Here is a 227,114-nt window from a genome sequence, read left to right as displayed (position 1 = left end):
CGGCGCGATGGGATTGATCGTGAATAAGCCTTCGGACTTGCGGATCAAGACCTTGCTGGAACAGCTCAACATCCCGTGTCGGATACCCGTAATTGGCGAACGGCTGGTGCAGTTTGGCGGCCCGGTCGAGATGTCGCGTGGCTTTGTCCTGCATAGCGCAGATTACGAGGCGAATCTGCATTCAATGCAGATTTCCGAAGATTTCAGCATGACCGCAACGCTGGATGTGCTCGAGGATCTGGCGTCGGGCAAGGGCCCGCTGAATTCGATGCTGACTTTAGGTTATTCCGGCTGGGGGCCGGGTCAGTTGGAAGATGAGATCGCGATGAATGGTTGGTTAACGACTGATGCGTCGTCGAAACTGGTCTTTGATGTCCCTGATGACGAGAAATGGGAGGCGGCTTTGGCTACGCTTGGTGTTGATCCGCTGACCCTTTCAGCCAGTGCAGGCCGCGCCTAATCGCGAGGGGCTGCTGCGCGGCGTAGACGGTCGTTGATGGCCGCACCTAATCCGTGATGGGGAATGGGTGATACGGCGATTGGCCGACCGGTATCGTTAAGTTTGTGAAGGGCGGCAAACAGGCTGGCGGCGGCCTCGGGCAGGTTGCAGGTGCTGGAGAGGTTCAGATCACAATCAACAGGGCCAAAACCCAGCAACACCTCGTCCCCCTGCCGTGACCGGGCGTTCAGCCGCACCGGCGCGTCCGGCGCGTAGTGGGATTGCAACTGCCCCGGCGCGGTAAGCAGATCGCCGGGTTGGTGGTGATGCAGTTCTGCCTTTAGAACCTCTTCGATTTGTTCCAATGCGACACCACCTGGACGCAACAGGGCAGGGGTGCCGGCCAGACCCACAATAGTGGACTCAAGCCCGACACCGCACGGCCCATCGTCCAGAACTGCGGCTATGCGTCCCTCCAGCCCCGCTCGGACATGGGCCGCCGTCGTTGGGCTGATCTGACCAGAGGGGTTTGCCGATGGCGCTGCCACAGGACCGTCAAAAGCGGTCAGTAAAGCGTGCGCTGTGGGATGCGCAGGCACGCGAACGGCCAGAGTATCCAAACCAGCTGTGACCAGCGACGAAATCCCGTGATCGGGGCGCAGAGGAAGAACCAGAGTTAACGGTCCGGGCCAGAAGGCATCAGCCAACAAATCAGCCTGATCGGTCCATTCGACGAAGCGTTTTGCGGTCTCGGTTGAGGCGACATGGGCGATCAGTGGGTTAAAACTGGGTCGCCCCTTGGCTTCATAGATCGCGGCCACAGCCTCGCCGTTCCGTGCATCGCCACCCAGTCCATAGACGGTCTCGGTCGGGAAAGCGACCAGCAGCCCCTGCCGCAACAGGTCAGCGGCCTTGGCGAGCCCGTCGGCGTTTGCTGGTAAGTCTTGAGTACCGAGAAGGGTCATGGATCGTGACGCCGCGTTTTGGTTGCTTGCAGTTCAGGTAACGGTAGGTAATCGTGCCAGCCCAAATGAATACCGGCGTGGGGCCGGGATTCCAACCCCACGCTGACAACTTGCCAGAACCAGAGGGAAACCATGCCCTATCGTGCCCCGATCTCAGACTATGAATTCCTGTTCCGCAACGTGATCGGCTTTGACCAGATCGCCGCGACCGAAAAGTTCTCGGAAGCCAGCGAGGATGTGGTTAGCGCCATTCTGACCGAAGCCGGGAAGATGTGCGAAGAGATCATGGCCCCGCTTCAACGCCCTGGTGATCTGGAACCCGCGCGGCTGGAGAACGGCGTGCTGCGGACCTCTCCGGGCTATGCCGAGGGCTGGAGGGCGATTGCCGAAGGCGGCTGGATCGGGATGAGCGGCGATCCCGAATATGGTGGTATGGGTCTGCCCATGACCATGACCACCGCCGTGAATGAGATGATGAGCGCTGCTTGCCTGTCGCTGCAATTGGCCCCCTTGATGACCCAAGGCCAGATCGAAGCGTTGGAGCATCACGCGAGTGATGAGCTGAAAGCGCTCTATCTGCCCAAGATGATGGCGGGTGAATGGTCAGGCACCATGAACCTGACCGAACCGCAGGCCGGATCGGATGTGGGCGCGCTGACCTCGAAAGCCGAAGACAATGGCGACGGCACCTATTCGGTGACCGGGCAGAAGATCTATATCTCTTGGGGCGACAACGACTTTGCCGAGAATGTCTGCCATCTTGTTCTGGCCCGCCTGCCAGACGGTGTTCCGGGAACCAAAGGGATTTCACTGTTTCTGGTGCCGAAATACATCCCCGACGAGAACGGCAACCCCGGCGTGGCCAATGACCTCAAGGTGGTCTCGCTGGAACACAAGATGGGCCTGCACGGCTCGCCGACCTGCGTGATGCAATATGACGGGGCCAGAGGCTGGCTGGTCGGCAAGGAACATGGCGGGATGGCCGCGATGTTCACCATGATGAACAACGCGCGTTTGGGCGTTGGTGGCGAAGGTGTGGGCGTCGCCGAGGGCGCTTATCAACACGCGTTGGCCTATGCGTTGGAGCGTAAGCAGGGCAAGACGCCCTCGGGCACGATCATCGACCATGCGGATGTGCGGCGGATGCTGATGTCGATGCGCGCGGATGTGTTTGCGGCGCGGGCGATCATGCTGGCCAATGCAGCTGCAATCGACATGGCGCAGGCCACGGGTGAGGCCGATTGGGCGGCACGTGCGGCGCTGCTGACGCCGATCTGCAAGGCTTTTGGCACCGAGACCGGCATGCGCGTTTCCGAGACCGGCGTTCAAGTGCATGGTGGCATGGGCTTCATCGAAGAAACTGGTGCTGCACAATATTATCGCGATGCCCGTGTGACCGCGATCTACGAGGGCACCAATGGTATTCAGGCCATGGACCTCGTAGCGCGCAAGATGATGGATGGGGGTGAGGCGGCCTCGAACCTTCTGGATGAGATCGAGGATCAAGCTGAGAAGGCGCGCGCCACGATGCCTGAACTTGCTGGTCCTGTTTGGGAAGCTTCCGAGTCGCTGCGGGAAGCGACGGAGTGGCTCGTTGCTCAATCGGATATGAACAACCGGTTTGCTGGCGCGGCTTCGTATCTAAAAGCGTTCGCGCGGGTTCTGGGCGGGCATTACCATTTGTCAGCGGCGCTAGCCGATCCCGATGGACCGCGCGCCAAGTTGGCACGTTATTATATCAATGTGCTGCTGCCTGAACATACGGGCTTGCTTGCGCAGGCGCAGAACGGGGCGGATGACCTCTATGCCCTCAGCCCAGAGGAACTGGCGGTTTGATGGATGGCGAGGCTCCGCAAGTGATGCGATATCCGTGGGAGGAACCACCCGCTCCTGGCGAATGGGTCGAAGTTGCAGAAGGAGTTCTGTGGATCAGGCTGCCTTTGCCGATGGCGCTGGATCATGTGAATGTCTATGCATTGGATGATGGCGACGGTTGGACCATAGTCGACACAGGGCTTTCTTCAAAGAAAACACGGGGAATCTGGCAGACCCTGATGGAAGGGCCATTGGCTGGCAAACCCGTCCGTCGCGTTGTCGTGACTCATCACCATCCTGACCATGTCGGCAATGCGGGCTGGTTCCAGTCCGAGCATGGCGCGGAACTGGTCACCAGTCGTACCGCATGGTTGTTCGCGCGTATGCTGACGCTGGATGTGCAAGAGAATTGGCCGAAGGAAACGTTGGACTATTACCGCAGCGCGGGGATGGATCCGGACGTGCTGGCCGGTCGGATGGCCGAGCGTCCGTTCAACTTTGCCGACGCCGTGTACCCTATGCCGCTGGGATTTACCCGTGTCAAACAGGGCGACGTGATCCGCATGGGTGGCCGCGACTGGGATGTTCACATGGGCAACGGCCATGCGCCCGAGCATTGCACCTTCTGGAGCCGCGAGGACAATCTGGTGCTGACCGGCGATCAGATCCTCAGTTCGATCAGTTCCAACTTGGGCGTCTATGCCACCGAGCCGATGGCCGATCCGGTGGCCGACTGGTTGGAGGCTTGCGAACGCCTGCAACCGCTGGCCCGGCCCGATCATTTGGTTTTGGGCGGGCACAAACTGCCGTTCACCGGGTTGCCGATCCGCATGCGGCAGTTGATCGATAACCACCACGGCGCGCTGGAGCGTCTGCTGAACGATCTCGATCAACCCAAAACCGCCGCCGAGTGCTTTGCCCCGCTGTTCAAGCGCCAGATCAGGGGCGGGGAATACGGTCTCGCGCTGGTCGAGGCGGTTGCACATATGAACCATCTCTACCACATTGGAGCTGTCGCCCGGACGCGGCGCGCGGACGGAGCTTGGGAATATCAGCGCAAAGGGTAGAGCAATGGACAAGATCGAAACCTCAGCCGAGGCAGCGGAATCTGCGGCGTTGCCGCGGTGCTATGAGGTGCACGCCAACCCTGAAGCGGCATCGGGGAACAAGGATTTGCCCAAGCCATTGCAAAAGCCGGTCGAAAGCAAAAGCCCTGCTCAATGGGCCTATGAGCGGCTGATCATGTATATTCAGAATTTCGAGAAGACTCTGGATGGCGATCACGAGGTTGCCATGGGATTTACCGGTGGTGATGCCGGTGTAATGCGGATCGAGGGCATGGGCTATTTCGATCCGGATGTGATTACCTTCTATGGCTCGGACGGAGGCGGCGCCAAAACGCAGCTCGTCCAGCATGTCAGCCAGTTGAATGTGATGCTACGTGCCTTGCCGAAATCGATCGAGGATAAACCAGCCAACCGCATTGGTTTCCGGCTGGCGGCTGATCTGGAAGAAAGCTGACGCCCACTCTTGCAATTCACACTTACGCAGCCTTGAATGGATAGACCATTCAGGAGGCAACCGCGTGACCAATTTCTCAGCCGTTACAACTGCCTACCGGGGCGCATGGGCGCGGCGGCGCGTGTTTGTGCCTGTTTATGTCGCCGTCCGGTTGCTGCTGGTTGCACTGATCGCTCCGGGCGTTGCCATCGCCGTCAATCTTGCTGTCTCATTGTCTGATCAATCGGCGCTGACGGATCAGGACATTGCGATGTTCCTGCTGTCACCAGCAGGCTTCATCGCGGCGGTTGTAGTTCTCAGCCTGTTCTTACTGGCCGAGGTCTTTGTCTTCTCGGTCATGGCCGGATCATTGCGGATGGGTGAGCGTGACCCTTGGCGCGCGGGCAGTGCTTCCATCCGGTTGATCCTGACGCGTTTACCTGCGCTTTTCGGCTTTGCCGCACGGTTCATTTTGCGTGTGCTGGTACTTGCGCTGCCTTTTGTCGCCGTGGCTGGCCTGATCGCCTGGTGGATGCTGACTGAATACGACATCAACTACTACCTCACCTTCCACCCGCCTTCATTCTGGGTGGCGGTAGTGCTGATCGGATTTGTGGTGCTGTGTCTGGCTTGGGTTCTGATCCGCAGGCTCTCGGCCTGGGCGCTGTCGCTGCATCTTGTATTATTTGAGGGCTGCAAACCCGCCGAGGCCTTCTCCGCCAGCACGGATCGAATGGAAGGCAAACGCGGTCGCCTCAAGATCGAGCTTGGCCTTTGGCTTGCGATGCGTCTCGTGATCGCTGCACTGATTGCCTTTGTGGCCGGACTGTTGTTCGATCTGGTGCCGTTGCAGGAAAGCACGAACCTGCGCTTTGCGCTGATCTTCAGTATGATCGTAGCGGGCCTCTGGTCGCTGGCTGGGCTTGTGCTTGCAGCCGTCGCTCTGGGAGCATTGGCGGTTCTGCTGGATGGGTTCTTCGACACACAGGGCCGAGAGGTCCCTCATCCCGAACCCGGCAACCTGCGCGCGCCGCTTTACGCTGTGGTCGGTGGCGCGGCAATCGCCCTGCTGATCGGGCTCTGGTCCGGGCAGGAGTTGCTGGTCCGCATTCAGGCCTCCGATCATGCGGATGTCATTGGTCATAGGGGTGCGGCGGCGATAAGGCCGGAAAATACCATGGCGGCAGTGTTGAAGGCTATCGAAGATGGCGCCGATTGGGTTGAGATCGACGTTCAGGAGACTGCGGATGGTGTGGTCATCATCGCGCATGACAGTGATTTCATGAAACTGGCGGGTGTGCCGCTCAAGGTCTGGGACGCAACCATGGAGGATATAGCCGAGATCGATATCGGCAGCTGGTTCGGCCCCGAATATGCTTCGGAACGGACGCCCACGCTGCGGGATGTTCTGGAAGCTGCGAAGGGCAAATCCAAGGTCATCATCGAGCTGAAATACTATGGCCATGACGTCGACCTGGAAAACCGAGTTGCCACGATTGTCGAGGAGCTGGATATGCAGGATGACATCGCCACCATGTCATTGAAATATCCGGCCGTGCAGAAGATGAAAGCGCTGCGCCCCGATTGGCGGGCAGGCGTTCTGGCCGCGACCGCCATCGGCAATCTGTCGGGGCTTGAGGGCGATTTTGTGGCCGTAAACGCGGCGACGGTATCTCCGGGTCTGATCCGCTCGGTCCATGAGGCGGGCAAGGACATCTATGTATGGACGGTGAATGACCCGCTACAGATGTCGGCCATGGCATCGATGGGGGTCGACGGGCTGATCACCGATCGTCCTGCCATGGCTCGCGAAGTACTGCGTGTTCGTGCCGAGATGGGACCGGGCGAGCGTCTGATGCTATGGTTGGCGACGACATTCGGATTGTCCATTGATACTGCCGAGATGCGTGATGCGGAACCATAGACTGGCCGCCCTTCTGGTCTGTTGCGCGCTGCCTGCAGCTGCGCAGGACCTGATGCGTAGCGTGGAAATGCCCGCTCACCGGGCGTTGGCCGACACGATAGACGGCGCTGAACTGACCCCCTTCGAAACGGACGGCTGTTCGGGCGGATTATCTTCCAGCTGGCGTATGGTTGCCGAGACCTTTCCGAAGTTCAGTCTGCTTTATGAAGAACACCCGCCATGGGAGTACTGCTGCGTTACTCACGATCGCGCCTATCACAACGCAGGTGGCGCGTCGCAGGCTGGGGCCAGTTATGACGCCCGCCTCGCTGCCGATGACACCTTGCGCGCCTGTGTCAAAACCCACGGCGAAAGCCATGCTGATGAATATGCCGAACGCTATGATATGACGCCGGATCAAATCCGCTCGGTCCATTCGATCACGTCTGAAGCGATGTACATGGCGGTACGTTTTGGGGGCGGTCCCTGCAGCGGGTTGCCCTGGCGCTGGGGGTTTGGTTATCCAGGCTGCACGATTTTTGGACCAACTGCGCGCGAATGACGTCGTGACAGGCCCTGAGTTTTGCATTATCCAACATTTCAAATACGCGAATTGGGATTCTAATAAACATGGCTGATCACAAGCACGGCGAGATGGACATCACCGTTCAAACAAAAACCTTTGACGGTTTCATCAAATTCACCACGTGGTGCGTGGTGGCAATTGTACTCCTTTGCCTGTTCCTGGCGGTCTTTGCGGCCTAAACGGTACACGAGGCGCATCTCTTGTTCAGGATTCTGATTGCCTGCCTGCTGGCAGTGACAGTTGCGGGTTGCGCGGGATCGCAGCGCCCGCAGGCTGATCCCTCGGAAATCGTGGCCCGGTCCTATCGTGATCCGGGGCCATCGACGCTGACGCTCTATACCATGATCAGCACGCGCACCGGGTCGGGGGCACACACGTCGCTGATGATCAGCGGGAGCGAGCGGGTCATATTTGATCCTGCCGGATCGTTCCGGGCGGATGTGGTGCCGATCAAGAATGATGTCCTTTATGGCATCACGCCAAATGTCGAACGCGCCTATCGTAGCAGTCATGCGCGCGAGACGCATTATGCCCGTATTCAGACGATCGAAGTGACGCCGCAGCAGGCCGAGATCGCGCTGCAATTGGCCAAGCAGATGGGCCCGGTTTCGCAGGCTTTTTGTGCAAATTCGACCTCGCAATTGCTGCAACAGGTCCCGGGGTTCGAGCAAATCAAAACAACATTCTACCCGGTGAAGCTATCCGATCAGTTTGGTCAGATTCCAGGCGTTGTCACCACGGACTATCGTGAGAATGACTCGGCTGATCTGCAGCAGGGGCTGGCGGAAAACAATGCGCGCCTCAATCAGCTTGAAGCGGTCTCAACCAACTAGGTAAAGCAGGCCGTAAAGCGTGGCGGCCCCTGAAAAGATGGCCGCTATGACGTTCTTCGTTACAATTCCCACCGTCAACGCAACTGCCGCAGCCGCCATGCGCGGCATATCCGGTTGTCCTTCGGTGGCCGTGGGCCAGACTACCAAAGGTGCGATCAGGGCAGGCAGAATCGCCACTGCTGTGTACCTCAGGTGCCGCAGAAGCCAGGGCGGCATCGGGCGGTCGCCAACCAGCCCGATAAAGGTAAAGCGCAGAAGGTAGCTGCCTATCGCCAGACCTACGATGATGATCCACATGGTTGTCGGGTCGATCTGCGTCATGACTTTTTCCGCTCTAACATCAATTCAGCCCGTGCACCTGCCATCATCCCGGCTATCCCTGCGATCAACAGTCCAAGATTGAACGGCACTGCCACGCACAGCAGGGCGACAACAATCGCCACCAGCGCGGCTACAACATGCGCCATGGTGCGCATCATTGGTCCGATCATGGACAAGAACGTGATCGGCAGCGCAAAATCCAGAGCCCAGCTTTCCGGAATCTGCGCCCCCAGAACAGCACCCAGATAAGTGGCGAGTATCCAAAGCGGCGTGATCGGCGTGACCGAGCCGACAAAGTACGCCATGCGCTGAGGCACGGACATATCCGGTTCTTTCTCGAATCGGACAATCGAACAGGCGTAAGACTGATCAACAATAAGATAGGCTCCAAGGGCCCGTTGCCACAGCGGAGCCGCCCCCAGATAAGGGGTCAGTGAAGCCGAATACATGGCCACCCGCAGGTTCACAGCCAGGGCCGAGATCAGAACGATAACCGTTGGTGTATTGTCCTGCAGCAATTGCAATGCGGTGAACTGAGCAGCGCCGGCAAACACCGTGGCGGAAAAGGCCATCGTCTGGATGATATCCAGCCCTGCTTCTGTGGCAAAAACACCAAACAGAAGGCCAAAGGGCATGGCGACGAAGATAAACGGCGTCCCGTCGCGAAAACCTTTCCAGAAGTATGACTTGGATGTGGCAGAGGCCATGGCTAAATCCTATGGTGACGCGAGCAGCAGTAGCCGTCTTGGGAAGGGGTTGCAATTGGCCACGGAGATCGACCTGTCAGACTACCTCATTGCGCCCGATCCGGGGGCTGCCCGCCTGACGCGCGGTGTCGAGGGTGTGGACCAGAATGGTGAGATAAGTCAGATCTCAGTGGTCGAGGAACGCCCGCTGACCATTTTCCTCAACTCGCAGGAAATCGTGACGGCAATGACCATCGGCGACTATCCCGAATACCTTGCGCTCGGGTTTCTGCGTAATCAGGGGATGCTGCTTGCAGATGATGAAATTACTCGGGTCGACTATGACGACGATCTGGAAACCGTGGTCGTGCGTACCGCGCGTGAGACCTCATACGAGGACAAGCTGAAGAAGAAGACCCGTACCAGCGGTTGCGCAGTAGGCACTGTGTTCGGAGACATGATGGAGGGGCTAGAGGACGTGCGCCTGCCACAGGTCTCGCTGCGCACCTCGTGGCTGTATGAGTTGGCGTCGAAGATCAACCGCACCCCGTCTCTGTACCTTGAGGCGGGTGCCATCCATGGCACGGTGCTTTGTCATGAAAGCCACCCGTTGGTCTATATGGAAGACGTGGGCCGCCATAACGCGGTCGACAAGATCGCAGGCTGGATGCTCTCCGAGGGTGCGAGCGCGTCTGACAAGATCCTCTATACGACCGGTCGTTTGACTTCGGAAATGGTGATCAAAACGGCAATGATGGGCATCCCTGTTCTCGCTTCGCGATCGGGGTTCACCGCCTGGGGCGTCGAGATCGCGCGCGAGGTCGGTTTGACTCTGATCGGCCGGATGCGCGGGCAGCGGTTCGTGTGTTTGTCGGGCGAAGACCGATTGGTGCGCGATGTTGATCCGTCGAGCGTGGCGATTGAGGACAAAAAACATCGCAGGAAAAGTGCCGATGGCTGAACAGTCGCAAAAACCGCTGGGGGTTATTCTGGCAGGCGGCCTCGCAACGCGAATGGGAGGCGGCGATAAAGGGCTGTTGCAGATCGGCGGGGTTAGCCTGCTGGATCGGGTGATAGACAGGCTGCGCCCTCAGGTCGGCGGGTTGGCTTTGAACGCCAACGGCGATGCCGAACGGTTTGCTCGCTTGAACTTGCCGGTTGTTTCGGACTCGATCGAGGGCTTTGCAGGACCGCTGGCAGGCGTTTTGGCCGGGCTTGATTGGGCCGCTGAACAGGGCGCTCAATCTATCGTGACGGTTGCGGCGGATACTCCGTTCTTTCCGCATGATCTTGTGGCGCAACTGGTGAACGCATCCAAAGGGCAGAAATACCCCCTTGTTCTGGCAACCACCCCGCGCACGAGTGACGAGGCATTAAAATCCGGCGGCGGCAAGCGGATCAATCGGCATCCGACCTTTGGGCTCTGGCCGGTAGTATTGCGCGATGATCTGAGGGAAGCGTTGAACGCTGGATTGCGCAAGGTTGTCCTGTGGACTGACCAGCATGATGGGCGAGAGGCGCTGTTTTCGGCCCAGCCGTTTGATCCGTTCTTCAACGTCAACACTCCCGATGATCTGGCCCGCGCTGAAACCTTGTTGGAGCAGGTATGAGGGTCTACGGCGTCACCGGTTGGAAAAACGCGGGCAAAACCGGCCTAGTGGAACGGCTGGTGGCTGAAATCACCGGACGTGGGTATACCGTTTCCACCGTTAAACATGCGCATCATTCCGTCGACGTCGACCAGCCGGGTACCGACAGCCAGCGGCATCGCGCGGCGGGTGCGTCCGAAGTGCTGTTGGCATCCGGCCAGCGGATCGCACTGATGCAGGAGTTGCGCGGTGCGCCCGAGCCGAAGCTGGACACCTTGCTGCCGCGTTTGTCTCCGGTCGATCTGGTGTTGATCGAAGGCTTCAAGCGCGAGCGTCACCCCAAGATCGAAGCGTTTCGCGCAGAACCCGAAAATCCGCTGATCGCCACGGATGATGACACGGTTCGCGCGGTTGCAAGTGATACGCCTTTGGAATTGGATTGCCCGGTGTTTGATCTGGATGATACGGCGGCCATTGCAGATTTTATCCTGGAAGAGGTCGGATTATGAGCACGCCGGATATCTCACCTCCGCCCTTGCGCAATGATTGTTTCGCCTTGCCTGCAGGGGTGAACTGGACACCCGTTGATGAGGCTCTGGCGCTTTTGCGAGACAGATTGTCGGTTGTAGCTGGGGTTGAAAACGTGCCCGTGATGCGGGCGGCGGGCCGAGTTCTGGCGGTGGACGTGTCGGCCAAACGATCAAACCCGCCTCAGCCCAACACCGCTGTCGATGGGTACGGATTTGCCGGTCCGGTGCCGGACGGACCCTGTGTCATGCCTTTGGTAGAGGGCCGGGCGGCCGCGGGTGTACCCTTTGACGGTGAGGTCCCAGAGGGCCATGCGATACGCATTCTTACCGGAGCTGCACTGCCAAAGGGTGTTAATACGGTCATATTGGAAGAGGATGTGACCTTTGATCAGGGGCACATTGCATTCCGAGGTCCGTTAAAACAGGGCGCGAACACGCGAAAGGCAGGCGAAGACGTGGTTGAAGGCGCGCTGACCTTGCCAGTTGGGCGGCGTTTAACACCAACGGATCTGGCGCTTTTGTCGGCGGTTGGTCTGACTGAGGTTTCTGTCCGCAAGGTTTTGCGGGTCGGAGTGCTATCGACCGGGGATGAGCTGGTCGAGCCGGGTGACAGCGCCGGACTGGGGCAGATTTATGATGCCAATCGTCCGATGCTGCTGTCACTGGCCGAGCGGATTGGATTCAAATCGGTTGATCTTGGGCGCGCCGAGGATGATCGCGCGGCGCTGAAACAGCATTTGGATCGCGCAGCTCAGCAAGTGGATGTAATCCTTACCAGTGGCGGCGCCTCCGCCGGCGATGAAGATCACGTCTCGGCATTGTTGCGAGAGGCCGGGGCGATGCAGGAATGGCGCATCGCACTAAAACCCGGGCGGCCTTTGGCGCTGGGCATGTGGGATCAGACGCCGGTGTTTGGCTTGCCGGGCAATCCGGTGGCAGCACTGGTTTGCACGTTGATCTTTGCCTGCCCAGCACTGAACCTGCTGGCCGGTGCAGGCTGGCAAGAGCCGCAAGGCTTCGACGTGCCCGCCGCGTTCAAAAAGCACAAGAAACCGGGTCGCCGGGAATACCTGCGGGCGCGCATCCGTGAAGGACAGGCCGAGGTATTCCATTCGGAAGGATCTGGCCGGATCAGCGGGCTGAGCTGGGCCGAAGGCTTGGTCGAAATCGAGGACGGTGCCCGCGATATCAAGCCCGGCGATCTGGTGAGGTTCATACCCTACGGGAGTTTTGGGCTTTAATCGAACGTCCCTGCGACACGTCCCACCAGCATGAAGGCACGCGCTGTGCGGGTTTCGCCCAGAGCTGTAAGCTCGGCATCGCTGGCATTAGGTTCGAACTCGACGATCATATGGTCAAAGCGGCGCAGGAAATGGTGTGCGGCATCGCGAAAGATCGGATCCTGTTTCATCCGCGCCGCAGTCAGCGCCAGTGACGAACGGTCCCGAATGCCACCCAAGGCAGCCACCGACCGCCCGCGCGCGCCTTGGGCAAATTGCCGCCAGACTTCGGGTCGGGCCATATCGGGGCGCAGGTCATCCATATAGATGCCTTCCTGGCTGAGAAGGGTCAGAACATCTTGTGAGGCCTGCACAAGTTTCGAGGTCTTGCGATCTTTCAATGCAAGCCGCAGCGCGTTAAATCCCTCGGCATCGCTTTGCGTCTCGGGGAAGTTCAGGGCGCGGATAAAGATGTCGGTGGGCAACGGGGGCGCAATTTCTTCCGCTGAGGTGCCAAGTTCCAACGAAGTCTGATTGGCCATGTCCGGCGCGGGCCTTTGGGTGCGCCCGGGTTCACCGCGATTGGTCGAGAATGTCGCCAGCGCGCTCTCGGTCTTTTTTGCGCTTTCGGCGATTTCATCCAGTTTCTTGCCGACCGTCGGCTCATACGTGCTGGCCGCGCGTTGTTGCTGAACGACATAGCTGTTGCGGATCGCATCGATGGCTGTCTGCAGGCGGGCGCTTTCTTCGCGCATCACTCGGCTGGCGCGCATCGCAAGGGCTGCGACCCAGATCATTGCGACCGGCATGAACACCGCCAGGAAGGTGACGATGAACCCTCCTTGTTGCCCGCCGGGCAGTACCAGAAACACGACCGACACCACCAGCCAGATCAGGCTGAGAACAACTGCTGCAATCTCGATCTCGGTGACCGAACGGTGCGCCGGACGGTCGTAGATACCCAGCGAGGTGGGTTTCTCGGGTTCTTGCTCAGGTTCAGACCCTGACATGACAAACGCTCCGGTCAGGCGTATTCGATATTCAGAACTTCATAAGAGCGCACGCCTCCGGGGGTGCGGACCTCGACACTATCGCCTTCTTCTTTGCCAATCAGGGCGCGGGCGATGGGGGATTTGATGTTCAGAAGGCCCGCTTCGATATTGGCCTCATACTCACCCACGATCTGCCAGGTCTTTTCTTCGTCGGTATCTTCATCCACCAACGTGACCTTCGCGCCGAACTTGATAGCCCCTGACAGTTTGGCCGGATCAATGACATCTGCCAGCGACAGGATGCCTTCAAGCTCTTTGATGCGGCCTTCGATAAAGCCCTGCTTTTCGCGCGCCGAGTGGTATTCGGCGTTTTCTTTCAGGTCGCCCAGTTCGCGGGCTGAGGCAATCGCCTCGATGATCGCCGGGCGCTCGACGGATTTCAGATTCTTCAGCTCTGCCTCGAGCGCGGCATTGCCCGAAGGCGTCATGGGGATCTTTTCCATTGTCTTGTCGTCCACGCAGAAATTGTTACGCCCCGCCGCACAATAGCGTCGGGGCGAAGGATGGGTTGGCAATTACCTGACCCAAATGAGGCGTGAATTGCAAGAGGGGAGGTGTGCGTTGTCAGTAAACTCGCAACTTAGCGCCGCCGTTCCGGGGGGCGGGTGCGCCTGTGGCGCTGTCCCAACAATTCTCCACTTCGCCAACGGCTGGCTTCGTGCCCAAGCCACAGCATCTCAATCATACTGAACCACTTCGAATTCGATGCCATTGTCATCTTCGAAATAGAATCGCTTGCCTGGCTCATAGTCTGCGTGGTTGTGCGGTTCAAATCCCGCTTTGCGGACCTTTTCCTCGGTGGCGTCGATATCCTCGACCAGCACACCTACATGGTTCAAGCCGCCCACGTAATCATAGCTGCTTTCGCCTGATGGCTTGGGATCGCCGGGGGCGTAGAGTGCCAGATAGGTATGCGGGCTGCCCACATGCACCGTATAGCCACCGGCAATGGCAGGGCCTTCCCAGCGTGTTTTCCAGTCGAAGACTTTCTGCATCCACGCCGCAGATGCCTTTGGGTCGCGGACCGTGAAATTAGTATGTTCCAGCGTCGCCATCATGGGATTCTCCTTCCAATTTGAGGCTTGTCCCGACTCACTGTAATTTCTAAACCTAACTTTAGGTCAAGAGATTTCTTTGGGAGGATGTAATGGTTGTTTCGGAAGGTCTGGCGATTGGAGCATTGGCCCGGCGCACCGGGTTGGCGGTGTCGGCGATCCGATACTACGAGGCGCAAGGTTTGATATCTCCATGGCGTAACGCGGGTGGGCAGCGGCGTTATCAGCGCGCCGATATCCGACGGCTAAGCTTTGTGATGATCGCGCAGCAATTCGGTCTGACTTTGCCCGAGATCCGCGAGGTATTGTCGGGCTTGCCAGGAAACCGCACACCGACGCCTCAGGACTGGAAGAGTATCAGCGAACGGCTGCGCACGCATCTGGATCAGCGAATCGATACGCTGATGCGACTGCGCGACAATCTGGATGGATGTATCGGTTGCGGCTGCCTCAGCCTGCCGAAATGCAAGCTTTACAACCCCGATGACAGGGCCAAATCCCATGGTAGCGGTCCCAGATACCTCATGGGGGACGCACCCGAAGCCTGAAGTGTCGAATAGCGGCGTTGTTACGCCGTGTTTCGATTGACCAAAGTCTTTATGACCATGTAATCAGCCGTGAAACAATATTGCGCCGACCGCATGAAGAAAGCGCCAATTCGGAAAGTTAGCTAAGGAGCCCGCGATGGCCGAGATTGAACGCGAAGCGATGGAATATGACGTGGTGATCGTGGGTGCTGGCCCTGCGGGCCTGTCTGCGGCCATCCGTCTGAAACAGCTGGATGCCGACCTGAACGTCGTGGTTCTAGAGAAGGGTTCGGAAGTGGGTGCGCATATCCTGTCGGGTGCGGTGCTGGACCCTTGTGGTCTGGATGCTCTGATCCCCGATTGGAAGGAAAAGGGTGCCCCGCTGAACGTGCCTGTGCATGAAGACAATTTCTACATGCTGGGCGAGGCTGGCAAGATCCGCATCCCCAATTTCCCGATGCCGCCGCTGATGAACAACCACGGCAACTACATCGTCTCGATGGGCAATGTCTGCCGCTGGATGGCAGAGCAGGCCGAAGAACTAGGCGTCGAAATCTTCCCCGGCATGGCCTGTTCCGAGCTGGTCTACGGTGAGAACGGTGAAGTCAAAGGCGTTGTAGCCGGTGTATTTGGTCTGGAGCCAGACGGATCCTACGGCCCCAACACCGAGCCGGGCATGGAACTGCATGGCAAATATGTCTTCCTGTCGGAAGGCGTGCGCGGCTCACTGTCCAAGGAAGTCATCGCCAAATACGACCTGTCTGCCGGTAAAGAGCCGCAGAAATACGGCGTTGGCATGAAAGAGATCTGGGAGATTGATCCGGCCAAGCACAAAGAAGGCAGCGTCACGCACACCATGGGCTGGCCGCTGGGCAGCAACGCGGGTGGCGGGTCGTTCATCTATCACCTTGAAAACAATCAGGTCTATGTCGGCTTTGTGGTTCACCTGAACTACAAAAACCCGCACCTGTACCCCTACATGGAATTCCAGCGCTTCAAGCATCACCCGATGGTGGCTGACCTGCTTAAGGGCGGCAAGCGTGTGGCTTATGGTGCCCGCGCGATCACCGAGGGTGGCTACCAGTCGATGCCGAAACTGGTCGCACCGGGTGTTGCGCTGTTGGGTTGCTCGGCGGGCATGGTCAACGTGCCGCGCATCAAGGGCAACCACAACGCGATGCTGTCAGGCAAGGCCGCGGCCGAGGCCGCCTATGATGCCATCAAGGCCGAGCGTTCGGGTGATGAGCTGACCGCTTATGAGGCCAACGTTCGCGATGGTGCAATCGGCTCGGATCTGAAGAAGGTGCGCAACGTCAAACCTCTTTGGTCGAAATACGGCCTGACCGCCAGCCTGGTACTGGGCGGTATGGACATGTGGACCAATACGCTGGGCTTCTCGCTGTTGGGCACGCTGGGCCACGGCAAGAACGACGCGGAATCGACCGAAGATGCCAGCAAGCATCAACCCATCGACTACCCGAAACCCGATGGCACACTGTCCTTTGACCGCCTGACGAACGTATCGTTTGCGGCCACCAATCACGAGGAAAGCCAGCCTTGCCATCTGAAACTGGCCGACCCGGACATCCCGGTTAAGGTCAACCTGCCCAAATTCGACGAGCCGGCACAGCGTTACTGCCCCGCAGGCGTCTATGAGATGGTCGAGGATGAAGACGGGCCGCGATTCGTGATCAACTTCCAGAACTGTGTTCACTGCAAGACCTGTGACATCAAGGATCCCAGCCAGAACATCACCTGGACTACACCGCAGGGCGGCGACGGGCCGAACTACCCCAATATGTAGGCAAGAACACGGGCGTTGGCAGGGTCGTGAAGGCTCTGCCATTGCCTCTCGCCCAGCAAAGCCCTAGCTTGTCGGTCAGTCAACGACAGCAAGGCAGATTATCAGTGGTTTCCCTGGTTCGACGCGCGGCTCTGGCCGTGATCCTCAGTTCTTCAATCGCGTTTCCTGCGGTATCGGATACCGGATCGGGGTCGTATCTGGCCGGGCGTCAGGCGATTTATGAGAGCGACTATCCCGCTGCCGAGCGTTACTATGCGCAGGCGCTTCGCGCTGATCCCCAAAATCCGAAACTGCTGGAAAACGTGGTCGTCGCCCGGCTCGCCTTGGGTGAGATTGAGCGGGCCCTGACCGTCGCCGAAGTTATCGAGGAAAATGAACTGCCCAGCCAGGCCGCTCGGATGGTGATCGCCGCCAATCTGGTGGCAGATGGCAAGCTGGATGAATTTCTGGCCCGCGATCCTGAAACGCAAGGGGTTGGACCGCTGGTTGATGGCCTGATGATTGCTTGGGCTCATATGGGGCAAGGCGCCATGACCAAAGCGATGGAACAATTTGACGTTGTTACCACGCAGGAAGGTCTGAAAGAATTTGCACTTTATCACAAGGCCATGGCGTTGGCGTCAGTCGGAGACTTTGAGGGGGCCGAGGCGATCCTTGCCGCAGATGATGGCCTGGTCGCCCGTTTTTCACGCCGGGCTGCGCTGGCGCGTGCCGAAGTGCTGTCGCAGCTGGATCGCAACGACGATGCGCTGGAATTTCTGGATAACGTCTTTGCCGCCGGCAGTGATCCAACCATCGAAGGTTACGCCACCCGGCTGTCTGATGGCGAAACGCTGCCCTTTACCCATGTCCGTTCTGCACAGGATGGCATGGCCGAGGTTTTCTTCACCGTCGGCGCTGCGCTGAGTGCCGAGGCCGCGCAGGATTATGTTCTGCTATATGCCCGGGTCGCGGCCTTTCTGCGGCCTGACCATATTGATGCGCTTTTGCTAAGCGCTGAGTTGTTGGATGGGCTGGAACAATATGATCTGGCGGTTGATGTCTATCGGCAGGTGCCTCCGGACAGCAGCGATTATCATGCCGCCGAGCTGGGGCGCGCCGAGGTCCTAAGTCGCTCTGACAGAAAAGAAGCTGCCGCCGAGGTCCTGCAAAACCTTGCCGCTCAAAGCCCCGATTTGCCCGGTGTGCATGTAGCCCTGGCCGACCTGCGGCGCCAGCAAGAGGATTACGCGGCAGCGGTCACCTCTTACGACAAGGCGATTGGCCTGACGGAAGAGGGTGCAGGCGGAAACTGGTTCCTGCATTATGCCCGCGGGATATCGCATGAACGTCTGAAGAACTGGGACGAGGCCGAGGCCGATTTCCGCCGCGCGCTTGAGTTGAACCCGGACCAACCACAGGTGCTGAACTATCTCGGGTATTCGCTGGTCGAGCGGCGCGAGAAATTGGACGAAGCGTTGAATATGATCGAACGCGCCGTCGCAGCGCGCCCTGACAGCGGCTATATCGTTGACAGCTTGGGCTGGGTGTTGTTCCGCCTGGGCCGGTACGACGAAGCAGTTGACCACATGGAGCGCGCCGTTGAGCTGATGCCGGTCGATCCGGTGGTAAATGACCATCTGGGCGATGTTTACTGGGCCGTAGGTCGTGGGCGTGAAGCCGAGTTCCAGTGGAAACGAGCACTGTCTTTCATTGATCCTGAAGATACCGACGGCGAAGCCGATCCTGAACGCATCCGCCGCAAGATCGAAGTCGGATTGGATGCGGTTCTGGCCGAGGAAGGTGCCGAACCCCTGAAGGTCGCCAATGAAGGCTGAGGCATTTGCCCCCGCCAAGATCAACCTGACCCTGCATGTGACCGGCCAACGCGCGGATGGCTATCATCTGCTTGATTCGTTGGTTGCCTTTGCCGATGTTGGGGATCAGTTGAGCCTCATTTCCGGCCCCGAGCTGTCTCTGTCGGTCACGGGTGAGTTTTCGGATGGCGTACCGACCGATGATCGCAATCTGGTCTGGCAGGCCGCCGAGGCCGCAGGCTGGACCGGTCGCATTCATCTGAACAAACAACTGCCGCACGGTGGCGGTGTCGGGGGCGGCTCCTCGGATGCTGCGGCGCTATTGCGCACTGCGACGAAGGGGGAGAGTGGCCCGATAGCGTGCCGCTGTCGCTTGGCGCGGATGTCCCGGTATGCATACATGCTGCTGCAGCGCGTATGCGCGGGATTGGTGAACAGATTGAGCCGATGGCGTTGCCGCCCCTCCCGGCGCTTTTGGTCAATCCGGGTATTGAAGTTTCCACCGGCCCGGTGTTTTCCGCTTTGCACAGCAGAGACAACGCACCGATGCCTGCTGAGATCCCTGCATTCAAAACACCGGAAGACTGCTCTACGTGGTTGAGGGCTCAGCGGAATGATTTAGAGGCACCTGCAATATCTGTAGCGCCGGGCATTGCGGAGGTCATAGCGGCGTTGGAAGGCACCCGAGACGCGTTGATGGTTCGTATGTCGGGTTCAGGCTCAACCTGTTTCGCACTTTATCCAACGCTCAAAGCAGCCCATTTTGCTGCCTATGAGATCGGCGCGGCCCAACCCGGCTGGTGGTGCCGCGCAACGACGCTCAGTTAAGGCGCGATACGACGTAATCGGCCAGATCGCCTAACAGGGTGCGGATTTCGTGATCCGGAAGAGGCGCCAGCGCAGCCTTGGCCTTGGCCGCCCAACCAAACGCATCCGCGCGGGTTGCATCCAGCGTGCGGTATTTGGCCATCAGCGACAAAGCGTGATCCAGATCGCCCTCTTCCTGCCGTCCGCGACCGATCGTCCGTTCCCAAAACGCGTGTTCCTCGGCAGTTGCCTGAGCCACGGCTTTGATCACTGGCAGGGTCAATTTTCGTTCACGGAAGTCGTCGCCGACGTTTTTGCCTGTGGCCGCACTATCGCCTTGATAATCCAGAAGATCATCAGCGATCTGGAACGCGATTCCAAGCGCATCGCCATAGTGATACAGCGCCTTGACCTGCGCCTCGGTCGCGCCTGCGATCACACCACCCACTTCGGTTGCGGCAGAAAACAGCGCCGCTGTCTTGCCGCGCACAACCTGCAGGTAGACACTTTCATCCGTGCCCAGATCGGTGGCCGCTGTCATCTGCAGCACCTCGCCTTCGGCAATTGTGGCCGACGCATTTGCAAGGATATCCAGAACCCGCAACGAACCGGTTTCGACCATCAACTGAAAGCTGCGGGAAAACAGGTAATCTCCAACCAGAACACTGGATTTATTGTCCCATAGCAGGTTTGCCGTGGGTCGCCCGCGCCGCTGCCCGCTTTCATCGACGACATCGTCATGCAGCAGGGTTGCGGTATGAATGAACTCGACCGTTGCAGCCAGCTTGACGTGATGGTCGCCTGAATAGCCGAACAGCTGCGCCGCCGCCAGGGTCAGCATCGGGCGCAGACGCTTACCGCCCGCCTCGACCAGGTGCGCGGTCACTTCGGGAATGCGCGGGGCATGTTCCGACGCCATACGCGTCCGAATCAGCGTATTTACTGCTGCCATTTCGCCCGCAAGCATCTCTGCCAGACGCTCATGCGGTTTCGAGATCGTGCTGACGTTCATCACTCTCCTGATACAAGGCTCGACATCCCTGTCACCTTGCCCTTACATCCATCCCCATGAAAGAACTATTGCGCAGCACCGATCCGACAATCCTAGCCTTTGCAACGGCTCTCCTTGAGGGCGAGGATATAGACTGCTTTCAGATGGACGTAAATATGAGCATCCTAGAAGGTGGCATCGGAATCTTTCCCCGTCGCCTGATGGTGCGGGCAGATGATCTGACCCGCGCCGAACGGGTCATGCGCGATAACGAGATCCCGCTAGGGCGATGAGCAGCTTTTCCGACAGTGATCTGACCTGCAATGATTTTCTGGGCGGGCGTGTGCGTCTGTGGCAGCCGCGCTCAGGATATCGTGCAGGGGTCGATCCGGTCTTACTGGCGGCATCGGTGCCGGCACAAGCTGGCCAGTCGGTGCTGGAATTGGGCTGCGGGGCAGGGGCTGCTATTCAGTGCCTAATGGCGCGAGTGCCGCACCTGAAGGCAACTGGGGTTGAACTGCAGGCTGGCTATGCAGATCTGGCCCGCCGCAATTCGGAACAAAACGCAGCGATCACCGTGGTTGAGGCGGATTTGAACGCACTACCGAATGATCTGCGACAAGAACAGTTCGATCATGTGATCGCCAATCCGCCCTACTACCGGGCAGGCGCGCACAGCCCTGCCACCGATGCGGGACGGCAGATCGCACTGGGTGAAGACACGCCGCTTGAGGACTGGATCAATGTCGCCGCCCGACGTCTGGCGCCGCGCGGTTATCTTCACATGATCCAGAGGGCAGACCGGCTGCCCGATATGCTTGCGGGGTGCGCGGGCCGCTTGGGCTCGATTCAGGTGCTACCTCTGGCCCCCCGTGCGGATCGCGCGTCCGAGCTGGTGATTTTGCGTGCCAGAAAGGGCGGGCGCGCCGCCTTTCGGCTACACGCACCGCTGATTCTGCACCTCGGTGACCGGCACGTAGAAGACGGCGAAAGCTATACCCCAAAGGTTTCGGCGGTGTTGCGCGATCGGGCGGATTTGACCGGGCACTTTGCCTGATCGGCAATGACCAGCCGAATTTGTCGGATTTATTATAGATTTCGTGCGTCTGCAGCGTGACAGGCTGGAAATGATGTGATCAACTTCTTACGTGACACTTACAAACCAGAGAAGGAGGACCGCCATGAGCGTGAGCGCACATCTGACGGAGTTGAAGAAAAAACACGAAATTCTCGGTCTTGAAGTGGAAGAAGCGCAACGCTCACCTGGTATTGACGATCTCCATATCGCACAGCTGAAGAAGCAAAAGCTGAAGCTAAAAGAAGAGATCGAGCGCCTGTCGACCTAAGGTTCTAGGCCTTCAGGCTGGCGCGGGCCGCGATGGCAGCGCCACCGGTGACAAACAAGGCCGCGATCGCCAGACCCCAGGACGGGGCGGCGATCCCGGCCAGAACCAACACAAGCGTCGATAACAAAGGTGCCGCGTATGAGGCGGTGCCCAGGATTTGAATGTCTCCGCGCTTGACCCCGATATCCCAGACATAGAATGCCAGCCCCACAGGCCCGAGGCCGAGCGCAAGGGTCGAGGCCCAGCCGAATGCGCCTTGCGGCCAGATCGTTTCTTCCACCGCGAAATGCAGGCCCCATGAGGCGATGGCCGTCAGGACGCAGAACACCGCGACCGAGCTTGTGGGCACATCGCCCAGCCGACGCGACAGTACTGAATAGCTGGACCATGTCAGCGCGCAGAGCAAAGCCAGCCCGTAACCGGGCAAGTGTTGAATCTGGAAGCCAGCGCTGCCTCCACCGGTGATGATGACGGCGGCTCCGGCAAAGCCAAGGCAGGCTCCGATAAGGTGGCCCGGTTTCAGATGCTCTCCGGGCAGCAGGCCTGACAGAAGAACGATCAGTAAGGGCCAGAGATAGGCGATCAGCCCGGCCTCGGCCGCGGGGGCCATGCGTAAGGCGGAAAAATACAGCGCGTGGTAGCCAAAAAGACCAATCGCGCCAAACAAATATGTCGTCCACGCGACTTGGCGCAGTTGCCCCAGCCCACCGCTCGACATGGTCCAGATCAGGCCCAACGTGCCGCCGATGGTAAAACAGATCGCGTTCAACAACAAAGGCGGCGTCGGGGCCGAGCCCACAGTGAACAGCGCCAGAAGAGACCACAGCAAAACCGCGACAAAGCCGACTGCTGTCGCGCCCATTCGGCTCATTCACCAGCTACCTTCTCAACAGGGATGATTTCAAACTCATCCGATATATGCGCGGTCTTTTCAATCTCGGATATGAACCAGTCGCGAAACGCTGCGATCTGCGGTCGCTTCTCTGCCCCTTGCAGGCAGAGGAAACGAAATCGCCCGGCGGTCTCCAGTGCCACTTTGAACGGCGCGACCAGTCGCCCTTCGGTCAGGTCTTTCAGGATCATGGCGCGCCGCCCCAGAACCACGCCCACCCCGGCCACGGCAGCGTCGATGGCGTGATCGGCGTTCGAAAAATGCGCCCCATGGGTCGGAGTGAAATCCAATCCAACCGCACGGAACCACGCGGGCCAGTCGCAACGCGGCTTGAGGAAACTGATCGAATCGTCATGGATCAGGGGGGCGTCGCGCAACGACGCAGGCGTGGGGAATTGTTCGGCCAGCTCCGGGGTCATAACCGGTGTCAGCCACTCCTTGCGGACGGGAACCGAATAGAGCCCCTCATCCGGCCCATAACCAAAGCGGATCGCCACGTCCACGTCATCCCGTTCAAGGTCCATGTTGCGCAGAGTGGCCGAGAATTTCAGGTCAATCCCCGGATTTGCACGGGCAAACTCATAAAGGCGCGGTGCCAGCCATTTCGCTGTCAGGGCAGGACCTGCTGTAACCGTGAGGCTTGTTTCATCCTGCAGCCTCCGCGTCGCTTGCCACGCGGCTTGCAGGGCGGCAAAGCCATCTGCGGTTCCGGGTGCCAATGTGCGCCCGGCTTCGGTCAGCTCGACGGCGCGATTGAGCCGGCGAAACACGGGGTGGCCCAGATGCTCTTCTAACGACTTGATTTGAAAGGACAGGGCCGCAGGTGTCACATTCAGCTCCTCCGCCGCCTTGGCAAACGACATATATCGTGCGGCGGCATCGAAGGCGCGCAAAGCAGTCAGCGGAGGCAGGCGGTCGGTCATGGCGGTTAAGTTTTTCTGAACTGAAGGATCGAAAACTCTCGTTTGTGTAATTTAAAATCAAAGGCCATGTTGATGGCAAGACAAATCCAACTTGATTGAGAAGGGTTCAGCATGATCGAGATGACAACAAACCCAGCCATTCAGAACGCCATTCACCGCGCGCATGAAGAGCGCGGCAAGGCGGTTGTAGGATTCTGGTCCTGGCTATTCGGTTCCCGCTGATCGCAGCGCGCGTGATCTTACGGGATAAAAGAAGGGCCGGTCCTTGATGGACCGGCCCGTTTTCATTCTCAGATCGCCGGTTTAGACGAAGAACTGTGCTCCGTTTGCGGAAATGGTCGAGCCGTTGATGAACTGCGAATCGTCCGATGCCAGGAAGGCGACGCAACGCGCGATTTCTTCCGGTTCACCCAGACGACCAGCCGGGATTTGACCGATGATCGATTCGCGCACTTTTTCCGGCACGGCCATGACCATTTCGGTCGCGATATAACCGGGGCAGATCGCGTTGGCCGTGATGCCGGCCCGCGCACCTTCCTGCGCCAGAGATTTCACGATGCCCAGATCGCCCGCTTTGGTTGCGGCATAGTTGACCTGCGCAAACTGGCCTTTCTGACCGTTGATCGAGCTGATCACGATGATACGACCAAATTTACGCTCGCGCATACCCGGCCATACCGGGTGCACGGTGTTGAACACACCAGTCAGGTTGGTGTCGATGACCTGATGCCACTGTTCAGGTGTCATCTTGTGGAACGGTGCGTCGCGGGTGATACCGGCGTTGGCGACCACGATGTCGATCGGGCCAACCTCGGCCTCGACTTTTTCGATGCCCGCTTTGGATTCGTCGTAATCCGCAACATTCCATTTATAAGTTTTGATACCGGTTTCGTCGGTGAACTTTGCGGCGGCTTCGTCATTGCCTGCATAAGTGGCGGCAACATTGTATCCTTCGGCCTTCAGCGCCTTGGAAATTGCTGCGCCGATGCCGCGGGAACCGCCGGTTACGAGTGCTGTACGTGCCATTTAGGACTCCTCCAAATTTAGTCGTCTTGGTAATTCTGTTACTCTGAGAGTTAAGGATGCGCAATATCGTTTCGTGATCGATCTTGTCTTTCTGTCCGGCGATATTGTCGCATCTAAGGGGTATGATCCGATTGTAACAAAAAAGGGCGCCCAGTAGACGCCCTTTTGTAATTAGTTTTCAGCGCACTTAGTCACGCTCCACACACAGGGCGACACCCATGCCGCCGCCGATGCAGAGGGTCGCGAGACCTTTCTTGGCATCCCGGCGCTTCATTTCGAACAGCAGGGTGTTCAGAACCCGGCAGCCGGACGCGCCGATTGGGTGTCCGATGGCAATTGCACCACCATTGACGTTTACGATCGACGGATCCCAACCCATGTCTTTGTTTACAGCGCAGGCTTGCGCTGCGAAGGCTTCGTTTGCTTCGACCAGATCCAGATCATCGACCGACCATCCAGCTTTCTCCAGCGCCTTGCGCGAAGCGTAGATCGGGCCAACGCCCATGATCGACGGGTCAAGTCCGGCGGTCGCGTAGGATGCAATTCGGGCCAAGGGCTCAATCCCACGCTTTTCGGCATTCTCAGCCGACATCAGCAGGGTGGCTGCGGCACCGTCATTCAGGCCCGAAGCGTTTGCGGCCGTGACAGAACCGTCCTTGGCGAAGGCGGGGCGCAGTTTGCCCATGGCTTCGATTGTCGCGCCGTGGCGGATGTATTCGTCCTTGTCCATCACGATGTCGCCCTTGCGGGTCTTGATGGTGAAGGGCACGATTTCATCGGCGAACTTGCCAGCGTTCTGGGCCGCTTCGGCTTTGTTTTGCGAGGCGACAGCGAACTCATCCTGCATATCGCGGCTGATCTGCCATTTCTCGGCGACGTTCTCAGCCGTTTGACCCATATGATAGCCGTTGAAGGCATCCCACAGACCATCGCGGATCATCGTGTCGATGTATTTCATGTCACCCATTTTATGACCGGCGCGCAGGGCGGCGGCATGGGGCGACAGGGTCATGTTTTCTTGTCCACCAGCCGCAACGATGTCGGCATCGCCCAATTGGATATGCTGTGCACCCAGAGCAACAGCACGCAGACCCGAACCGCAGACCTGGTTGATGCCCCAAGCCGCGCTTTCCTGCGGCAGGCCCGCATTTATATGCGCCTGGCGCGCTGGGTTCTGACCTTGGGCGGCAGTCAGGACCTGGCCCATGATGGTTTCGCTTACTTCGCCCTTGTCGATCCCGGCACGTTCGACAACTGCTTCAAGGACGGCAGCGCCCAGATCATGTGCGGGGGTGTTCGCAAACGAACCGCTAAAGCTACCGACGCCCGTACGTGCGGCGGATGCGATTACTACGTTGGTCATAAAGTCAATCCTTTACCGTCATGGTCCTGTGGGAAATCTGACGGCGCGGTTTGAGGAGAAGTCTTCTCCGGGTGCAAGAGCGCCTCGTGATCCCCCGCTCAAGCATCTTCTGCAATAACGCAATGCTGCATCTGCAGCAACGGACAGCTTGTCTCAGAGTGAGCCTTAGCGGTGTTCCGCGCGACCAGCTGCTATCAACTGCCCGTTTTTGCAGCTTTTTCCGAGCTCCAGGGCGGAGTGACTGAAGGCGCTCCATACAGAAAGCCCTGCAGACAATCGACACCGTTTGCGATCAGGAAATGAGCATCTTCGTCACTTTCGACCGATTCGGCGGTGACAGGAATTTCGAATTCCCGCGCAACTGCAATCAGTGCGCGCACCAGCGATTGATTGTCGGGATTGCTGCTGATGCCCCTGATGAACTGCCCATCGATCTTGGCGGCATCGAACAGAAATTCACGAAAGTGGCGAAAGCCAAAGTTACTGGCCCCAAAATCATCCAGCGCAAAGGCGATACCGCGGGCTTGTTGGCGATCCATGAAATCTACCACCAGTTCGGGCACCTGCATCGCCGAAGATTCTGAGATTTCCAGAATCAACCTTTCGCCCAAGCTTGCGTCTTTTTTCAGAAACCTATCCAGCACACGCGACCAGTTGGAATAACCGATGGACCGCGCGGACATGTTGATTGACAGGCGGATGCCAGGATTGCGGATCAGAGTGCGCAGCCCCATTTCAAGCGCGACGCAATCAAGGTCCCGGCCAATTGGCGTGTTCTCAACCTGTGGCATGAACTCTCGCGCGGGGATGACGCGGCAGGTTTCATCCAATACACGGATGAACCCCTCGTAGAACGCGATTCCCTGAGGAGGATGTGCTTGAACAACAGGCTGGAACGCCAGCCTGCATTGTCTATGCTTCACGGCTTCGGTCGCCATCTGTACCACCGATCGATCCCGTGAAGTGACGGCGGCGCTCAAAGGGTCGTCCGATCCCTCGGGCAGGTCTGCGCGTTTCCTGTTTCCCATGACGTACCGTTCCCCTGATCCCGATGATTTTGGCCGGGGCCAGTTTCAGGGAAGACAGGTAAAACCGGGGTTAACGCTCAAAGTTTTATCGCAGGTGGCGGGGCGGAAGATCAGTGTGTTGATTGCCAAGCATGTCGCAGCGAAGCAGCCGCACCGATAAGCGCTCCTAAAAGTCCCAGCGCGGCCATGACAAATCCCAACCCCAATAGCGCGGGCATTGCTCCGTTGAGTGCGGCGGTCATTGTGATGACGAGGCCCAGCAAACCTGTGATCGTAGAAATTCTCATCAGCTTTGACATGCGGACCTCCGGAAATGCACTCTTAAAACATCTCAGGGGATATGGAGCGCTTGTGCCAAATTTCAAGCAAAGAAAAGGTCTTTTTGAGACCTAGGCCCGCTTGGCTGTGGAAGCAGGTGATTTGGTGCCGAACTGTTCGAATCCCGGTGTGCCGTGATCTTGCGGATGGCGGACAAGGTGCTTGGCCTTGATCTGTTGGGAATTGTCGCGGCTGCCATCGTGGCTATAGCCCGGAGGGGCAAAACAATAAGCCAGACGTTGGCGCAAGGTCAGGCCCGGTTGGGTGGCGTCCCGCCAGATTCCAACCCATTCATGAAACGCCACGCGCAGCGGATTGAACGTGCCGATATTGTGGACAAGCCCATAGTCGACCTTGTCATCTTCTTGCTCGGGGACAAATGTGCCGAACATCTTGTCCCAGATGATAAAGACACCCGCATAGTTGCAATCAAGATATCGCGCATTTCGCCCATGATGGGCGCGGTGGTGACTGGGCGTATTCATGACGGCTTCGAACCAGCGCGGCATTTTGCCGATCGCTTCGGTATGGATCCAGAATTGGTAGATCAGGTTCAGACCTCCGACGAACAGCACCATCGCCGGGTGAAAGCCTAGTAAGATTAGCGGCGCACGTACCGCCATCATGAAGGTGAATGTATAGGTCCAGGTCTGCCGCAGCGCCGTTGTCAGGTTGTAATGCTGTGAGCTGTGGTGGTTCACATGACTGGCCCAGACCCAGCGAATGCGGTGCCCAAAGCGGTGCACCCAGTAATACCGCAGATCGTCCAGTACAAAGCACAAGATGATGACCGGGATCGAGGTCCCTAGGTTGAGCGGTGTGATCTGCCACAGCCACATGAAAAACGCATATGCGATGAAGCCCAGCAAAAAGCCCGAGGCGATATTGCCTGCCCCCATGATTAGCGAGGTCAAGGCATCGCGGGTTTCGTACCTACCGCCCCGGCCTTTGATCGCGATCCAAAGGAATTCGGCCAAAATGGCCGCGATGAAGAAGGGCACGGCCCATTGCACCGCGTCGGGAAAACTCACGTGATCGGTCATGCGGGATCCATCAGATTTTGCCAGTGCTGGCGTTCGGTCTCATCAAGGTGGACGATGACCCGAGGAGTGCTGAAATCGTGGAACAGGACTTCAAAGCCTTCGGGATGATCCAGCCAATCGAAATCCCGTAAATGGCGGGCCACGGTATCGGCACCAAAGGACCACAGCAGACCGGCTCCGGTTTCGGTTCGGATAAGGGCGGCGTGACCATCATGGGCAACGGTTACGTCAATGATGGAATCATCTGGAAAGTGACGCAGCCACTGTTCGTGCGCTGTCTCAGGCGTCAGCACTTGCAAGCGTGACTTGCCCGTCAGATGCAGCAGCAAGGCGACCCCGGCAATGCCGCCGACGACGAGGATCAATAGTATTTCCAGCGGCATTCCATCCTCCTGCAGATAACCTGCAAGCGGGCGATTTGTCTGTCAAAGGTGGCGTGGCGTCAGCCGCTTTCCAGGCTTTCCAGAATCTCATGCTGGACGATGCGTGCGACAAACGGCATTAACCCGTCAGGGCCAGAGGCCCGATCTTTGAGATGGATGCAGATATCGGGCCTGCGCGCGGCGATGATGCCAACCATTTCTCCGCGTATCTTGTCATCAAGACCCGCGCCCATGATCGCACAGGCGATGCGCGGTTCCGCGTCCAGCTGCCGCCGCACCTCATCCTGATCATGCGCGCCCAGCCACTGAATCGGCAGGTGATCCAGTTGTTGTGCCACGTTGCCGATTACATTCGGCAACCGCCCAATCAACAGAACTACCGGTTTCATCGGAGTCTCCCTTTCTTCCGGTCGCAAACGAAAACCGGCCCGTTGGGGCCGGTCTCATCCTAACACAGATTTTCTGCAAGAGCGCGCGGGACCTCAGCTATTGCCTTCGACAAGCGCTGAAATTATCGCCTTGGCACTGTCCGAGTTCCATTCTGCATCACCGATCAGGCGTGCGATCTCATTGCCATCGGGGTCGATGATCACAGTGATCGGCAGGCCAATCACTCCCATTTCGCGTGCAACCGCCTGTTTCGGATCCTGATGACGCGGCAAGTTGTCGATGCCGTTTTCGTCAAAGAACTTCTTGATCCCGGCAGGTGTGTTGCGACCGGTCGCCAGGGTCAGAACCTCGAATTTGTCACCGCCAAACTCCTGTTGCAGTTCAGCGATCTGAGGCATTTCTTTGCGGCACGGCGCACACCATGTGGCCCAGAAGTTCAGCAGCACATACTTGCCTTTGTAGTCGGCCAGCGATCCGGTGCCGCCATCATCTTCTAGTTCAAAATCGACCACTTTGACCGGCTTGGGCTCACTATGCAGGATCAGCCGCTTCAGGCTGCCCTCACGCAATGGGCCAAGCGTTGCCGCATCTGTTGCCAAAGCGGCGTTTGCACCCAGCGCTAGGGCCATATAAAGGGGGATCAGACGTAACAGGCGCATATCAACTCCGGGTTTTCTTTCATGACCGATCAATCTTCGAACCAGATGTGGGGCGGCCGCTTTGCCGCTGGTCCAGACGCGATCATGGAGGCGATAAATGCCTCGATCGGGTTCGATCAGCGGATGGCAGCCCAGGACATCGCAGGCTCGCGCGCCCATGCCGCCATGCTGGCTGCCACAGGCGTTATTACTGATAGTGATGCGCACGCCATTCGGGAAGGCCTGCTCACCGTTTTGTCAGAAATTCAGAACGGAGAATTTCAGTTCTCGACTGCGCTGGAAGACATTCACATGAATGTCGAGGCGCGACTGAAAGAGGTGATCGGAGAACCCGCAGGCCGTCTGCACACGGGCCGGTCGCGAAACGACCAGGTGGCGACGGATTTCAAACTCTGGGTTCGCGACCAGCTAGATGCCGCAGAATCCGGTCTTCTGGCCCTGATCCGCGCGCTTTTGGCGCAGGCCGAGGCCGGGGCAGACTGGGTCATGCCCGGTTTCACCCACCTGCAAACCGCGCAGCCAGTAACCTGGGGTCACCACATGATGGCCTATGTCGAGATGTTTGGCCGCGATCTGTCCCGCGTGCGCGACGCCCGTGCCCGGATGAACGAATCCCCCTTGGGCGCAGCCGCGTTGGCCGGTACCTCTTTCCCAATCGACCGCCAGATGACAGCTGAGGCGCTGGGCTTCGACCGCCCCGCAGCCAATTCACTGGACGCTGTCAGCGACCGCGACTTCGCGTTGGAGTTCCTGTCGACCGCCTCGATTTGCGCCATGCACTTGTCGCGCTTTGCCGAGGAACTGGTAATCTGGTCCTCGGCCCAATTCCGGTTTGTATCACTGTCTGATCGCTTCTCGACTGGTTCATCAATCATGCCGCAAAAGAAGAACCCCGATGCAGCTGAGCTCATCCGTGCCAAGGTTGGCCGCATATTTGGTGCGAATACTGGCCTGATGATGGTGATGAAGGGGCTGCCGCTGACCTATTCCAAGGACATGCAGGAAGACAAAGAGCAGGTATTTGATGCGGCAGATAACTGGATGCTGGCACTTGCTGCGATGGAAGGCATGGTCAAGGACATGACCGCCAATCGCGAAAGCCTGGCTGCCGCTGCCGGGTCTGGCTTTTCAACTGCGACCGACCTAGCCGACTGGTTGGTCCGCGTGCTGGGCCTGCCCTTCCGCGACGCGCACCATGTCACTGGATCGCTGGTGGCCATGGCTGAAAGCAAGGGCTGCGACCTACCGGATCTGACGCTGGAGGACATGCAATCGGTCCACGCGGACATCACCGACGACGTCTATTCTGTTCTTACCGTCGAAAATTCGGTAAACTCTCGCCAATCCTATGGCGGCACCGCACCGGATCAGGTGCGGGCCCAGATCAAGCGATGGAAGGCGCTGGTGTAATGCAGATACGACGGGTGGTGCTATTGATTGCGGTCGCAGCGGCCTTGGCCGGGTGTGGTGCCGATGGCGAACCCATACAGCCCACCATGAGCGCAAGCGTCGGCGTAGGCAGCAGCGGCACCTATGGCGGTGTTGGAGTTGGTCTCAGACGCGGTGGGCTGGGTGTTTATCTGGGGCTCTGAACTCCAAAATTGCAATTTACCGATTGCACACCCATCTGCATCTGACACGTCCTGAATGACAAAGAGAAAATGCATGAGACCTGCCGGCCTGATCCTCTGCCTCGCCGTACTTGCAGCTTGCGACCCGTCAGGCGCACCCCGAACGGAACCAACGGCCGCACCTAGCGGGTCCGGGGTCTCGGTTTCAGGATATGCGAGGGTTGGCGCGTCAAAGACGTTCTGAACCGCGACGGTGACCACAACGCTACCGGAATCATTTGATCCACATACCTCTTTTGGTCTAAGCGCGCAGGCATGGATCATTTTCTCTACCGCGACGGCGCGCTTTTCGCCGAGGATGTGCCAATCTCCGAAATCGCAGCCGCGGTCGGAACCCCGTTCTATGTCTATTCGACGGCGACGCTGCAGCGGCATTTCAAGCTGTTCGACGACGCGCTTGAGGGTACCGATCACCTTGTTTGCTATGCGATGAAGGCGGCCAGCAATCAGGCGATCCTGAAGACGCTGGCGCAGGCAGGTGCGGGAATGGATGTGGTTTCGGGCGGGGAATATCTGCGCGCCAAAGCCGCGGGCGTGCCCGGAGACAAGATTGTCTTTTCGGGCGTCGGCAAGACAGCGGATGAGATTCTTACCGCTCTGACCGGTGGAATTCGTCAGTTCAACGTCGAATCCGAGCCCGAAATGCAGGTGATCAATGCGGTTGCACAAGAACTGGGCAAGGTCGCGCCGATTACCGTTCGGGTGAACCCGGACGTGGACGCAAAGACCCACGCCAAGATCGCCACTGGCAAGTCCGAGAACAAGTTCGGCATCCCGATTTCGCGCGCGTCCGAGGTTTATGCGCTGGCCGCCAGCCTGCCGGGATTGGAGGTGATTGGGATCGACGTTCATATCGGCTCACAACTGACCGAGTTGGAGCCGTTCGAGCTGGCTTATAACAAGGTTGCTGAGCTGACCGAGCGTCTGCGCGCTGAGGGACATAACATCCGCCGCCTTGATCTGGGCGGTGGCTTGGGTATTCCTTATGCCCGTTCCAACGACGCGCCTCCGCTGCCGGTTGAATATGGTGCGATGGTCAAGAAAACACTGGGCCATCTGGGCTGCGAGATCGAGATTGAGCCCGGTCGGCTGATCGCTGGCAATGCGGGTCTGATGGTGTCCAAGGTCATCTATGTTAAATCCGGCGAAGACCGCGATTTCCTGATCCTCGATGGCGCGATGAACGACCTGATCCGCCCCGCGATGTATGAGGCGTATCATGATATAGTGGCGGTCGAAGAACCTGCCGCAGGGGTCGAACAGCGCCCGTATGATATCGTTGGTCCGGTCTGTGAATCCGGGGATACCTTTGCAAAACAACGCAACATGCCCCCTCTGAAATCGGGTGATCTGATCGCATTCCGCAGTGCAGGTGCCTACGGTGCAGTCATGTCCAGCGAATACAATACGCGGCCCCTGATCCCTGAGGTTCTAGTGAACGGGGATCAATTTGCCGTAATTCGTGAACGCCCAAGCTTTGACGAAATCATAAACCGCGATACCATACCAGAGTGGCTTTGACGCGATAGGCGCGTCGGGCCGATCAGGAGGCCCGCCTTGCGCGACAACCAGACCTTGCCAATTCCAAGACTGTCCCTGTGGCTGACGCACGGGGGTATGCTGGCTGAGCAGGTGATGCGCGCCTTCTGGCCGTTCTTTTCTATTCTCATGGCGCTGCTGGCCGCCCTGATGCTGGGTCTGCACGATCTTGTGCGCATTGAAGCCGTTTGGATTTCTGCAGCGGTCGGATTGATTGCTTTGATTGCGACAGCGGTTTTCGGAATAAAACGGTTCCACCTGCCAACCCGGGCCGAGGCGCTGGTTCGGCTGGATGAAACCCTGCCCGGACGCCCGATACAAGCACTGATGGACGATCAGGCAATCGGTGCGATGGATGCGGATTCGGTGGCACTGTGGCATGCGCACCAGACGCGCATGGCAGATCGTGCATCAAAGGCCGATCCGGTGAAACCCGACTTGCGGCTGGCGTCTCGCGATCCCTATGCGCTTCGCTATGCTGCCTTATTGGCACTCGTCGTTGCGGCTCTGTTCGGCTCGTTCTGGCGGATAGGCTCAGTCGCTGACATGACGCCGGGGACCGCTCAGGCGGGGCAGGGCCCGACTTGGGAGGGTTGGATTGAACCGCCGCGCTACACCGGGCTGCCAACGCTCTACCTTGCAGATCAGACCGATCCGACGTTGACGGTGCCTAAAGGCAGCCGCATCACACTTCGGTTCTACGGCGAGATCGGCGCGCACAGCCTGACAGAATCTTCGACACCTCTGGGCACCGAAGCCGCGACAGAACCGGAACAGGAATTTGTTGCGGAACGCTCGGGTCAGATGCGGATCGATGGCCCGGCCGGGCGCGATTGGGCGCTTGAGATCCTTCCAGACACTGCCCCCATGATCGCGACGGCAGGAGTGGCGCAATCAGAGGCTGGCGGACAGATGAAGCTACCCTTCGCTGCTGCGGATGACTATGGAATCGTCTCCGGCACCGCCCGGATCGAATTGGACCTGCCTGCGGTCAACCGTCAATTCGGTCTTGCGACCGAGCCAGAACCGCGCGAGATCATTACGGTCGAGTTGCCAATGCCGATTACAGGCGATCGGACCGATTTCACCGAAGACTTGATCGAGGATTTCTCGCAGCACCCTTGGGCACATTTGCCGGTGAAAATAACCCTCATGGCCATCGATGCGGCGGATCAAGAGACGGTGGCAGAACCTTATCTGACAGAACTGCCCGCCCGTAGGTTCTTTGACCCATTGGCTGCTGCGGTGATCGAACAGCGGCGCGATCTGCTCTGGTCGCGCGAAAACGCGCTGCGTGTATCGCAATTGCTGCGCGCGGTTTCGCACCTACCCGAGGACCTGTTCCGCTCAGATACAGCGTATCTGCGTCTGCGTGTGATCCTGCGGCGGCTGGAGACCTTCGACAAATACAGCGCACTGAACGTCAAACAGCAGGAAGAAATTGCGCAAGCACTGTGGGATCTGGCGGTTCTGATCGAGGATGGCACGCTGGCCGACGCACTGGAACGGATGCGCCGTGCGCAGGAGCGTCTGACCGAAGCGATGCAGAACGGTGCCAGCGACGAAGAGATTGCCGAACTGATGCAGGAGCTGCGCGAAGCGACACAGGATTACATGCGGCAACTCCAGCGTCTGGCGCAGGAAAACGGTGAGACGCAGCAAGGACAGCAGGGCCAGAACGGCGAAACCCTGCAGATGACGCAGGATGACCTGCAGCGAATGATGGACCGCATTCAGGAGCTCATGGAACAAGGCCGCATGGCCGAGGCGCAGCAGGCATTGGAAGAGTTCCAGCAAATGATGGAAAACATGCGCGTCACACAAGGGCAGGGCCAAGGTGGCCAGTCCGAAGGACAGCAGGCCATGGAAGGGCTGGCAGAAACCCTGCGCGAACAACAGGGCCTCAGCGATCAGGCATTCCGCGACCTGCAGGAACAGTTCAACCCCGGTGCGCAAGCGGGCGAAAGTCAGGGCAATGAGGGTCGCAACGGTGGTCTGGGACGCGGCCAGAGCCATGAAGGCCAGGGCGGCCAGGGCCAGGGGCAGGATGAGGCTGGTGAAGGCCAGCAAGGTCAGGGGTCACTGGCGGATCGGCAGCAGGCGCTGCGGGATGAGTTGAGTCGGCAACAACAAGGTCTGCCCGGCGGTGGTACACCCGAAGGCGACGCTGCGCGCGAAGCATTGGGACGTGCGGGCCGGGCCATGGACGACGCCGAAGACGCCTTGCGCAGCGATGATCTGGCCGAGGCGATTGACCGTCAATCCGAGGCGATGGAAGCCTTGCGCGAAGGCATGCGTTCACTGGGCGAAGCCCTGGCGCAGAACCAGCAGAACCAGCCGGGTCAAGGGACCGAGGCCGGCGACATGCAGGCCAATAACCGCGATCCATTGGGTCGTACGCCAGGTTCCGCGGGATCAATCTCGACCGACGACAACCTGCTGCAAGGCGAAGATGTATATCGCCGTGCGCGCGAGTTGCTGGATGAAATCCGCCGTAGGACCGGTGAACAGGATCGGCCTCAGATCGAGTTGGAATACCTCAAGCGATTGCTCGAAAGGTTCTAGTTCTGCCCTGCGCCCCCGGTCTGTGTCTCAAGCCAAAGGCGCGCTTGATCGACCAGTGAGACATATGATTTCAACATCGGATCAGCCTGAGGAACCGCCTCGCTGATCTGATTGGCGTTTCCATATATCAGAAACAGAATGACGCCGATGATAATGATCAAGGCAAAGCCACGCAGAAACCCACCGGATTTGCGGGCCGGAGCAACGGCTTCAGCTTCGTCCGATGTCAAGTCGCTGCGCAGACCCGAGTTGATCGCCTCAACATCCGGCAGCTCATCTTTCTGACCTGCGTCAGCGGCGGTTTCAGTGGCCGAGGGCCGTTTCGGTTTGACTTTGGGCTCTTCAGGCGGATCCAATGCCAGATCAGGTTGGCTTTCCAGATTGCTGCCTTCACGCTCGCGCAGCTCTGCCTCGCGTGCAGCCTCTTCCTTGAGGATGCTGGATACCGCTGGGTCTACGTTTCCAACACTCAATTCCTCGGGCGCATCGGGTTCTGGTGTGTCTTCTGCCTTAACCTTTTCTGGCTCGGCCTTGGCCGTATCGGGTTCTGGCGCATCCTCTGACTTAACATCTTCCGGTTCGGCAAAGGCTGCCTGGATTGCAGTCGCAGATTTCGCTTCCGGCTCTGCTTTGCTGGCGACTGGATATTTTTCCTGAAACCAGGTCTCTTCGCAAGCCGAGCATTGAACTTCGCGCCCGTCCTCGGGGATCACTTCGTCCGGGACTTCGTACTGGGCGCTGCAATTCGGACACGTTAAACGCATTCTGCCTCCTGGCCTTCAAGGCTGGCCTGATAATAGTTTTTTCAGGGATGATATTCCGTTAAGACCCAACAGCAAAGCGTGTTTTCGGTTTCGCGGGCCAAGTGTCGCCAATTGGCCCCGCCCAAGGCATTGAATCCACCGCTGCGCTCGGGCAAGAGGTGAGCAGAACAAAGGGGGCAGGCGTGATCGAGCTGGAGAATATCAGCTATACCTACGGCGGTGGTGAGTTGCTAAGCGATGTTTCGCTGCAATTACAGCCCGGATCGTTCCACTTTCTGACCGGGCCGTCGGGTGCGGGCAAGACCACATTGCTGAAACTCTGTTATGGCGCGTTGTTGCCAACCTCGGGCAGCTTGATGGCCTTTGGCGAGGATATCGCCCGCATGGACCGCGATCAGATGGCGCTGCTGCGCCGCCGAATTGGCGTGGTGCATCAGGATTGCCGATTTTTGGATCACATGACGCTGGCCGAGAATGTCGCGTTGCCGCTGATGGTCTCGGGGCGCTCTGAAAATGGGCAGCAGGACGATCTGACCGAACTGCTGGGCTGGGTCGGGCTTGGCAGCAGGCTTGAGGCGCACCCGCCTGAACTATCGGGGGGCGAACGCCAGCGTGCCGCATTGGCCCGCGCAGTCATCCTATCGCCCGATGTGGTGCTTGCGGATGAGCCCACCGGCAATGTGGACTGGGAGATGTCGCAACGACTTCTGCGCCTGCTGGTTGAATTGAACAGGATGGGAAAAACCGTGCTGATCGCCACCCATGACCTAAGCCTGATCCGCGCCGCCAAAAGCCAGGTTCAGGCTCGCGTTCTACGCATCGCGCAGCGCCGGGTGCAGCTTGCGGGGGCGGATCTATGAGCAAGGGCACGATCCGCAATTTGCTGCGCCGTGACAGCCGCGCCGACCGGGTGGTGCCACCCACGGGCTTTACCGCGCAATTGACCCTGTTCGTGTCTGGTGCAATGGCCTTTCTGGCGGTTTTTGCGCTGGCTCTTTCGTTAGCCTCGGGCCGTGTGGCGGATCGTTGGGCTTCAGAGTTGGCGGGGGCAGCGACCTTGCGGATCAATGCCCCTGCAGATCAACGTGCGGCGCAAACCGAGGCTGCTTTGAATGTCCTCCAGCAAACGCCGGGTGTGGCTTCGGCTCGCGCGTTGACGAGCGAAGAGCAGGCCACACTGCTGTCACCCTGGTTCGGACCGGACTTGCCTCTGGACACTTTACCAATCCCGCAGCTGATAGAGATTATCGAAGGTGAGCCGGGTCTTGATGCGGCTGGCCTGCGGCTGCGGCTAGGGGCTGAGGTGCCGGGCGCAGTGCTGGATGATCACACTCGCTGGCGCGAGCCATTGGTTGATGCGGCCAATTCGCTGCGGCGTCTGGGCTGGATTTCGATCCTGCTGATCGGTGGCGCCACTGCCGCCATGATCACGCTTGCCGCCAACGCCTCGCTTGCCGCCAACGCGCAGATAATTGAGGTTCTGCGTCAGGTCGGCGCGCGGGACCGGTTCATCGCCGGAGCGTTCGTGCGCCGCTTTACGTTCCGGGCGCTGTTTGGGGCAGCGGTTGGCACCTTGCTGGGTATGACGGGTGTATTGTTGCTCCCCGAAGCCTCGGATGCGGGTGGTTTTCTCACTGGCCTTGGGTTTCAGGGTATCGGTTGGATCCTGCCCGTGCTGATCCCGGTATTGGGCGCGGCCGTTGCGTTTCTGGCAACATGGTCAGCCGCGCAGCGCAAGTTGAAGGAGCTTTCGTGATGTTCATGGCCATTCAATGGGTCCGGTCGCTGATCTTCATGATCACCATCTATGCCTGGATGCTGGTGCTGGGGCTTGTCTTTGCCCCCTATGCGCTATTTGCCAAGCGTGGCGCATTGCGAGCATGCAAAACCTATGCGCGCACAACCAAGTGGTTGGCCCGCTGGATGGTTGGTATTCGCTGCGAAGTGCGCGGGGAAGTCCCACATGGCGAGGTTGTGATCGGCGCCAAGCACCAGTCGTTTCTGGACATCATCATAATCTTCGACGCCATCCCACACGGCAAATTCATCATGAAGCGAGAGCTTCTGTGGACGCCGGTCATCGGAATGTATGCGCGCCGTCTGGGATGTATCCCGGTCAATCGCGGCAAACGCGGGGCGGCGGTTGCGAAGATGGTCAAGGATGTCGCCCGCGAGTTCAGCGAACCCGGTCAGTTGGTGATCTACCCGCAAGGTACGCGCGTCGCGCCTGGGGTGCACAAGCCCTACAAGGTTGGAACGGCGGTTCTGTATGAAGGGCTCGGGTTCCCGTGCGTACCCGTTGCCACAAATGCGGGCGTCTTCTGGCCCAGAACCGGTGTCATGCGCAAGCCCGGCACGGCGATTGTCGATTTCCTAAATCCAATCGAACCCGGCGTTGCGCGGAATGCCTTTCTGGAACGGCTAGAAAACGTGATTGAGACACGGTCCAACGAACTGATGCGAGAAGTGGGGTTTGACCCGGATGGAATTCGTTAAGGATATCACTGCCCTTGAGGCTCTGTATGGCACACCCGGCGCAGCCTCCATACGCAAAGTGGCGCGGCGGCTAACACCGCTCTACCGCAAATGGATTATGGCCTCACGCCTGTGTATCCTCAGCACCGTCGGCTCCGAAGGTGTCGATGGCAGCCCGCGTGGAGATGAAGGGCCAGTTGTGTTGGAACTGGACCAAGGCACCCTGGCACTGCCGGATTGGCGGGGAAACAACCGCTTGGATTCCCTGCGAAATATCGTACTCGATCCACGCGTCTCATTGTTGTTCATGGTGCCCGGTTCGAACAATGTGGTTCGGGTAAATGGTAACGCTCAACTGACTGCGGATGAAGCCCTGCGCGCCCGGTTCGAGAAAAACGGGAAGCGCCCCGCGACCGTCATCGTAATCGAGATATCCGAGATTTACACACAATGCGCGCGCGCCCTGATCCGGGCCAGAACCTGGAGTGGCCACGATGAAAGCGAGGGCCTGCCGACGGCTGGCGAGATATTGTCGGAAATGACGTCAGGAGAGGAAGGCGGCGCGCAATATGATCAGGAATGGGGTGCCCGCGCCGCTAAAACCATGTGGTAGGCAAGGATGGCTCTGATTCAGCCGATCACCTCACCGATCAGCATCTGCGGTTTGACATTGGTGAAGTTTGGCAGATCGGCCAGGACAGGGCCTGCCTTTGACATAGCGTCGTTCATGGCGTCCTGATCTTCAAACATGATCGTTGCGATCGCGTAATGACCTGCTGGCGCTTCAGGGCCTCCCGCAATGCCTTTGGTTACGACCGTACGTTCGATATGTGACCCCATGTGCTCGCCGACAAGCGGAAGATGTGTGTCGACATAATAGTCGAAATCGAAATGTGTTTCTGTACCTATGGGATAGATCACCTGTAAACTGACGCTCATCTGACTTCCTTTCCAAAAGCAATGGAGTCAGTAAACCGCGTCTGATCACCTGCCGCAAATGGTTTTGAGCGACACGGGGTGCCGCTCAAGGAGACTAGGTAGAGGACCTGCTCAGGTTGGGTCAGCTATGAATTGGCCCGTCACCACAGGCGAGCGCCGCCTCGCGCACTGCTTCGGAATAGGTCGGGTGAGCGTGACAGGTCAGGGCCAGATCTTCGGCTGATGCGCCGAATTCCATGGCGACGCAAACCTCGTGGATCAGGTCTCCGGCCGCGGGGCCGATGATATGCGCGCCCAGAATGCGATCGGTTTCTTTGTCTGCCAGAATCTTGACGAACCCGTCGGCTGCGAAATTCGCCTTGGCCCGGCCATTGCCCATGAACATGAACTTGCCGACCTTGTAGGCGCGGCCCTGTTCTTTGAGTGTCGCTTCGGTCTCACCCACATTGGCCACTTCGGGCCAAGTGTAGATGACCCCAGGAATGACACCATAGTTCACATGACCATGCTTGCCTGCAACCTGCTCGGCTGCGGCCATGCCCTCGTCTTCAGCCTTGTGGGCCAGCATCGGGCCTTCGGTCACGTCGCCGATGGCGTAGATGCCCGGCACGTTGGTCTGCCAATCACTGCCGACCTTGATCTGGCCGCGCGGGGTCATCTCGACGCCTAAAGCATCCAGCCCCAGACCCTCCGAATAGGGCTTGCGCCCGGTGGCCACCAGCACGGCATCAGCATCGATGACGTGCTCGCTGTCATCCTTGAGCAGCTTGTACGTTACCTTGGCTTTGGTCTTGGTGGCTTCGGTCTTTTGCACCGCAGCGCCCATGACGAACTTCAAACCCTGTTTCTTCAGGATGCGCTGGAAAGTCTTCTGAACCTCGGGGTCCATACCCGGCGTGATTTCCTTGAGGAATTCGATCACCGTCACCTCTGCGCCCAAACGGCTGTAGACCGAGCCCAATTCAAGCCCGATCACACCGGCACCGATCACAATCATTTTCTTGGGAACTTTGCCCAGAGACAACGCGCCGGTCGAAGTCACCACGACCTTTTCGTCAACCTCGACGCCAGGCAGTGCCGATGGCTCAGAGCCCGACGCGATAATGATGTTCTTGGTCTCATGGACCTCATCACCAACCTTGACCTTGCCCGCAGCAGGGATTGAGCCCCAGCCTTTCAGCCAATCGATCTTGTTCTTCTTGAACAGAAACTCGATGCCCTTGGTGTTGCCATCGATGACCTCATCCTTGTAGGCCTGCATCTGCTTCCAATCGACCGAAGGTGACTTCCCCTTCAGACCCATCTTTGCAAAGTTGTGTTCGGCTTCGTGCAACTGATGGCTGGCATGCAACAATGCTTTCGAGGGGATGCAGCCCACGTTCAGGCAAGTCCCACCCAGCGTCTCGCGCCCCTCGACAACTGCGGTTTTAAGGCCCAGTTGGGCGCAACGGATGGCGCAGACATAGCCGCCGGGTCCGGCGCCGATTACGATGACGTCATAATTTGCCATTACATTCTCCTAAATCGACCGGGTGATCCGGCAGCGTCCCGATCCGGTGTGGCGGGTCGGGTACCTATATTTCAAACGGGTTCCAGCAGCTTGATCGAGATATGGGCTATCCCGCCCCGCTCGTGATGCATCGCCAACTCTTCCGACCCAAAAAACGCCTTTGCCTTGTCCAGATCCATAACCTCAAACATGGCTATCGCATGATCCCGCTGATCCGGATCGCGCCAGACATGCAGGTCGCGGATACCCGCGGCCTTGCGCATCGGTTGATCCTCGCGGAACACTTTCAGCCAGGCATCGAAATCGGCCACATCGGCTTGCCACAGTACATGAGTCGCCATCTTACAGATCCATCAGCAGACGGCGCGGGTCTTCCAGCGCCTCTTTTACGCGGACAAGGAATGTCACAGCACCCTTGCCGTCCACAATACGGTGATCATAGGACAGCGCCAGATACATCATCGGGCGGATTTTGATCTCACCATTGATGACCATGGGACGATCCTGGATCTTGTGCATGCCCAGAATGCCCGATTGCGGCGGGTTCAGGATCGGTGAAGACATCAGCGAGCCGTAGACGCCTCCGTTCGAGATCGTGAAAGTGCCGCCCTGCATTTCCGCCATCGAGAGTTTACCGTCACGGGCGCGCTTGCCTTTTTCGGCGATGGCTTTCTCGATCGCTGCGAAAGACATCGAGTCCGCATCCCGGATGACCGGAACCACCAGCCCTTGCGGCGTACCTGCGGCCACACCCATATGCACGAAGTTCTTGTAGACGATGTCATTGCCGTCGATCTCGGCATTCACTTCGGGCACTTCTTTCAGCGCATGACAGCAGGCCTTGGTGAAGAAGGACATAAAGCCCAGACGTACGCCATGCTTCTTCTCGAACTGGTCCTTGTACTGGTTGCGCAAGGCCATCACCTCGGTCATGTCCACCTCGTTATAGGTGGTCAGGATCGCGGCGGTGTTCTGCGCGTCCTTCAGGCGCTTGGCAATGGTCTGGCGCAGACGGGTCATGCGCACGCGCTCTTCGCGGCTCGCATCCTCGGCAGCCACAGGCGCGCGCGGAGCTTGGGCAGCGGGGGCGGGCACAGCCGCCGCAGGCGCTGGGGCCGTAGCTGCTGCAACTGCCTTTGCCACGTCTCCTTTCATGATACGACCATCGCGTCCGGTGCCAGTGACTTGATCCGCAGACAGACCAGCTTCGGCCATCGCTTTCTCAGCCGATGGAGCGTTGGACACGTCTTTACCTGTGCTGGCTGCAGCCGGAGCGGCGACGGCTGCCACCGGAGCCGCTGCCGCACCTGCGGCTGCGCCCGAGATCACCGCCAATTTGGCAGAAGCATCGACCGTGCTGCCTTCAGGCGCAACGATTTCAGCCAGAACGCCTGCCGCCGGGGCAGGGACCTCGACCGAGACCTTGTCGGTTTCCAGTTCGCACAGCATTTCATCCTGTGCAACGCTGTCGCCGACCTGTTTGAACCATGTCGAGACTGTAGCCTCGGTGACGGATTCACCCAATGTCGGCACCATCACATCTACACTGCCGCCTGATGCTGCGGGTGCCGCTGCCGCCGGGGCCGGGGCCGCCGCTGCCGGAGCAGGCGCAGCCCCTTCGCCCGCCGCTATCGTGGCAAGCAGGGCATCGACGCCCACGGTCTCACCTTCGGCTGCAACGATCTCGCCCATCACGCCAGCAGCGGGTGAGGGCACCTCGACCGTGACCTTGTCGGTCTCAAGTTCACATAGCATCTCATCTACGGCGACTGCATCGCCGGGTTTTTTGAACCAAGTCGCAACGGTGGCTTCGGTGACAGACTCGCCCAGCGTGGGAACACGAACTTCAATCGTCATCGTTTACTTTCCTTCAATGCTCAGCGCTTCGTTCACCAGCGCTTCTTGTTGGGCTTTGTGTTGGCTGGCCAGACCCGTCGCGGGCGAGGCCGAAGTTGCGCGACCGGCATAGACCGGACGAGAGTGTTTTGCGCCAATGCGGGTCAGAACCCATTCGATATTGGGCTCAATAAAGGTCCAAGCCCCCTGGTTCTTGGGTTCTTCCTGACACCAGACCATCTCGGCCCCCTTGAAGCGCTCAAGCTCGTTGATCAGCGAATGCGCAGGGAAAGGATAGTATTGCTCGATCCGCATTAAGTAGATGTCGTCGATGCCGCGCGCATCGCGTTCCTCAAGCAGATCAAAATAGACCTTGCCCGAGCACATGACGACCCGCTTGATCTTGTCATCTGCCACCAGTTTAGTGTCCGAGTTGCCCTGTTGAGCATCATCCCACAGCACCCTATGGAAGCTCGAGCCTGTGGTGAATTCCTCGGCCTTGCTGACCGCCAGCTTATGGCGCAGCAGCGACTTCGGCGTCACCAGGATAAGCGGCTTGCGGAAGGTCCGGTGCAATTGACGGCGCAGGATGTGGAAATAGTTCGCAGGCGTTGTGCAGTTCGCCACGATCCAGTTGTCCTGACCGCACATCTGCAGGAACCGCTCAAGCCGTGCGGATGAGTGCTCTGGGCCTTGCCCTTCGAACCCATGCGGCAGCAGCGTGACCAGACCAGACATCCGCAGCCACTTCGATTCACCCGAACTGATGAACTGATCGAACATGATCTGCGCCCCGTTGGCGAAATCGCCAAACTGTGCCTCCCAGAGAACAAGCGCGTTGGGCTCGGCCAGTGAATAGCCATACTCGAACCCAAGCACCGCGTATTCGGACAGCATCGAGTCAATCACGTCATAATGTGATTGGCCCTTGCGGATATTGTTCAGCGGGTAATACCGTTCCTCGGTTTCCTGATGGACAAATCCGGAATGGCGTTGGCTGAATGTGCCACGCGTCGCGTCCTGTCCGGCTAAACGTACAGGGTAGCCTTCGGTCAGCAGAGAGCCAAACGCCAGAGCCTCGCCCGTTGCCCAGTCAAAGCCGGTTCCGTTTTCGAACATCTGTTTCTTGTGGTCCAGCAACCGGCCCACGGTTTTGTGCATCGCAAAACCTTCGGGGGCGCTGGTCAGAGCGGTGCCGATCTCGGCCAGCGTCTCTGGTGTAATTGCGGTTTCACCGCGCATGTATTCGTCTTTGTGCTTGTCCAGATGCGACCAGCGCCCATCCAGCCAGTCGGCTTTGTTTGGCTTGTAGTCTTTCCCGGCATCGAACTCTTCATTCAGATGTGCCTGAAAGGCCGCCTTCATGTCTTCAATCTCGCCTTCGGGGATAAGCCCGTCCCTGACAAGGCGCTCGGTATACAACGACAACGTGGTCTTATGCGTCTTGATCTTCTTGTACATGATCGGGTTGGTAAACATGGGCTCGTCGCCCTCGTTGTGACCAAACCGTCGATAGCAGAAGATATCCAGCACCACGTCCTTGTGAAACTTCTGACGGAACTCGGTCGCCACCTTAGCGGCATGCACCACCGCCTCGGGGTCGTCGCCATTCACGTGGAAGATCGGAGCCTCAACCATCAGCGCGATATCCGTGGGGTACGGGCTGGAGCGGCTGAAGTGCGGCGCGGTGGTGAAACCGATCTGGTTGTTCACCACGATATGCATGGTGCCGCCGGTCTTGTGCCCTTTCAGACCCGACAGGCCGAAGCCTTCGGCCACAACACCCTGTCCGGCAAAGGCTGCGTCGCCGTGCAGCAGAATGCCCATCACTTTGGTGCGGTCTTCGTCGTTCAACTGGTCCTGCTTGGCACGTACCTTACCCAGAACCACTGGGTTCACCGCCTCAAGGTGGCTTGGGTTTGCGGTCAGCGAAAGGTGAACGCTATTGCCATCAAACTCGCGGTCGCTGGAGGCGCCGAGGTGATATTTCACGTCGCCTGACCCATCTACGTCCTCAGGCTTGAAGCTGCCGCCCTGAAACTCGTTAAAGATCGCGCGATAGGGCTTGCCCATTACGTTGGCCAGAATGTTCAACCGGCCCCGGTGGGGCATGCCGATCACGATATCGCTGAGGCCCAAGGCGCCGCCGCGCTTGATGATCTGTTCCATCGCAGGGATCAGCGCCTCGCCACCATCCAGACCAAACCGCTTGGTGCCCATGTATTTGACATGCAGGAATTTCTCGAACCCCTCGGCCTCGACCATCTTGTTCAGGATCGCCTTGCGGCCTTCCTTGGTGAAGGCAATTTCCTTACCGAACCCCTCGATGCGTTCCTTCAGCCACGCGGCCTCTTCCGGGTTCGAGATATGCATGTATTGCAGCGCGAAGGTGCCGCAATAGGTCCTCTTCACGATCTCGACGATTTGGCGCATGCTGGCCATCTGCAGGCCCAGCACGTTGTCAATAAAGATCGGTCGATCCATGTCAGCATCGGTGAACCCGTAAGTCTTCGGGTCCAGCTCGGGATGCGTACTGGCGGCGCGCATGCCCAGAGGGTCCAGATCAGCGGCCAGATGGCCCCGGATACGATAGGCACGGATCAGCATCAGCGCCCGCAGGCTGTCCAGCACCGCGCGCTTGATCTGGTCATCACTGACCTCAACACGCTTGGCCGCCGCCTTGTCCTTGATTTTGTTGCCCGCTGCTTTGGCGTCGATCTCGGCCCACTCGCCAGTCAACGCACCCGTCAGATCATCGGCAGGCATCGGAGGCCAATCGCTGCGTGCCCACGAAGGTCCCTCGGCCTCGCGCTGCACATCCGGCGCGTCATCGCCCATGGCCTTGAAGAACTCGACCCAGGCAGCATCCACAGCGCCCGGGTTCTTGGTGTACTGGGCATAAAGCTGCTCCAGATATTCGGCATTATGCCCCTGCATGAAGCTTGAGGCATGAAAGGCGGTGTTGGGCGAGTGTTCGGTCATTGGGCTACCTCATATGGGTTGGGACCGTATTGGTTGGTGCCTGGTTCGCTGGGGCGGGTCAGCCACCACAGAACCAGGAGGGGCGACACAAACAGGACAAGAAGTGTCGGAATGACAATAAGAAGAGTTGCGCGGGTGAACAGGATATCCAACGTGCCGCCATGGAACTGGCTGGCAAGGCCGATGCCAAAGATCAGGACGGCAAGCGCACCAAGTATCAGCAGGATCGGCAGCAGAGCATAAAGCCCGCTGCGCCCCGTATCATGCATCCGCCGCCACGCGACGGCCAGATGCGGGAAGAAGACAATCAGGCTGACGATGCTTTGGACCGGGCCTGTCGAGGTAGCCGTGACGGATTTGGATGTTTCGGTTTCAGTCACTGCGACCTGAGTGAAGAACTGCCAGTCGATGATCCCGGCAATGATGCTCCAGATCACGATGAACAGGAAAAAAACCAGTATTCGGGCCGCGAGGCACGGCCCGAAAAGGTGAAAAACTTGGAGAAACAGGTTTTAATGGCTTCGCCGAAAGTCATGTTTACCGCTCCTCCCAAAGCAGTCAAATTCTGGTCAACCGATGGCTTCCAGCACAGCTTCACCCAGCTGCGCCGGGCTTTCGGCCACGACGATACCAGCCGAGCGCATGGCTTCGATCTTGTCCTCGGCGCCGCCTTTGCCGCCGGCGACGATGGCGCCCGCGTGGCCCATGCGGCGGCCAGGAGGGGCCGTGCGGCCCGCGATGAACCCTGCCGTGGGCTTCTTGCGGCCTTTCTTGGCCTCATCCGCCAGGAACTGTGCAGCTTCTTCCTCGGCCGAGCCACCGATTTCACCGATCATGATGATCGACTCGGTTTCGTCATCCGCCAGGAACCATTCCAGCACGTCGATATGCTCGGTGCCTTTGATCGGGTCGCCGCCGATGCCCACGCAGGTGGATTGGCCCAGACCCACATCGGTGGTCTGCTTGACGGCCTCATAGGTCAGCGTGCCCGAGCGCGACACAACGCCGACCGAGCCGCGCTTGTGGATGTGGCCGGGCATGATGCCGATCTTGCAGGCATCCGGCGTGATAACACCGGGGCAGTTCGGCCCGATCAGGCGCGAGCTTGAACCTTCCAGCGCGCGCTTCACCTTCATCATGTCCAGAACCGGAATGCCTTCGGTGATGCAGACGATCACCTCCATCTCGGCATCAATCGCCTCCAAGATCGAGTCAGCCGCAAACGGCGGCGGTACATAGATCACCGAGGCGTTGGCTTCGGTCACATGTTTGGCTTCGTGGACCGAGTTGAACACGGGCAGGTCAAGATGGGTCATCCCACCTTTACCGGGGGTCACGCCGCCAACCATCTTGGTGCCATAGGCGATGGCCTGTTCTGAGTGGAATGTGCCCTGCGAGCCGGTAAAGCCCTGACAGATCACTTTGGTATTTTCGTCGATGAGGACTGCCATTTTGGGAGTCTCCTATTCAATTGTGTGAAGTGTGGGCACGTTGTTTTGCGCGCCAACACACTGTTCAGTTAAGCGTGTAAACAAGCTCGCCTTGAGTTTGGGACTTATCAAAATCTACGACATGAGTAAGCCGCACAGCTGCGCCAGAAACGTCTGGGAACCCATCAAGATCATGCGGCCAAGTCTTGTAGGCTGCGATATAGGTTCTGCTCTGGAGATCGGGCGTGTTTGTAAAAATCCTCCAGGCACCAACGACATGATCAGACAGGCCTTGGCCAGCTTCTGCATTTGAAATTGCATCAAATCGGCGCACCCATGGTAGTGCTAGATTGTACGATTGCTGAGGCGTCATGTTTTTCAAGCCTATGTTGCATTCGCTAGTTCCATCAAGGATCACGATTACATCTGGGCTTGGAGCGGTCACTTCCAGTCGGGTGACGGTTTTTCCGCTTCCGCGTTCCGATGTTTTGGCTTCCACTTTAAAGCCCGCACGACGGAAGGCTTTGCTTACGGCGTCACTTCCGTTGGGTATTTGGGAACATGCCTGCACAGCTTTTTGAGCCAATGCAAACTCCGACGCATTGGCAGGTGTTTGACTAATGGTTGCCGTGTCCACCGAAGGAAGGCCACAGCCTGCAAAAGCGAAAGGCAATAGAACCGCACCAATGAAAGAAACACGCACTGTGTTCACCCCTTAACCGCCTTAACGATCTTCTCGGCACCGTCTTTCAGGTTGTCCGCTGCGATCACGTCGAGGCCAGAGGTGTTGATGATCTCTTTGCCTTTCTCGACATTCGTGCCTTCCAGACGCACGACCAGCGGAACCTGCAGGCCGACCTCTTTCACCGCGGCGACAACGCCCTCAGCAATCACGTCACAGCGCATGATGCCGCCGAAGATGTTGACCAGAATGCCTTTGACCTGAGGGTCGCTGGTGATGATCTTGAACGCCTCGGTCACTTTCTCTTTGGTCGCACCGCCGCCCACATCCAGGAAGTTGGCAGGCTCGGCACCGTAAAGCTTGATGATGTCCATCGTGGCCATTGCCAGCCCGGCACCGTTGACCATGCACCCGATCTCACCATCCAGCGCGATGTAGTTCAGGTCGTATTTGGACGCTTCAAGTTCCTTGGGGTCTTCCTCGGTCGTATCGCGCAACTCGGCAATATCCGGGTGACGGTATACCGCGTTGCCATCAAAACCGACCTTGGCGTCCAGTACTTTCAGGTCGCCCTTGTCCGAGACGATCAGCGGGTTGATCTCCAGCATCTCCATGTCCTTCTCGACGAAGGCATTGTAGAGCTGGTTCATTAGCTTGACGCATTGTTTGACCTGCGCGCCTTCCAGTCCCAACGAGAACGCGATGCGGCGGCCGTGATAGGGCTGATAACCAGTGGCGGGATCAACCGAGAAGGACAGGATTTTCTCAGGCGTCGCAGCGGCCACCTCTTCGATGTCCATGCCGCCTTCGGTCGAGCTTACGAATGAGATACGGCTGGTCTGGCGGTCAACCAGCAGGGCCAGGTAAAGTTCACGTTCGATGCCCGAACCGGCTTCGATGTAGATGCGGTTCACCTGCTTGCCTGCGGGGCCGGTCTGATGGGTGACCAGCGTGCGGCCCAGCATCTTTTTGGCTTCTTCGGCGGCTTCTTCCACCGATTTGGTCAGACGGACACCGCCTTTTTCACCGGCGTCGGCCTCTTTAAAGGAACCCTTGCCGCGACCACCCGCGTGGATTTGCGCCTTGACGACCCAAAGCGGCCCGTCCAATTCACCGGCTGCGGTTTTGGCTTCCTCGGCGCGCAGAACTGCGCGACCATCGGAGACCGGAGCGCCATAGCTGCGAAGAAGCGCTTTGGCTTGATATTCGTGAATGTTCATCGAAATTGTCCCGTCTGACTACGATTACACCGTTATAGGGGTGTCTAAGCGCCAAAATTAAAGAGTTTTTTGACGGGTCACGGGAAATTGTCGAAGATTTTCAGTATTTGTGATCACAGGTTTTTGGGGTGTGATCACAAAAATTGCGGGGCGTGGAAATTGATTCGATGATCCGGGATCATGCCCACAAAACACATTCATAGATGAGTTTTGCGACGTTTGCGCGAACATCTTTTAGCCAGCTTGGCACCGTGTAAAAGAAAACCGGCCCGTGAAGAGGGCCGGTTCATTGGTTCTAGGGTTCGTGACTTAGGCCAGCGAGTTGTCGATGCCCTTGCATGCTTCGATCAGGCCCTTAACGGCATTGACCGAATTGTCGAAACCGGCCTGTTCTTCTTCGTTCAGCTTGATGTCGACGACGCGCTCGATACCACCTGCACCGATTACGGTAGGCACGCCGACATACATGCCGTCGACACCCAGTTCGCCGTTGCAATAGGCTGCACAAGGCAGAACGCGTTTCTGGTCTTTCAGGTAGGCTTCGGCCATTTCGATCGCCGAAGTCGCCGGTGCATAGAAAGCCGAGCCGGTCTTCAGCAGGCCAACGATTTCTGCGCCGCCGTCACGGGTGCGCTGAACGATGGCGTCCAGTTTTTCCTGCGTGGTCCAGCCCATCTCAACCAGATCGGGCAACGGGATACCGGCAACGGTCGAGTAGCGCACTGAAGGCACCATCGTGTCGCCATGGCCGCCCAGAACAAAGGCGGTGACGTCGCGCATGGACACATTGAACTCTTCCGACAAGAAGTGTGCGAAACGGCCCGAGTCCAGAACGCCCGCCATGCCGCAGACTTTGTTGTGCGGCAGGCCCGAGAATTCACGCAGCGCCCAAACCATCGCGTCCAGCGGGTTGGTGATGCAGATGACGAACGCATCCGGAGCGTTTGCGGCGATGCCTTCACCGACCGATTTCATGACCTTCAGGTTGATGCCCAGCAAGTCGTCGCGGCTCATGCCCGGCTTGCGCGGCACGCCAGCGGTGACGATGCAGACGTCGGCACCGGCGATGTCCTCATAGGACTGGGTGCCCTTCAGTTTGGCGTCGAAGCCTTCCGAGGGGCCGGATTCGGCGATGTCCAGCGCCTTTCCTTCCGGGGTGCCTTCGGCGATGTCGAACAGCACGACGTCACCAAGTTCTTTCATTGCAGCGAGGTGGGCGAGCGTGCCGCCGATCTGACCTGCGCCGATCAGCGCGATCTTAGGTCTGGCCATTTGGAATATCTCCGGTCGGTTTTGAAATCGCGGTTGTGCTAGTCGCAAAAGCGGCGTCACGCAAGCCTTCTGCGGCGCGGCATGCCACCGCATACCGTTTGCACCCACCCCGCCGATTGCGCTAAACCGCCTGTGAATCATGCATATTTCCGGGGTGCCTGATGTTCGAGATGAACCTGATGTTTTTTGCAGTGGCGATCCCGGCGGTGATCTTCGCGGGCATCTCGAAAGGTGGGTTCGGCTCGGGAGTGGCGTTTGCATCTTCGTCGATTCTGGCTCTGATACTGACGCCAGGACAGGCGCTAGCGCTAATGCTGCCGATACTGATGGTGATCGATCTGGCGACGTTAAAGCCGTATTGGAAACGCTGGAGCTGGCCAGATTCGCGCCTTCTGATGTTGGGCGCAGTACCAGGTATCGCGCTGGGCGCGTGGCTTTATCGTGCGACGGATGACGATCTGCTACGTCTGTTGATTGGCGGAATATCGGTCGGTTTCGTGATCTGGCACGTTGCCCAGACCAGAGGCTGGGTACGGGGCTTTGCCAACCGATTGCCTCCATCGGCGGGCCTGTTTGCCGGGCTGATCGCCGGATTCACCAGCTTTGTCAGCCATGCGGGCGGCCCACCCGCCGCCGTGTACCTGCTGTCACAACGCCTGACGAAAACCGAATTTCAAGCCTCGACCGTGCTGGTCTTCTGGGTAATCAACGCCGTCAAATTCGTGCCCTTCGCCTATCTGGGCCTCTTCACCTGGCACACAGCCTTGGCAGACCTGTTGCTGACCCCGTTTGCGATCCTCGGGGCCTGGCTGGGCGTCCGGGCGCATTTCATGCTCTCCGAACGATTGTTTTTCAACATTGCCTACGTCTTGCTGACCCTGACGGGAAGCAAACTTATTTGGGATGCGCTGGTTTAGGCGTTGGGCGGCAATGCTTCGGCCAGTGTTTCATAAGACTGGCCTGAGGCGATCAGGCAGGTCACACCTTCCGGCAAGGTCACAACAATGGTCCAGCTGCCGGTTTGGTCCGAGGCAAAAACCTCCATCACCGCTCCCCGACGCGCAATACCGATGCCTCATCGGGTTTCGCCATATGACTTTGTCAATCGCTTGATCACGTCTTCGCGTGGCGCACAATTCTGTGCGCTGACTTGTTGCGCTGCCAGTACCATGATGCCCAAGCCAATCGTCATTTTCAGCATTATCGTTTTCATTGGTCACCCCTTTCAAGCTCTTCCTCAAAGCAGCGTGTCGTAGGCAAAAGGACATCGCGTTAAGGCAACGCACGTTGCGCAGCGCAGGAAATGCTGCGCTGCGGCGATTTTGTTCTTGAACTTTCCGTCAAAAAATGCCCCATTCCGCGCAACATTATTTCAATGGGAGAGTCCAGTGGACCCGCGCCAACGCCCCTATCGCTCGGTACTATACATCCCCGGCTCGCGTGAACGCGCGCTTGATAAGGCCCGCACATTGCCGGTGGACGCCATCATCTTTGATCTTGAAGACGCGGTTGCGGCTGATGAGAAAGAGAACGCGCGCGAGACCCTCAAGGCGGCTTTGGCCGCCGGAGGCTATGGCGCTCGGGTCAAGATCGTGCGGATCAACGGGCTTGATACCGAATGGGGGCGCGCGGATGCCGAAGCCGTGCGCGAGATGGATGCAGATGCCGTTCTGTTGCCAAAGGTGAGTTCTGCTGCGGATGTGGATGCGCTGACCTCAATCACCGGAGACCTGCCGATCTGGGCGATGATGGAGACGCCGCGCGGGATGCTGAACGCAGCCGAAATTGCCGCACATCCGCTGATGGCAGGCTTTGTCATGGGGACCAACGATCTTGCGAAAGAGCTTCAGACGCGCTTCCGCCCCGACCGTTTGCCGATGATGACCTCGCTTGGCCTGTGCCTGTTGGCGGCCAAGGCCGAGGGGCTGATCATCGTCGATGGCGTCTACAATGCCTTCAAGGACACCGACGGTCTGGCCGCCGAGTGTGCCCAGGGCCGCGACATGGGCTTTGATGGCAAAACCCTGATCCACCCGGCCCAGGTCGACATCGCAAACTCCGCCTTTGCCCCTTCCGAGGATGAGATTGATCTGGCTCGCCGTCAGATTGCCGCTTTCGAGGAAACCGAGTCGCAGGGGCAGGGGGTCGCCGTTGTCGATGGCAAGATTGTTGAAAACCTACACGTTGTAACTGCCCGCGAAACTCTGGCAAAAGCAGAGGCGATAGTAGCTTTGCAAGCGGGGTAAGCCAGTATGGGCTTTGTTCTTCTGATCCTTGGTTTGGCACTTTGGTGGGCCGCACATCTTTTTAAGCGCGCGATGCCGGAACGACGTGCCGCCATGGGCGACGCGGGCAAGGGCGTCGTGGCGCTCGCCTTGGTGGCCTCGGTATTGTTGATGATCTTCGGTTATCGCATGACCGATTTCATATATGTCTGGGCGCCGCCAACCTTTCTGATTCACGTCAACAACCTGCTGGTGTTGATCGCGTTCTATCTGGCCAGCCCTGCGGGAACCAAAGGTCGCCTGTTGAACAAAGTCCGTCACCCCATGCTGGGTGGCTTTAAACTCTGGGCCTTTGCGCACCTGTTGGTGAACGGTGATCTGGCCTCGATCATCCTGTTTGGTGGCTTGTTGGCCTGGGCAATTGTCGAAGTGATCGTGATCAACAAATCCGAACCAGACTGGGCGCCGGGCGAACCCGGCACATACGGCAAAGATGCCATGTTCTTTGTGGGCTCCATCGTGCTGCTGGGCGTTGTGGGCTATATTCACGGGCTGGTTGGTCCGTCTCCGTTTGGTGGATAAGGGGCCTAATCAATGGCGAAACTTTATCGTTTGTTGACCGAGGAAGACACATCAGCCTTCTGCCACAAGGTCTCGGACGCGTTGGCAAAGGGATGGGAGCTTTATGGCGACCCGTCCTATGCCTTTGACGCCGCAAATAACGTGATGCGTTGCGCGCAGGCTGTGACCAAAGAGGTCGCCGCTGATTACACCCCCGACATGAAACTGGGACAGCAATAATGGCAAAAACCAATCCGGGTAACTTTTTCGAGGATTATTCAGTCGGGCAGATCCTGCATCACGCCGTGCCGCGCACGGTGACCGAAGGCGAGCGCGCGTTGTACCACGCGCTCTACCCTGCACGACATGCGCTCTATTCCTCGGATGAGTTCGCCCGGAATTGTGGCCTGCCGCAAAGCCCGATTGATGATCTGGCGGCGTTCCATGTGGTATTCGGCAAAACGGTTCCCGATATCTCGCTGAATGCAGTCGCCAATCTGGGTTATGCCGAAGGGCGCTGGCTGCAACCGGTCTACCCCGGTGATACGCTGCGTGCTGAATCTGAGGTGATCGGCCTCAAGCAGAACTCGAACGGCAAAACCGGTGTCGTCTGGGTCCGCACCCGCGGGCTGAACCAGCGCGACGAAGTGGTGATCGAGTATGTTCGCTGGGTCATGGTGCGCAAATCAAACCTCGACGCGCCTGCACCAGAGACGGTGGTGCCCAATCTGAAAAAGGCGCTTGATGTCAGCGATCTGGTGGTACCACATGGGCTCGATTTCTCGAAATACAATTTTGTGCAATCCGGCGAAAACCACCGCTGGGATGCGTACAACACGGAAGAAACGATCGATCACGTCGATGGCGTGACCGTCGAAGAGGCCGAGCACATGCTGGCCACCCGCCTGTGGCAGAACATCGCCAAAGTGCATTTCGACCTCACCTTCCGTCCAGAGGGACGGCTGATCTATGGCGGCCACGTTATCTCAATGGCGCGTGCCTTGTCGTTTAATGGCCTGGCGAATGCGCAGATGATCGTTGGTCTGAACGGCGGTGCCCACGCCAACCCTTGTTTCTCGGGCGATACGATCAAAGCCTGGTCCGAAGTTTTGGACAAGGCCGAGACCGGAACTCCCGGAATCGGTGCCATCCGCTTGCGCCTTGTTGCGACCAAGGGCGGCGAGCCTTTCACTTTGCGCAATGACGAGGGGAGATATCTTCCTAACGTTCTGCTAGATTTGGATTATTGGGCTCTTATGCCGATGTAGCCAATGCCTTCTGGCGGCTGACATTCAAGTGATCACGGTCCGCGAAATCCATGCTACGCTTGGCGCATGATGATGTTTCGTGCGCTCGCCGCCAGCCTGTATCTGGCATCTCAGGCTTATGCCTGTGATTTGGCTCTGGCCTTGGCCGTAGACGTTTCAGGCTCGGTTGATTCCGAGGAATATCGTATCCAAATGGACGGTCTTGCCGCAGGTCTGCGGGACCCTATCGTATCCGAGGCCTTGGTGCGCGGACAGGCTCGGCTGATGCTTGTGCAATGGACAGGCAGTTCTCGCCAGAGGATCACGATCCCCTGGACCCGGATCGATAGTTTTAACACCCTGGACCGTTTTGCTGATCAGGTCGCAGCTGACCCTCGTGTCTGGCGTAACTTCTCAACTGCGATAGGTGAGGCGCTCGATATAACGGTTGCCAGCTTTGACGACGTGCCCGAATGCGAAAGGCATCTTATTGATCTTTCGGGCGACGGAATTTCGAATGAAGGAATCGAGCCGTCGACCATCCACGCCAAACTGCGGGATCGCGGCATCACAGTGAACGCGATCGCGATAGAAGAAAGTGAACCCGATCTGACAGCCTATTTCTTCGAGAACGTCATCGTTGGCGAGGGGGCCTTTGTCGTCTCTGCAGCAGGCTTCGCGGATTATCCCGAACGTATTCGCAAGAAGCTTTTACGCGAGGTGACACAGCAGACTGCAGGGCTGACGCCGCTCCAATAATAGATTCGTGATCACATTGCTTTTTCATTGAAAACGCTAACATTGGCGGTATCGAATGTAATTTGTGATCACGAGAATATTTTGTGTGATCACAAACGCGGCTTATCAGCGATTTTGCGTTAAATTTACTGGATTTTGCACCTGCAGCGCGTGACAGAGTCGTAAAAAACAGTAAAACGTTCGGTAGCCAACCGAAAAGGAGCCAACATGGCCGATGTAAATCGAGGCAACCGCCCGCTTTCTCCACATTTGACGATCTATCGTCCACAGATGACGTCCATATCTTCGATTATGGTACGCATCACGGGTCTTGCGTCTTTTGGTTTGGCTTTGTTGGTCGTCTGGTGGTTACTTGCTGCGGCCACATCGGAAAGCGCCTTTGAGCTGATCAATGGATTGATGACCAGTTTCCTGGGTGATCTGATCATGTTCGGCGCGGCTTGGGCCATTTTTTATCACATGCTGGGCCGTTTGCGGCACGTCATCTGGGATCTGGGATATTGCGTGAATGTTGAAGTGTCCGAGAAGATGGGCATTGGCATGTTCGTGCTGGCAACTGTTCTGGCTCTGATCACAGCCGTAGCGCTTTAAGGGGAGGTTCGCGATGCAGTTTCTCACAGACCGTAAACGCGCGCAGGGCATGGGGGCCGGACGTGCAGGTACACATCACCACTGGCAAATGATGCTCAGCTCGGCGGCATTGGTCATCCTTGTTCCGCTGTTTGTATTTACCTTCGGGCACGCTTTGGGTGGAACCTACGAAGAGGCTCTGGCCTATTACAGCCGCCCGTTTCCGGCGATTATCATGGGTCTGACACTGGTTGTTGTCGTCCCGCATTTGTTGCGCGAAGCCCAGGAAGCGATTGAGGACTACGTGCATGGCGTCGCGGAAAAGCTGGCGCTGATGGCCGCGCAGGCTTTTGCATACACACTGATTGCTGCGGGTCTCTTTGCGCTCGCGCGTCTGGCTCTCGGATATGCGCAGTAAGGAACAAGAACAATGACAGCAGCATATGAATACGAAACCCACGAATATGACGTGGTGGTTGTCGGTGCCGGTGGCGCGGGTCTGCGTGCAACATTGGGCATGGCCGAGCAGGGTTTGCGCACCGCTTGCGTGACGAAGGTATTCCCGACCCGGTCACACACAGTGGCCGCCCAAGGCGGCATTGCGGCGTCCTTGTCGAATATGGGGCCAGACCATTGGCAGTGGCACATGTATGACACCGTCAAGGGCTCGGACTGGCTGGGTGACACCGATGCGATGGAATACCTCGCGCGTGAAGCACCCAAAGCTGTATATGAGCTAGAACATTACGGAGTGCCATTCAGCCGGACCGAAGAAGGCAAGATCTATCAGCGCCCATTTGGTGGCCACACCACCGAATTTGGCGAAGGCCCCGCTGTGCAGCGGACCTGTGCCGCCGCCGACCGGACCGGTCATGCGATCCTGCACACGCTGTATGGTCAGTCGCTGAAGAACAACGCTGAGTTCTACATCGAGTATTTCGCCATTGATCTGATAATGTCTGAGGACGGACAGTGTCAGGGTGTCGTGTGCTGGAAGCTGGACGACGGCACGATGCACGTCTTCAACGCCAAGATGGTTGTTCTGGCGACCGGCGGCTATGGCCGCGCCTATTTCAGTGCAACCTCGGCACATACCTGCACCGGCGACGGTGGTGGTATGGTGGCCCGCGCGGGTCTTGCACTGCAGGATATGGAATTTGTTCAGTTCCACCCAACCGGCATCTACGGATCGGGGTGCCTGATCACTGAAGGTGCACGTGGTGAAGGCGGATACCTGACCAACTCGGAAGGCGAGCGGTTCATGGAGCGCTATGCGCCTCAGTACAAAGACCTCGCGCCGCGCGACTACGTTAGCCGTTCAATGACCATGGAAATTCGCGAAGGGCGCGGCCACGGTGACAACGGCGATCATATCCATCTGAACCTCAGCCATTTGCCAGCCGAAGCTTTGGCGGAACGCCTACCGGGCATTTCAGAATCTGCGCGCGTCTTTGCCGGTGTTGACGTTACCAAGGAACCGATCCCGGTTCTGCCGACCGTGCACTATAACATGGGTGGTATCCCGACGAACTATTGGGGTGAGGTGCTGAACCCGACAGCCGACAACCCGACTGCCGTGGTCCCTGGCCTGATGGCTGTGGGCGAGGCCGGGTGTGCCTCGGTTCACGGGGCAAACCGTCTTGGTTCAAACTCGCTGATCGACCTCGTGGTGTTTGGCCGTGCGGCGGCGATCCGGGCGGGCAAAGTTGTGGATGCCGACGCGTCGAACCCGGTTCTGAACCAGGCCTCTTTAGATAAAGCGTTTGACAGGTTCGATGCGGCGCGCAACGCCAGCGGCGCAATTCCAACCGCAGATCTGCGGCTTGAGATGCAGCGCACCATGCAAGAGGACGCGGCGGTTTTCCGCACCTCGAAGACCATGGCTGAGGGCGTCGAGAAGATGACCGCGATCGCTGCCAAGATGGATGATCTGAAGGTTTCTGACAGATCGTTGGTCTGGAACAGCGATCTGATGGAGACGCTCGAGCTTACCAACCTGATGCCAAGCGCGCTCGCCACCATCGTTGGTGCCGAAGCGCGTAAGGAATCCCGCGGTGCACACGCCCATGAAGATTTCACCGAGCGTGACGATGAGAACTGGCGCGTCCACACGGTCAGCCGTGTCGATGGCAACAAAGTAGAGCTTAGCTACCGTCCGGTTATCGTTGATCCGCTGACGACCGAAGACGAGGGAGGCATCAGCATGAAAAGAATCGCGCCCAAGGCGCGGACGTTCTAAGGAGAGGAACCCATGGTACAACTGACCCTCCCCAAGAATTCCCGGATTACCACCGGTAAAACCTGGCCCAAGCCCGACGGCGCGACCAATGTGCGCAAATTCCAGATCTATCGCTGGAACCCGGATGATGGCCAGAACCCGCGCGTCGATACTTATTTCGTCGATATGGATACTTGCGGCCCGATGGTTCTGGACGCTCTGATCAAGATCAAGAATGAGATCGATCCGACTCTGACCTTCCGCCGTTCGTGCCGTGAAGGCATCTGCGGGTCCTGCGCGATGAACATCGACGGGATTAACACGCTGGCCTGTATCTATGGGATGGATGAGATCAAGGGCGACGTGAAGATCTACCCGCTGCCCCATATGCTGGTGGTCAAGGACCTGATCCCTGATCTGACTCATTTCTACGCCCAACACGCCTCGATCATGCCGTGGTTGGAGACTAAGACCAATCGTCCGGCAAAAGAGTGGAAGCAATCCATCGAAGACCGCAAGAAATTGGATGGTCTCTATGAATGTGTGATGTGTGCCAGTTGCTCGACCTCGTGCCCCAGCTACTGGTGGAACGGCGACCGCTATCTCGGCCCTGCCGCGCTGTTGCATGCTTACCGCTGGATCATCGACAGTCGGGATGAGGCCACCGGTGAGCGCTTGGACGAGCTGGAAGATCCGTTCAAGCTGTATCGCTGCCACACCATCATGAACTGCGCCAAGACCTGCCCCAAGGGTCTGAATCCGGCCAAAGCGATTGCAGAAATCAAGAAGATGATGGTGGACCGCGCGGTCTGATCACGCACCGAAACAAAGCACTTGCCGGGTTGCGGCAAGTGCATGCCGCCTCTGCAAAACTATGCGATGCGCTTGTACAAGCGCGGATCTAAAGTCCGCGCAGGGAGGAGTGATGAGTTCGAAAAGAGGTCACTCCGATGAACATGCAAAACCAAAAACACGACGCGGCCAAAGCGTTGGAATTTCTGGAACAAGCCTGGGCCTATTATACGCCCGAGCCCAAAGTTCCGGCCAAAGACGAAACACCAGAGTTGTTTGAATATGCGAACGCGGCCTGACCGTGTCGCGCGGGCTTGAATATTACGACACAATAGGCAATGCAGAGCTATGCCCGTTCTATTGCTTCTGCTCGCCGCTGTCGTATTTGCCTATTTTTTCTGGCGGTCCCGCACGTCGTCTCTGACGCGCGACTGCAGGTGGCGGCAACATCGAAGCGAGGGCCAGTGGCGCTGTGCTTACTGTGGCGCGGTGTCAAAATCTGATGTTGAGCCCACGCAGTGTCTGAAAGGACAGTAGCTGCTGTTGGGGGTTTCCCACCGGGCCGAACTGCGCCACTCTCGGCCTATGTCAGAATCTCGGAATACTCCCCGCCCACCCATGGATGCAGATGCGCGCCGCGCAATTGCGCCCGTTATTTGCTACCCGAATGAAGGGCTACCAAAACCCGATCTAGGGCTCTATCAAACCGGGCGTGATACAGCGCACAAAACGGGTGAGGTGTTGGTGCCACCGCGAGATGCGCGATGCTTTGAGGTGCCTGCAGGGCATTTCTTTCGGATCACTTCTGTTGAAGGATCGCAAGTTGGCGATCTAAACCTGTGGAACCTCAACGACCTTTCCGAGCGGTTTTATTCCGGCAAGACGCGCGCGTTGCATGGCACACATATCACCGTGGGTGAGCGCATGTGGTCGAGCTTTCCACATATGCGACCGATGGCGACAATCATAGCAGATACGCTGGGGTGGTACGGAATCGATGATTTCGGCGGGTCGGTGCACGATGTGATCGGGACCCGATGTGATCCCTATACCGGTAATCTGCTAGCTGGATCCCAGTACCATCACTGTTGCCATTCGAATCTGACACGCGCGCTGGCGGATCATTTGGGCGTCTCTTTGGCCGAAGCCGAGCCTGCGGTACATGATGTATTGAACGTGTTCATGTGCACCGGTTTCACGCGTGATACCGGGCAGTATTTCATGAAAGCCTCACCTGTCCGTCCGGGAGACTATCTTGAGTTTTTCGCCGAGATTGACCTGCTGGGAAATCTAAGCGCGTGCCCGGGCGGTGATTGCTCGTCCGAGCATTCATCGGATACCGCAGCCTGTTATCCCCTGCTGGTAGAAACCTTTGCCCCGGCTGAAGGTGCGCTTGAGGGATGGCGCAGCCCCGCGCGCAACGGATATGACCGCACGCACGGGCGCTAGATATCGCGCAATTCAGCTGTCCGGGAACGCCGCCTGCAGCGCGATTTCGACCATGTCGCCAAAACTGCTTTCTCGGTCCGAGGAGGGCAGGGCTTCGCCGGTCAGCAGGTGGTCCGAGACTGTCAGTACCGCCAATGCGCGGCATTTGTGACGCGCGGCAAGGATGTAAAGCTCTGCCGCTTCCATCTCGACACCCAAAATACCGTGCCGAACCATTTGTTCGTTCAGGTCCGGGCGTTCGTCATAAAAGACATCGGATGAATAGATGCCGCCAACATGGGTTGGCGTACCTTTGGCTTGTGCAGCCAATGCTGCAGACTGCAAAAGACCCCAATCCGCGCAAGGGGCGAAGTTCATTTCTCTCATGATCCCGCGCGAAGGGGTGCTGAGTGTGGTCGACGTCATCGCCAGAATAACATCACGCACATTCACACTGTCTTGCATCCCGCCACATGACCCGATCCGGATCAGAGTTTTGGCGCCGTAGTCACGGATCAATTCGTTCACGTAGATCGACAGAGACGGCATCCCCATGCCACTACCCTGAATGGTAACACGATTTCCTTTCCAGGTGCCGGTGAACCCCAGCATGCCACGCACTTCGTTTACCATCTTTACGTCTTCAAGAAACGTTTCGGCCGCCCATTTTGCACGATACGGGTCGCCGGGCAAAAGAACGGTTTCGGCAATCTCGCCTTTTTGGGCTCCAATATGGATAGTCATTTTGCCACTTTCCCCCGATCAGATTTCCAGATCAGTAATATCGGCACCGGCTTTTATGGCGTCATGAACCCACTGCGGTTTGCGGCCCCGCCCGGTCCAGGTTTGCGACGGATTGTTCGGATTTTGATATTTCGCTTTAGATGATTTTACCGACTTAGTGCTGTCTCCTGACAATTCAGACAACGAAAACCCATATTCCGCCGCCGCCTTTTCGGCGGCTTTCAACGCTTCTTTTCGCTCACGCACTTCGGCGGTTTTTAGCGCCTTTTCGACCCGATTGCGCAATTCGAGCAGTTCTTTGCGCGACATTTTTTCAAGATCGATTGCCATAATCTTCTCCATTTCGGCTATTCCCCTACTTATTGCAGGGGAAATTGAATAAACCCGAACCTATCTATTCCCATTTTACCGGAAATAGAAATGGAGATTTCTGTAATATGATTTTCTATTCAGCCGCAATTTCCGTTGGGTCAACCAATGTGACGATATCGCCCATGATTGCATTCAATTCGAAATTTTTCGGCGTATAGATTTTCGATACACCCATGGAACGCAATTGATCCGCGTCCTCATCGGGGATGATCCCACCTACAATGACGGGAATATCGCTTAGCCCTGCTGCTTTCAGCCGCGTCATCACGTCCTTCACCAAAGGCAGGTGGCTGCCAGAGAGGATCGATAGACCAATCACATGCGCTTTGTCTTCTTGTGCCGCAGTTACGATTTCTTCGGGCGTAAGACGAATACCTTCGTAACTGATGTCCATGCCACAGTCGCGTGCGCGGAAGGCGATCTGTTCGGCTCCGTTCGAGTGTCCGTCCAGACCAGGTTTGCCAACAAGAAACTTCAGCCTGCGCCCCAGACGGTCGCTTACCGCATCTACGGCTGCGCGCAAGTCTTCCAGACCTTCGGTTTTGTTCGAAACAGATCCCGAGACGCCGGTTGGTCCACGATATGTACCGTAGGCCTTGCGCATTTCCTCGGCCCATTCGCCAGTTGTGACACCGGCCTTGGCCGCAGCGATTGAAGGTGCCATCACGTTGGCACCGGATCGCGCTGCTTCGCGCAATGCTTGCAGCGCCGCGGCCACTGCTGCGTCATCCCGATCCGCACGCCAGTCGTTCAAGCGCCCGATTTGTTCCTGTTCAACCGCCGGGTCGACGACCATGATGCCGCCATCCTCGGTCTGCAAAGGCGAGGCTTCGCCCTCGGTCCATTTGTTTACGCCAACGACGACGGTTTCATTGCGTTCAATACGGTTCAGGCGCTCGGCATTGGACTCGACCAGCCGCGATTTCATGTATTCGATCGAGGCTACCGCGCCGCCCATCGATTCGAGATTAGCCAATTCGGCTCGTGCGCCATTTTTAAGTTCTTCGACTTTGGCGTCGACAACCGGATTGCCGTCGAACAAATCGCCATATTCCAGCAGATCGGTTTCATAGGCGAGGATTTGTTGCATCCGCATCGACCATTGCTGATCCCAGGGACGAGGCAGGCCGAGCGCTTCGTTCCATGCAGGCAACTGCACCGCACGTGCGCGGGCACGTTTGGATAGCGTCACCGCAAGCATTTCAATCAGTATGCGATAAACGTTGTTTTCCGGCTGCTGTTCGGTCAGCCCCAGCGAGTTTACCTGAACGCCATAACGGAATCGGCGGAACTTGGGGTCTTCAATGCCATAGCGCTGCTGCAGAATTTCGTCCCAAAGATCCACAAAGGCGCGCATTTTGCACATTTCGGTGACAAACCGGATGCCCGCATTCACAAAAAACGAAATCCGCCCGCAGAGTGCTGGGAAGTCTTCAGCCGGAACGCGCGGGCGAAGTTCGTCCAGCACTGCAATGGCAGTCGCCAGAGCATAGGCCAGCTCTTGCTCAGGCGTCGCGCCTGCTTCTTGCAGGTGGTACGAACACACATTCATCGGGTTCCATTTGGGCACGTTATCGTAGCAATATTCGGCCACGTCCGCGATCATCTTCAGCGATGGCTTTGGTGGGCACACATAAGTGCCGCGGCTCAGGTATTCCTTGATCAGGTCGTTCTGGACGGTCCCCTGCAATTTCGAGACGTCCGCGCCCTGTTCCTCGGCAACTGCGATATAAAGCGCCAAAAGCCAAGGAGCAGTCGCATTGATCGTCATCGAGGTATTCATCTGTTCCAGCGGAATTTGATCGAACAGAACCCGCATGTCCCCCAGATGGCAGATCGGAACCCCAACTTTTCCAACTTCGCCGCGCGCCAAAGTGTGATCGCTGTCATACCCTGTTTGGGTTGGCAGATCGAAGGCCACGGACAGGCCGGTCTGACCTTTGGCTAGGTTCGCACGATAAAGCGCATTTGACGCTTTGGCCGTTGAGTGACCGGCATATGTACGGATGAGCCAGGGGCGATCTTTCTGCAACTGCGTCATGGGTCGGGCCTCGCGGATCGATGGGTAACAAAATTACGTTATATGGTGGTAAATAGTAATTTTCAGTACATGTCAATTCGCTGCGTTGCGGCATCGACGGTTTCTGCAGATTGTGGGTGGTCGCGTTTGATGGCACTGTGCCCGAATGATGCAGACTGTGGAAATCCCGCTTTGGCTGTTTGTGCTGATCGTGCTGTTTGCCGCGGTCACATTTGCCTCGCATTTTTTGTTTCCGTCGGTGCGCTGGTTTTTCCGCCGCCGCCTTGAGCGCGCCGTCGCACGGTTGAACAAGCGACTGCAGCGTCCGATCCAACCGTTCAAGTTGGCGGGGCGGCATGACATGATTCAACGGCTTATCTATGACCCGCAAGTAAGCCGGGCGGTGCAGCAGCATGCCAAAGAAGAAGGTGTGCCTGACGCTGTTGCCTCAGAATTAGCACGGCGTTATGCGCGCGAGATTGCGCCCTCATTCTCGACAGTGGCGTATTTCAGCATCGCGATCCGTTTTGCCCGCATGCTGAGCAACGCCTTTTACAAGGTGCAGTTGGGTTACGAGGACAAAGCCGCGCTGGACAGCATCGATCCCGATGCGACGGTCGTTTATGTCATGAACCACCGCAGCAATATGGATTACGTGCTGGTCACCTATCTGGCGGCAGATCATTCGACCTTATCCTATGCTGTGGGCGAATGGGCCCGTGTCTGGCCTCTAAGTCGATTGATTCGCGCGATGGGGGCCTATTTCATTCGCCGCAAGTCGGGTAGCGACCTATATCGACAGGTCCTTGCAAGCTATGTAAGACACGCGACCGAAGCGGGCGTGACGCAGGCCATGTTCCCTGAGGGCGGGCTGAGTCTGACTGGCAAACTGGGGCGCCCCAAGCTGGGATTGTTGAAGTATATCCTTGACGGAGTCGAACCGCAGGGGCGGGATGTGGTGTTTGTTCCGGTTGCTTTGAACTATGATCGGGTGCTTGAAGATACCGTATTAACAGCGGCAGCGAAGGATAGTGAACGCCGCTTCCGCGCGCGGATCGGGGTTATCACCCGCTGGTCGCTCAAGCAGATTTGGCGCAGGCTTGTCGGGCGCTACAAGAGATTCGGGATTGCCTCGGTGCGGTATGCGACACCGATTTCTCTGAAGGAATTTCGAGTCGCGCACGAACGGGACCTAACGACCGATCTGGCCCGCGAGTTGATGCGCAGGATCGGTGCCGCAATTCCCTTTGTTCCAGTGCCTGCAGCGTGTCGGCTGGTTCAGGAAGAAGGTGAAATGTCAGAGCAGGAGTTGAAGGCGCGTTTGCTGACGTTGGGCGGCGACGCGGTTGCCCAGGATGATGGAGAGGCTGTTGACGATGCCATCAATCAGTTGGTCGAGCGACGGATTCTGCGTCGCGAGGCTGGAGTGTTGCGCCCATCAGGCGAGCGATCAGAGCTGCTTGCTTATTACGCGGCAGCATCAGAACCCGTTGTTCGGGCTGAGAATGATGCAAGTGCAGAAAATATTTCTGCAACTGCTGGGTCATAAAATTACAAAATAGATACCAATAACGGTTGCAATATTACTCAGAGGCTAATATTTCGTCTTTGGAAAGCCGCGATTCTGCGGCGCGGCAACAGTTGGAAAAAGGAGGCCAGCATGGCTTTGGATGTCGACAGCGGTATCGCGTCGTATGAGGCGCCGGAGAAGGACCTCTACGAGATGGGTGAAATCCCCCCGATGGGGTACGTTCCCAAGCAAATGTATGCCTGGGCCATCCGGAAAGAGCGCCACGGTGAGCCAGACACAGCGATGCAGCTGGAAGTCGTTGATGTCCCGAAGCTGGACAGCCACGAAGTGCTGGTTCTCGTTATGGCGGCGGGTGTGAACTACAACGGCGTCTGGGCATCGCTTGGCAAGCCGATCAGCCCGTTTGATGGCCACGGCCAACCCTTTCACATCGCAGGTTCAGATGCGTCGGGCATCGTCTGGGCGGTTGGTGACAAAGTGAAGCGCTGGAAAGTCGGCGATGAAGTCGTGATTCACTGCAACCAGGACGATGGCGATGACGAACACTGCAACGGTGGTGATCCGATGTATTCGCCCAGCCAGCGCATCTGGGGATATGAGACACCTGATGGCTCGTTCGCGCAGTTTACAAATGTTCAGGCTCAGCAGCTGATGCCGCGTCCCAAGCACCTGACCTGGGAAGAAAGCGCCTGCTACACGCTGACCTTGGCAACAGCCTATCGGATGCTTTTTGGGCACGAGCCGCACGATCTGAAGCCGGGCCAGAACGTCCTGGTTTGGGGCGCATCGGGCGGTCTGGGCTCTTACGCGATACAGCTGATCAACACTGCGGGTGCCAATGCGATCGGCGTGATTTCGGATGAAAGCAAGCGTGAGTTTGTGATGGACCTTGGCGCCAAAGGCGTCATCAACCGCAAGGATTTCAACTGCTGGGGCCAGCTGCCCACGGTGAATACTCCGGAATATGCTGAATGGTTCAAAGAAGCCCGCAAGTTTGGCAAGGCCATCTGGGATATTACCGGCAAAGGTGTGAACGTCGACATGGTGTTCGAGCACCCCGGCGAAAGCACGTTCCCGGTGTCCACTTTTGTCGTGAAAAAGGGAGGTATGGTTGTGATCTGCGCCGGGACCACTGGCTACAATCTGACCTTCGACGTGCGTTACATGTGGATGCACCAGAAACGCTTGCAGGGCTCGCATTTTGCGCATCTCAAACAGGCCTCGGCTGCAAACCAGCTAATGGTCGAGCGCCGCTTGGATCCGTGCATGTCCGAAGTGTTCACTTGGCAGGATCTGCCTGAGGCGCACATGAAGATGATGCGCAACGAACACAAGCCGGGCAACATGTCGGTGCTGGTTCAGGCTCCGCATACAGGCATGCGCACCCTTGAAGAAGTATTGGCTGCCCGCGACTAACGGTCTCAGGCAAACAGCAGCTGCAACACCCGCAGGGCGCAAACACGCCTTGCGGGTGTTCATCGTTTCTATCGATGATTATGCATTTTCAATGCTTTAAGAAATCGCACCCCGCTATTTCTGGGGAGTAGAAAGCAGCGAGTAGGCCGAATTAGTCTGCACATGTTATGGTTGTGTTAACCCTTCGTTAACTATTTCGGGGACACCCTGATGGCGCAAAATGAGTGGATTTTGGACGTTCTGTCGGACCTCAACGCCTTTGCTGTGGCGAATGGGTTGAGCGCGCTAGCCGAGCAGCTTGACGACACAAGACTGATCGCCGCGGCCGAGATTGCGTCCTCAAAGGATGAGGCTTGCGCGCCCGCGAATGGGAAGAAAATTCGATTTGAGCCAGATCCTAGGGGATTTGGAAAGCACCAGCACGCTTGACGAGCTGACCAGCGTAGCAGTCCAGTTGCGGGACAAGCTGCAAATTGACCACATGACATATCATTGGGTTGATGGGGCCGGGGATCAATACGGGTTCACGACTTATTCGGATGCCTGGGATGTACGGTATCGAGACAGGAATTATCATCGTATTGATCCGGTTATTCTGGGTTGTTTTCAGCGATTTCACGCTGTGGACTGGAAACAGCTGAATTGGTCGGGCAAAGCAGTAAAGGCCTTCCTGCAGGACGCGCAGGAACATGGCGTCGGCAATCAGGGCTATTCGATCCCGCTGCGGGGGCCAGGCGGGCAATTCGCGCTGTTTACGGTCAACAACAGCTGCGATGACATCGCATGGCAGGCATTTGTCGAAACGTATGGCCGCGATCTCATATTGGTGGCGCATTTCCTCAATCGAAAAGCGCTGGAATTTGCAAAAGAACGGCAGCCGGACAACATGCGGGGGCTCTCGCCCCGCGAAATCGATGCAATGACATTGCTGGCGCTGGGGTATAGCCGAGCGCAGGTGGCGCACTCGCTTTCCATTTCTGAGCATACGCTCAGGGCCTATATCGAAAGCGCACGCTCAAAACTCGGTGCGCAAAATACGACTCATGCAATCGCCACTGCACTCAGTAGAGGATTAATAGTCGTTTAACGACCGTACGGTGGTCTCACCTTAAATTAACCACGTGTTCGTACCCCCTTTGTTCCAACTGTGGACGATAAGGGGAACACGTCATGTTGCGTTATTTGTATGCCGATGAGCTGCATAAATTTCCGGAATTGACCAAGGGGATGTTCAGGGATCGCGCGGATCAGTTCAAAACCCGCCTTGGCTGGGATGTTAAGGTTAATGAAAAGGGGGAAGAGCGGGATCAGTACGATGACCTGAACCCGCTCTATGTGATTTGGGAAGAGGCAGATGGCAGCCATGGCGGGTCCATGCGGATCCTACCGACGACCGGTCCGGTCATGGTGAACGACATATTCGGACATCTCACCGGGGGCAGTCCGATCCGAAGCCCACTAATCTGGGAGGTCACTCGCTTTTGCCTCTCGCGCAACGCCAGCGCTCATACCGCCGGGGCCATCATGCTGAGCGGCGGTGAGGTGATGGAAGGGTTTGGCCTGACCCACATAGCGGGCGTTTTTGATGCCCGCATGATCCGGATCTACCGTATGATCGGATCGTCTCCGGTGGTTTTGGGCACCGAAGGGAAAGGGCGCGATCAGATCTCGGTCGGCCTGTGGCCTTATTCAGCGGATGATTGCAACCGTGTAGCAGCGCGCGCAGGCATCCCGCGAGAGTTGTCGCGCCTGTGGTTCAAGACAGCATTTGGCCATGGCGCACAGCACCGGTTCGCTTTGTCAGCCTAAGCATACGGAAAAACCAATCCACATCTGGCAGCGCGCGGCGCGTCCCTGTAGGGTCGCGCCATGTCCTTGCCCCAAGTCACATTTTCCGAAGATCAGGCTGCCGCTTTTGACAACATTGCCGAGATGTTGCGAGGTGCCGGAGTAGACCTTGAAGACGACGCTCTGCTGAAACTGCCCGGCAACGGAAAGTCTGGTGTGATGGCTGTTATTGGCAAGGCTGGATCGGGCAAAACCCTGTTGCTGGCAGAGCTTTACAAAGCTTTGGCCGAGACGGGGGTCAACCTGATCTCGGGCGATTTCGAAAGCCGCAAATCCCGCGACAAGCGCAGCCTTGCGATCCTCGCGCCGACGAACAAGGCCGCCAGCGTATTGCGGCTGCGTGGGGTGCCCGCGACGACGATCCATCGCATCCTTTATACGCCTGTTTACGACCCTGAATACGAGCGGATCGCCGAATGGCTCGCGGGCAATGACGAACGGCCCGAGATCGAAGGGCTGACAGACGAAGCGCTGGACCGCGCAGCCGCGTTCTATGCCAACAACAAATCCATCCCTGGTGCGCTGGCCGCTGCTGGGTTGCGCGGTTCGGATTTCATCACCGGCTGGAAACGTCGCGAAGAGCCGCTGGATATCGGTTTTGTGGATGAAGCCTCGATGCTAGACGATCGACAATTCGAGGATCTAAAGGAAATCTTCCCAACATTGTTGCTATTTGGTGATCCGGCGCAGTTGGCGCCGGTCAACCAATCAGGCTCGATGGTGTTTGACGGGTTGCCAGAGCCGCGCAAGCAAATCCTGCATCGCGTGCATCGGCAAACTGCGGATAACCCGATCCTAGACCTCGCCCATGCTCTGTCCGATCCGGCCATGGGGTTTGAGGATTTCGAACGTCTGATCGAGGACACTGCCCGAAAGGATGACCGCGTTGTCTGGGGACAGCGGGTCGAGGTTGATCTGATGGCGCGCAGCCCGGTTCTTGTCTGGCGCAATGCGACTCGAATCCGGCTGATTCAGGCGTTCCGCACCGTACACGGCGCGCCGGAAACTGAACTACTGGAAGGGGAACCGTTGATTTGTGACGGCATTGAGCTGCCGTTGAAGCACCGCAAAAAGCGACTGGACCTTGAGGCGCGCGGGCTGATCAAAGGCGCGCAGGTCATTTACCTTGGCCCTGGTCGCAAGCCGGGTTTTTCGCGGTTGCATGTGATGGGGGCCGAAGACCCTCAGGTCTCGGCGGCGTCGATCGTGCAGATTGAAAAGCCCGATGAGGAGGAGCCGTTCATTCCCTATGCTGCCCGTATGGGGGCAACGTTCCTGCATGGTGCCGCTGTGACGATCCATAAGGCGCAAGGGTCGCAATGGGACACGGTTCAGGTCTTTGCGCCAGACATCTACGCAGCCGCCCGCATGGGCCGTACTGAGGCCGGGCAGCCGTTGTGGAAGCGCCTAGCTTATGTCGCCATAACCCGCGCACAGGAGAGGCTAATCTGGGTAGTGCGGAACCGCTTGTCGAAACCGACCCACCCGTTGCGTGTGGATGACCTGCGTGCGGTTGCGGCACCATCCCTGACATTGGAGGCGGAAGAGACATGAAGACGATCATCGTGACCGGCGCAAGCTCGGGCATAGGCCGCGCCACCGCCGAGCTGTTTCTGTCAGAAGGATGGACTGTCGGGCTTCTGGCCCGCAGCGCTGACAAACTTCATGCTATGGCACAGCATAACGCCTCGGCGATCCCGCTGGTTGCCGATGTGACTGACCCGGATGCCGTTGCAAACGCCTTTACTGCATTCACCCGACAGACCGGGCGACTGGACGTGCTGTTCAACAATGCCGGGATTTTTGCCCCTGGTGGCACCATCGACGAGATCGCGCTTGAGGATTGGTACGGCTCGGTCAATGTGAACCTGAACGGCATGTTCCTGTGTGCACGGACTGCATTTGCTGCAATGCGGGCTCAGGCGCCGCAGGGGGGCGCATCATAAACAACGGTTCAATCGCTGCTCATGTGCCGCGCCCGAACTCGGTGCATTATTCTGCGACGAAACACGCGATTACCGGTCTGACGCGCAGCCTGTCTCTGGACGGGCGGAGTTTTGGAATTGCCTGTGGTCAGATCGACATCGGAAATGCGCGCACCCCGATGGTGCAAGGGCTGGTCGATGAGGCACTTGCCGAAGGCCGCGACCCTGTTCCCACCATGGATGTCGGGGATGCCGCCCGCTCGGTACTGCATATGGCCGAACTGCCGCCTGAGGCGAATGTGCAATTCATGACCGTTATGGCCACGACCATGCCCTATATCGGTCGCGGGTGACGATCAGTTCTCGCGCAGTAGGCGGAAGGCTGTCGAAGCGCCCCAACCGGCGGCAATCGCGATGGCCAGTGACATAAGCCCGTACCAAATGGGTTGTTCGCGCGACATCGCGTACAAGAACCGCTCAAGCCCGACTTTGCGTACTCCGATTGAGGTTTCAAAGGTCGAGACCACCTTTCCGTCTCGTGTCAGGAAGATACGGGCGCTGTAGTCGCCTTCGGTTAGGTCAGACGGCATGTCGATTGATGTGCGGAACAACGTCTGTTCGTCCACAGCCACTGTGTTTTCCCGGATCGAGTACAGCCCTTCATCTTCGCGGATGCGGATGACCGCCTCGGAAAAATCCTGTGCGCCCTGAATGCTCATGTCCGCACCGACCGACCGGATGGCACGCTCGATCGAAACCTTATAGCGTAGGTCTTCGGTCTGGGTCAGAACCTCGGAAAACGGGGCGCTGGTGGCAACGGCGTAAAAGCTTGGAGCCAGATCAACAACAAGGCTGTCGGTATTCACCCAGATCCCGAACCGTTTCTCTTTGCGGCGTACGGTGACAGGTTCGGATGGGCCGACCACCGATACGATGACCTCAAGCGGTGGACCGTCCGGGATCGGGGCTTCGCGCTTTACCGCGCCGAAAACCAGTATTTCGGACCCGTCAAAATTGGCGGTAATCGACACCCGATCCTGACTTAGGCCCAGAACAACCTGTTCTTCGGCTGCGTAGGCTGGCAGACAGATCAGACAAAGAAGAGCAATCACACGCAGCATCTTAGTGCCCTCCTGCATCGCCAAGCGAATACAACTCGGCGGGTTGAAGCAGAAGATCAAGCGCCAGCTTGCCGCAGACGACAAGTACAAGAGCCGCCAACAAAACGCGCAATTGTTCAGCCGGCATTCGGGCACCGATGACTGTTCCGATTTGGGCACCAACTACGCCACCGACGAGTAGAAGAACCGCCAACACGACATCAACTGTATAGTTGGTGGTGGCGTGCAGCATAGTGGTAAAGGCGGTTACAAAGATGATCTGAAACAGCGAAGTTCCGACAACAACCTTGGTCGGCATGCCCAATAGATAGATCATCGCGGGCACCATGATAAACCCGCCGCCGACACCCATGATAGCAGACAGGACACCGACAAACAGGCCTACGACAAGCGGTGGAATGACCGAGATGTACAGGCCCGACGTCCGAAACCGCATCTTGAACGGCATGGCGTGCACCCAACCGCGCTGGCGTCGTTTCGGAGGCGGCGTGCCGCCTTTCCGCGTTTTTCTAATCGCGTTCAGGCTTTCGACAAACATCAGACTGCCGATGATGCCCAGAAATACGACATAGCAAAGTTTGACCAGCAGATCGACCTGTCCGAGGCTCTTGAGATAGTTGAAGACAACAACACCCAACGCAGCGCCTGTCAGCCCTCCGACCAAAAGGACTGTACCCATTTTAAGGTCCACGGTTCGGCGCCTGAAATGCGCCAGCACCCCAGAAAATGATGAAGCAACAATCTGGTTTGCCTCGGTTGCGACCGCAACCGCAGGCGGAATGCCGATGAAGAACAGCAGTGGAGTCATCAAAAACCCACCGCCAACGCCAAACATTCCAGACAGAATGCCCACCATTCCACCCAGTCCAAACAGTAGAAACGCGTTTACGGATACTTCGGCAATCGGGAGGTAAATCTGCATGGCTTCTTCTAGACAGGAGAGGCCGTACCACGCGGTGTGGCAAAGCCATTGGTAACATAAATCTCAACAGACAGAAGCGCGCGTGCCAGATAGGGCCATCTAGTTGTTTCCGTGGCTCAACCTGAAAATAGTCGATAGCATGGCTGCGGAACTGATGCGGGACACGTCCATACCCCCTTAGAGCGGTTGCGGCATACAAAATCAACTCTGTATGCCGCTTTGCAGCAAACAGGACTGAGGGGCAGTCCTGAACTGGCTCTATCAGCGTTCCTTTACATATGGTTCGCCGCCTGCGCGTGGCGGTATGGCCTTGCCGACGAACCCGGCAAGAATCACCACGGTCAGGATATAGGGCAGGGCGTCCATGACCTGCACCGGGATCACGACCCCGCCCAAATCGATGTTCTGGAACCGCAAGGCAATGGCCTGCAACAGCCCGAACAACAGGCATGCCCACATCGCGTGCCACGGACGCCATTTTGCAAAGATCAGAGCAGCCAGTGCGATAAATCCGCGCCCGGCGGTCATCTCTTTCACAAAGCCTGCTTGCAGCGCGGTGGCCAGGTAGGCACCTGCGATGCCGCAAAGTACGCCGCAAATCGCAACCGCTGCGTAGCGGAGACCTACAACCGAAACTCCAGCAGTATCCACCGCCGCAGGATTCTCTCCGACCGCGCGCAGACGCAGCCCGAACCGGGTGCGGAACAGAATCCACCAAGTCAGTGGCACCATAAGGAAAGCCACGTAAACCAGAATGGAATGGCCAGACAGAAGCTCGGAATAGGCCATATGCAGGGGATTGGTTTCAGACATCAGCTCGGAAACCGGACGGCCTGTCAGTTCGGCGTCAGCCGGACCGATCGCATAAGGGAATTCTGCAGATTCAAACCGCCCTTCACCGAACAATGATGGCGTACGACCACCCTGCTTGAACCAGCTTTGGGCGACAAGAACGGTCATACCTGAGGCAAGAAAGTTGATCGCAACCCCCGAGATCAGCTGATTGCCCCGGAACGAGATCGACGCAAACCCGTGTAGCGCCGAAAGGACCAGAGATGCCGCGATCCCGGCCAGCAATCCCAGCCACACCGAACCGGTTACGGCGGCGACGGCAGCCGAGAAGAATGCTGACATCAGCATCTTGCCTTCAAGGCCGATGTCGAAGATGCCCGCGCGCTCGGAGTATAGACCGGCCAGACAGGCAAGCAGCAAAGGCGTAGCCAGTCGGATGGTCGAATCCAGAACCTGGATGAGTGTCAGGAAGAAATCCATCAGGCCGACCCCTTCCGAAGCGCCATGAACAGCTTTTCAAGCGGCATGCGCACCATGTTGTCCAGTGCTCCGGTAAACAGAATGACCAACGCTTGGATGACCACGATCAGTTCGCGCGGAATTGATGTCCAAAGCGCCAGTTCGGCCCCGCCCTGATACAGAAACCCAAACAGAATAGCGGCTAGAAATACCCCGAATGGATGCGACCGACCCATCAGTGCCACGGCAATTCCAATGAAACCCGCGCCTTCGGTTGCGTTCAGCACCAACCGCTCGGCTTCGCCCATCACGTTGTTGACTGCCATCAGGCCCGCCAGAGCGCCCGAGATCAGCATGGCAATAATCGTGATGCGTACAGGCGAGATACCGGCGTAGACGGCACCGGTTTCCGAATGGCCGTAGGCGCGGATTTCATAGCCCAACCGAGTTCGCCAGATCAGCGCCCAGACAACAAAACACGCAAGGATTGCGACGAAGAACGAGATGTTGGCAGGCGCACCTCGGAAAACGATGTTTTCGGCGCTCGAGAACATCGACTGGAAAGTCGGGAGATGCACTGCCTCGGGGAAACGAGCCGTTGCTGGGTCTTGCGACCCTTGCGGGCGCATGACGTTGACCAGCATGTAATTCAGGAAAGCGGCAGCGATGAAATTGAACATGATCGTGGTGATCACGATATGGCTGCCCCGCTTCGCCTGCAGATAGGCCGGGATCGCGGCCCAGGCTGCACCGAAGATCATCGAAGCAGCACAGGCGGCCAGCAAAGCTATTGTCCAATGCGGCCAAGGAACCGATAGGCAGACGATGGCAACGCCCAGTCCGCCCAGCATGGCCTGACCCTCGCCGCCGATGTTGAACAAGCGCGCGTGAAAGGCAACTGCAACCGCGAGTCCGGTGAAGATGAAGTTCGTTGCATAATAAAGTGTATAGCCCCAGCCGTAGGTTGACCCTAGTGCCCCAGTGACCATCAGATTTACCGCCTCAAGCGGATCTTCCCCGATGGCCAGGATCACGATTGCCGAAAGGATTGTGGCTAGAAGCAGACTGATTAGCGGGATCAGTACCACATCGGCCCATTTGGGCATTTTTTCCATGGTTCAGGCGGCCTCTCCTGCAACACCGGCCATCAGCAGGCCCAGTTCTTTTTCATCCGTCTCGGCGGGCAGACGCTCGCCCATGATATGTCCGTCAAACATAACCGCGATCCGGTCCGAGAGTGAGAAGATCTCTTCCAGCTCGACCGAGACCAGCAAGATTGCTTTGCCCTGATCCCTCAAGGCGACGATCTGTTTATGAATGAACTCGATGGCACCGATATCCACGCCGCGTGTGGGCTGGCCCACCAGCAGCAGATCGGGATTGCGCTCGATTTCTCGTGCAACGACGATTTTCTGTTGATTGCCGCCCGAGAAGCTTTTTGCCGTCAGCCAGCCATTGGGCGGGCGCACATCGAACTTCTCGATCTTGGCTTCGGTGTCGGCACGCAGGGCAGCGTTGTCCATGAACAGCCCGCGTTTGTAAGCAGGGTCGCGGTGGTAGCCGAACGCCACGTTCTCCCACGCGTGAAAATCCATGATCAGACCTTCGCGCTGCCGATCCTCGGGGACATGAGCGATATGTCGGGCGCGCCGCGCTTGCCCGTCCGATCCGGGGCCGTGCAACGCCAGAGGTTCGCCGTTCAGTTTGATCGAGCCTACCCCGGGTCGCATACCGCCCAAAACTTCAAGCAGTTCGGACTGCCCGTTGCCAGCAACGCCCGCGATGCCAACGATCTCACCCGCGCGAACGGTTAGGTCGATGCCTTTGACACGCTCGACACCGGCCGAATCGGTGACACTGAGGTTTTCGATTTCCAGAACCGGTTTGCCCGGCTGTGCAGGCACCTTATCAACCTGTAGCAAGACCTTGCGGCCAACCATCAATTCGGCCAGTGCCTGCGGATTGGTGTCAGCTGTTTTGACGGTGGCGGTCATCTCACCACGGCGCATAACCGAAACCGTATCAGTGTTCTCCATGATTTCGCGCAGCTTGTGCGTGATCACGATGATTGTTTTACCCTCGGACCGCAGCCGGTCGAGAATGCGAAACAGCTGGTCCGCCTCGGCAGGGGTAAGAACGCCCGTGGGTTCGTCCAGAATCAGAATTTCGGCCTTGCGGTAGAGCGCCTTGAGAATCTCAACCCGCTGCTGCATGCCCACACCGATCTCATCGATGCGTTTGTCCGGGTCGACGAACAGTTCGTATTCTTCCTCTAGGTCTTTCAGCTCTTTCCGGGCTTTCGCCAGCGACGGAGCCAACAGCCCACCGTCCTCCGCACCCAGAACGATGTTTTCCAGAACGGTGAAATTCTCGACCAGTTTGAAATGCTGAAACACCATCCCGATGCCCGAGGCGATCGCCGCCTGGCTGTCAGGGATGTCGGTCTTGGTGCCGTTGATCCAGATTTCGCCTTTGTCGGCTTTGTAAAATCCGTAGAGGATGCTCATCAGCGTGGATTTGCCCGCTCCGTTTTCACCGATGATCCCGTGGATCGCTCCGCGGGCGACGCTGATGGAAATATCTTTATTAGCCTGAACCGGCCCAAAGGCTTTGGAAATCCCTTTGAGTTCAATGGCGGGGACGGTCATATCTTGTCCTTGGGTTGACGAAAGGGCCGCATGCGGCAGAGTGGTGCAGGGCGGAGGCCATGGCCCCCGCCCCCAGTTACATCAGAACTGCAGTGCAGGGCAGCTGTCGTTCTCGTAGTAGCTGACAACGCTTACGTTGCCATCGATGATGTCGCGACGGGCACTTTCAATGGCCGAGCTCATTTCTTCGCTCACCAGTTCCGCGTTGTTTTCATCCATCGCAACGCCAACGCCATCTTGTGCAAGACCCATGGTGTAAACACCGGTCTGGACGTCTTCGCCAGCTTTCATGGCGTCATATACAGCAACGTCCACACGCTTGAGCATCGAGGTCAGGACCTTGCCCGGGTGCAGGTGGTTCTGGTTGCTATCGACACCGATTGACAGGATGCCTTCGTCGGCTGCGGTTTGCAGAACGCCAACACCGGTACCGCCCGCAGCGGCGTAAATCACGTCAGCACCCTGGCTGATCTGTGCTTTGGTCAACTCCGAGCCCTTCACCGGGTCGTTCCATGCTGCAGGGGTGGTGCCTGTCATATTGGCAACAACGTTGATGTCCGGGTTTACGGACTTCGCGCCTTGTGCATAACCACAACCAAAGTGACGGATCAGAGGGATATCCATACCACCGATAAAGCCCACTGTGCCGGATTGGGACGCCATCGCCGCCATCATGCCGACCAGGTATGATCCTTCATGTTCGGCAAATCCGATCTGGCGAATGTTCGGGGCTTCCAGCCAGGTCACGTCGACCGCAACGAATTTGGTATCCGGATAGTCACCTGCCACTGCAGCCAATGGATCGGCCATGGCGAAGCCCATTGTGATAATCGGGTTTGCGCCTGCTTCGGCAAAGCGGCGAAGCGCCTGTTCGCGCTGCGCTTCCGACTGAAGCTCGATCTCGCGATAGCTTTTGCCGGTCTGTTCCGCCCAACGCTGAGCGCCATTATGCGCGGCTTCGTTGAACGATTTGTCGAACTTGCCACCCAGATCAAAGATAAGGGCCGGTTCTGCCATAGCAGCACCTGCTGTTAGTGCAACCGCAGCGGCTGCGCCCATCAAGGATTTCATAAATGTCATTTGTTACTCCCGTTGGCTGTTATCGGTCCGGGGCTTAATCCCCCGGTACCCACTCAGAGCGAGCATACCTGTTGTGATGGCGGGAATTGAAGCTGTTTGCAACAGCTTCGGTCAACACATTTTTGACCATATGGTCTAAAAAAGCGGAAATTTTTCGCTCAGGGGGCGTTCCATGACGATCGCATCGGCGTTTGGGCCACTTTTGCGATGATAATAGGCTGCGCGATTGCCGCATGGCGTGTATCCGCAGGTTTGGTACAGAGAGATCGCCGAATGGTTATCTGAGGCAACGTCCAGAAATGCACGGATTGCACCGAGTTCTCGTGCCTTGGCGTGCCAGTCTGCCATGATGCGCCGCGCCAGCCCGCGTCTTTGGTAGTCTGGACGTGTCGCGATCGTGAGCAGCTCGGCCTCTTCACCGATCACTTGAATGAGGGCAAAAGACCGTTTGTCGCCAACAACATGGGTAAAGTGATTGGCGATCAGATTGCTGAATTCTTCAGCGCTCCACGGACGTGACTGTGTGAAGGCTGCGGCGTGGGTTTCTGCCATGTCCTGTGGTGTCATTCGTCCAAAAGCACCGGTGGTACATCGCTGGAGGGGGCCGCATCTGCAGGGCGGACATAAAGCGGAGCGGGTGGCGCTTGAACTGTCGTCCAACGACCAGCGGCCACCTGGGCGATCGCACGGGCCTGCTGTTCTGGGTCATCGCAGAAATACAAGGGACCAATATCGTCAGCGGCATGACGTAAGGTCAGGTAAGGCGCGCGTCCCTTAGGCTGCACATAAACCTGATCGCGCGGTGCAGCTATTGCCGGGAGATGCCCGTCGGGCGCAATTTCCGCAACCGCATCAAACCCCGACACCCCAACCGCCGGCACGCCGAGCCCAAGAGCCAATCCGCGCGCTGCGGATACCGAGATACGGATGCCGGTGAAATTGCCAGGACCGATTCCGACGGCGATCGTATCAAGGTGCCGCCATGTGCAATTGTTCCGGGTCAGGATTTCTTCAAGCAAAGGCATCAACCGTTCCGCCTGCCCACGAGTCATCGCTTCGGCGTGCGATGCGATAATCTTGCCCTCTCGCAGCAAAGCGGCCGCGCAATGCGCGGCCGATGTATCGAATGCCAAAATCGTCGGTTCAGACGGCAACAGGGCGAACCTCGGTCACTTCGGGGATGTAGTGACGCAACAGGTTCTCGATCCCCATTTTCAGCGTTAGGGTCGAGGACGGACAGCCCGCGCAGGCTCCCTGCATGTGCAGATAAACAACGCCGCGGTCGAAGCCGTGGAAGGTGATGTCACCGCCGTCCTGAGCCACAGCAGGACGCACGCGGCTATCCAGCAGATCTTTGATCTGGTTGACAATCTCTGCATCTTCGCCGGTGTGTTCAGCGTGGCCCGAGGCGGTCTCTGCGCCTGCGCCCATAACCGGTTGGCCGGACTGGTAATGCTCCATCACAGCGCCGAGAATTGCGGGCTTGATGTGATCCCACTGCACGTCATCAGATTTGGTTACCGTGACAAAATCGTTGCCGAAGAACACGCCTGTTACGCCGTTTACACCGAATATGCGTTTGGCGAGCGGTGATTTTTCTGCAGCGTCGGCGCTTGGAAAATCAGCGGTGCCTGCTTCCAGAACCGTCTGGCCGGGTAGGAATTTTAGTGTGGCCGGGTTGGGTGTGGATTCGGTTTGAATGAACATGGCGCGGCTCCGTCTAAGATGCACCTGATATGCGCGTCCGTGCGGGGGAAGTCAAGATTTGGAACCGTTCTAAATTGCGGCGGCGTAAGAAATCGCATCATCCAGACGATCATCACCCCAGAATAGCTCGTCCCCAATAACGAAACTCGGCGCACCAAAGATGTGTTTAGCCTTGGCCTGAGTAACTTGCTCGAACAAGGCAGCCTTGATCGCGGGGTCGCTTATCCGATCCATCAGATCAGTCGAAACGCCAGATTTGGTAAGGCACTCAACCAGAACCGCCGGATTCGATATGTCACGACCGGAACCAAACTGTGCAGAATAGACAGTGCGTACAAAGGCTGCCCGTTGATCGGTTGTTTTGATCGCCAGCGCCAGCCTTGCTGCTTTCAGGCTGTTTTGCGGAAATGGCTCAGGCCGCCGAAAAGGTAAATCGCGCGCGGCGCAAAGCCGTTCCATGTCCCGCCACATGTACCGACCTTTTGCCGGGAAGAGGTTGAACGGCGAGTTGTTCCATCCCTGTTCAGCAAAGATCGGCCCCAGAAGGAATGGGTGCCAATCTATGGCAACTCCATATTCCGAAGCCGCCTGCTGGATACGCATCGCGCTGAGATAAGAATAGGTCGATGCGAAGTCGAACCAGAACTGCAGCTTCGCGGACATAAATTCACCTCAGGTGATGGCTTCCAGCTTCTCTTTGCTCAGATCGCCGGGCACGATAGTAATAGGAATGGGCAAACTTCCAGAGTTCCGGGTCAGTTGTGTCACCAACGGTCCGGGGCCTTTTTTGTCAGTACCTGCACCCAGAACCAATACGCCGATCTCGGGATCGGATTGGACATGTTCAATGATTTCGGCCACCGGATCGCCTTCACGGATTGCCAATTCGGGCTCGACACCCTGTTTGTCGCGCATCCATTTGGCGAACACCTCGAAATGGGCGTGAATACGTTCACGCGCTTCTTCGCGCATCACCTCGGCAACACCGATCCAGTGGTTGAATTCGTCCGGTGGAATTACCGAAAGAACCGTAACCCCGCCGCCAGTATGTGCCGCACGCATAGCGGCAAAGCGCATGGCGTTCAGACATTCGCGGCTGTCGTCCAGAACGACTAGGAACTTGCGCATGTTTGTCCTCGTTTGTTTTCGGGATCATGCCCCACAGGGTAAGCAGTGGCAACTGAAACAGAAAGGGAGCAGATCAGCAATTGCTTGCAGCCCAATCCCAGTACATCTCGCGTGTGCGACGGGCGATTGGGCCCACCTGATACTGGGTGTCATCCAGCGCGGTGATTGGCGTCACTTTGCTCATGTTACCGCTCATGAACACTTCGTCCGCGTCGTGAAAGTCATCGAAACTCAGCACGGTTTCATGCACGGTTACCCCGTCGGCGCGCAGGTTTTTAATATGCCGCGCGCGTGTAATCCCGGCCAAGAATGTCCCATTGGGGATTGGAGTAAAAACCTCACCATCGCGCGCCATGAAGATATTTGCGGTCGCAGTCTCGGCCACATGCCCCATCGCGTCGGCCACAAGGGCGTTTGAAAAGCCCTTGCTGCGTGCCTCCTGCAACATCCGGGCATTGTTCGGATACAGGCACCCTGCCTTTGCGTTGACCACAGCGGATTCCAGAACAGGGCGGCGGAACCGAGTGGTTGTCAGCGTCGCCGAGGCGGTTTTGGGTGCCATTGGGATTTCTTCAAGACAGATGGCAAAGCCAGTGCTGTTTTCCTGAGGGACGATGGCGGTGTGATCCCCGTCGATGCCCCAATACATGGGGCGAATGTAAACGGCGGTGTCAGGTGCGTAACTCTGTAACCCTTCGTGAACCAGATCGACCATCTGTTCGGTTGTTACAGAAGGTGTCAGCATCAGCGCCTCGGCTGAACGGTTCACGCGGGCACAATGGGCATCCAGATCCGGGGTCATTCCATCAAAGTACCGGGCACCGTCAAACACCGATGAGCCCAGCCATGCGCCATGGTCAGCAGCGCGCATGATCGGTGCGTCCCCGTCATGCCATTGGCCGTTGAAATAGGTGCGGATGTTTTTGCCGACTGCCATTGCGCCCTCCCTCAAGCTTCGGGGAAACCTAGGTTGGGGCTGACGCAAGGTCCAGCAGATTATCCGTGGTGCTGAGGCAGCGCTTCGCGTTTGACCATGGTGCGCAAAGCGAAGTTTGATCGTAGGTTTCGAATGCCCGAAATTTTCATAAGCCGGTTTTCCAGAAATGCATCAAACGCATTGAGGTCTTTGGCAACCACGCGCAGCAGAATGTCGCGTGATCCGGTCATGAGGTAGCATTCCATCACCTCGTCGCAGCGACGAATGGCCTTTTCGAAGGAATCGATGGCGTTGCGATCCTGTTTCTCCAACTCGACAGACACAAAGATTGTGACGCCGAATCCAAGCCGCTCGGGGTCGACTTGTGCGGCGTAGCCGGTGATAATCCCGTCCCGCTGCAGTCGATCCAAACGCCGTGCGCAGGGTGTCGGGGACAGCCCGACATGCTCCGCCAAATCGATGACAGTCATACGGCCATCGTTTTGAAGGGCGCGGATTATCTTGGAATCGATATCATCCATGGCGAAAAACTCCACAAAAGTTTTCAATTTTAGATGTTAGCACCAAAAATTTCCCTGATATAGTGACAAAAGGGTGAAAATCACTCGACGATAGGTGGCAAACTCTCGGAAGCACTCCGGAGGAGAAGAATGGACATCACCATCGTAGACGCGCCAGAGCACGAGCGCGTGGTCGAATTCAAAGATAACTCACTTGGTCTATTGGGCTACATCGCGATCCACTCAACGCAACGTGGCCCCGCTGCGGGCGGTGTGCGTATGCGCCCTTACGGCCACCCAGCCGAGGCCCTGGACGATGCTTTGCGACTGGCAAGGGGCATGACGTTCAAGAACGCCGCGGCTGATCTGCCGCTCGGGGGAGGCAAGGCTGTCATTATCGGGGATCCTCATGAGGATAAATCACCTGAACTTTTGCAGGCCTTTGGGCGCGTGATTCAAGGTTTGAACGGTCTGTACTGGACGGCAGAAGATATGGGTATGACGCCTGCAGATATGGCGCATATCGGGTCTGAAACCGAATTTGTGGCTGGGCTGGCGGAAGGTGAGTTCGCCAGCGGTGATCCGTCTCCGATAACGGCGCGCGGGATATTCAATGCTATCCGGGTGACAGCGCAGCACCGGTTCAGGCTTTCTGGCCTTAAAGGCCTGACGGTATCGGTTCAGGGTCTTGGCCATGTAGGCGAGCATTTGTGCCAGTTGTTGCACGATTCTGGTGCGCAGTTAATCGTAACTGACATCGACACCCGGCAAGCGGCACGCGTGGCCGAACGGTTTGCGGCACGGGTCGTTGCACCCGATGCGATCTACGGCGTTGAAGCGGATATCTTTGCGCCTTGTGCGATCGGCGGCATCCTGAACGAAACGAGTATTCCATTACTGAAAGTCGGCGCTGTGGCCGGAGGGGCAAATAATCAGTTGTCCAGCGATCGGGACGCGCAGTTGCTCCACAAGCGTGGCATTCTTTACGCCCCTGACTTCGTCGCCAATGGCGGTGGTATCGTGAATGTGGCGACGGAAATCCTCCGTGTCGCAGAGCGTGAAGCTTGGGTCGCCGGTAGGTTGCAGGCGCTGGAGCAGACGATGGATCGCATCCTGACACGGGCCAAAGCCGAAGCGGTCAGCCCGCACGAAGTTGCGGAATCCATCGTGCACGAGATGCTGAGCCTGCAGGCGGCATAAGAGCCGACGGAACGAAAAACGCCGCCCGAGAAAGGGCGGCGTTCTTTTTGGATTGCGATCGCGTGGTCAGGATTTGCCCGCGCCGACCATCCCTACAATCTCGTAGGTCTGCTGCAGAATCGGGGCCGCGATTGCACGTGCCCGTTCAGCACCTCGGGCGAGAATCTGATCAATCTCGGCCTCTTCGCCCATCAGGCGCGCCATTTCGGTTGAAATGGGCGAGAGTTTCGAGACCGCAAGCTCTGCCAACATTGGCTTGAACTCACCGAATTGCTTCCCGCCAACCTCAGCCAGCACTTGTGCGGCCGTCTGGTCGCTAAGCGCGGCATAGATATTCACCAGATTGCGCGCCTCGGGACGGTCTTCAAGGCCATCGATCTCCGACGGCAAAGCGTCCGGATCGGTCTTGGCTTTACGGATCTTCTTGGCGATGGCATCGGCATCATCGGTCATGTTGATCCGCGTCATATCAGACGGGTCTGACGACGACATCTTCCGGGACCCGTCACGCAGGTTCATCACACGGGGCGCAGGCCCACCGATGACCGGTTCGGTCACCGGAAAGAAATCGACGCCATAGTCATGGTTGAACTTGATTGCGATGTCGCGCGTCAGTTCCAGATGTTGCTTCTGGTCTTCACCAACAGGCACATGGGTCGCGTGATAGACCAGAATGTCTGCCGCCATCAGGGCAGGATAGGCGAACAGACCCAAAGAGGCGTTCTGCGCATTCTTACCGGCCTTGTCCTTGAACTGTGTCATTCGCTGCATCCAGCCGATACGGGCGATGCAGTTGAAGATCCATGCCAGCTGAGTATGCTCGGGCACCTGGCTCTGGTTGAACAGGATGGATTTCTCAGGGTCGAGGCCAGCAGCAATGAACCCCGCGCACACTTCGCGGGTTTTTTCACGCAGTCGATCGGGGTCTTGCCAGACGGTAATCGCGTGGAGGTCGACCATGCAGTAGACGGTCTCGTATTCCGGCCCCTGCATATCCACGAAACGTTTAAGTGCACCCAGGTAATTACCCAAGTGCAGGTTTCCTGAAGGCTGGATGCCGGAAAACACGCGCGGCGTGAATTGGGTCTCGGTCATCGAAGGAAACTCCTGTCTGGAAAAATCAGCCCCCGTCGCTTACCCATGAGGCCAAGGGACGTCAACAGCCGCGAAAGGCCAGCCCAATGAGCAGTGAGCATTATACACCGCCCGTGAACCCTCTGCCGCCGGTCGTGGTGGCGCTGGTTCTGTTCATCATCGGGATTGAACTGATCTTCTTGCTTGGCAGCAGGGGCTTGGTCGGTGGGCCAACCGCCGTTGGTTGGCGGCTGGATGCGCTGCAGCAATATACGTTTTCGCCCGATATCTTCGATTGGATGGTTCAGAACGGGCGCTGGCCGTTCGAACATGCGATCCGCTTTGTCACCTATCCCTTTGTTCAGGCCAATTTCACGCAAGCAGTGTTTGTCTGCGTGTTTGTGCTGGCGATGGGTAAGATGGTTGCCGAGGTCTTTGGCAGTGTCGCCATGCTGATCATTTTCGTGCTGTCTGGCGTAGGCGGAGCGCTGGCCTACGCGGTGCTGCTGAACCCGCCTTATCCTCTGGTTGGCGGGTTTCCTCCGGTTTACGGGCTGATCGGCGCGTTCACTTGGCTGCTGTGGCGCAAGCTTTCTCTGGTGGGTGAAAACCAATCGCGCGCATTCAGCCTGATCGCGGTTCTTATGGGCATTCAGTTGCTGTTCGGTCTGATCTTCGGTGGGACCTCGGATTGGGTCGCCGATCTGGGCGGTTTTGCCACCGGTTTTGGTTTGTCTTTCTTTCTGGCTCCGGGTGGCTGGGCACGCATCCTCAGCAAAACGCGACGCGATTGATGCGCATTAGCTTCGGCGCAGCGCTGTGCGGAACTCCGAAATCCGGAAGGCGCCAAAGATGTGCCCCAACAGGAAGTAGGCCACCGCCGCAGTTACAATGAGCACGAGCAGCGCAAGGTAACGCCAGCCTGGTACTTCGAACGTCCAGCCGAAGAGGTTAATGGCCGCAAACAACACCACCCCCATGCCAGCCGATGCCGCCACGACCCGCCAGATCCGCTGTTTGAACCGGTCATCAAATCGGGCTTCGTCGCCCATTCTGCGCGCGCCGATTGCAAGCAGCGCAACCATGGCCCAGCCAGCAGTCGACGCTGCGATTGCGGGCGCAATCCACCCGACAATGGGATAAAGCCCAAAGGCAAGTCCGGCATTCACCACCATCGCAACCACTGCGTATCGAAACGGTGATTTGGTATCTTCGCGGGCGAAGAACAAAGGTTGCAGTAGCTTCTGCAGCATGAATGCGGGCAGCCCGATACCATAGATGGCCACGGCCAAGGCGGTCGCCGCTGTATCTTCGGCGCTGAACTGGCCACGTTGGAACAGGACCGAGACCAACGGGCCGGGGATGATCATAAAGGCAACCGTTGAAGGCAAGGTCAGCAGCAGAGTAAACTCTCCGGCCCGTGAAAAGGCATTGCGTGCTCCATCTTTGTCGTCTGCGCGCAGGCGGCGTGACAGGTCGGGTAACAGCACGATGCCGACGGCGATGCCAACCACTCCGAGCGGCAGTTGATACAAACGATCTGCGGCAAACAGCCAACTGACTGCCTTTTCGGTTTTTGATGCCACAAGCTGTCCGACCACAAGATTGACTTGCGTTACGCCCATGGCCAACGCCGCAGGAACCGCGATCCGCACCATGCGGCGCATTTCCGGGCTGAGCTTTGGCCGACCGAGCCGAATGCGAATTCCGGCGCGTTCAGTCGCAATCCAGACAAGCGCCAATTGCGCGATGCCTGCGACTGGGATGACCGCGATGAGCCAGCGTATGATGTCTCCACCAGATATCGCGCCAAAGATTAACGCGGAGCAGGCGAATATGTTCAGCAGCACAGGAGCGGCGGCTGCAGCGGCGAAGCGCCCGGTAGCGTTCAATACTCCGGAAAACAGCGCAGCGAGGGACATAAACAGGATGTAGGGGAACACGACGTAACCATAATCCACCGCCAGATCGAAGCGTTCATCACCATAGAATCCTTCGGCGGTTATCCAAACCAACGCGGGCATGAAGACCATCGCCAGACCGACTAGCGCCAGCACCGCCACTGCCAACAGGTTAAACGCATCCTGTGCGAAACCTTCGGCGTCTTCACCGCCTTCAAGGCGTTTTGAAAACATTGGAACAAAGGCTGCGTTGAATGCGCCCTCGGCAAAGAAGCGGCGGAACATATTGGGTAGTCGGAAGGCTGCGACGAAAGCGTCCATCACCGGTCCGGGCCCGATATAAGCGGTCAGCAGGATTTCCCGCAAAAAGCCCAGAATGCGGCTTGCCAAGGTCCAGAACCCAACGGTGAAAAAGCCCGAAATCAGGCGGATCGGCTTCATGATGCGGCCCGCTCGGCACCTTCGGTGATGGCCGCGCGCAGCTTGGCTTCCAACCCGCGTTGCTTGGCCTCAGAGTGGTATTTCAGGCCGAACATATCCTTGACATAGAACGTGTCGACCACCTGTTCGCCATAGGTGGCGATGACTGCGTTCGCGATATAGACATTGGCGGCTGCCATCGTGCGCGTCAAATCATATAGCAGTCCGGGCCGGTCGCGGGTGTCGACTTCGATGATCGTGTAAATCTCTGAACCTTCGTTGTCGAAGGTGATATGGGTCGGGACGTTGAACGCGCGTTCGCGCTTCTTGATCTTGTCGCGGGATTTCAATGCGTCCCGTGCGACCACCTCACCCCTGAGTGTCTTGTGAATCATCTGGGTCAGCCGAGGCAGGCGCGTGGCCTCGAAGGGATGGCCCTCGGCGTCCTGAACCCAGAACGCATCAGTTACATATCCGTCTTTCGTCGTATAGCTGCGGGCATCAACCACATTGGCTCCGACAAGGGCAAGTGCCCCTGCAATGCGAGAAAAATACCCGGATGATCACCCATGGCAAAACACGCGCGGGTGGCGTCGCGATCCTCATCCGGATGCAGACGGATTTCTACGTCACCAGGATCGCCGCTGTCCTCCAGCGATTTCAACATTTCCGCGAATTCGACATGTGTCGAAAGGTTCAATCCCTGCCAATATGGATCATAATGCCGCCCGGTTTCGGTTTTCAGGTCAGATTTGGACCAGTTTTCCAATTCGGCCCGCAACTGCTTTTTCGCACCATCTCCACGATTGGCTCGGTTAAGCGCCTCCATCCCGGATTCCAGTGCGTGTTTGGTGTCAGCATGCAAAGCGCGCAGCAATGTAGCCTTCCAGTTGTTCCAGGTCGTTGGTCCGACACCGCGGATGTCACAGACTGTCAGCACCGTCAGCAAGTCCAGCCGTTTGACGGTTGCAACAGCTTTAGCGAAATCGCGGATTGTGCGCGGGTCTGAGATGTCGCGTTTTTGCGCCATATCGGACATAAGCAAGTGATAGCGTACAAGCCATTCGACGGTTTCCGAATCCGCCTTGCTCAGCCCTAATCGTGGTGCCACTTTGCGCGCGATTTGCGCACCCAGAATCGAATGATCTTCGGGGCGTCCTTTGCCGATGTCGTGCAGCAACAGAGCCACGTATAGAACCTTTCGGCTAACACCACCCTCCAGGATGGATGACGCCAAGGGCAGTTCCTCGATTAACTCTCCTCGCTCGATCTGCGCCAAATTGACGATGCACTGGATCGTATGCTCGTCCACCGTATAGCTGTGATACATATTGAACTGCATCATCGCCACGATGTGCTCAAACTCGGGCAAAAAGGCTGACAGAACCCCCAACTCGTTCATGCGTCGCAGGGCACGTTCGGGGTTGCCGTGTTTCAGCATCAGATCAAGAAAGATGCGCCGCGCCTCTTTGTCGTTGCGCATCTCATCGTCGATCAGGTTCAGGTTGGCCGTTACCAACCGCATTGCGTCGGGATGGATCAGCATACCCGTGCGCAAACCCTCTTCGAACAACCGTAACAGGTTGACCTTGTCTGACAGGAACGTGTCAGGGTCCGCGATATCCAGACGGCCATGGACCACGCGGTAACCGGCCTTGACGCGAGGGCGACGGCGGAAAATACGTTCCAGCAAGGCCGCGCCCTTCATGTGCGAGGCTTCCAGTTTGGTCAGGAAAATCCGTGTCAATTCGCCCACACGGGTGGCTTCGCGGAAATAGCGTTGCATGAACACCTCGACGGCGCGCCGACCAGCGCGGTCTTGATATCCCATACGATCGGCCACCTCGACCTGCAGATCGAAGGTCAGTTGTTCCGTCGCGCGGCCCGTCACCAGATGCAAATGAGACCTGACGGCCCAGAGGAATTCTTCGGCTTGCGCGAACTCGTCAAACTCTTCGGGCGTAAAGAGGCCCATAGGGACCAGTTCGGCCACGTCCGTTACGCCATAGATGTATTTTGCGATCCAGTAGAGCGATTGCAGGTCGCGTAAGCCGCCCTTGCCCTCTTTGACATTGGGTTCGACCATATAGCGTTCACCCTGCTTCAGGTGCCGCTCATCGCGCTCTTTCAGCTTGGCTTCGATAAATTCCCGCTCGGTGCCTTTGAAAAGATCGGTCTTCAGGCGCGCTTCAAGTTCTTGCGCAAGGGGCTGATCCCCGACGAGATACCGTTGTTCCAGCATGGCGGTACGGATGGTGAAATCATCGGCCCCCAGACGCAGGCAATCTTTAATCGTGCGTGAAGAGTGACCGACCTTCAGCCGCAGATCCCAGAGAATATAGAGCATGGATTCGATCACGCTCTCGGCCCAGGCGGTGATTTTGTACGGCGTCAGAAAAAGCAGATCTACATCGGATGACGGGGCCATCTCACCCCGGCCATAACCTCCCACTGCCAGCACAGCGATTTTCTCGCCTTGCGTGGGATTTGCCAGCGGATGCAGATGCTCGCTGGCGATGCGCATTGCTGTGCCGACCATCTGGTCCGTCAGATAGGTATAGGAATGCGTCAGCGGCAGTGCATCAAATGGGCGCTCGGCAAAGGCGTCCGCAATCGCCTTGCGGCCTGTCTTTTGCGCCTCTCGCAGAATGCGCACCGTCTCGGCGCGCAAGGCTGCGTTGTCCGAACTGTTTTCAACAGCGGCGGACAGGTTGGCATTGACCTCGGCGTTGTTAAAAATCTCGTCAGCCGCGCAGATCAGATTGACATCGGGCGCAGAGCCCTGCGCCGGTCGATTAGAATCCGGCGCCAGAGAAGCTTTGTGGGGCAGGGTCAATCACAACCACCTGTTTGTTCTGGATCGTGGCAACAGCCAGACCGCGTTCGTTCGTACCGTTCGGTCGCAGGCGGAAAATACCGCCGACACCCTGAAAACCGGCGTTCTGGGTTAATGCTGCACCTGTCAACGCGTTCGATTTGCCCTGGCTAACCAAGGCTCCGATCGCAGCGATTCCGTCATAGGCAAGCCCGCTGATCGGGTGTGGTGCCTCACCGTAGGTGTTGTTGTAACGCTGGCGATAAGCCTGTGCCTTTGCCGGATCGGGAAGTGCGAACCAGCCACCTTGTACGCCAGGCAATTCCAGCGTTTGGGCCGGAATGTCCCAGCGTGTCAGGCCGATATACTGAGTTGTCGCAGGAGATACACCGGCCTCGGGCAACAACTGGCTGTAAAGGGGGAGCGCGCCCGCCGTCGTCGCGGTCAGGAAAATTGAATCCGCGCCGGTCGAATCGACCGTTGCTTTGATCGCCGAAACCGAATCGATCACGCCCTGCTGAGACCGGTCATATCCAACTGTGCCCGCATTGTTGACGCGGCTGTTGCTGAGCGCGGCAGCGATGGCAGACTGGCCTAGCTGGCCCGCTGAGTCATTGCTGTGTACAATGACGGTACTGTTTTTACCCTGCTGTCCGGCGTAGTTCACCAGCCTGTTGGCCGTGTTCTGGAAAGTGGGGCCAAGCACATAGACATTGCCGCCCGCAATGCTGGTGTTGTTCGAGAAGGACAGCACGTTCACATTGTTGTTTAGCACCGCAAGTCCTGCCGCGTTTGCGGCTTGTGCGTACACTGGCCCAAGAATGATCTTGGCCCCGTCCGCTACAGCTTGCTGTGCAACCGCCGAGGCCGTTCCGGCATTGCCGGCCGTGTCGTAGACGCGCAGATCAATCTTGACGTTCGGCAAATCCGCGATGGCCAGCCGTGCCGCGTTCTCAAGGCTTCGTGCAAGGGCCGCATCGCCAGACTGAGGTGATCCGCTTGGGACCAACAGGGCCACCGGAACCGGGTCAGAGGTGTCGATCGAGGGGCCTCCGCTGATGCCGCCGACTTCACAGGCGGCCAGAAAAGCGGCCGTGGCCAGTACAATGGCGGATTTCGCCAGTTTGCGTGCGGGCTTGCAAACGGTAAACATCTAAAAGAAAACTCCCTGATCCGGCGTCTGAGGGCACCTTGGTCTATTGAACCGCGATAATAAACGTCACGCTGTGAGGGTCCAGCTTTGAATTTCCAAAAGATCAGATTGGCCGCTGGGCTGTACTTTATTGCCACCCCAATCGGGACGGCACGCGATATTACGCTCAGGGCGCTCGATGTTCTGGCCTCGGCAGACATGATTGCTGCCGAAGATACACGCAGCTTGCGACGTTTGATGGAAATCCATGGCGTGCCGCTCGAAGGGCGCCGTATATTGGCCTATCACGATCACAGCGGCGCGGGCGCGCGGGGCAAAATACTTGAGGCGCTGGAACAAGGGCAATCGGTGGCTTACGCGTCCGAGGCGGGAATGCCGCTGATCGCCGATCCCGGCTATGATTTGGGCCGTCAGGCGGCTGAGGCTGGGCACAACGTGACATGTGCTCCGGGACCGTCTGCTGTTTTGACGGCGCTGACATTGGCGGGGCTTCCCACGGATGCATTTTTCTTTGCCGGGTTCTTGCCCAATGCCTCTGGCGCACGGCGTTCACGAATCGAATCCCTGCGCAGCGTCCCCGGAACGCTTGTCTTCTATGAATCGCCGAAGCGCGTGGCTGCCTGCCTCTCTGATCTCGCGGATATTTTGGGTGGAGACCGACAGGCGGCCCTGTGCCGTGAACTCACCAAAAAGTTTGAAGAAACTTGCCGAGGGACGCTCGCTGATCTGGCAGCAGAGTACGAGGGCGCATCGGTAAAGGGCGAGGTGGTTCTGCTTGTGGATCGCGCCCATTCGCAATCTGTTAAGGACTCTGATGTAGAAGAGGCATTGAAAAAAGCTTTGCAAACGCATTCGGTGCGGGATGCGGCAGATTTGGTGTCAGAGATGTTCAGCCTGCCGCGCCGTCCGATCTATCAGATGGCTCTGAAGCTGGGAAAGGGATGATATGGCACAGAGATCCGTTCGGGGTTCTGTATCTTATCACGCTGGACAATCCGCCGAACTTTGCGTGGCCGCCGAATACGTGCGACGGGGTTATTCAATCGCAAGACGCAGGTGGTGCGGTGCTGGCGGTGAAATAGATCTGATCGCGCGCAACGCAGATGGGTTGGTCTTCATTGAGGTTAAGAAAAGCCGTAGTTTTGACCGTGCAGCCGCTCGGATTAGTCGCCGACAGATGGATCGAATTTGCGCATCCGCTGCCCAGTTTCTTGAACAGGAGCCTGCTGGTCAGCTGACGAATACTCGGTTTGATGCGGCACTGGTTGATGACACTGGAACTGTTCAAATCATCGAAAACGCCTTTGGTTTGGACTGACCCCCATTGAACCCGTCAAGCCTCTGCGCCATGTATCGAGCGTGGAATTGAGGGATACACCATGAAGATCGCCTTTCAGATGGACCCAATCGGGGCCGTGGATATCAACGCCGACAGCTCTTTCCGTCTGGCAGAAGAGGCTCAGGCGCGCGGCCACCAGCTGTTTTTTTATGGCCCGGATCAACTCGCTTACCAGGAAGGCAAGATCACGGCGCGCGGCCATGACATGACGGTGCAACGAGTCGCTGGCAACCCGGCAGTGTTGGGCCCTGAGCGTGAAGTGGACCTTGCTGAATTTGATGTCGTCTGGCTGCGCCAAGACCCCCCGTTTGACATGCACTACATCACCTCGACCCATTTGCTTGACCGGCTAAAGAGGCAGGCCCTGGTGGTTAACGATCCGTTTTGGGTGCGAAACTATCCCGAAAAGCTGCTGGTTCTGGATTTCCCTGAACTGACTCCGCCCACCACGATTGCGCGGGATTTGCGAACCATCAAGGCGTTCAAAGAAAAGCATGGCGATATCATCCTCAAGCCGCTTTACGGCAACGGAGGTGCTGGCGTATTCCGTCTTGATGCGAATGACCGCAACCTGACGTCGCTGCATGAGCTGTTCACCGGCTTTTCTCGTGAGCCTCTGATCGCGCAGAAATTCCTGCCCGATGTGCGCAATGGCGACAAGCGGGTCATACTTGTCGATGGTGAGCCGGTGGGCGCCATCAACCGGGTTCCAGCTGAGGGCGAAACCCGCTCGAACATGCATGTGGGCGGGCGCCCCGAGAAAATCGGCCTGTCCGAGCGAGATATGGAAATCTGCGCTGCGATCGGACCGTTATTGAAGGAACGTGGTCAGATCTTTGTGGGGATCGATGTAATTGGCGACTACCTGACCGAGATCAACGTGACCTCACCCACTGGTATTCAGGAGCTTGAGCGGTTCAATGGCGTGAACATCGCCGAGAAAATCTGGCAAGCGATTGAGGCGAAACTTTAAGCTCCTGCTTTGGCGCTGATGCGAAAGCTCAGCGCCTCGGCGACATGGGGGCGGCGCACATCCCGCTCACCTTCTAGGTCGGCAATGGTGCGGGCCACGCGTAGGATGCGGTGAAAGGCGCGGGCCGACAGGCCAAAGCGTTCCGCGGCTTTTAGCAATAGTTCTTTGCCCTGAGCATCAGGGGCGGCGATTTCTTCCAGCACATTGCCTTCGACATCCGCGTTTTGACGGATATTTGGCGTGTCGCGAAAGCGATCTGCTTGTATGGCGCGCGCCGCTTCAACCCGCTCTGCGACGGTCGCAGAGCTGTCGCCGGCGGGCGGCAGGTCGAGATCGGTAAATCCGACCGGAGGGACTTCGATGCGCAGATCGAACCGGTCCATCAACGGCCCTGAGATACGCCCCAAGTAATCCTCACCACAGACCGGCGCGCGTGAACAGGCGCGGGATGGGTCCGTCAGGTATCCGCATTTGCACGGGTTCGCGGCGGCTACCAGCATAAAGCGGCATGGGTATTTCACATGGGCGTTGGCGCGGGCGACCATTACCTCGCCGGTTTCAATAGGTTGGCGCAGGGTTTCCAAAACTGTGCGCGGAAATTCGGGAAACTCGTCCATGAACAGGACGCCGTTATGCGCCAGTGATATCTCACCGGGTTTCGCACCTTTGCCACCGCCCACGATCGCCGCCATCGAAGCGGTATGGTGCGGCTCGCGAAACGGTCTGGCGCGGCTGATGCCCCCTTCGTCCAGTAAGCCGCAAAGCGACTGGATCATCGATGTCTCTAAAGCTTCGACCGGGCTCAGAGGCGGCAAAATACCCGGCAGACGCGCCGCCAGCATGGATTTGCCGGAACCCGGTGTCCCGATCATGATCAAATGATGCCGCCCGGCTGCGGCGATTTCCAAGGCGCGTTTGGCGCGCTCTTGCCCCTTCACGTCCCGCAGGTCCCGTGCGTTGGGTGATAGTTTCACTTCGCCCGGTGTCGCAGCGGGCAGCGCAGACTGACCGGTAAAGTGCCGCACCACATCCCCCAACGAGCCCGCTCCGATCACCTGAGTGGCGTCAACCCACGCGGCTTCGGCGCTAGAGGCGCTGGGACAAAGCAAGCTGCGATCATCGGCGGCTGCTGTCATGGCAGCGGGCAGCGCGCCGACGACGGGTACCAGAGAACCATCCAAAGACAACTCGCCCAACGCGACAGCGCCCTCGGCAGCATCCGCTGGGATGATTTCCAACGCAGTCAACAAAGCGACGGCGATAGGCAGGTCGAAATGGCTGCCCTCTTTGGGCAGATCGGCAGGCGAAAGGTTAATCGTGATCCGTTTCGACGGCAGCGCGATCGCCATCGAACTTAGCGCACTACGAACACGGTCCCGTGCTTCGGAGACTGCCTTGTCCGGCAATCCCACGATGGAAAAGGCCGGAAGGCCCGGTGAGACGGCGCATTGCACCTCGACCGGGCGGGCATCGACCCCTTGAAAGGCAACGGTGTGAGCACGGGCGACCATGGCAATCCTGTCCTTGGTTAACAGGACGTTGCTGCCATGGCTGCAGTTTAAGAATCGTTAACGTCAGCAACCATCGCCGTAAATATCGGCCACGCCTCAGGGTCAGAAACGGTCTTGTCTCGGCAAAACGGATTACAAAAGCCCCAAATCTTGCCATCGAGTTCCAGATAGTCTTGTACAGGCTTGCCGGAATAGGGGCAGGCTGTGTTGACCGAGGGGCCTGTGCTGACTGCCAATGCCCCTGAATCCCCGCCAATTGGCCAGCTGTGTGCGGGAAGGTCTTGCGGATACGGGAAGGGCTCATACGCGACCGTCATGCCCATGGCGCGCCATTGTCGAACTGCGATATCAGAGAGCAGGTGCATGCAGTATGCACGATTGACCTCGGACACGGGCAGGCCATAGCCGACAATCCGTGCAGCGACCGGCGTGTAGAAAACATCAGCCAGAGAATAGGCACCAAACAGCGGGCCCGACGCGGCGCCAGAGACCTTCCGTGCATGGGCCCAGAGGGTTTCGATCCGCTGCAAATCAGTCATCGTTTCAGGTGAAGGTTTGAACCCTTCCCAGCAACGTTTCAACTGCATGGGGCATTGCCCCCGCAGCGCTGTGAAACCGGCAACCATTTCAGCGCAAAGCCACCGGGCTGTGGCGCGGGCGGCAGGGTCTGACGGCCAAAGCCCTGCTTCGGGGTGGCGTTCGGCCAATGTCTCTGCCATCGCGAGGCTTTCGCCGACCACGGTTCCATCTGGTAGACGCAGCGCAGGAACAAGGCGCGCCGGGCCCAGTGGTTCCATATCCGCCGCCATGGTGCCGGAATAAAGGCCAATCATGTGGGTGCGGTATGGCAGGCCGAATTTCTCAAGCATTAGCCATCCGCGCATGGACCAGCTGGAGAACAACCGGTCACCGATAAAGAGATCATATGTCATACAGCAACGATGTCGGACAGAGACGCGTCGGTAAATCAGAGATTTGTGCGCACACTTATCACGGTCGGTGATTAATCCGACCTACGGTCCAACCATCGTTATGGCGCGTGATCTCGGTGACGGACAGGTTGTCGATGCGGTGACCAAACGCGTGTTGGGCGTCCACGTCCAGAGCGCGTTGGACCTGAGTCAGGATCACTCCGAAATGGGCGACCAGGACTAGGTCACATCCGGTATGGGCCGCGATCAGGGTGTCGACGACCCTATCGACACGCGCGCGGACCTCATTCCAGCTTTCCCCGTTTGGAGGCCTGACCTCGCCCGGATTATCCCAGTAGGCAAAGCAAAGCTCGGGGTCTTCCGCCTCGATCTCGGCGAAGGGGCGCATCTCCCAGTTGCCGAAATTAATTTCGCGCAGATCGCGGTGGTGCGGAAGGCGGAGTCGCGTGCCTTGAATGGCGCTGGCCGTATCGCTGGCGCGTGACAAGTCTGATGAGATTACGACGGCATTGGAAGGCAGATGCGCATCAAGCCGTGCAATCGCGGCCTCATCACTCAAGTCGGCAGGAAGGTCGGACCAGCCTACCATAGTTTTAGCATGGGTGGGGCCGTGCCGTACCAAATGCAGGCGCGTCATAGGGGTTGCCCTTTGAGAACCAGCGGCAGCCCGGCCGTAACCTGCACCACCCGATCTGCCTGCGCAGCCAGAGCGATGTTCAGCCGTCCCTGAGCCTCGCGAAACCGGCGGGAAAGGGCGTTGTCGGGGACGATCCCGTGGCCCACCTCGTTTGATACGATAACAATCTGGGCGGTACAGGTCTTCATCGCCTCAAGCAGCCCGGCCTGTGCTTCCTCTAGGTTATTCTCTGCCAGCAGGTGATTTGTCAGCCACATGGTTGCACAATCGATCAGGCAAATCTGATCATTTGTCAGCTTGGCGAGTTCCGGCAATAGATCAAATGGCGCTTCGATCGTCGTCCACCCGCTGCCGCGTTGTGCAATATGTTGCCTGATTTTTAGGCGCATCTCGTCATCAAACACTTGTGATGTCGCAAGGTAAACGCGGCTTTTCCCAGTTGAAACAGCAAGTTGCTCCGCAAAAGCAGATTTTCCGGATGCCGCTCCGCCCAAGATAAAGGTTAAATCGGCATGCACTTTTATTACCTTTCTGGTGATCCACCCGGTTTTGTCCTGCGTATCGACCACAAGTCGGCAAGGCAAGCCCGGCCCATCGCCTGTGATAAAAGGGGAGAATTGCATGGCACTCGACAACGCACATGATTTTTCGATGTCCCGTAAGGCAATGAAGGCCGAGCTGCTGGATGCGGAGACTGAATTGAAACTGGCCTATGCCTGGCGCGACGAACGCGATGAGCAGGCGCTGCACCGCCTCATTACGGCTTATATGCGGCTGGCGATATCAATGGCGGCGAAATTCAAACGCTACGGCGCGCCGATGAATGATCTGATTCAGGAGGCGGGACTGGGCTTGATGAAAGCCGCCGACAAGTTCGATCCGGATCGGGGTGTGCGGTTTTCAACGTATGCAGTGTGGTGGATCAAGGCCAGCATTCAGGATTACGTGATGCGCAATTGGTCGATGGTGCGCACTGGTTCGACCTCTTCCCAGAAATCGCTGTTCTTCAACATGCGTCGGGTACAGGCGCGTCTGGAGCGCGAAGCCGCGACTGAGGGGCTGGAGCTGGATCGCCATCAGTTGCATCAGAAGATTGCCGCCGAAATCGGAGTCCCGCTGCGTGATGTCGAGATGATGGAAGGCCGTCTGGCAGGGTCCGATTTCTCGCTGAATGCGGTGCAGTCTGCAGATGAGGACGGGCGCGAGTGGATTGATGCGCTGGAAGATGACAGCGAACAAGCCGCCGAGGTAGTAGAGAACAGCCACGACAACCAGCAACTGCGCGAATGGCTGGTGGCGGCGATGCAAGCTTTGAACGATCGCGAGCGGTTTATCGTTCGCGAAAGAAAACTGCGTGAGCCTGCCCGGACGCTGGAAAGTCTTGGGAAAGAGCTTGGCCTGTCGAAAGAGCGTGTGCGCCAGCTCGAGGCGGCAGCATTCACAAAGATGCGCAAGAACCTTGAAGCGCAATCGCGCGAGGTGCAACACTTCTTCGCATGAAACCTCTTGCGATTCTTACAGCTTTTGTGTTGCTCGCCACTTTGCCTCAAACGGTTCGAGCTGCTGAATTTATCCCTCAGGACGTGTTGGCCGACCTGCGGGCCGCGGATGTCGTCATTCTGGGTGAGATACATGACAACCCTCAGCATCATCTGGTCCAAGCCGAAGCAGTTGAGGCAATCACGCCCACGGCGGTTGTCTGGGAGATGGTGACCGAAGAAGGTGCTCAGCGGTTGGCTCAAAAAGCGGCAACCAATCCCGAGGAGCTGTCCCGAATTCTGCGCTGGGCAGAATCCGGCTGGCCGCCTCTCAGAATGTACTACCCCATTTTTCAGGCCGCGGATGTGCCGGTGTATGGCGCGATGGTTCCGCGTGAAGCGGCCCGCGCTGCTATGGAACGCGGGGCGGCCACAGCGTTGGGGGCTGATGCGGCCAGATATGGATTGACTGTACCTCTGTCGGATGAAGATCAAGCCGCACGCGAGGCTGATCAACTGGCGGCACATTGCGACGCATTGCCCGCTGAAGTTCTACCGCAGATGGTAGCCATTCAACGTCTGAGGGACGCTGTGTTGACCCGAGCCATTCTGCGCGCCACCGACGAAACTGGTGGGCCTGTCGCGGTTATCACTGGCAATGGCCATGCCCGTAAGGATCGCGGAATTCCGACTTTTCTGTCGCGACTGCGCCCCGGTTTGAAGGTCTTTGTACTGGGACAATCCGAAGATGGGGTCGTGAGCGGGGATTTTGATGCTGTTATCGATAGCCCCACAGTCGAGCGAGAAGACCCCTGCAAAGCCTTTGAGATGCAGAATTAACTGCTGGAACTGCCCGCCAGCGTTGCCTAATGTCAGGGCCGACCGGGAGGGGAAGGGCGAGCCATGCTGTCATCGAAACGTATTCTGCTGATCATCGGTGGTGGAATCGCGGCCTATAAGTCGCTGGACCTGATCCGGCGGTTGCGGGAACGTGGTGCAGCGGTCACGCCGGTTTTGACGCGTGCTGCCGAAGAATTCGTAACTCCGTTATCCGTGTCTGCCCTGGCCGGTGAAAAGGTCTATCGAGATCTCTTTGATCTGACCGATGAAGCTGAGATGGGTCATATTCAGCTTTCCCGTTCGGCTGATCTGATCGTGGTTGCTCCGGCAACGGCCGATCTGATGGGTAAGATGGCAGGCGGGTTGGCTAATGATCTGGCCTCGACCCTTTTGATGGCGACCGATACGCCGGTTCTGTGTGCGCCTGCGATGAATGTCCGCATGTGGGAGCATCCCGCAACCCGGCGCAACCATGCGCAACTGGAAGCAGACGGCGTGCGTTTTGTCGGCCCGAACGAAGGCGATATGGCTTGCGGTGAATACGGTCCGGGCCGCATGTCGGAGCCACTTGAAATTGTCGCGGCGATCGAGGCGCAGTTCGGGGATGGGCCTTTGGCTGGCAAACGTATTCTGGTGACATCGGGTCCGACACATGAACCAATTGATCCGGTACGATACATCGCCAACCGATCGTCGGGCGCTCAGGGAACAGCCGTTGCACGCGCGCTATCTGCGCTGGGGGCCGATGTTACATTTATCACGGGTCCGGCTGACGTGCCTCCTCCAGACGGCGTGAAGGTCGTGCGTGTAGAGACCGCGCTGCAAATGTCGGATGCGGTCGACGCAGCGCTTCCGGTGGATGCGGGGGTATTTGCAGCTGCAGTGGCCGATTGGCGGGTATCCAGTGCCTCGGACCGGAAGCTGAAGAAAAGCCGCGACGGGGTGCCCGCGCTAGAGTTTTCTGAGAATCCCGACATTTTGAAGCGCATCGCGCGAATGGGAAATGGCAGGCCCGTTTTGGTGGTGGGTTTTGCCGCCGAAACAGACAACGTGATCGAACATGCTACGGCCAAACGTGCCCGCAAGGGCTGTGACTGGATAGTTGCGAATGATGTCAGTCCCGCGACAGGTATCATGGGCGGTTCTGAGAATGCGGTGATCCTGATCTCAGAGCAAGGTGCCGAAGAATGGCCGCGTATGGGCAAGGATGATGTGGCAAAGCGGTTGGCAGCCAAGATCGCTGGCGCGTTGACCAGATAGCAGCCATAAAGACAAGAGGTACAGGTATGGTGGCAATTCGCGTGATCCGAGAGGAGGGGGCTGACCCGTTGGTGCCATTGCCTTCATACGAAACCGCGGGTGCTGCCGGGGCGGATGTGCGCGCCAATCTGCCGGATGGTAAGTCTATTATTCTGGAACCGGGCCGTCGTGCGCTGATACCGACAGGCCTTAGGATCGAAATTCCGCAGGGGTTCGAGGTTCAGGTGCGTCCACGATCGGGCCTTGCCTTGAAACACGGGATCACCTTGCCCAACACTCCGGGTACAATCGACAGCGACTATCGCGGGCCATTGGGCGTGATCGTGATGAACGCGGGTCAGGAACCGTTCGAGATTACGCATGGCGAACGTATCGCGCAACTGATCGTTGCACCGGTGGTGCAGGCCATGTTCCAGGACGTTGAGGCTCTGACCGAGACTGATCGCGGCGCGGGTGGCTTCGGCTCGACCGGGTGGGGCTGATGCTGCTGGTTCTGATCCTTGCTGCCGGGCTTTGGGGTGTTGGCTATATTGCCGGGGTGTCGCGCAGCGCGCGGCTGGTTTCTGTTGGCGCGCTCTTGACAGGCGTGATTATTGCTCAACTTCTGCTGCCTGAGGGAAACCCGTTGCGTCAGGCGACCGGTGGGTCGGCAGCGATGTGGCTGATCCTCGCTGGAGCGGCTGTGCTGGTGCTGCTTTATGGGCGGGGTTTGAAGGCGTTGCGAAATCGCGCCGCGTCCGGCCAGACGTCGGAGCCCGCCAAGCCATCCGAACAGTTCAGCGAGACCGAGCTTGAACGCTATGCCCGCCACATCGTTCTGCGTGAACTGGGCGGTCCCGGCCAAAAGCGAATGAAACAGGCGCGCGTGCTGGTAATCGGTGCGGGGGGCTCGGCGCGCCCGCCCTGCAATATTTGGCTGCCGCCGGAGTGGGAACAATCGGCGTGATCGACGATGACGTGGTCGAGAACGCCAACCTACAGCGGCAGGTGATCCACCGCGACGCAGATATCGGCATGCCCAAAGTGTTCTCGGCCCAGCAGGCGATGGTGGCGCAGAATCCCAACGTGGTCGTCTTGCCGTACCACCGTCGCCTGACCGAAGAGATTGCAGCAGATCTGTTTGCTGATTTTGATCTGATCCTCGACGGCACTGACAATTTCGACACCCGCTACCTTGCAAACCGTACGGCGGTTGCACTGGGAAAACCCCTGATATCTGGCGCGCTGTCGCAGTGGGAAGGGCAGCTCAGCGTCTTTGACCCTGCCACCACCGGCCCATGTTATCAGTGCATTTTCCCCGAAGCACCCGCCCCCGGCCTTGCGCCTTCTTGCGCCGAGGCAGGGGTGATCGGCCCACTGCCCGGCGTGGTTGGTTCGATGATGGCGATTGAGACGATCAAGGTCATCACCAGCGCTGGGCAGGCGTTGCGGGGTGAGATGTTGATCTACGATGCGCTTTACGGCGAAAGCCGCAAGATCACCCTGGCGCGCCGCGCAGATTGCCCGATTTGCGGGTCAGGGGTTCAAAGTTCAGACTAGCTCTGGATCATTGTGTCGGGCGGTCTTAGCTATGAGGTCAAACGAGACCTCAATGACTAACCCGATCCTTTCTGACTGGAACACGCCCTTCGAAATCGCACCGTTTGACACAATCTCGGATGATGATTTTTCCCCCGCGCTGAAACAGGCGATGCACGCACATGATGCCGAGATTGAGGCGATAGCAGCGAGTCCGGACACGCCCACATTCGCCAATACGATCGAAGCGCTGGAGGCTGCAGGCGAGCAGATGGATAAGGTTCTATCGGTCTTTTTCACCGTTGCAGGTGCGGACAGCAACCCCAAGCGTGAAGAACTGCAACGCGAATTTTCGCCCAAGCTGGCGGCACACTACTCGCGCATCTCATCAAACAAAGCACTGTTTAAGCGCGTGGCGGATTTATGGGACCGGCGCGATAATCTAGACCTGACCGATGAACAGGCGCGCGTTTTCATGCTGTCTCATCGCGGGTTCGTGCGGGCGGGGGCGGCGTTGACCGGCGCCGACGATGCGAGAATGCAAGAGATCAAGGCCCGTTTGGCGTCTCTGGGCACGTCCTTCACGCAGAACTTGCTGGCGGATGAACGCGACTGGTTCATGGATTTGACCGAAGAAGACCTGCAAGGCTTGCCGGATTTTGTTATCGATGCAGCGCGCGCAGCGGGTCAGGAAAAGGGAGCGGATGGCCCGGTGGTAACCCTTTCTCGGTCGATTATCGTGCCCTTTCTGCAATTCTCGCCCCGCCGGGATTTGCGTGCAAAGGCTTATCGCGCGTGGACTGCACGGGGGGCAAATGGAGGTGAGACCGACAACCGCGAGATTGCGGCGGACATCCTGCGCCTGCGCGAAGAACGCGCCAAGCTGCTGGGGTATGCCAGCTTCGCCGCCTACAAGCTTGAGACCGAGATGGCCCGCACACCAGATCGCGTGCGAGAGCTGCTGCTGGATGTGTGGGAGCCCGCCAAATCCCGCGCCGACGCAGATGCCGAGGTGCTGACGGCAATGATGCAAGAGGATGGCGTAAATGGCCCGCTGGAGGCGTGGGATTGGCGCTACTATGCCGAGAAACGCCGCAAGGCCGAACATGATCTCGATGAAGCGGCGCTGAAGCCGTACCTGCAACTGGACCGAATGATCGAGGCGTCTTTCGCCTGCGCCACACGGCTGTTCGGGCTGGAGTTCGCGCCGCTTGATGTGCCGCTCTATCATCCCGATTGCCGTGCATGGGAGGTGACCCGTGACGGGCAGCATATTGCGGTGTTCATCGGTGACTACTTTGCACGCGGATCGAAACGGTCGGGTGCATGGTGCAGCGCAATGCGCGGGCAGGCGAAATACCCGAAAGAACAGGCTCCGGTCGTGATCAACGTCTGTAACTTTGCCAAAGGTGAACCAGCGCTTTTGTCCTATGATGACGCCCGAACGTTGTTTCACGAGTTCGGCCATGCCCTGCACCAGATGCTGTCCAATGTGACCTATGAGAGTATCTCGGGCACCTCGGTGGCGCGTGATTTCGTTGAACTGCCCAGCCAGCTTTACGAACATTGGCTGGAAGTGCCCGAGGTATTGGCTGAGTTCGCCACTCATGCCGAAACGGGCGCATCGATGCCGCAGGAGATGTTGCAGAAGGTGCTACAGGCCGCCAATTTCGATCAGGGGTTCCAGACGGTGGAATATGTTGCCTCGGCCCTGGTCGATCTGGCGTTTCATGAGGGGGCTGCCCCCGCTGATCCGATGGAGAAACAGGCCGAGGTGCTGGCCGAAATCGGCATGCCTCGGGCCATTGGAATGCGCCACGCCACCCCGCATTTCGCCCATGTCTTTGCGGGCGACGGTTATAGCGCGGGTTACTACAGTTATATGTGGTCCGAAGTCATGGATGCCGACGCCTTTGCCGCCTTTGAAGAAGCGGGCGGTGCGTTTGATCCCGAACGCGCCAAGGCACTGGAGGAACACATCCTGTCAACTGGCGGATCCCGCGAGGCGGAAGAGCTGTATCTGGCCTTCCGTGGACGTCTGCCTGGCGTCGAAGCCTTGCTCAAAGGCCGCGGGCTGATCGCGGCCTAGTACCCAAGCTTTCGGTCGACGAGGTGGAGAAAGGGTTCACCCGCTTCACCTCGGCGAATGTTCTCGCAGATCACCTGAGCCGCGGTAACAGGTCTGGTTTCCGAGGCTATATGTGGCGTCACCGTCACATTGGGATGTGCCCAATAGGGATGCTCGGTCGGCAGGGGTTCAGTGCGGAAGACATCCAGCGTGGCGTGCCCGACCTGCCCTGAATTCAGCGCGGCCAGCAGGGCCTCATCATCGATAAGCGGCCCGCGACCCGGATTGATGATCTTGGCCCCTTCCGGCAACAGCGCCAGTGTTTCGGCGTTGAGCGTGTTTTCGGTCGCCGGAGTATCTGGCAGCAGCAAAACCACTATCTCGGCCTGGGACAGTGCATCGCGCAGCCCGTTCTTACCATGCAGACAGGTCACGCCGGGAATAGTCTTGGCGGTACGGCTCCAACCGATGACATGGAAATTCAACGCTGCCAACGCGTGGGCCGATGCTTCACCCAATGCGCCCAAACCCAAGATGCAGACGGTGCGTTGCTGGGCCAGTGGTGGCGCATCAGGTGTCCAGACCCCATCCTGTAGCGTAATGTGTTGGTCCATCCCAAGGTGATAGCGCAGCACATGGCCCACAACCCATTCCGTCATGCCTTGCGTTAACGCCCCGTCAACCATACGCGCCAGCGGAACGGTCAAGGTTTCATTGCCCGAGATTTTCTCAACCCCAGCCCAGAGGCTCAGCACCGCCTTGAGCCGTGTGAAGGGCGTGAAATCCTGTACCCCTCCGTTGGGGGCGTAAACGATGTAGTCGACCTGATCTGCAGGGATGTCCGTGGCCAGATGAAAATCTAGCCCTGCGTCCGACAAGTATTGATGCATCAGAGCTTCATACTCGGGCCACAACTCAGGGCGCGCGGAAAACAGGACATTCACGGGCATGGGAAACCTTTCAGCGGGGACGATGTATATGGGCGCTTTGAACGATGCCAAAGGCGGCCATCAGGACAAGCATGGCCGAGCCGCCATAACTGACCATCGGCAGCGGTACTCCGACCACTGGGGCCAGCCCCATCACCATCGACATATTGACGGCAAAGAACAGGAAGAAATTCAGCGCGATCCCAAGTGTCACCAGAGACGAGAAACGATCCTTGGTCGACAGCGCCGTGACCATGCAGAAGATCAGGATCAGACCGTAAAGGATCAACAGTGTGATGCCGCCGACAAAGCCGAACTCTTCGGCCAAGGTGGTGAAGATGAAATCGGTGTGTTTTTCGGGCAGGAAGTTAAGACGTGATTGCGTTCCCTGCATGAAACCGCGCCCATTCCAGCCCCCCGAACCCAGAGCGATCTTGGATTGCGTGATGTGATATCCCGCTCCCAACGGATCGGTTGAAGGATCCAGAAACGTATCGATGCGTCGGAACTGGTAATCTTTGAGCAACTGCCACTCGGTCCCGCGGCTGTTGAACACCGAAGCAATCAAGCCAACCCCTGCTGCGATCACGGCAGCGAAATAGGCCCAATGCACCCCAGCAAGGAACATCAGCCCTCCACCAGCGGCCAATAGCAGGATCGAAGTGCCGAGGTCGGGCTGACGCAGCACCATGAACGTGGGGATCAGGATCAGAATGACCGGGATGATTACCCAAAGCGGGCGCGAGGTTTTATGCGCAGGCAACCAATCGTAATAGGCGGCCAGGACCATCACCAGCGCCACCTTCATCACTTCCGAAGGCTGAAGCCGCATGAAGCCCAGATCAATCCAGCGCTGCGCCCCCATGCCGATGGTTCCAAACAGCTCGACCACGATCAGCAGACCGATCGAGCCCAGATAGGCCACAACCGACATGTTTCGCCAGAACCAGATCGGCACCAGCGCGATGATAAACATGGCTGCCAAGCCCAGACCGAACCGTTCCATTTGCGGTTCCGCCCACGGCATCCACGATCCACCCGCGACCGAGTAGAGCATCAGGAAACCCGCGCTTGCCACACTGATCAGCAGCAAGGTAAGCGGCCAGTTCATATAGAGGAACTTGCGAAACCCCGACGGCGTGGATTTGACGGCATATTCAAGATAGCTCATGCGCGGTCCTTTTCGTCAGGTCGCGCCTTGGGGCGGCGGTCGCCCTCCAGCCGTTTCTGCAGTTCCTTGATACGCTCCCGGTCGCCGGCCGGGTAAGCCTCAAGGGGCGGTGTCCCATTGTAGAGCGCCTGCAACATGATATCACGCGCCACCGGGGCTGCGGCCTTGGATCCTCCACCACCGTGTTCCACCACTACGGCCACAGCGTATTTCGGATTGTCATAGGGGGCGAAGCTGACGAACAGGGCGTGGTCTCGACGCTCCCACGGCAGGTCTTCGTTTCGGATCACACCTGCGGCGCGTTCTGCCTTGGTAATATTGCGCACCTGACTGGTGCCGGTTTTGCCTGCCATGCGGAACTCATCGGCGATGATGCGACTGCGATACGCGGTGCCACGCCTGTTATTCGAGACTGTGAACATGGCTTTGCGCACTTGCTCAAGGTTGTTGCGGTTCACCTGCAGCGGTTCACCCGCGCCCGAGGGCTGCTCAACCCCATTGATTGATCGAACAAGGCGTGGTTGCACGGCGCGACCTGTCGCCAAACGCGCGGTCATCACGGCCAATTGAAGCGGTGAGGCAAGCATGAACCCCTGACCGATCGACGCGTTTGCGGTGTCGCCAACCAGCCAGTCCTGTCCGTGAACCCGCTGCTTCCATTCCTGATTGGGGGCAAGCCCGGCGGCAACGGCAGACATCGGAATGTCATGTTTGATACCCAGTCCGAAGGTGCGTGCCATCTCGGAAATCCTGTCGATCCCGACACGAATTGCCACGTCGTAATAGTAGACGTCGCAACTGCGCTTCAGCGAGGTTTCAAGGTCAACCGTCCCGTGCCCGCCGCGTTTCCAGCAGTGAAAGCGGCGGCTGCCCACTTTCATGTGACCCGGACAGTACACTGTACTGGATGGGCTGATCACCCCGGCTTCGAGCGCAGCCATGGCGGTGATCATTTTGAAAGTCGATCCAGGAGGGTAGGTGCCCTGTACTGTCTTATTGGCAAGCGGGCGATACTTGTCCTGCGTCAGCATCTGGTAGTCCGCCACCGAGATCCCACGCACGAACAGGTTCGGATCGAAGCTGGGGGCCGAGCTGATGGCGCGGATGTCGCCGGTTTCGCAATCGATCACGACCGCAGCGGCGCTTTCCCCAGCCAATCGCGCCTGCGCGTATTGCTGCAGATTGGCGTCGACTGACAATTGCAAATCTGCCCCGGCTTCGCCGACCTGGCGGTCCAGCTCGCGCATCACCCGGCCTGTGGCGTTGACCTCAACCCGCTTGGCCCCGGCCTTGCCGCGCAAGGTGATCTCTTGCTTGGCTTCCAGCCCGACCTTGCCGATCTGGAACCGTGGGATGCGCAGTACCGGCTCGGGGTCTTCAATCTGGCTCAGATCATAGTCGCTGACCGGGCCGACATAGCCGACCACATGGGCGAAATCTTCATAGCGCGGATACTGGCGTGTCATGCCGACCTCGGGCGTGACACCAGGCAGTGCGGGGGCATTGACCGCGACTTTCGAGATATCCTCCCACGTTACTTGATCGGCCAGCGTGACCGGCAGAAACGGGGCCGATCGGCGCATTTCGGTTTTGGCACGCTCGATTTCGTCCCCGGTCAACGGGATCAGTTCCGAAAGCTTGGCGATGACCTTGTCGATATCGCCTGCATCCTCGCGCACGATGACGATGCGATAGGACTGAGAGTTTAATCCGATGATCTGCCCGTTCCGATCATATATCCGGCCCCGGGTTGGTGGGATCAGACGGATGTTGATCCGGTTTTCTTCGGCCAGCAGACGGTATTCATCCGCTTGATCCACCTGCATGAACCGCATCCGGGCTGCCAGCCCCCCGATAAAGGCCGCTTGTAGCCCACCGAGGATCAAGGCGCGGCGCGGCAAACGTTTGTAAGCAAGGCCCGTGGGCTTTGGTTTGCGCTGCTTCATGGCCGCACCCGTGGCATCGTGCTGTCGGCAACAGATTTGCGCCTTACGCCAAACACAGTTTGGCTCAACAAAACCATCACAGGATAGATTGCGATTGTCAGAATAACTTGCACCACTACCGGTCCCAGAGTTGCCTGTTGCACCGAGAGGATAGCAAGAATGAGGCGATTGAGCACAAACACAACCGTGATCACGGCCCCGACGGTTGCCCATTCGCCCACAAACCCGCTGTCTTTCATGCCAGCTGCAGTGGAATGAAGATAGGCTGCACCCAGAACCACTAACGCAGCAAGCAACCCGGGTGGGCGTTGCAACAGCAAATCGGCCATGAACATGACCATGGCAATGATCAGGATCGGAATATATTCCGGCCGCCGCAGCACCCATGCGTAGGTAAAAGCGATCAGTATGTCAGGAAAGGGCAGGCGATCAGGTTTTGTATCCAGCGGCAACAGGTGAAGAAACACCACAAATACCGCCAGAGCGACATAGAGACCGCGCTTGGCCCACAAATCTGAGACCGACCTATCCATCATTGACCTCGGATGGGGTCAAGGATGCTTCGGGTTGACGGGGGCCGACGATATCACCGGATTCCGTGATCGGTGGGGCCGACTGATAGCGTAGTACGCGCAGAAACTCGAGCCGCTCGAAATCTGCCGACAGCCGCACACGCAGCCTGCCGCCGGGATCAACCGTAATTTGACCGATCAGCAAGCCACCGGGGAACACACCGCCATCGCCCGACGTGACAACCCGGTCACCAGGGCGCACGAGTTCCCGGTTTTCCAGAAACTCCACTGCAGGGGCCGAAGTATTGTCACCTGCGATCAGCGCCGTCTGCCCCGAAGGCTGGATCGTCGCCGGGATCGCGCTTGAGGCATCGGTCATCAGGATCACGCGCGCGGTATCCGGGCCAACACCCGATATGCGCCCGACCACTCCGATCCCGTCCATTGTTGCCCAACCATCCACGATCCCGTCACGCTCCCCCACGTTCAGCAGCACAGATTGCCGGAAGGGTGAGCCGCTATCCGCCATCACCACCCCGGTGACATAGGTCAGGCGCGGATCGAGCCGAACATTGTTAAGGTCCAGCAGGCGGGCGTTTTCCTGTTCCAGCTGCAGCGCGGCCTCTTTCCAGGCGCGCATCAGGCGCAGCTCGCTGCGCAATTCCTGGTTCTGCTCGCTGAGTCGCTGATAGCTTTGGAAATCACGAGACAGGTTCACCAGCGCAGTGACCGGGACCATTGCCCACTCCATCGAGGGGACAACCTTGTCCACCACCTGTGCGCGGAACCTTTCGACGCGCGGGCTGTCGATGCGCCAGACCAGAAAGATACCAAGCAGGCACAGTACAACAATCCCCAGCAACAGTCGACGCAGAGGTGTCGTGTATTCATCGCGCTGTGATCGGTCCTTTGCCACAGGTTACCTTCCCGTGCTGCTCGTGCCCGAGTTTTCACCCCATAAGGGTGCGCGCCTTAGCTTTCGTAGTCAATCGCGTGGCGCAGTTGTTTTTCGTATTCGAGTGCTTTGCCCGTGCCCAAAGCCACACAATTCAGGCTTTCATCAGCAATAGAAACTGCCAAACCGGTTTGCTCGCGCAGCGCCAGATCCAGATCACCCAGCAGCGCACCGCCACCGGTCAGCATCACGCCCCGGTCCACGATGTCCGCCGCCAGATCGGGCGGCGTGGTTTCCAGCGCGGTCATCACCGCCTCGCAAATCTGCTGCACGGGTTCAGACAGCGCTTCGGCCACCTGAGCCTGGCTGATCTCGATTTCCTTGGGCACACCGTTCAGCAGGTCGCGACCCCGGATATGCATCGACTGGCCACGGCCATCGTCCGGCATCCGTGCGGTACCGATGGTGGTCTTGATCCGTTCCGCAGTTGATTCACCCACCAGCAGGTTCTGTTGACGCCGCAGATACGATATGATCGCTTCATCCATCCGGTCGCCACCAACGCGGACCGAGCGGGCATAGACGATATCGCCCAGCGACAGAACCGCAACCTCGGTGGTCCCGCCGCCGATATCGACAACCATGTTGCCGGTCGGATCGGTTATCGGCATCCCCGCGCCAATCGCAGCCGCAATTGGTTCGGCAATCAGGCCCGCGCGGCGCGCGCCTGCGGACAGAACCGACTGGCGGATTGCGCGTTTTTCAACCGGGGTTGCGCCATGAGGGACGCAAACGATGATCTTGGGTTTCGAGAATGTCGAGCGTTTATGCACCTTGCGGATAAAATGCTTGATCATCTCTTCGGCGGTGTCGAAGTCCGCGATGACACCCTCGCGCATCGGACGGATGGCTTCAATGGAGCCCGGGGTCCGGCCCAACATCAGCTTGGCGTCCTCGCCAACAGCAAGGACTTTCTTGACCCCATCCTTGACGTGGTAGGCAACGACCGAGGGCTCAGACAGGATCACTCCGCGCCCTTTGACATAAACCAGCGTGTTCGCTGTTCCAAGGTCGATAGCCATGTCCGCTGTGAACAGGCCGCCCAGATTGCCAAAGATGCCCATATTTCCCTGATCCCGTTTGTCAGAATTTCCACTGCCCGCGACTCGACGGTTCCGGGACGGATGCCTTATAGGGTGCCAACTCGCCCGGTTAAAGGGCTGATTCCGCGACAGTCAGCACCTTTCCGCCTTATTGATGGGGACTTTAGAAGGCAAGATGCTCTCATATCAACACATTTACCACGCAGGAAATCTGGCTGATGTACAAAAGCACGCTTTATTGGCGTGGACGCTGCGTTATTTGACCCAAAAGGACAAACCCCTCAGCTATATCGAAACGCACTCCGGGCGTGGACTATATCACCTTGACGCGGCTGAGGCGGTTCGAACGGGTGAAGCTGTCGCCGGGATCGGGCGCGTCAGGCGCGAAGGTTGGTTTGATTCCGATCATCCAATGGCGCGGGTGCTGGATACCATACAGGCCAGTCACGGCGTGCAAGCGTATCCCGGTTCACCTCTGATTGCGGCCAACCTGCTGCGAAAACAGGATAGCCTGCATTTCGCCGAACTGCATCCGCAGGAACATACGGCACTTTCACTGGCGCTGTCTCCTTTCGGGGCGAAGGTCTATCGGCAGGATGGGTTTGAGTTGGCCCAATCGTTGCTGCCTCCGACCCCGAGGCGGGGCATGATGCTGATCGATCCCAGTTATGAAGTGAAAGCCGAGTATGACCGTTTGCCTGGGGTGATCGCGAAGCTGCACCGCAAATGGAATGTGGGTGTGATCGCACTTTGGTATCCAATCCTGACGGATGCACGTCACAAGGCTATGATTTCGTCTCTGAAATCCGCTGGATATCCCAAAACGATTTGCCATGAGGTCACGTTCCCTCCGGCGCGGGAAGGTCATCGCATGGTCGGATCAGGTATGTTCATGTTGAATGCACCCTTCGGGATCGAAGACGAAACGCGCCGCTTGTCGGAGCTGTTCGCTCAGCTTTGATAAGCAAGAATTACACAGGGAAAGCTCCCGTCCGGTTTGCCCGCATCAACGATGCCGTCAAACGCGTTGGGCCCGGCAGCGCGCCAGTGGCGCGCTGCCGGGCCCAAAACCCAAGAAGGGTCGGCGAAGCCGGGCCGCCGCGGGCGCGGGAGCCATTCGCCTTACCCTTCGATCAGGTCAGGTCTTTGTAGCTGATCTCGCGTGTATCTGCCCCCGGACCGGCCTTTTCACGACGCATGATCAGGCGGTTCAGCGCGTGGATATAGGCTTTGGCCGACGCAACCACCGTATCTGTATTTGCAGACTGACCGGTGGCGATCATACCATCCTCTTCCAGACGGACCGAAACCGTGGCTTGCGCGTCCGTACCTTCGGTTACCGCATGCACCTGATACAGTTGCAGCCGCGCAGTGTTGGGATAGATCGCCCGGATCGCCCGGAAGGTTGCGTCGACTGGGCCGTCACCGTTTTCCGTGGCGATCCTGTCTGCACCCTCTATCTCCAGTTCGACCGTCGCTTCGGCCTGACCTCCGGTACCGCAGGTCACTTTCATCGACACCAGCTGAAGATGATCGTCCGCTTCGTCGTCGACGCTCATTAACGCGATGAGGTCATCGTCAAAGACTTCTTTCTTGCGGTCGGCCAGATCCTTGAAGCGGACAAAAATGTCTTTGAGCTGGTTGTCACCAACCTCATACCCGAGCGTTTCGAGCTTATCGCGCAGTGCAGCGCGGCCCGAATGCTTGCCCAGCGGCAAAGAGGTGCCAGAGAGCCCAATGTCTTCAGGGCGCATGATCTCGAAGTTTTCGCGGTTCTTCAGCATGCCATCCTGATGGATGCCGCTTTCATGGGCAAATGCGTTCTTTCCAACGATGGCCTTGTTGAACTGCACCGGAAATCCGGCCACGGTCGCGACCCGGCGCGAAATATGCATGATCTTGGTGGTGTCGATGCCAGTATGCCACGGCATGATGTCGTTGCGTGTGCGCAACGCCATCACAACTTCTTCCAGCGCGGTGTTGCCTGCGCGTTCACCCAACCCGTTTATGGTGCATTCGATCTGACGCGCACCACCTGCGACCGCTGCCAGAGAGTTCGCTGTCGCCATGCCAAGGTCGTTGTGGCAGTGGGTGGCAAAGATTACCTCATCCGCGCCGGGAACCGTCTCGATCAGGCGCTTGATCAGATCTGCAGACTCGACCGGGGCAGTATAACCGACAGTATCGGGGATATTGATCGTGGTGGCGCCAGCCTTGATTGCAATCTCGATCACGCGGCACAGATAATCCCATTCGGTCCGGGTCGCATCCATCGGCGACCACTGCACGTTTTCGCAAAGGTTGCGCGCGTGGCTGACCGTTTCGTGGATCTTGTCGGCCATCTCGTCTTGCGTCAGATTTGGAATCGCCCGGTGCAGCGGAGAGGTTCCGATAAAGGTGTGAATACGGTTCTTCTCGGCGTGTTTCACCGCCTCCCAACACCGATCGATATCGGCGAAATTGGCGCGGGCCAGACCACAGATGCGGCTGTTCTTCGACCGCTCGGCAATCTCGGACACCGCTTTGAAGTCGCCTTCCGATGCAATGGGGAATCCGGCTTCGATGATGTCGACGCCCATCTCATCCAGAAGCTCGGCAATTTCGAGCTTTTCGTTGTGGGTCATGGTCGCGCCGGGGCTCTGCTCGCCGTCGCGCAAGGTGGTGTCGAAGATCACGACGCGGTCTTGGTCGGTCACGTTTGTCATGGGGTTCTCTTTCTTCTTCTGTCCTAAAGCCTCTTGGCGCGCGGGCGTCCTCCTCTGAGCGGGCGCGCCGGATGGCACGCTCAGAGGCGGATTAGGATCAGTAGACCACGCAGCAACGCGCCGCTGAGTGCGGCGTTTGCAAAAGCGATATCTGCGCGGTTGATCATGGGGATCAGCTTATACAGGGCGCGCGGCGAATGAAAAGCGGGAAATTTACGGGGGAACAAAAATGACGGTGGAGTTGAAGCGATGAAGCTTTCGGCTAACTTCTCGTGCATGAAAACTGCATTAATCATCGGAGCTTCTGGCGGTATCGGGCGCGCTTTGAATGACCACCTGACAACGGATGGTGTCAAAGTCACCCGACTGGCCAGATCAACGGATGGGTTTGACCTGACCGACCCGGATGGCGCAGAGCGTATGCTGGCGTCCCTTTCTGATCCGTTTGATCTGATCCTTGTGGCCTCAGGGGCGCTTGAGATTAACGGTATGGGTCCGGAAAAATCTATGCGCACCTTGTCCGCGAAGGCGATGATGGACCAGTTCGCACTGAACGCAGTTGGCCCGGCCTTGGTGTTGAAGCACGTGCACCGCCTGCTGCCACGCGACCGCAGATCGGTGATCGCCGTGCTGTCGGCCCGGGTTGGTTCAATCGGGGACAACCGGCTGGGTGGGTGGGTCAGTTATCGTGCGGCCAAGGCGGCTGTGAATCAGATAGTACATACGGCTGCCATCGAATTGGCGCGCACGCACAAACAGGCCATATGTGTCGCTTTGCACCCCGGAACAGTCAAAACGGCCTTTACCGAAAAGTACCTTGCCCGCCACCCGGCTGTTGAACCCAATGAGGCCGCAGCCAATCTGCTGTCCGTCATCAATGGACTCACCCCCGCTGACTCGGGCAGTTTTTACGATTGGGCTGGCAAGCGCGTGCCTTGGTAGGGCTGATTTAGCCGTCGTTTATATCCGGGTCTGTCGCGTCAGGGGCGGGCGCGTCGGGGCTAGAGTCTGGCTCAGTGGTTTCAGCACCCGCAGCGGGGGTTTCGGGGGCAGTCTCTGTTTCGGTCGCCAGCGTGTCATTTTCCCAGACGCCGGTCTCAACCTCGCCGCCCGCGAAACGCATCGTGCCGTCACCATGGCGTTTGTTTTCCAGGAAATTGCCCTCATAGACATCCCCGGTCTCATAGGTGGCGGTTCCAAAGCCAGTGATCTTGCCGTCGGCCCAGTCGCCTGTGTAGCTGTATCCGCCCGGTCGGGTCAGTGTTCCCTTGCCGTGACGCTTGCCATTCAGAAAATCGCCTTCGTAAATGATCCCGTCCGGAAACGTAGCCTTGCCCTTCCCCTGTCGGACGCCGTCTACCCAATCGCCATCATAGCGATAGCCATTTGCAAAGGTCAGAATACCTTTGCCGTCGAAGCGGGCGTTTTTGAACTGGCCCGTATAAGCCGTTCCGTTGGGATAGGTTGCCGTGCCGGTGCCCTCAAAAATCCCGGCGATCCAGTTGCCGTCGTAAACTGATCCGTCGGGGTATGTCGTTTGCCCCTTGCCATGAGGCAGGTCATCCAGAAAGTCGCCGATATAAACCGAACCATCGGGATAGAGCATCTCGCCCAGGCCCTCAATCTGGCCCTTTTGCCAGGCACCTGTGTACGCAAACCCGTCGCTGCCCTTGTAGGTGCCCTGACCATGGCGCTGGTCGTCAGCATAGTCGCCTTCATAGGTCGCACCGTTGGCGTATATGGACTTGCCTTTGCCCTGTCGGCGATTTTCGACCATTTCGCCTTCGTAGACATCTCCGTTGGGTTGAACCAAACGGCCTGTTCCGGCCATCTGGTCGTTGGCCCAGGACCCAGCATAAGTCATGCCGTCGACCCAGACTTGACTACCCTGACCATGCCGTTGCCCGCCATTCAAGCCGCCCTCATAGGTACTTCCATCGGCGTAGGTGATCTTGGCGCTGCCGGTTTTCTGGCCGTTTACCCAGTCGCCCTCATAAACCGAGCCATCCGGGCCGGTCAGCACGCCGTGACCGTGATATCTGGCGTCCTTGAAGCCGCCCTCGTATCGCGAGCCGTTGGAATATGTCGCGATACCGGTACCGTTTATCGTGCCTTTGGCCCACTCGCCCTCATAGGACTGGCCATCAGAATAGACGATTTTGCCGCGCCCTTCTGGTTGGCCCTTGGTGAATGTCCCTTCATAGACAGAGCCATTGGCGTAGCGCGCGGTGCCTTGTCCTTGAATCTCGCCCTCGACCCATTGACCGGAATATTCAAAACCGTTCGGCAGGCGGTAAGTGCCGGTGCCATGGCGCAGCCCGTTTTCGAACGTGCCCTCGTAGACACCTCCGACATCATCATCAGCGATGACAATCTGACCGTCCTGTTGGGCGATCGCAAAAGACGCCAGCATTGTAAGCGTTGCAGCGGTAAGGGATGTGCGGATCGCTTTCATTTTTGTACCTGCCTGCGGTGTTTGTGTTGGCGCAAAACTAAGATACCGCCGAGGGCAGAGCAACGGCTTTTGGCGCATTTGCCTTTCACTCGCGGTGTGATCTGCTAAATCCCTGAAAGACATGAGGGCAAGAGGGCAAAAATGGCCGATCGTTTCCGCATCACTCTGGCGCAATTGAACCCAACGGTTGGGGATATCGACGGTAATGCCGCCAAGGCTGCTGCAGCCTGGCAGCAAGGGCGCGCGGCGCAGGCTGATCTTGTGGCGCTGCCCGAGATGTTCATAACCGGCTACAATACCCAGGATCTGGTGATGAAGCCCGCGTTTCATCGGGCCGCGATGAATGCGGTGCAGGCGTTGGCTGAAGACTGTGCCGACGGCCCGGCGTTGGCCATCGGCGGTCCTTGGGTTGAAGATGGGAAGCTTTATAACGCCTACCTGATCCTCAAAGGTGGGCGGATTGTCAGCAAAGTTCTTAAACATCATTTGCCCAATGAAACCGTCTTTGATGAAGTCCGTCTTTATGATGCGGGTCCTATGGGCGGCCCTTATGCCGTTGGAAATGTCCGTATCGGTAGCCCGATTTGCGAGGATGGCTGGCACGAGGATGTCGCCGAGACACTGGAAGAAACCGGGGCCGAGTTTCTGCTGATCCCCAACGGCTCGCCCTATTTTCGAAACAAATACGATATCCGGTTGAACCACATGGTGGCTCGCACGGTCGAAACGGGTCTGCCGGTAATCTACCTGAACATGGTCGGCGGGCAGGATGATCAGGTTTTCGACGGTGCTACGTTTGGATTGAACCCGGGTGGAGAGCTTGCGTTCCGCATGCCCGTCTTCGATGAGGCCGTCAGCCATATCGATCTGTCGCGCCAAGATGACGGATGGCGTATTGTGGCTGGTGAAGTCGTGCCGCAACCCGACGAATGGGAGCAGGACTATCGCGCGATGGTGCAATCTCTGCGCGATTACATGGGCAAGACGGGGTTTGGCAACGCTGTGCTGGGGTTGTCGGGCGGCGTCGACTCGGCGCTGGTGGCCGCAATAGCCGTGGATGCGATCGGTGCGGAAAATGTACGCTGCGTAATGCTGCCTTCGGAATATACAAGCCAAAGTTCTTTGGATGATGCCGAAGCCGTCGCCAAGGCGCTGGGCGTGCACTACGACTTTGTGCCGATCTCTGAGGGACGCGCAGCGGTAACCAACACTTTGGCTCCGCTTTTTGCAGGGCGGAATGAGGACCTGACCGAAGAAAATGTCCAGTCTCGCCTGCGCGGTCTTCTGCTAATGGCGATCTCGAACAAGTTTGGCGAGATGCTGCTGACCACCGGCAACAAGTCCGAGGTCGCAGTCGGCTACGCCACTATCTATGGTGACATGAACGGTGGCTATAACCCGATCAAAGATCTGTACAAAACTCGCGTGTTCGGGACCTGCCGCTGGCGCAACGCCAATCATCGCGACTGGATGATGGGTCCCGAGGGTGAGGTCATACGCCCTTCGGTGATCGACAAGCCGCCAAGTGCTGAATTGCGTGAAGATCAGAAAGACAGCGACAGCCTGCCGGACTACCCCGTTCTCGATGCGATTCTTGATATTTTGGTGGATCAAGATGGCTCAATCGCCGACTGCGTTGCAGCCGGATTTGACGAGGCCGAGGCCCGGCGGGTCGAACATCTGATTTACATTAGTGAATACAAGCGCTTCCAGTCCGCGCCTGGCACACGGCTGTCGCCGCGGGCCTTCTGGCTGGATCGCCGCTATCCGATTGTAAATCGCTGGCGGGATGGAACGTAAGCACCGCTCTGGTTGAAGAATTTACCATTGTTTCGAAAGTGCATGGTAATGCGGATTTCAGCGGCAGTTTGTTTACCCATTTCAGTCAGTTGTGCGATGAAAATACTATGTTTCGCTTGTACGCGCGTCCTTTTTTTGCCACATTTACGACAGGGGTCCGCCTCATATGGGGCGGATGTGACGCAATCCGGTAGGTTGTCCTGCCATTTTCAGAGCCGATGACCGGGATTGTGGAACTGGGAAAAGGCATCCGTGTTTGGGATGTCAGTAAAGGTATTGGTGGTCAAATGACGAATGGATACGATAAGCCGCTTCATTCTCCGTTGCAGTTGAAGCCTATGGAATCAGCGCCGCGCAAGTTGGATGAACAGGCGCTGGATGCTGCGATTGCAGACATTATGAGCCAGGAAGAGCCGACGCCCGACGCGGTGGCAGGCCCGGTTCCGTTGCGATCGGAATTTCCGGTGTTGCAGCCACAGGAATCGCTTGCATCAAAGTCCGATCCCAAGCTCAGCACGGTACTGCGCCAGAAATGGGCGCAACTTTCCGGGGCGGCGTAATCTGAACGCATCTGCGCGGTGTAATTCGCCGCGCATTGGCCAATTGGCCACAGGTTCCGGCAATTGCCCGGGACCAATCGTTTTCTACATTGCCAGTGAAATCGCCTTCAGGCTGGATGTCGCTCCGATGAACGAGCACCGAGCGGTTAATGCCAGGCCCCACACCGACACCCGTCGAATCTGATCTCACACTTCCCAAGCACGTAGATGTTGTCGTCATAGGTGGTGGAATCATCGGGGCTTCGGCAGCCTTCGAGCTTGCTGAGCGAGGTGTTTCCGTTCTGTTGTGCGAGAAAGGCCGGATTGCGGGCGAGCAAAGCTCGCGCAATTGGGGCTGGGTGCGCCTTGGGACACGTGATCCGCGCGAAATCCCCCTGATGCAAGAGGCGCTTCGGATCTGGCAAGGGCTGGATGCGCGATTGGGACGCGCCACAGGCTATGTTCAATCAGGAATCGTGTTTGGCGCATCTGGCGCACGAGACGATGAAAACCTGACGCGATGGCTGGACCATGTTGAAGGGCTGCAAACAGGTGCTCGCATGGTATCCGGCCCTAAACTGGACGGGTTGCTGTCGGATAACAGTATGAAACTGCGCTCAGCGCTTTACATGCCGCAGGACGGGCGGGCCGAGCCGCAATGGGCGGCCCCCGCAATCGCCGAGGCGGCGCGCGACCGTGGGGCCGCGATCATGACGCAATGCGCGGTGCAGAAGTGTCGATGTTGCTGCGGGCCGGATCGCAGGTGTTTTCACCGAACGCGGCCGCGTAAGGTGTAGTCAAGTCGTACTTGCAGGCGGAGCCTGGTCTCGGCTGTTTGCGGGGAACGCTGGAATCACTCTGCCACAGCTCAAAGTGCTCAATACGGTCATGCGGACCTCTCCGGTTGCAGCAGGGCCAGAGGTGTCGCTTTGGAGTGATGATTTTGCCATTCGAAAGCGCTCGGACGGGGGATACACCATAGCTTCGGGTCACGAGAATACGGTGGATATCGTTCCTGACAGTTTCCGACTCGGGTTGCAGTTTCTACCCGCATTCCGGCAAGAGTGGCGGTCCTTAAGGTTTCGCCTTTCGAGACGCTGGATGGTCGAGGCGAATGAGGATCGAAGCTGGCTGCCGACCGATGTGACACCGTTTGAACATTGCCGAGTGCTCGACCCGGAACCTTCCCAGAAAGTGTTGCGAAGGGCGTGGGCCAACGCCCGCAAGGCGTTGCCTGCGCTTGATAGTGCGGAGATCGTGCAAAGCTGGGCCGGCCTGATCGATGTGACCCCGGATGCGATCCCGGTCATCTCGAAAGTGGACGCGGTGCAGGGCCTGCATATTGCGACCGGTTTCTCTGGCCACGGTTTTGGCATCGGTCCTGCCGCAGGTCGATTAGTGGCGGACCTTGTTACGGAAAGCACGCCTTGCGTTGATCCGACCGCCTTTCGCCTGTCCCGTTTCACGGATGGGTCAAAAGTGCGGCCGGATGCTGGTTTTTAGCCTCTAACCCATCATTTGATAGCTGACCGGCACGAACCGGAACCCGTCGCCACGGGATTCGACATACCCAGCGGCCGGGAAAGGCATGTGATAGCCGATCATAGGCACTTTGTCCGCAGCCAACATGCCCAGCACATTCCGGCGCGATTCCGTTGCAGCGGCTTTGTCCATGTCGAATCGCACTTCCCATTCAGGGTGTGCAAATGACCAGACATAGTGATTTGCAAGATCCGCCGTCAGGACCAGACGCTGACCGTTACTTTCTAGGTGATAGACCATATGGCCCGGAGTATGACCAAACGCTGCCATACCGGTGACGCCGGATGCGACTTCACCACCATCCCCGATAAAGGTCATCTTCTCTGCCATCGGGGTGACTTTGGCTGCAACCATATCACCCACTCGGTTGCCCGCGTCTTGCGCTGACCAAAAGTCGTATTCGGGTGCTGCTGTTACATAACGCGCATTGGCAAAAGTCGCGGCATCATTGGTTGTCATACCACCGATATGATCGGGATGCATGTGGGTAATGACCACTACATCGATCTGATCAGGCGTTACGCCGGCGTCGGCCAATGCGGCCTGAATTCCACCTTGGCCAAGCCCAGTATCAAACAAGATCATCTCGGACCCCGTATTAACCAGCGTTGGTGTGAAGAAGAACTGCGCAACATCTGGCGAGATGAAGTTGTCAGCCGATACACGGGCGAAATCTTCATCCGAGGCGCCGCCGCCGAAAATGTCCTGCGCACCATCACGAGGCAGGCTGCCATCCAACAAGGTGGTGACGGTGAAATCGCCCAGTTGAAACGATTTTGCTATTGTAGAGTTGGCTTTGGTCTCGGTACCTGCGGCCAGAACAGGCGAAGTAGCTGCCGCAAGCGGCAGAGCCGCAACCGTTCCAAGCGCCGCCCGGCGAGTCAATCTGATGGTCATGGTCGTTCTCCCTGTCAGAGCATGTTTGACTGAATTAGGTCAGTCTGGGCCTGTGGCCATACTATGGCACTGTTATATGGGCTGCGTGGTTGAACATTACGTGTTAATTTTTGTTCATGCCGCGATCTGCGAATAAAACCGTACCCACCGGGCAAAACGTTGCTGATTTTCTGGCGAGCATTCAGCCGACCCGCAAGGCGGAGGAGGCGCACGTGCTGGACAGGCTGTTTCGTGAAACCACAGGTTATGCGCCCGTAATGTGGGGGCCGTCGATCATTGGCTATGGTCGATATCATTATCGCTATGCGTCAGGGCGTGAGGGCGACTTTCTCGCAACTGGGTTCTCTCCGCGTAAGGCGGCGCATTCTATCTACATCATGCCGGGTTATGTTGATTTCGAAAATATCCTGTCTCGACTGGGCAAACACAAGCTGGGGAAATCCTGCCTCTACGTGAATAAGCTACCGGATATCGATCTCGACGTGCTTGGTGAACTCATCAAAGCCGGGCTCGAACGCCTAGATGGCATTTGGCCGGTTGAACCAACCTGAAAGCCTCTTCTGGACAAAAACGCGCCCATGTGAGATGAGCCGCGCCAACAGGAGACTTCCATGACCACGACCCGTTTTGCCCCGTCGCCCACCGGTTACATCCATGTGGGCAACCTGCGCACCGCCCTGATGAACTATTTGATCGCCCGCAAGGCTGGCGGTACGTTCATTCTGCGCATTGATGACACCGATCCCGAGCGGTCGAAGGAAGAATATGTCGACGCGATCAAGCAGGATCTGGAGTGGTTGGGCCTGCATTGGGACCGGGTCGAGCGACAGTCGGAGCGTCTGGACCGCTACGCCGAGGCCGCCAACAAGCTGCGCGAGATGGGCCGGTTCTACGAGGCGTTCGAGACGCCCACCGAGCTCGACCTTAAGCGCAAGAAGCAACTGAACATGGGCAAGCCGCCGGTCTATGACCGTGCAGCGCTGAACCTCAGCGATGCCGAGAAAGAAGCCCTGCGCGCTGAGCGTGGCAATGGCGTCTGGCGGTTCAAATTGAACCACGAGCGTATCGAATGGAACGATGGCATTTTGGGCGACATCTCGATCGATGCAGCTTCAGTATCCGACCCGGTGCTGATCCGGGGCGATGGTCAGGTTCTCTATACGATTGCCTCTGTGGTCGATGACACCGAGATGGGCGTAACCGATGTCGTGCGCGGCTCGGACCATGTCACCAACACCGCAACGCAGATTCAGATCATCGAGGCCTTGGGCGGGACCTGTCCGCGTTTTGCGCACCACTCGTTGCTGACTGGCCCGCAGGGAGAGGCGTTGTCGAAACGCTTGGGCACTCTGGCCTTGCGCGATCTGCGAGAGCAGGGCGTGCAGCCAATGGCCTTACTGAGTCTGATGGCGCGTCTGGGGTCGTCAGATCCGGTTGAGCTGCGCTCGGATATGGCAGAGTTGATCGACGGCTTTGATGTTACACGCTTCGGTGCAGCCCCAACCAAGTTCGACGTGCAGGACCTGTTCCCGCTGACTGCGAAGCATCTACAATCGCTGCCGCTGACCGATGTGGCCGATGCCGTTGCTAAAGCAGGTGTACCTGCTGAACTGGCCGAGCCTTTCTGGACCATGGCGCGCGAAAACATCACGACGCTGAGCGATCTGGAGGGATGGTGGGAATTGTGCCGTGATGGGGCCGAACCCCTGATCGCTGACGAGGACCGTGAGTTCATTGCTCAGGCTGTCTCGTTGCTGCCCGAAGGCCCATTCGATGGGGAAACTTGGGGCACATGGACCAAGGCCGTGAAAGAGGCCACAGGCCGCAAGGGCAAAGGCCTGTTCATGCCGCTGCGCAAAGCGCTGACGGGGATGGAGCGCGGGCCCGAAATGGCGACCTTGCTGCCGCTGTTGCAGGTGATCCGCGCTCGCGGCTGACTTCAGGGTCAGTGCTTAGAATACGAAGGAGGCAGGTAAATCACCTGCCTTTCTTTGTTCTCCGGGTCGCAAAACTTGCGCCGAAACGCGTTGCAGGCGGTCATCCACGAATTCGGTCTCGGCCTGCTTCAATTGTTGGTGACGGGGATAACGGGGCTCGGCGCGGTCGTTCAAAATCGGAGCATCCCAACCATCGGTTGTTGCAAAGAAGCGATCGGCGCCCTCTGGTCCAAAAGCCCGCAGATACCCTTGCACGACAACATCAATATAGCTGAGCAATAGGGGATGGTGATTGCTGGGCGCGGTGTGTCGATCATGCGGGACTGCGTAGACAGCGATTTCCACCCCTTGCGTCAGAGTGTGCGTGACCGACCGTGTGGCTGGAACGCGGTCATAGGCCCATTCTCTTTCATCCAACGCGGCCCAGTCGTTTTTAGGAACATGGGCGATCATACCATCGATCTCGGAATCAGCATCCGGCACAGCGGTCAAAAACGCCACCGGGCGCAGATCCGTGTGCCGCCATGCGCGTCGCCAACCTTTCAGTCGCGCTGGGCGCGGGTCGGGGAAATCATGCGTCGACAGGTTCACGAGGCTGCCATAGCCGAAGAAATAAGGGTCTGCCATGCGGGTCGCGTCCTTCTTTGACGATTGATGTATGTCAAACAGTCTTTTTACGAGACATGCAATAAAGCTTCACCTTGAGATTCGGGAGGCCCTAATGCGGATTACCAAACGGACGAATATCGCGGTGCGTGTTTTGATGTATTGCGCCGCACATCAGGAACGGCTGGTCACGAAGGCCGAGATCGCCGATGTCTGTAATATTTCAGAAAACCATCTGGCACAGGTGATCAACCAACTGAGCCAGCTAGACTATCTCAGCACACAACGCGGCCGCAATGGCGGCATGACGCTGGCACGCCCGGCGGATCAGATCCGGGTCGGGTCCGTGTTTCGCCATGTCGAAGGCGGGTTGCCGATTGCCGAGTGTTTTGCGGATGCTGACAACACCTGCCCACTGACCGATGCCTGCCGCCTCCGGTTGGCGCTGCAAGATGCGGCTGAGGTGTTTTATGCGTCGCTGGACGAAATCACGCTCGATGCGTTGGTTTGCGACAATGACCAATTGCTAAAAATATTGCAGCCTGTCGCTTGTATGCGCTGAACTCAGTCGCTGGCGCGCAGTATACGCGCAGGGCGTACTGAAAGCGGGCGCAGGGCAAAGACCATCCCCGCGCCTAAGGTAACGCCAACACCGGCGATGACGATCCCAAGCGCGGATGGCCAGATGACCGCGAACTCTGTGTCGAATATATAAGTAGCCACGGCCCAACCGCCCAGAATTCCGGTCAGCAAAGCAACGCAACCTGCGGCTGCTCCCAAAAGGATTGCCCGCAGGGCAAAGCTGCGCAATATGCGCCCACGGTTGGCACCCAGAGTCTTGAGGATCGCTGCCTCGTACCTACGCGCCGGTTCGCCCGCTGCCGCCGCACCGATCAACACTAAAAACCCGGTCAACAGAGAAACCCCTGCGCCATATGACGTGGCTGCCGCAAGCCCTGCCAGCAGGCCTGATACCCGGTCGATGGCGTCTCTGACCCGGACTGCCGTGATGTTGGGGAATTGACTGGCCAAATCACGCAGAATGGCGGCCTCGGCCTGTTCTTCGGCATAGACGGTAGCGATGAAGCTATGCGGGGCACCAGCCAAGGCAGAGGGGTTCATCGACATGACAAAACCCATTCCTGCAGTGGAGAAATCAACTTCGCGCAGCGATGTGAGTTCAGCTGTGATATCGCGGCCCAGGATATTAACGGTCAACTCATCGCCCAGTCTCAGGCCCATCTCGTCGGCCTCTTCTGCGGCAAAGCTGACTTGCGCTGGGCCGCTGTAGTCCTCTGGCCACCAAACCCCGTCAGTCACGCGGGCATTCCGTGGGGGGCGGGCAGAGTAGGTTACGCCTCGGTCGCCGTCCAGAACCCAGTGATCGCCTGCAATCTCGCGCGCGGGTCGGCCATTGATTTTGGTAATGATCCCACGCAGCATCGGAGCGCTTTCTACCCGACTGACGGCAGGGTCGGTGTCGAGACGTTCGCTGAACCCGGGCATCTGATCCTTCTGGATATCGACGAAGAAATACGAGGGTGCGACCTCAGGCAAGTTGCCCGAAATCGCATTGCGTAGCGTGCCGTCGATCTGCCCCACCGCCGCAAGGACCGAAAGGCCGAGCCCAAGGGACAGGACCACCGATGCTGCGCCTTCGCGTGGGTCAGAGATGGCGGACAACGCCCACCGCAGGGCTGGACGCCCTCTGGCCCAAGGAGCGCCCGCGCGGGCCAATTTGCGAATGGCAATGGCAGAAAAGGTCAGCAAAGTGAGCGCCCCCGCCAGACCTGCGCTTGTCCAGAGGGTCAACCGGGTTGAACCGCTGAACCAAGCGGCGGCTCCGATCAGTACGGCCAGGCCAATTGCAGTCGCAATTACATAGATCAAGCGCGGGAAGCTGCTTGCCGAAGTCAGCGCATCCCGGAACAATGTTGCCGCACGCACCTCCTCGGTTCTGGCCAGAGGCCAAAGCGTAAACAGGAACGCGGTTAGCACACCATAAAGTGCGGCCTCGAACAGGGGCTGCGGATATAGCGAGAATACAGCAGGGATCGGCAGTTGGGTTGCGATAACCGGTGCCAGCAGCATTGGAAGCGCCGCGCCCAGGGTCAAACCCATGACGATACCAACGCCTGAAAGAACGGCGATCTGGATCATGTATGTCTGAAAGATTGTGGCCCGATCAGCGCCCAAAGTCCGCAATGTCGCAATGGTTTCCGTTTTCTGGGACAGATAAGCGCGCACGGCAGCCGATACGCCGATCCCCCCAACCGCCAATCCGGATAGACCAACCAGCACCAGAAACGCGCTGAGGCGCCCTACAAACTCGGATATCCCCGGCGCACCATTGCGGGCATCAGTCCAGCGCATGCCGGTTCCCTCGAAGGCCTGCCTGGCCTGCTGCGACAGCGCCTCCAACTCGGCGGTTTGCGGCAAGTTCATCCTGTATTTGGTGGAAAACAAAGTACCCGGAGCCAGCAGGCCTGATGATTGCAAATCCTCGGTTCGAACCAACGTGCGCGGTCCTAGCGAGAACCCATCTGCCGCACCATCCGGTTCGTGTTCCAGCGAGGCCATCAAAACGAACCTCTGCGTGCCGAGATCAAATTGGTCCCCAATCGCAAGGTTCAGGCGGTCAATCAGTGACGGAGCCATCACGGCGCCGGGCAGCCCATCGGCGCCCGCCAAGGCCTCGGGCAAAGAAACTGCGGGTTCCAAAGCCACCGATCCCAACAGCGGATAGGCCCCGTCCACGGCCTTCACCTGAGTTAACGCCCGTTGCGCGCCTGCGCCATCACCCGTGACGGCCATGGACCTGAAATCGACGACCTCCGACACTGCTTGCGCGGTGTCCGCCATCCAGTCACGTTCCTCATCGTTTGCAAAGCGATAGGTGAACTCCAACTGGGCATCGCCGCCTAAGAGCGACGCGCCCTCTTGTTGCAATCCGGTCTGAATGGCTTGGCGCACCATGCCAACCGCAGCAATTGCTGCAACACCCAAAGCCAGACAGGCCAGAAACACCCGAAACCCGCGCAACCCACCGCGCAGTTCGCGCCGGGCCAGGCGACCGGCCAGACGCAGGCTCATTCGGCGGCCTCACGCTGGGATTCCTCGGCGATACGCCCATCGCGCAAGCGCACAACGCGGTCGCATTTCTGAGCCAGCGTATGGCTGTGCGTGACCAGTACCAGAGTTGCCCCGTGACGGTCCCGCAGTCCGAATAACAGATCAATGATTGCTGAACCGTTGGTTTCATCCAGATTTCCCGTTGGTTCATCTGCCAGTAATATATGCGGGCGCGGGGCCGAAGCGCGGGCCAGCGCCACACGCTGTTGCTCGCCGCCTGACAACTGCGCCGGGTAGTGATCGATACGATGTGAAAGGCCCACGGCCTCCAACTCGGCCGCGGCGCGCTGGAATGCATCTTTGTGTCCCGCGAGTTCTAACGGGGTCGCCACGTTCTCAAGCGCGGTCATCGTCGGAATCAAGTGGAAATTCTGAAACACTACGCCCATGGCATCTCTTCTGAACCGTGCCAGCGCATCCTCGCTCATTTTCGTCAAATCTTGGCCCAATGCGGTAACGCGTCCACCAGTTGCCTGTTCTAAGCCGCCCATTAGCATCAGTAGCGAAGACTTTCCGGAACCAGAGGGACCGATCAGCCCCAGAGTTTCACCCTTGCTCACAGTCAAAGTGATGTCGTGCAGGATATCCACTCTTCCGGCATTGCTATCCAGCGATAATGCGGCATCTTGGAGGGTGAGAACGGGTGTCGTCATCGATCAGGCCATCAAGAGGGGTACAGTCCATTGGGATATGGCGCGATACAGAAGCTGCGCAAGGGTTTGATGTCAGGCGTGTTCATCTGTTGCGGATTTGCCGCGACGGCTGAGCCGGTGGTGATTGCGGCGCTCGGAGATTCCCTGACACAAGGATATGGACTTCCGCAACAAGACGGGTTTGTGCCGCAACTGCAACGCTGGTTGCAGGAGGAGGGGGCGGATATTCAGCTTATCAACGCCGGTGTTTCCGGGGATACGACCGCAGGAGGAGCCTCCCGCGTTGATTGGACTCTGACGCCAGAGGTCGATGGCATGATTGTAGCCCTCGGCGGCAATGATCTGTTACGCGGTATCGATCCGGATGTGTCGCGCGCCAATCTTGAGGCAATCCTGAACACCGCTGAAGCTGCGAATGTCGAAGTTCTGCTGATCGGCATGCAAGCCCCCGGGAACTATGGGACGGATTACAAGCAAAGTTTCGATGCCATGTATCCGGAACTGGCGCAGCAGTATGGCGCGATCTATGCGGAAAGCTTCTTTGACGGGCTCACGACCGAGGGCGATCCTGCAGTCGCGCGCCAGTTCATGCAATCTGATGGCATCCATCCAAATGCCCAAGGCGTTGCGCTGATCGTTGACGCGCTAGGACCTATTGTACTGGCTTTAGCGGAGCGCGCTGCCGATTAGGAGGGTCCTATGCCAGGCCGGTTTTTTCTCACACGACCAATTGGCGAGATTGCTAAGTTCCTGAACGTGAAAGATAACGTAGGGCCTCAACCCCCGCGCAAGAACATTCAACCGGGTCAGGAGGTGACGGTATTGACCGGTGAAGGCTTGAAGATGATGCGTTGGGGGATGATCCCGGTCGGCAGGGTCAATGCGCGCGGACGTCCGGTGATGGAGACCATTATCAACGCTCGCTCTGAAACGGTTTTTGACAAAAGCGCATTCGAAGGTGTTGGGCGCGCAGTTATACCAGTTGATGGCTGGTACGAGTGGACCGGAGAGAAACGGCGCAAAACTGCATGGCGTATCGCAGCGAAGGATGGCATACCGCTGTTATTTGCTGCAATTACGGATAGTTGGGAGGCCCCTGGTGGGCAGCGTGTGGATCAGGTCGCCGCAGTCACCTGCGAGCCAAATGCCGATGTAAAGCCGATCCACCACCGTATGGGTGTGTTGCTGGGGTCGCAGGATGTGGATTGCTGGTTACATGGATCCGAAGAAGAGGCGCAGAAGCTGATGCGCCCATGGCCAGAAGGTCGCCTGAGGATTGAACAAGCCGACGATGTGGATTGGTCGGCGGCTTAGACCACGGTCACCACGGTTCCAATCGGCACCCGGTTGTACAGATCGATTACATGCTGATTCAGCATCCGTATGCAGCCGTTCGAGGCCGCGCGACCGATGGTTTGCGGTTGTGTGGTGCCATGGATGCGGAAATAGGTGTCGACTCCGTTTTGGAACAGATACAAAGCGCGCGCGCCCAGTGGATTATCGCTCCCTCCGGGTTGGACATAGTCGTTGTCCTTGAACCGACCATAGGCCACCGGGTCGCGTTCGATCATCTCATCGGTCGGTCGCCAGGTGGGCCATTCCTTCTTGACGTCGATAGTTGCGGTTCCTGTGAACTCCAGTCCGGCCTTGCCGACGCCGCAGCCATAACGGATCGCTTTGCGGGGTTCGGTTATATAGTAAAGGTAGAAGGAACGGGGAACGACCAGCAGCTGACCGGGTAGGAATTGCTTTTTGACCCGCACGAATTGTGGCGTGGGATCATATTCGACCGCTTTCTTGGCGCTGACAACGCCCGGAAGCAGGCTGACGGCAGTACCGGCCAGAAATACGCGGCGTGTGAACATGGTGACATCCCTCAAATGACCAAAGAAATCATAACGCTAGTTTTGAAATGATAGCGGATTTGGTCAATCACCGGGGAGGAATAACCCGATTGTGATGTATTCCCTATGCCACACAATCAACAAGGGCATAGCGGAGTGGGCGGGAAAAATCCCGCCCTTTGAACGGCTTAGGCCAGTTCGATATTGTCGGCGCTTTCGCGGCCGTCACGACCAGCGCGCAGCTCGTACGTGACTTTCTGGTTGTCGGCCAGACCGGTGAGGCCCGAACGCTCGACTGCCGAGATGTGTACGAAGATGTCTTTGCCGCCATCTTCGGGTGCGATAAAGCCATAGCCTTTGGTGGTGTTGAACCATTTTACGGTGCCTGCGGGCATATCCGTTGTCTCCTGTTTAGTGCTGCCCACGTGGATGCGGCAGCCCGGCGTCGTTGTCTGTATCGATAGACTGAGCGCCGTAGAAGGAGACTGCAGGTCGAAATAGAAAAACGTAAGCCTCATGGATATGGCATCGGTCAGGCGGTGTGGCAAGGGCGGATTGTACGGTTTGTACAGGGGTTTGAGGGGCAATCGTCCGACTTGTACAAGAATCCGCCGATGGTTTTGGTTATTGGTTTGCGTGCCAATGATAAGGCCCGGTTATTTGTCTGGCGCGTCGGAGTGGCATTCAGAATCCGTTAACCCTGGTCATGATCAAGTTGCAGCATGAGCGATTATCGACGCGTCCGCATTCCCGGAGCCAAGTATTTTTTCACCGTGTCTTTGGCCGACCGGTCGTCGGATTTGTTAGTGCGAGAGGTGGCGCATTTGCGGGCCGCCTTTGCAGTGACCCAGAGGGAGCGGCCGTTCTGGTGCGATGCGTTTGTTGTGTTGCCGGATCATTTGCACGCGGTGTGGACCTTGCCGCCAGGGGATGCGGATTATTCGACGCGGTGGCGGTTAATCAAAAGCCGATTTGTGCGTGCCGTCGGAGAATTCGGTCCGCGAAGCGAGTCCAAGGTTGTCAAACAGGAACGCGGGATTTGGCAACGCCGATTTTGGGAGCACACCATTCGGGACGAACGAGATTACCGCAATCATGTGGTTTATTGTTGGGGCAATCCGGTCAAACATGGGTTGGTGGAGCATCCAACCGATTGGCCGTATTCGTCGATTTATCGTGATATCCGCGCAGGCCGGGTTGATCCGGAATGGAGTGGCGTTGTCACCGAAGGAGCGTTTGGGGAAGCGTAGGATGGGTGATTTCACCCATCAATTTATGTGGTGGGATATTGGAGAATTGAGGAGTGATGGGTGCGAGCACCCATCCTACGCTTGCTGAAGCCCGGCATCCACCATGAACCTTGGATTAACTGGTTTGATTCCATTCAATAGTAAATAAATTTGAAGTCGCGGCTGTTGCGCGGCTTGCCGGGCTGAAGCCCGGCCTACTTGCTATTTTTCTAGAAGTTCCACACATGTATCTCCGATTTTGCGATGGTTCGCATCTAGATTTCCTCGGCGATAAAAATCCTCGACCAAGCCAGCTGCGAAGCACGAAACAAATGCACCCTTTTGGGCTTGCTCTATCGAAAATCCGTCCTCCACCAACTTGATTTGCAATCTGGAAACAGACACAATGTAAACGTCGGAATTTAATGTGTCGCCATAGACGCGGCTCGAGATTTCATAGAAATGCGTATCAACAATTGACAAAACAGTTTGGAATGAAGTGTAGAGATTTGCTGGAACAAAACCGATTTCTTCGCGATTTTCTATGAAAACCACAATCACATCAGACTTTTCTGGATCCACCCATTTATCTGTGAAATCGAATTTTCCCTGCCCACCATCGTGCTTATGTAGGAAATGAGTGAAATCCTTTGGCGCGGCAAAGGTGGCAACCTTCATTGGCCTGTCAGCCAATGCGCTACTTGCGCCGCAAACTAGTAAAGCAGAAATCTGAGCGCTGCGCGTCGCTAACTTAATCATTAAGAAAGCATCCCCAATTCTGCTTTTTCAGCAATACAGCTGCCACCCAGCCTCACCGCGCAAACTTCTTATGCTTCAATCGCTTGGGCTCCAGCGCGTCCGGTCCCAGACGGCGTTTTTTGTCCTCTTCGTAGTCCTCGAAGTTGCCCTCGAACCACTCCACATGGGCATCGCCCTCGAAGGCCAGAATATGCGTGCAAATCCGGTCAAGGAAGAAGCGGTCGTGGGAGATCACCACGGCGCAGCCGGCGAAATCGACCAGCGCGTCTTCCAGTGCGCGCAGGGTTTCAACGTCCAGGTCGTTGGTTGGTTCGTCGAGCAGCAGGACGTTGCCGCCCTCTTTCAGCAGGCGGGCCATGTGGACACGGTTGCGCTCACCACCCGACAGTAGAGAGACCTTCTTCTGCTGGTCGCCACCCTTGAAGTTAAACGACGAGCAATAGGCGCGGGAATTGACCTGCGCGTCGCCCAGTTGGATGATCTCGGCGCCGCCGGTGATCGCCTCCCACACGGTGTCGTTGTCTTTGAGGTCATCGCGGGACTGGTCGACATAGGACAGCTCGACCGTGTCGCCCAGCGTGATGGTGCCGCTGTCGGGCTGTTCCTGACCGGTGAGCATCTTGAACAGGGTCGATTTACCGGCACCGTTGGGGCCGATGACGCCGACGATGCCGCCGGGTGGCAGGGCAAAGTCCAGCCCTTCGATCAGTTGCTTGTCGCCCATGTGTTTCGACAGGCCCTCGACCTCGATCACCTTGCCGCCAAGGCGCTGGCCGTTGGGGATGACGATCTGGGCACGGGTCAGCTTTTCGCGTTCGGACTGTTCGGCCAGCTCATTATAGGCGTTGATCCGGGCTTTGGATTTGGCCTGACGGGCTTTCTGGCCCTGACGCATCCATTCCAATTCACGTTGCAGGGTCTTCTGCTTGGACTTGTCCTCGCGGGCTTCCTGCTCCAGCCGTTTGGCCTTTTGTTCCAGCCATGCGGAGTAATTGCCTTCGTACGGAATACCGCGGCCGCGGTCGAGTTCGAGGATCCAGCCGGTGATGTCATCCAGGAAATACCGGTCGTGGGTGACGATCAGGATGGTGCCCTTGTAGTCGATCAGGTGCTGTTGCAGCCAGGCGATGGTCTCGGCGTCCAGGTGGTTGGTCGGTTCGTCCAAGAGCAGCATGTCGGGCGCTTCCAGCAGCAGCTTGCACAGCGCCACGCGGCGTTTCTCACCGCCCGAAAGGTTGGCGATGTTTGCATCGTCTGGCGGGCAGCGCAGCGCTTCCATCGAGACATCGATCTGACTGTCGAGGTCCCACAGGTTTTCCGCGTCGATCGCGTCCTGCAGGGTGGTCATTTCCTCCATCAGCTCATCCGTATAGTTCTCGGCGATCTCCATGGCAATCTCGTTGAACCGGTCGACCTTGGCTTTTTTCGCGGCCACGCCCAGCATGACGTTTTCGCGGACGGTCAGCGTTTCGTCCAGTTGCGGTTCCTGCGGCAGATAGCCGACCTTGGCGCCCTCGGCCGCCCATGCCTCACCGGTGAAGTCCGTGTCGAGGCCCGCCATGATCTTCATCAGCGTCGATTTACCTGCGCCGTTGACGCCGACGACACCGATTTTCACGCCGGGCAGAAAGCTGAGGTGGATGTTTTCAAAGCACTTTTTGCCACCGGGATAGGTCTTGGAGACATCCTGCATGTGGTAGACATATTGATAGGCGGCCATGTCGCGTCCTCTGGGTCGGGGAAATCAAGTTGGAACGCTGGATATCCGAGGCGAGCGGGCGGGGCAAGCTGGTGGTATTGTGAATTTTCTGTGGTCGTTTGATCCGGTAGAACCAACACGACAAGGAGTGGTGGGGTTTTGGCAGAACTTGCGGAACTGATTGCCGGTTGGGCGCAACCGGGCCGGGTGACATGGATCGGTTTACGTCCCGGCCGCAGAGCGGAAATGGATGGGCGCAACGATGTTTGGGTCTCAGCCGATGGGCTCGACGGCGACCGCAGCCGGGCGGGCAAGCGGGCGGTGACTTTGATCCAGCAGGAACATCTGGCGGCGATTGGCTCTTATCTGGGGCAGGGATCGGTTATGCCTGAGATCCTGCGGCGCAATCTGGTGGTTTCGGGGATCAATCTGGCGGCGCTAAAGGGGCGGGAGGTGCAGGTGGGGGAGGCCGTTTTGCGCTTTACCGTGATCTGCGCTCCATGCAGTCGGATGGAGGAGGCGTTGGGCAAAGGCGGCTATTCTGCTGTGCGGGGGCATGGGGGTTGGTGTGCCGAAGTAGTGCAGCCGGGGCAAGTCAGGCTTGGCGATGTGGTGCAGCCGATTGATTGACAACACCTCTCAGTTCTGAACATCAGCAGAGGATGGAACGCAGTACCATTCCATATGCGGGGCCCGGGCAGGTCGTGGGGTTGTTCGGAGGGTCATTTGATCCTCCGCATCAAGGTCATGTGCATGTGACGCGCGAAGCGATGAAGGCGTTCGGGCTGGATCGGGTGTGGTGGCTGGTGTCGCCGGGCAATCCGTTGAAGGAGCGGGGGCCTGCGCCTTTGGCGCGGCGGGTTGCGGCGGCGCGGGACGTGATGCAGCATCCGCGCGTTGATGTGACGGATATTGAGGCGCTGACGGGGACGCGGGCGACGGCGGATACACTGGCGGCGCTGCGGCGGCTTTATCCGCAGGTTCGGTTTGTATGGCTGATGGGGGCCGACAATCTGGCGCAGTTTCACCGCTGGAAAGACTGGCGACAGATCATGGACAGCGTGCCGGTGGGCGTTGTGGCGCGGCCGGGGGATCGGATCTCGGCGCGGATGTCTCCGGCGGCTCGGCTTTATGCCAAGTACCGTATCGACGGGCAGGCGCGGCATTTGCTGGGGCGGGCGGATGCTCCGGCGTGGTGTTTTGTGAACGTGCCGATGGTTGACGTCAGTTCGACCGAGTTGCGCAATCGCGGGAATTGGAGCGATGGGGTGTTGCCCGAATGACTCCACTTGGCGCATAATCTTAATCAAGTGATTGTCTGCATTTAAGCTCTGGGATTCTAATAGACCCATGGTCGATCGAATTTCGCGTCGTTTGTTTCTGGGTGGATTAGGGGCGTCTCTGGTTCCGGGCGCAGGTCTGGCCGAGGCGCCTTCGGTGTCTCTGCGCCCTGTGCTGCGTGGCCCGCAGCCCAGCGGGGCCGAGCGACTGGTTCAGGCAGCGGGGCTGAAGGGCGAGGTTGTTTTCGCCGTGGCCGACGTGGAAACCGGAACGCCGCTGGAGGTGTTCGGCGAGGGCCAAAGCCTACCACCAGCCAGCGTCGCCAAGGCGCTGACCGCGCTTTATGCGCTGGATGTGCTGGGTCCGGAGTATCGGTTCGAAACGCGCTTGATCGCGGATGGACCGGTCGAGAATGGCCTTCTGAAAGGTGACCTGATCCTTGCGGGTGGCGGTGATCCGCTGCTGGATACAGACGCGCTGGCCACAATGGCAGCCAATCTGCGCAAGGCCGGGATCACCGAGGTGAAGGGCGCGTTCAAGGTCTATGATGGTGCGCTGCCCTACGTCTTCAGCATTGATCCGGGGCAGCCGGATCATCTGGGCTATAGCCCGTCGATCAGCGGGATTTCCCTGAATTTCAACCGTGTGCATTTCGAGTGGAAACGCGAGGGCACCGGCTATGACGTGACCATGGATGCGCGCAGCGCAAGTTACAGGCCGTCGGTGGATATGGCATCAATGCGGGTCGAGAACCGCAGCCTGCCGATCTACACCTATCAGCCAAGCGCGCGGCAGGATCGCTGGACCGTGGCCAAAGGGGCGCTGGGCAATGGCGGTGCCCGGTGGCTGCCGGTGCGCAAGCCTGCGCTTTATGCCGGGGACGTGTTCCGTACGCTGGCACGCGTGAACGGGATCATACTTGGCCGGGTGCAGGTAACGCGGCAAGCACCGCAAGGGACCGAGCTGGTGGTGCATCAGAGTGATCCGTTGGAGAGCATCCTGAAGGGGATGCTGAGATATTCGACCAATATAACCGCCGAAATGGTGGGTTTGGCGGCCACCAAGGCGCGCGGGGTTGCGCCGCAGAGCCTTGAGGACTCGGCCGCAGAAATGAACCTATGGGCGGCAGAGCGTTTTGGCGCGGATGGGATCGCGATGGTCGATCATTCCGGACTTAGCGGTTCCTCACGTATGGCCCCCGGCGGTCTGGTCAATACGCTGGTGGCGGCGGGGCAATCAGAGGAGCTGCGGCCGTTGCTTCGGTCCTTTACGCTGGCCGACAAAAACGGGCAGCCGGTCAAGGATCATCCGATCAAGGTCGACGCAAAAACGGGTACTTTGAACTTCGTCTCGGGTCTTGGCGGTTACATGACAACGGCAGATGGAGTGGATCTGGCGTTTGCGATCTTCACCGCCGACACCGCGCACCGCGCCACGATCCCGCGTGCGTCGCGCGAGCGCCCGGACGGCGCGCGGGCCTGGAACCGACGGTCTCGCAAATTGCAACGCAATCTGATTGAGCGTTGGGGTGCGCTCTACGGCAGCTAGGTCGTATGCCGCGCCCGTGCCCCGCGTTCGATAGCGGCAGCGTGCAGGCGGTCGATGCTCAGCTCGTACCGGATTTCTTCCAGCAGTCGCAATTCGGTTTCGGCGAGAGTGCCGTCAGCGGCGGCGACATCACAGGCCAGCGCGTAGGCGGTTTCGTTCAGGCGTTCGGGCAGGTTGTCACGGATCAGTCCGAACAGGGCATCCAGCCCGTCCACCTGCTCAAACAAATCAAACACGATCTGCGAGACGCGGCGGGTTCGGTCGATGTCGTAGCCTGCAAACACCGGCAGCATGTTGACCGCGCCTTCGATCTTGACCAGCTCTGCGGTTCGGATGTTCTCGTCCGAAGCGGAAATCGCCACCATGATCGCCACAAGGCAATCCTGCGGGGACATCGGATGTGGGGTTTGCTCGGTCATGGTGTCGTCCTGAATGAAACGTTTGTTGCCGCACGATAGGAGCGGGTGCAAGGAGGTTCAACTGGTAGTTTTGGGGTGCAATGAATGCGATCGATGAGGGTGGGTGATTTCGGCTGCGATGTAAACGTCCGTTGAGAGCTTACACCTGCCGTCGACCAGGCTTCTATTCTTTGCATGTGCTGCGCGTCGCGAACCAAGCATTTCGGACTTTCACCGCCAGCATTCCAAAGCAGAACTTCGCCAAGTTAATTGGCCATACGGAAACGACCAGGCACTAGCTAAGATGCGTTTCAGTTGGGCGTTTTTCTATGCCTTGCACCGCCGGTCATGCCCGATATTTAGCAAGCTCACTCCAGAATAATTCTACAGCATCCGAAGTGTTCTGTGACTTACGCGCTGCGCAGATGTTCCACGTAAGGTTCTGTGCCATAGACACGGGTTTCACCGTCTTTGCATGGATCAGATCCGCAAATGTGTCCGCCATCCCTCCCAGGATGTAGTCCGGTTCTGCCAACAATCCGGTCAGGAGGTTGTAGTCGTCGCATTCGATATGCGGCTGTGCATTCACCTTTTCGACGGCTTCAGCACCGCCACCAAGTGCTTTTGTCAAAGCGGCTTTCCAGTGTTTGTGGAGATGCGGAGATGCAAAGGGAAAATCGAATATGCCCGCCATCGTTTGCGGGCCACGCTGATGAATCTCATGGTCGCGATGTGCCACAAACTGGATTTGTTGTTTCTCCATCACCATAATCTCGACGTTGTCAGCTTCGGGTGTGTAGGTCAGGTCACCGAGGAACATGTCGAACTTTCCCGCCTGCAACAAATCAAGCGGTCGTGCGTAGGCGCTTACCAGAATTCGGAAGCGAAGATCAGGCATCACTTGCCGCACTGATCGCAGGGCGGGCAGGATGAGGGTTCTCGTGGTCAGAGGCCCGCAACCGATCAGCAAAGTGCCCGGCCCGGTTTCGCGCAAAGCGGCCACGCGCGTTGCATACTGGTTCAGGTCTTCGCGCAGCGCCTGGGCGATTGGCAAGAACTCCTGCCCTGCGCGTGTCAGAGTGCTGTTGTTTCGGCTTCGATGAAACAAAACAAGCCCCGTATAGTCCTCGGCCTGCCCGACATAGCGGGACAATGATGCGTTGGACACACCCATCGCACGGGCAGCATTTTGGAAACTGCCGATTTCAGCCAATGTAAGAAAAGCGGTCAAAGAGTTTTCGTTCATCATGCCGTCAAACACATTTCAGGTTTTGCTCTTTAGATTTCACAATATGAAATTCCGGTAAAGCTCTGTTGCGACGCGAAAGTTTCGACCGCTATCCCTGATCGGACTTTCGATATTACCTTCACCGGTATCGTCTTCTACGTTCGCAGAGGTAAAAATGTTCATTTTTCGATCTATTGTGGTTTCCGCCACGCTGGCTACAGCTTCGGTCTGTGCCCTGCCAGTTTTGGCCGAAACCGACCAGCCCAATATCCTTGTCATCATGGCCGACGATGTCGGCTGGGCCAGTCTGGGCAGCTATCATCAGGGTGTGAAAAGTATCAAAACCCCCAACCTTGACCAGCTTGCTGCGGATGGTATGCGCCTTACGGACTACTATGCACAGCCAAGCTGCACCGCAGGGCGATCTGCCTTTATCACCGGACAATTGCCTGTTCGGACGGGGATGCACACAGTCGGGCTGCCCGGAGATCCGGAAAAAGGTCTGAATGAAAAAGACCCTACTCTGGCCAACATCCTTAAATCTCTAGGCTACACCACCGGGCAATTTGGCAAAAATCACTTGGGCGATATGAACAAGTTTCTGCCAACTGTGAAAGGTTTCGATGAATATTGGGGCTGGCTCTACCACCTGAATGCGATGGAATACACCTCTGACCCCGATTGGCCCAAAGATCAGAAATTCAACGACACATTTGGCCCACGGAACATCATCCACGCTTATGCCACGGATACAATTGATGAAACCGTAGATCCACGCTGGGGGCTGGTTGGAAAGCAGCGTATAATAGACGATGGCCCAGCTCCGCCCGAACGGCAAAAAACGCTCGACGATGAGGTGACGGCCCATACTCTGGACTTCATCAACCGCGCGGTCGATAGCGACACGCCCTTCTTTGTCTGGATGGCCCCGGCCCGAGCGCATGTCTGGACACATTTGAGCCCCGAATACGAGGCGATGCTGGGCGACGGGCGCGGTTTGCAGGATGTCGTAATGAAAGAGCTTGACGACAACGTGGGCAAGGTCATGGCCCGTCTGGACGAACTTGGCATCTCGGACAACACTATTGTAGTCTTCACCTCGGATAACGGCCCCGAAACCATGACTTGGCCTGACGGTGGAACAACACCGTTCCGAGGCGAAAAAGGTACGACATGGGAAGGCGGCTTCCGCGTTCCTGCTATCATTCGCTGGCCCGGAAGAGTTTCCGCCGGGACCGTAAGCAACGGTATTTTTGCTGGTCTTGACTGGATGCCTACCCTCGTCGCCGCCGCCGGAGGACCTGACGATCTGCCTGGATCACTACTGAAGGGCTATGAGGGCTATCAGGTGCATCTGGATGGTTACAACCAACTGCCTTTCCTGACTGGTAAAGGTGAGAGCAACCGGGACGAGATTATCTACTATGAAGGTCCGGACCTGCAAGCGGTACGCCATGGTGATTGGAAAGCACATTTCACGATACAAACCGAAGGATGGGCAGGTCCAAAAGAGGAACTGAACGCGCCCCTGCTGTTCAACCTGCGCCGCGATCCCTATGAGAAGGCAGCTGAGGAATCGGGGATGTATACCCGTTGGATGGGCAACAAAATGTGGGCCTTTGGCCCTGCTGCCAAAATCGTCCAAAACCACCTGTCTACCTTCAAGGACTATCCTCCGCGGGGGTCGGACATAACCAACCAGGGCCATGTCGAAGAGCAAATATCGACCGAAGGTGGGATGTCGCAGTAGAAATCAAACCTCGGGGGGCATCACCTGTTGCCTCCCGATCTGTGTCAAGGATTTCATCGAGGGCCGCGAAAATCACGCTTCACCACCTCTTTGCTATCGCACTGCCCGGTTCATCCCGCCGTCGGACAGTATACTCTGACCGTTGATATACCGGGCTGCATCGCTGGCGAGAAACACGCAAGCCTGCCCAATTTCTTCGAACGTTGCGGGCCGCTGAGCGGGGATTTCGCGGCGTGCCTGTTCGGACAGGTTCACGTTTTCGCAGAACCCCGGCAGCAGGTTGTTCATGCGAATGTTGTGCCGTGCATATCGGTCCCCGTAAAGCTTTGAGAAACTATGCAATGCTCCACGCAGCATGCTCATGGGATAGGGCGCACGTGGCTCGATTGTGTTCATGGATGAGATATTTACGAATGCACCGCCGCCTTGTTCGATCAGAATGGGCGTGACGATACGGGCGATCTTGACGACATTTAGCACATACATGTCCAGACTTTCGTGCCATAACTCGTCGCTGAGTTCCAATAGCGGTCCGTCAAAGTCAGGATCGAAACCGACGGTTTTGATGGCTTCAGGCACCGTTCCACCGTGACCCATATTACTGACGATTGTATCAATCCGTCCATATTTGCTCATGGTGTCGTCGACCATCGCTTGCAAATCATCGACATCTAATACAGAGCCGCGACGGCCAATGCCCTCAAGTTCCTCCGCCAATTCAACCGAGCGGTTGGACGGAGACATAAGCGAAACCTTATAGCCGGCTTTCGCCATTTCAATGGCACAACCCCGGCCAATTCCCTGTCCTGTACCTGTCATCAAAGCAACTTTGGTATCGGGCATGGTATGTCCTTTCTTTGGGCGCACAGTGTGTGAGGTTTATTGATCTGTGGTCAGTGTAACTGCCGGAAACAAAGCAGACCTATCGAGTTTTGGGGACAATGCTGTTAGGTTTTCTCACATGCCGGAGAACCTTAGACATCTACGTGCCCTTCAGGCCTTTGATGAAACCGCAACCCACTCCAGCCTGTCCAAGGCAGCAGATGTTCTGAACGTCACCCACGGGGCGATCAGTCGGCAAATTAAGCTGCTGGAACTGCATCTTGGCGTAACGCTTTTTCATCGCCGCCCAAATGGGGTTGAACTGACCAGTGCCGGGGAGCTTCTGCATCAATCGACGCGCGGGGCATTTTCGGTGTTGCAACTGGGCGTGATGGAGGTGAAGCGGCTGCATCACCGCCAGTCGATTACGGTGTCGTTGTCAACATCGCTGGCGCTTAAATGGCTTGTCCCGTTGCTCAGTTCATTTCAGCAAGAACATCCGGGTATCGCGTTGCTGCTGGACACAAATGATCGATTTGCGGATTTTGATGCGTCTGAGGTCGATGTCGCCCTGCGGTTCGGGGAACCCGGTTGGGACGGGCTCTATCATGAGCAGATAAGACAAGAGGACCTGATTGTTGTAGCAGCGCCATCCCTTGTTGGTAAAACCCGACTGCCGATGCCTGCCGAGAATGTGGCTGATCTTCCACTCTTGCATGATGCCTACAATGTCGGATGGGAAAGCTGGGCTGCGCAGGTAGGGCTGGGCGCTGACCGGATCAATTCACAGAGCATCAAGTACGTGGACAGCGCGGTTCTGTTGGAGGCTGCGATTGACGGGCAAGGTGTAGCGTTGGCAAGACATCTCTTGGCGGAGAGGGATTTGGAACTTGGTCGCTTGATCCGCCTCGATGAAAGCCGGGTTCCATTGGATCGGGGGCTCTACTTCGTCTGCCGCCCCGGCGATCAGGAACGGGTCACCGTGAGAATTTTCAGGAAATGGCTTATGTCGATTTAATCTTTTTGCCTTGGTTGCAAATCCGCGAGAGCGATCAACAGACTACGTTTTTCAGAATGCCGCAATGCCCCGTGCTGCGGACACTTGTAACCAAGACCAGATATGGATTGCACGCCGTTCATGCGCATAGAGGCATGAAAATCACCACCCTTTATTGACTCATACTGCACCTGCACAATAACAGGGGCCGGTCCGGGCGCATGGGGTGTCTGGCACGTTTCCCGATGGAGTATCCAAATGTCTGACCTGCGTGAAACCGCGATGACGTCCAAGGCGTGGCCGTTTGAAGAGGCGCGGCGGTTGCTCAAACGGTATAAGCAGGGCGCTCCGGAGAAGGGATATGTGCTGTTTGAGACGGGCTATGGCCCATCAGGTCTGCCGCATATCGGCACCTTTGGTGAGGTGGCGAGGACCACGATGGTCAAGCGCGCGTTTGAGGCGCTGTCGGATATCCCGACCAAGCTGATCTGTTTCTCGGACGATCTGGATGGGATGCGGAAAGTGCCCAGCAATGTGCCGAACCCCGAGGCGCTGCAGGATTATCTGCAATGTCCGCTGACCTCGGTGCCGGACCCGTTTGGTGAATATGACAGCTTTGGTGAGCATAACAATGCGATGCTGCGCCGGTTCCTCGATACTTTCGGGTTCGAGTATGAGTTCTATTCGGCGCGTGAGTTTTACCGCTCGGGCCAGTTCGACGAGATCCTGAAGCGCGCCGTTGACAAGTATGACGACGTGATGGCCATCATGCTGAAAAGCCTGCGCGAAGAACGTCAGCAGACCTACTCGATCTTCCTGCCGATCCATCCCGAGACCGGGCGGGTTCTGTATGTGCCGATGAAGAAGGTTTGCGCCGATACCTACACTGTCACCTTCGATGACGAGGATGGCAAGGAATGGACGCTGCCCGTGACTGGCGGCAATGTGAAGCTGCAGTGGAAGCCTGATTTTGGCGCGCGCTGGGCCGCTTTGGGCGTTGATTTCGAAATGTATGGCAAGGAACATGCCACCAACGAGAAGATCTATGACGCGATCTGCCGGGCTTTGGGAGGTCGTGCGCCTGAGCATTTCTCGTATGAACTGTTCCTCGATGAGAACGGCCAGAAGATTTCGAAGTCGTCGGGCAATGGTGTTTCGATCGATGAATGGCTGACCTATGCGCCCACCGAGTCGCTGGCCTATTTCATGTATCAAAAGCCCAAGACCGCGAAGCGGATGCATTTCGATGTGATCCCAAAGGCGTATGATGAATATCATCAACAGTTGCGGGCCTATCCGGGACAGGACCTGAAGGCTCAGCTGAATAATCCCGTCTGGCATATCCATGGTGGCGACGTTCCGGAATCCACCCTGATGGTTCCGTTTGCGATGCTGTTGAACCTGGCGTCCGTGTCTGGGGCCGAGGACAAGGAGGCGCTGTGGGGCTTTATCCGCCGTTATGCGCCCGAGGCCACTGCCGAGACCCATCCCGATCTGGATCAGGCGGCGGGCTTTGCAGTGAGGTACTTCAACGATTTCGTCAAGCCGACGCGCCAGCATCGCGCGCCGACGGATCAGGAGCGTGAGGCGCTGGAAGCATTGAGGGCGGCCTTGGAAGCCTATGACGGGCCGATGGAAGACGAGGCACTGCAATCGGTGGTCTATTCCATCGGGCGTGAGCGGTTCGATCCGATGCGCGGCTGGTTCACGGCACTTTACGAAGTGCTGTTGGGGGCGTCGCAAGGGCCTCGGTTTGGTGGGTTCATCGCGCTTTATGGCGTGCCGGAGACGATTGCTCTGATCGACAAGGCGCTGGCCGGGGAATTAGTCTGATTTGACCTGATCCAGTGTGGGGCTACCCTTGCATCAGGAGGTGGCCCCATGCGTCGACTATTGCTTGCTGTATCCCTGAGTGCCGGACTGGCATCCGGAGCTTTTGCTCAGAGTGACGAGATTGAGGCCAATATCTCGGCGCAGATTCAGGCCTTCAAGGCGGATGACTTTGCCACCGCCTTCACCTTTGCCAGCCCCAATATCCAGCGGCTGTTCGGCGATCCCGAGAATTTCGGGACCATGGTGCGCCGCGGCTATCCTATGGTTTGGCGGCCTGCGGATGTGAGGTTTCTGGAGCTGCGCGAGATTAGCGGAGCCCTGTGGCAGAAGGTCATGATCACTGATGGTGACGGACGGGTGCATCTGCTGGACTACCAGATGATCCAGCAGGAAAACGGCTGGAAGATCAACGGTGTACAGTTGCTGGGCAATTCTGACCCGGCGGCCTGAGGCAACACCACCGTCACGGTGGTAAGAGCCGCGCTTAATTCCTTTTCGATACTCAGACCCATGCGTTTGGGCTCAGGGCCCGGACGTTATCGGGTTTTGGCGCGCGTGCTTGGCGCGATTGGGAAAGGGATTTTACATGAACAAGGCAATCACCGACGGCATCGTGTTCATGCCGCCCGCCTATGCGGCTGGTCTTGGGGTCTGGTCCAGTGGCGACGGCACGCCGGGCTCTCCGACCTATGAGGGGTCGGGCACGGGGGTGTTCGTTCCGGCGGATGCGGATTTCGCAGGCTGTCTGGAGATTTATAAGACGGCAGAACCGCAGCGGCTGCGCTATATGGGGCAAACACCTTTTTTGCCGGGCTGCTATCTGCAGATCAAGGCGCGGGTGAAGGCGATCAGCGGGCCGCTTCCCGAGGTGCGGATTGCCGGCTGGGCCGGAGGAGCCGGAGATGCGCACGTGGACGGATTGGCCGAGCAGGGTCCGGCGGTGCAGCTGACCGGCTATGGCACCGTGCATGAGGTGACGGCCATCGTGGGCACGGGCCTGCGCCCCGGCGTGGACATGCCATGGGGCAATGCGGCGCTTTATGGACACTTTGGTTTGGATATCGAAGGCACCAACGGCGCGGTGGTGCGGGTGGATGATATCGAGATCACCGATGTGACCTCGGTCTTCCTGCGCGATTTGATTGGTCTGGTCGACGTGCGCGATTTCGGCGCTGTGGGTGACGGGGTCACCGATGACTCGGCAGCGTTTGAGGCGGCGGATCAGGCAGCGAACGGGCGCAAGGTTTATATTCCGCAAGGTGAGTTCCGGCTGGAAGAGAACACTAACATGGCGTCCGAGGTCGCATTTGACGGCACCGTCACGATGCCGGTCGACAAAATGCTGCTGCTGACCAAGAATTTCGATCTGCCCACCTATATCACCGCCTTTGGTGATGAAATGCTGGCGTTTAAAAAGGCGTTTCAGGCGTTGCTGAACAGCTCGGACCATGAATCGCTGGATCTGGGCGGGCGCAAGATCGCAGTGACCGAGCCCATCGATATGGCGGCAGCAGTGCCGAACCGGACGGGCTATGCCACCCGTCGAGTGGTGCGCAACGGGCAGTTTGACGTCAAAAGTAGCTCGAATTGGGATACCGAAACCTTCACCTCGGTCGCGACCTACAGCCCGTCTGATCCTGATACGCTGACCAACGTGGCCAATGTGGTGAATATACCGGTGGGTTCGCTGGTCACCGGCAGCGGGGTCGGGCGTGAGGTTTATGTGCGGTCGAAAAACGAAAGCACCGGTGAAATCACGCTGAGTGCGCCGACTTATGATGCCGCAGGGACGCAGACCTTCACCTTCACATCGTTCAAGTACCTGCTAGATTTCAGCGGTTTCAGTGCGCTGCAGAAGTTCAACATGGAAGGGATCGAGTTCCAGTGTAACGGTCGGTGCAGCGCGATCCGGCTGTCTCCGGGCGGGAACACTTTTGTACTGAAAGACTGTTTCATCAGTCGCCCGAAGGACCGGGGTATCACATCAATCGGGCGCGGATGTCAGGGGATGCTGATCGATGGCTGTCAGTTCCTATCGACCGAGGAAAGTCTGGACGTGCCGGACCGAAGCTCAATCGCGCTGAACGCCAATGCCAACGACGTCAAGCTGCGCCACAACCGGGCCACGCGGTTCCATCATTTCGCGGTGCTGAGCGGCGACAACAATCTGGTGCTGGGCAACCACTTCTTCCAGGGCGACAACGTCGCGAACGGGGTGCGCAACGCCGGGTTGGTGATCATCGGCGGCTATAACAGTTCGTCCATCGCCGAGAACTATGTCGATAACTGTTTTATCGAATGGACCAACGAGCACGATGCCAACCCGGATTACTTCACCAGCTTCTCGTTCAGCGCGCTGAGCATCACGGATAACATCTTTTATGCCAGCGATGTTGCCCCCTGGTTCAGCTATCTGGTGATCCGCCCCCATGGCACAGGGCATTTCTTGAACGGGCTGACCGTCACCGGCAACAAGTTCCGTGTCAACAACGTGCGGATCGACCGAGTGGACCGGGTCGATACCAGTTTTGCCGATCTCGACCCGGAAAGGCACAAGAGGGTGTGTTTCGAGAACAATACGTTTCACGGCATCGATACGCCTTGCGCCAATCCATTGCGGCTGCAGCACACGCAAAGCTCACCGTCATCAGCCTGGACCGTCAGTTCGCAGGGCCAATTGCCGTTCGGGGGCAGGGCGCGCGGGTGTGATGCGGTTGTTGCCCTGGGAAGCCTCAGGACATCGTTGAATGCGGTGCGCTATACCGCGCCATATGTCGAGTTGCGACAGGGATCGGGCCAGAGCGATATCCGCCTGCGCTGGTCCGAAAGCTTGCGTGGTGCGGTTTCGACCATTCTGCGGATTGATACCTGATTGATGTGGTGGGCCGCCTGAATGTAGGCGGCCCATCTTTAATAGCTGCGCCACAATCCAAATTTGATCCCGATGTTATCATCAGCCGAATTGCGCTCGGCACCCAGAATCCAGGTGAGTCTGCCCGTCTTTGGGCGATACATCAGCGAAGGTCGCACCCTCCAGTACCATGGTCGGTCCGAAACATAAGAAGTTTCGATCTGCAGGAGCGGGTCAAACCGTCGACCCGAGGACAGACCGGCCGTGAAATCCAATTTGCGGATCACTGCCTCATGGGTGCGGTTTTCGAGCGCTGCGTCGACATTGATCCATCCGCCTCCCAATCCGGTTTGAATGCTTTTGCCGTAGGAAAGTGTTGCTTTGTACATTGCCCAACTACTGTACTGGCGATGGTGCGCGCCAACGCCGAACTCGGCCGCCAGACGCCCTGCTGACCCCATGTCTGCAACCGGCACGCGTGCAAAGACCAGCGCGTGCCCATACAAATCCTGATGCTCCTCGGCATCCAGTCCGATCGTGAGTTTCGGCCGCAATCCCCACTCGGTATAAAGCGAGGATTTGTACTTGTAGACGTCTTCCTCTTTGAAAGCGGTCACAGATAACGCGGTGAAGCTTGACCCCTTCTCGCGGAGCCACGCACCGGACCATGCCGGAGTGCACACCATAAAAAGCAGCGGAATGACGAGAACCAGACGAGCCATGGGGGCAGCATCGGCAGACATGGTTAACGGATGGTTAGTTTCTTGTTCATCTTTGAGGAAGATTTTTTGATCCAAAAACATTGTCTATGTGCAGGAAAAGGGTGGCGTTTTCAAAAGCTGTGCTAGGCTCGGGTCAGCTATAAAGGAGGAGCCTTATGCCGCAGATTTCCAAAACCAACAGCTATCAGACTGTCATCACCACCTTCGAGATGACCCCCGGAACCTGCCAGGACCTTCTTGAGGCGCTGACCGATGCTTATGCCGAGTTCATTTCGAAACAGCCGGGTTTCATTTCAGCCGGATTGCATGTGAATGATGCCCAGACGCGGATTGCCAATTATTCACAATGGGAGCGTCGGGAGGATTTCCTGGCGATGTTGCGCACACCGGAAATGCGAGAGCGGAATCGCAGGGTTAACGAGCTGTGCAAGAGCTTTGAACCCGTGATGTACGACGTCGCCGAGACATTCGGTGAGACCTGATCTGAGTCAATGCACGGCCGCCACCGGTCGCGCAGTATAGCGGCACAACTACGGAGGCGCGAGCCATGTATCATAACATTCTTGTTCCCATTTCCTTTGATGCCGAACGGGACAGCTCGGCAGCGTTGAAGCTGGCAGAACTACTGTCGACGCCCGAGGCTGCGGTTACGCTGCTGCATGTGGTAGAGCACATTCCGGATTATGCGATCTCGTACATGCCCGCCGAGTATCTGTCCGAAGCCCGCAAGGCCATCCAGACCGAGCTTGATGCTCTGGCGGCGCGCGTCCCGAATGCGAAGGGGCAGGTGGTTGAAGGCCATTCCGGGCGAACGATTCTGGACTGGGCCGAAGTGAATAAGCCTGACCTGATCATCTTGGCTTCGCACCGCCCGGGGATGCAGGACCTGTTGTTGGGTTCAACCGCGACCCATGTGGTGCGCCACGCCAAATGTGCCGTGCATGTGGTGCGATAAGGTCGAGCTTTTTCCAAGCCGACCCCGATTGCGGCCATGGCTTTGCCACATACCGCGTGTAAGACCTATGGCATGACAACCGGGAAACAAACGAAAGACACCGATCCGAACCCTCGTCTTACACGGCGGCAACGGCGGGCAGACGCGTTGCGCAGGCAGGCTCTGTCTCCGGTGCGTATTCTACTGATGGTGCTGGCCTTGCCCTTAACCACAGGAATGATCGCAATCGGTGTCTACCTGCGCGTTTCAGACTACGAACGTCATGAAGCGGTGATCCATCTGATGGCACTGGCCGGGTGTGATGCTGTAGAGATGCTGGGATTCGGGCCTTTTCGCGAAGGAAGGCCCGGATATCATAAGCGCAATGACCCCGATGGCGATGGTGTCGCCTGTGGCTCGTTTGCCTTGCAGAAACCACGCAATGTCGCGATGCCGGGAGATATCCAAGCCAATCCCCGGAATCTTCAGACCCCGAAACAGCGCACTGTCGGAACGGCAAAGTTTTTGAAGCCTTGAATCGGTGGGGGGCGAAATCTTGAAAAGATTTCGGGGCGCTTTCTTTTCAAGAAAGCGTTGCGTGGCTCAGGTGAGCCAACGCACGGGTGCGCGGTTGCAGAAGATTACGATCTGGCCCGAGTTTTCCGCCACTTGATAACCGCGACGATTGATTTCGGCCATAAAACGCTCCATCCCGGCAAATCGCTCTATATCGCGCGCCTTGCGACGGATTACGCCACCTTGCTGCACCGCCTTGGAGGCGAATAGATCACTGAGCCAAACCTCAGGCGAGAGGGGAGAATTGCAGTTATACATCACCTATGATTTGGCGCAGCTAGGTTAATGCCGGGTAAAGAAAGTTGCACCCGCAAAGCGGGTCTTGCCTTGTCCTGACCAGAGCGCCACAGTCGCCGCGATGACTCGTGATGAATTCAATGCCTTTTGCTCGGACCTCAAAGCCACCAGCCATGTCGTGCAGTGGGGCAACGCAGATGTCTGGAAAGTAGGCGGCAAAGTCTTTGCCATCTGTGGTTGGAACGACGGAAAGGATGCGTTTACCTTCAAGGCTACCGATCTTGCCTTTGAGGTCCTCGGAGATGAGCCAGGTATCCGCCCAGCGCCCTATCTGGCATCGCGAGGTATGAAATGGCTGCAGGTTTACGATGAACGTGGCATGAGCGACGCGTCGCTGCGAGATCATATTGTAATCTCATACGATCTGGTCGTAGCTAAGCTGACCAGAAAGGCGCGGGCAGAGCTGGGCCTTTAAGGCGGTCAGTCTTTCATGGCGTGCAGCAGCTCAAGCAGTTTTTTCCGGTCATCATCGTCGGCATAGTCTCCGCTGGCCAGCCGTTCGGCGATGCTCAGGCGCAGACGGTCATGTTGTGTGCGAACCTCTTCGCCCGCCGTTTCAGCGAGGGTCTTCATGATCACTGCCACCGCCTGCTGCCGTTTGGTGGTGGGATTGGCGATGTAGTCCACAAGGCTTTGCTGTCCGGAATCAAGGATGTTTTCGGCCAGATCACGCAGTTGATCCCCATTTGGAAGCAACGGCGTAGGGGCATCTTGCGGTGGCATAATCTCAGGCGGGTTGCGCGGGGTTTCCGCTAGCGCATTGGTGCCGTCAACAAAGGCTTCGGTGATCATCCGCGTGATCCTGATCGCGCGCGGATCTTTAAACAAAGTCGAGGCAATAGCTACGCCGTAGTCGGTATAGACCCACGGATTGACCCGTCGGCCACCGCGGCCTTCGGGTTTTGAGATCACATTCTGTGATTGCAAATCCGCGACCTCTGCGTCGGAAAGCTGAAAGCGGTAGCCTTCGAACAGATCCTTATTGCGCGAGACGGCCTGATTGAAGGCGCTGACGGATTTTCCGTAAAACTGTGCCAGATCTTCTGCCAGAACCACGCGTACACCGCGCACCCGATGAATGGCGTTTTGGACCTCTTGAGGGCTTGGAAGGTTTTGCGGGTTCGTCATCATATCCGTTCGGAATCACAATTTGTGATTTCAAACGTGACGCAGGGCGCGCTGGGCTGCAAGTTTGAACTGCAGGTAGGTTCGATGTCTCTTGCCGAGAGGTTTGCCAGATTCGGCCAATACCCTGATGGAAATAACCTTTTTGAAAGAACAAGCTTGCCCTCTATCAAGTTGACAATCCTAATGGATTGACTGATACAAACGGAACAAGACCGGGCCGTTAGCTCAGCTGGATTAGAGCAGGGAACTTCTAATTCTCAGGTCGGGGGTTCGAGTCCTCCACGGCTCGCCATTTTTTCAGATGTTTTTCGAAACGGGGCAAGGGTACGGCCCTTATATCTGAATTCAAAGCGGTCGGTCAGACTGCACCACGCGGGTGCTTTCAGCTTTTCCCTCAGCGTTTTGGGCTGGTCGTAAGGTCCAACCGCATAAACGCGCTGTTTGGATCGGCGTCATAGCCATAAATCGGACCGCAATAGGAATATCCCAATGTTTCATATAGCTTGCGTGCTGCGTCATATTCCGAGAGATGATTTGCGCCAGTTTCCAGGACAAGTGCGGAAACGCCCTCGGCTCGGGCCAGATCGGCAAGATGGTTCATGATCACACGCGCCAATCCTCGGCCGCGCGCAGCAGCAACCACGTGCACCGATTTAACTTCGGCAGTGCCATCCGGCAGCGCCTTAAGCGCACCACAACCCAAGGGCTTACCCGCCTCATAAATAGCCCAAAAGCGAATGCCCGGCTCGCGTAGGGCATCAATGTCCAGCGTATGATTTGAGGTTTGCGGTGTCGCGTCCCAGCTATGGGCGAGATGCGCTTGAATGATCGGGCGCAGATCCTTGGCGCCGGGGTCTGCTTGGCGGATGTCGATCATTCACTGGGCCTTGTCAGTGGGTCCAGGGAGCGCGCCGGTCGGTGGCGAAATTCTCACCATAGCCGCGCGCCCGCAGGTTCGGCTTGCGCTTGTGCGGCTCGCATACCTGCGCGTCGATACCGTTGTCTTTGGCATAGTCCAGCGCCTCTTCCTTGGTATCGAACTTCAGACGCACCTGCGTTTGGGTGTCATTGGACGAGGTCCAGCCCATCAGCGGATCGACCTCACGCGCAGAAGCCGGGGCGTATTCCAGAACCCATTTGCGGGTTTTGGCCATCCCCGAGGTCATCGCGTTTCGCGAAGGCTGGTAAATCCGTGCGCGCATGTCGCCTCTCCGTACTCACTTGGTGGGCTTGTTTATGCGTCAGAGCGCGCGCCGGGACAAGATGACAATTGTCGCGGGTCGCATGGACTGCCTAATGACAGGTATTGTCATTAGTTCGGGGTAGATAGCGCGCAGACGTAAAAGGACAGCAGGATGCTTCACCAAGAACGCCACCTCGACATCAACGCCCGACCCAATGAGATTTGGGCCATCCTCCGCCGCTTTATGCATATCGATGAGTTTGCCCCGCAGGTGACATCGGTTGATGCTTTGACTGCCGGATCGGATGGTGTTGGGTCACAGCGCCGGTGTCACTTCGCGAACGGCACATCATTGGTCGAAGAGGTGACGGATTGGCAGGTTGACCGCGGCTACACCGTGCGGTTGTCGCAGATGGCGATGCCTCTGCGCGAAGCACAGGCGGCGATTGCCATCACACGGCTGTCCGACACGCGCAGCCGTGTTATCTGGAGTATGGATTTTCGTATGAAATATGGACCGTTGGGCTGGTTAATGGGACAAACCCTGTTGAAGATCATGATGGGCCGCGTGCTGGCCGAGAACCTGTCGGCCTTGGCGGCGAAGGTTCAAACGCACCGCGACGCCCAACCCCGGACCGCTTAGCTGAAAATGAATCCAGATCAGCCCTTGCAGATGGACAAAATAAGAACAAATGTAGGGGCCTGACCCGGAGCCCGCCCATGCCTTATGCCCATTCCGACAAGACTCAACTGACCGCAGACGACGTGCGCGCGCGTCTGAAACTGGAGGGCGGCAAGCAGTTCGTCATGCACACCGAGTTCGCACCGGCTGGCGACCAGCCGACGGCGATTAAAGAGCTGGCAGGTGGTGTGAATGATGGTGAGCGAGATCAGGTCCTGCTGGGTGCGACCGGGACGGGCAAGACCTTCACCATGGCCAAGGTGATTGAAGAAACGCAGCGGCCTGCGATCATCCTGGCGCCAAATAAGACGCTGGCAGCGCAGCTGTACGGGGAATTCAAGGGCTTCTTCCCAGAGAACTCGGTCGAGTATTTCGTTTCCTATTACGACTATTACCAGCCAGAAGCCTATGTGCCGCGGTCGGACACGTACATCGAGAAAGAGTCGCAGATCAACGAACAGATCGACCGGATGCGTCACTCGGCCACGCGGGCGCTGCTGGAACGCGATGACGTGATCATCGTCGCCTCGGTCTCGTGCATCTACGGTATCGGTTCGGTCGAGACCTATGGAGCGATGACACAGGATCTGAAGGTGGGTCATGAGTATGACCAGAGGCAGGTGATGGCTGATTTGGTTGCCCAACAGTACCGCCGCAACGATCAGGCTTTCCAGCGCGGGTCCTTCCGGGTGCGTGGCGATTCCCTGGAAATCTGGCCGGCCCACCTTGAGGACCGTGCTTGGAAATTCTCGTTCTTCGGCGAGGAACTGGAAACCATCACCGAGTTCGACCCGCTGACCGGCGAACGCGCGGCAACGATGGAGCAGGTGCGGGTCTATGCGAATTCGCACTACGTCACGCCGAAGCCAACAATGAACCAAGCGATCATTGGGATCAAAAAGGAACTCCGCATCCGGTTGGACCAGCTGGTTGGCGAGGGCAAGCTGCTGGAAGCTCAAAGGCTGGAACAGCGTACGAACTTCGATCTGGAAATGCTTGAGGCCACCGGCGTTTGTAACGGGATCGAGAACTACTCACGCTTCCTCACGGGCCGTGCGCCGGGCGAACCGCCGCCAACCCTGTTCGAATTCATCCCCGACAACGCCATTGTCTTCGCCGATGAATCCCATGTCAGTGTCCCGCAGATCGGCGGCATGTACCGTGGCGACTATCGGCGCAAGTTCACGCTGGCCGAACACGGGTTCCGCCTGCCGTCCTGCATGGACAATCGACCTTTGAAGTTCGAGGAATGGGACGCCATGCGCCCGCAATCCGTCTTTGTCTCGGCCACCCCGGCGAAGTGGGAGATCGAACAGACCGGCGGTGTCTTCACCGAACAAGTGATCCGCCCCACGGGTCTACTGGACCCAGAGGTTGAAATCCGCCCGGTGTCGATGCAGGTGGACGACCTTCTGGACGAGGTGCGCAAGGTGGCCGCCAACGGATTCCGCACGCTGGTGACAACGCTGACCAAACGCATGGCCGAGGACCTGACCGAATACCTGCACGAACAGGGCATCAAAGTGCGCTACATGCACTCGGACATCGACACGCTGGAACGCATCGAAATCCTGCGCGACTTGCGGCTGGGGGCGTTCGATGTGCTGGTCGGCATCAACCTGCTCCGCGAAGGGCTCGACATCCCAGAATGCGGGCTGGTCGCCATTCTGGACGCGGATAAAGAGGGTTTCCTGCGCTCGGAAACCTCGCTGATCCAGACCATCGGCCGCGCCGCGCGCAACGCCGATGGGCGGGTGATCATGTATGCCGACAAGATCACCGGCTCGATGGAGCGCGCCTTGGGCGAAACCAACCGCCGCCGCGCCAAACAGCTCGCCTATAACGAAGAACACGGCATCACGCCTGAGACCGTGAAGAAAAACGTCGAGGACGTTCTGGCCGGTCTCTACGAAGGCGATGTCGACATGAACCGCGTCACCGCCACCATCGACAAACCGATGCACGGCGCGAATCTCGAGGCGCATCTGGACGGTCTGCGCGAGAAGATGCGCAAAGCCGCCGAGAACCTCGAATTCGAAGAGGCCGCCAATATCCGGGATGAGATCAAACGTCTGGAAGCGGTCGATCTGGCCGTCGCCGACGACCCCATGGCGCGCCAATGGGCGGTCGAGAAAGCCTCGGAAGACGCGGTGAAATCGCGCGGGCGGTCAACGGCTGGCAGGCCGGGGCAGCGGGGTGGGAATGTGAAGAGACGGAAGCGGTGAAGAAGATACATGGTAAAGCTGAAGCACTCAGAGTTGAGAACTATCGATGGCCTCTTCGATATGGCCGATGGCTATCCGCTTAACTTTACCAACAAAACATTAGCTGAGTTCTTTGAGGACGAGTTGAACGAAGACATCTATGCAGATCGCTTCGCGTTTAAAGGAACATCAAAGGCCAATAGAATAAGGGCATACCTGGAGTTAGCCAGCCCGATGCAAGCGGGAAGACTCCTTCGTGCACTTTGGACTTACAAAAACCAAGAGCGTGAAGCAGAGTTTCAGCGCAACCAGCAAATGGTCGCATCCGGCTTCATGGACGTTGAGCAGTTGGAGGTTTCCCAGTTTGCGTTCTTAGACCAAGACAACGAGTTTGACGGTTTGATTGCAGCGGTGGAAGGCAGAAGTCAGAGCGAAGTTGTGTCCGCAGCTTCAATTCTTGCCAACAGCTTCAATTTTGACACCGTTGCTCTGGAAATTGAGAGAGCTAAGAACTTTGTAGATGAAGATCCAGAAGATGCGATTACAGCAGCATGTTCGTTAATTGAGAGTATTTGCCGATCTATTCTAGTCGAGCTCGAATTGCCGTTGCCGAAAGAGCTTTCAGTCAAACCGCTGTATAAAGCAGTGCGTGTACCGCTAGGCCTGGCTCCGGACAAACCAGATTTAGAACCTCAGGTCGCCGCTGATGTAAGAGCCATTCTGTCCGGTCTTTCCGCGGCAATAGAAGGGATCGGCGCCTTGCGAACACACGCTGGCGATGCGCATGGCCGCGAGAAAGGCCGTCCGAGAGTTGACACCAGAATTGCTCGTCTTTCTGTCCACACTGCGTCTGCGATCACAGTTTTTCTTATCGAAGCATGGAGCCGCCTCTATCCGGAGCGTGTTTTGCCGAACGCGGACCAAAAAACTTGCAATCAATCGTAGGATGGGTTTCCAACCCATCACTTTGGCACCCATCCTGATGCGTGATGGGGTAAAACCCCATCCTACAAACCGCGTCATAAAAAGGGCGGGAAATCCCCGCCCTGCCAATCAGCCCTTATCCCAAAGGGCAACCACATCATACCCAACCGGTGTTGGCGGGCCTTCCAGATATTCCGCAAACTGACCCCAGATCTCGGCCACTTTGGGCGCGTTTGCGTTCGAGGTCTCCTCGCTTTCCACAACCGAGATCACAAAGCCTGTGCCATCCTCGTTCATCGCATTGGTGAAACTGTGCATGCCTGGCATGCCCATGATTTCGGATTTCAAAGTGTTCAGAAAGCGTAGGATGGGTGCTCGCACCCATCTCCCACCGTGACTATACAACAACCGATAAAACCCTCTCAGATCACGGTGCCAACGTCTTAGAAGTCAAACAGCTCATCCAGAAAGCCGCCGCGTTTCTTCTTTTTCCGGTATCCGTGATCGGACCGGTCATCATAACCCCGCTGCGGCGGTGGCGGCGGCGTATGGTCGGCAGAGCGATCGATGATTTTGTCCAGCTCTCCACGGTCCAGCCACACGCCACGACATTGCGGACAATAATCAATCTCGACCCCGCTCCGCTCGGTGATTACCAGCTGAGTTCCATCAATCGGACATTGCATCAGACGCTCTCCTTTTTCTGTCCTGAACAGATGGGAGCGCGCGCAGGGTTTTTCACCCTACTGCGACCGCACGTCCCGCTATGGGCAAAGCTGTAGGGTAGAGTTGGCCCGGTCCCGCGCTGCCCCCTTCAGCATTGGAATTCACAAATTGAGGTTCCAAATGGTTGCCATGACGAACCCTAAGAAATTTCTCAGCAGCTGATGGGCGCATAGACCCATTGTCTCTGTCTTCGAGCCCTCAATGCTGGGTTGGATACTCCCCAAAACGCGATGGAAATGTGCTTAGGGCTCACCTCAAAACGCAGGCGAAACCCAAACGTGAATTGGTCTAACGAGATGCGTGCAACGAGACCGCAGAACGACCCGAGTTTGGACAAAATTCCGCCCAAAATCGTCAATAGCCGCCGCAGTGCAACAGATCGAATACAGATTGGAAATCAATGAAAAAGGCAGCTCTTCTTCTTGCCCTATTGCCAGCAGCCGCAGTTGCTGAGGAGCGGGTGTTTGAATGTGAGGCACCGGATGCGGAACACCCGGAAATGGCCGCTCGGCTTGTGAAGTATGATGGCCAGCAAAAGGGCCACATCACGATCGGGGATATCGACAAGGATGTGGATGTGTTTCCCGGTCTCGACACCCTGACCTATCTGTATGTCGGTGAGGATTACACGCTGAATTATAACGTTCACCCTGAGAAGGGCACGTTTGATTACTCTGCCTCTGGCAGCAAGTCAGGATGGGGCAAGGGAACGTGCGTAGAGACCACGGGCCAATAATGGCGTTCGAATAGAGTGGTTTAAGGCGCGGTCGAGACGGCAGTCTGGTCGCGCCTTTGCTTTTGTTCCGAGATCAAGTTCGCACAGCTGATCCAAGCATTTGCAACTTAATTACGAGCCAAGGCGGAACTTAGTCGGTGTCATTCCGGTCTGGCCCCTGAAAAAGCGTGTGAAATGGGATTTGTCGGAGTAGCCGAGCATCAGACCGATCTCAGCTATTGTCATTTTGTCTTCTCCGAGGTGCTCCTTGGCGACATCGACACGCAGCCGTTTGATTTCACGGGGTAGCGTTGTGCCTTGTTGCTGAAGCGCTTTCAGAAACCGTTCCGGCTGGATTCCCAGCATTCCGGCCACCATCTCTGGTCCCAAATCGGTTTCATCCAGTTTGTCGCGTAAGACAGAGCGCAAAGCTGCCACCACGGTTACTTCTTCCTCTTGTTGAGGTGAGGCTATGGGCTTGGCAGAGCCCTCAGAGACATGGTGCAAAAACAACCATTCCACAGGAAAACTAATCTGCATTCCGGGATCAGTCCCAAGGCCAACCTCGATCCCTTTGTAATCGATAGGTAGTCCGTTGATGTACCTGCTTTCCCATCGCACACGCGAAGAATCCCAGGCATCTCCGACGACGGTCTGCAATAGGCGTACATAGATTGCGGCACCAAAACCGGTCACCTGAATCGGCGGCACAGTAGGCTCTTGTTGCCTTTCGATTCGATAAGTCGCTTTGTCTGCTTCAACGACAAGGCTATGTCGCACAGAATTGGATTCCTGCGGTACAAGCCCCACGAAACGGGTAAAGAACTCGAACAGCGTCTTTGTCGATTGCAGTGCCTGAGCGAACGGAGGCCACTGTTGCAGGTCAAACGTCTCCCCTACTTTCAGTCCAAGGTATCGATCCCCTGATACTTCTGAGAAGGCATTTACCAAACCATAGACCAACTCTGAGTGCACGAACACGGCTGGGTCAGACAACAGTTCGGCTTTCAGGCCGACCTGATCCAATGCTGGTTGCGGATTGATCTTACGTTCGGTGAGATATTGCAGGAACGGAGCAGCTAAGGAGAGGCGAATAAAGCCCTCGCTATGCTCTTGAGAGGTGGAGTTGAAAGGCAAGCTCGTCACCCTTGTCTGGATTAGTTTTAAGAAGTGGCCATTTTTTCAATCACATTCGAACATCCTAATTCGAAAGTGGCAACTGAGCCAAGATTTTCCGGACTACAGTTTGCAAAACACGAATATGAAGGGAGTACTTATGTCCGGCCTACGATTGTCCCTTTGCTCGACGGTAATTGTCGCTGCAGCTCTTTCTTTTTCAACGTCCGCGCATGCTCAGGATCAAGAAGAACCCCAAACGCTGTTTACTAACGTGCATGTCTTCGATGGCGTGAATGAACAGCGTATCGAGAATGCCAGCGTATTGGTCGAGGGTAATCTGATTAAGGCCGTATCAACCGATGCGATCGATGCCCCCAGCGCCACGGTCATTGACGGAGAGGGACGGACACTGACCCCCGGATTTATTGAACTGCACGCGCACCTCATGCTGATGGGGCCCACCTTGCCCGCGATGGAGGCCAACACAACTTGGGAAGATTTTGCCATACACGGTGCGCGAATGGCCGAGATGTATTTGATGCAGGGCTTCACCACAGTCAGGGATGCGGGTGGGGCCAACGGCGGGTTACGCCGTGCAATTGACGCAGGTCAAATAGACGGCCCGCGTTACTTTCCATCTGGTGCATTTATCGGAACGCGAGGTGGTCACGCTGACTTCGCGAATTTCACCGCACCGCCCGGGTCTGAAACAAACATGAGCAGGCTGAACTTGGCGCAGGAAATTAGCGGTGTTGATGACGTTTACAAGTTCGCACGCAACAATTTCCGCATGGGCGCGACGCAGTTGAAGTTCATGCAATCTGGTGGCGTCGTTTCGGCCTTCGATCCGTGGCAGTTGTTGGCTGGATCGCCTGAGGAAATCAAAGCTGCGGTACAGGTGGCAAACGAGTATGGCAGTTATGTCATGGCGCATTCCTATCGGAAGGAAGCAATCCTGAGCGCGCTAGAGGCGGGTGTGATGTCGATCGAACACGGCTTCTCGTTTGACTGTGAAATTGCCCAAGTCATGAACGAAAAAGGGGCATATATTACGACCAACCTGACGGCCTTCGATCCCGGATTGCTTGATATTCCGGCAGTGGCAAATGTCCCGTCGAGCCTTGCCAAAGCAAAATCCGCCTCGGCCACATTTGCGGGCTACATCGACAATATGAAGGAATGCCCGGTGAAGCGAGGGTTCCAGACCGACTGTGTTGGTTCGGTCGAGGCATGCAATATCCAGATTGCCTACGAGAAGCACCTGAACAATGAGTTTTTTGGACCCTACACGTCGATGGTGACGTTGACATCGACGGGTGGTGAGGTGGTCGCTTTGTCAGGTGACTTTATGAACCCGTATACCGCCGGAAAACTGGGCGTTATCGAGGAAGGAGCTTATGCGGATATCCTGCTCATCGATGGTAACCCACTTGAAGACTTCTCGGTTGTTGGCACGGGTGATCAATGGTTCGGTGCCGACCCGAGGCCTGAAAGCCCAGATACGATCCGCCTGATCATGAAGGACGGCGTCATCTACAAAAACACACTGGATTGACCTGTCTGAACAGCCGGAGAGTATTTATGCGACATTGCTTCCGCTCCGTAGTATTCGCAGGGTTGGTTTGGTGTGCTCATCCTGTCATGGCGACGCCAGGAACCGCGTTAGACTGGTCTGACCTGCCTGACCCGTCCGCGCAGGTCTTTGAAGACCCCTATCGCGAACTTAGCGCTGAACAGTTCGACGATGTTCTTTACGTCGTAAGGCTGCGCGGCAGATTGCAGCGGGAATCTGGTAGCAATGAAGAAAGGCAGAAATGGCAAGAGCTTCTGACCGAGACTGAGGATGCCTTGGCGGCTGATGGGATTGATGTCGACTGGCTACTCGACCAGCGAGAGGTCGTGACGGAACGTCGAAGAAAGGCTGGTACAAACGGAAATCCGCAATTCGACGGTCAAACAATCACACTCGCGGGCTTTGCCATTCCCGCTCCGAGTGATCCGGACGGGCGACCTGTCGCGTATCTGGTGCCGGAACGCGGGATGTGTAGTCACATGCCTCCTCCTCCGCCCAACCAGATGATCCGTGTGCGGTTGAATGGAGACTGGACGCCCAGCTATTTCCACGAACCTGTTCGGCTTACGGGCACTTTGACCATCAATCCTTCTGTTCAGAACATGATGGTTGTGGACGGCCTTATGCCTATGAATGCGACGTTCCAGTTGGAGACGGAACGCGTCGAAACTCTGGAAACTGAAGCAGACAGGCTGGAATGGAAGCAGCGCGCCGCCGATCGTATCCGTGCGGCGGGCAATCGCAAGACCGGTAGGGCAAGGGCGTCTGAATGATAAGACTTCTGGTTGCCGCTTTGAGCATTGCCTTCGCTGGCGCAGCGTCGGCTCAGGGACTGTCCGGGCCATCTTCGGTTGAAGCTGATCTAGAGCCCGGCGATGGGCTAACCGATCCGCAATACCGTTCCGATTTTCCACGCAACATCGCACCAGGTTGGTTTCAGTGGAAAGACCGACTGGCCGAGGACGGTTTTCGCTTCAATATTGATTACCTGGCATTGGGCCAATCCACGAATGCTGATCTGGGAACTGGCGAAGCGGCAAGCGGAATTGCACGTTTTTACGGCAGTTGGCAGGCAACTGATCGCGGCTCTTTGACATTCAAGATCGAAGACCGGCACAGCTACACCGATGTTGCCCCGCAATTCCTAGGACTGGATGGCGGAGCGCTTTCGATCACTGGGACAGCCTTCAACGATAATGGTTTGCTGCTGACCAATCTGTTCTGGACGCAAAGGGCCGAGAACGGCGCGTGGACACTGCAAGTCGGGCAGATTGATGTAACGGACTTTGTGGACATTTATGGGTTGGTCAGCCCATACAGCGGTTTCCAGAACCTGTCTTTCAATACCAATCCGACTATTAACACACCCAATCAAGGCCTTGGCATTGCCGGTGGAGTAAAGCTGAGCGAAAACTTCTACGCTGTTGCGAGCATCTCAGACGCAAACGCCGACCCGTCTGATCCAAACTTTGATGTGTTTAGCGATGGCAATCTCTTCAAGTCACTCGAGCTTGGTTACACCTCCGGCTTTGATCGCATCTACTTTGACAATATCCACCTGACCCTTTGGCACGCGGATTCAGCCGACGATGGCAGCCGCCCTGAAGACTATGGGGCCGCGTTTTCAGCGGCGTGGTTTGTTGGCAATAAATGGATGCCATTCTTCAGGGCAGGGGCCTCAAAAGGGACAGCGGCGCTTTATGATCGGTCCGTTTCTGCAGGTCTGGGATATTACGGTCGCAATACCGATCTGGCCGGGCTGGGACTGAACTGGGCCGAGGCAAGGGGCATAGACGGTGATCAGTTCACGCTCGAAGCATTCTATCGTTTTTCAATATCACCCGGGCTGCAGATCACGCCATCACTGCAGTTCATTTCTGACCCGCTGCTGAACCCCACGCAGGATAGCATTATGCTGTTCGGTCTAAGAACTCGGATCGTTTTCTGAGGTGGGGCGAAAGCAGACTCCAAAAATAACAAAACATTCAGTTTTGTCGATAAAAGGGAGGATCCATCCATGCGTACCTTGTTTCTGGCGGGCACGTTGTCTGTTTTTTCGACACTAGGCGCCGCGCAGACTTACGACATCGTCATTCTCAACGGTCGGGTCATGGACCCGGAAACTGGGTTCGACCAGATTGCTAACGTTGGAATAAGCAACGGCTGGATCACTGCGATCACCGACGAAGATATTAACGGCAACCAGTCCATCGATGCGACAGGGCACGTTGTGGCACCCGGATTTATCGACCTTGAGCAACACGGGTTGGACCCTTGGGGTATCAAAGTAAACCTTAGGGATGGCGTCACAACTCAAATGGATTTTTAGGTCGGAGCCGCTAACATTGATGAATGGTATGAAGCACGAGAGGGCTCAACGCAGGCAAATTATGGCACGGTGGTTGGACAAGAATTCGCACGGATGCGGGTCCATGATGGGCTCGTGCTTGAAGGTGGAGATATAGACTTCCGGAACTTCTTCGCACTGAGGGCACAATCTGTGGAAGACGGCGTCGAGGGGTGGTCTTCTGTACCAAGCAACCGTGAGCAGATGAACGAAATCACTGCCCAGCTGGATGAGGGACTACGTCTTGGAGCACTCGGTGTGGGATCGACCATCGGTTACGCCCGCGAAGGTATTACTACCTATGAGATGTTCGAAGCACAGCGGGCTGCGGCGCGTTACGGTAGACTGACTTCCGTCCATCACCGATTTCATCCCAGTGCTTCGACGCCGACAGAAACACAGACGGGTGTAAATGAAATCTTGGTCAATGCGATGGTGCTTGGTGCCCCGCTGCACATTCATCATGACAATGATTATGGGTGGTGGGAAAATCAGGAAAAGCTCCAAATGGCCCGCGACCAAGGCTACAACGTCTGGTCCAGCTACTATCCTTGGACTGCCGGATCGGGAAACTACGGCGCTTCGATCATCGCCCCAGAAAACTGGGAGGGTTCGATGGGGTACAAATACGAAGACACCATCTTTGATCCCCAGCTCGATCGCTTCGTGACAAAAGACGAGTTTTTGAGCTTCGCTGAGAATGAACCGGGACGGACAGCCATAGTTTTTAGCCCTCCAAGAGAGCAATGGCTGAATGATTGGATCACCATCGCAGGCTATGGCATCTCGGGCGACGGTATGGCCGGGCTAGACATCGAGGGCAACTTGATGAGTTGGGATGCTCCTTACGAAGACTATGCCGGGCATCCTCGGTCAGCAGGCAGCCACGCGCTTGTCTTGAGACTGGCTCGCGAAGCGAATGTGCCGCTTATGCTCACACTCACTCAGCTAAGTTACATCCATGCGAAGCGCTTAGGTGACACAGGGTTGCGAGCAATGCAGGTGCGTGGGCGTATGCAAGAAGGCATGGTCGCGGACATCACGATTTTCGACCCGGAATCTGTGACCGAAAAGGCGAACTATACTCTCGGTCAGCAAGGTCTTCCGTCAGAAGGCATTCCGTACGTGCTCGTTAACGGAACCCTTGTTGTTAACAAAAGTGAAGTTCAGCGAGATGTTTATGCCGGACAGCCGATCCGGTTTCCAGTCGAGGAGAGCGGACGTTTCGTTCCGGCTGGTCGCGAGCAGATCATGGGTATTCTCACACCCGATACCGGTACGGCCCGTCCAACACTGCTCGATGACATCACAAATGGTGAAGCTAGTGTCGCACCTGTTGATCCACCAACTAATCAGTTTGCATCGATAGAGCCCACCGACCCCTTTGATTGGTTTACTCCTCGCAACGGTCTAGATGACGGTGCCCTGTTCTTTTGCGTCGTGCATGCTCGCTTCGAGGACCGTGCAACGGTAAATCGTGATTATGCGAAGGCCATGATGTCCAAAGCGGGCGGACTTAGAGGTGCTAGTCGCGTAAGACCTTGATCCACTGTGGGGAAAGGGTGGTGGGTGATGAGAGACTCGAACTCCCGACATCTTCGGTGTAAACGAAGCGCTCTACCAACTGTTACACAGACGCTCCGCTGTCTGAGCTAATCACCCGTGACGGAGATGTGTGTTTTCCCAAAGCATCAACTGCGGTTTTCTCAGGTGAACCCTCGTGGTTCGAGTACGACACTTACTGTAACAGAATCAGAGGTCAAGTCGTTACATGTACGGGTAGGTGGATTACCACTCGATCTGTGAGCGGCTGTCGGTGTAGTTGTTGCCGATGATGTGACTCGTAAGGGTGTTGAGAGGATAACAAAGCTGTAGACGTGGCTACGCAGCAGAGATGTTGCGCGTCTATGAGAGACATTTGATTGTCCCACCAACAGTTGGGCTAGTAACCTCCCGAGTTAGCTCCAAAATCAACGGTCTCCCGTTCCATTTTTGAGACCTGCCCTCGCACTATTGACCAATAAAGCTCGTCAATCTGATCCCTGTCCATTTGTGCTAGCTTAGCCTCAGAGATACCACGGATTAGTGAGATTACGTGTATCTTGTCGGCAAGTGTAAAGCTGTCGAAATCTGGGATGTATGTGGTTCCCTCCCGATTATAGCGGACTTCTCGATAGGCTTTCACAAATGTCTTTCTTCGATCTGTCATGTGGGCCATTCCATATTCGCTCATTTTCTTCTTCAAGAAAGCGTCCATACGGAAAAGCTGTCCCATGTCAGTTGATTGTCTGAAGAAGAAGATCCAGCCGACGGAACGTTCTTCGAACCTGCAACCGGTCACAATCAGATTTAGTTTCCACAGTACTTCTTCCGTTGTTGCGGTGCCTTTAAGTGTCCTGAGGCATCCTACAATCGCACGGAACATTTTCTTGTAGGATCGATCTCTTATACTTAACCCAGACCGTCTTATTCTGTACCCAAGGTAGTCCGTACCGGCCTCAACATGGGATATCTCGGTCTTACCACTTTCCTCTTCAAGCGGGTGTGTTTCTAGTTTGAGCTTCTCTGAAAGATGTGTGCTCACTTCGGAGTGAACGTCGGCAACCGTTTCCGAGTCAGCCAGAATCAAAATGTCGTCGACATACCGGAAGTAGTTAAACTTGAGATCGCAGGTGAAATCAAAGTCACGCAAATAGATCATCGAGAGAATATTTGAGATACTTAATCCTTGTGGTACTCCAACTTTCCGCTCTTCCTTTTCATCAAATCCTATCGGTGTTGTAATTGCTTGGGAAACCAGTTCGAGTGCCGGAGTATCCGATACTCGAAGGGCAAGTTGGTTGAGCAGTATTTCGTGGACTATACTGGGGTAGAAGTTTATTACATCCATCCTCAAGAAACGGTCTTTGGGTGACGCCACGCTTGCTGCATATGCGACGCGCTTTATGGTGTCGTGAGGTGGTTTCATTCGGCAGTCATCAAAAAACTCCGTGAGATAGTCGCACAGTGCCCGAAGAACGATAGTGTCGCGGACCGTTGGCATCGCTATCTGTCTAGGCGGTTTTTGATAGTTTTTTAGGATCAGCTTTTCTTTGTACCGGGTGAAGCGATATCGCCCGGTAGAGAGTTTTAGTGAGGCTGATGCGATTTCCTCTTCGATCCGCTTTTCAAGGGTCTTCGCGCTTACACCGTCTAGGCCAACCACTTTTGTGTCGACAACTCGCTCCTCGAAAATGCGGAGTAGATTTTCTTCCGAAAAGCAGCTGTCGAACACTGCGGAAGTGCTATGCGAAAACATATATCAAAAAAATCACTATGAGCGGTGCGAACACCAAGGCAAGGAGAAGCAAAAACGAAGCAGCTTCCAAAACAATGTAGCGAGCAGCTCTCAAAAAGCCCATCGAGACCGGCCCGCTCGCGTTTTTTATTTGTGCGCCTTCAATAATGATCTTGCGAAACAAAAAGCGCTCGTTGTCTAAATCACTGTGGTTCGGGTATTTATTTAGGATTTCTTGGTACCTTGCTCTCTTCTCTCCGTCATCTAAGTCTTCATCGTATAGATGTTGAAGCTCTAAATAGCATTCTCGGTGATCACGTGCCCTGTCTCCGAAACTCAACCCCCAAATCACCAAAGATGCACAGAGAATACTTGCAGAGAGTACGATGGAGATTTCGGAGCTATAAGGTCCAATTGGCGTGCCTGCCAAGTGTTGCTGAAAGACAGAGAACCCTAATAGCGCAACCGAATAAACTGTAAGCAGCACGTGTGAGAGCTTGTCCAAATGAACATACTTTCCGTGTGCCGCCATCCGAATACGGCTAGTTATCCAAATTTTTCCGAAAGGATCGGTATTCTGCTCACTCAAATTTTGTCTCCAAATGTGTGCGGACGTAATATATTCACAGTTTAGACCCCAAGAATGTCTAGAGGTAGCTTTCGCTGGGTGTTTCGACCCGTGCTTTAAGTTTAGTCCCTGCTTTGGGAACTAGCGACATGCGCTCCGCCCGCACACACGCTCAACCTATGATTTAAACTGTTCGTTTTCAATGGGTAAGATAAAGTCTTAGCCTCTTCAATTGGAACCCGGTGTGAACCGCTGAAACGTTCAGGCAACTAAGCTGAGTGCTCGTATATACCCAATCCACTTGTAGACCGAATGGGCAATCGACTGGAATGTCCTAACCGAAACGATGTTTCCCTCACTGCAGCAGCCAAGTGGCCTTTCCCTTGGAAAACTAGGCAACACAGCTAACGAATGCTTCGAGCAGATGCTAACAACCATTAGCTGTGCAAATTTTCGTCCGTTTCAGCGCTGGGTTTCCACAACAACTGTCTGATGGGCCTCATTGATGATCCGATAGACCGATCTCTGAGAAATACTTAAGCGCTGGGCGATCTCGTGCTTCTTGTAGCCTTGCCCTAGTAGCTGAAGCACCTCTGAAGCCCTCATGCGTGCCGTTGGTTTTCTGCCTTTGTATTTTCCCTCAGCTTTGGCTTTTGCTATTCCCTCTCGCTGCCGCTCCAACATCATCTCTCTCTCGAATTGAGCGATGGACCCAAGGACATTCAGCATCAGCTTCCCCGTAGCCGTTGAAGTATCAAGGGACATATCGAGTACTCTTAGAGCGACGCCTCTTTGAGTTAAGTCATCCACGATCTCGCCCAGATGCCTGACTGAACGAGCAAGGCGGTCAAGCTTGGTGACAATGAGGACATCTCCTTCTCTACAGTAGCTGAGAGCTTCACTGAGCGCCTCTCTTCGGGCAACAGAGGAGACTTGTTCGGAGTAGATTTTCTCGCATCCAACTTCCGAGAGTGTCTTCTGTTGGGCTTCCAGTCCGGCTTGTTGTTCTAGTGTAGATGTTCTTGCGTATCCGATGATCATGGTGGTGATCTCCTTTAGGTTCTTAGACGTTGAGGCAATTGCTTGCCAAAAGCCGAGATCGACTTCATTGCCACCATTTCCGCCACCCTCAGCAGATGGACACAGAACCTTGGCCTATTGGCAGCGTTTTTTGTCTGGAAACAAAGGGGTGGGGGGTTTTAGAAACCGACTTCAAAAAGCAGGGGATTATTGTTCTTATTATTACCTCTGAAAAACGGTCCCTCGGTCCATGAAAGGGGCCATCTCACGCGAAGTAGCCTCACTCGAGCTTAGGGTTCCGCAAAGTTATGGAACTAAACCACCAAGGGTGGATAGTATGTGTTTGCCTCCTGCGGAAGTATGTCGCTCAGTGCAGGTGAAAGAGGAAGCTGCTACCTTGGACTGATCCAAAATAGACTGAGAAATCATTTTAGATGAAGCTGCTGATGGGTTAGCTCTCAACTAATCTCATTAGTAGGAAGAGGATCAGCTTCTATCGAGTTCTTTCAATTGACACGATGCCCAGCGCTGAGAGTAATTCAATGTCAACTGTATAACTTTTTAGAAGCTTCCTCAGTATCCAATCCTCTATCTTTAAAAGCCCACCGTATGCCGGCATAACAAGACATACAGTGGACCCGGTGCTAGTGAGTTCCCCAAGGTTTTCTTCTTTTACGGGTTCGGCCATAAGATACTGTTCGTAAAAGAAAAAAATGGGTCACCACACTTTTGTTTTTGTGGTGCCCAAATCAGGACCTGATCTTGGTCCATTCCTCAGGTGGAACTTCACCTTCCCACAACCAATTCAGCAACAACTTCTGCATCCGCAAAGATGGCAAAAACAGCGTTATCGGTTTCCCATCTCGGATTTGAGTTCTCCAGAGCCACTGGATCAGTTCAGTTAAGGCATAATCATCATTAGAGATTACGTCTGGACCACCGAACCAATTTAGGATCGAAGGATTGAGATTTTGATCGTAGAGGTAAATTGCATGGGTACAGTGCTTGTAATCGTTCGTACCACGAGTTGTATTCGGCACCCAAGTGGCTCTAGTCTTGGAGCGACCACAGGGAGATAGACGACTACCGCTGGCATAAGGCCCCGGCTTAAAAGCAGTTAGCAACTCACCATCACTACCAACCTTTGGACTTCTTCCGTTCCGATACCATTTAGACTTGGGACACGTGATCAGAATGTTTTCAAGGCTTATCTCGGAAAGACGGTAACGCCTAAGACCACTGAGAGCATTGGGGACTACTTCCTCCAATTTCTTAGAGTTCTTCTTTGTCTGGCTATTGTAGGAGAGGCTGATTCCTCTGATCGAGCGGATGTCTTGGATGGTGATGAGCTGCCTAGCCTTACGGACAAACTCTCGCTCGATCTCTGGTGAACCTGTGTCGTGTACTGGGTCTAACCCGAGGCGCTTGAGGTAAGCGTACATGATCGACCCCTCAGCTTTGTAAGTGTATACGGTTAGAGAGTTGCCAGCCTTGAGCAGACCCTCAGGCATGACCGCAATGTTAATGCCATCAGTGATATGATAGAGACGACCAGCATTGGCTGTTCTAAAGATATCAGGCCTCAATGCATCGTCGACTTCATCTATGTTCCTAGCCCATAGATCGGTCGGTGTGATCAATCCAGTATCAGGATCAATAACTATGTAACCCGCGTTTACGTAGAACTCTTCCCAAGACTTCTTTTTGACTCGGTACCCGTCCTCAACAACGGTCATGACTTCATCAATGATGATTTCGTAACCATCCAACAGCCCCATCTGAGCAACGTCAGCAAGGTTATTGAACATGGCGTGAGTGGTGACGACGTTGTGTCTCGCCTCCAGCAGTGCAATCAGATGATCTTTCTTGGTTTCAATTTCTCGGTCGTCTTGGACTACCTCTGGCTGTCTCACGGACACACGGGCTTCTCGGATGATGCGATCACACTCTGACAACAACGGAGTCACGATAAGATAGCGTTTCGTTGCCTCAAAGTTGTTGATCATCTCAGTTGTCTTCCCTGTACCACATGGTCGATCAAAGATGACAACACGGCGGACTGGGGATGTTGAATCGGCAAATGGCAGAGGATCATGCCTCATAGTTTTTAACCTTTTTTTGAAGTGTTTGGATTGGGAGTTGCCTGAGTTGGTGCTCCTCGGTCGGAGCTGCTTCGGCTCCTTAAGGGTACAGTTGGAGACCCCTATGCGCTGGGCGTGACAGAGGCGCTGGCGGGCAAACTGCTGACTGTTACACTTCGTTTAATGAGCTCTGGTGAAGAAAAGTCCCTCACTTTCTGGGAAAGCGGACCTTGGTTGTTGTGCAGCGAATGGCGCAACGGAGCCCAAAGTGACCGATGTTGCGTTCGGCACAAATGTCAGCACTGCGCAAACTGCTGACTTTGCAAAGTCTTACCGTTGGCCCTCTGCAAAGCGTCAAGTACCCATGCAATAGTCCGTGAGGTCCCTATCCGTGAGTTGTGGACAGGTGCCTCATGGCATTCGGTTCTGACGAGCCAATTCGGTGGGTGTCATACCTTCCCAACGGCGAATTGCACGCGTGAACGAAGATTGGTGCGAATATCCAAGTGCTGCCGCCAATTCCATGAATGCGCCTTTGTCCAACTCGACCCAGTCGGCAGCCGCTTCTCTTCTGCTTCCAGCGAGAAGCTCGGAAAAGCTTGTGTTTTCGACACTCAAGAGCCTTTGGAATGTGCGTGTGCTAACGCCCATCATCTTTGCAACGTCGCTCACCGAAGGCTTTCCAAATTCCAACATTGCCCGCACCACAACTCTTACCGATCCGGCTAATCCACCATCGCCGCGAAGCGTTTGCATATCGGGCAATTCCGGTTGCATTTCAGGGGCATTGAGTCGCCCTCGGACACGCGCGCTCAAGACGCTTGGAAGATAGTTTACGGTCAGCACATGTTTTCCAGCCGTCAATCCGCTCTTGAAACGGTTCTGAAGATGTCCAAGCCCAAGATTTGGATGTGGCAACAATTCTATCGACTGAATCGGAAACGCGGGAGCCTCAACTTCTGCCGCGAAGAGTTCGAATACGGCGGCAACATATTGGTGTATGTAGTGCAGCGTTTCTGGGTCGAATGTAGTGGCCCAAAACTGACGGGCAACACATCCGTCTCCTCGTTGATCAATCAAAAGGTGCTCGTGTGACGAAAAATAGGGAATTGCTCTGCAAGCGGCTTTCAATGCGTCAACAGCTACGCCACCGGGAACAGCAAATGGACCCATCATCGTAAGCGAAACATCAGGAATATCTTGCACTATACGCGTTGGCACCTCTGGTCCATGTGCTCTGCAAAGATCGCGTATCAGCCCGGTCAAACTCCGCAGAGATATGGCTTTGAGTGGGTCCTCCACTGCCAGGGCTGCTAATTCCTCTGACCCTACAAAATGCCGTGTTTGTAGTCCTGATTTTTCCATCCACATGACGACCGGAGCAGCGGCAACAGCTCGAATTGTCGGAATGGTGCGCTGCAATAATCTCTTCCTTACCTGGGTTTTGGTGCTGCCTGCGGCGGCTGCTTACTGCCGGGGTTCAAGTTGGCGCGAAATGCTAAATCAAAAATAACCTTTAGTGTTAGGTTCGTGTCAAGCCTTTGAAGACAATGCTTCTTTGGTGAGTAGAAACCCACTCTGTTTCGATCTGGCTGGGCTTTCTCGACGACTTTGATGTTGATCCGTTTCGATCCGGCACGGGGACATGGGACTAATAAGGCTAAGGGGTGAAGGTTAATGATGCAGATACAGGCTTCAGGGAATTTCCAGAAATCACGGTCGGTTACCAAGTTCGCCAAAGACCATTCGATACGAGGATTGTTAGCTGCTATTGTCCTTTCGGTGAGCGCATCTTGGGCTTTGGCTGAAGAGATCGATGGAATCCTTGCCGCCAATGGACCATTGCCCGGAGATTTGTCTCAGGTCGCAGCGGAATGGTCCTGCGCTCAGGATCGAGGCACACCAGGGTATTTCAAATCCATAAACGGCGCAGAGGTGAGCGATGCCCATCGCAGCCAGGTCTACGAATGCGCGAGTTTTCTAGGATCATTCGAAGGTCCAAATGAAGTCTATGCGTATCGCGCTGATGGAGCGTATCAAGGTGTGCTGTTTGCAAACAACCGAAACCCCGGCGAGTTGTTCATCACCGGCGGAAACATCCCACCAGCACAGGGGGTCGTTCCACCCGGACCATTCGTTGCAAAACTCGATGCAACAACCGGCAAGGAGATTTGGCGAACATATCTTGAGAACGGAAACGTTTCCGGGGCCTGGGTTGGTGCAGCAAATCTGAATATCTTGCCTGATGGGAATATTCCCATCGCCTTTGGAAACCACTTGGTAAAGCTTGACGGAGATACTGGCCGTATCCTGAAGCATATCGATCTGCCGGCAGATGCCCCACCTGAGGGGAGCAATTTCAAACATTTAACAATCGCGCCAGATGGAACCCTGATCATCAAAAACCAGACTCGCGCAACGCCGTGCAATATTCAGGGCACACTTGCGGCATTCCAATGCCCAGGAGGCGCTGCCGCTTCACCGGGTTCGACGATCCACGCAATAGATCCCGGCAGTTTTGAGATTTATGACAGCGTCAGCGTACCTGAGAACGCAGTTGTGCCGCATACGGTTACGGAACGCGAAGGACAAATCGTGATCTATGCCCCGTCAATCCTGAAGCTCTACCGGTTTGTCTGGGACCCCGTGGCAAAAAAATTGTCGCAAGACACGGGTTGGGTTGTTGATAACTACCTTGAACAAGGTCAGACAACTGGCGACGCACCAGGTATTCTGGGCGACTGGGTGGTTCTCCAGGTCAACGGATTGCCGACAACGAAGTCTGCCTCTGCAATCGTGGCGGTCAGCCAGAGTGACTCCAAAAAAATCACCCGCGCCTATCCGTTCGGAACCGACCTCCCGACCGGTCAAAGCTGGGCCCCGCCAAAGGCGGCAGTGGATGAAGCCAACAACATGGTGTTTTCAGCCGATCAGAACATGATGAAGATTGGTGGGTTGGATTTCGACCCGGATACCGGAGAATTGACTGTGGCCTGGACTGCTGATGGAGCTACTACAGCTTTGCAGGCTTTGTATGGCCCAGCGGATCAGCGCGTACTTGGAACGGCAAGAGCAGAGCCGGGCACAACGCTTGAGCAACTGAATAACACTTCCGCTCCCAATTATCGTCAGAAAGCACTATGGCTCGATGCAAAGACAGGGCGCGTGCTGGCGGAATCTGATTTCTTTGAACCAATGAACTTTAACACATTGCTGTCTCCCGGATATGGGGGGCGGTTCTATTACATGTGGGAAAATGGCTTGATCGTTCTTCAACCGATGCCTAAGCGCGCTGACTGACCCAGAAACATGGGCCAGCAATATCAGATGAATAGAACGTTAGTGGGATCAAAATCCATTTGCAGGAAAACGTGGTCAGGGCTGTTTGCGAGTTTCTGGGTTGTTAGCATTCTTCTGTTCGGATTGTCGCCTTTGAGCCTTGCCGCCGAAGAAAGAACCAAACAAAGTTCCAAAGCCAATCCCGGAAGTACCTATTCGGGCTACCAGCCTCAATCTGGGAACCTGGAAGGACCCAGCGGGGTCACTTCAGAGCTCGCGGAGGATGACATAGATACCGGAGCCATTCTGGAATTTCCAAAGATCGAACGTTTTTTCCAACCCTGGTTCGACTGGAAAAAACGCCTTAATGATCGAACCGGCTTGCAGCTTCAGCTGAGCTTTCAATCTCTGTACCAGGAAACCGATGCGAATGTTCCCTACGATGATGCATTTGCGGGGCGCTGGCAGGTTCAGGGGTCATGGGCGCTACTCAACCGCGGCGGCCCAAATACCGGTAAACTGACTTTCAGAATAGAGAACCGCTATACGATCAACAGCGAAATTCCTCCCAGTCAGTTGGCATTCCAATTCGGGAGCGTCGCGTCCTCAGGCACTGGTTTCAGCGACTTTGGGGCGGCGCTGACGGAACTGGCATGGCGACAAGAGCTGATGAATGGTAAGCTCCGCTTCATTTTGGGGAAAATCAGCGCAATCTCCTGGTACAATGTGCACGCGTTGTCCACGTCCATGCGCGGGTTCCAAAACACCGCACTACAAAGCAGCCTTTCAAAGCCGGCCCCTGGAAGAGGTTTGGGACTCGGATTTGGTTACGAGCTTACGCCCCATTTTGTGGCTGTGGCGGGGATTCATGATGCCAATGGAAAAACGACTGGAAACCCGTTCGACACAATAGGTCAAAAGGAGTTCTACAAATCCATTGAGTTTCGCTGGTATCCGACAACCAAAGACAGGTGGCGGTGGGATCAGGTGCGACTGCAATTTTGGCATCAAGACGCTATTGAGAGCAAAGGAACACCGTCAAGCCACGGCGCGACATTTGCAGCAAGCAAGCTGTTCCGGGACAAATGGTATCCTTTCTTGCTTGCAGGGTGGTCAGATGGAAATGCGACCATATTCAAAACGGATGTCATCGCGGGATTAGGGGTTGGGTTCGATACGCGTCACCGGGTCGCCAGAGACGTCCTTGGGGTGGCTGTGGGGTGGGGGAATCCATCTAACGACTTGCTGCAAGATCAAACTACCGCTGAACTTTTTTACCGGTTTCAACTGGTCGAACATGTGGCCCTCACACCTTCGGTCCAGTATGTTCGCAACCCCGCTGCAAACCCTAATTTGAATGATGCGTGGGTTTTTGGTCTTCGCGCACGGATAACTTATTAAGTTGGTTCTAGACTATCCCAATAAAGCGGTTCTTAGAAAAATGCGTTGGGTCTCATTTGTTGGATTTGTGCCCAGTGAACGGGTGGACTGGAGCGCACAGTTGAATTGCAAAGCACGGTTTTAAATGTACGCTTCGGGCTGACTGCGGTCCTTTGGAATAAAAATGTGGATGGCGGCAATGCCCCGCACAGCGGTCTTTCATATCTAACACTGGGAATGACCGCTCTGATTTGATTTAAAGGTCATGATCCTATGTCCGACAGGGGCTGTCAATCGACGCCCCTCAGTGTTTCTATGTATTAACGGTACAGCTAAGTACCTCCTGCCTTGGATTAGTCCAAAGGAACTACTCCTACGAGACTCCCTCCGAGTTCTTTATGCAGGACCTCGAATGTATTCCTAATGATCCCGTGTAGTTCGGCTCTCTTCGCATAAACACTTAAGCCGATGTCGTCTTTGTTGGAGTGACCGACGATTAGATTTCTGGCTTCTCGGGAAACCCCGGCATTCACTAGGGCGGACACAGCAGTCCTCCTGAACGAGTGCATATCCCAATTGGAATTATCGCCATCAAGGTTCTTTCGGGCTTTCTCAAGCGCTTTCCCAAGGTAATGACTGGGATGCCTGTCGTAGCCACCTAAAGCAATACGAGGAAACAACCTACCGATATTCTCTGGACAACTTGGTTCTACTATCGTTGCCCTTTTGGTAGCTTCCTGTAGTAGTTGACAATCCTCAGCACCAACGATCATGACATCCCTTATTCCGGCTTCTGTCTTGCTTTGAGGGATGCTGATTTTGATGTGATCGCCCCTGTCCTCAATGTCATTTAAGTACCTCGAGCAGATTTCATTGAGCCTGCATCCAGTGACCCATAGCAGTCTAACGGTGACGTACATCTCGAACTGATACTTGAGTCCATTGTTGCCAGCTATGTACCGCAGCAGCTTTTGAGCTTCATCTCTAGTGACAGGCTTTAGTTTCTTGACACGTGGGTCCGTTTTCTTTCTTTGACCTGCCACACGCCTCAGGAGAGAGCCAAAGGGGTTCCGCATATCGGGATCAACCAAACCCCAATGGTCCAGCACACGCCAATAAGAAGCCAAGCAAGATTGGCATGATTGAAGAGAGCGGCCTGAGAGTGCTTGCCCAGTTCGCTTTGAGGGAGTGGCCTTAAGGTGCTCAATGAAGCTCAGCGCCAGAGAGCGGTTAACGTCCGTGACCCGTATGTTTCCAGAGTACGCCTCAAATGTCCTAAGGTGTTGGCGATACCTAACCTTTGTGCTGCTATTTATCCCGTCCGATTCAGCTAACCATCTGTCGGCGGTCTCTCTCACAGTATTCTCTTGTTTCGGATTGTTTGGGCGAATTGCTTGAGACGGTGTTTGTCCTTCGGTGATCGCTTCAAGGATTTCCTCAAGGACTTTTGGACGGCGCTTCAATGCTTCGGCTAGGTCCTGAGTTCCCAATCCTCTGACAATCTCTCGTTTGCCAACAATGTCTTGGTACTCAGTCGGTACAGCTACCCTGAGAGCGTACCCTTTACCTCTGAGGAACAGTCCTCTGGGTAGTCCAACACGGTTTTGAGGTTTCGATTCCCGTACATTCATCCTCAAATAGTCTCCAAGTTCTCGTTACAAGACCCTGAGTAAACCATTGAAAATGAAGGGAATGGTGGGTGATGAGAGACTCGAACTCCCGACATCTTCGGTGTAAACGAAGCGCTCTACCAACTGAGCTAATCACCCGTGAGGGCTCATGTAGCTAAGCCCGTGCGTGGGTGCAAGAGGGTATGGCACAATTTCTTTTGCAAAATTGCGCAAGGTTTCAGATCAGCGTTTAGGCAACTGGGCGCGGTTACCAATCGAGCAAACTCGTGTGTCATATCGTGGTTGAATAGCGAAATGCGGATATCGCTGTTCAGGCGAGGCGGATCAGACACGTTGTTTAGCGATTGAGCGCTCTACCTCGGGAGTTTCCGGTTTTAGAGAAGCGCGACAGCATATTGATCTTGGGTTGGGCGATTCTCGTTTTCCACCGAATTCTGAGTTCAATATGGGCCGTAGCTTTGGTTGTAAGGCCAAAGGGCCTTGCCTGCCATGTGTTGCCTCCGATATGCCCAGAGGGATTGCAACCCTCTGATCCGGAGGCAAAGAATGACGGGCGCCTGTCGCAGTCTGATCGCAGCTTTGGCCTTCTGCGCGATACTCGCTGCCCCGGTTCGGGCCGAGGGCGTGCTGGTATTTGCCGCCGCCAGCCTCAAGACCGCACTGGACGGGATTGCCAGAAGTTATGAGGCTGAGACCGGGCAAGAGGTGACGGTGTCGTACGCGGCCTCCTCGGTGCTGGCGCGGCAGATACAAGCGGGGGCGCCCGCCGACCTGTTCATTTCGGCCAACGAGGATTGGATGGACGTGCTGCAGGATGAGGGCCTGATCAATACCGCTTCACGTATTGAGTTGCTGGGTAACGGGCTGGTTTTGATTGGTGCGCCGGGGGCTGACACGGCCGAGATTGAGGCGGGGTTTGACCTGAGCACCCGTCTAGGCAGTGGGTATCTGGCCATGGCTTTGGTCGATGCGGTGCCTGCGGGCATCTATGGCAAGGCCGCGTTACAGGGTCTGGGACTTTGGGGCGATGTTCAGGACCAGATCGCCCAGACGGACAATGTACGCGCCGCGCTGGCACTGGTTGCGACGGGGGCGGCGCCTTTGGGCATTGTCTATCGCTCGGACGCTGTGGCTGATGAGCGGGTCGGGGTCGTCGGTGTCATCCCGGCAGATATCCACCCGAAAATTGTGTATCCAGCAGCCCTGACTTCTACTGCAGGACCTACGGCGCACGCGCTTTTGACCTATTTGCAAGGCAATTCCGCACGGGCCGAATTTGTGAGGCAGGGGTTCTCCCTGCCCGAAGGGTAGTACGATGGGATGGTTGGGCCCGGCAGAGATGGAGGCATTGCGCCTGTCGCTGCGCGTATCGTTCTGGGCAACGCTGATCACGTTGCCCTTTGGGATTTTCATTGCCTATGCGCTTGCGCGCTGGCGGTTTCCGGGGCGCCAGTTGCTGAATGGTCTGGTTCATCTGCCTCTGATCCTGCCGCCGGTGGTGACCGGCTATCTGCTGCTGCTGACCTTTGGGATTCAGGGGCCGTTGGGCGCGCCTTTGGCCGAGCTTGGGATCGTTTTTGCTTTCCGATGGACCGGCGCTGCGCTGGCTGCCGGGATCATGGCTTTTCCGCTGATGGTGCGCGCGATCCGGCTGTCGATCGAGGCGGTAGACCCAAAACTGGAACAGGCAGGCGCCACTTTGGGGGCGTCGCGTCTGCTGGTCTTTGGAACGGTGACGCTGCCAATGATCCTGCCTGGGGTCATTGCGGGCGCGATCCTGGCGTTTGCCAAGGCGATGGGAGAGTTCGGGGCCACGATCACCTTTGTTTCGAACATACCCGGTCAGACGCAGACGTTGCCCTCGGCAGTCTATGCGTTTTTGCAGGTTCCAGGGGGTGAGGCGGCGGCGACTCGGTTGGTGATCATCTCTATCATCGTCGCCATGGGCGCGCTTTTGCTGTCGGAATATGTGGGCCGTCGTGTGGCCAAACGCGTGGCCGGATCATGAGCCTGTCCGTCCGCCTGCAACACCAGCTGCCCGGGATGAAGCTGGACCTCGATTTCGACGCACCTTCCGGTGTAACGGTTCTGTTTGGGCGTTCTGGTTCGGGAAAGACGACGGTGGTGAATGCAGTCGCGGGGCTACTGAGACCTGAGGCCGGGCGGGTCGCGGTTGGCGATTGGGTGTTGTTCGACACGGATCGCGGTGCGTGGCTGCCGCCACATAGACGGCGCTTGGGCTATATCTTTCAGGAAGGCCGTCTGTTCCCGCATCTGACCGTACGCCAGAACCTGAATTATGGTCGCTGGTTTGCACCGCGCGGGGCACGACGCGAAAACCCGGATCGGGTGATCGAGATGTTGGGTGTTGGCCATCTGCTGGACCGCCGCCCAGCGATGCTATCGGGGGGTGAGAAACAGCGCGTCGCCATTGGCCGCGCCCTGCTGGCCAGCCCGCGCCTGATCCTTGCGGATGAGCCTCTGGCCGCGCTCGACGACGCGCGCAAGGCCGAAATCCTGCCCTATTTCGAGCGGTTGCGGGACGAGGTATCAGTCCCGATACTCTATGTGACCCATTCGGCGGCCGAGGTTGCCCGGCTTGCAACGTCCGTGGTCGCGCTGCAGGACGGGCGTGTCGTGCGGCATGGTCCCGCGTCCGATGTTCTGTCGGACCCATCCGTGGCCCCTGCAGGCGTGCGCGCGGTGGGGGCCGTTCTGCGGGTCCGTGTTACGGCGCATCACGACGATGGCCTGTCCGAACTTGATGCCGGTGGCGCTTGTCTTTACCTGCCTCGGATTGCCCATCAAATCGGCGAAGAGCTGCGTATTCGTATTCCGGCGCAAGAGGTGATCCTGTCCAATAGACCACCCGAGGGTCTTTCAGCCTTGAATGTGTTGTCGGGGCAGGTCGAGGCGATCCGGGCAGGTGAGGGGCCCGGTGCAATCGTGTCGGTCAAAACAACTGCGGGTGTTGTGCTGGCGCGCGTGACCCGACGCTCGGTCGCGGCGCTGGGTTTGCAGCAGGGCAGTACATGCTATGCGGTGATCAAGACCGTCGCGCTGGCTCCACAGGATGTCGGGGGGCGGGTTGTCTAGGACCTAGGCAAGCGCACGCGCCTCATGTTCGCGCAGGATCAGCCGCGCAGCAAGGCCGAAGCCGATATGTTCGTCCGAGGCGCGCTCGGGGAATATCTCGGCGAGTTCCTGCAGCGCGTCAGAAGACAGCGTGTGGAGGGTTTCTTCACCCAGAAACAGGCTTTCGGCCTGAGCTCCTTCGGCAAACAAAATCTCGTGCCTGTCAAGCAGGATATGCAGGTATTCGACCGGCTCATCACCGGTATCAATATCTATTCCCGGCCACGAGCACAGATGTTTGGCGGCGACCAACACTTCGGGCGCGCCAAACAGCATCTCGACCTTGGGGCCGCGGATCAGGAGGCGATGCTGTTGAGACACCAGCAAATCGCGGGATGGAACACCAGGTCCCAGACTACCTGCGGTCACTCGCACCGGGCGCATCGCAGGATTTGCGCACAATCGCTCGGGCGACATGGTGCTGCTTTCGATCCAGCGGATCGGCTGTATTCCGTGATCGGCAGTCAACACGTCGTCATCCACGCTCAGGGTCTCAATGGCGCGCTGGCCTTCCGCCGTTTCAATCAGAGTACCTGCGGTAAAGCAAACGCCTTCGATAGTGATATCAATGATCTGGGTCTGGGTTCCACTGAAGGTGAAGAAACCATTGGCGAAATTGGCGGTGACCGTCACCTCGAACGAGTCCAATTGGATTTCTCCGTCATCGAGGCTATCGAAGAAGGCCGGGTCGACGGTATAGGTCCACGTACCGTTCGCATCTATTGAGGCGGTGCCGAAATCCGGTTGATCGGAGATTGCCCAGGTGGCCCCGGTGAAGGTTCCGAAATCCGATGTTGCGGTGACATCGAGGTCACCCGAAGCGACATTCGGAGGAAAGCCGGTCACGTCGCCCGTGATATCGCCCGATATGGTTACAACCGAAGTCATCCGTTTTCCTGCTCGAGCGTTCTGGCAAATTCGGCATCGCGGTAAAGGCGCATATGCACCTGTTGCTGGTCATCGCGTGTCCATTCGACGATACGTTTTGTGGATAGGTCGCTGCTGAGACGATTGGTGCGCACGCGTGGGTGCGGGATGTCCCGTTTCAGCATGTCGACGATCTGACGAGTTTGGCCGAAGGGTGCCACCATATCGATGATCCAGAAGGATGAGCCACTGGCGAAATCGACATCTCTCAGCGGCTCTTCCTCCACCGCATAGCGATATTCGGCTTCCGGGCTGAGACCGGCAAATGTCACGAATCCGCGCGGAAAGCCGTTTTGGCGGAAGATGTGATACTGGCCCAATCTCAGCGGCGTTTCGAACGCATAGAGAACCTGTGCCAAACTGCGGTTACGATGCGTTTTGGTCAGGGCAGCCAGATAAAATAACGCACCGAAGTCGGCGTATTTTTCACCGGAAAGATCGAACCAGTCTTTGGGAAATGACTTTTCCACGGGCCACTCTGGAAACTGCTGCTGCAGAGATCATAGCGCACCACATATTCAAAGAAAGAATTTTCACTCAAGCTGATGTGTTACGGGTTGAGTTAGACCTGAGGCCCGGTTTGACTATATTGATCTCGTATAGGCTGGTTGGTCCCACGTCGTCTCAGCCGTGATCGCGTTTTTTATAGGGTGTTTTATATGCGTTTTCTTACATGCCTCTCTTTGACAGCCATCATACTGGCCCCCACCATTGCGCAGTCTCAGGGCGTTGGTTTTGGCTATAAACTAAGACCGCAGTTCAGAACCCAGATCACGCCGCTTAAGGATGGAACCTACGAAGTGAAGCCTGTCGGTGGATCCTCGGCCGCGGTCACCTATTGGTGTGGAATTGGTGATTATGCAGTTCGCACATTGGGAGTTTCAAACTCGCAGCGGATTTATGTTTCCAAAGCTTACGAGAAAGGTGTTCGCACAGTGCAGTTTTCGCTAACTCCACCGCCCGGCGCGGATACCAATCCGGGATATTCTTTGACCGTCAACAGGGTGGGTGAGAACCTGTCCGCCGCTTCGGCGCAAAACTACTGCTTTGATAATTCCATCGATATGGGGTTTTAGCGGTCAGACCCACTTGGCCAAGGGCGGCAGACTCATCAGAACAGCATCGGGGTTGTGCCCGGTTTCCAGACCAAACTTGGTGCCCCGGTCATAGACCAGATTGTATTCGGCATAGAGCCCACGATGCACCAGCTGGGTGTTTTTGTCCGCGTCGTCAAAGCTTTGCACCCGGCGTTTTTCGACCAGAGGCAGAAAGGCGGGCAGGAAGGCGCAACCGATGTCCTGCGTCAGCGCAAAATCCGCCTGCCAGTCGCCGGTGCAATAGTCATCCATGAAGATCCCGCCGACACCCCGAGCGCGCTTTCGGTGGGGGATATAAAAATACTCGTCAGCCCAATCTTTGAGGCGCGGGTAGTGGCCGGGTCCGTGCGGGTCGAGATGCGCTTTTTGGGTGGCGTGGAAATGGGCGGTGTCGTCGTCATATTCGATGCAGGGATTCAGGTCTGATCCGCCGCCGAACCACCAGGCATGTGGAGTCCAGAACATCCGGGTGTTCATATGGACCGCAGGCACATGCGGGTTCTGCATATGAGCCACAAGGCTGATGCCCGAAGCCCAGAACCGGGGGTCGTCCTTCATCCCCGGAATACCCTTGCGCGCAGCCATCGCGTTTTGCGCGCGCTCACCCAGCGTACCAAAGACGGTTGAGACATTAACGCCCACCTTCTCGAACACGCGGCCCCCGCGCATCACCGACATCAGCCCGCCGCCCGCGTCGGAGCCATCGTCAGACTGCCGTTTAGTTTCTTTTACTTCGAACCTTCCCGGCTGAGAATCCGAGAAGGGGCCTGAGGTGTGGCTATCTTCCAACGCTTCGAAGGCGGTTGCGATGTCATCTCGCAACTGGCGGAACCAGGCAGCGGCGGTGGCTTTTTCGTTATCGAACATTGGGATCAGTGGGCCGGGGCTGCGACAGGGTCCAGCAGGGTGCGGCCTCCGTCAATGGTTAGAATTTGGCCTGTCATGAAGCCCGCAGCGTCCGAAGCGAGAAATTGCGCGGTTTCGACCAGTTCGTTCGGAGCGGCAATCCGGGAAAGCGGAGTATGTTTTTCGATGTCATCCCGGAAATCTCGGTTTTCTTTCAGCGTTGACTGCAATGAGGCGCTCATGACCGATCCCAGCGCGATGGAGTTCACGCGAATACGGCTGGGCGCAAGTGCAACCGCCAACGAACGGGTCATCTGATCCAGCGCAGCGGTCGAAACGGAATAGGCCATCAGATCGGGATGGGTGCGGCGTGCGGCAATCGAGGACAGGTTGATGATTGACCCGGCAGGGTTCTCATCGTCTCCATCAGCCTGTTTGATAAATCGCTTAGCCACTAGTTGGCTCAGTCGCAGCGCGGGCATCAGGTTCTGGTTCAGCAATGTGCGCACGGAATCGTCATCGGTGTCCAGCGGGTCCGACGGGATCACCTGCCGCGCACCATTGATCAGGATATCAACCTGATCAAACGCATCCAGCGTGGCCGAAAGCAGATTGGCGATGGTCAACTTTTCACGCAGGTCACCGGCGAAATAACGGATGTTGCTGTCATCCGCCTGTTCGCCCAGCTCATCGGACAGGCGCTTTTCATCCATATCGGCGAACATGACATTGGCGCCTGCATCGGCAAAGTGCCGTCCGATGGCCAGTCCGATGCCGTTGGCACCCCCGGTGACGATTGCGGTCTTGCCCGCGATGGAAAAGGACATGCGAATCCTCCTGAGTTCTGGCGCAGGTTAGCGGGCCTCAGCCCCGAGGGCGAGAGGCATGGAAAACCTTGAAGCGGTTGTCTCCTGCCACTTCGTCAACACGGTCGAAAGCCTCGGCCAGCGTGGCCTCGTAAGGCAGGTGGCGATTTGCAACCATCCAGAGTTGACCGTTGCGGGTGAGGTTGCGTGCAGCACTGGTGATAAAGCCCTGGCCCAATGTCGGGTCGGCGCTGCGCAAGGTGTGAAAGGGCGGATTCATGATCACCATGTCCAGCGGCTCGGGCGCGCTCCATTTGGTGGCGTCGGCCCAGTGGAACTGCGCACGGGTGTCGGTGACATTGGCGCGGGCACAAGTAAGGGCGGTGTGGTCGGCCTCAACCAGATGCAGGCTGCGCAAGGTGTAGTCGATCAGCATGGCGGACAGAAAGCCCCAACCTGCACCCAGATCAGCGATGCGCGTGCCGCGCTTGGTTGGCAGAGACTTCAGCAGCAGGGCCGAGGCAGGATCGATACCATCGGCGGAAAACACACCGGGCGCGGTATGGAAGCCGTCAACCATTTGGTTTTCAGGCGCAGCCCAGTCGGCAAAGGCGTCCGCATCAGACTGAAACCAGAAAATCTTGCCATGTGCCTTCGAGATTGGACCCTCGATCGCGACCCGCTTGCGGATGTCTTTCAGCAAACTGTCGACGCCATCGGTTTTGGCCCCGTCCACCACGATGACCCCGCTGGCGCGGCTGCAGGCCTGATGGATCAGCGCCCGGGCCAGCGCCTTGGCGCGCGGTAGAAACACGACTGCATCCTGGCAAGGCGCGTCACTATTGGGCGTAGCGACAAAGCCCTGCGTGGCAAAATGATCGTGGAACGGTTTGAAAGGCTGCACCACCTGCGCCTCGCGCGGAAGGTCTGACAAATCGTGGTCCGGGGTAGGCGCCAAAACAGTCAGCGGTTGCGACAGGGTGAGCCCGCTGTTCAAGGCTAGATCAAGGCGAGAGGACATGGCCGTGCGTTATTCTTCGCGTTCCATGGTGCATTGCAGCGGGTGCTGATGCCTGCGCGCGAAATCCATGACTTGCCCGACCTTGGTCTCGGCAATCTCATGGCTGAACACGCCAACCACGGCGACACCTTTCTTGTGTACGGTCAGCATGATTTCAAACGCTTGCGCATGGGTCATGCCGAAGAACCGTTCCAGCACATGCACCACGAACTCCATCGGTGTGTAATCGTCATTCAGCAACAACACCTTATACAGCGGCGGCCGCTTGGTCTTGGGGCGCGTTTGCACCAGGACCGACGTGTCGTCGTCTTCGTCGTCCTTTTCAGACATGATCCACTGGTGTTTGCGCATTGCTGTAAGAGAATCTCGATTAACACTACGAATTGTTTCCCGGCTTATATAACGTCACGGTGGCCAGAGAAAAGAGCAACCGGACGGAAATGCGATGCGGGACAAGCTGACAACAATCGGGTTCGATGCAGACGATACCCTTTGGCATAACGAGCGTTTCTTCCAGCTGACTCAGGCATATTTTGCCGAATTGCTGGCCGATCACGCCGATCACGATCACCTGATGGAACGTCTACTTGCCGCCGAAAAGCGCAACATCCAGCACTATGGGTATGGCATCAAGGGCTTTACCCTGTCGATGATCGAGACAGCGATTGAGGTGACGGAAGATCGCGTACCGGCGCGCGTCATCCGCCAACTTGTTGAAGCGGGGCAGGAGATGCTGGCACATCCCATCGAACTGCTCCCCCATGCGCGCGAGGCCATCGAGGCGGTGGCCGAGACGCATAAGGTTCTGCTGATCACCAAGGGCGACCTGATCGATCAGGAGCGTAAGCTGGCGCAATCCGGATTGGGTGAGCTGTTCGATGGCGTTGAGATCGTGAGCGAAAAAACGGCGGCGACCTATGCGGAGATTTTTGACCAGTACGGTGATGGACCCGACGCCTCGATGATGATCGGAAACTCGATGCGTTCTGACGTGGTGGCCCCAATCGAAGCCGGGTGCTGGGGCGTGCATGTCCCGCACGGGTTGGTATGGGAGGTCGAGCAGGCCGAGGTCCCAACTTCCAACCCACGGTTCCGCGAGTTGAAGGATTTGGGTGATCTTTCAGCTTTGATTGATCAGATTTCCTGACCTGTTGCCGTTTGACATCAGTCACAAAAAATTCGATGACACGGCTTGCCTGAAATTCGGCACAATCGCCGGTATGGTGTTCGGGCGCGCATGAAGCACTATATGTAGCGTGAATCTGATTGTGTATATGATCCACTCAAACGCAGCTTTCAGTTTCTTTAAACCCGTCCCTGTGTTAGCCTGAAGAATATCAAAATAAAAATTGCTGACCGGGAAAACCCGGCGGCGCGAGGCAGACAGAGGCAAAGATCGTGCAGATTCGGCGGACAGTTCCGGCCCGAATGGGCTTATTACTTATAGCATTTCTGTGGCTGCTTTCATTTGCACCACTTCAGGGCATGGCGGCCCCTTACGCGGCCATGGTGATCGACGCACGCACCGGAGAAGTGCTGCATTCCCGCAATGCCGACACGCGATTGCATCCGGCATCTCTGACCAAGATGATGACGCTGTATATTGCGTTTGAGGCCGTGCGGAATGGTGAGATCACGTTGGACACTCAGGTGCGCATCACCAAGGCTGCAGCGGCTGAGCCGCCCTCGAAGCTGGGTTTGCGCACTGGGCAGCGAATCGCGTTTCGCTATCTGATCCGGGCGGCGGCGGTGAAATCCGCCAATGACGCGGCAACCGCGATCGGCATCGCCCTCAGCGGGTCCGAGGCGGCGTTTGCTCGTCGCATGACCCGCACCGCCAAGGCGATGGGGATGAGCCGGACCACCTTCAAGAATGCCCATGGTCTGACCGAGTCGGGGCATTTGTCGACCGCGCGGGATATGACCACGCTGGGCCGTCACCTGCTGTATGATTACCCGCAGTACTACAACCTGTTCTCGCGCCAATCGACGAATGCCGGGATCAAGACTGTACCGAACACCAACCGCCGCCTTTTGGCAGCCTATCGGGGCGCCGATGGGATCAAGACCGGCTATACCCGCGCCGCAGGGTTTAATCTGGTTGCTTCGGCCAAGCGCAAGGATGAACGTATCATCGCGACCGTCTTCGGTGGCAAATCAGGTGCATCGCGCAACGCCCGGGTGGCCGAGCTTTTGGATATGGGTTTCCGCCGTGCCCCCTCGCGTGCGCCAATCCGTAAGCCCGCCCGCCCGGCCTATGCAGGGAATGCTGGTCTGGGTAGTGCACAAGTGGTCGCCCAAGCGGGCCCGCCGAAAAAGAGCCTGCGCCCGGTGTTGCGCCCGGTGGCGAGCGAAACGGTTCAGGTCGCGGGGTCGGTCGCCGCAACGGCTGAAAAAGACAACACCCGGATTCAGGACGGTATCGCTGCTGCGATTGCAGCAGCAGACATAGCACCGTCGGATGGCGCCAAGCCTTCCGAAAACGTGGTGCTGGCCTCGGTCGAACCGGCCAAACAGCCCGAGCCTGAACCCGAAGTTGTGACCCGCTTGTCCACTTCCGGCGGTCACCTTTGGGGCGTCAATGTTGGCCGCTACACCACACGGTATGAGGCCGAGAAGGTTCTGTTGAAAACTGCGCTGTCGGAAATGACCACTTTGGAAGGCACTTTGCGTAAGGTGAATCAAAGCTCGCGTGGGTTTGACGCGACATTTCAGGGCATGACCCGCGAACAGGCTGATCTGGCCTGTCGTCGGTTACAGGCGCGCAATGTCACGTGTTTCATGATCGGGCCGTCATAAGACCCGGCATTCTCTCCTGGATGGGCCTGGGCTGCGATGACCTCGCAGCCCATTTTTTTGGCAAATCAATCGAAGACGTGGCCGTGCTTGTACTGTTCATCTTGCCCGGCCGCCGCAGTTAAGGCTGCAACGTTATCCTTGGTGAAGAAACCGTCGTAGTGATGACAACGTTCGATGTATTCGGTGATCAGCAGCGTGTGTTTCGAGTGCTTTGAGAAGATCTGTTTCAGGTTCGGATCATCTTTGCATTCCCCGACCACATGGGCCAGGAACGGAACGCCCTTGTCTTTAAGAGTGTTGACCACGAAATCGACATTTTTCTCACCCGCGCCATGGTCGCCGTCCTGGATTTCAACCGCCATGTGGTGCAAGCGTCGTCCGAAATTACGCACGAAATCCTCGGTTGGCATCGGCAATTGCTCGAAAGAGTTCACGAACGACGGCGTGTTGTTAGCAGTAAAGACCTTGGCAGGGGATTTCTTGTCGTCGTCCACATTGGCATTGCGATTCACATTGGTCGACGAGTTCATGTCGAAGATGTTGTACGCCCCCCAGAAGTAATAAGGCACCATGGTCAGAAATTCGAGGATCGCGTCCTCACGTTCCCCGGCCAGAATGCGTGTCGCCAGATGATCGATCCCCAGCATCAGGGGTGAGATATTGCTTTCGGTCCCAAAAGCGGCGGCCTGATCCAGCTTGACCTGTTCCGCATCACTCAACAGCACACGGTCACCCAGTCCCAGACTGTCTGTGTCGTTGAAATCCAGCGTGGAATAGCCGACGCGATTGCACGTGAAATCCGATGGCGTCGTAAAGCGGTATCCTTCCAGCGTGTAGAACGGATTTTCGGTGTCCCCAGAATATTCGAACCGAATATTCTGATCCTCCAGCGTTCCAGTCAGCGCCTTCAGGTCGGTGGCACCGTAAATCTCACCTACATATCGCGTCTGCGGCTTACCGCGCGCCAGCGGGTACATACGATTGATACGCGGGATGAAATCCTCGAATGCCGGGCTGAGCGGAGCCATCAGGATCAGCGCCGGATAATCGGCATGTGAATGCATCACCGAGAACTTGTGTGTCTGTCCCAAATAGCTGGCGGTGTGGCGATAGGGGGTCATCACATAAAGCTCGACCAGCGTGTCAAACAGCGCATCTGTCTCGACTTGAATGACAATGGCCCGCATCGCACCGATCTGATCCGCAATGCCCGAGCTGATGCGGCGCTCGTAAATCCTGGGAAGATATTCGGTGAAGAAGTCCGAGTTCTTCTTGTCGCCCCTTGGCTGGTAGGACATCAGATCAAAAGACATAGGCTCACCTCCTTGCGGCGCGTTGCTTGGATTTGTGGTAGTCAGATCATGCACTTGCCATGCATGCTAGGCGCTAAGGCCTGCATGGGCAACAGTTTGGAGATGGGGTGCCAAAGTTACGTTGTTGTAACTAACGGATGAATTTTGTGACCTCGACTCCGCCCGCGATCAGGTTCTCGCGCACCGAGTGCGCGATCTGAACTGCCGTCGGGCCATCACCATGCAGGCAGATCGTATCGATTGAGGTCTCAAGGCGTTTGCCGGATTCGGTTATGATGGCGCCTTCCTGCACCATTTCCAGAATACGTGGTCCGGCCAGCGCCGGATCATGGATCACGGCTCCCGGCAGTGACCGATCCACCAAAGTGCCATCGTCATTATAGGCACGGTCGGCAAAAATCTCGCCCACCCATTTGCAGTCCAGCTCGCGCACCGCTTCTTCTTGTTTGGTTACCGCCAGCACCATGATGATGATGTCCGGGTCCACGTCCAATGCACCCTGATAACAGGCCCGCGCCATATCGATATCGACCGAACACATATTGGCCAGCGCCCCGTGCAACTTCAGGTGCCGTACTTCGGTGCCCAACGCCTTGGCCATACCGATTGCCGATCCAAGCTGATAACGCACCAGATTGCGCAAACTGTCATGGGGCACTTTCATGTTTCGACGCCCGAATCCCTGCAGGTCAGGAAAACCGGGATGCGCACCGATGCCCACACCGTTCTGGGCTGCCAGAGCCATGGTCTTGGCCATCACATCCGGGTCACCCGCATGAAAGCCACAGGCGATATTGGCTGATGTGATGATCTTCAGAAGGCTTTCATCGTCACCCATCTTCCACGGGCCAAAGCCTTCGCCCATATCGGCATTCAGATCGACGCTCGGCATCGCAATAACTCCTTATTCGGTGGCAGAGATCATTCCGCTGATCAGTTGGTAGGACAGGAGGTCCGGGATGTCATGTGGATCGCGGACCAAGGGTTCAACACGGGCGGGCAGGCGGGCAAGGTCGGCCTTAAATGCGGCTTGCAGCGTGATGGCTTGTTCCAGTGTTACGAATTCGAAGCGCACCTCGCCTCCCGCCGGGGTCTGTGCAGCACGAGGCAGATCACAGGGCAGAACGGTTGCGATGCGCGGGTAACCTCCGGTGGTCTGGCACTCGGGCAGTAGGATGAAGGGCGCACCGGTGCCGGTCATCTGTATATCGCCGGGAGTTATGACTTCGGACAGTATGTTCAACTGACCCTTTGCCGCGAAGCCGTTACCGTCGCTATCCAGCTGCATGCCCATCCGGTTGGCTCGGGCACCGCGGCGGAATGTCGTTTGCGTAAACCGTGCCAGCGTCTCGTCATCGAACAGTGCGGTTTGAAAGCTGGCCACAACCCGCAACGTCCCACCTGAAAACCGATCCTCCGAACGCAGCTTCAGGCCGGTCTTGCCGGTTTCCGTCGAAGGCAGGTGATCACCCGCTTGAACGGCGCGCCCGATCCTTGCGGTCAGATGGGCCGCGCGTGAGCCCAGCGTCATGTCGGTCCCGATCCCGCCACCCAGATTCAGATACCCGTAACTGCCCTGCAGCACCGACCCGACTACCAGCCGCTGCCCAGCCTCCATCTGATGCGAGGCATTCCACAAGACGGGGCTGCCATCGATACTGGCCTGCATCGGTGCGCCGGTCAGCGCGATGGCGGTTGGTGCGGTTGCCTCAAACTCGCCACCCATCCCCGCCATTTCGAGGGCGGCGCTCGTTGGGGTGTTACCAAGCAACGCGGCCCCTTCATAAAGTGCTACTATATCTGCGGCACCCGAACGCGACAGGCCTTGATCCAGATACCCGGTGCGCCCTTGATCCTGAACCGTGCAAGCTGGGCCGATGCGATGGACGATCAGCGTCATGTCGTGATCTCCTCGCAACTCGCACCACCAGAGCCATCAGTGCAGGTTGTACGGATATCCTCAAGCTCCTCGCGCGAGACTGAGATGAACTGCATCTCATCACCGGGGTTGAGGGCAAAACTTTGCTCCATGTCCGGACGAAAGCAACGAAACGTGGTTTGTCCAACATGACGCCATCCGGTTGGGGTTGGCCCCGAGAACAGGACAAATTGCGAAATTGCCAAAACCAACGCCCCTTCAGGTACCATCGGCGTCAGCTCTTTCAGGCGTGGAATGTTGAATTCGGGTCCGAGTGGCCCGAGATAAGGTTGGCCCGGCGCAAATCCGATGGTTAAAACCCGCACACGCGATTGGCTGAGACGATCAATGGCGTCCGCTGGTGACAACCCTGCTGCCAATGCCGCGTCTTCTAGCTGTGGCGCAAGATCGGAACCGTAGACCGTCGGCACTTTCCAGAATCGTCGCCCCGCAGGCAAAGGTGCAGCGTACCAATCGCGACTGACCAGCATAGCCCGCAGCAACTCTTCGATGTCATGATGCGACAGGCTTAATGGATCAAACCTTATAAATGCAGATGCCAGCGAGGCCGAAGTCTCAAGCACGCCGTCAATCTGCTGCGCCTCGACTGCGCCCCGAAACGCCAGGGCGGCGCGGTTCGACGGCTCGGACATGGTTTGCGCAAAGGTCACCAAGAGACCGTCAAATCCAACGGTTCGCAGCAAGGGAAACTTAATGTCATTCGTCATATCAAGGTCACAGGCGTATCGGGTTTGCTTTGAAAAGACCTGAGCCTATCCATAGACAATGCGCAAGGCCCTGTAAGGCCAACTTGCATTGCGCCTGGCGGCGCCGATATCGGGTGCGATTCCGGGATTGGAAATGAATCGCTGATTGCCGTCGAGTCGGTATAGTCTTGTGGGTGACTGTAGTGTTCTCACTATATGTTGGGTTTGAACCAACAAGCACTGAAACCTAGGCGGTATATCTGATGTGCTTGAAGGATGATTTTTGCCGATTTCTATGAGGTGAGTGCCGCTCAACTATTTGAAATTATTATGTAAAAAATGAATTTGAAGTTTTTTGCGATATTCTTGAATTTTCCACTTGCGCGTTGAATGCGTAAGGCATAGAACGCCCTTCACTGGCGCTGCTGAGGTGCTGGGACGCGGTGGAAGCTGCGGAGACGCTCGGGAGAGACTGGGGGCATCTGAGGTTTTTGATTGGGCGGTGGCGCTGAGAGATTGGCGTTATGGTCTGGTTTTTGGGTCTTGGTTGTTTTGTTCTTTGACATTGATGGATAACTGAAGAGATATGTGGGCGGTTTGGTTCGTTTCGACGGATTGAATGTCTGTATATCGCGCTGGTAGGGGTTTTTCCCCGATGACCAGTGTCAGCTTCACTGTTTGTACGGCTTTCGGTTTCTTAGGAGACCTGAAGCACAACAAACAGATGACTTTTAGTTGTACTCTCGGCTAGCCGGCTGAGGGTGTCGTTTATTCGTGCTCAAGTAGCCGAATAGGCGGTAGCACAACTAAAGATGTGCAGAGGTTCGAACGTCAAGGATAAGCATGTAAGTGCTTTTCAACTTGAGAGTTTGATCCTGGCTCAGAACGAACGCTGGCGGCAGGCCTAACACATGCAAGTCGAGCGCGCCTTTCGGGGTGAGCGGCGGACGGGTTAGTAACGCGTGGGAATATGCCCTTTGGTACGGAATAGCCTCTGGAAACGGAGAGTAATACCGTATGAGCCCTTCGGGGGAAAGATTTATCGCCAAAGGATTAGCCCGCGTTAGATTAGGTAGTTGGTGGGGTAATGGCCTACCAAGCCTACGATCTATAGCTGGTTTTAGAGGATGATCAGCAACACTGGGACTGAGACACGGCCCAGACTCCTACGGGAGGCAGCAGTGGGGAATCTTGGACAATGGGGGCAACCCTGATCCAGCCATGCCGCGTGAGTGATGAAGGCCTTAGGGTCGTAAAGCTCTTTCGCCTGTGAAGATAATGACGGTAGCAGGTAAAGAAACCCCGGCTAACTCCGTGCCAGCAGCCGCGGTAATACGGAGGGGGTTAGCGTTGTTCGGAATTACTGGGCGTAAAGCGCACGTAGGCGGACCAGAAAGTTGGGGGTGAAATCCCGGGGCTCAACCCCGGAACTGCCTCCAAAACTATTGGTCTAGAGTTCGAGAGAGGTGAGTGGAATTCCAAGTGTAGAGGTGAAATTCGTAGATATTTGGAGGAACACCAGTGGCGAAGGCGGCTCACTGGCTCGATACTGACGCTGAGGTGCGAAAGTGTGGGGAGCAAACAGGATTAGATACCCTGGTAGTCCACACCGTAAACGATGAATGCCAGTCGTCGGGTAGCATGCTATTCGGTGACACACCTAACGGATTAAGCATTCCGCCTGGGGAGTACGGTCGCAAGATTAAAACTCAAAGGAATTGACGGGGGCCCGCACAAGCGGTGGAGCATGTGGTTTAATTCGAAGCAACGCGCAGAACCTTACCAACCCTTGACATCCCGGGACCGGTCCAGAGATGGATCTTTCACTTCGGTGACTCGGTGACAGGTGCTGCATGGCTGTCGTCAGCTCGTGTCGTGAGATGTTCGGTTAAGTCCGGCAACGAGCGCAACCCACATCCCTAGTTGCCAGCAGTTCGGCTGGGCACTCTATGGAAACTGCCCGTGATAAGCGGGAGGAAGGTGTGGATGACGTCAAGTCCTCATGGCCCTTACGGGTTGGGCTACACACGTGCTACAATGGCAGTGACAATGGGTTAATCCCAAAAAACTGTCTCAGTTCGGATTGGGGTCTGCAACTCGACCCCATGAAGTCGGAATCGCTAGTAATCGCGTAACAGCATGACGCGGTGAATACGTTCCCGGGCCTTGTACACACCGCCCGTCACACCATGGGAGTTGGTTCTACCCGACGGCCGTGCGCTAACCTTTTGGAGGCAGCGGACCACGGTAGGATCAGCGACTGGGGTGAAGTCGTAACAAGGTAGCCGTAGGGGAACCTGCGGCTGGATCACCTCCTTTCTAAGGATGTATCTAGTTAGATTTGTTCGCAAATCTCGTGATACACTTAGCAGAAGATCAACAAACAAAGTTGGTCAAACTCATGGACCGAGCCGTCCTCATATCTCTTCAGAACACATCAGGCCGACCGGCCTGTCTGGGTCGGTAGCTCAGGTGGTTAGAGCGCACGCCTGATAAGCGTGAGGTCGGAGGTTCAAGTCCTCCTCGACCCACCAAGCCTTTTGCGGAGCAAAGGGCGTTGTCGTGGCAGTTGCTTTTGCCCGCAAAAGCAATGAGAGCGACCTTTATGGCCTCAAGTAGCCGAATAGGCGGTAGGCCAAAAAAGATGGGGCCTTAGCTCAGCTGGGAGAGCGCCTGATTTGCATTCAGGAGGTCAGGAGTTCGATCCTCCTAGGCTCCACCATTTACCCGATCAGATCGTTAAGCACCTTTTTGGGTTCTTAACCGTCCGATTGGACGTCTCGTCCAAGTCACCCGTAAGGATGACGGACACATCAATTGACATCGTATAGAGAGAAATCAATCAACACTGTTTGATCGTGCCGAGTGTGGCACTGATCTCGGTCGTTCTTATCTTCGGATAAGCGGCGCAGTTTGGGTCTAGCCGGCCTTTAGTGCGTATCGCGACTGAAAAGAACAGAGTTGTCCAAGTCAAATATACTAACCCGAGCGACCTGCGTTGATCAGCTGCACGGCTGAGAGACCACATGGGGTTGCTCAATTGTCCTCGTCCAAGTGGCGGGGGCGGGAAATGTATGTTTTTGGTTCAGAAGAATGACTGCCTTTAGTTACCAGCTGGGCGGTCTCGATCGATTTGATTACTAGCGCAGCTTTGGTTGTGTGCGGTCAAACGCACTCAAGTAGCCGAATAGGCGGTAGTGCCAATATCAAGTCTTTCTCTTTCTGGATCAAATCAAGCGCGAGAAGGGCGTTTGGTGAATGCCTTGGCAGCAAGAGGCGATGAAAGACGTGATACTCTGCGATAAGCCATGGGGAGCTGAGAATAAGCTTTGATCCATGGATCTCTGAATGGGGCAACCCACCTGAAAGCTTCATATTGTTATCTTTGATACTCAATATGGGGTTTAAACAGGTACTTAAGACCTGAATACATAGGGTTTTAAGAGCAAACCCGGGGAACTGAAACATCTAAGTACCCGGAGGAAAGGAAATCAATTGATACTCCCCTAGTAGCGGCGAGCGAACGGGGACCAGCCGAGCCAGATAAGTGACTAGAACACGTTGGGAAGCGTGGCCATAGCGGGTGACAGCCCCGTATAGGAAGCTTTGATGGACGTATTAAGTAGGGCGGAACACGTGAAATTCTGTCTGAAGATCGGAGGACCACCTTCGAAGGCTAAGTACTCCTTGCTGACCGATAGCGAACCAGTACCGTGAGGGAAAGGTGAAAAGCACCCCGACGAGGGGAGTGAAACAGTACCTGAAACCGAACGCCTACAATCAGTCGGAGGATCCTCGAGATCTGACGGCGTACCTTTTGTATAATGGGTCATCGACTTGGTCTTACGAGCAAGCTTAAGCCGTTAGGTGTAGGCGTAGCGAAAGCGAGTCTTAATAGGGCGAATGAGTTCGTGGGATCAGACCCGAAACCGAGTGATCTAGGCATGGCCAGGTTGAAGGTAAGGTAACACTTACTGGAGGACCGAACCCACATCCGTTGAAAAGGATCGGGATGAGCTGTGCCTAGGGGTGAAAGGCCAATCAAACTCGGAGATAGCTGGTTCTCTGCGAAATCTATTTAGGTAGAGCGTCATCCGAATACCCCGGGGGGTAGAGCACTGGATGGGTAATGGGGCCCCACAGGCTTACTGATCCTAACCAAACTCCGAATACCCGGGAGTACTAGATGGCAGACACACTGCGGATGCTAACGTCCGTAGTGGAGAGGGAAACAACCCTGACCTACGACTAAGGCCCCCAATTCATGGCTAAGTGGGAAAGCAGGTGGGACGACCAAAACAACCAGGAGGTTGGCTTAGAAGCAGCCATCCTTTAAAGATAGCGTAACAGCTCACTGGTCTAAATAAGTTGTCCTGCGGCGAAGATGTAACGGGGCTCAAGCCATGAGCCGAAGTCTAGGGATGCGTAAGCATCGGTAGCAGAGCGTAGTGTGACATAGCACTTATCTTGTATTATCGCCGGTCATTTGGTGCGAGTAATCGCGCTCAAGTAGCCGAATAGGCGGTAGCGCAAGATAAAGTGCTTTCGATGAAGCGGGCGCGTGAGCGATCCCGTGGAGAGATCACTAGTGAGAATGATGACATGAGTAGCGACAAAGAGTGTGAGAGACACTCTCGCCGAAAGTCCAAGGGTTCCTGCTTAAAGCTAATCTGAGCAGGGTAAGCCGGCCCCTAAGCCGAGGCCGAAAGGCGTAGGCGATGGGAACTAGGTTAATATTCCTAGGCCAGGAGGATGTGACGGATCACAGGTGTAGTTCAATCTTATCGGATTGATTGGGCTGCTGAGTGGTTCCTGGAAATAGCCCTCCATCAGACCGTACCCTAAACCGACACAGGTGGACTGGTAGAGCATACCAAGGCGCTTGAGAGAACGATGTTGAAGGAACTCGGCAAAATACCTCCGTAAGTTCGCGAGAAGGAGGCCCGGTTCCTAGGCAACTAGGGGCTGGGGGCACAAACCAGGGGGTGGCGACTGTTTATTAAAAACACAGGGCTCTGCGAAGTCGCAAGACGACGTATAGGGTCTGACGCCTGCCCGGTGCCTGAAGGTTAAAAGGAGAGGTGAGAGCCTTGAATTGAAGCCCAGGTAAACGGCGGCCGTAACTATAACGGTCCTAAGGTAGCGAAATTCCTTGTCGGGTAAGTTCCGACCTGCACGAATGGCGTAACGACTTCCCCGCTGTCTCCAACATCGACTCAGCGAAATTGAATTGCCTGTCAAGATGCAGGCTTCCCGCGGTTAGACGGAAAGACCCCGTGCACCTTTACTACAGCTTCGCACTGGCATCAGGATTGTGATGTGCAGGATAGGTGGTAGGCTTTGAAGCGGAAACGCAAGTATCCGTGGAGCCTCCCTTGAGATACCACCCTTCGCACTCTTGATGTCTAACCGCGGTCCGTTATCCGGATCCGGGACCCTGCGTGGCGGGTAGTTTGACTGGGGCGGTCGCCTCCTAAAGCGTAACGGAGGCGCGCGAAGGTTGGCTCAGAGCGGTCGGAAATCGCTCGTTGAGTGCAATGGCAGAAGCCAGCCTGACTGCAAGACTGACAAGTCGAGCAGAGTCGAAAGACGGCCATAGTGATCCGGTGGTCCCGAGTGGAAGGGCCATCGCTCAACGGATAAAAGGTACGCCGGGGATAACAGGCTGATACTGCCCAAGAGTCCATATCGACGGCAGTGTTTGGCACCTCGATGTCGGCTCATCTCATCCTGGGGCTGGAGCAGGTCCCAAGGGTACGGCTGTTCGCCGTTTAAAGAGGTACGTGAGCTGGGTTTAGAACGTCGTGAGACAGTTCGGTCCCTATCTGCCGTGGGTGTAGGAGACTTGAGAGGAGTTGCCCCTAGTACGAGAGGACCGGGGTGAACGATCCACTGGTGGACCAGTTGTCGTGCCAACGGCAGTGCTGGGTAGCTATGATCGGACAGGATAACCGCTGAAGGCATCTAAGCGGGAAGCCCCCTCAAAACAAGGTCTCCCTGAGGGCCGTGGAAGACCACCACGTCAATAGGCCGGAGATGTAAGCGCAGTAATGCGTTCAGTTGACCGGTACTAATCGCCCGATAGGCTTGATTTGATCCAGTAATGGAAAGACAAATCACCAAAAGCATACACTGACCTTGAGTTGGATAACGTCGCAGCGCCAAGCCGCGATGTTGGTTGATACTATAACCGAGTGGCAACGCGCCTTTTGCAAGCAAAAGGCGCTGCCTGCCACCTCGTCGCTTTCCTGCAACGCAGGAAAGTCGACATGGGCTTTTCCTCGGTTTGGTGGTCATAGCGCAAGTGAAACACCCGGTCCCATCCCGAACCCGGAAGTTAAGCACTGCCGCGCCAATGGTACTTGGGCTTAAGCCCCGGGAGAGTAGGTCACCGCCAAACCTAGAAAAAGCCCACATCTCTCTAACACGATGAAAAGAACACTACCCGGTCTCAAGTAGCCGAATAGGCGCTAGACCAACACAAGACCTCAAGTAGCGTAAGCGATAGGTCACTTAAAGTGTCGCGGGATGGAGCAGCCCGGTAGCTCGTCAGGCTCATAACCTGAAGGTCGCAGGTTCAAATCCTGCTCCCGCAACCAACTTTAGAAAATCCCAGAGCAGCCCGCGCAGACTACAATTGATCACCCCGATCAATCGCTTAACGATCAAACCTCGTCAGACTCATAACCTGAAACTCAGAGGTTCAATTCCTACTCCTGCAAATAAAAAAACACCGTGCAACGCCAGATGTTTACGCGCCGCCCTAGGGCGGTTTTGTTCATTCTGGGACGCCCCCAAAGTAAGCAAATCCGCAAGTTCCCCAACAAGTTTAATCGCATACTTCCGTTCTTCGGGGACCTACTGGGTCTCCGACAGAAGGCAGCGGGTGATCGCCATCACCTCGGCTTTTGTGTATGGATCATTCAACACTTCTTTTCAAAGTTAAATTGATGATTGTCGATGACTGAAGGCAGCTGTTGGGACGAAAGCGGTTAAGTGTCATTCATTAAACGCTTTTGGTTAAAATTCACCAAGCTGGTGCGATGTCTGCTGCAGATACTGACGTTTACTGGAACTCCAATCTGAGAATGGCGACCTTTCAAACTGCCTATTCGAAGCGGTCTAAGTACGCTTTCGATTTGTCAAATTTTGTGTTGAAGGAACCCTTATCAAAGGTCTGAGACGGCATCGGCGCAGATGGTAAGCCGGCAAAGACTACGTTTCACACGACCAAGTTACTCGCAGCAAGCCAAAGCGTTACGGAAAAAGCAAGAAAGCGCAGATGAAGTAACATAAAGCTTGCTGCGAATCGATGAGAGGCTTATTAACCGACCTATCGGTCACTTAATGATGTGAATTCAAATTCGGAGTAATCGACCTATGGACGCCTTTATCTGCGACGCCCAGCGCACCCCGATCGGACGATATGGTGGTGGACTAAGCCAGGTGCGCACAGATGATCTTGCCGCCCTGCCAATCGCTTCGCTTGTAGCGCGTAACCCACAGGTGGATTGGTCCAGTCTGGACGACGTGATTTATGGCGATGCGAACCAAGCCGGTGAAAGCAACCGCAATGTGGCGCGGATGGCGGCGTTGCTGGCAGGGCTGCCTGTGGATGTACCGGGAACGACAATCAATCGGCTCTGCGCGTCTGGCATGGATGCGGTGGGCATGGCTGCGCGCGCCATCAAGGCTGGGGATTATGACATGGCGATCGCGGGTGGGGTCGAAAGCATGTCGCGTGCGCCATTTGTGATGCCCAAGGCAACATCCGCCTTTACTCGTGCCAATGCCGTTTACGACACCACGATCGGCTGGCGCTTTGTGAACCCGAAAATGGAAAAGGAATTTGGTATCGACTCGATGCCCGAAACAGCGGATAACGTAGCGGAAGCTTATGGTATCAGTCGCTCCGATCAGGACGCGTTTGCCGAACGCAGCCAGGCCCGCTGGGCCGCGGCGCACCAGACCGGGGTGTTTCAGGAGGAGATCACCCCGGTCACAATCCCCCAGCGCAAAGGTGACCCGGTAGTGGTCGACACCGACGAGCATCCACGTCCGGGGACTACAGCAGAGAAACTGTCTGGCCTAAAGGGCATCAACGGGGTGGACAAGACTGTGACCGCTGGAAACGCCTCGGGTGTTAACGACGGCGCGGCGGCGATCCTGATGGCAAATGAATCTGCTGCGGCAAAGAACGACCTGACCCCGATTGCCCGTGTGGTTGGCATGTCCGTTGCTGGGGTGGAGCCGCGCGTGATGGGCATCGGCCCGGTTCCAGCCAGCCGCAAGGTGCTTGCACGGGCTGGGCTCAGCATCGATCAGATGGATGTGATAGAATTGAACGAGGCGTTTGCCTCGCAGGGCCTAGCCACGCTGCGCGAACTCGGGGTGCCTGATGATGCGCCGCATGTGAACCCAAATGGCGGGGCAATCGCAATTGGCCACCCGCTTGGAATGAGCGGTGCGCGGCTAGTGATGACTGCTGCCTATCAACTGCGCCGCACCGGAGGCCGCTACGCGCTCTGTACCATGTGTGTCGGGGTAGGGCAGGGTGCCGCACTTATTCTTGAACGTGTGTAAGGGAGGAGACCTCACATGTACGCTCAGATGATTAAAACAGCCGGATCCGGCGTGAAATCCCGCGAGGAGATGACCGAGCAGGAACGTGCGTTTCAGGACAAGATCGACGCCGATATCAAGATCGAGCCCAAGGATTGGATGCCCGACGACTATCGCGCGACACTGATCCGTCAAATTGGCCAGCACGCACATTCTGAAATCGTAGGCCAGCTGCCCGAAGGAAACTGGATCACCCGAGCGCCAACGCTGGAGCGCAAGGCGATCCTGCTGGCCAAGGTGCAGGATGAGGCCGGGCATGGGCTGTATCTCTATTGCGCGGCAGAAACGCTGGGTGTCAGCCGGGATGAGATCACCGAGATGCTGCTGGACGGGCGCATGAAATACTCGTCGATCTTTAACTATCCGACCCTGAACTGGGCTGATATCGGCGCGGTCGGATGGCTGGTCGATGGCGCTGCGATCATGAACCAGGTTCCGCTGCAGCGGACGTCTTTCGGGCCGTACTCGCGCGCGATGATCCGCATCTGCAAGGAAGAAAGCTTTCACCAGCGCCAGGGCTATGATGCGATCCGCAAGATGGCAGAGGGTACGCCAGAACAGCGTAAGATGGCGCAGGATGCAATAAATCGACTGTGGTACCCGTCGCTGATGATGTTCGGGCCGTCGGACAAGGAAAGCGTGCATTCGGCCCAATCCATGGCGTGGAAGATCAAGATCAACACCAATGACGAGCTGCGCCAGAAATTCGTGGATCAGACCGTGCCTCAGGCCGAATATCTGGGTCTGAGTATCCCTGACCCGGACCTGAAATGGAACGAAGAACGGGGCCATTATGATTACACCGACCCGGACTGGTCCGAGTTTTTCGATGTGATCAAGGGCAACGGCCCCTGCAATGTCGACCGGCTGGCCGCGCGTAACAAGGCGTGGGACGACGGTAAATGGGTTCGCGACGGGCTGCTGGCTCATGCCCGCAAGAAACGCGCCGCAAATCTGGCTGCAGAATAAGACTGCCCTGAGGAGGATACCAAATGAACAACGAATGGCCCCTGTGGGAAATCTTCATCCGCGGACAACATGGCATGAGCCACCGCCATGTTGGGTCGTTACACGCCCCGGACGCGGAAATGGCGATCAAGAACGCGCGCGATGTCTACACGCGCCGCAACGAAGGCGTTTCGATCTGGGTGGTTGAGGCCAACAACATCTCGGCCTCATCGCCCAGCGACAAAGGTCCGCTGTACGAGCCCAGCGAAAGCAAAGTGTACCGCCATCCAACCTTCTTCGATATTCCCGAAGAAGTGGGGGCGATGTAATGAGTGTTCCAGTTTCCAATGACGCTTTGCTGCAGTTTCTGCTGCGGATGGGGGACAATACCCTGATCCTCGGCCATCGCGTCAGCGAATGGTGCGGTCATGCGCCTGTGCTGGAGGAAGACATCGCGCTGGCCAATACCGCGCTGGACCTGATCGGTCAGACCCAGATGTGGCTGGGTCTTGCGGGTGAGATCGGCGGCGGCAAATCCGCCGATGATCTGGCCTTTCTGCGCGACGCCTGGGATTTCCGCAATGTGCTGCTGGTCGAAGTGCCGAACGGCGACTTCGGCCGCACGCTGATGCGTCAGTTCCTGTTTGATGCTTGGCATTCGATCATGCTGGGGCATCTGATGAAATCCTCTGACGAACGTGTCGCGGCGATCGCCGCCAAGGCCAGCAAAGAAGTTAGCTATCACCTCGAACGTTCGGGCGATACGGTTGTAGGCCTTGGTGACGGGACCGAGGAAAGCCATGCCCGCATGCAAGAGGCGCTGGACTATCTTTGGCCATATGTCGGCGAGATGTTTGCCAGTGACGATGTTGATGCAGAAATGGTTACGGCGAGAATTGCCCCGAACCCGGCAGATCTGCGTGCAGAATATGACGCTCTGATCGAGCGTGTGCTGTCCGAGGCGACACTAACCATTCCCGAAAGCCGCTTTGCCCATAAGGGCGGGCGCGACGGTCGCATGCATACCGAGCATCTGGGCCATCTTCTGACACAGATGCAGTGGTTGCAGCGCGCATATCCCGGCGCGAAGTGGTAAGGATCAATGCGGGCTTCAACGGATCAGGTGTGGGAATGGCTGGACGCTGTACCAGACCCTGAGATTCCGGTGATCTCGGTCGTCGATCTGGGCATTGTACGCGATGTGCGATGGGATGATGACACTCTGATGGTTACCGTCACGCCGACCTATTCAGGCTGCCCGGCGACCTCGGTCATCAGCATGGATATCGAAACCACGCTGCGTGATCATGGAATCGACGATCTGCGGATCGAGACAAGTATCGCACCGGCTTGGACCACCGATTGGCTCAGCGACAAGGGCCGTGCTCGGCTCGAGGATTACGGCATCGCCCCGCCGCAGCCTGCAGGTGGACCTGAACGCTGCCCACATTGCGGTAGCAAGGCGGTTGAAAAGGTCAGCCAGTTTGGCTCGACCCCTTGCAAGGCCCATTGGCGCTGCACCGACTGCCTGGAACCTTTTGACTATTTCAAGTGCATCTGAGGGAGGATCACCGGATGGCACGCTTTCATGATCTGGAAGTTACCGATGTTCACAAAACCATCCGCGATGCGGTGGTCGTGACGCTGAAACCTGTAAACGGTTCAGCCGATGAATTCGACTTTACCCAAGGCCAGTACCTGACGTTCCGCCGCGATTTCGACGGGGAAGAACTGCGCCGGTCCTATTCGATCTGCGCTGGCAAGGATGAGGGCATTCTGCAGGTAGGGATCAAGCGCGTGGATGGCGGCGCATTCTCGACCTGGGCCAACTCCGATCTAAAGGTGGGCGATACGGTGCAGGCGATGCCGCCGATGGGCAGCTTTTACACCGCAATCGATCCCTCCGCCGAAAAGCATTATCTGGGCTTTGCGGGTGGGTCGGGCATCACGCCGGTTCTCTCGATCCTGAAGACGACGCTTGCCCGAGAACCACATTCGCGGTTCACATTGGTTTATGCCAACAAGGGCGTGAACACGATCATGTTCCGAGAGGAGCTTGAGGACCTCAAGAACCTCTATATGGGGCGTCTGAACGTGATCCATATTCTGGAAACAGACGCGCAGGAAATCGAGCTTTTTACGGGTCTGGTCACGCAAGACAAATGTGCCGAACTTTTTGAACACTGGATCGATATTCAGAACGTCGACACGGCTTTTATCTGCGGCCCCGAGCCGATGATGCTGGGCATTGCCTCAGCCCTGCGGGCGCATGGGCTGAACGACGGGCAGATCAAGTTTGAACTCTTCGCCAGCGCTCAACCCGGTCGGGTCAAGCGCAAAGTGAGCGGGGCGGACACGGCGTCTCAGGACAACCAGACCAAAACATCAATCACCATGGACGGGGCAACGCAAACGATCACCATGCCGAAGGATCAATCGATTCTCGATGCCGCGTTGGAGAATGCGATGGACGCGCCTTACGCCTGTAAGGCCGGGGTCTGTTCAACCTGCCGCTGCCGAGTGCTTGAAGGCGAGGTCGAGATGGTCGCCAATCACGCATTGGAAGACTACGAAGTCGAGAAAGGATACGTCCTGAGCTGTCAGGCCTATCCGATGACCGACACCGTTGTCGTGGACTACGATCAGTAGACGGAGGGAATGATGGCTGAAGACATGACAATCGAGAGCTATTTGGCAGCGGGTGGTGTCCTGAGTAATCCAACCAACGTGCCTCCGCGCTATCGTGCAGAGCTCATGAAACTGATGGCGACCTTCGTGGACAGCGAACTGGCCGGCGCAGCGGGCTTTGCCGACATCATAAATCTGGGCCCGGGCATCAAGGAACGCATCGCGGCGGCCAAGATTGTGCTGGAAAAGACCGACAACGCAGATCGTGTCCTGAAAATCATGGGCGAGTTCGGAGCCAACACTGACCGCTATGCAAATCACCATCCCTGGACCACACGTCTGGATCGTGATGCGGATATCGGGGCTACGCGGTCCGAACACGACATGCGCCTTGCTGTATTCAACTATCCGATCGAAGGATGGGAAGATGCCGTGGTTATGAACCTGCTGATGAGCCAGGCGGTTGACGTCCAACTGGCTCAGTTTTCGCAGATATCCTATCAGCCTCTGGCCGAGGCCTTCCGCGAGATTTCCCCGATCGAGGCGCGCCATGGGGAGCTTGCGCTTGAGGGTGCGGGCAAGCTGATCGAACAGGGAAAGGCTGCAGAAATGCAAGCGTCGGTCGACTATTGGTGGCCCCGGGTCGCGGCAAGTTTTGGGGCGGGCACAGCCGAGAAAACCGAAACGCTCCGCAAGCTGGGGCTGCGGCAATTAACCGGGATTGAGATGAAAGATCAGTGGACAGTAAAAGCGACCGAACAGATCGAAAAGCTGGGACTTAAAGTACCCTAGCTTTCAAAGTTGGCGTTTACGGCTCAGCAACCCATACTTCACGGCCAATCCGCGAAGCGTGCGACGCCTTCGCCGATCTTTCTTCAATGACTGCTGGGCTTTAGCACCACATTTCCGATTGAACTCAAAAACGTCAATCACCCGCTCGGCGCAGCCACAGGCTTCGCCCAGACCTACTTTGGCGAAATAGAATTTATCGAAACGATCAGGGCATTGCATGGGTAACCTCCGCCCTTATTGAACCTCATCCTGACCGAAGAGCCAAATCAACTCTGTGCCAACAAGGGTTCAAAGGCCATCAACACCTGATAATGTCAGACTGCTTACCAACGCGGCGTAATCGCTGCGCGCGTTGGCATCCGCCCCGGCATTCCACATGTAGAACCAGTTCAACATTCCGAAAACGGACATGGTCGTGGCCCGAAGCTTGGCCGCATCATCCTTGAAAGTTGCAGGCGAGATGCTGGCGATGATGTCACTGACGAACACCACCAGATCCCTCTGATAGCCACGCAGCAGATTCTGCTGCTCTTCGGGCAATGCGGACATGCCGCTGGTCTGCACGCGATGCTCATCATCCACGCCTTGATAGGCCAGTAGGATTTCCCGCACCACCCGTTTCAAGCGATCCGCGGGTTCCATCCCGTCAAGGTCCAAGCCGCAAACCTGGTCACGCAATTGCAGCAGGTAACTGTCGAGAATATCAAACAGAATGGCGTCCTTGCTGTCGTAGTAGTGATAGATATTGGCCTTGGATATCCCGCACTCCCGCGCCAGCTGAGACATTGACGCCCGATCAAATCCTTCCTGCGCGAAGACGCGGGCGGCGCATTTCAGGATGCGTGTTCGTTTATGGTCGTGGTCTTTTGCTATCGTGCGCGCCAAATCCTGACCCTCCGTCTGTCGCTTAGCTGTCCCGATTGTCAATCACGCGCCGGGCCTTGCCCTGTGAGCGTTCAACCTCACCCGGCTCGCCTATATCGATCTCGGTCGAGATGCCAACCACCTCTTTAATCCTGCGAGATAGCATCCGAGCAGCGGCGGTTTTGCTCAGCTCATCGGCTGCATCCGGCGTTGCTTCGACATGCACGCGCATCGCGTCCATCCGGCCAGCTTTATAAAGTTCGATCTGGTAGTAGGGCGCCAGACCGCCGGTTGCCAGAACCTGCTCCTCGATCTGACTGGGGAAGACGTTGACACCCCGCAGAATGATCATGTCATCCGAGCGGCCCGTGATCTTTTCCATCCGACGCATCGACCGCGCCGTGCCGGGCAAAAGCCGCGTCAGGTCACGGGTGCGATAGCGGATCATCGGAAGACCTTCTTTGGTCAGCGTGGTAAAGACCAGTTCACCAATCTCACCATCAGGCATGACCTCGCCGGTCTGCGGGTCGATGATTTCGGGGTAGAAGTGGTCTTCCCAGATCACGGGCCCATCTTTGGTTTCGACGCACTCATTGGCGACGCCCGGTCCCATGATCTCGGACAGGCCATAGATATCGACGGCATGCATATCGAAAGCCTGTTCAACCTCGGAGCGCATCGAATCCGTCCAAGGTTCAGCGCCAAAGACGCCGACAGCCAAGGAACTTTCGCGCGGATCGAGTCCAATCTTGTGATACTGCTCAAGAATGTTCAGCATATAGGATGGTGTTACCATAATCCCGTCAGGTTTGAAGTCAGTGATCAGGTCGACCTGCTTGCCGGTCTGCCCACCGCTCATCGGGACGACCGTGGCCCCCAGACGTTCGATTCCATAATGCGCGCCCAGACCGCCGGTGAACAGGCCATAGCCATAGGCGTTGTGCACCATGTCGCCCCGGCGCAAACCGCTGGCACGCAACGACCGCGCCACCAGATCCGCCCAATTATCGATATCGCCTTGCGTATACCCCACGACGGTTGGCTTGCCCGTGGTTCCCGACGAGGCATGAACACGAATGATCTGCTCACGCGGGACTGCAAACAGACCAAAGGGATAGTTTTCCCTCAGATCGTTTTTGTAGGTAAACGGAAACCGTGCCAGATCACTGAGGGACTGAAGGTCGTCAGGATGCACACCGGCCTCATCAAACCGCTGCCGGTACATAGGCACGTTGTCATAAGCATGGCGCAGCGACCATTTCAGCCGATCCAACTGTAGGTTGCGGATTTCATCAATCGAGGCGATCTCGATCGGATCAAGATCCGCCTTGTTCGGAGTAAGATCCTTCATGCCATCCCCCTCATCTCAGGTCTCGTCAAACACCGGACCTTTGACCGCGCGGGAAAAGCCCCGAAATTCTGCGATCTTTTGTCCGGCTTGGTTGGTTATGGATACGTCATAGATACCGCTGCGCCCTGTCAGGCTCAGTTCCGTTGCGCGGGCCGTCAGCAGATCACCGGATCGCGCGGGCGCGACGTAGCTGATCACATTGTGCTGGGCGACCGTGGACTGGTTGCGACTATTGCAGGCAAAGGCAAAGGCGCTGTCGGCCAACATGAATGTCACGCCGCCATGGCAGATCCCGTGCCCGTTGCAGTGATGGTCAGCCACCTGCAACGCCAGCGTCGCAGCGCCTTCATCCATCTCGACCAGTTCCATGCCCGCCCATTTCGAGGCATTGTCCCGCCCCCACATGGCAGCAGCGGCTTTCTGGGCGCGTTCCTTCGGCGTCATCTCATTCTCCCCGAAATACTGGCGCGCGCTTTTCCAGAAACGCAGTAACGCCCTCGGCATAGTCGACGCTTTCGCCGCAGGTTTTCATTGCGTCCGCCTCAATCTCGAGATGATCGGTCAGGGTATTCGTGGCAGCCGCCTGTATCGTCTGTTTCGTCAGGCCAAGTCCCAGCGTTGGACCATTGGCGAACTGTTCCGTTAGTGCGCGCGCCTCGGTCATTAGTTCAGCGTCTGGAATTGCTTTCCAGATCAGCCCCCAATCCGCAGCCTGCTTTGCTGGCAGGGGTTGCCCAGTCAGGGCCAGCCCTTTGGCTCGGGCTTCACCCAGCAAACGTGGCAAATGCCAACTGCCGCCGGTATCAGGTATCAGGCCCACTTTGGAAAATGATTGGATAAACTTGGCAGAGTCAGCGGCAAGTACCACATCACAAGCCAGGGCTAGATTCGCACCCGCCCCGGCGGCAACGCCATTGACGGCGCAGACAACAGGCAATTCCAAAGACCTGATCAGGTGGACCAAAGGAGCGTAGAACGTCCGAACCGTATAGCCCAAATCCGGCGGACCCTCCATCGTGGCAGGGTTTCGATCGCCCAAATCCTGCCCTGCGCAGAACCCGCGCCCCGCGCCGGTTAACAGCACCGCTCGGGCACCACCGTCACGCGCGGCCTCAAGTGCAGCGCGCAGGGCATAGTGCATCTCATCAGTGAAACTGTTCAGGCGATCAGGGCGATTGAGTGTAATTTCAACCCATTGACCCATATTCTGCGAAATAATCGTGTCGGACATGCCCGGTTCGCTTTTCATAAGTTACAACAAACTTCTTGCATAAACCGAACGGTTGGTCAATAAATTCTATAGCCGTTTGTGACTCGGCGATCGGAAATGCCATTTGGCCAGCGGGCGGAACAGCATTTCTCGTCGTTGATAGTTACAAAACGTACCATTAACACATTCACGACTTGCGATTTTGAGGAGGAGACCCGGTCATGAAATTCACCAAGCTCACCACATTGTTGGCGTCTGCAACCTTGGCGGTGTCCGGCACCATTGCTTTTGCGGCTGACTACACCCTGACAATTTCCAGCTGGGCCCCACCCACCCACGGCATCAACGCAAAGATGTGGCCCAAATTCGTCGAAATGGTAGAGGAGGCCACTGACGGGCAGGTCACCGCAGAGCTTAAGCTGGGTATCGCTCCACCGCCTGCGCAGATGGACCTGATTATGGATGGCGCGGCCGATGCCTCGATTATCTTTCATGGCTATCAACCGGGACGCTTCGTCACCACCAAGCTGATCGAACTGCCTGGTTACGAAGGCTCGGCCGAGGACGCTTCGGTTGCCTACTGGCGCGCCTACGACAAGTACTTGAAAGCTGCTGACGAGCATCGTGGTGTCAAAGTCATCGCCTTGCACACGCATGGACCCGCGCAGCTGCATTCCAGCGCGCCAGTAACCACTCTGGATGAGGTTTCGGGCCTGAAAGTACGTATCCCGGGTGGCGTTGGCGGAGACGTTGGTGCGGCGCTTGGTGCGACCGGCATTCAGGTGCCTGCTCCGAAAGTCTATGAAACACTGGCGTCGAAAGCGGCGGACGGTGTCGTCATGCCGCTGGAATCGCGCAAGGGTTTCAAGCTGACAGAGGTTGCGCAGAATGTGTATGAGATGCCCGGTGGTCTTTATCGCGGTTCGTTTGCCTTCATCATGAACGAAGACACCTTCGCAGATCTGCCACCCGAGCTGCAGACGGCGCTGGAAGAAAACGTGTTCGGCGAACCGCTGAGCCGTGAGATCGGCAAAATCTGGGATGAGATCGACGCCACTGGACGTGAGGCAACCGAGGCGGCAGAAGGCAATGCCATCAACGCTGCCACAGATGCGGATATGGAGAAGTTCTCGGCGATCGCCGAAGACATCCGCGGCAAGGTCATCGCCGAGGTTGACGCAACAGGTGTCGACGCTCAGGCCGCATATGACATGATCAAATCGGAAATGTCCTCGAACTGATCCGACTGCAGGGCGGCTCTTACGCCGCCCTGACTTACCCTGCGCGAGTTTCCCATGACCCCTATTATTCAGCTTGTGCGCCGTGCCAGCGCCCTTCCCGTGATCGTGGCCTGCATTGCACTGTTTATCCTGATGGTAATGACCTTTTGCGACGTGATCCTGCGTTCGGTCTTCAATGCGCCCATTGAGGCCGCCACCGAGCTGACGCGCATTCTGATGGCAATTCTGGTGTTTTCAGTCCTCCCGATCGTCTCTACCACCAACGGCCATATCGCTGTCGATCTGACCGACGGGTTCTTCCACCGCATGCATCTTTCCCGTGCGCGGGACGTTGTGATCTATGTGGTCAGCGGCATCATGCTGTTCTGGCCGGTCCAGCGCGTTTGGGTCCTGGCCGAGCGTGCGCGGGATTATGGGGATGTGACCGAATATCTTTCAATCCCAACCTACCTGATCGGCTGGTTCATTACCTTGTCAGTTGCCATCACCGCACTGGTGATGATCGCCACCGGGCTGCTAAAGGCCTTCGCCCCAAATACTTTGTCGGAGCCTATGCAATGACCGCAGCGCTGATCGGATTTGCGATTGTATTGATCCTGGTGCTGGTGCGCCTGCCCATCGTCTTTGCCATGGGCCTGGTCGGCACATTGGGATTTGCCTATGAGCGTGGCGGCTCAATCTTTGATGAGCGCGGGATGAAGGCTGCCATGTCCATGGTGGGCCGACAGATCACCGACACTGCGCAGGACTATGGTCTGTCGGTTGTGCCGCTGTTCATCCTGATGGGCCTGTTCGTGAATAAGGGCGGCATGGCGCGCGAGCTTTATGCGGTGTCCAACGCCTTTCTTGGCCACATGCGCGGTGGTATTGCCATGGCAACGGTTGCGGCCTGTGGCGGATTTTCGGCTATCTGCGGATCGTCGCTGGCGACCGCCGCCACGATGTCAAAGGTCGCGATGCCGCAGATGCGGCGTTACGGCTATTCCGATGAACTCTCGACCGCCTCGATTGCCGCCGGTGGTACATTGGGCATTCTGATCCCACCATCGGTCATTCTGGTCATCTACGGGTTGCTGACCGAGACCTCGATCGGGAAACTGTTCATGGCGGGCATCATCCCTGGCATCCTCGGCATTCTGTTCTACCTCTTCGCCGTGCGCTGGACCGTCTGGCGCAACCCCGAGGCCGGCCCAGCCGGAGAGCGTGCCACATGGTCCGAACGCATCCGTGCGCTGGGCTCGGTTTGGGCGGTGCTGCTGCTGTTCTTTCTAGTCATTGGCGGGCTTTATGGAGCCTTCGATTTTGAGCCCCTAAACCTGACATTCTCACCCACCGAGGCCGCAGGTATGGGGGCCGCTGGGGCCTTTCTGATTGCACTCTTTCGTGGGGGTCTCACGGTTGGCTCGACATTCGAGGTGCTGAAAGAAACCTGCTTTACCGCGTCTGCCCTGTTTGCGGTGCTGATTGGCGCGCAAATATTCTCGAATTTCATCAATCTGGCCGGTTTGCCCGAAGCCCTGATCGCGATGGTGACCGCCTATGATGTGGCTCCGTTTGTCGTGATCCTGATGATCCTTGGTATCTACATCATTCTGGGTTGCGTCTTCGAATCCCTCTCAATGCTGTTGCTGACGGTTCCGATCTTCTTCCCGTTGGTCACGTCTCTGGGCTATGACCCAATCTGGTTTGGCATCGTCGTCGTGGTTGTCACCGAAATCTCGCTGATCACTCCACCCGTAGGCCTGAACGTCTTCATTCTGAAAGGCGTGGTGGGTGACGTCTCGACCGGCACCATATTTCGTGGCGTCACTCCGTTCTGGATCGCCGATATCTTCCGCCTCGCGCTGATCGTGCTGGTGCCCATCGTGGTGCTGTATCTGCCGCAGCAAATGGGCGCTTTGGGACACTAGTCCCACCGCATCAAACAGGAGAACACCATGTCCCTGCATCAGATTTCCAGCTTCGCCGCTGGTACTTGGGTCGCGCCTGGAGAAGGCGCACGCACCATCGCGTCCGCCATCACTGGCGCACCGTTTGCAAGCGCTGGCAATGCCGCGCTCGACGTGCAGGCGATGCTTGACTATGCGCGCAATACCGGTGGCCCCACGCTGCGCAAGTTAACGTTCCACGACCGTGCTCGGATGCTCAAGGCGTTGGCGCAAGAGCTTTCGGCGCATAAACAAGCCCTTTACGACCTGAGTTTCGAAACCGGAGCTACGCAGAAGGACCACCTGATCGATATCGATGGTGGCATCGGCACGATGTTTGTCTTTGCCTCAAAAGGCCGGCGCGAGATGCCGGATGCGCAGGTTTATCTGGACGGCGAAATCGAGCAGTTGTCACGCAATGGCACCTTTTTGGGGCAGCATATCTGCACGCCCCTGCAAGGGGTCGCGGTTCATATCAACGCCTTCAACTTCCCGGTCTGGGGGATGCTGGAAAAGCTGGCCCCGACGCTGCTGGCTGGCGTGCCTGCAATCGTCAAGCCGGCTACCAACAGTTGCTACGTCACCGAACTGGCAGTGCGGATCATGCTGGATAGCGGCATCCTGCCTGCCGGTGCGCTACAGCTGGTCTCGGGCGGGTTGGGCGACATGCTCGATCACTTGGATTGTCAGGATGTGGTCAGCTTCACAGGCTCGGCGAACACTGCGTTGAAGCTGCGGCAGACGCCTGCGATCTTGCAGAACTCGGTCCGGTTTGTGGCCGAGCAGGACAGCTTGAACGCTTCCATCCTCGGGCCCGATGCCACGCCCGGCACGCCCGAATTTGACCTGTTCGTCAAGGAAGTCTCGCGCGAGATGACCACAAAGGCGGGCCAGAAATGCACTGCCATCCGACGCATCATCGCGCCCCAGCCGCAGGTCGACGCCATAATTGCCGCGCTGTCTGACCGATTGGCAAAGATCACCATCGGCGACCCCCGTTCCGACACCACTCACATGGGTGCGCTGGTGTCGAACGGGCAGAAAGCCGACGTTCTGGAAAAGGCAGCTCTGATCGGGCAAGAGGCTGAACGGGTTTATGGCAACCCCGACGCGTTCGACCTGCACGGCCCTGAAACCGGCGCATTCGTTCCCCCGATGCTGTTTTACTGTGCTGACCCCGACAAAGCGCAGCGCGTGCACGATACCGAGGCCTTCGGCCCAGTTTCGACCCTCATGGGCTACCGCGATCTGGATCATGCGGTGGCACTTGCCAATCGCGGGCAGGGGTCTCTGGTCACGTCGCTGATCACTCACGACACAAAGGTCGCGCACAACGTAGTGATGGGGGCCGCAGCCTATAACGGGCGGATTTACATTAACGACCGCGACTCGATGGCTGAATCGACCGGCCACGGATCTCCGCTGCCCCATATGGTGCATGGTGGGCCGGGCCGTGCGGGCGGCGGTGAGGAAATGGGCGGCGTGCGCGGTGTGAAACACTATATGCAGCGCACGGCCATTCAGGGCTCCCCGCGCATGCTCAGTGGTATCAGCACCAAATGGGTGCCCGGAGCGCCCGAAATCCAAGGTCCGGCCCATCCGTTCACCCGTAAATTTGGTGAGTTGCAGGTCGGAGAGACGCTGCACACAGCCCCGCGCACTGTCACGCTGGAGGATATCGAACACTTCGCCAATTTCACCGGCGATACCTTTTATGCGCATATGGACGAGGACGCGGCGGCGCGAAATCCGTTCTTCCCCCGTCGGGTAGCGCATGGCTATCTGTTGCTCAGTTTTGCGGCGGGCCTATTTGTTGAACCGAACGAGGGGCCGGTGCTGGCCAATACCGGACTGGATGGGCTGCGGTTCATGAAGCCCGTTGTTGCTGGCGACAGCATCAAGGTGCGCCTGACGGTAAAGCAGAAAACCCCACGCAATGAAGATTATGGCGAGGTCCGCTGGAACGTTTCCCTGACCAATCAGGATAATGAGCCGGTCGCAGAATACGAGCTTTTGACCATGAACGCCCGCTGAGCCGCTGTACTACCTGTTTTTCTTATTGGGCCTAATGGGTTAAACTGGTCCCATGACCAAACAACGCTCGTGGTTCGAAACGGCTGTGGCCGAACTGGCGGACCCGCAAGACCAGCGGGTCTGGTCGATTATCGTCTCGCTGTTTGGTGACATGGCACAAGAGCCCGGCGCGCAAATCTCGGGCGGTGTTCTGACCCGGATAATTGAGCCGATGGGCATCAAACCCGAAGCGATCCGCGTCGCTCTGCACCGGCTGCGCAAGGACGGCTGGATTGAAAGTGACCGGATTGGACGCGTCTCGCGCCATGTCCTTTCGGAATTCGGCCGGACGCAATCCGCCGCCGTCACGCCGCGCATATATGCGCGCGGTCCTTCGCCCATTGAAAATTGGCATCTTCTAATCGCCGAGGATGGATCGGGCACACAAGTGCTTGAAGACGTGATGCTCAGCGATGACTATATCCCTATTGGGCGCAACGTAGCGATGGGTGCGGGTCCCGTTCCAGATCAGTCGGACGGTTTGCTGGCCTTGGACATCTCTCCGCACGCAGCCCCCAAGTGGGTGCAGGATCGGTTGTGTCCACCCGAATTGCGTGCCTCTTGCATGGCTCTTCTGGGCGCGGTCGAACGCGCGGCGAAGTCCCGCCCCGAAGGCTGGGCGCCTACACCCTTGCAGAGCGCAACACTGCGCACCCTGCTGGTGCATCGGTGGCGGCGCGTCGTGCTACGCCAGCCGGACTTACCTTTGGCTTTTTATCCTGTGGATTGGGCTGGTCCTGCTTGTCGCGATAGCGTGTTCGGGCTGCTTGATTTGCTGCCACGACCCTCTGCTGATGTGTTGAGCGGTACGAGTTGACCGCTGAGCGGTCTGTTCAACCATATTATCAGTGCGGCGCACATACCGGGTGCTGGGAGCTTTTCTGACCAAGTCATACCAATTTACACACCAATAATTAGGTTGCGGTTATCTGCCTGCCAATTCAGCCGTTCAGAAAACGCATGGTGCAATCGGGCCCCGGGCAATACCATCGCCTGAGCAAACCTACCGGAGATCCGTGATGTCGATTTTGCTAACGATTGTCTTGTTGCTGATGTCCCTTTTGCTGGGGATGCACATCTGGACTCGTCGCCTAACGCGGCAGGGCACCGAAATGGTGCCGCAACTGGGGCGGATCGTGCCCGTTCACGGTGGCAGCATTCACTATGTCGAAAAAGGCGACCCTTCCAACCCGACAATTGTCATGATCCATGGCCTATCAGGCCAATTGCAGCATTTTACGTATGCATTGGTGGATGATCTTGCTCAGGATTATCACGTTCTCGCGGTTGACCGTCCGGGCTGTGGCTATTCCACGCGCGATGCTGCCCAGTTGGCGGAATTGCCCGAACAAGCCCGCATGATCCACGAGTTTCTGGAAATAAAGAACGTCGATCAAGCCACACTGGTCGGTCATTCTCTAGGTGGCGCCGTGTCTCTTGCGATGGCACTGGATTATCCCGACAACACGGCGGCGTTGGCGCTTCTGGCCCCCTTGACGCTACAAATGCCGGAACCGCCCGCCGTTTTCAAACCACTTGAAATCCGTACCGAGTGGCTGCGCAACCTTATTGGCAATACAATCGCCGTCCCGATGGCCCGAAAAACCGCGCCCCTCGTGCTGAAAGACGTCTTCGCACCCGAGCCCGCGCCCTCAGACTTCCTGAACCGTGCTGGGGGTGCCCTTGGTCTTCGCCCCTCGGCCTTTATCACCGCCTCACAGGATGTTGTTGGGGTAGAGGCCAGCATGGGTGCCCTGACTTCACGCTATAACGATCTGCGCGTGCCCGGAGGCATTCTGTTCGGGACAGAGGACCCGATCCTGTCCGCCGAGCTACACGGTGCCACAATGACGAAATTCGGCCTGACCTTTGAGGTCATGGAACACCGGGGTCACATGATACTCATCACAGAACCCGAAGTCTGCGCGCGTTTCATCCGCCAGATCGCCGAGAATTCCCGCACCCGGCTGGCAGAGCAGGACGCGCATTGAATAACGCAATAAAGAATCTCGGCAGGCACGCTTTTCCCTCTTGACCCTCCCCGGCCCCTCGCTTAAATCGCCTCTCACTCGTGGCGGAGTAGCTCAGTTGGTTAGAGCAGCGGAATCATAATCCGCGTGTCGGGGGTTCAAGTCCCTCCTCCGCTACCAGAACTTCCCAAACAAGTATTAAGGCCCTGTTAGCTGCGTTTCCATTTGGATCGCGCCCTCGGGTTCCGTGCGAGTTCAGACCAAGCACTGCAGATCTTTGCGCTTCGTTGGTCTGAGGTCGCGAAGCAAGTTCTACCGCAACGTAAAAGGTTGGTTCCGGGCATGAACCGCGTGATTATGGTACTAAATCCGAGAAAATCAAATAAACCGAACGATCGGTCGAAAATATAGTTGAATACGAACGCAGACCGGGCCAGTCTTTGATCGCGCCGTGTCCGGGGATTCCCTGATTTACTACTGGCATCGCATTTCGTCTTAGGAGGCAGGATCATATGACTCAAGTCATCGGGTATGAGAAAGTGGGCGATATCGCCGTTTTGTCGGCTGAGAACCCACCAGTTAACGCGCTGGGCGTGGATGTGCGCCGGGGTTTGTTGTCGGCGATCGAACGCGCCGAAACAGAGGGCGCGCGCGCGGTTTTGATCTATGGTGAGGGGCGGACTTATTTCGCAGGCGCAGATATTCGCGAGTTTGGCAAGCCGCCACAGGACCCGTGGCTGCCCGCACTCTGTGATCGGATTGAGGCGTCGCCCTTGCTGGTGGTTTCTGCGTTGCATGGAACCGCGCTTGGTGGTGGGCTTGAGGTTGCTTTATCCTGTCATTATCGCGTTGCCGTGACGTCTGCGAAGGTGGGGTTGCCCGAGGTTAATCTTGGTATCATTCCTGGCGCTGGCGGCACCCAGCGCTTGCCGCGTGTTGCCGGAGTCAAGGCTGCATTGGACATGATCACGACGGGGCGGCACGTCCGAGCTCCAGAAGCGCTTGAGATGGGTGTGCTGGACAAAGTTCAGGATGGTGATCCGCGCGAGATCGGCCTGGCCTATGTCAGAGAGCTGCTTGCAACTGATGCAGCACGGCGTCCTGTTTGCGATATGGCCCGGCCCGCCCCAATCGATTTTGATGCGGCCTATAACGCGGTACTGAAGAAGGGCCGGGGCCAACTGTCGCCTGCGATTGCAGTGCGGGCAATACAAGCCAGTTGCGAGGCCGAGGATTTTGCATCCGGTTTGGCTCGCGAACGGGAATTGTTCATGGACCTGATGGGCTCGGATCAGCGCAAAGGGTTGATCCACGCATTCTTTGCGGAACGTGCGGTTGCAAAATTGCCCGAGTTGAATGGGGTCGAGCCGCGGGACCTGCAACAGGTCGGCGTCATCGGCGGCGGTACGATGGGCGCAGGGATTGCCACCTCAGTTCTGCTGGCGGGACTTCCTGTCGTGCTGCTTGAGATGTCACACGAGGCAGCGCGCTCCGCTAAAGATCGTATCGCGGCAAATCTGGCTGGCGCCGTGTGGCGCGGAAAGCTGAGCCAGGACAAGCATGATGATATTCTGCAGAACCGGCTGACCCTGGCCACCGACTATGACGCACTGAGTGGCGTTGATCTGGTGATCGAAGCCGTGTTTGAAGACATGGCAGTGAAGAAAAAGGTTTTTGCGCAACTGGATGCGGTCTGCAAAAGCGGTGCGGTATTGGCGACCAATACCTCATACCTTGATATCAACGAAATTGCCGGATCGACCGAAAGGTCACAGGATGTCATCGGTCTGCATTTCTTCTCCCCAGCACATGTGATGAAACTGCTTGAGATCGTGGTGGCGGACCACACCGCGCCCGAAGTTGTGGCAACGGGTTTCGCGTTGGGCAAGAGGTTGGGCAAGGTGGCCGTTCGGGCAGGTGTGTGCGACGGGTTCATAGGAAATCGGATTTTGGGCACATATCGGGCCTGTGCTGATCACATGGTGCTGGATGGAGCGAGCCCGTTCCAGATCGATAAAACGCTAACAGGGTTTGGATTTGCGATGGGACCCTATGCAGTGTCAGATTTGGCCGGATTGGACATTGGCTGGGCGGCGCGCAAGCGGAAACGGGCCGCAGGCCAGGATCCACGCGTTCGCGACAGTTTCTATGCCGACAAGCTGTGCGAGGCCGGACATTTCGGCCAGAAAACCGGCAAGGGCTATTACATATATGAAAATGGCAAGCGGGGTGGAGAGCCGAACCCCGAGCTGACATCATTGATCGAAGCCGAGCGTGCGGCTCAGAACATAACTCCACGCGCGTTTACGGATGAGGAGATCATACGTCGCTATATGGTCGCGATGGTGAATGAGGCGGCGAAGGTGGTAGGCGACGGCATCGCGCGTAGACCGCTGGATGTGGACGTTACGCTGCTCTATGGCTACGGTTTTCCGCGCTACTGGGGTGGGCCGCTGAAATGGGCAGATTTGCAGGGTTTGCCGGGCGTATTCAACGATATTCGCAAGTGGGCTGAAGAAGATGCCTTTTTCTGGCAACCTGCACCCCTGCTTGAACAACTGGTGGCCGAGAACCGCTGCTTTGATGATCTCAACAAAGATGCCTGAAGTCTCGGGGCAAAGGCTCCCGCGCCTGCGCAACATTGGCTGCGCCAATATTGCTAGCCGCCTTGGGCCCGGCATCGCGCAAAGCGCGATGCCGGGCCCAACAGGAGGAGGCGTTTCGTAAGAAACGTCGACGACTGGCGGGAGGGTTTGTTGTTAACCCAGTGCACCTTCGGCAGCAGTCCGCACAGCGCGAATATTGTCGCCATAGACCGACAGGTTTGAAACTGACCCGCCTTTAAAAACTGCTGATCCGGCGACCAACACGTCAGCGCCTGCAGCGGCCACCAGAGGCGCTGTTTTAGGATCAACGCCGCCATCGATTTCGATATGCACAGGACGGTCACCGATCATCTCGCGCAGGCGCCTAACCTTTGCGGTCATGTCGATGAATTTTTGACCCCCGAAGCCGGGGTTGACGGTCATGACGCACACCAGATCAGTCAGGTCCAACAGATGTTCGACGGCCTCGGCAGGCGTCCCGGGATTCAACGCGATTCCTGCTTTCATTCCAGCAGCGCGTATCGCCTGCAGCGTGCGGTGCGAATGCGGCCCCGCCTCGACATGCGCGGTCAGCACATCAGCCCCGGCATCGGCATAGGCTTGAATATAAGGATCGACCGGAGTGATCATCAGATGCACATCCATGACCGTCTTGACATGCGGGCGAAAGGCTTTGACCGCTGGCGGACCAAAAGTGAGGTTGGGAACAAAGTGCCCATCCATCACGTCCACATGAACCCAATCCGCGCCTTGCGCTTCGATGGCCTGAATCTCCTGCCCGAAATTGGCGAAATCAGCGGACAGGATCGATGGAGCGATCTTGATGGAACGGTCAAAGCTCATGACTGGCCTCATGTGGGTGTGCTGTTGCGGAGGCGTATACCCTCGACTCGCGTCAATGCATAGGCCTGACTGCGGTGAATCTGATCGATAGATTCAACATACAAACCCGCCAGTTCAAAGCCTGCTCAGGCGCGATAGAAAAGATATCGATCGGGCGCGATGGTCTCGGGGCCTTCAATCTGCGCAAAACCCGTCAACGGTTGCCCGGAAATCAGCAATCCGCCGGGTCGCATGATCTGTTCGATCAGAGGGCTGAGGCGCGCCGCCTCGGCGACGTCTTCAGACTTGATCCCGCGGCCGAAATCATAATGCGCCAGCGCGATTGTGCGGCCCGCTTTCGCCAGTTTGCGCAACATCGGTTCGGCCTCACCCTGCAGGAAATCCTGTGCCGGTGGCGTGCTGTCGGGATGACACTGCAAGACGCGATCCATCACCCATATACGCCGAGAGGGCAGGATCTCACGCAGATGATCATAGGTACGTCCGTTACCTAGCCCCAGGTCCAGAACGTCCCCTTCCATGGTGCCGATCTGTGCGGCGGCCCAGTTTAGCCCATCGCGTTGCGCCGTCAGGCGGCGCAGCATGGAATCCAGTCGGCTCATTCGGGCTCTCCTTGCGAGTTCAGTTGCGTGGTGCGGTCCAGGGTGTGCCCGGTCCATCAAGCAGCCTGAGCAACAGATCCTGTGTAAACGTCCAGATGTCCTGATCATGGACTAGATGATGCGTCAACACCCCAAATGCTTCGGCATTGTCTGCGCGACCGGTGCGTCGGTCATGCAGCAGCTCAACTGTCTGTGCGATCAGTCTGTCAGGGTCGATCAAACCGCGCGTCCCGCGCCAGTCGATTGGATCGAGATGTGTGTTTATCTGCGCGAGGCCGGGCGCTGCGAGCAGTATCTTTCGGGGGGTCGCCGTCGACAGAACCCGATAGCCCAGCCCGTGAAGCTGCATGGCGACTTTGGAGTCGATCCGGTTCCATGGCGGAACAAACATCGGTCGCAGGTGCGCACCAAACAATTCTCGCAACCGGGACAATCCAGCCTCGGCATCTGCAACTACCGCTTCAAGGGGCCGGTGCAGGCGAAATTCGGCTTTTTTCTCGTCTGCAGGCGCGTGGTTCTGATGCGCCCAGCCATGCACAACCGGGATCAAAACAGACTGATCTGACACATACTCTGCAAGTACCGTTTGCGCATCACGCGGGATCACCGCCAGATGGACGGGTAGGCCAAGCGTGCCCGACATGGCGGATAGCTTTTCAAGCTGCGGTGTCACCGCAACTGCATCGTCATCACGCCACCACAAGGGCAGGGTCAATCCTGCGTCCTGCCACTGCTGCAACTCGGATTGCAATGTGTGCCAATCAGGCCTCATCGGCTAGCCTCGTACAAGCTCTCTGCAATTTCCACCGACCGGCGTGCACCATCAAACCCGTTGGTCATAGGGGGGCGTTCAGCACCCGAAATGACATGCTCCAGCGCATTCGCCAGTGAGTCCGCGTTCAGGTCAGAACTGTTAAGCACATTGATCCCGTTCAACTGAGACAGAGATCTCGCGCGCAAAGTCTGTTCAACCTCTTTGCCATCATCGAAGGGGATCAGAACCGCCGGGGTACCGCTTTGCAGCAGGTCCATGGCCGTGTTGTAACCGCACATGCTGACCGAAGCGGCGGCAAGCGGCAGCATTTGGCGAAAATCAGGGCGGACGGTTTCAAGAAGAACCGATGAACCCTCGGCCATTTGCGAAAGCTCGGCGATCCGCGCATTGGCATCCTGCCCGCCCACCAACAGGCGCCAGTGCCTGTTGGGCATCTTTCGGGCGGCCTCGATGGCCGCTTGAAAGATCGGCTGGCCGACCGACCCGCCACCCGCGCTGACCAATATCTCGCCCTGGCCTATGCCATCCGGATGACTTGGCGCAGCACTTGGGGCCACGAAACCGGTGTAATGCAGGCGCGATGCCAGTTGATCCGAGACAGGCCAACTGACTTCAAGTTCGGTGATCTTGGGGTCGGAATGGACCAGAACGCCGTCGTAAAACTCTGCGATAACCTCATCCGTTTGGGTTACTTTTGCAGACTTCGATGGCGGTGCAAGAATGTCACGGATCGAACCCAGGATGACGGGTGGCCGAGGTAGGTCTCGTGCGGCTTTCAATGCAGATTTGAACTCCGCGGCCAAAGAGCGCCGCCCGAACGGATAAAGCTCGGTGATCAGAACCTGCGGCCCGAAGCTGTTTACAGCCTGCGTCAGGGCGTTTGTGCGCGCAGCGAAGTAGGCCAAGTCGGCCACAGCGCCATTCTGATCAAGCAGGCGAGTGAAATCGGTGCCATCAGACCGCAGCGGCGGTAAATTCAGTAATGATAACCCACGTGTGTCAAGCTGAGGCGCAGGCATGCCACCCGAGACCACAAACACCTCGTGGTCCTGTTCGGCGAATGCGCGCCCCAATGTAAGGGCCCGGCTAAGGTGTCCGGTCCCTAACAGATGGGTAACAACGATCATCACCTTCATGGTCAAACCTCACGCGCAATCAATCGAACCGGTTCGGGTTCAGGCCGCATTTCGTCCAGGTTTACGATAAACAGTCTGTTGCGCTTGATCTTAAACGGCGCGGGGCCGGCAAAATTCCAGCCCCAGGCCTTGGCCAATATCACCCTCATGATTCCGATGTGGCAGACCGCAAGATTGTCTCCCTGCAACTCGGTCAACCATGGATTAAGCCTTGCCCATAATTCAGCCGGGCTTTCACCGCCCGGTGGCCGATAATCCCAGCCCCAGTCTTCGATGTGGCGATAACCGCTGTCGGGGATTTCGATCAGTTCGGCACCGCGCCGTCCCTCCCAATCGCCCCAATTCATCTCGGTCAGCGCCTGAGATGTTTTGGGCGCTTTATCCGATACCAACTGCGCTGTTTCAGACGCGCGGCTTAGCGGGCTGGACCAGATTGATGCTGCGTTCCATGGCGAAGGAAGGCAATACCCCGCAAGTTCAGCCCGGGCGTCGGCATCCAGCGGAATGTCGCTGCGCCCTTGAATGCGACCCGCGCGATTCCAATCCGTGTGTCCATGTCGCAGAAGGGCGAGGCGGGTCATCGGTTTTTCTCCAACAATGGGCGCACAGTGGTCCAGAACCGCTCGGTGGCGGATGGCATCAGATGGCGGTGCGCGACATAGGCGCGGGCACGATTGCCCTCAGACTGGCTCAGGTCGGGATGGTCCAGAAACCTCTGTATACGCGCGGCCAACCCTTTGGCACCCGATACGGTATCGGGATGATCGGAAGGTATCAGCACATCACGAACACCGGGGCGATCTTGTGCTGCGACGGGAACGCCGCAGGCCTGGGCCTCAAGATAGACCATTCCATAGGCTTCGTTGACCCCGGGCCAAACGAACAAGGACGCCTGGCGGTACTGGACCTGCAACGTGTCCCGATCCAGCTGACCCAGAAACCGGACACGAGGTCCGAACCGCGCCATCAGCGCCTCGACTTCCAATCGGGCCGGGCCATCGCCTACCACGTCCAACGCCCAATCCCCTGTCAGATGTTCCAGCGTGTCGGCCAGAATGGCGTACGAGGCCAGCTTGTCCCCCGGCCGCATCATGCCCACGGTCAGCATCGGCCCATCACGGGTCGAAACAGGGGGCAATTCCGTGATGGGAAGAAACGGAGGCAGTTCCACCAACGCCTGCGTACCGAACCTTTCCCGTTCTAACGTGATCAGGTCGTTGGCAGTGTGGTAGAAAATCACCTGCGCGCTGTCGCACGCGTCATGCGCCGCTTGCGCAAAATCAGCCCATGGGCCTGCAAGCCGGCTGGTGGCGCGGGTACTTTCCAGCTGCACATACGGGATGTCTCTTGCGCGGGTCACGGCCGGGCCGAGCAGATCGGGGGCCTTGTAGTAGTTGTGATAAGTCACCCACAGGTTCGTGTCAGAGGGCAGTTCCTCAGCCAGTCGTGCAGCCTCGGTCGTTGCTTTGCGACGTAATTCGTCCTGAAGTGCCCGGTCGCCTGCCTTGTCGTAAATCCGCAATTGCGAGGCCAGCTCAACAATGTCTCCCTGAGCGCCGAGGGCCTGCATCAGGTTGCGGGCCATTTCGCGATCACCCGAGGGCTTGGGACTGTCGGGGGACTTCATCGGTGCATAGAAAGCCACCCGCGCCATCAGGGTCCGTCCGCGCACAAGGCGCTGAGCCGCTCGGACAAGCGACGTATGCCCGGGTCCATCCGGAAGTCGGCGATCAACCGGTTATACGCGGCCTTAGCCATCTCGGCCGTTCTCGCCGGGTTCTGGGCGAGATCCACAATAGCCGAGGCCAGAGAGGTCGGGTCATCTGCTGACAGCTGACCGTGAACACCGGATTCAATGAACTCCGGGATGGCTGACACCGGCGTTGACAGGATCGGGAGGCGCTGGGACGCGGCTTCCATCAAAACATTGGGTAAACCATCGCGGTCGCCGTCGGCAGCAATTCTGCTGGGCAGGACAAACAGATCAGAGCGGCGCATCTCGGCAATGACTTCCGGTTGATCGCAAGCCCCCATCCACGTGATCCGATCGGAAAGCCCTGCGGCATCGGCTTGTGCGCTCAACTCATCGCCCAGATTTCCGCCGCCGATATGGGTCCAATGCCAATTCAGCGATCTGGGGAGTAGCGCGAAAGCTTGGAGAAGCCGGTCAAAGCCCTTCTTTTCGACAAGACGCCCGACCGACAGCATGTGAAAGGGTGCATCCGCTGCACGCGAACACTGCTGGGGAGGTGCAGGAAACCGCGACAGGTCCAGCCCATGATAGATCAGTTCTACGCGCGCAGGATCATCAGCCAGTTCGCGCAGATGTGCGGCACCAATGGCGGTACAGGTTGCCCCGAAGATGGCGCCGTGAGAGGCCAGTTGCAGCTTTTCCCGCTTTTCCCAGTCTGGTGAGGTCCAGATATCTTTGGCATGCGCCGAAAAACTCCAGGGCAGGCTGCGCATGATAGACGCATAGCGGGCGACCGAAGACGGAGTGTGCATGAAATGCGCATACAGCGCCCGCGTTTGATCGGGCAGCTCAGCGGCCAATACGCAGGCCTGACCAAACCGGCGAATTCGGTTGTGAGTCGGGTCTCGGCGCAGGTCTTGCCGCCAGACCTGGTAAGCTTGCGCGTATCCGGGCAGACGAGCTGCAATGTCTCGCGCAGTCGCCAGCCGCTCAGGCTCTTCATAAAGGTATTCCGGCAGGTAATGCACCTGCCCCTTGAAACGATCGTGCAGAGGATGGCGCTTGGTATCGGTCGGGTGGCGCAACGACCAGATATCGAAGCTGTGCCCTGCCTCCTGCAAGGCCACCAATTCTTGCGCGATGAACGTCTCGGACAGGCGCGGCCAGCCTTTGACCAGCACCGCCAGCTTGGGGGGTTCGCGCGTCATCCGGTGGCGCGCTCTTGTTCCGCGCCTAGCAGCGCGTTTATGCGATGGGTGACGTAGCTTAGCCCGTCCAACAGCCCTGCGCGAATGGCCTGCGAAGGCAGCGGCTGATGGGGCAAGGCGCGGATCGCGCGGATCATTGCATCCGCTGTCAGACCGTCACGGTTTTCATCCAGCATGCGTACCAGACCCAGATCCTCGGCGCGCGAGGCACGAATCCATTGCTCCAGCCGCGGCGTCGTGCGCGGAACAATGACGGCGCGTTTGTCGAAGGACAAAACCTCGCAGAAGGTATTGTACCCGCCCATGCAGACCACACCGGCAGCGCCCGCGAACAGCGTTTCGATCTGCGATTCAAAGCCAACGGCGGTCACACGGCCATTTAGGGCGGCGACACGGGTTTCAAAATCTTCGCGTAGTTCGCCTGACAGGAAGGGCCCATAGACCAGCACAGCGCGGGGTGACAGATCCGGGTCTTTTTCATATGCGGACAGCACCAAATTGACCATCGCCTTGCCATCCCCGCCACCACCAGGGGTGATCAGGATATACGGTTGTTCTGGTGGCTCACCAACCGGCCCAAGATCGCGACGTAGATACCCTGTCCAATGAATGCGCTGTTGCGTCGCCGGGCTGAGGGGAAGGCCTTGTGTAGGATCGTAGACCGATCGCAACCCATATACCCAGATCTCATCATAGAATCGTTCAGTCGCCGAGATCGCGTCCTTACGCTCCCATTCGGCGGCTAGTACTTCGGGCTCATCCAGAACGTCGCGCAGGCCCAGAACCAATTTGGTTGAGCAGGAGTTTTCAAGATACTCAAGCGTCGGCAGCAGCTCACCGCGAAAACCGGTAGGCTCTTTGTCGACGATCAGCACATCGGGGTCGAACTGTTCGACAGATGTCTGGATCAGGCTTGCGCGCAACTCGGTCACATCATCGATGCCCATGCCGATGGTCTGCGAAGCATACGAGCCGTCGGCGCGTTTGGTGACCCCGGGTAGACGGACATGGTCAACCCGACGCGGAAAAGTAAACCGTCCGGCAATGGGTGAACCGGTCAATATGAGGGCCGAAGCGCGTTGATCGGCTTGTGTTATGGCCGCAGCCAGCGCGCGTGACCGGCGCAGGTGACCCAGGCCGAACGTGTCGTGACTATATAGCAGGATGCGCGGTGCGCGGCCGTGATTTTCGTTTTTGATCCCTAGGCTCATGCCTTCGCCTGTTTCGGTTCCGGTGCAACTCCGCGCGTCTGCACCTGATTATCGTAATTCTGCCAGACCTTCTTGCCAAAGGCACAGATTCCGCCGTCCAAATGCGCCAAACATTGCGAATTGGCAACAGCATAATGCCACCGCCGGCAACAGGCGCACCTTGCGATATGCAGGCCGATGGTTCTTCATGCACAAGCCAATTCGGAGGCTGGACGCCTCAGGCGGTCATATTCAATTTTTGTTGTCTTGGAAACACTTTATCCCATCCATTGCGTCAGGAACACGGGCTCTCACGATGTTGACACCGCGTGTGCGGATGATTTGAACAGCCTTCTGAGGTTCTATAGTCTTGGACGCAGCTACGAATTGGATGCGATATACGATGAAAACGAATGTTCTGGCCGGGCTGATTTTGGTGATTTGGGCGGCAATGCTGGCCAGTGCAACCGACGCGGTTGCGCAAACTTCGCTTATTCCAGGATACCCAATAGGATCAAGCGAGGAAACCGGTTCTTCAAGCTCTGCCGCTGACAGCGATCTGGCGGCGGCCATTCGATCCGCTTCCGAGGCGGGCGCAAGCGTAATCGTAATCGACAGCGCCGGGCAGGTTGTATCGGCAGCGGGCAATAGCGCCGACGCGACGCCAGAGGCAGATAGCATTGATCACATGGCTGAGGGTTCTCAGCTGATGAAGGCGCAAGAGCGGTTCTCAAAGTTCCGGGATTCCGTACGCTCGCGGATGGAGGCGCTGCCCTATTCGGTCTTTGAGGTCCAATACATCCTCAGACAGACCAGTCCGGACGGGCGGATTCAGACCTATGTCGAGGTGTTGGTCCTGAACGTGTTGTTCCTTTTGCTGGGGCGTTGGTTGTCGATCGAAATCTACGGCAAGCGCATCGCGAAGCGTTTGGTGGTTGCGCGCATCAAGGAAAACCCGGTTGGCTATCGTGAAAAGATGCCTTTCCTTGTGTATCGTTTCGTGATGGGCATTGGCGGAACGATCTTTGCCATGCTCATGGCGCTGATCGTTGGCTATCTGTTCTTTGGTGAAGCGGAAGACATATCAATCCAGTTTACTGTTACGGCAATCTTTACCGCATTCTTCCTCTCTCGCACCGTCTCGGACTTGTGGCGGATGGTTCTGTCGCCTTACCTCAGCCAGTATCGCCTGCCGCCTTTTTCAGACCGGGACGCCAAGCGCCTGTATGTTTGGGCGTCAGCACTGGCGACCTATGACATCTCGGTTGTTCTGTTCTCGACATGGGTCGCGGATTTTGGGCTGAACTATAACGTCTATGCCATGGTCTATGGTAGCCTGACGCTGATCGGGGCGCTGGGCAACATACTGATGATCCTGTTCAATGCACGCGCGATCTCGAACGCTATTCGTGGCGGGCGTGCTCCGGATCAGGTGTCTTGGATACTGAAGTTCATCTCTTTCGCCTGGGCGCCGGTTCTGGTGCTTTATATGGTGTTCAGCTGGTTCAAACTGGCCGTTGATCTGGTGCTCGAGGTTCAGGATTCGATCCCGATCGTGGCCAGCAGCTATGCCATCTTTATGTCCGTCGTCGTGGCCTACGGCGCGATGAACTATCTGCTTGAAAGGTATTTTGATCGCAATCGCAGAATTGAGGTGATGAATGCCGACGCAGAAGCGGCTGAGCAGATCGAGGATGAGCTGGTGGCTGATACGCCGCAGGCCAAAAAGCGCAAACACGCCATTCTGACGTACGAAGACCTTGCCCGTCGTGTGGCAGGCATTCTGGCCTTTGTGGTGGGGCTCTATGCGCTGGTAGTGATATGGAACCCGCAGGCCAATTGGTCGGATGACTTGCCTATCGAGCGGGCGCTGGATGTGATGGTGATCCTGTTTATGGGTTACATTCTGTTTCACTTCTTCCGCGTCTGGATAGATAGCAAGATCGCGGAAGAGACGGATGACGGCGGTGCTGAAGCCGAGCTGGGCGACGAAGGAGGCGAAGGCGGGCAGAGCCGTCTTGCAACTTTGTTGCCTCTGTTCCGCGGGGCCATTCTGGCTGTGGTCGTTGTGACCATCGCGCTGATTGTATTGATGGAACTGGGGATCAATGTCAGCCCGCTGTTTGCCGGTGCAGGTGTTGTGGGTCTGGCCGTTGGTTTCGGGTCGCAAACCTTGGTCCGCGACATCTTCTCGGGTGCGTTCTTCCTGATGGATGATGCTTTCCGAAAGGGTGAATACATCGACATTGGTGATGTGAAAGGGACGGTCGAAAAGATATCGGTCCGGTCCTTCCAACTGCGCCACCACCTTGGTGCGCTCAACACGATCCCATTTGGAGAGATCAAGGTTCTGACAAACTATTCCCGCGACTGGGTAATCATGAAGCTGCCGTTGCGGGTGACCTATGACACCGATGTCGAAAAGGTGCGGAAGCTGATCAAGAAGCTGGGTCAGGAGCTGCTGAGCGATCCGGTGATTGGTGATAACTTCATTCAGCCGCTGAAATCGCAGGGTGTGATCGAGATGCAGGATTCGGCGATGATTATCCGGGTCAAGTTCATGACCAAACCGGGTGATCAGTGGCTGGTGCGCAAGAAAGTCTATCAGGATATTCGTGAGCTGTTTGCCCGTGAAGGCATCCGGTTTGCGCATCGGGAAGTCACCGTGCGACTGGCGGATGACAAAGAGGCCGAGGACCTGACTCCCAAACAACGCGAGGCTGTCACAGGGGCCGTTCAGGCCGCGATTGACGAAGACTATCTGGACGATATCGGCCCCGGCGGTGGCGATGATCGCTAGGAGGGCTCCCGCCCCTTTGGTTTGCGTCTCTGGCGAGACGTCAACCAAAGCGTTGGGCCGGGCCGCGCGTCCCGCGCGGCGGCAGCTTTAAGCGGTAAGTGACGGCCAAGTGGGCTGCGAAGTTCCCAGTTTGGACGCAGGCAAAGCCCAGTGCATCTTTGCGGATCCAACGGTTAGCGCCGGCTTCAATCGATAGCCGGGCCCCCACCCGGAAGGTTCGAGCGCATCCGCATAATCGACAGGCAGCGACTCGGTAATTTCGTCACCGGGCTCGCTCTTGGCGAGGGTGGCCAGCAATTCGGCGGTGCGCGCCAGCGAGAGCCGGGCATCCATGACGGCCTGACCGGATGCGGCTTCGGCGAGCGCCGAGAGCAGGGCGGCTGCCATCAAGTAGCCAGTTGCGTGATCCAGTGCCTGAACAGGCAACGGAGTTGGCTTGTCGGCCCCCGCCCAACCCATCCCTGCATGTGCGATTCCGGAACTCATCTGTACAAGGCTGTCAAAACCGCGGCGCGCTGCCCAAGGTCCTTGCCAGCCATAGGCGTCTAGCGTGACTTCAACCCTGTTGGGGGCGAGCTGATCCCGCGTGTTTTTACCCAGACCGAGTGCGTCCAAAGCGCCGGGCCGATACCCGTGGACAAGTATGTCCGCTTGGGCCAGCAGCTCTTGCAGTTTTGCTTTTCCATCGGGTGATTTCAGGTTCAGATAGGCGCAGTGCTTGCCGAGAGAAATGTCAGGAATGACGCCAGGTTCATCCCAGCCGGGTGGATCGATCCTCAGGACCTCGGCGCCAAAACCCGCAAGTGTTCGTGTCGAGACTGGCCCGGCCAGAATGCGGGTCAGATCGAGCACACGCAGCCCAGCAAGAGGTCGCGCGGCAGTCGCCTGAGGCCGATCACGTAGTTGAATATTGCGTGGCCCCTGCCATCCGATCAACGGCTCGCGGGCCAATATGCGTCCTTGCGGATGGTCATGCCACTCAGAGCGGCTGCGCATTGCGGCAGCGACGCCGCCCTCGGCGACAATCGCGGCTTCCAGTTCAGAGATGCTCCAATCCCGAACCGCGCGCGATACCAGCGCACGGTCCGACGCGACTTGCAAAACGTTCAGGGCGGCGGCGCGATGACTGGGCAGGTTGGTGTGTAGCCTGATCCACCCATCAGAGGCCTGATAGTCGCCAGCAATCGCGTCCCAAAGGCTGGGCATATCCCACCCTTCGGGTTTGAAGGAAAAGCCATACCACAAGGAGGCCAGTCGATGATCTACGGCCACCTCCGGAGGCGCTGGCGCCAGGTTCAAGGCTGTCACAAGGCGCGACAGCTCCTGCCCGACTGCCGCAAAACTGGCCGTCGCCAGTTCCGAGACCGCAAAGGCGCTGGGCCGCGCACCCGCCCCATTGACCCTGTAGGTGTCAGGTGAGGGGAGGGCGGACAGCAAGCTCATTGCTGATAGGGATCAAGGCTGTCGCGCAACCCGTCGCCAAGGAAGTTGAAGGCCAGCACGACGACGATGATTGGCAGCATCGGGATCGCGGTCCATGGATAGATTTCGATTGAGGCGAGGTTCTGCGCATCGTTCAGCATCACGCCCCAACTGACCGCCGGGGCCCGCAGTCCAAGGCCAAGGAAGCTGAGGGCGGTTTCGCCCAAGATCATCGCAGGGATTGATAGCGTGGCCGAGGCAATCAGATGCGACATGAAATTGGGTAGCAGGTGCTTTCGGATCACACGACCGGAACTTGCGCCCATCATCTCGGCCGCACGTACGTATTCCTCTTCCCTGAGAGACAGGAATTTTGCGCGGACAGATCGGGCAAGGCCTGGCCAATCGAGAATACCGAGGATGATCGAGATGATGAAGAATACCGCGACCGGGCTCCAATTTGATGGCACCGCGGCGGATAAGGCCAGCCAGAGGGGAAGTTCCGGCAGAGAGCGCAAGATTTCGATCACACGGTTGATGGTCCAGTCGATGCGCCCTCCGAAATACCCGGCCATTGACCCGAACAGGATGCCGAGGAAGAAGGATACCGAAATGCCGATCAGGCCCACTGTCAGCGACAGTTGCGCGCCATATAGGATGCGGCTGAATACATCGCGGCCCAGACGGTCCGAGCCCCACAGAAACAGCGTGGCCCCTTCGGGTGCGCAAAACAGGTGCGTATCGGATTTTATCAGGCCTGCGAGTTTGTATTCTGACCCTTCGCAGAAGAACCGGATTGGGCGCGGGTCTTCCGTGTCAGCGACGAATTTCCACTGGAAAGTTTCAAGGTCCGCCTCTGCAACTATTGGATAAACGTAGGGGCCGATGAACTTCCCCTCATGAAACCAGTTGACCGACTGGGGTGGAGCATACAGGTGCTCTCCGTTCCGATCATTGGGGCCGTAGGGGGCAATAAAGCCCGCAAAAGGCAGCATCAAGTAGCAGAGCAGTAAGAAGAGGCCAGAAATCAGACCCAGCTTGTGGGTCCTGAACTTGCGCCAGACCAGCACCCAATTAGGGGCATCGAGATCTGCGCGCTCAAGCTGCTGAATAGAGGCCTGCGGGTCAAATGGCGCGTCGTCGACATAGCGACCATCGGGTTTATCGGTCATGCTTCGCGCCCCTCGTAACGAATGCGCGGATCAAGCATGACCAGCAGGATATCGGAAATCATGGTGCCGATCAGCGTCAGCAGAGCCACGAACATAAGAATGAAGGCCGACAGGAACTGGTCCTGCGTTTTCAAGGCAGTCAGCAGGGTCGGGCCGATTGTTTGCAGACCCAGAACTACCGAGACCAAAACCGACCCGGAAACCATCGAGGGCAGCAGGTTTCCAATGTCGGCGACAAACGGGTTGAAGGCCACGCGCAATGGGTATTTCGTCAGCATCCGCGATGGGGACATGCCCTTGGCGATTGCTGTTTCGACATAAGGTTTCCCTAGTTCATCCAGCATATTGGCGCGCAGGCGCTGCATCATGGCCGAAGCACCCGAGGTTCCGATGACGAAGGTCGGAACGATCAGGTGGACAAGGATGGATTTCAACTTGTCCCAACTCATCGGTTGTCCCTCAAAGGAAGGGTCCATCAGTCCGCCGATGGGCAGGTTGAAATAGCGATGGCCATAGTAGAATAGGATCAGCGCCAACAGGAAGTTCGGGGTCGCAAGACCCAGATAGCCTACAAAGGCCGAGGTATAGTCAATCCACGTCCGTGATCTGGCCGCAGCGATGACCCCCAATGGCAGAGCAACGGCATAGACGAATAGAATGGCGGCCAGATTGACCACAACCGTCAACCACAGCGTATCGCCCACGATCTCGCGCACGGGGCGGTCGAATTCGAAGGACCAGCCATAATTGCCCTGTAACAGGCCCTCGAACCCATGCGGTCCGGGCCAGAAGCCCATCCAGATCAGGTACTGCTCGGGCAACGACCGGTCCAATGAGTATTCCTTGCGCAGAAACTCGGCCTTGGCGACACCGGCGGACTGTCCTGAAGCCTGCAGTTCGGCGATCTGGTTGCTGAGATAGTCGCCGGGGGGCAGGTTGATGATCACGAAAATCAGAACCGACACCACCAGCAATGTCAGCAGCATCGTGAAAAAGCGATACACCGCGTAGCGCAGCATGACCATTTAGCTGCTCCTGAATTAGTCGGCGAAGAAGAACTCGTCGGGACGGTGAATGCCGAAATGTGCGCCGGGTTCCCATGCCCACATGGCCTGCTCAGGCACATTGCGCAGGCGGTTCGACACGACAATAGGCTGCGGTGCGCCGTTCAGGATACCGATCGCATAAAGCTGGTCGGCGTGAATTTTCAGCATCTCAGACCAAACAGCGCTGCGTTCTTCATCCGTGGAGGCGATTTCCCAATCGTGGGCAAGCTTCATGAGAAGTTCGGCCTCGGGCATGTCTGGTGGTTCGCCCGACCCTCCATTTGTCTGATAGTA

216 protein-coding genes, 7 tRNA genes, 3 rRNA genes and 6 pseudogenes (2 of these 232 cut by a window edge) are annotated in these 227,114 nt (G+C 57.1%); 119 read left to right on the top strand and 113 right to left on the bottom strand.

From position 1 onward, the window contains the following. On the top strand, positions 1-460 hold the 3' portion of the coding sequence (locus tag AC1DFB_RS12800; RefSeq protein WP_170395693.1) for a YqgE/AlgH family protein. 95 nt of this gene lie to the left of the window's left edge; the window shows 460 of its 555 coding nt (coding positions 96-555); the start codon falls outside the window, past its left edge; it ends in the stop codon at positions 458-460. Here AC1DFB_RS12800 and AC1DFB_RS12795 read toward each other — a convergent pair. Further along, entirely contained in the window at positions 457-1,404 is a 948-nt protein-coding gene (locus tag AC1DFB_RS12795; RefSeq protein ID WP_170612828.1) for an L-threonylcarbamoyladenylate synthase, read from the bottom strand. The two genes, AC1DFB_RS12800 and AC1DFB_RS12795, sit on opposite strands and share 4 nt — an antisense overlap. Before the next feature lie 132 nt (positions 1,405-1,536). Here AC1DFB_RS12795 and AC1DFB_RS12790 point away from each other — a divergent pair, with 132 nt between their 5' ends. From AC1DFB_RS12790 to AC1DFB_RS12760, 7 genes are all read left to right on the top strand, one after another. Beyond that, the gene (locus AC1DFB_RS12790) at positions 1,537-3,240 is read left to right on the top strand and encodes an acyl-CoA dehydrogenase family protein (RefSeq protein WP_480921393.1); all 1,704 of its coding nucleotides are present in this window, start codon (positions 1,537-1,539) and stop codon (positions 3,238-3,240) included. Then, the gene (locus AC1DFB_RS12785) at positions 3,240-4,286 is read left to right on the top strand and encodes an MBL fold metallo-hydrolase (protein ID WP_480761779.1); all 1,047 of its coding nucleotides are present in this window, start codon (positions 3,240-3,242) and stop codon (positions 4,284-4,286) included. Before AC1DFB_RS12790 ends, AC1DFB_RS12785 begins: the two co-directional genes overlap by 1 nt. Before the next feature lie 4 nt (positions 4,287-4,290). Beyond that, positions 4,291-4,740, top strand: coding sequence for a DUF6173 family protein (locus tag AC1DFB_RS12780; protein ID WP_170395701.1), 450 nt, complete (start codon positions 4,291-4,293; stop codon positions 4,738-4,740). Positions 4,741-4,804: 64 nt separating this feature from the next. Beyond that, positions 4,805-6,643 (top strand): glycerophosphodiester phosphodiesterase family protein, encoded by a 1,839-nt coding sequence (locus tag AC1DFB_RS12775; protein WP_480921392.1) that lies wholly within the window; start codon positions 4,805-4,807, stop codon positions 6,641-6,643. Continuing rightward, the gene (locus AC1DFB_RS12770; RefSeq protein WP_480921391.1) at positions 6,630-7,184 is read left to right on the top strand and encodes a hypothetical protein; all 555 of its coding nucleotides are present in this window, start codon (positions 6,630-6,632) and stop codon (positions 7,182-7,184) included. The genes AC1DFB_RS12775 and AC1DFB_RS12770 overlap by 14 nt, the downstream gene beginning before the upstream one ends. A gap of 68 nt (positions 7,185-7,252) precedes the next feature. Continuing rightward, positions 7,253-7,387 carry an aa3-type cytochrome c oxidase subunit IV gene (locus AC1DFB_RS12765; RefSeq protein ID WP_170395707.1) on the top strand — a complete coding sequence of 45 codons (135 nt, stop codon included), beginning with the start codon at positions 7,253-7,255 and terminating at the stop codon, positions 7,385-7,387. 21 nt (positions 7,388-7,408) lie between these two features. After that, positions 7,409-8,041 (top strand): hypothetical protein, encoded by a 633-nt coding sequence (locus AC1DFB_RS12760; protein WP_170395709.1) that lies wholly within the window; start codon positions 7,409-7,411, stop codon positions 8,039-8,041. Here the strand turns inward: AC1DFB_RS12760 and AC1DFB_RS12755 are convergent. Together AC1DFB_RS12755 and AC1DFB_RS12750 are read right to left on the bottom strand one after the other, a co-directional pair. Then, the gene (locus tag AC1DFB_RS12755) at positions 8,030-8,362 is read right to left on the bottom strand and encodes an AzlD domain-containing protein (RefSeq protein ID WP_170395711.1); all 333 of its coding nucleotides are present in this window, start codon (positions 8,360-8,362) and stop codon (positions 8,030-8,032) included. The two genes, AC1DFB_RS12760 and AC1DFB_RS12755, sit on opposite strands and share 12 nt — an antisense overlap. Continuing rightward, on the bottom strand, positions 8,359-9,069 hold the full coding sequence (locus AC1DFB_RS12750; RefSeq protein ID WP_170408370.1) for an AzlC family ABC transporter permease: 711 nt from the start codon (positions 9,067-9,069) through the stop codon (positions 8,359-8,361). Before AC1DFB_RS12750 ends, AC1DFB_RS12755 begins: the two co-directional genes overlap by 4 nt. Between AC1DFB_RS12750 and AC1DFB_RS12745 the strand changes: the two genes are divergently transcribed. Genes AC1DFB_RS12745 through AC1DFB_RS12730 form a run of 4 tightly spaced genes read left to right on the top strand, consistent with a single transcriptional unit; the run spans position 9,068 to position 12,408 of the window. Next, positions 9,068-10,009, top strand: a complete 942-nt coding sequence (locus AC1DFB_RS12745) for a formate dehydrogenase accessory sulfurtransferase FdhD (RefSeq protein WP_480921390.1) — start codon at positions 9,068-9,070, stop codon at positions 10,007-10,009. The genes AC1DFB_RS12750 and AC1DFB_RS12745 overlap by 2 nt on opposite strands. Further along, complete coding sequence (mobA, locus tag AC1DFB_RS12740; protein WP_480921389.1) at positions 10,002-10,658, top strand: molybdenum cofactor guanylyltransferase MobA; 657 nt, start codon at positions 10,002-10,004, stop codon at positions 10,656-10,658. The genes AC1DFB_RS12745 and mobA overlap by 8 nt, the downstream gene beginning before the upstream one ends. After that, the gene (gene mobB, locus AC1DFB_RS12735; RefSeq protein WP_170408367.1) at positions 10,655-11,146 is read left to right on the top strand and encodes a molybdopterin-guanine dinucleotide biosynthesis protein B; all 492 of its coding nucleotides are present in this window, start codon (positions 10,655-10,657) and stop codon (positions 11,144-11,146) included. Before mobA ends, mobB begins: the two co-directional genes overlap by 4 nt. After that, positions 11,143-12,408 carry a molybdenum cofactor synthesis domain-containing protein gene (locus tag AC1DFB_RS12730; protein WP_170408366.1) on the top strand — a complete coding sequence of 422 codons (1,266 nt, stop codon included), beginning with the start codon at positions 11,143-11,145 and terminating at the stop codon, positions 12,406-12,408. The genes mobB and AC1DFB_RS12730 overlap by 4 nt, the downstream gene beginning before the upstream one ends. Here AC1DFB_RS12730 and AC1DFB_RS12725 read toward each other — a convergent pair. The 3 genes from AC1DFB_RS12725 to AC1DFB_RS12715 all read right to left on the bottom strand — a co-directional run bounded on the left by AC1DFB_RS12725 (position 12,405) and on the right by AC1DFB_RS12715 (position 14,497). Next, positions 12,405-13,397 (bottom strand): hypothetical protein, encoded by a 993-nt coding sequence (locus AC1DFB_RS12725; RefSeq protein WP_170513856.1) that lies wholly within the window; start codon positions 13,395-13,397, stop codon positions 12,405-12,407. The genes AC1DFB_RS12730 and AC1DFB_RS12725 overlap by 4 nt on opposite strands. Before the next feature lie 14 nt (positions 13,398-13,411). After that, positions 13,412-13,882, bottom strand: coding sequence for a transcription elongation factor GreA (gene greA, locus AC1DFB_RS12720; protein ID WP_170408364.1), 471 nt, complete (start codon positions 13,880-13,882; stop codon positions 13,412-13,414). A 234-nt stretch (positions 13,883-14,116) separates the two neighbouring features. Beyond that, positions 14,117-14,497, bottom strand: coding sequence for a VOC family protein (locus AC1DFB_RS12715; RefSeq protein WP_170513859.1), 381 nt, complete (start codon positions 14,495-14,497; stop codon positions 14,117-14,119). Positions 14,498-14,586: 89 nt separating this feature from the next. Here AC1DFB_RS12715 and soxR point away from each other — a divergent pair, with 89 nt between their 5' ends. From soxR to AC1DFB_RS12695, 4 genes and pseudogenes are all read left to right on the top strand, one after another. Next, the gene (soxR, locus tag AC1DFB_RS12710; protein WP_170395726.1) at positions 14,587-15,042 is read left to right on the top strand and encodes a redox-sensitive transcriptional activator SoxR; all 456 of its coding nucleotides are present in this window, start codon (positions 14,587-14,589) and stop codon (positions 15,040-15,042) included. Between the two features lie 136 nt (positions 15,043-15,178). Next, complete coding sequence (locus AC1DFB_RS12705; RefSeq protein ID WP_170513865.1) at positions 15,179-16,825, top strand: electron transfer flavoprotein-ubiquinone oxidoreductase; 1,647 nt, start codon at positions 15,179-15,181, stop codon at positions 16,823-16,825. Between the two features lie 104 nt (positions 16,826-16,929). Continuing rightward, the gene (locus tag AC1DFB_RS12700; RefSeq protein ID WP_480761769.1) at positions 16,930-18,642 is read left to right on the top strand and encodes a tetratricopeptide repeat protein; all 1,713 of its coding nucleotides are present in this window, start codon (positions 16,930-16,932) and stop codon (positions 18,640-18,642) included. After that, positions 18,632-19,449, top strand: a pseudogene (locus AC1DFB_RS12695) (4-(cytidine 5'-diphospho)-2-C-methyl-D-erythritol kinase). Before AC1DFB_RS12700 ends, AC1DFB_RS12695 begins: the two are co-directional and overlap by 11 nt. Here AC1DFB_RS12695 and AC1DFB_RS12690 read toward each other — a convergent pair. Further along, entirely contained in the window at positions 19,442-20,440 is a 999-nt protein-coding gene (locus tag AC1DFB_RS12690; protein ID WP_480707102.1) for a polyprenyl synthetase family protein, read from the bottom strand. The pseudogene AC1DFB_RS12695 and the gene AC1DFB_RS12690 sit on opposite strands and share 8 nt — an antisense overlap. Positions 20,441-20,496: 56 nt before the next feature. Between AC1DFB_RS12690 and AC1DFB_RS12685 the strand changes: the two genes are divergently transcribed. The 3 genes from AC1DFB_RS12685 to AC1DFB_RS12675 all read left to right on the top strand — a co-directional run bounded on the left by AC1DFB_RS12685 (position 20,497) and on the right by AC1DFB_RS12675 (position 21,765). Continuing rightward, the gene (locus AC1DFB_RS12685) at positions 20,497-20,712 is read left to right on the top strand and encodes a putative signal transducing protein (RefSeq protein ID WP_008755664.1); all 216 of its coding nucleotides are present in this window, start codon (positions 20,497-20,499) and stop codon (positions 20,710-20,712) included. Beyond that, positions 20,709-21,476, top strand: a complete 768-nt coding sequence (locus AC1DFB_RS12680) for a methyltransferase (RefSeq protein WP_170513877.1) — start codon at positions 20,709-20,711, stop codon at positions 21,474-21,476. The genes AC1DFB_RS12685 and AC1DFB_RS12680 overlap by 4 nt, the downstream gene beginning before the upstream one ends. A gap of 124 nt (positions 21,477-21,600) precedes the next feature. Beyond that, a complete protein-coding gene (locus AC1DFB_RS12675) occupies positions 21,601-21,765 on the top strand; it encodes a YdcH family protein (protein WP_170395738.1) in 165 nt (54 codons plus the stop codon). A 4-nt stretch (positions 21,766-21,769) separates the two neighbouring features. Here the strand turns inward: AC1DFB_RS12675 and yddG are convergent, their stop codons facing one another. The 10 genes from yddG to AC1DFB_RS12625 form a co-directional block, all read right to left on the bottom strand. Beyond that, positions 21,770-22,636, bottom strand: coding sequence for an aromatic amino acid exporter YddG (gene yddG / locus AC1DFB_RS12670; protein WP_480736908.1), 867 nt, complete (start codon positions 22,634-22,636; stop codon positions 21,770-21,772). Further along, entirely contained in the window at positions 22,633-23,580 is a 948-nt protein-coding gene (locus AC1DFB_RS12665; RefSeq protein ID WP_170513116.1) for a transcriptional regulator GcvA, read from the bottom strand. Before AC1DFB_RS12665 ends, yddG begins: the two co-directional genes overlap by 4 nt. A 303-nt stretch (positions 23,581-23,883) precedes the next feature. Further along, positions 23,884-24,606, bottom strand: a complete 723-nt coding sequence (gene phbB / locus AC1DFB_RS12660; RefSeq protein WP_170395744.1) for an acetoacetyl-CoA reductase — start codon at positions 24,604-24,606, stop codon at positions 23,884-23,886. A gap of 187 nt (positions 24,607-24,793) precedes the next feature. Further along, positions 24,794-25,969 (bottom strand): acetyl-CoA C-acetyltransferase, encoded by a 1,176-nt coding sequence (locus tag AC1DFB_RS12655; protein WP_170395746.1) that lies wholly within the window; start codon positions 25,967-25,969, stop codon positions 24,794-24,796. A gap of 194 nt (positions 25,970-26,163) precedes the next feature. Then, the gene (locus tag AC1DFB_RS12650) at positions 26,164-26,997 is read right to left on the bottom strand and encodes an EAL domain-containing protein (protein WP_480921388.1); all 834 of its coding nucleotides are present in this window, start codon (positions 26,995-26,997) and stop codon (positions 26,164-26,166) included. A gap of 110 nt (positions 26,998-27,107) precedes the next feature. Further along, positions 27,108-27,296, bottom strand: coding sequence for a hypothetical protein (locus AC1DFB_RS12645; RefSeq protein WP_170395750.1), 189 nt, complete (start codon positions 27,294-27,296; stop codon positions 27,108-27,110). Positions 27,297-27,386: 90 nt separating this feature from the next. Next, the gene (locus tag AC1DFB_RS12640) at positions 27,387-28,358 is read right to left on the bottom strand and encodes a sterol desaturase family protein (RefSeq protein ID WP_480886300.1); all 972 of its coding nucleotides are present in this window, start codon (positions 28,356-28,358) and stop codon (positions 27,387-27,389) included. Then, the gene (locus tag AC1DFB_RS12635) at positions 28,355-28,741 is read right to left on the bottom strand and encodes a hypothetical protein (protein ID WP_170408353.1); all 387 of its coding nucleotides are present in this window, start codon (positions 28,739-28,741) and stop codon (positions 28,355-28,357) included. Before AC1DFB_RS12635 ends, AC1DFB_RS12640 begins: the two co-directional genes overlap by 4 nt. Before the next feature lie 59 nt (positions 28,742-28,800). Then, positions 28,801-29,130, bottom strand: a complete 330-nt coding sequence (locus AC1DFB_RS12630; RefSeq protein ID WP_170395756.1) for a hypothetical protein — start codon at positions 29,128-29,130, stop codon at positions 28,801-28,803. 93 nt (positions 29,131-29,223) lie between these two features. Continuing rightward, positions 29,224-29,790: a TlpA disulfide reductase family protein gene (locus tag AC1DFB_RS12625; RefSeq protein WP_170395758.1), complete on the bottom strand. Its 567-nt coding sequence runs from the start codon at positions 29,788-29,790 to the stop codon at positions 29,224-29,226. A 21-nt stretch (positions 29,791-29,811) separates the two neighbouring features. Between AC1DFB_RS12625 and argH the strand changes: the two genes are divergently transcribed. The 4 genes from argH (at position 29,812) to AC1DFB_RS12605 (ending at position 35,525) form a co-directional block, all read left to right on the top strand. Next, a complete protein-coding gene (argH, locus tag AC1DFB_RS12620; protein WP_170408352.1) occupies positions 29,812-31,200 on the top strand; it encodes an argininosuccinate lyase in 1,389 nt (462 codons plus the stop codon). Continuing rightward, complete coding sequence (locus AC1DFB_RS12615; RefSeq protein WP_170395762.1) at positions 31,200-31,382, top strand: argininosuccinate lyase; 183 nt, start codon at positions 31,200-31,202, stop codon at positions 31,380-31,382. The genes argH and AC1DFB_RS12615 overlap by 1 nt, the downstream gene beginning before the upstream one ends. 294 nt (positions 31,383-31,676) lie before the next feature. Next, a complete protein-coding gene (lysA, locus tag AC1DFB_RS12610) occupies positions 31,677-32,942 on the top strand; it encodes a diaminopimelate decarboxylase (protein ID WP_480921387.1) in 1,266 nt (421 codons plus the stop codon). A 96-nt stretch (positions 32,943-33,038) separates the two neighbouring features. Beyond that, positions 33,039-35,525 (top strand): TIGR02302 family protein, encoded by a 2,487-nt coding sequence (locus AC1DFB_RS12605; protein ID WP_480922612.1) that lies wholly within the window; start codon positions 33,039-33,041, stop codon positions 35,523-35,525. On the opposite strand, the gene AC1DFB_RS12600 is transcribed toward AC1DFB_RS12605, so the two are convergent. Then, on the bottom strand, positions 35,522-36,289 hold the full coding sequence (locus tag AC1DFB_RS12600) for a zinc-ribbon domain-containing protein (protein ID WP_170597269.1): 768 nt from the start codon (positions 36,287-36,289) through the stop codon (positions 35,522-35,524). The two genes, AC1DFB_RS12605 and AC1DFB_RS12600, sit on opposite strands and share 4 nt — an antisense overlap. A 182-nt stretch (positions 36,290-36,471) precedes the next feature. Here AC1DFB_RS12600 and AC1DFB_RS12595 point away from each other — a divergent pair, with 182 nt between their 5' ends. From AC1DFB_RS12595 to AC1DFB_RS12580, 4 genes are read left to right on the top strand one after another with little or no spacing between them, the layout of a single operon-like run. Beyond that, a complete protein-coding gene (locus AC1DFB_RS12595) occupies positions 36,472-37,149 on the top strand; it encodes a cell division ATP-binding protein FtsE (RefSeq protein ID WP_480922611.1) in 678 nt (225 codons plus the stop codon). Next, positions 37,146-38,045 (top strand): FtsX-like permease family protein, encoded by a 900-nt coding sequence (locus AC1DFB_RS12590; RefSeq protein WP_170408348.1) that lies wholly within the window; start codon positions 37,146-37,148, stop codon positions 38,043-38,045. The genes AC1DFB_RS12595 and AC1DFB_RS12590 overlap by 4 nt, the downstream gene beginning before the upstream one ends. Next, complete coding sequence (locus AC1DFB_RS12585; RefSeq protein ID WP_480571499.1) at positions 38,045-38,785, top strand: lysophospholipid acyltransferase family protein; 741 nt, start codon at positions 38,045-38,047, stop codon at positions 38,783-38,785. The genes AC1DFB_RS12590 and AC1DFB_RS12585 overlap by 1 nt, the downstream gene beginning before the upstream one ends. Continuing rightward, a complete protein-coding gene (locus AC1DFB_RS12580; RefSeq protein WP_480921386.1) occupies positions 38,772-39,377 on the top strand; it encodes a pyridoxamine 5'-phosphate oxidase family protein in 606 nt (201 codons plus the stop codon). The genes AC1DFB_RS12585 and AC1DFB_RS12580 overlap by 14 nt, the downstream gene beginning before the upstream one ends. 17 nt (positions 39,378-39,394) lie before the next feature. On the opposite strand, the gene AC1DFB_RS12575 is transcribed toward AC1DFB_RS12580, so the two are convergent. The 10 genes from AC1DFB_RS12575 to mdh all read right to left on the bottom strand — a co-directional run bounded on the left by AC1DFB_RS12575 (position 39,395) and on the right by mdh (position 50,635). Continuing rightward, positions 39,395-39,703, bottom strand: a complete 309-nt coding sequence (locus tag AC1DFB_RS12575) for an EthD family reductase (RefSeq protein WP_170513910.1) — start codon at positions 39,701-39,703, stop codon at positions 39,395-39,397. A gap of 121 nt (positions 39,704-39,824) precedes the next feature. Beyond that, on the bottom strand, positions 39,825-41,213 hold the full coding sequence (gene lpdA, locus AC1DFB_RS12570; protein ID WP_170408344.1) for a dihydrolipoyl dehydrogenase: 1,389 nt from the start codon (positions 41,211-41,213) through the stop codon (positions 39,825-39,827). Positions 41,214-41,284: 71 nt separating this feature from the next. Further along, positions 41,285-41,554: a hypothetical protein gene (locus tag AC1DFB_RS12565; protein ID WP_170513081.1), complete on the bottom strand. Its 270-nt coding sequence runs from the start codon at positions 41,552-41,554 to the stop codon at positions 41,285-41,287. A 1-nt stretch (position 41,555) separates the two neighbouring features. Next, positions 41,556-43,070, bottom strand: coding sequence for a 2-oxoglutarate dehydrogenase complex dihydrolipoyllysine-residue succinyltransferase (gene odhB, locus AC1DFB_RS12560; RefSeq protein WP_480921385.1), 1,515 nt, complete (start codon positions 43,068-43,070; stop codon positions 41,556-41,558). A gap of 3 nt (positions 43,071-43,073) precedes the next feature. Continuing rightward, positions 43,074-46,031, bottom strand: a complete 2,958-nt coding sequence (locus AC1DFB_RS12555; protein ID WP_480921384.1) for a 2-oxoglutarate dehydrogenase E1 component — start codon at positions 46,029-46,031, stop codon at positions 43,074-43,076. Then, on the bottom strand, positions 46,028-46,468 hold the full coding sequence (locus AC1DFB_RS12550; protein ID WP_480921383.1) for a DUF805 domain-containing protein: 441 nt from the start codon (positions 46,466-46,468) through the stop codon (positions 46,028-46,030). Before AC1DFB_RS12550 ends, AC1DFB_RS12555 begins: the two co-directional genes overlap by 4 nt. 132 nt (positions 46,469-46,600) lie before the next feature. Beyond that, on the bottom strand, positions 46,601-47,482 hold the full coding sequence (gene sucD / locus AC1DFB_RS12545) for a succinate--CoA ligase subunit alpha (RefSeq protein ID WP_170350627.1): 882 nt from the start codon (positions 47,480-47,482) through the stop codon (positions 46,601-46,603). 64 nt (positions 47,483-47,546) lie between these two features. Further along, the gene (locus tag AC1DFB_RS12540; RefSeq protein ID WP_480921382.1) at positions 47,547-48,164 is read right to left on the bottom strand and encodes a hypothetical protein; all 618 of its coding nucleotides are present in this window, start codon (positions 48,162-48,164) and stop codon (positions 47,547-47,549) included. Positions 48,165-48,169: 5 nt separating this feature from the next. After that, on the bottom strand, positions 48,170-49,363 hold the full coding sequence (sucC, locus tag AC1DFB_RS12535) for an ADP-forming succinate--CoA ligase subunit beta (protein ID WP_480921381.1): 1,194 nt from the start codon (positions 49,361-49,363) through the stop codon (positions 48,170-48,172). Positions 49,364-49,672: 309 nt separating this feature from the next. Next, positions 49,673-50,635 carry a malate dehydrogenase gene (gene mdh / locus AC1DFB_RS12530; RefSeq protein WP_480921380.1) on the bottom strand — a complete coding sequence of 321 codons (963 nt, stop codon included), beginning with the start codon at positions 50,633-50,635 and terminating at the stop codon, positions 49,673-49,675. 161 nt (positions 50,636-50,796) lie between these two features. On the opposite strand from mdh, the gene AC1DFB_RS12525 reads away from it, so the two are divergent. Further along, the gene (locus AC1DFB_RS12525; protein ID WP_170395788.1) at positions 50,797-51,552 is read left to right on the top strand and encodes a sulfite exporter TauE/SafE family protein; all 756 of its coding nucleotides are present in this window, start codon (positions 50,797-50,799) and stop codon (positions 51,550-51,552) included. Here the strand turns inward: AC1DFB_RS12525 and AC1DFB_RS12520 are convergent. Further along, positions 51,549-51,848 (bottom strand): annotated as a pseudogene (locus tag AC1DFB_RS12520) (hypothetical protein). The gene AC1DFB_RS12525 and the pseudogene AC1DFB_RS12520 overlap by 4 nt on opposite strands. Before the next feature lie 175 nt (positions 51,849-52,023). Here AC1DFB_RS12520 and AC1DFB_RS12515 point away from each other — a divergent pair. The 11 genes from AC1DFB_RS12515 (at position 52,024) to AC1DFB_RS12465 (ending at position 60,456) form a co-directional block, all read left to right on the top strand. Then, positions 52,024-52,881: an HpcH/HpaI aldolase/citrate lyase family protein gene (locus AC1DFB_RS12515; protein WP_170395792.1), complete on the top strand. Its 858-nt coding sequence runs from the start codon at positions 52,024-52,026 to the stop codon at positions 52,879-52,881. Between the two features lie 6 nt (positions 52,882-52,887). Then, a complete protein-coding gene (locus tag AC1DFB_RS12510) occupies positions 52,888-53,442 on the top strand; it encodes an NnrU family protein (protein WP_480921379.1) in 555 nt (184 codons plus the stop codon). A gap of 12 nt (positions 53,443-53,454) precedes the next feature. After that, positions 53,455-53,661, top strand: a complete 207-nt coding sequence (locus tag AC1DFB_RS12505; protein WP_170408336.1) for a DUF1737 domain-containing protein — start codon at positions 53,455-53,457, stop codon at positions 53,659-53,661. Then, complete coding sequence (locus AC1DFB_RS12500; protein WP_480921378.1) at positions 53,661-54,689, top strand: MaoC family dehydratase; 1,029 nt, start codon at positions 53,661-53,663, stop codon at positions 54,687-54,689. The genes AC1DFB_RS12505 and AC1DFB_RS12500 overlap by 1 nt, the downstream gene beginning before the upstream one ends. Before the next feature lie 66 nt (positions 54,690-54,755). Next, the gene (locus AC1DFB_RS12495) at positions 54,756-55,427 is read left to right on the top strand and encodes a DUF1194 domain-containing protein (protein ID WP_480921377.1); all 672 of its coding nucleotides are present in this window, start codon (positions 54,756-54,758) and stop codon (positions 55,425-55,427) included. 207 nt (positions 55,428-55,634) lie between these two features. Continuing rightward, a complete protein-coding gene (sdhC, locus tag AC1DFB_RS12490) occupies positions 55,635-56,018 on the top strand; it encodes a succinate dehydrogenase, cytochrome b556 subunit (RefSeq protein WP_170395798.1) in 384 nt (127 codons plus the stop codon). Positions 56,019-56,031: 13 nt separating this feature from the next. Continuing rightward, positions 56,032-56,415: a succinate dehydrogenase, hydrophobic membrane anchor protein gene (locus AC1DFB_RS12485; protein ID WP_170395800.1), complete on the top strand. Its 384-nt coding sequence runs from the start codon at positions 56,032-56,034 to the stop codon at positions 56,413-56,415. 12 nt (positions 56,416-56,427) lie between these two features. Further along, complete coding sequence (gene sdhA, locus AC1DFB_RS12480) at positions 56,428-58,236, top strand: succinate dehydrogenase flavoprotein subunit (RefSeq protein WP_480921376.1); 1,809 nt, start codon at positions 56,428-56,430, stop codon at positions 58,234-58,236. Positions 58,237-58,248: 12 nt separating this feature from the next. Continuing rightward, the gene (locus AC1DFB_RS12475; RefSeq protein ID WP_480921375.1) at positions 58,249-59,028 is read left to right on the top strand and encodes a succinate dehydrogenase iron-sulfur subunit; all 780 of its coding nucleotides are present in this window, start codon (positions 58,249-58,251) and stop codon (positions 59,026-59,028) included. Positions 59,029-59,165: 137 nt separating this feature from the next. Continuing rightward, on the top strand, positions 59,166-59,306 hold the full coding sequence (locus tag AC1DFB_RS12470) for a hypothetical protein (RefSeq protein WP_170395806.1): 141 nt from the start codon (positions 59,166-59,168) through the stop codon (positions 59,304-59,306). 286 nt (positions 59,307-59,592) lie between these two features. Next, positions 59,593-60,456 carry a DUF1989 domain-containing protein gene (locus AC1DFB_RS12465; protein WP_170636871.1) on the top strand — a complete coding sequence of 288 codons (864 nt, stop codon included), beginning with the start codon at positions 59,593-59,595 and terminating at the stop codon, positions 60,454-60,456. 12 nt (positions 60,457-60,468) lie between these two features. Here AC1DFB_RS12465 and deoD read toward each other — a convergent pair whose 3' ends face one another. The 3 genes from deoD to AC1DFB_RS12450 all read right to left on the bottom strand — a co-directional run bounded on the left by deoD (position 60,469) and on the right by AC1DFB_RS12450 (position 63,592). Next, a complete protein-coding gene (gene deoD / locus AC1DFB_RS12460) occupies positions 60,469-61,179 on the bottom strand; it encodes a purine-nucleoside phosphorylase (RefSeq protein WP_170736688.1) in 711 nt (236 codons plus the stop codon). Positions 61,180-61,197: 18 nt separating this feature from the next. Further along, positions 61,198-61,509, bottom strand: coding sequence for an H-NS histone family protein (locus tag AC1DFB_RS12455; RefSeq protein ID WP_170736686.1), 312 nt, complete (start codon positions 61,507-61,509; stop codon positions 61,198-61,200). 115 nt (positions 61,510-61,624) lie between these two features. Then, complete coding sequence (locus tag AC1DFB_RS12450) at positions 61,625-63,592, bottom strand: protein meaA (protein WP_170626168.1); 1,968 nt, start codon at positions 63,590-63,592, stop codon at positions 61,625-61,627. A gap of 145 nt (positions 63,593-63,737) precedes the next feature. On the opposite strand from AC1DFB_RS12450, the gene AC1DFB_RS12445 reads away from it, so the two are divergent. The 6 genes and pseudogenes from AC1DFB_RS12445 (at position 63,738) to AC1DFB_RS12420 (ending at position 70,644) form a co-directional block, all read left to right on the top strand. Next, a complete protein-coding gene (locus AC1DFB_RS12445; RefSeq protein ID WP_480921374.1) occupies positions 63,738-65,120 on the top strand; it encodes a 1-acyl-sn-glycerol-3-phosphate acyltransferase in 1,383 nt (460 codons plus the stop codon). A 111-nt stretch (positions 65,121-65,231) separates the two neighbouring features. Continuing rightward, positions 65,232-66,518 carry a crotonyl-CoA carboxylase/reductase gene (gene ccrA / locus AC1DFB_RS12440; RefSeq protein ID WP_170395824.1) on the top strand — a complete coding sequence of 429 codons (1,287 nt, stop codon included), beginning with the start codon at positions 65,232-65,234 and terminating at the stop codon, positions 66,516-66,518. 367 nt (positions 66,519-66,885) lie between these two features. Beyond that, positions 66,886-67,605: a helix-turn-helix transcriptional regulator gene (locus AC1DFB_RS12435; protein ID WP_170566299.1), complete on the top strand. Its 720-nt coding sequence runs from the start codon at positions 66,886-66,888 to the stop codon at positions 67,603-67,605. Positions 67,606-67,688: 83 nt separating this feature from the next. Continuing rightward, positions 67,689-68,327, top strand: coding sequence for an acyl-homoserine-lactone synthase (locus AC1DFB_RS12430; RefSeq protein ID WP_480921373.1), 639 nt, complete (start codon positions 67,689-67,691; stop codon positions 68,325-68,327). Positions 68,328-68,387: 60 nt separating this feature from the next. Continuing rightward, a complete protein-coding gene (locus AC1DFB_RS12425; protein WP_170566301.1) occupies positions 68,388-69,920 on the top strand; it encodes an AAA family ATPase in 1,533 nt (510 codons plus the stop codon). Next, a pseudogene (locus tag AC1DFB_RS12420) lies at positions 69,917-70,644 on the top strand (SDR family oxidoreductase). Before AC1DFB_RS12425 ends, AC1DFB_RS12420 begins: the two are co-directional and overlap by 4 nt. 3 nt (positions 70,645-70,647) lie before the next feature. On the opposite strand, the gene AC1DFB_RS12415 reads toward AC1DFB_RS12420, so the two are convergent. The 13 genes from AC1DFB_RS12415 to AC1DFB_RS12355 form a co-directional block, all read right to left on the bottom strand. Continuing rightward, positions 70,648-71,412 (bottom strand): TIGR02186 family protein, encoded by a 765-nt coding sequence (locus tag AC1DFB_RS12415; protein ID WP_170597281.1) that lies wholly within the window; start codon positions 71,410-71,412, stop codon positions 70,648-70,650. 1 nt (position 71,413) lies between these two features. Next, a complete protein-coding gene (locus tag AC1DFB_RS12410) occupies positions 71,414-72,334 on the bottom strand; it encodes a sulfite exporter TauE/SafE family protein (protein WP_170395834.1) in 921 nt (306 codons plus the stop codon). Positions 72,335-72,595: 261 nt separating this feature from the next. Then, positions 72,596-73,606 carry an ABC transporter permease gene (locus AC1DFB_RS12405; protein ID WP_480921372.1) on the bottom strand — a complete coding sequence of 337 codons (1,011 nt, stop codon included), beginning with the start codon at positions 73,604-73,606 and terminating at the stop codon, positions 72,596-72,598. Then, positions 73,606-74,700: an ABC transporter permease gene (locus AC1DFB_RS12400; RefSeq protein ID WP_170513031.1), complete on the bottom strand. Its 1,095-nt coding sequence runs from the start codon at positions 74,698-74,700 to the stop codon at positions 73,606-73,608. Before AC1DFB_RS12400 ends, AC1DFB_RS12405 begins: the two co-directional genes overlap by 1 nt. A 3-nt stretch (positions 74,701-74,703) precedes the next feature. Next, positions 74,704-76,233 carry an ABC transporter ATP-binding protein gene (locus AC1DFB_RS12395; RefSeq protein WP_170395839.1) on the bottom strand — a complete coding sequence of 510 codons (1,530 nt, stop codon included), beginning with the start codon at positions 76,231-76,233 and terminating at the stop codon, positions 74,704-74,706. 81 nt (positions 76,234-76,314) lie between these two features. Continuing rightward, a complete protein-coding gene (locus tag AC1DFB_RS12390) occupies positions 76,315-77,313 on the bottom strand; it encodes a BMP family lipoprotein (RefSeq protein ID WP_170395841.1) in 999 nt (332 codons plus the stop codon). 135 nt (positions 77,314-77,448) lie between these two features. Then, on the bottom strand, positions 77,449-77,880 hold the full coding sequence (locus tag AC1DFB_RS12385; RefSeq protein WP_170612903.1) for a GNAT family N-acetyltransferase: 432 nt from the start codon (positions 77,878-77,880) through the stop codon (positions 77,449-77,451). Further along, entirely contained in the window at positions 77,877-78,467 is a 591-nt protein-coding gene (gene tsaB, locus AC1DFB_RS12380) for a tRNA (adenosine(37)-N6)-threonylcarbamoyltransferase complex dimerization subunit type 1 TsaB (protein WP_480921371.1), read from the bottom strand. Before tsaB ends, AC1DFB_RS12385 begins: the two co-directional genes overlap by 4 nt. Beyond that, positions 78,457-79,020, bottom strand: a complete 564-nt coding sequence (locus AC1DFB_RS12375) for a NifU family protein (protein WP_170395847.1) — start codon at positions 79,018-79,020, stop codon at positions 78,457-78,459. The genes tsaB and AC1DFB_RS12375 overlap by 11 nt, the downstream gene beginning before the upstream one ends. Positions 79,021-79,089: 69 nt before the next feature. Continuing rightward, positions 79,090-79,683 carry a DsbA family protein gene (locus AC1DFB_RS12370; protein ID WP_480921370.1) on the bottom strand — a complete coding sequence of 198 codons (594 nt, stop codon included), beginning with the start codon at positions 79,681-79,683 and terminating at the stop codon, positions 79,090-79,092. A 9-nt stretch (positions 79,684-79,692) separates the two neighbouring features. Beyond that, complete coding sequence (locus AC1DFB_RS12365) at positions 79,693-80,148, bottom strand: universal stress protein (protein ID WP_074736907.1); 456 nt, start codon at positions 80,146-80,148, stop codon at positions 79,693-79,695. Positions 80,149-80,221: 73 nt separating this feature from the next. Continuing rightward, the gene (locus tag AC1DFB_RS12360; protein WP_170423749.1) at positions 80,222-81,085 is read right to left on the bottom strand and encodes a branched-chain amino acid aminotransferase; all 864 of its coding nucleotides are present in this window, start codon (positions 81,083-81,085) and stop codon (positions 80,222-80,224) included. Between the two features lie 59 nt (positions 81,086-81,144). Next, positions 81,145-81,606, bottom strand: coding sequence for an Lrp/AsnC family transcriptional regulator (locus AC1DFB_RS12355; protein WP_170423751.1), 462 nt, complete (start codon positions 81,604-81,606; stop codon positions 81,145-81,147). A 129-nt stretch (positions 81,607-81,735) separates the two neighbouring features. On the opposite strand from AC1DFB_RS12355, the gene AC1DFB_RS12350 reads away from it, so the two are divergent. Then, complete coding sequence (locus AC1DFB_RS12350; protein WP_480921369.1) at positions 81,736-82,785, top strand: Glu/Leu/Phe/Val family dehydrogenase; 1,050 nt, start codon at positions 81,736-81,738, stop codon at positions 82,783-82,785. A 66-nt stretch (positions 82,786-82,851) separates the two neighbouring features. Here AC1DFB_RS12350 and trpS read toward each other — a convergent pair whose 3' ends face one another. Continuing rightward, complete coding sequence (trpS, locus tag AC1DFB_RS12345; protein ID WP_170626159.1) at positions 82,852-83,880, bottom strand: tryptophan--tRNA ligase; 1,029 nt, start codon at positions 83,878-83,880, stop codon at positions 82,852-82,854. A gap of 86 nt (positions 83,881-83,966) precedes the next feature. Here trpS and AC1DFB_RS12340 point away from each other — a divergent pair, with 86 nt between their 5' ends. Next, on the top strand, positions 83,967-84,653 hold the full coding sequence (locus AC1DFB_RS12340) for a rhomboid family intramembrane serine protease (protein ID WP_170395859.1): 687 nt from the start codon (positions 83,967-83,969) through the stop codon (positions 84,651-84,653). Between the two features lie 6 nt (positions 84,654-84,659). On the opposite strand, the gene murJ is transcribed toward AC1DFB_RS12340, so the two are convergent. From murJ to AC1DFB_RS12325, 3 genes and pseudogenes are all read right to left on the bottom strand, one after another. Next, on the bottom strand, positions 84,660-86,201 hold the full coding sequence (gene murJ, locus AC1DFB_RS12335) for a murein biosynthesis integral membrane protein MurJ (RefSeq protein WP_480921368.1): 1,542 nt from the start codon (positions 86,199-86,201) through the stop codon (positions 84,660-84,662). Continuing rightward, positions 86,198-89,016: pseudogene (locus AC1DFB_RS12330) on the bottom strand ([protein-PII] uridylyltransferase). The gene murJ and the pseudogene AC1DFB_RS12330 overlap by 4 nt, the downstream one beginning before the upstream one ends. Beyond that, complete coding sequence (locus AC1DFB_RS12325) at positions 88,976-90,148, bottom strand: penicillin-binding protein activator (RefSeq protein ID WP_170395865.1); 1,173 nt, start codon at positions 90,146-90,148, stop codon at positions 88,976-88,978. The pseudogene AC1DFB_RS12330 and the gene AC1DFB_RS12325 overlap by 41 nt, the downstream one beginning before the upstream one ends. Positions 90,149-90,235: 87 nt before the next feature. Here AC1DFB_RS12325 and rsmI point away from each other — a divergent pair, with 87 nt between their 5' ends. From rsmI to gshB, 3 genes are all read left to right on the top strand, one after another. Next, the gene (rsmI, locus tag AC1DFB_RS12320) at positions 90,236-91,093 is read left to right on the top strand and encodes a 16S rRNA (cytidine(1402)-2'-O)-methyltransferase (RefSeq protein WP_480921367.1); all 858 of its coding nucleotides are present in this window, start codon (positions 90,236-90,238) and stop codon (positions 91,091-91,093) included. A gap of 1 nt (position 91,094) precedes the next feature. After that, a complete protein-coding gene (locus AC1DFB_RS12315; RefSeq protein WP_223117558.1) occupies positions 91,095-91,466 on the top strand; it encodes a YraN family protein in 372 nt (123 codons plus the stop codon). A gap of 61 nt (positions 91,467-91,527) precedes the next feature. Then, entirely contained in the window at positions 91,528-92,460 is a 933-nt protein-coding gene (gene gshB / locus AC1DFB_RS12310) for a glutathione synthase (protein ID WP_480921366.1), read from the top strand. Here gshB and AC1DFB_RS12305 read toward each other — a convergent pair. From AC1DFB_RS12305 to cobU, 4 genes are read right to left on the bottom strand one after another with little or no spacing between them, the layout of a single operon-like run. Then, positions 92,457-93,971, bottom strand: a complete 1,515-nt coding sequence (locus AC1DFB_RS12305) for a YifB family Mg chelatase-like AAA ATPase (protein ID WP_480921365.1) — start codon at positions 93,969-93,971, stop codon at positions 92,457-92,459. The two genes, gshB and AC1DFB_RS12305, sit on opposite strands and share 4 nt — an antisense overlap. Before the next feature lie 47 nt (positions 93,972-94,018). Next, positions 94,019-94,903: a glutathione S-transferase N-terminal domain-containing protein gene (locus AC1DFB_RS12300; RefSeq protein ID WP_480921364.1), complete on the bottom strand. Its 885-nt coding sequence runs from the start codon at positions 94,901-94,903 to the stop codon at positions 94,019-94,021. Positions 94,904-94,961: 58 nt separating this feature from the next. Next, positions 94,962-95,540 carry a histidine phosphatase family protein gene (locus tag AC1DFB_RS12295; RefSeq protein WP_170612923.1) on the bottom strand — a complete coding sequence of 193 codons (579 nt, stop codon included), beginning with the start codon at positions 95,538-95,540 and terminating at the stop codon, positions 94,962-94,964. Beyond that, positions 95,537-96,058: a bifunctional adenosylcobinamide kinase/adenosylcobinamide-phosphate guanylyltransferase gene (gene cobU, locus AC1DFB_RS12290; protein WP_480922610.1), complete on the bottom strand. Its 522-nt coding sequence runs from the start codon at positions 96,056-96,058 to the stop codon at positions 95,537-95,539. The genes AC1DFB_RS12295 and cobU overlap by 4 nt, the downstream gene beginning before the upstream one ends. A 103-nt stretch (positions 96,059-96,161) precedes the next feature. On the opposite strand from cobU, the gene AC1DFB_RS12285 reads away from it, so the two are divergent. The 6 genes and pseudogenes from AC1DFB_RS12285 (at position 96,162) to AC1DFB_RS12260 (ending at position 102,725) form a co-directional block, all read left to right on the top strand. After that, positions 96,162-97,040, top strand: coding sequence for an RNA polymerase factor sigma-32 (locus AC1DFB_RS12285; protein WP_170566354.1), 879 nt, complete (start codon positions 96,162-96,164; stop codon positions 97,038-97,040). Further along, positions 97,037-97,858: a ChaN family lipoprotein gene (locus AC1DFB_RS12280; RefSeq protein WP_480921363.1), complete on the top strand. Its 822-nt coding sequence runs from the start codon at positions 97,037-97,039 to the stop codon at positions 97,856-97,858. Before AC1DFB_RS12285 ends, AC1DFB_RS12280 begins: the two co-directional genes overlap by 4 nt. Positions 97,859-97,921: 63 nt before the next feature. Continuing rightward, entirely contained in the window at positions 97,922-99,118 is a 1,197-nt protein-coding gene (gene coaBC / locus AC1DFB_RS12275) for a bifunctional phosphopantothenoylcysteine decarboxylase/phosphopantothenate--cysteine ligase CoaBC (protein ID WP_480921362.1), read from the top strand. A gap of 26 nt (positions 99,119-99,144) precedes the next feature. Continuing rightward, the gene (gene dut, locus AC1DFB_RS12270; protein ID WP_480921361.1) at positions 99,145-99,600 is read left to right on the top strand and encodes a dUTP diphosphatase; all 456 of its coding nucleotides are present in this window, start codon (positions 99,145-99,147) and stop codon (positions 99,598-99,600) included. Continuing rightward, positions 99,600-100,657 (top strand): annotated as a pseudogene (locus AC1DFB_RS12265) (HesA/MoeB/ThiF family protein). The gene dut and the pseudogene AC1DFB_RS12265 overlap by 1 nt, the downstream one beginning before the upstream one ends. Positions 100,658-100,709: 52 nt before the next feature. Continuing rightward, positions 100,710-102,725, top strand: coding sequence for a M3 family metallopeptidase (locus AC1DFB_RS12260; protein WP_480921360.1), 2,016 nt, complete (start codon positions 100,710-100,712; stop codon positions 102,723-102,725). Here AC1DFB_RS12260 and AC1DFB_RS12255 read toward each other — a convergent pair. Genes AC1DFB_RS12255 through AC1DFB_RS12230 form a run of 6 tightly spaced genes read right to left on the bottom strand, consistent with a single transcriptional unit; the run spans position 102,722 to position 109,281 of the window. After that, complete coding sequence (locus AC1DFB_RS12255; protein ID WP_480921359.1) at positions 102,722-103,654, bottom strand: 2-hydroxyacid dehydrogenase; 933 nt, start codon at positions 103,652-103,654, stop codon at positions 102,722-102,724. The two genes, AC1DFB_RS12260 and AC1DFB_RS12255, sit on opposite strands and share 4 nt — an antisense overlap. Positions 103,655-103,664: 10 nt before the next feature. After that, positions 103,665-104,804, bottom strand: a complete 1,140-nt coding sequence (gene rodA, locus AC1DFB_RS12250; RefSeq protein ID WP_170691114.1) for a rod shape-determining protein RodA — start codon at positions 104,802-104,804, stop codon at positions 103,665-103,667. Continuing rightward, positions 104,801-106,750: a penicillin-binding protein 2 gene (gene mrdA, locus AC1DFB_RS12245; RefSeq protein ID WP_480921358.1), complete on the bottom strand. Its 1,950-nt coding sequence runs from the start codon at positions 106,748-106,750 to the stop codon at positions 104,801-104,803. The genes rodA and mrdA overlap by 4 nt, the downstream gene beginning before the upstream one ends. Further along, positions 106,747-107,283, bottom strand: a complete 537-nt coding sequence (locus AC1DFB_RS12240) for a rod shape-determining protein MreD (RefSeq protein WP_480921357.1) — start codon at positions 107,281-107,283, stop codon at positions 106,747-106,749. Before AC1DFB_RS12240 ends, mrdA begins: the two co-directional genes overlap by 4 nt. Then, entirely contained in the window at positions 107,276-108,178 is a 903-nt protein-coding gene (mreC, locus tag AC1DFB_RS12235) for a rod shape-determining protein MreC (protein ID WP_170395896.1), read from the bottom strand. The genes AC1DFB_RS12240 and mreC overlap by 8 nt, the downstream gene beginning before the upstream one ends. A gap of 56 nt (positions 108,179-108,234) precedes the next feature. Beyond that, positions 108,235-109,281 carry a rod shape-determining protein gene (locus tag AC1DFB_RS12230; RefSeq protein ID WP_039523195.1) on the bottom strand — a complete coding sequence of 349 codons (1,047 nt, stop codon included), beginning with the start codon at positions 109,279-109,281 and terminating at the stop codon, positions 108,235-108,237. 154 nt (positions 109,282-109,435) lie between these two features. Between AC1DFB_RS12230 and AC1DFB_RS12225 the strand changes: the two genes are divergently transcribed. Then, positions 109,436-110,221: a 23S rRNA (adenine(2030)-N(6))-methyltransferase RlmJ gene (locus AC1DFB_RS12225; protein WP_170612941.1), complete on the top strand. Its 786-nt coding sequence runs from the start codon at positions 109,436-109,438 to the stop codon at positions 110,219-110,221. A gap of 172 nt (positions 110,222-110,393) precedes the next feature. Here AC1DFB_RS12225 and AC1DFB_RS12220 read toward each other — a convergent pair whose 3' ends face one another. Then, on the bottom strand, positions 110,394-111,965 hold the full coding sequence (locus tag AC1DFB_RS12220; RefSeq protein WP_170408294.1) for a 2-isopropylmalate synthase: 1,572 nt from the start codon (positions 111,963-111,965) through the stop codon (positions 110,394-110,396). Between the two features lie 276 nt (positions 111,966-112,241). Between AC1DFB_RS12220 and AC1DFB_RS12215 the strand changes: the two genes are divergently transcribed. Then, a complete protein-coding gene (locus AC1DFB_RS12215) occupies positions 112,242-112,907 on the top strand; it encodes an SDR family NAD(P)-dependent oxidoreductase (protein WP_170395904.1) in 666 nt (221 codons plus the stop codon). Positions 112,908-112,914: 7 nt separating this feature from the next. Here the strand turns inward: AC1DFB_RS12215 and AC1DFB_RS12210 are convergent, their stop codons facing one another. Next, a complete protein-coding gene (locus AC1DFB_RS12210; protein ID WP_480921356.1) occupies positions 112,915-114,420 on the bottom strand; it encodes an MORN repeat-containing protein in 1,506 nt (501 codons plus the stop codon). A 141-nt stretch (positions 114,421-114,561) separates the two neighbouring features. On the opposite strand from AC1DFB_RS12210, the gene AC1DFB_RS12205 reads away from it, so the two are divergent. From AC1DFB_RS12205 to AC1DFB_RS12195, 3 genes and pseudogenes are all read left to right on the top strand, one after another. Then, on the top strand, positions 114,562-116,220 hold the full coding sequence (locus AC1DFB_RS12205; protein ID WP_480921355.1) for an NAD+ synthase: 1,659 nt from the start codon (positions 114,562-114,564) through the stop codon (positions 116,218-116,220). Between the two features lie 218 nt (positions 116,221-116,438). Next, positions 116,439-116,780: a hypothetical protein gene (locus AC1DFB_RS12200; protein ID WP_170408289.1), complete on the top strand. Its 342-nt coding sequence runs from the start codon at positions 116,439-116,441 to the stop codon at positions 116,778-116,780. 149 nt (positions 116,781-116,929) lie between these two features. Next, positions 116,930-118,262: pseudogene (locus AC1DFB_RS12195) on the top strand (NAD(P)/FAD-dependent oxidoreductase). 3 nt (positions 118,263-118,265) lie between these two features. On the opposite strand, the gene AC1DFB_RS12190 reads toward AC1DFB_RS12195, so the two are convergent. After that, the gene (locus tag AC1DFB_RS12190) at positions 118,266-119,198 is read right to left on the bottom strand and encodes an MBL fold metallo-hydrolase (protein WP_170395914.1); all 933 of its coding nucleotides are present in this window, start codon (positions 119,196-119,198) and stop codon (positions 118,266-118,268) included. A gap of 212 nt (positions 119,199-119,410) precedes the next feature. On the opposite strand from AC1DFB_RS12190, the gene AC1DFB_RS12185 reads away from it, so the two are divergent. Together AC1DFB_RS12185 and gltX are read left to right on the top strand one after the other, a co-directional pair. Then, positions 119,411-119,749, top strand: coding sequence for a DUF1801 domain-containing protein (locus AC1DFB_RS12185; RefSeq protein ID WP_480921354.1), 339 nt, complete (start codon positions 119,411-119,413; stop codon positions 119,747-119,749). Between the two features lie 60 nt (positions 119,750-119,809). Beyond that, entirely contained in the window at positions 119,810-121,135 is a 1,326-nt protein-coding gene (gene gltX, locus AC1DFB_RS12180) for a glutamate--tRNA ligase (RefSeq protein WP_480921353.1), read from the top strand. Positions 121,136-121,150: 15 nt separating this feature from the next. Here gltX and AC1DFB_RS12175 read toward each other — a convergent pair whose 3' ends face one another. Beyond that, positions 121,151-121,762, bottom strand: coding sequence for a gamma-glutamylcyclotransferase family protein (locus AC1DFB_RS12175; protein WP_480921352.1), 612 nt, complete (start codon positions 121,760-121,762; stop codon positions 121,151-121,153). A 94-nt stretch (positions 121,763-121,856) separates the two neighbouring features. Between AC1DFB_RS12175 and AC1DFB_RS12170 the strand changes: the two genes are divergently transcribed. Next, positions 121,857-122,303 carry an RrF2 family transcriptional regulator gene (locus tag AC1DFB_RS12170; RefSeq protein WP_170395922.1) on the top strand — a complete coding sequence of 149 codons (447 nt, stop codon included), beginning with the start codon at positions 121,857-121,859 and terminating at the stop codon, positions 122,301-122,303. Between the two features lie 2 nt (positions 122,304-122,305). Here the strand turns inward: AC1DFB_RS12170 and AC1DFB_RS12165 are convergent, their stop codons facing one another. Both AC1DFB_RS12165 and AC1DFB_RS12160 read right to left on the bottom strand, forming a co-directional pair. Further along, positions 122,306-124,834 carry an ABC transporter permease gene (locus AC1DFB_RS12165; RefSeq protein ID WP_480921351.1) on the bottom strand — a complete coding sequence of 843 codons (2,529 nt, stop codon included), beginning with the start codon at positions 124,832-124,834 and terminating at the stop codon, positions 122,306-122,308. Beyond that, the gene (locus AC1DFB_RS12160; RefSeq protein ID WP_170566394.1) at positions 124,831-125,526 is read right to left on the bottom strand and encodes an ATP-binding cassette domain-containing protein; all 696 of its coding nucleotides are present in this window, start codon (positions 125,524-125,526) and stop codon (positions 124,831-124,833) included. The genes AC1DFB_RS12165 and AC1DFB_RS12160 overlap by 4 nt, the downstream gene beginning before the upstream one ends. 69 nt (positions 125,527-125,595) lie before the next feature. On the opposite strand from AC1DFB_RS12160, the gene AC1DFB_RS12155 reads away from it, so the two are divergent. Together AC1DFB_RS12155 and AC1DFB_RS12150 are read left to right on the top strand one after the other, a co-directional pair. Further along, entirely contained in the window at positions 125,596-126,216 is a 621-nt protein-coding gene (locus AC1DFB_RS12155; RefSeq protein ID WP_170408460.1) for an arylesterase, read from the top strand. 9 nt (positions 126,217-126,225) lie between these two features. Beyond that, the gene (locus tag AC1DFB_RS12150) at positions 126,226-126,840 is read left to right on the top strand and encodes an SOS response-associated peptidase (protein WP_170408282.1); all 615 of its coding nucleotides are present in this window, start codon (positions 126,226-126,228) and stop codon (positions 126,838-126,840) included. Here the strand turns inward: AC1DFB_RS12150 and AC1DFB_RS12145 are convergent. Together AC1DFB_RS12145 and AC1DFB_RS12140 are read right to left on the bottom strand one after the other, a co-directional pair. Continuing rightward, entirely contained in the window at positions 126,837-127,391 is a 555-nt protein-coding gene (locus AC1DFB_RS12145) for a L,D-transpeptidase (protein ID WP_170408281.1), read from the bottom strand. The two genes, AC1DFB_RS12150 and AC1DFB_RS12145, sit on opposite strands and share 4 nt — an antisense overlap. Positions 127,392-127,558: 167 nt before the next feature. Continuing rightward, entirely contained in the window at positions 127,559-127,765 is a 207-nt protein-coding gene (locus tag AC1DFB_RS12140; RefSeq protein ID WP_010442474.1) for a cold-shock protein, read from the bottom strand. Between the two features lie 327 nt (positions 127,766-128,092). On the opposite strand from AC1DFB_RS12140, the gene AC1DFB_RS12135 reads away from it, so the two are divergent. Then, positions 128,093-128,620: an REP-associated tyrosine transposase gene (locus tag AC1DFB_RS12135; RefSeq protein ID WP_480886336.1), complete on the top strand. Its 528-nt coding sequence runs from the start codon at positions 128,093-128,095 to the stop codon at positions 128,618-128,620. 201 nt (positions 128,621-128,821) lie between these two features. Here AC1DFB_RS12135 and AC1DFB_RS12130 read toward each other — a convergent pair whose 3' ends face one another. Further along, positions 128,822-129,358, bottom strand: a complete 537-nt coding sequence (locus AC1DFB_RS12130) for a hypothetical protein (protein WP_480921350.1) — start codon at positions 129,356-129,358, stop codon at positions 128,822-128,824. A 52-nt stretch (positions 129,359-129,410) separates the two neighbouring features. Next, positions 129,411-131,078: an energy-dependent translational throttle protein EttA gene (gene ettA / locus AC1DFB_RS12125; RefSeq protein ID WP_480921349.1), complete on the bottom strand. Its 1,668-nt coding sequence runs from the start codon at positions 131,076-131,078 to the stop codon at positions 129,411-129,413. Positions 131,079-131,216: 138 nt separating this feature from the next. Here ettA and AC1DFB_RS12120 point away from each other — a divergent pair, with 138 nt between their 5' ends. The 3 genes from AC1DFB_RS12120 to dacB all read left to right on the top strand — a co-directional run bounded on the left by AC1DFB_RS12120 (position 131,217) and on the right by dacB (position 133,886). Beyond that, positions 131,217-131,687 (top strand): MOSC domain-containing protein, encoded by a 471-nt coding sequence (locus AC1DFB_RS12120; RefSeq protein WP_480921348.1) that lies wholly within the window; start codon positions 131,217-131,219, stop codon positions 131,685-131,687. Positions 131,688-131,719: 32 nt separating this feature from the next. Then, complete coding sequence (locus tag AC1DFB_RS12115) at positions 131,720-132,340, top strand: nicotinate-nucleotide adenylyltransferase (RefSeq protein ID WP_170408276.1); 621 nt, start codon at positions 131,720-131,722, stop codon at positions 132,338-132,340. A 67-nt stretch (positions 132,341-132,407) separates the two neighbouring features. Beyond that, on the top strand, positions 132,408-133,886 hold the full coding sequence (gene dacB, locus AC1DFB_RS12110; RefSeq protein WP_480921347.1) for a D-alanyl-D-alanine carboxypeptidase/D-alanyl-D-alanine endopeptidase: 1,479 nt from the start codon (positions 132,408-132,410) through the stop codon (positions 133,884-133,886). On the opposite strand, the gene AC1DFB_RS12105 is transcribed toward dacB, so the two are convergent. Both AC1DFB_RS12105 and AC1DFB_RS12100 read right to left on the bottom strand, forming a co-directional pair. Then, entirely contained in the window at positions 133,883-134,305 is a 423-nt protein-coding gene (locus AC1DFB_RS12105; RefSeq protein WP_170395941.1) for a tellurite resistance TerB family protein, read from the bottom strand. The two genes, dacB and AC1DFB_RS12105, sit on opposite strands and share 4 nt — an antisense overlap. A gap of 325 nt (positions 134,306-134,630) precedes the next feature. Further along, complete coding sequence (locus AC1DFB_RS12100; protein ID WP_480921346.1) at positions 134,631-135,530, bottom strand: LysR family transcriptional regulator; 900 nt, start codon at positions 135,528-135,530, stop codon at positions 134,631-134,633. A 157-nt stretch (positions 135,531-135,687) separates the two neighbouring features. Here AC1DFB_RS12100 and AC1DFB_RS12095 point away from each other — a divergent pair, with 157 nt between their 5' ends. Then, positions 135,688-137,262: an arylsulfatase gene (locus AC1DFB_RS12095; RefSeq protein WP_480921345.1), complete on the top strand. Its 1,575-nt coding sequence runs from the start codon at positions 135,688-135,690 to the stop codon at positions 137,260-137,262. Positions 137,263-137,355: 93 nt separating this feature from the next. Here the strand turns inward: AC1DFB_RS12095 and AC1DFB_RS12090 are convergent, their stop codons facing one another. Beyond that, the gene (locus AC1DFB_RS12090; protein ID WP_480921344.1) at positions 137,356-138,105 is read right to left on the bottom strand and encodes an SDR family oxidoreductase; all 750 of its coding nucleotides are present in this window, start codon (positions 138,103-138,105) and stop codon (positions 137,356-137,358) included. A 118-nt stretch (positions 138,106-138,223) separates the two neighbouring features. Between AC1DFB_RS12090 and AC1DFB_RS12085 the strand changes: the two genes are divergently transcribed. From AC1DFB_RS12085 to AC1DFB_RS12070, 4 genes are all read left to right on the top strand, one after another. Next, positions 138,224-139,102: a LysR substrate-binding domain-containing protein gene (locus AC1DFB_RS12085; RefSeq protein ID WP_480921343.1), complete on the top strand. Its 879-nt coding sequence runs from the start codon at positions 138,224-138,226 to the stop codon at positions 139,100-139,102. Positions 139,103-139,339: 237 nt separating this feature from the next. Continuing rightward, positions 139,340-140,914: a lysine--tRNA ligase gene (locus tag AC1DFB_RS12080; RefSeq protein ID WP_480921342.1), complete on the top strand. Its 1,575-nt coding sequence runs from the start codon at positions 139,340-139,342 to the stop codon at positions 140,912-140,914. Between the two features lie 48 nt (positions 140,915-140,962). Beyond that, complete coding sequence (locus AC1DFB_RS12075) at positions 140,963-141,364, top strand: DUF4864 domain-containing protein (RefSeq protein ID WP_170512952.1); 402 nt, start codon at positions 140,963-140,965, stop codon at positions 141,362-141,364. A gap of 136 nt (positions 141,365-141,500) precedes the next feature. Further along, positions 141,501-143,786, top strand: coding sequence for a glycosyl hydrolase family 28-related protein (locus AC1DFB_RS12070; protein WP_480921341.1), 2,286 nt, complete (start codon positions 141,501-141,503; stop codon positions 143,784-143,786). Between the two features lie 38 nt (positions 143,787-143,824). Here the strand turns inward: AC1DFB_RS12070 and AC1DFB_RS12065 are convergent, their stop codons facing one another. After that, positions 143,825-144,487, bottom strand: a complete 663-nt coding sequence (locus AC1DFB_RS12065) for a hypothetical protein (protein WP_170408267.1) — start codon at positions 144,485-144,487, stop codon at positions 143,825-143,827. A 155-nt stretch (positions 144,488-144,642) separates the two neighbouring features. Here AC1DFB_RS12065 and AC1DFB_RS12060 point away from each other — a divergent pair, with 155 nt between their 5' ends. The 4 genes from AC1DFB_RS12060 to AC1DFB_RS12045 all read left to right on the top strand — a co-directional run bounded on the left by AC1DFB_RS12060 (position 144,643) and on the right by AC1DFB_RS12045 (position 146,709). After that, a complete protein-coding gene (locus AC1DFB_RS12060) occupies positions 144,643-144,969 on the top strand; it encodes an antibiotic biosynthesis monooxygenase family protein (protein ID WP_170395957.1) in 327 nt (108 codons plus the stop codon). 65 nt (positions 144,970-145,034) lie between these two features. Then, entirely contained in the window at positions 145,035-145,442 is a 408-nt protein-coding gene (locus AC1DFB_RS12055; RefSeq protein ID WP_480921340.1) for a universal stress protein, read from the top strand. 72 nt (positions 145,443-145,514) lie between these two features. Next, complete coding sequence (locus AC1DFB_RS12050) at positions 145,515-145,958, top strand: excalibur calcium-binding domain-containing protein (protein ID WP_480868930.1); 444 nt, start codon at positions 145,515-145,517, stop codon at positions 145,956-145,958. Positions 145,959-146,355: 397 nt separating this feature from the next. Continuing rightward, entirely contained in the window at positions 146,356-146,709 is a 354-nt protein-coding gene (locus tag AC1DFB_RS12045) for an MmcQ/YjbR family DNA-binding protein (protein ID WP_170423840.1), read from the top strand. Between the two features lie 5 nt (positions 146,710-146,714). Here the strand turns inward: AC1DFB_RS12045 and AC1DFB_RS12040 are convergent, their stop codons facing one another. Then, positions 146,715-147,422, bottom strand: a complete 708-nt coding sequence (locus tag AC1DFB_RS12040; RefSeq protein ID WP_480921339.1) for an ORF6N domain-containing protein — start codon at positions 147,420-147,422, stop codon at positions 146,715-146,717. 214 nt (positions 147,423-147,636) lie between these two features. Between AC1DFB_RS12040 and AC1DFB_RS12035 the strand changes: the two genes are divergently transcribed. Then, positions 147,637-147,714: transfer RNA gene (locus tag AC1DFB_RS12035), tRNA-Arg, on the top strand. Positions 147,715-147,816: 102 nt separating this feature from the next. On the opposite strand, the gene AC1DFB_RS12030 is transcribed toward AC1DFB_RS12035, so the two are convergent. Further along, on the bottom strand, positions 147,817-148,299 hold the full coding sequence (locus tag AC1DFB_RS12030) for a GNAT family N-acetyltransferase (protein WP_480921338.1): 483 nt from the start codon (positions 148,297-148,299) through the stop codon (positions 147,817-147,819). 13 nt (positions 148,300-148,312) lie between these two features. Then, positions 148,313-148,624, bottom strand: coding sequence for an ETC complex I subunit (locus AC1DFB_RS12025; RefSeq protein ID WP_170395965.1), 312 nt, complete (start codon positions 148,622-148,624; stop codon positions 148,313-148,315). Between the two features lie 153 nt (positions 148,625-148,777). On the opposite strand from AC1DFB_RS12025, the gene AC1DFB_RS12020 reads away from it, so the two are divergent. The 3 genes from AC1DFB_RS12020 (at position 148,778) to AC1DFB_RS12010 (ending at position 152,436) form a co-directional block, all read left to right on the top strand. Next, positions 148,778-149,248: an SRPBCC family protein gene (locus tag AC1DFB_RS12020; RefSeq protein ID WP_480921337.1), complete on the top strand. Its 471-nt coding sequence runs from the start codon at positions 148,778-148,780 to the stop codon at positions 149,246-149,248. 77 nt (positions 149,249-149,325) lie between these two features. After that, positions 149,326-151,512: an excinuclease ABC subunit UvrB gene (uvrB, locus tag AC1DFB_RS12015; protein WP_480921336.1), complete on the top strand. Its 2,187-nt coding sequence runs from the start codon at positions 149,326-149,328 to the stop codon at positions 151,510-151,512. 9 nt (positions 151,513-151,521) lie between these two features. After that, positions 151,522-152,436: an abortive infection family protein gene (locus tag AC1DFB_RS12010; RefSeq protein WP_480921335.1), complete on the top strand. Its 915-nt coding sequence runs from the start codon at positions 151,522-151,524 to the stop codon at positions 152,434-152,436. A 108-nt stretch (positions 152,437-152,544) separates the two neighbouring features. Here AC1DFB_RS12010 and AC1DFB_RS12005 read toward each other — a convergent pair whose 3' ends face one another. Both AC1DFB_RS12005 and AC1DFB_RS12000 read right to left on the bottom strand, forming a co-directional pair. After that, complete coding sequence (locus AC1DFB_RS12005) at positions 152,545-152,796, bottom strand: hypothetical protein (protein ID WP_480921334.1); 252 nt, start codon at positions 152,794-152,796, stop codon at positions 152,545-152,547. A gap of 62 nt (positions 152,797-152,858) precedes the next feature. Continuing rightward, positions 152,859-153,101, bottom strand: a complete 243-nt coding sequence (locus tag AC1DFB_RS12000; protein ID WP_170408258.1) for a TFIIB-type zinc ribbon-containing protein — start codon at positions 153,099-153,101, stop codon at positions 152,859-152,861. A gap of 440 nt (positions 153,102-153,541) precedes the next feature. Here AC1DFB_RS12000 and AC1DFB_RS11995 point away from each other — a divergent pair, with 440 nt between their 5' ends. Continuing rightward, on the top strand, positions 153,542-153,877 hold the full coding sequence (locus tag AC1DFB_RS11995; RefSeq protein WP_170514092.1) for a hypothetical protein: 336 nt from the start codon (positions 153,542-153,544) through the stop codon (positions 153,875-153,877). Positions 153,878-153,988: 111 nt separating this feature from the next. On the opposite strand, the gene AC1DFB_RS11990 is transcribed toward AC1DFB_RS11995, so the two are convergent. Then, on the bottom strand, positions 153,989-154,993 hold the full coding sequence (locus AC1DFB_RS11990) for a helix-turn-helix domain-containing protein (RefSeq protein WP_480921333.1): 1,005 nt from the start codon (positions 154,991-154,993) through the stop codon (positions 153,989-153,991). Positions 154,994-155,132: 139 nt separating this feature from the next. On the opposite strand from AC1DFB_RS11990, the gene AC1DFB_RS11985 reads away from it, so the two are divergent. From AC1DFB_RS11985 to AC1DFB_RS11965, 5 genes are all read left to right on the top strand, one after another. Beyond that, the gene (locus tag AC1DFB_RS11985; protein WP_480921332.1) at positions 155,133-156,530 is read left to right on the top strand and encodes an amidohydrolase family protein; all 1,398 of its coding nucleotides are present in this window, start codon (positions 155,133-155,135) and stop codon (positions 156,528-156,530) included. An 86-nt stretch (positions 156,531-156,616) separates the two neighbouring features. After that, positions 156,617-157,321: a DUF3299 domain-containing protein gene (locus AC1DFB_RS11980; RefSeq protein ID WP_480921331.1), complete on the top strand. Its 705-nt coding sequence runs from the start codon at positions 156,617-156,619 to the stop codon at positions 157,319-157,321. Beyond that, complete coding sequence (locus AC1DFB_RS11975; RefSeq protein ID WP_480921330.1) at positions 157,318-158,496, top strand: carbohydrate porin; 1,179 nt, start codon at positions 157,318-157,320, stop codon at positions 158,494-158,496. The genes AC1DFB_RS11980 and AC1DFB_RS11975 overlap by 4 nt, the downstream gene beginning before the upstream one ends. A 69-nt stretch (positions 158,497-158,565) precedes the next feature. Further along, entirely contained in the window at positions 158,566-158,877 is a 312-nt protein-coding gene (locus tag AC1DFB_RS11970) for a hypothetical protein (RefSeq protein WP_480921329.1), read from the top strand. Between the two features lie 171 nt (positions 158,878-159,048). Beyond that, positions 159,049-160,440, top strand: a complete 1,392-nt coding sequence (locus AC1DFB_RS11965; RefSeq protein WP_480921328.1) for an amidohydrolase family protein — start codon at positions 159,049-159,051, stop codon at positions 160,438-160,440. Between the two features lie 18 nt (positions 160,441-160,458). Here the strand turns inward: AC1DFB_RS11965 and AC1DFB_RS11960 are convergent. The 6 genes from AC1DFB_RS11960 to AC1DFB_RS11935 all read right to left on the bottom strand — a co-directional run bounded on the left by AC1DFB_RS11960 (position 160,459) and on the right by AC1DFB_RS11935 (position 167,263). After that, positions 160,459-160,557, bottom strand: a tRNA-Val gene (locus AC1DFB_RS11960). Between the two features lie 280 nt (positions 160,558-160,837). Further along, on the bottom strand, positions 160,838-162,169 hold the full coding sequence (locus AC1DFB_RS11955; protein ID WP_480921327.1) for a reverse transcriptase domain-containing protein: 1,332 nt from the start codon (positions 162,167-162,169) through the stop codon (positions 160,838-160,840). Positions 162,170-162,179: 10 nt separating this feature from the next. Continuing rightward, a complete protein-coding gene (locus tag AC1DFB_RS11950) occupies positions 162,180-162,761 on the bottom strand; it encodes an SLATT domain-containing protein (RefSeq protein ID WP_480921326.1) in 582 nt (193 codons plus the stop codon). 441 nt (positions 162,762-163,202) lie between these two features. Further along, positions 163,203-163,781 (bottom strand): recombinase family protein, encoded by a 579-nt coding sequence (locus AC1DFB_RS11945; RefSeq protein WP_480921325.1) that lies wholly within the window; start codon positions 163,779-163,781, stop codon positions 163,203-163,205. A 728-nt stretch (positions 163,782-164,509) separates the two neighbouring features. Further along, positions 164,510-165,766 carry a hypothetical protein gene (locus AC1DFB_RS11940; RefSeq protein ID WP_480921324.1) on the bottom strand — a complete coding sequence of 419 codons (1,257 nt, stop codon included), beginning with the start codon at positions 165,764-165,766 and terminating at the stop codon, positions 164,510-164,512. A 486-nt stretch (positions 165,767-166,252) separates the two neighbouring features. Beyond that, entirely contained in the window at positions 166,253-167,263 is a 1,011-nt protein-coding gene (locus AC1DFB_RS11935; protein ID WP_480921323.1) for a helix-turn-helix transcriptional regulator, read from the bottom strand. Positions 167,264-167,518: 255 nt separating this feature from the next. Here AC1DFB_RS11935 and AC1DFB_RS11930 point away from each other — a divergent pair, with 255 nt between their 5' ends. Both AC1DFB_RS11930 and AC1DFB_RS11925 read left to right on the top strand, forming a co-directional pair. Then, positions 167,519-169,141: a hypothetical protein gene (locus AC1DFB_RS11930; protein ID WP_480921322.1), complete on the top strand. Its 1,623-nt coding sequence runs from the start codon at positions 167,519-167,521 to the stop codon at positions 169,139-169,141. A 132-nt stretch (positions 169,142-169,273) separates the two neighbouring features. Continuing rightward, positions 169,274-170,521 (top strand): carbohydrate porin, encoded by a 1,248-nt coding sequence (locus tag AC1DFB_RS11925; RefSeq protein WP_480921321.1) that lies wholly within the window; start codon positions 169,274-169,276, stop codon positions 170,519-170,521. 332 nt (positions 170,522-170,853) lie between these two features. On the opposite strand, the gene AC1DFB_RS11920 is transcribed toward AC1DFB_RS11925, so the two are convergent. Both AC1DFB_RS11920 and AC1DFB_RS11915 read right to left on the bottom strand, forming a co-directional pair. Continuing rightward, positions 170,854-172,131 (bottom strand): tyrosine-type recombinase/integrase, encoded by a 1,278-nt coding sequence (locus tag AC1DFB_RS11920; protein ID WP_480921320.1) that lies wholly within the window; start codon positions 172,129-172,131, stop codon positions 170,854-170,856. Between the two features lie 62 nt (positions 172,132-172,193). Continuing rightward, positions 172,194-172,269 (bottom strand) — tRNA-Val (locus AC1DFB_RS11915). A gap of 408 nt (positions 172,270-172,677) precedes the next feature. On the opposite strand from AC1DFB_RS11915, the gene modA reads away from it, so the two are divergent. From modA to modC, 3 genes are read left to right on the top strand one after another with little or no spacing between them, the layout of a single operon-like run. Beyond that, positions 172,678-173,442, top strand: a complete 765-nt coding sequence (modA, locus tag AC1DFB_RS11910; RefSeq protein WP_480921319.1) for a molybdate ABC transporter substrate-binding protein — start codon at positions 172,678-172,680, stop codon at positions 173,440-173,442. A gap of 4 nt (positions 173,443-173,446) precedes the next feature. After that, complete coding sequence (gene modB / locus AC1DFB_RS11905) at positions 173,447-174,139, top strand: molybdate ABC transporter permease subunit (RefSeq protein ID WP_170423885.1); 693 nt, start codon at positions 173,447-173,449, stop codon at positions 174,137-174,139. Continuing rightward, entirely contained in the window at positions 174,136-175,227 is a 1,092-nt protein-coding gene (modC, locus tag AC1DFB_RS11900; protein WP_480921318.1) for a molybdenum ABC transporter ATP-binding protein, read from the top strand. Before modB ends, modC begins: the two co-directional genes overlap by 4 nt. Positions 175,228-175,230: 3 nt before the next feature. On the opposite strand, the gene AC1DFB_RS11895 is transcribed toward modC, so the two are convergent. Beyond that, positions 175,231-176,154, bottom strand: a complete 924-nt coding sequence (locus AC1DFB_RS11895) for a Hint domain-containing protein (RefSeq protein WP_480921317.1) — start codon at positions 176,152-176,154, stop codon at positions 175,231-175,233. Further along, a complete protein-coding gene (locus tag AC1DFB_RS11890; RefSeq protein WP_170396036.1) occupies positions 176,151-176,663 on the bottom strand; it encodes a toxin-activating lysine-acyltransferase in 513 nt (170 codons plus the stop codon). The genes AC1DFB_RS11895 and AC1DFB_RS11890 overlap by 4 nt, the downstream gene beginning before the upstream one ends. A gap of 189 nt (positions 176,664-176,852) precedes the next feature. Between AC1DFB_RS11890 and AC1DFB_RS11885 the strand changes: the two genes are divergently transcribed. Further along, a complete protein-coding gene (locus AC1DFB_RS11885) occupies positions 176,853-177,269 on the top strand; it encodes a hypothetical protein (protein WP_170396038.1) in 417 nt (138 codons plus the stop codon). Positions 177,270-177,272: 3 nt separating this feature from the next. Here AC1DFB_RS11885 and hemF read toward each other — a convergent pair whose 3' ends face one another. Genes hemF through clpS form a run of 4 tightly spaced genes read right to left on the bottom strand, consistent with a single transcriptional unit; the run spans position 177,273 to position 180,314 of the window. After that, positions 177,273-178,157: an oxygen-dependent coproporphyrinogen oxidase gene (hemF, locus tag AC1DFB_RS11880; protein ID WP_480921316.1), complete on the bottom strand. Its 885-nt coding sequence runs from the start codon at positions 178,155-178,157 to the stop codon at positions 177,273-177,275. A gap of 5 nt (positions 178,158-178,162) precedes the next feature. After that, positions 178,163-178,963, bottom strand: coding sequence for an SDR family NAD(P)-dependent oxidoreductase (locus tag AC1DFB_RS11875; RefSeq protein ID WP_170408883.1), 801 nt, complete (start codon positions 178,961-178,963; stop codon positions 178,163-178,165). 37 nt (positions 178,964-179,000) lie between these two features. Further along, a complete protein-coding gene (locus AC1DFB_RS11870; protein WP_480921315.1) occupies positions 179,001-179,963 on the bottom strand; it encodes a class I SAM-dependent methyltransferase in 963 nt (320 codons plus the stop codon). Positions 179,964-179,972: 9 nt separating this feature from the next. After that, positions 179,973-180,314 carry an ATP-dependent Clp protease adapter ClpS gene (gene clpS / locus AC1DFB_RS11865; RefSeq protein WP_170396046.1) on the bottom strand — a complete coding sequence of 114 codons (342 nt, stop codon included), beginning with the start codon at positions 180,312-180,314 and terminating at the stop codon, positions 179,973-179,975. A gap of 94 nt (positions 180,315-180,408) precedes the next feature. On the opposite strand from clpS, the gene AC1DFB_RS11860 reads away from it, so the two are divergent. Both AC1DFB_RS11860 and AC1DFB_RS11855 read left to right on the top strand, forming a co-directional pair. After that, positions 180,409-181,110, top strand: coding sequence for an HAD family hydrolase (locus AC1DFB_RS11860; RefSeq protein WP_223117606.1), 702 nt, complete (start codon positions 180,409-180,411; stop codon positions 181,108-181,110). Between the two features lie 281 nt (positions 181,111-181,391). Beyond that, positions 181,392-182,762, top strand: a complete 1,371-nt coding sequence (locus AC1DFB_RS11855; protein ID WP_170396050.1) for a D-alanyl-D-alanine carboxypeptidase family protein — start codon at positions 181,392-181,394, stop codon at positions 182,760-182,762. Between the two features lie 65 nt (positions 182,763-182,827). On the opposite strand, the gene AC1DFB_RS11850 is transcribed toward AC1DFB_RS11855, so the two are convergent. The 4 genes from AC1DFB_RS11850 to AC1DFB_RS11835 form a co-directional block, all read right to left on the bottom strand. Next, positions 182,828-184,075: a hypothetical protein gene (locus tag AC1DFB_RS11850; RefSeq protein WP_480921314.1), complete on the bottom strand. Its 1,248-nt coding sequence runs from the start codon at positions 184,073-184,075 to the stop codon at positions 182,828-182,830. 130 nt (positions 184,076-184,205) lie between these two features. Then, positions 184,206-184,967: a LamB/YcsF family protein gene (locus AC1DFB_RS11845; protein WP_480921313.1), complete on the bottom strand. Its 762-nt coding sequence runs from the start codon at positions 184,965-184,967 to the stop codon at positions 184,206-184,208. A 12-nt stretch (positions 184,968-184,979) separates the two neighbouring features. Beyond that, positions 184,980-185,975 (bottom strand): 5-oxoprolinase subunit C family protein, encoded by a 996-nt coding sequence (locus tag AC1DFB_RS11840; protein ID WP_480921312.1) that lies wholly within the window; start codon positions 185,973-185,975, stop codon positions 184,980-184,982. Continuing rightward, a complete protein-coding gene (locus AC1DFB_RS11835) occupies positions 185,972-186,721 on the bottom strand; it encodes a 5-oxoprolinase subunit B family protein (protein WP_480921311.1) in 750 nt (249 codons plus the stop codon). Before AC1DFB_RS11835 ends, AC1DFB_RS11840 begins: the two co-directional genes overlap by 4 nt. 836 nt (positions 186,722-187,557) lie before the next feature. On the opposite strand from AC1DFB_RS11835, the gene AC1DFB_RS11830 reads away from it, so the two are divergent. The 13 genes from AC1DFB_RS11830 (at position 187,558) to AC1DFB_RS11770 (ending at position 199,690) form a co-directional block, all read left to right on the top strand. Beyond that, positions 187,558-189,019, top strand: a 16S ribosomal RNA gene (locus AC1DFB_RS11830). Positions 189,020-189,157: 138 nt separating this feature from the next. Further along, a tRNA-Ile gene (locus tag AC1DFB_RS11825) sits at positions 189,158-189,234 on the top strand. Positions 189,235-189,346: 112 nt separating this feature from the next. Continuing rightward, a tRNA-Ala gene (locus AC1DFB_RS11820) sits at positions 189,347-189,422 on the top strand. A gap of 508 nt (positions 189,423-189,930) precedes the next feature. Continuing rightward, positions 189,931-192,795, top strand: a 23S ribosomal RNA gene (locus AC1DFB_RS11815). Between the two features lie 190 nt (positions 192,796-192,985). Beyond that, a 5S ribosomal RNA gene (gene rrf / locus AC1DFB_RS11810) occupies positions 192,986-193,100 on the top strand. Together the 16S, 23S and 5S rRNA genes with 3 tRNA genes alongside form the textbook arrangement of a ribosomal RNA operon. A gap of 122 nt (positions 193,101-193,222) precedes the next feature. Beyond that, positions 193,223-193,299: transfer RNA gene (locus AC1DFB_RS11805), tRNA-Met, on the top strand. Positions 193,300-194,080: 781 nt separating this feature from the next. After that, complete coding sequence (pcaF, locus tag AC1DFB_RS11800; RefSeq protein WP_170404698.1) at positions 194,081-195,283, top strand: 3-oxoadipyl-CoA thiolase; 1,203 nt, start codon at positions 194,081-194,083, stop codon at positions 195,281-195,283. A gap of 15 nt (positions 195,284-195,298) precedes the next feature. Then, positions 195,299-196,291: a 1,2-phenylacetyl-CoA epoxidase subunit PaaA gene (gene paaA, locus AC1DFB_RS11795; RefSeq protein ID WP_170397736.1), complete on the top strand. Its 993-nt coding sequence runs from the start codon at positions 195,299-195,301 to the stop codon at positions 196,289-196,291. Between the two features lie 23 nt (positions 196,292-196,314). After that, positions 196,315-196,599 carry a 1,2-phenylacetyl-CoA epoxidase subunit PaaB gene (gene paaB, locus AC1DFB_RS11790; protein ID WP_170404692.1) on the top strand — a complete coding sequence of 95 codons (285 nt, stop codon included), beginning with the start codon at positions 196,315-196,317 and terminating at the stop codon, positions 196,597-196,599. Beyond that, the gene (gene paaC, locus AC1DFB_RS11785) at positions 196,599-197,366 is read left to right on the top strand and encodes a 1,2-phenylacetyl-CoA epoxidase subunit PaaC (protein ID WP_480921310.1); all 768 of its coding nucleotides are present in this window, start codon (positions 196,599-196,601) and stop codon (positions 197,364-197,366) included. Before paaB ends, paaC begins: the two co-directional genes overlap by 1 nt. A gap of 6 nt (positions 197,367-197,372) precedes the next feature. Beyond that, positions 197,373-197,831, top strand: coding sequence for a 1,2-phenylacetyl-CoA epoxidase subunit PaaD (paaD, locus tag AC1DFB_RS11780; RefSeq protein WP_480921309.1), 459 nt, complete (start codon positions 197,373-197,375; stop codon positions 197,829-197,831). Positions 197,832-197,845: 14 nt separating this feature from the next. Then, the gene (locus AC1DFB_RS11775; RefSeq protein ID WP_170397725.1) at positions 197,846-198,919 is read left to right on the top strand and encodes a 2Fe-2S iron-sulfur cluster-binding protein; all 1,074 of its coding nucleotides are present in this window, start codon (positions 197,846-197,848) and stop codon (positions 198,917-198,919) included. A 12-nt stretch (positions 198,920-198,931) separates the two neighbouring features. Next, complete coding sequence (locus AC1DFB_RS11770; RefSeq protein ID WP_170511232.1) at positions 198,932-199,690, top strand: Phenylacetic acid catabolic protein; 759 nt, start codon at positions 198,932-198,934, stop codon at positions 199,688-199,690. A gap of 288 nt (positions 199,691-199,978) precedes the next feature. Here the strand turns inward: AC1DFB_RS11770 and AC1DFB_RS11765 are convergent, their stop codons facing one another. The 4 genes from AC1DFB_RS11765 to paaG are packed head-to-tail and all read right to left on the bottom strand — an operon-like array spanning position 199,979 to position 203,136. Next, complete coding sequence (locus AC1DFB_RS11765; RefSeq protein WP_480921308.1) at positions 199,979-200,575, bottom strand: TetR/AcrR family transcriptional regulator; 597 nt, start codon at positions 200,573-200,575, stop codon at positions 199,979-199,981. Between the two features lie 22 nt (positions 200,576-200,597). Continuing rightward, the gene (gene paaK / locus AC1DFB_RS11760; protein WP_170397713.1) at positions 200,598-201,905 is read right to left on the bottom strand and encodes a phenylacetate--CoA ligase PaaK; all 1,308 of its coding nucleotides are present in this window, start codon (positions 201,903-201,905) and stop codon (positions 200,598-200,600) included. Positions 201,906-201,920: 15 nt separating this feature from the next. Next, positions 201,921-202,349 carry a hydroxyphenylacetyl-CoA thioesterase PaaI gene (gene paaI / locus AC1DFB_RS11755; RefSeq protein ID WP_170397710.1) on the bottom strand — a complete coding sequence of 143 codons (429 nt, stop codon included), beginning with the start codon at positions 202,347-202,349 and terminating at the stop codon, positions 201,921-201,923. A 1-nt stretch (position 202,350) separates the two neighbouring features. Beyond that, on the bottom strand, positions 202,351-203,136 hold the full coding sequence (paaG, locus tag AC1DFB_RS11750; RefSeq protein ID WP_480921307.1) for a 2-(1,2-epoxy-1,2-dihydrophenyl)acetyl-CoA isomerase PaaG: 786 nt from the start codon (positions 203,134-203,136) through the stop codon (positions 202,351-202,353). Between the two features lie 200 nt (positions 203,137-203,336). Here paaG and AC1DFB_RS11745 point away from each other — a divergent pair, with 200 nt between their 5' ends. The 8 genes from AC1DFB_RS11745 (at position 203,337) to AC1DFB_RS11710 (ending at position 212,933) form a co-directional block, all read left to right on the top strand. Further along, positions 203,337-204,356 (top strand): TRAP transporter substrate-binding protein, encoded by a 1,020-nt coding sequence (locus tag AC1DFB_RS11745; protein ID WP_170397704.1) that lies wholly within the window; start codon positions 203,337-203,339, stop codon positions 204,354-204,356. A gap of 54 nt (positions 204,357-204,410) precedes the next feature. Next, positions 204,411-204,917, top strand: a complete 507-nt coding sequence (locus AC1DFB_RS11740) for a TRAP transporter small permease (RefSeq protein ID WP_480921306.1) — start codon at positions 204,411-204,413, stop codon at positions 204,915-204,917. After that, positions 204,914-206,266 carry a TRAP transporter large permease gene (locus AC1DFB_RS11735; protein WP_170397698.1) on the top strand — a complete coding sequence of 451 codons (1,353 nt, stop codon included), beginning with the start codon at positions 204,914-204,916 and terminating at the stop codon, positions 206,264-206,266. The genes AC1DFB_RS11740 and AC1DFB_RS11735 overlap by 4 nt, the downstream gene beginning before the upstream one ends. A 27-nt stretch (positions 206,267-206,293) precedes the next feature. Continuing rightward, a complete protein-coding gene (gene paaZ / locus AC1DFB_RS11730; protein ID WP_480921305.1) occupies positions 206,294-208,318 on the top strand; it encodes a phenylacetic acid degradation bifunctional protein PaaZ in 2,025 nt (674 codons plus the stop codon). A gap of 52 nt (positions 208,319-208,370) precedes the next feature. Then, complete coding sequence (locus AC1DFB_RS11725; protein WP_480921304.1) at positions 208,371-209,174, top strand: PaaX family transcriptional regulator C-terminal domain-containing protein; 804 nt, start codon at positions 208,371-208,373, stop codon at positions 209,172-209,174. 202 nt (positions 209,175-209,376) lie between these two features. After that, positions 209,377-210,348 (top strand): alpha/beta fold hydrolase, encoded by a 972-nt coding sequence (locus AC1DFB_RS11720; protein ID WP_480921303.1) that lies wholly within the window; start codon positions 209,377-209,379, stop codon positions 210,346-210,348. Between the two features lie 82 nt (positions 210,349-210,430). Then, positions 210,431-210,507, top strand: a tRNA-Met gene (locus tag AC1DFB_RS11715). A gap of 332 nt (positions 210,508-210,839) precedes the next feature. Next, positions 210,840-212,933: a 3-hydroxyacyl-CoA dehydrogenase NAD-binding domain-containing protein gene (locus AC1DFB_RS11710; protein ID WP_480921302.1), complete on the top strand. Its 2,094-nt coding sequence runs from the start codon at positions 210,840-210,842 to the stop codon at positions 212,931-212,933. A 153-nt stretch (positions 212,934-213,086) separates the two neighbouring features. On the opposite strand, the gene rpe is transcribed toward AC1DFB_RS11710, so the two are convergent. The 8 genes from rpe to AC1DFB_RS11670 all read right to left on the bottom strand — a co-directional run bounded on the left by rpe (position 213,087) and on the right by AC1DFB_RS11670 (position 220,401). Further along, positions 213,087-213,776 (bottom strand): ribulose-phosphate 3-epimerase, encoded by a 690-nt coding sequence (gene rpe / locus AC1DFB_RS11705; protein ID WP_170404649.1) that lies wholly within the window; start codon positions 213,774-213,776, stop codon positions 213,087-213,089. Between the two features lie 125 nt (positions 213,777-213,901). Further along, the gene (locus AC1DFB_RS11700) at positions 213,902-214,378 is read right to left on the bottom strand and encodes a class I SAM-dependent methyltransferase (protein ID WP_480921301.1); all 477 of its coding nucleotides are present in this window, start codon (positions 214,376-214,378) and stop codon (positions 213,902-213,904) included. A gap of 19 nt (positions 214,379-214,397) precedes the next feature. Further along, on the bottom strand, positions 214,398-215,150 hold the full coding sequence (locus AC1DFB_RS11695) for a polysaccharide deacetylase family protein (protein WP_480921300.1): 753 nt from the start codon (positions 215,148-215,150) through the stop codon (positions 214,398-214,400). Further along, positions 215,147-216,289 (bottom strand): glycosyltransferase family protein, encoded by a 1,143-nt coding sequence (locus AC1DFB_RS11690; RefSeq protein ID WP_480921299.1) that lies wholly within the window; start codon positions 216,287-216,289, stop codon positions 215,147-215,149. The genes AC1DFB_RS11695 and AC1DFB_RS11690 overlap by 4 nt, the downstream gene beginning before the upstream one ends. 2 nt (positions 216,290-216,291) lie before the next feature. Continuing rightward, positions 216,292-216,870, bottom strand: a complete 579-nt coding sequence (locus tag AC1DFB_RS11685; RefSeq protein WP_170799697.1) for a histidine phosphatase family protein — start codon at positions 216,868-216,870, stop codon at positions 216,292-216,294. Next, complete coding sequence (locus AC1DFB_RS11680; RefSeq protein ID WP_480921298.1) at positions 216,867-217,943, bottom strand: glycosyltransferase family 4 protein; 1,077 nt, start codon at positions 217,941-217,943, stop codon at positions 216,867-216,869. Before AC1DFB_RS11680 ends, AC1DFB_RS11685 begins: the two co-directional genes overlap by 4 nt. After that, complete coding sequence (locus AC1DFB_RS11675; RefSeq protein ID WP_480921297.1) at positions 217,943-219,190, bottom strand: glycosyltransferase; 1,248 nt, start codon at positions 219,188-219,190, stop codon at positions 217,943-217,945. The genes AC1DFB_RS11680 and AC1DFB_RS11675 overlap by 1 nt, the downstream gene beginning before the upstream one ends. Continuing rightward, positions 219,187-220,401, bottom strand: coding sequence for a hypothetical protein (locus AC1DFB_RS11670; RefSeq protein WP_170424455.1), 1,215 nt, complete (start codon positions 220,399-220,401; stop codon positions 219,187-219,189). Before AC1DFB_RS11670 ends, AC1DFB_RS11675 begins: the two co-directional genes overlap by 4 nt. Before the next feature lie 382 nt (positions 220,402-220,783). Here AC1DFB_RS11670 and AC1DFB_RS11665 point away from each other — a divergent pair, with 382 nt between their 5' ends. After that, on the top strand, positions 220,784-223,180 hold the full coding sequence (locus AC1DFB_RS11665) for a mechanosensitive ion channel family protein (protein WP_480921296.1): 2,397 nt from the start codon (positions 220,784-220,786) through the stop codon (positions 223,178-223,180). Between the two features lie 87 nt (positions 223,181-223,267). Here the strand turns inward: AC1DFB_RS11665 and AC1DFB_RS11660 are convergent, their stop codons facing one another. The 4 genes in view from AC1DFB_RS11660 to AC1DFB_RS11645 are tightly spaced (at most 15 nt apart) and all read right to left on the bottom strand, a layout consistent with a single transcriptional unit that may run on beyond the window. Next, positions 223,268-224,623, bottom strand: coding sequence for a CoA transferase (locus AC1DFB_RS11660; protein WP_170736588.1), 1,356 nt, complete (start codon positions 224,621-224,623; stop codon positions 223,268-223,270). Further along, the gene (locus AC1DFB_RS11655) at positions 224,620-225,774 is read right to left on the bottom strand and encodes an ABC transporter permease (RefSeq protein WP_170397657.1); all 1,155 of its coding nucleotides are present in this window, start codon (positions 225,772-225,774) and stop codon (positions 224,620-224,622) included. The genes AC1DFB_RS11660 and AC1DFB_RS11655 overlap by 4 nt, the downstream gene beginning before the upstream one ends. Continuing rightward, the gene (locus tag AC1DFB_RS11650; RefSeq protein WP_170397654.1) at positions 225,771-226,799 is read right to left on the bottom strand and encodes an ABC transporter permease; all 1,029 of its coding nucleotides are present in this window, start codon (positions 226,797-226,799) and stop codon (positions 225,771-225,773) included. Before AC1DFB_RS11650 ends, AC1DFB_RS11655 begins: the two co-directional genes overlap by 4 nt. A 15-nt stretch (positions 226,800-226,814) precedes the next feature. Next, positions 226,815-227,114, bottom strand: partial view of an ABC transporter substrate-binding protein gene (locus AC1DFB_RS11645; RefSeq protein WP_480921295.1) — the end only. Its footprint extends 1,614 nt past the window's final position; 300 of the gene's 1,914 nt are visible here — the last part of the coding sequence; its start codon lies beyond the right edge, outside the window; the stop codon is at positions 226,815-226,817.

Source organism: Ruegeria sp. S84, from assembly GCF_056583445.1.
The sequence above is the reverse complement of the archived record's forward strand: the minus strand, read 5'-3'. Positions and strand labels throughout refer to the sequence as shown.

Bases quoted from the DNA above. Each gene is read 5' to 3' on its own strand.
- AC1DFB_RS12795 (WP_170612828.1), bottom strand. From the start codon at position 1,404: ATGACCCTTCTCGGTACTCAAGACTTACCAGCAAACGCCGACGGGCTC.
- AC1DFB_RS12790 (WP_480921393.1), top strand. From the start codon at position 1,537: ATGCCCTATCGTGCCCCGATCTCAGACTATGAATTCCTGTTCCGCAAC.
- AC1DFB_RS12785 (WP_480761779.1), top strand. From the start codon at position 3,240: ATGGATGGCGAGGCTCCGCAAGTGATGCGATATCCGTGGGAGGAACCA.
- AC1DFB_RS12780 (WP_170395701.1), top strand. From the start codon at position 4,291: ATGGACAAGATCGAAACCTCAGCCGAGGCAGCGGAATCTGCGGCGTTG.
- AC1DFB_RS12770 (WP_480921391.1), top strand. From the start codon at position 6,630: ATGCGGAACCATAGACTGGCCGCCCTTCTGGTCTGTTGCGCGCTGCCT.
- AC1DFB_RS12765 (WP_170395707.1), top strand. From the start codon at position 7,253: ATGGCTGATCACAAGCACGGCGAGATGGACATCACCGTTCAAACAAAA.
- AC1DFB_RS12755 (WP_170395711.1), bottom strand. From the start codon at position 8,362: ATGACGCAGATCGACCCGACAACCATGTGGATCATCATCGTAGGTCTG.
- AC1DFB_RS12745 (WP_480921390.1), top strand. From the start codon at position 9,068: ATGGCTAAATCCTATGGTGACGCGAGCAGCAGTAGCCGTCTTGGGAAG.
- AC1DFB_RS12750 (WP_170408370.1), bottom strand. From the start codon at position 9,069: ATGGCCTCTGCCACATCCAAGTCATACTTCTGGAAAGGTTTTCGCGAC.
- mobA (WP_480921389.1), top strand. From the start codon at position 10,002: ATGGCTGAACAGTCGCAAAAACCGCTGGGGGTTATTCTGGCAGGCGGC.
- mobB (WP_170408367.1), top strand. From the start codon at position 10,655: ATGAGGGTCTACGGCGTCACCGGTTGGAAAAACGCGGGCAAAACCGGC.
- AC1DFB_RS12730 (WP_170408366.1), top strand. From the start codon at position 11,143: ATGAGCACGCCGGATATCTCACCTCCGCCCTTGCGCAATGATTGTTTC.
- AC1DFB_RS12725 (WP_170513856.1), bottom strand. From the start codon at position 13,397: ATGTCAGGGTCTGAACCTGAGCAAGAACCCGAGAAACCCACCTCGCTG.
- greA (WP_170408364.1), bottom strand. From the start codon at position 13,882: ATGGAAAAGATCCCCATGACGCCTTCGGGCAATGCCGCGCTCGAGGCA.
- AC1DFB_RS12715 (WP_170513859.1), bottom strand. From the start codon at position 14,497: ATGATGGCGACGCTGGAACATACTAATTTCACGGTCCGCGACCCAAAG.
- soxR (WP_170395726.1), top strand. From the start codon at position 14,587: ATGGTTGTTTCGGAAGGTCTGGCGATTGGAGCATTGGCCCGGCGCACC.
- AC1DFB_RS12705 (WP_170513865.1), top strand. From the start codon at position 15,179: ATGGCCGAGATTGAACGCGAAGCGATGGAATATGACGTGGTGATCGTG.
- AC1DFB_RS12690 (WP_480707102.1), bottom strand. From the start codon at position 20,440: ATGAACGTCAGCACGATCTCGAAACCGCATGAGCGTCTGGCAGAGATG.
- AC1DFB_RS12685 (WP_008755664.1), top strand. From the start codon at position 20,497: ATGAAAGAACTATTGCGCAGCACCGATCCGACAATCCTAGCCTTTGCA.
- AC1DFB_RS12680 (WP_170513877.1), top strand. From the start codon at position 20,709: ATGAGCAGCTTTTCCGACAGTGATCTGACCTGCAATGATTTTCTGGGC.
- AC1DFB_RS12675 (WP_170395738.1), top strand. From the start codon at position 21,601: ATGAGCGTGAGCGCACATCTGACGGAGTTGAAGAAAAAACACGAAATT.
- yddG (WP_480736908.1), bottom strand. From the start codon at position 22,636: ATGAGCCGAATGGGCGCGACAGCAGTCGGCTTTGTCGCGGTTTTGCTG.
- AC1DFB_RS12665 (WP_170513116.1), bottom strand. From the start codon at position 23,580: ATGACCGACCGCCTGCCTCCGCTGACTGCTTTGCGCGCCTTCGATGCC.
- phbB (WP_170395744.1), bottom strand. From the start codon at position 24,606: ATGGCACGTACAGCACTCGTAACCGGCGGTTCCCGCGGCATCGGCGCA.
- AC1DFB_RS12655 (WP_170395746.1), bottom strand. From the start codon at position 25,969: ATGACCAACGTAGTAATCGCATCCGCCGCACGTACGGGCGTCGGTAGC.
- AC1DFB_RS12650 (WP_480921388.1), bottom strand. From the start codon at position 26,997: ATGGGAAACAGGAAACGCGCAGACCTGCCCGAGGGATCGGACGACCCT.
- AC1DFB_RS12645 (WP_170395750.1), bottom strand. From the start codon at position 27,296: ATGTCAAAGCTGATGAGAATTTCTACGATCACAGGTTTGCTGGGCCTC.
- AC1DFB_RS12640 (WP_480886300.1), bottom strand. From the start codon at position 28,358: ATGACCGATCACGTGAGTTTTCCCGACGCGGTGCAATGGGCCGTGCCC.
- AC1DFB_RS12635 (WP_170408353.1), bottom strand. From the start codon at position 28,741: ATGCCGCTGGAAATACTATTGATCCTCGTCGTCGGCGGCATTGCCGGG.
- AC1DFB_RS12630 (WP_170395756.1), bottom strand. From the start codon at position 29,130: ATGAAACCGGTAGTTCTGTTGATTGGGCGGTTGCCGAATGTAATCGGC.
- AC1DFB_RS12625 (WP_170395758.1), bottom strand. From the start codon at position 29,790: ATGCGCCTGTTACGTCTGATCCCCCTTTATATGGCCCTAGCGCTGGGT.
- argH (WP_170408352.1), top strand. From the start codon at position 29,812: ATGACCGATCAATCTTCGAACCAGATGTGGGGCGGCCGCTTTGCCGCT.
- AC1DFB_RS12615 (WP_170395762.1), top strand. From the start codon at position 31,200: ATGCAGATACGACGGGTGGTGCTATTGATTGCGGTCGCAGCGGCCTTG.
- lysA (WP_480921387.1), top strand. From the start codon at position 31,677: ATGGATCATTTTCTCTACCGCGACGGCGCGCTTTTCGCCGAGGATGTG.
- AC1DFB_RS12605 (WP_480922612.1), top strand. From the start codon at position 33,039: ATGCTGGCTGAGCAGGTGATGCGCGCCTTCTGGCCGTTCTTTTCTATT.
- AC1DFB_RS12600 (WP_170597269.1), bottom strand. From the start codon at position 36,289: ATGCGTTTAACGTGTCCGAATTGCAGCGCCCAGTACGAAGTCCCGGAC.
- AC1DFB_RS12590 (WP_170408348.1), top strand. From the start codon at position 37,146: ATGAGCAAGGGCACGATCCGCAATTTGCTGCGCCGTGACAGCCGCGCC.
- AC1DFB_RS12585 (WP_480571499.1), top strand. From the start codon at position 38,045: ATGTTCATGGCCATTCAATGGGTCCGGTCGCTGATCTTCATGATCACC.
- AC1DFB_RS12580 (WP_480921386.1), top strand. From the start codon at position 38,772: ATGGAATTCGTTAAGGATATCACTGCCCTTGAGGCTCTGTATGGCACA.
- AC1DFB_RS12575 (WP_170513910.1), bottom strand. From the start codon at position 39,703: ATGAGCGTCAGTTTACAGGTGATCTATCCCATAGGTACAGAAACACAT.
- lpdA (WP_170408344.1), bottom strand. From the start codon at position 41,213: ATGGCAAATTATGACGTCATCGTAATCGGCGCCGGACCCGGCGGCTAT.
- AC1DFB_RS12565 (WP_170513081.1), bottom strand. From the start codon at position 41,554: ATGGCGACTCATGTACTGTGGCAAGCCGATGTGGCCGATTTCGATGCC.
- odhB (WP_480921385.1), bottom strand. From the start codon at position 43,070: ATGACGATTGAAGTTCGTGTTCCCACGCTGGGCGAGTCTGTCACCGAA.
- AC1DFB_RS12555 (WP_480921384.1), bottom strand. From the start codon at position 46,031: ATGACCGAACACTCGCCCAACACCGCCTTTCATGCCTCAAGCTTCATG.
- sucD (WP_170350627.1), bottom strand. From the start codon at position 47,482: ATGGCAGTCCTCATCGACGAAAATACCAAAGTGATCTGTCAGGGCTTT.
- sucC (WP_480921381.1), bottom strand. From the start codon at position 49,363: ATGAACATTCACGAATATCAAGCCAAAGCGCTTCTTCGCAGCTATGGC.
- mdh (WP_480921380.1), bottom strand. From the start codon at position 50,635: ATGGCCAGACCTAAGATCGCGCTGATCGGCGCAGGTCAGATCGGCGGC.
- AC1DFB_RS12525 (WP_170395788.1), top strand. From the start codon at position 50,797: ATGTTCGAGATGAACCTGATGTTTTTTGCAGTGGCGATCCCGGCGGTG.
- AC1DFB_RS12510 (WP_480921379.1), top strand. From the start codon at position 52,888: ATGGGCTTTGTTCTTCTGATCCTTGGTTTGGCACTTTGGTGGGCCGCA.
- AC1DFB_RS12505 (WP_170408336.1), top strand. From the start codon at position 53,455: ATGGCGAAACTTTATCGTTTGTTGACCGAGGAAGACACATCAGCCTTC.
- AC1DFB_RS12500 (WP_480921378.1), top strand. From the start codon at position 53,661: ATGGCAAAAACCAATCCGGGTAACTTTTTCGAGGATTATTCAGTCGGG.
- AC1DFB_RS12495 (WP_480921377.1), top strand. From the start codon at position 54,756: ATGATGATGTTTCGTGCGCTCGCCGCCAGCCTGTATCTGGCATCTCAG.
- sdhC (WP_170395798.1), top strand. From the start codon at position 55,635: ATGGCCGATGTAAATCGAGGCAACCGCCCGCTTTCTCCACATTTGACG.
- AC1DFB_RS12485 (WP_170395800.1), top strand. From the start codon at position 56,032: ATGCAGTTTCTCACAGACCGTAAACGCGCGCAGGGCATGGGGGCCGGA.
- sdhA (WP_480921376.1), top strand. From the start codon at position 56,428: ATGACAGCAGCATATGAATACGAAACCCACGAATATGACGTGGTGGTT.
- AC1DFB_RS12475 (WP_480921375.1), top strand. From the start codon at position 58,249: ATGGTACAACTGACCCTCCCCAAGAATTCCCGGATTACCACCGGTAAA.
- AC1DFB_RS12470 (WP_170395806.1), top strand. From the start codon at position 59,166: ATGAACATGCAAAACCAAAAACACGACGCGGCCAAAGCGTTGGAATTT.
- AC1DFB_RS12465 (WP_170636871.1), top strand. From the start codon at position 59,593: ATGTCAGAATCTCGGAATACTCCCCGCCCACCCATGGATGCAGATGCG.
- deoD (WP_170736688.1), bottom strand. From the start codon at position 61,179: ATGACTATCCATATTGGAGCCCAAAAAGGCGAGATTGCCGAAACCGTT.
- AC1DFB_RS12455 (WP_170736686.1), bottom strand. From the start codon at position 61,509: ATGGCAATCGATCTTGAAAAAATGTCGCGCAAAGAACTGCTCGAATTG.
- AC1DFB_RS12450 (WP_170626168.1), bottom strand. From the start codon at position 63,592: ATGACGCAGTTGCAGAAAGATCGCCCCTGGCTCATCCGTACATATGCC.
- AC1DFB_RS12445 (WP_480921374.1), top strand. From the start codon at position 63,738: ATGATGCAGACTGTGGAAATCCCGCTTTGGCTGTTTGTGCTGATCGTG.
- ccrA (WP_170395824.1), top strand. From the start codon at position 65,232: ATGGCTTTGGATGTCGACAGCGGTATCGCGTCGTATGAGGCGCCGGAG.
- AC1DFB_RS12435 (WP_170566299.1), top strand. From the start codon at position 66,886: ATGGGAAGAAAATTCGATTTGAGCCAGATCCTAGGGGATTTGGAAAGC.
- AC1DFB_RS12430 (WP_480921373.1), top strand. From the start codon at position 67,689: ATGTTGCGTTATTTGTATGCCGATGAGCTGCATAAATTTCCGGAATTG.
- AC1DFB_RS12425 (WP_170566301.1), top strand. From the start codon at position 68,388: ATGTCCTTGCCCCAAGTCACATTTTCCGAAGATCAGGCTGCCGCTTTT.
- AC1DFB_RS12415 (WP_170597281.1), bottom strand. From the start codon at position 71,412: ATGCTGCGTGTGATTGCTCTTCTTTGTCTGATCTGTCTGCCAGCCTAC.
- AC1DFB_RS12410 (WP_170395834.1), bottom strand. From the start codon at position 72,334: ATGCAGATTTACCTCCCGATTGCCGAAGTATCCGTAAACGCGTTTCTA.
- AC1DFB_RS12405 (WP_480921372.1), bottom strand. From the start codon at position 73,606: ATGGATTTCTTCCTGACACTCATCCAGGTTCTGGATTCGACCATCCGA.
- AC1DFB_RS12400 (WP_170513031.1), bottom strand. From the start codon at position 74,700: ATGGAAAAAATGCCCAAATGGGCCGATGTGGTACTGATCCCGCTAATC.
- AC1DFB_RS12395 (WP_170395839.1), bottom strand. From the start codon at position 76,233: ATGACCGTCCCCGCCATTGAACTCAAAGGGATTTCCAAAGCCTTTGGG.
- AC1DFB_RS12390 (WP_170395841.1), bottom strand. From the start codon at position 77,313: ATGACATTTATGAAATCCTTGATGGGCGCAGCCGCTGCGGTTGCACTA.
- AC1DFB_RS12385 (WP_170612903.1), bottom strand. From the start codon at position 77,880: ATGACACCACAGGACATGGCAGAAACCCACGCCGCAGCCTTCACACAG.
- AC1DFB_RS12375 (WP_170395847.1), bottom strand. From the start codon at position 79,020: ATGTTCATTCAAACCGAATCCACACCCAACCCGGCCACACTAAAATTC.
- AC1DFB_RS12370 (WP_480921370.1), bottom strand. From the start codon at position 79,683: ATGTCCGCGAAGCTGCAGTTCTGGTTCGACTTCGCATCGACCTATTCT.
- AC1DFB_RS12365 (WP_074736907.1), bottom strand. From the start codon at position 80,148: ATGCGCAAGTTCCTAGTCGTTCTGGACGACAGCCGCGAATGTCTGAAC.
- AC1DFB_RS12360 (WP_170423749.1), bottom strand. From the start codon at position 81,085: ATGGCAGTCGGCAAAAACATCCGCACCTATTTCAACGGCCAATGGCAT.
- AC1DFB_RS12355 (WP_170423751.1), bottom strand. From the start codon at position 81,606: ATGGATGATATCGATTCCAAGATAATCCGCGCCCTTCAAAACGATGGC.
- AC1DFB_RS12350 (WP_480921369.1), top strand. From the start codon at position 81,736: ATGGACATCACCATCGTAGACGCGCCAGAGCACGAGCGCGTGGTCGAA.
- trpS (WP_170626159.1), bottom strand. From the start codon at position 83,880: ATGACCGAGACCCAATTCACGCCGCGCGTGTTTTCCGGCATCCAGCCT.
- AC1DFB_RS12340 (WP_170395859.1), top strand. From the start codon at position 83,967: ATGAGCAGTGAGCATTATACACCGCCCGTGAACCCTCTGCCGCCGGTC.
- murJ (WP_480921368.1), bottom strand. From the start codon at position 86,201: ATGAAGCCGATCCGCCTGATTTCGGGCTTTTTCACCGTTGGGTTCTGG.
- AC1DFB_RS12325 (WP_170395865.1), bottom strand. From the start codon at position 90,148: ATGTTTACCGTTTGCAAGCCCGCACGCAAACTGGCGAAATCCGCCATT.
- AC1DFB_RS12315 (WP_223117558.1), top strand. From the start codon at position 91,095: ATGGCACAGAGATCCGTTCGGGGTTCTGTATCTTATCACGCTGGACAA.
- gshB (WP_480921366.1), top strand. From the start codon at position 91,528: ATGAAGATCGCCTTTCAGATGGACCCAATCGGGGCCGTGGATATCAAC.
- AC1DFB_RS12305 (WP_480921365.1), bottom strand. From the start codon at position 93,971: ATGGTCGCCCGTGCTCACACCGTTGCCTTTCAAGGGGTCGATGCCCGC.
- AC1DFB_RS12300 (WP_480921364.1), bottom strand. From the start codon at position 94,903: ATGACATATGATCTCTTTATCGGTGACCGGTTGTTCTCCAGCTGGTCC.
- AC1DFB_RS12295 (WP_170612923.1), bottom strand. From the start codon at position 95,540: ATGACGCGCCTGCATTTGGTACGGCACGGCCCCACCCATGCTAAAACT.
- AC1DFB_RS12285 (WP_170566354.1), top strand. From the start codon at position 96,162: ATGGCACTCGACAACGCACATGATTTTTCGATGTCCCGTAAGGCAATG.
- AC1DFB_RS12280 (WP_480921363.1), top strand. From the start codon at position 97,037: ATGAAACCTCTTGCGATTCTTACAGCTTTTGTGTTGCTCGCCACTTTG.
- coaBC (WP_480921362.1), top strand. From the start codon at position 97,922: ATGCTGTCATCGAAACGTATTCTGCTGATCATCGGTGGTGGAATCGCG.
- dut (WP_480921361.1), top strand. From the start codon at position 99,145: ATGGTGGCAATTCGCGTGATCCGAGAGGAGGGGGCTGACCCGTTGGTG.
- AC1DFB_RS12260 (WP_480921360.1), top strand. From the start codon at position 100,710: ATGACTAACCCGATCCTTTCTGACTGGAACACGCCCTTCGAAATCGCA.
- AC1DFB_RS12255 (WP_480921359.1), bottom strand. From the start codon at position 103,654: ATGCCCGTGAATGTCCTGTTTTCCGCGCGCCCTGAGTTGTGGCCCGAG.
- rodA (WP_170691114.1), bottom strand. From the start codon at position 104,804: ATGAGCTATCTTGAATATGCCGTCAAATCCACGCCGTCGGGGTTTCGC.
- mrdA (WP_480921358.1), bottom strand. From the start codon at position 106,750: ATGAAGCAGCGCAAACCAAAGCCCACGGGCCTTGCTTACAAACGTTTG.
- AC1DFB_RS12240 (WP_480921357.1), bottom strand. From the start codon at position 107,283: ATGGATAGGTCGGTCTCAGATTTGTGGGCCAAGCGCGGTCTCTATGTC.
- AC1DFB_RS12230 (WP_039523195.1), bottom strand. From the start codon at position 109,281: ATGGGCATCTTTGGCAATCTGGGCGGCCTGTTCACAGCGGACATGGCT.
- AC1DFB_RS12225 (WP_170612941.1), top strand. From the start codon at position 109,436: ATGCTCTCATATCAACACATTTACCACGCAGGAAATCTGGCTGATGTA.
- AC1DFB_RS12220 (WP_170408294.1), bottom strand. From the start codon at position 111,965: ATGACAAACGTGACCGACCAAGACCGCGTCGTGATCTTCGACACCACC.
- AC1DFB_RS12215 (WP_170395904.1), top strand. From the start codon at position 112,242: ATGAAAACTGCATTAATCATCGGAGCTTCTGGCGGTATCGGGCGCGCT.
- AC1DFB_RS12210 (WP_480921356.1), bottom strand. From the start codon at position 114,420: ATGAAAGCGATCCGCACATCCCTTACCGCTGCAACGCTTACAATGCTG.
- AC1DFB_RS12205 (WP_480921355.1), top strand. From the start codon at position 114,562: ATGGCCGATCGTTTCCGCATCACTCTGGCGCAATTGAACCCAACGGTT.
- AC1DFB_RS12200 (WP_170408289.1), top strand. From the start codon at position 116,439: ATGACCGGGATTGTGGAACTGGGAAAAGGCATCCGTGTTTGGGATGTC.
- AC1DFB_RS12190 (WP_170395914.1), bottom strand. From the start codon at position 119,198: ATGACCATCAGATTGACTCGCCGGGCGGCGCTTGGAACGGTTGCGGCT.
- gltX (WP_480921353.1), top strand. From the start codon at position 119,810: ATGACCACGACCCGTTTTGCCCCGTCGCCCACCGGTTACATCCATGTG.
- AC1DFB_RS12175 (WP_480921352.1), bottom strand. From the start codon at position 121,762: ATGGCAGACCCTTATTTCTTCGGCTATGGCAGCCTCGTGAACCTGTCG.
- AC1DFB_RS12170 (WP_170395922.1), top strand. From the start codon at position 121,857: ATGCGGATTACCAAACGGACGAATATCGCGGTGCGTGTTTTGATGTAT.
- AC1DFB_RS12165 (WP_480921351.1), bottom strand. From the start codon at position 124,834: ATGAGCCTGCGTCTGGCCGGTCGCCTGGCCCGGCGCGAACTGCGCGGT.
- AC1DFB_RS12160 (WP_170566394.1), bottom strand. From the start codon at position 125,526: ATGACGACACCCGTTCTCACCCTCCAAGATGCCGCATTATCGCTGGAT.
- AC1DFB_RS12155 (WP_170408460.1), top strand. From the start codon at position 125,596: ATGTCAGGCGTGTTCATCTGTTGCGGATTTGCCGCGACGGCTGAGCCG.
- AC1DFB_RS12150 (WP_170408282.1), top strand. From the start codon at position 126,226: ATGCCAGGCCGGTTTTTTCTCACACGACCAATTGGCGAGATTGCTAAG.
- AC1DFB_RS12145 (WP_170408281.1), bottom strand. From the start codon at position 127,391: ATGTTCACACGCCGCGTATTTCTGGCCGGTACTGCCGTCAGCCTGCTT.
- AC1DFB_RS12140 (WP_010442474.1), bottom strand. From the start codon at position 127,765: ATGCCCGCAGGCACCGTAAAATGGTTCAACACCACCAAAGGCTATGGC.
- AC1DFB_RS12135 (WP_480886336.1), top strand. From the start codon at position 128,093: ATGAGCGATTATCGACGCGTCCGCATTCCCGGAGCCAAGTATTTTTTC.
- AC1DFB_RS12130 (WP_480921350.1), bottom strand. From the start codon at position 129,358: ATGATTAAGTTAGCGACGCGCAGCGCTCAGATTTCTGCTTTACTAGTT.
- ettA (WP_480921349.1), bottom strand. From the start codon at position 131,078: ATGGCCGCCTATCAATATGTCTACCACATGCAGGATGTCTCCAAGACC.
- AC1DFB_RS12115 (WP_170408276.1), top strand. From the start codon at position 131,720: ATGGAACGCAGTACCATTCCATATGCGGGGCCCGGGCAGGTCGTGGGG.
- dacB (WP_480921347.1), top strand. From the start codon at position 132,408: ATGGTCGATCGAATTTCGCGTCGTTTGTTTCTGGGTGGATTAGGGGCG.
- AC1DFB_RS12105 (WP_170395941.1), bottom strand. From the start codon at position 134,305: ATGACCGAGCAAACCCCACATCCGATGTCCCCGCAGGATTGCCTTGTG.
- AC1DFB_RS12100 (WP_480921346.1), bottom strand. From the start codon at position 135,530: ATGAACGAAAACTCTTTGACCGCTTTTCTTACATTGGCTGAAATCGGC.
- AC1DFB_RS12095 (WP_480921345.1), top strand. From the start codon at position 135,688: ATGTTCATTTTTCGATCTATTGTGGTTTCCGCCACGCTGGCTACAGCT.
- AC1DFB_RS12090 (WP_480921344.1), bottom strand. From the start codon at position 138,105: ATGCCCGATACCAAAGTTGCTTTGATGACAGGTACAGGACAGGGAATT.
- AC1DFB_RS12085 (WP_480921343.1), top strand. From the start codon at position 138,224: ATGCCGGAGAACCTTAGACATCTACGTGCCCTTCAGGCCTTTGATGAA.
- AC1DFB_RS12080 (WP_480921342.1), top strand. From the start codon at position 139,340: ATGTCTGACCTGCGTGAAACCGCGATGACGTCCAAGGCGTGGCCGTTT.
- AC1DFB_RS12075 (WP_170512952.1), top strand. From the start codon at position 140,963: ATGCGTCGACTATTGCTTGCTGTATCCCTGAGTGCCGGACTGGCATCC.
- AC1DFB_RS12070 (WP_480921341.1), top strand. From the start codon at position 141,501: ATGAACAAGGCAATCACCGACGGCATCGTGTTCATGCCGCCCGCCTAT.
- AC1DFB_RS12065 (WP_170408267.1), bottom strand. From the start codon at position 144,487: ATGGCTCGTCTGGTTCTCGTCATTCCGCTGCTTTTTATGGTGTGCACT.
- AC1DFB_RS12060 (WP_170395957.1), top strand. From the start codon at position 144,643: ATGCCGCAGATTTCCAAAACCAACAGCTATCAGACTGTCATCACCACC.
- AC1DFB_RS12055 (WP_480921340.1), top strand. From the start codon at position 145,035: ATGTATCATAACATTCTTGTTCCCATTTCCTTTGATGCCGAACGGGAC.
- AC1DFB_RS12050 (WP_480868930.1), top strand. From the start codon at position 145,515: ATGACAACCGGGAAACAAACGAAAGACACCGATCCGAACCCTCGTCTT.
- AC1DFB_RS12045 (WP_170423840.1), top strand. From the start codon at position 146,356: ATGACTCGTGATGAATTCAATGCCTTTTGCTCGGACCTCAAAGCCACC.
- AC1DFB_RS12040 (WP_480921339.1), bottom strand. From the start codon at position 147,422: ATGACGAACCCGCAAAACCTTCCAAGCCCTCAAGAGGTCCAAAACGCC.
- AC1DFB_RS12030 (WP_480921338.1), bottom strand. From the start codon at position 148,299: ATGATCGACATCCGCCAAGCAGACCCCGGCGCCAAGGATCTGCGCCCG.
- AC1DFB_RS12025 (WP_170395965.1), bottom strand. From the start codon at position 148,624: ATGCGCGCACGGATTTACCAGCCTTCGCGAAACGCGATGACCTCGGGG.
- AC1DFB_RS12020 (WP_480921337.1), top strand. From the start codon at position 148,778: ATGCTTCACCAAGAACGCCACCTCGACATCAACGCCCGACCCAATGAG.
- uvrB (WP_480921336.1), top strand. From the start codon at position 149,326: ATGCCTTATGCCCATTCCGACAAGACTCAACTGACCGCAGACGACGTG.
- AC1DFB_RS12010 (WP_480921335.1), top strand. From the start codon at position 151,522: ATGGTAAAGCTGAAGCACTCAGAGTTGAGAACTATCGATGGCCTCTTC.
- AC1DFB_RS12000 (WP_170408258.1), bottom strand. From the start codon at position 153,101: ATGCAATGTCCGATTGATGGAACTCAGCTGGTAATCACCGAGCGGAGC.
- AC1DFB_RS11995 (WP_170514092.1), top strand. From the start codon at position 153,542: ATGAAAAAGGCAGCTCTTCTTCTTGCCCTATTGCCAGCAGCCGCAGTT.
- AC1DFB_RS11985 (WP_480921332.1), top strand. From the start codon at position 155,133: ATGTCCGGCCTACGATTGTCCCTTTGCTCGACGGTAATTGTCGCTGCA.
- AC1DFB_RS11980 (WP_480921331.1), top strand. From the start codon at position 156,617: ATGGCGACGCCAGGAACCGCGTTAGACTGGTCTGACCTGCCTGACCCG.
- AC1DFB_RS11975 (WP_480921330.1), top strand. From the start codon at position 157,318: ATGATAAGACTTCTGGTTGCCGCTTTGAGCATTGCCTTCGCTGGCGCA.
- AC1DFB_RS11970 (WP_480921329.1), top strand. From the start codon at position 158,566: ATGCGTACCTTGTTTCTGGCGGGCACGTTGTCTGTTTTTTCGACACTA.
- AC1DFB_RS11945 (WP_480921325.1), bottom strand. From the start codon at position 163,781: ATGATCATCGGATACGCAAGAACATCTACACTAGAACAACAAGCCGGA.
- AC1DFB_RS11940 (WP_480921324.1), bottom strand. From the start codon at position 165,766: ATGATCAACAACTTTGAGGCAACGAAACGCTATCTTATCGTGACTCCG.
- AC1DFB_RS11930 (WP_480921322.1), top strand. From the start codon at position 167,519: ATGATGCAGATACAGGCTTCAGGGAATTTCCAGAAATCACGGTCGGTT.
- AC1DFB_RS11920 (WP_480921320.1), bottom strand. From the start codon at position 172,131: ATGAATGTACGGGAATCGAAACCTCAAAACCGTGTTGGACTACCCAGA.
- modA (WP_480921319.1), top strand. From the start codon at position 172,678: ATGACGGGCGCCTGTCGCAGTCTGATCGCAGCTTTGGCCTTCTGCGCG.
- modB (WP_170423885.1), top strand. From the start codon at position 173,447: ATGGGATGGTTGGGCCCGGCAGAGATGGAGGCATTGCGCCTGTCGCTG.
- modC (WP_480921318.1), top strand. From the start codon at position 174,136: ATGAGCCTGTCCGTCCGCCTGCAACACCAGCTGCCCGGGATGAAGCTG.
- AC1DFB_RS11895 (WP_480921317.1), bottom strand. From the start codon at position 176,154: ATGACTTCGGTTGTAACCATATCGGGCGATATCACGGGCGACGTGACC.
- AC1DFB_RS11885 (WP_170396038.1), top strand. From the start codon at position 176,853: ATGCGTTTTCTTACATGCCTCTCTTTGACAGCCATCATACTGGCCCCC.
- hemF (WP_480921316.1), bottom strand. From the start codon at position 178,157: ATGTTCGATAACGAAAAAGCCACCGCCGCTGCCTGGTTCCGCCAGTTG.
- AC1DFB_RS11875 (WP_170408883.1), bottom strand. From the start codon at position 178,963: ATGTCCTTTTCCATCGCGGGCAAGACCGCAATCGTCACCGGGGGTGCC.
- AC1DFB_RS11870 (WP_480921315.1), bottom strand. From the start codon at position 179,963: ATGTCCTCTCGCCTTGATCTAGCCTTGAACAGCGGGCTCACCCTGTCG.
- clpS (WP_170396046.1), bottom strand. From the start codon at position 180,314: ATGCGCAAACACCAGTGGATCATGTCTGAAAAGGACGACGAAGACGAC.
- AC1DFB_RS11860 (WP_223117606.1), top strand. From the start codon at position 180,409: ATGCGGGACAAGCTGACAACAATCGGGTTCGATGCAGACGATACCCTT.
- AC1DFB_RS11855 (WP_170396050.1), top strand. From the start codon at position 181,392: ATGGGCTTATTACTTATAGCATTTCTGTGGCTGCTTTCATTTGCACCA.
- AC1DFB_RS11850 (WP_480921314.1), bottom strand. From the start codon at position 184,075: ATGTCTTTTGATCTGATGTCCTACCAGCCAAGGGGCGACAAGAAGAAC.
- AC1DFB_RS11845 (WP_480921313.1), bottom strand. From the start codon at position 184,967: ATGCCGAGCGTCGATCTGAATGCCGATATGGGCGAAGGCTTTGGCCCG.
- AC1DFB_RS11840 (WP_480921312.1), bottom strand. From the start codon at position 185,975: ATGACGCTGATCGTCCATCGCATCGGCCCAGCTTGCACGGTTCAGGAT.
- AC1DFB_RS11835 (WP_480921311.1), bottom strand. From the start codon at position 186,721: ATGACGAATGACATTAAGTTTCCCTTGCTGCGAACCGTTGGATTTGAC.
- pcaF (WP_170404698.1), top strand. From the start codon at position 194,081: ATGGACGCCTTTATCTGCGACGCCCAGCGCACCCCGATCGGACGATAT.
- paaA (WP_170397736.1), top strand. From the start codon at position 195,299: ATGTACGCTCAGATGATTAAAACAGCCGGATCCGGCGTGAAATCCCGC.
- paaB (WP_170404692.1), top strand. From the start codon at position 196,315: ATGAACAACGAATGGCCCCTGTGGGAAATCTTCATCCGCGGACAACAT.
- paaC (WP_480921310.1), top strand. From the start codon at position 196,599: ATGAGTGTTCCAGTTTCCAATGACGCTTTGCTGCAGTTTCTGCTGCGG.
- paaD (WP_480921309.1), top strand. From the start codon at position 197,373: ATGCGGGCTTCAACGGATCAGGTGTGGGAATGGCTGGACGCTGTACCA.
- AC1DFB_RS11775 (WP_170397725.1), top strand. From the start codon at position 197,846: ATGGCACGCTTTCATGATCTGGAAGTTACCGATGTTCACAAAACCATC.
- AC1DFB_RS11770 (WP_170511232.1), top strand. From the start codon at position 198,932: ATGGCTGAAGACATGACAATCGAGAGCTATTTGGCAGCGGGTGGTGTC.
- paaK (WP_170397713.1), bottom strand. From the start codon at position 201,905: ATGAAGGATCTTACTCCGAACAAGGCGGATCTTGATCCGATCGAGATC.
- paaI (WP_170397710.1), bottom strand. From the start codon at position 202,349: ATGACGCCGAAGGAACGCGCCCAGAAAGCCGCTGCTGCCATGTGGGGG.
- paaG (WP_480921307.1), bottom strand. From the start codon at position 203,136: ATGTCCGACACGATTATTTCGCAGAATATGGGTCAATGGGTTGAAATT.
- AC1DFB_RS11745 (WP_170397704.1), top strand. From the start codon at position 203,337: ATGAAATTCACCAAGCTCACCACATTGTTGGCGTCTGCAACCTTGGCG.
- AC1DFB_RS11740 (WP_480921306.1), top strand. From the start codon at position 204,411: ATGACCCCTATTATTCAGCTTGTGCGCCGTGCCAGCGCCCTTCCCGTG.
- AC1DFB_RS11735 (WP_170397698.1), top strand. From the start codon at position 204,914: ATGACCGCAGCGCTGATCGGATTTGCGATTGTATTGATCCTGGTGCTG.
- paaZ (WP_480921305.1), top strand. From the start codon at position 206,294: ATGTCCCTGCATCAGATTTCCAGCTTCGCCGCTGGTACTTGGGTCGCG.
- AC1DFB_RS11725 (WP_480921304.1), top strand. From the start codon at position 208,371: ATGACCAAACAACGCTCGTGGTTCGAAACGGCTGTGGCCGAACTGGCG.
- AC1DFB_RS11720 (WP_480921303.1), top strand. From the start codon at position 209,377: ATGTCGATTTTGCTAACGATTGTCTTGTTGCTGATGTCCCTTTTGCTG.
- AC1DFB_RS11710 (WP_480921302.1), top strand. From the start codon at position 210,840: ATGACTCAAGTCATCGGGTATGAGAAAGTGGGCGATATCGCCGTTTTG.
- rpe (WP_170404649.1), bottom strand. From the start codon at position 213,776: ATGAGCTTTGACCGTTCCATCAAGATCGCTCCATCGATCCTGTCCGCT.
- AC1DFB_RS11700 (WP_480921301.1), bottom strand. From the start codon at position 214,378: ATGAGCCGACTGGATTCCATGCTGCGCCGCCTGACGGCGCAACGCGAT.
- AC1DFB_RS11695 (WP_480921300.1), bottom strand. From the start codon at position 215,150: ATGAGGCCTGATTGGCACACATTGCAATCCGAGTTGCAGCAGTGGCAG.
- AC1DFB_RS11690 (WP_480921299.1), bottom strand. From the start codon at position 216,289: ATGAAGGTGATGATCGTTGTTACCCATCTGTTAGGGACCGGACACCTT.
- AC1DFB_RS11685 (WP_170799697.1), bottom strand. From the start codon at position 216,870: ATGACCCGCCTCGCCCTTCTGCGACATGGACACACGGATTGGAATCGC.
- AC1DFB_RS11680 (WP_480921298.1), bottom strand. From the start codon at position 217,943: ATGGCGCGGGTGGCTTTCTATGCACCGATGAAGTCCCCCGACAGTCCC.
- AC1DFB_RS11675 (WP_480921297.1), bottom strand. From the start codon at position 219,190: ATGACGCGCGAACCCCCCAAGCTGGCGGTGCTGGTCAAAGGCTGGCCG.
- AC1DFB_RS11670 (WP_170424455.1), bottom strand. From the start codon at position 220,401: ATGAGCCTAGGGATCAAAAACGAAAATCACGGCCGCGCACCGCGCATC.
- AC1DFB_RS11665 (WP_480921296.1), top strand. From the start codon at position 220,784: ATGAAAACGAATGTTCTGGCCGGGCTGATTTTGGTGATTTGGGCGGCA.
- AC1DFB_RS11660 (WP_170736588.1), bottom strand. From the start codon at position 224,623: ATGAGCTTGCTGTCCGCCCTCCCCTCACCTGACACCTACAGGGTCAAT.
- AC1DFB_RS11655 (WP_170397657.1), bottom strand. From the start codon at position 225,774: ATGACCGATAAACCCGATGGTCGCTATGTCGACGACGCGCCATTTGAC.
- AC1DFB_RS11650 (WP_170397654.1), bottom strand. From the start codon at position 226,799: ATGGTCATGCTGCGCTACGCGGTGTATCGCTTTTTCACGATGCTGCTG.